This window comes from Bradyrhizobium sp. WSM2254, from assembly GCF_000472645.1.
Classification (GTDB): Bacteria; Pseudomonadota; Alphaproteobacteria; order Rhizobiales; family Xanthobacteraceae; genus Bradyrhizobium; species Bradyrhizobium niftali.
In genome coordinates this window covers 57,672-266,301 of the sequence record NZ_AXAB01000012.1, presented here as the reverse complement: position 1 = coordinate 266,301, position 208,630 = coordinate 57,672, and the positions used below count along the sequence as shown (strand labels likewise).

At 64.5% G+C, this 208,630-nt stretch carries 192 protein-coding genes, 1 tRNA gene and 4 pseudogenes (1 of these 197 running past the window's edge); 116 read left to right on the top strand and 81 right to left on the bottom strand.

Annotated elements, in window-relative coordinates:
• On the top strand, nt 1-149 hold a 149-nt coding region (locus A3M7_RS46330), incomplete at its 5' end, for a transposase (protein WP_156936849.1).
• Between the two features lie 258 nt (nt 150-407).
• Here A3M7_RS46330 and A3M7_RS0109490 read toward each other — a convergent pair.
• Complete coding sequence (locus tag A3M7_RS0109490; RefSeq protein ID WP_027543710.1) at nt 408-869, bottom strand: nuclear transport factor 2 family protein; 462 nt, start codon at nt 867-869, stop codon at nt 408-410.
• A 155-nt stretch (nt 870-1,024) separates the two neighbouring features.
• Here A3M7_RS0109490 and A3M7_RS0109485 point away from each other — a divergent pair, with 155 nt between their 5' ends.
• The 9 genes from A3M7_RS0109485 to A3M7_RS0109445 all read left to right on the top strand — a co-directional run bounded on the left by A3M7_RS0109485 (nt 1,025) and on the right by A3M7_RS0109445 (nt 10,669).
• Complete coding sequence (locus A3M7_RS0109485; protein WP_027543709.1) at nt 1,025-1,711, top strand: HAD family phosphatase; 687 nt, start codon at nt 1,025-1,027, stop codon at nt 1,709-1,711.
• Between the two features lie 91 nt (nt 1,712-1,802).
• Nucleotides 1,803-2,648, top strand: a complete 846-nt coding sequence (locus A3M7_RS0109480; RefSeq protein WP_027543708.1) for a DeoR/GlpR family DNA-binding transcription regulator — start codon at nt 1,803-1,805, stop codon at nt 2,646-2,648.
• A gap of 303 nt (nt 2,649-2,951) precedes the next feature.
• Nucleotides 2,952-4,502 (top strand): glycerol-3-phosphate dehydrogenase, encoded by a 1,551-nt coding sequence (glpD, locus tag A3M7_RS0109475; RefSeq protein ID WP_027543707.1) that lies wholly within the window; start codon nt 2,952-2,954, stop codon nt 4,500-4,502.
• Nucleotides 4,499-5,578 (top strand): ABC transporter ATP-binding protein, encoded by a 1,080-nt coding sequence (locus A3M7_RS0109470; protein ID WP_027543706.1) that lies wholly within the window; start codon nt 4,499-4,501, stop codon nt 5,576-5,578. Before glpD ends, A3M7_RS0109470 begins: the two co-directional genes overlap by 4 nt.
• 12 nt (nt 5,579-5,590) lie before the next feature.
• A complete protein-coding gene (locus tag A3M7_RS0109465) occupies nt 5,591-6,676 on the top strand; it encodes an ABC transporter ATP-binding protein (protein ID WP_027543705.1) in 1,086 nt (361 codons plus the stop codon).
• Nucleotides 6,676-7,650, top strand: a complete 975-nt coding sequence (locus A3M7_RS0109460; RefSeq protein ID WP_027543704.1) for a carbohydrate ABC transporter permease — start codon at nt 6,676-6,678, stop codon at nt 7,648-7,650. Before A3M7_RS0109465 ends, A3M7_RS0109460 begins: the two co-directional genes overlap by 1 nt.
• Complete coding sequence (locus A3M7_RS0109455; protein WP_027543703.1) at nt 7,650-8,456, top strand: carbohydrate ABC transporter permease; 807 nt, start codon at nt 7,650-7,652, stop codon at nt 8,454-8,456. The genes A3M7_RS0109460 and A3M7_RS0109455 overlap by 1 nt, the downstream gene beginning before the upstream one ends.
• Before the next feature lie 10 nt (nt 8,457-8,466).
• Entirely contained in the window at nt 8,467-8,796 is a 330-nt protein-coding gene (locus A3M7_RS0109450) for a DUF2160 domain-containing protein (protein WP_027543702.1), read from the top strand.
• A 130-nt stretch (nt 8,797-8,926) separates the two neighbouring features.
• The gene (locus tag A3M7_RS0109445; RefSeq protein WP_049823309.1) at nt 8,927-10,669 is read left to right on the top strand and encodes an ABC transporter substrate-binding protein; all 1,743 of its coding nucleotides are present in this window, start codon (nt 8,927-8,929) and stop codon (nt 10,667-10,669) included.
• A 212-nt stretch (nt 10,670-10,881) separates the two neighbouring features.
• On the opposite strand, the gene A3M7_RS0109440 is transcribed toward A3M7_RS0109445, so the two are convergent.
• The 5 genes from A3M7_RS0109440 to A3M7_RS0109420 all read right to left on the bottom strand — a co-directional run bounded on the left by A3M7_RS0109440 (nt 10,882) and on the right by A3M7_RS0109420 (nt 17,670).
• Nucleotides 10,882-11,982, bottom strand: a complete 1,101-nt coding sequence (locus A3M7_RS0109440) for an alkene reductase (RefSeq protein ID WP_027543700.1) — start codon at nt 11,980-11,982, stop codon at nt 10,882-10,884.
• 184 nt (nt 11,983-12,166) lie between these two features.
• A complete protein-coding gene (locus tag A3M7_RS0109435; RefSeq protein ID WP_027543699.1) occupies nt 12,167-12,670 on the bottom strand; it encodes a DUF1993 family protein in 504 nt (167 codons plus the stop codon).
• Nucleotides 12,671-12,933: 263 nt separating this feature from the next.
• Nucleotides 12,934-14,238 (bottom strand): lytic murein transglycosylase, encoded by a 1,305-nt coding sequence (locus A3M7_RS0109430; protein WP_027543698.1) that lies wholly within the window; start codon nt 14,236-14,238, stop codon nt 12,934-12,936.
• Nucleotides 14,239-14,374: 136 nt separating this feature from the next.
• Complete coding sequence (locus A3M7_RS0109425; RefSeq protein ID WP_027543697.1) at nt 14,375-16,312, bottom strand: glycosyltransferase; 1,938 nt, start codon at nt 16,310-16,312, stop codon at nt 14,375-14,377.
• Nucleotides 16,312-17,670 (bottom strand): HlyD family secretion protein, encoded by a 1,359-nt coding sequence (locus A3M7_RS0109420; protein WP_049823293.1) that lies wholly within the window; start codon nt 17,668-17,670, stop codon nt 16,312-16,314. The genes A3M7_RS0109425 and A3M7_RS0109420 overlap by 1 nt, the downstream gene beginning before the upstream one ends.
• Nucleotides 17,671-17,955: 285 nt before the next feature.
• Between A3M7_RS0109420 and htpX the strand changes: the two genes are divergently transcribed.
• Together htpX and A3M7_RS0109410 are read left to right on the top strand one after the other, a co-directional pair.
• Nucleotides 17,956-18,915, top strand: a complete 960-nt coding sequence (htpX, locus tag A3M7_RS0109415) for a zinc metalloprotease HtpX (protein ID WP_027543695.1) — start codon at nt 17,956-17,958, stop codon at nt 18,913-18,915.
• Between the two features lie 137 nt (nt 18,916-19,052).
• Nucleotides 19,053-19,691, top strand: coding sequence for a tetratricopeptide repeat protein (locus tag A3M7_RS0109410; protein ID WP_027543694.1), 639 nt, complete (start codon nt 19,053-19,055; stop codon nt 19,689-19,691).
• A 238-nt stretch (nt 19,692-19,929) separates the two neighbouring features.
• On the opposite strand, the gene A3M7_RS0109405 is transcribed toward A3M7_RS0109410, so the two are convergent.
• Together A3M7_RS0109405 and A3M7_RS0109400 are read right to left on the bottom strand one after the other, a co-directional pair.
• Nucleotides 19,930-20,280: a hypothetical protein gene (locus A3M7_RS0109405; RefSeq protein ID WP_027543693.1), complete on the bottom strand. Its 351-nt coding sequence runs from the start codon at nt 20,278-20,280 to the stop codon at nt 19,930-19,932.
• A gap of 172 nt (nt 20,281-20,452) precedes the next feature.
• Nucleotides 20,453-21,259: a hypothetical protein gene (locus A3M7_RS0109400; RefSeq protein ID WP_027543692.1), complete on the bottom strand. Its 807-nt coding sequence runs from the start codon at nt 21,257-21,259 to the stop codon at nt 20,453-20,455.
• Between the two features lie 228 nt (nt 21,260-21,487).
• Between A3M7_RS0109400 and A3M7_RS49600 the strand changes: the two genes are divergently transcribed.
• A complete protein-coding gene (locus A3M7_RS49600; RefSeq protein ID WP_027543691.1) occupies nt 21,488-21,781 on the top strand; it encodes an antibiotic biosynthesis monooxygenase in 294 nt (97 codons plus the stop codon).
• Nucleotides 21,782-21,920: 139 nt separating this feature from the next.
• On the opposite strand, the gene A3M7_RS0109390 is transcribed toward A3M7_RS49600, so the two are convergent.
• Nucleotides 21,921-23,366, bottom strand: a complete 1,446-nt coding sequence (locus A3M7_RS0109390; RefSeq protein ID WP_027543690.1) for a short-chain fatty acyl-CoA regulator family protein — start codon at nt 23,364-23,366, stop codon at nt 21,921-21,923.
• Nucleotides 23,367-23,595: 229 nt separating this feature from the next.
• On the opposite strand from A3M7_RS0109390, the gene A3M7_RS0109385 reads away from it, so the two are divergent.
• From A3M7_RS0109385 to A3M7_RS0109375, 3 genes are all read left to right on the top strand, one after another.
• Complete coding sequence (locus tag A3M7_RS0109385) at nt 23,596-25,227, top strand: isocitrate lyase (protein WP_027543689.1); 1,632 nt, start codon at nt 23,596-23,598, stop codon at nt 25,225-25,227.
• A gap of 30 nt (nt 25,228-25,257) precedes the next feature.
• Nucleotides 25,258-25,467 carry a hypothetical protein gene (locus A3M7_RS0109380; RefSeq protein WP_018323282.1) on the top strand — a complete coding sequence of 70 codons (210 nt, stop codon included), beginning with the start codon at nt 25,258-25,260 and terminating at the stop codon, nt 25,465-25,467.
• Between the two features lie 188 nt (nt 25,468-25,655).
• Nucleotides 25,656-26,210 (top strand): hypothetical protein, encoded by a 555-nt coding sequence (locus A3M7_RS0109375; RefSeq protein WP_027543688.1) that lies wholly within the window; start codon nt 25,656-25,658, stop codon nt 26,208-26,210.
• Between the two features lie 125 nt (nt 26,211-26,335).
• Here the strand turns inward: A3M7_RS0109375 and A3M7_RS0109370 are convergent, their stop codons facing one another.
• Nucleotides 26,336-27,217 (bottom strand): metallophosphoesterase, encoded by an 882-nt coding sequence (locus A3M7_RS0109370; RefSeq protein WP_027543687.1) that lies wholly within the window; start codon nt 27,215-27,217, stop codon nt 26,336-26,338.
• 104 nt (nt 27,218-27,321) lie between these two features.
• On the opposite strand from A3M7_RS0109370, the gene A3M7_RS0109365 reads away from it, so the two are divergent.
• The 6 genes from A3M7_RS0109365 (at nt 27,322) to A3M7_RS0109340 (ending at nt 31,903) form a co-directional block, all read left to right on the top strand.
• Nucleotides 27,322-27,813 (top strand): NUDIX domain-containing protein, encoded by a 492-nt coding sequence (locus A3M7_RS0109365; RefSeq protein WP_027543686.1) that lies wholly within the window; start codon nt 27,322-27,324, stop codon nt 27,811-27,813.
• Between the two features lie 61 nt (nt 27,814-27,874).
• Nucleotides 27,875-28,822 (top strand): glycosyltransferase family 2 protein, encoded by a 948-nt coding sequence (locus A3M7_RS0109360; RefSeq protein ID WP_027543685.1) that lies wholly within the window; start codon nt 27,875-27,877, stop codon nt 28,820-28,822.
• Between the two features lie 123 nt (nt 28,823-28,945).
• Complete coding sequence (locus A3M7_RS0109355) at nt 28,946-29,461, top strand: GNAT family N-acetyltransferase (protein WP_027543684.1); 516 nt, start codon at nt 28,946-28,948, stop codon at nt 29,459-29,461.
• A gap of 36 nt (nt 29,462-29,497) precedes the next feature.
• Complete coding sequence (locus tag A3M7_RS0109350; RefSeq protein WP_027543683.1) at nt 29,498-30,169, top strand: methyltransferase domain-containing protein; 672 nt, start codon at nt 29,498-29,500, stop codon at nt 30,167-30,169.
• 37 nt (nt 30,170-30,206) lie between these two features.
• Nucleotides 30,207-31,361, top strand: a complete 1,155-nt coding sequence (locus tag A3M7_RS0109345) for a hypothetical protein (protein WP_049823291.1) — start codon at nt 30,207-30,209, stop codon at nt 31,359-31,361.
• A gap of 56 nt (nt 31,362-31,417) precedes the next feature.
• Nucleotides 31,418-31,903 carry a GNAT family N-acetyltransferase gene (locus tag A3M7_RS0109340; RefSeq protein ID WP_027543681.1) on the top strand — a complete coding sequence of 162 codons (486 nt, stop codon included), beginning with the start codon at nt 31,418-31,420 and terminating at the stop codon, nt 31,901-31,903.
• A 155-nt stretch (nt 31,904-32,058) separates the two neighbouring features.
• Here the strand turns inward: A3M7_RS0109340 and A3M7_RS0109335 are convergent, their stop codons facing one another.
• The 7 genes from A3M7_RS0109335 to A3M7_RS0109305 form a co-directional block, all read right to left on the bottom strand.
• Nucleotides 32,059-34,455 (bottom strand): TonB-dependent receptor, encoded by a 2,397-nt coding sequence (locus tag A3M7_RS0109335; protein WP_027543680.1) that lies wholly within the window; start codon nt 34,453-34,455, stop codon nt 32,059-32,061.
• A 152-nt stretch (nt 34,456-34,607) separates the two neighbouring features.
• Nucleotides 34,608-35,012 (bottom strand): DUF2946 family protein, encoded by a 405-nt coding sequence (locus A3M7_RS0109330; RefSeq protein WP_027543679.1) that lies wholly within the window; start codon nt 35,010-35,012, stop codon nt 34,608-34,610.
• Nucleotides 35,013-35,173: 161 nt separating this feature from the next.
• Nucleotides 35,174-35,554, bottom strand: a complete 381-nt coding sequence (locus A3M7_RS0109325; protein ID WP_049823290.1) for a hypothetical protein — start codon at nt 35,552-35,554, stop codon at nt 35,174-35,176.
• A gap of 30 nt (nt 35,555-35,584) precedes the next feature.
• Nucleotides 35,585-37,648, bottom strand: a complete 2,064-nt coding sequence (locus A3M7_RS0109320) for a membrane protein (RefSeq protein WP_027543677.1) — start codon at nt 37,646-37,648, stop codon at nt 35,585-35,587.
• Nucleotides 37,649-37,655: 7 nt separating this feature from the next.
• Complete coding sequence (locus A3M7_RS0109315; RefSeq protein WP_027543676.1) at nt 37,656-40,469, bottom strand: DUF4159 domain-containing protein; 2,814 nt, start codon at nt 40,467-40,469, stop codon at nt 37,656-37,658.
• The gene (locus tag A3M7_RS0109310) at nt 40,466-41,410 is read right to left on the bottom strand and encodes a DUF58 domain-containing protein (protein WP_027543675.1); all 945 of its coding nucleotides are present in this window, start codon (nt 41,408-41,410) and stop codon (nt 40,466-40,468) included. The genes A3M7_RS0109315 and A3M7_RS0109310 overlap by 4 nt, the downstream gene beginning before the upstream one ends.
• Complete coding sequence (locus tag A3M7_RS0109305; protein ID WP_027543674.1) at nt 41,410-42,408, bottom strand: MoxR family ATPase; 999 nt, start codon at nt 42,406-42,408, stop codon at nt 41,410-41,412. Before A3M7_RS0109305 ends, A3M7_RS0109310 begins: the two co-directional genes overlap by 1 nt.
• Nucleotides 42,409-42,682: 274 nt before the next feature.
• Between A3M7_RS0109305 and A3M7_RS0109300 the strand changes: the two genes are divergently transcribed.
• From A3M7_RS0109300 to A3M7_RS0109280, 5 genes are read left to right on the top strand one after another with little or no spacing between them, the layout of a single operon-like run.
• Nucleotides 42,683-43,294 (top strand): DUF1285 domain-containing protein, encoded by a 612-nt coding sequence (locus tag A3M7_RS0109300; RefSeq protein ID WP_027543673.1) that lies wholly within the window; start codon nt 42,683-42,685, stop codon nt 43,292-43,294.
• Complete coding sequence (locus A3M7_RS0109295; RefSeq protein ID WP_027543672.1) at nt 43,291-43,962, top strand: CoA pyrophosphatase; 672 nt, start codon at nt 43,291-43,293, stop codon at nt 43,960-43,962. Before A3M7_RS0109300 ends, A3M7_RS0109295 begins: the two co-directional genes overlap by 4 nt.
• Entirely contained in the window at nt 43,959-44,222 is a 264-nt protein-coding gene (locus A3M7_RS0109290) for a DUF6111 family protein (RefSeq protein ID WP_027543671.1), read from the top strand. Before A3M7_RS0109295 ends, A3M7_RS0109290 begins: the two co-directional genes overlap by 4 nt.
• Before the next feature lie 10 nt (nt 44,223-44,232).
• Nucleotides 44,233-45,489 (top strand): CCA tRNA nucleotidyltransferase, encoded by a 1,257-nt coding sequence (locus A3M7_RS0109285; protein WP_027543670.1) that lies wholly within the window; start codon nt 44,233-44,235, stop codon nt 45,487-45,489.
• The gene (locus A3M7_RS0109280) at nt 45,486-46,256 is read left to right on the top strand and encodes a sulfite exporter TauE/SafE family protein (RefSeq protein WP_027543669.1); all 771 of its coding nucleotides are present in this window, start codon (nt 45,486-45,488) and stop codon (nt 46,254-46,256) included. The genes A3M7_RS0109285 and A3M7_RS0109280 overlap by 4 nt, the downstream gene beginning before the upstream one ends.
• A 105-nt stretch (nt 46,257-46,361) precedes the next feature.
• On the opposite strand, the gene A3M7_RS48395 is transcribed toward A3M7_RS0109280, so the two are convergent.
• A complete protein-coding gene (locus A3M7_RS48395) occupies nt 46,362-46,637 on the bottom strand; it encodes a hypothetical protein (RefSeq protein ID WP_156936848.1) in 276 nt (91 codons plus the stop codon).
• 343 nt (nt 46,638-46,980) lie between these two features.
• Between A3M7_RS48395 and A3M7_RS0109275 the strand changes: the two genes are divergently transcribed.
• Nucleotides 46,981-48,030 (top strand): acyltransferase, encoded by a 1,050-nt coding sequence (locus A3M7_RS0109275; RefSeq protein ID WP_256374861.1) that lies wholly within the window; start codon nt 46,981-46,983, stop codon nt 48,028-48,030.
• Nucleotides 48,031-48,341: 311 nt separating this feature from the next.
• Here the strand turns inward: A3M7_RS0109275 and A3M7_RS43930 are convergent, their stop codons facing one another.
• A complete protein-coding gene (locus tag A3M7_RS43930; RefSeq protein ID WP_049823289.1) occupies nt 48,342-49,262 on the bottom strand; it encodes a LysR family transcriptional regulator in 921 nt (306 codons plus the stop codon).
• A 156-nt stretch (nt 49,263-49,418) separates the two neighbouring features.
• Here A3M7_RS43930 and A3M7_RS0109265 point away from each other — a divergent pair, with 156 nt between their 5' ends.
• Both A3M7_RS0109265 and A3M7_RS0109260 read left to right on the top strand, forming a co-directional pair.
• Nucleotides 49,419-50,120, top strand: coding sequence for an alpha/beta fold hydrolase (locus tag A3M7_RS0109265; RefSeq protein ID WP_027543667.1), 702 nt, complete (start codon nt 49,419-49,421; stop codon nt 50,118-50,120).
• 235 nt (nt 50,121-50,355) lie between these two features.
• Complete coding sequence (locus A3M7_RS0109260; RefSeq protein ID WP_027543666.1) at nt 50,356-51,324, top strand: ABC transporter substrate-binding protein; 969 nt, start codon at nt 50,356-50,358, stop codon at nt 51,322-51,324.
• Between the two features lie 194 nt (nt 51,325-51,518).
• Here A3M7_RS0109260 and A3M7_RS0109255 read toward each other — a convergent pair whose 3' ends face one another.
• Nucleotides 51,519-52,028: a DUF2867 domain-containing protein gene (locus tag A3M7_RS0109255; RefSeq protein ID WP_027543665.1), complete on the bottom strand. Its 510-nt coding sequence runs from the start codon at nt 52,026-52,028 to the stop codon at nt 51,519-51,521.
• 95 nt (nt 52,029-52,123) lie between these two features.
• Between A3M7_RS0109255 and A3M7_RS0109250 the strand changes: the two genes are divergently transcribed.
• Nucleotides 52,124-52,414: a hypothetical protein gene (locus A3M7_RS0109250; RefSeq protein WP_156936847.1), complete on the top strand. Its 291-nt coding sequence runs from the start codon at nt 52,124-52,126 to the stop codon at nt 52,412-52,414.
• 42 nt (nt 52,415-52,456) lie between these two features.
• Nucleotides 52,457-53,527, top strand: coding sequence for a c-type cytochrome (locus A3M7_RS0109245; RefSeq protein WP_049823287.1), 1,071 nt, complete (start codon nt 52,457-52,459; stop codon nt 53,525-53,527).
• A 197-nt stretch (nt 53,528-53,724) separates the two neighbouring features.
• Here A3M7_RS0109245 and A3M7_RS0109240 read toward each other — a convergent pair whose 3' ends face one another.
• The 6 genes from A3M7_RS0109240 to A3M7_RS0109215 form a co-directional block, all read right to left on the bottom strand.
• Nucleotides 53,725-53,937: a YodC family protein gene (locus A3M7_RS0109240; RefSeq protein ID WP_027543662.1), complete on the bottom strand. Its 213-nt coding sequence runs from the start codon at nt 53,935-53,937 to the stop codon at nt 53,725-53,727.
• 350 nt (nt 53,938-54,287) lie between these two features.
• Nucleotides 54,288-55,046: an HAD family hydrolase gene (locus tag A3M7_RS0109235; protein WP_027543661.1), complete on the bottom strand. Its 759-nt coding sequence runs from the start codon at nt 55,044-55,046 to the stop codon at nt 54,288-54,290.
• Nucleotides 55,037-55,924, bottom strand: a complete 888-nt coding sequence (gene hemF / locus A3M7_RS0109230; protein WP_371090131.1) for an oxygen-dependent coproporphyrinogen oxidase — start codon at nt 55,922-55,924, stop codon at nt 55,037-55,039. Before hemF ends, A3M7_RS0109235 begins: the two co-directional genes overlap by 10 nt.
• Nucleotides 55,925-55,940: 16 nt before the next feature.
• Nucleotides 55,941-56,306, bottom strand: a complete 366-nt coding sequence (locus A3M7_RS0109225; protein WP_027543659.1) for a 6-carboxytetrahydropterin synthase — start codon at nt 56,304-56,306, stop codon at nt 55,941-55,943.
• Nucleotides 56,307-56,323: 17 nt separating this feature from the next.
• Entirely contained in the window at nt 56,324-56,956 is a 633-nt protein-coding gene (queE, locus tag A3M7_RS0109220) for a 7-carboxy-7-deazaguanine synthase (RefSeq protein ID WP_027543658.1), read from the bottom strand.
• Nucleotides 56,957-56,974: 18 nt separating this feature from the next.
• Nucleotides 56,975-57,433 (bottom strand): tRNA (cytidine(34)-2'-O)-methyltransferase, encoded by a 459-nt coding sequence (locus A3M7_RS0109215; protein ID WP_027543657.1) that lies wholly within the window; start codon nt 57,431-57,433, stop codon nt 56,975-56,977.
• Nucleotides 57,434-57,710: 277 nt separating this feature from the next.
• On the opposite strand from A3M7_RS0109215, the gene petA reads away from it, so the two are divergent.
• The 5 genes from petA to A3M7_RS0109190 all read left to right on the top strand — a co-directional run bounded on the left by petA (nt 57,711) and on the right by A3M7_RS0109190 (nt 64,371).
• Nucleotides 57,711-58,241, top strand: a complete 531-nt coding sequence (gene petA / locus A3M7_RS0109210) for a ubiquinol-cytochrome c reductase iron-sulfur subunit (protein ID WP_026232845.1) — start codon at nt 57,711-57,713, stop codon at nt 58,239-58,241.
• Between the two features lie 62 nt (nt 58,242-58,303).
• Nucleotides 58,304-60,367, top strand: coding sequence for a cytochrome b/c1 (fbcH, locus tag A3M7_RS0109205; protein WP_027543656.1), 2,064 nt, complete (start codon nt 58,304-58,306; stop codon nt 60,365-60,367).
• A gap of 236 nt (nt 60,368-60,603) precedes the next feature.
• Nucleotides 60,604-61,293: a dienelactone hydrolase family protein gene (locus A3M7_RS0109200; RefSeq protein WP_027543655.1), complete on the top strand. Its 690-nt coding sequence runs from the start codon at nt 60,604-60,606 to the stop codon at nt 61,291-61,293.
• Nucleotides 61,294-61,656: 363 nt separating this feature from the next.
• Nucleotides 61,657-63,822 (top strand): anthranilate synthase component I, encoded by a 2,166-nt coding sequence (locus A3M7_RS0109195; RefSeq protein WP_027543654.1) that lies wholly within the window; start codon nt 61,657-61,659, stop codon nt 63,820-63,822.
• 9 nt (nt 63,823-63,831) lie between these two features.
• Nucleotides 63,832-64,371 carry an adenine phosphoribosyltransferase gene (locus tag A3M7_RS0109190; protein WP_011085277.1) on the top strand — a complete coding sequence of 180 codons (540 nt, stop codon included), beginning with the start codon at nt 63,832-63,834 and terminating at the stop codon, nt 64,369-64,371.
• Nucleotides 64,372-64,376: 5 nt separating this feature from the next.
• On the opposite strand, the gene A3M7_RS0109185 is transcribed toward A3M7_RS0109190, so the two are convergent.
• The 9 genes from A3M7_RS0109185 to A3M7_RS0109145 all read right to left on the bottom strand — a co-directional run bounded on the left by A3M7_RS0109185 (nt 64,377) and on the right by A3M7_RS0109145 (nt 74,590).
• Entirely contained in the window at nt 64,377-64,709 is a 333-nt protein-coding gene (locus A3M7_RS0109185) for a GIY-YIG nuclease family protein (RefSeq protein ID WP_027543653.1), read from the bottom strand.
• 82 nt (nt 64,710-64,791) lie between these two features.
• Nucleotides 64,792-65,460, bottom strand: coding sequence for a hypothetical protein (locus A3M7_RS0109180; RefSeq protein WP_027543652.1), 669 nt, complete (start codon nt 65,458-65,460; stop codon nt 64,792-64,794).
• A 62-nt stretch (nt 65,461-65,522) separates the two neighbouring features.
• Nucleotides 65,523-66,275 (bottom strand): hypothetical protein, encoded by a 753-nt coding sequence (locus tag A3M7_RS0109175; RefSeq protein ID WP_027543651.1) that lies wholly within the window; start codon nt 66,273-66,275, stop codon nt 65,523-65,525.
• Nucleotides 66,276-66,456: 181 nt separating this feature from the next.
• Nucleotides 66,457-67,668 carry a M48 family metallopeptidase gene (locus A3M7_RS0109170; protein ID WP_027543650.1) on the bottom strand — a complete coding sequence of 404 codons (1,212 nt, stop codon included), beginning with the start codon at nt 67,666-67,668 and terminating at the stop codon, nt 66,457-66,459.
• A 146-nt stretch (nt 67,669-67,814) separates the two neighbouring features.
• Nucleotides 67,815-68,375, bottom strand: a complete 561-nt coding sequence (locus A3M7_RS0109165) for a LemA family protein (protein WP_011085281.1) — start codon at nt 68,373-68,375, stop codon at nt 67,815-67,817.
• A gap of 138 nt (nt 68,376-68,513) precedes the next feature.
• Nucleotides 68,514-69,491: a small ribosomal subunit Rsm22 family protein gene (locus A3M7_RS0109160; RefSeq protein ID WP_027543649.1), complete on the bottom strand. Its 978-nt coding sequence runs from the start codon at nt 69,489-69,491 to the stop codon at nt 68,514-68,516.
• A gap of 112 nt (nt 69,492-69,603) precedes the next feature.
• Complete coding sequence (gene smc, locus A3M7_RS0109155) at nt 69,604-73,068, bottom strand: chromosome segregation protein SMC (protein WP_027543648.1); 3,465 nt, start codon at nt 73,066-73,068, stop codon at nt 69,604-69,606.
• 218 nt (nt 73,069-73,286) lie between these two features.
• Nucleotides 73,287-73,958 (bottom strand): DsbA family protein, encoded by a 672-nt coding sequence (locus A3M7_RS0109150; protein ID WP_027543647.1) that lies wholly within the window; start codon nt 73,956-73,958, stop codon nt 73,287-73,289.
• Nucleotides 73,959-74,098: 140 nt separating this feature from the next.
• Nucleotides 74,099-74,590, bottom strand: coding sequence for a DUF721 domain-containing protein (locus A3M7_RS0109145; RefSeq protein WP_027543646.1), 492 nt, complete (start codon nt 74,588-74,590; stop codon nt 74,099-74,101).
• 196 nt (nt 74,591-74,786) lie between these two features.
• Here A3M7_RS0109145 and mutY point away from each other — a divergent pair, with 196 nt between their 5' ends.
• The 3 genes from mutY (at nt 74,787) to A3M7_RS0109130 (ending at nt 77,231) form a co-directional block, all read left to right on the top strand.
• On the top strand, nt 74,787-75,926 hold the full coding sequence (gene mutY, locus A3M7_RS0109140; RefSeq protein ID WP_027543645.1) for an A/G-specific adenine glycosylase: 1,140 nt from the start codon (nt 74,787-74,789) through the stop codon (nt 75,924-75,926).
• Between the two features lie 52 nt (nt 75,927-75,978).
• Complete coding sequence (locus A3M7_RS0109135; RefSeq protein WP_027543644.1) at nt 75,979-76,398, top strand: PaaI family thioesterase; 420 nt, start codon at nt 75,979-75,981, stop codon at nt 76,396-76,398.
• Between the two features lie 395 nt (nt 76,399-76,793).
• Entirely contained in the window at nt 76,794-77,231 is a 438-nt protein-coding gene (locus A3M7_RS0109130) for a cupin domain-containing protein (protein WP_027543643.1), read from the top strand.
• A 41-nt stretch (nt 77,232-77,272) separates the two neighbouring features.
• Here A3M7_RS0109130 and A3M7_RS0109125 read toward each other — a convergent pair whose 3' ends face one another.
• On the bottom strand, nt 77,273-78,559 hold the full coding sequence (locus tag A3M7_RS0109125; RefSeq protein WP_027543642.1) for a flavin-dependent oxidoreductase: 1,287 nt from the start codon (nt 78,557-78,559) through the stop codon (nt 77,273-77,275).
• A gap of 129 nt (nt 78,560-78,688) precedes the next feature.
• Here A3M7_RS0109125 and A3M7_RS0109120 point away from each other — a divergent pair, with 129 nt between their 5' ends.
• The gene (locus A3M7_RS0109120) at nt 78,689-79,309 is read left to right on the top strand and encodes a glutathione S-transferase family protein (protein WP_027543641.1); all 621 of its coding nucleotides are present in this window, start codon (nt 78,689-78,691) and stop codon (nt 79,307-79,309) included.
• Nucleotides 79,310-79,512: 203 nt separating this feature from the next.
• On the opposite strand, the gene A3M7_RS0109115 is transcribed toward A3M7_RS0109120, so the two are convergent.
• The gene (locus A3M7_RS0109115; RefSeq protein ID WP_027543640.1) at nt 79,513-80,430 is read right to left on the bottom strand and encodes a LysR family transcriptional regulator; all 918 of its coding nucleotides are present in this window, start codon (nt 80,428-80,430) and stop codon (nt 79,513-79,515) included.
• A gap of 90 nt (nt 80,431-80,520) precedes the next feature.
• Here A3M7_RS0109115 and A3M7_RS0109110 point away from each other — a divergent pair, with 90 nt between their 5' ends.
• From A3M7_RS0109110 to A3M7_RS0109095, 3 genes are all read left to right on the top strand, one after another.
• Entirely contained in the window at nt 80,521-80,964 is a 444-nt protein-coding gene (locus A3M7_RS0109110) for a nuclear transport factor 2 family protein (protein WP_027543639.1), read from the top strand.
• 575 nt (nt 80,965-81,539) lie between these two features.
• On the top strand, nt 81,540-83,549 hold the full coding sequence (locus A3M7_RS0109100; RefSeq protein WP_027543638.1) for a methyl-accepting chemotaxis protein: 2,010 nt from the start codon (nt 81,540-81,542) through the stop codon (nt 83,547-83,549).
• A 427-nt stretch (nt 83,550-83,976) separates the two neighbouring features.
• Complete coding sequence (locus A3M7_RS0109095; protein WP_027543637.1) at nt 83,977-85,986, top strand: methyl-accepting chemotaxis protein; 2,010 nt, start codon at nt 83,977-83,979, stop codon at nt 85,984-85,986.
• Between the two features lie 70 nt (nt 85,987-86,056).
• On the opposite strand, the gene A3M7_RS0109090 is transcribed toward A3M7_RS0109095, so the two are convergent.
• The 3 genes from A3M7_RS0109090 to A3M7_RS0109080 form a co-directional block, all read right to left on the bottom strand.
• The gene (locus tag A3M7_RS0109090) at nt 86,057-86,743 is read right to left on the bottom strand and encodes a glutathione S-transferase family protein (protein WP_027543636.1); all 687 of its coding nucleotides are present in this window, start codon (nt 86,741-86,743) and stop codon (nt 86,057-86,059) included.
• A 132-nt stretch (nt 86,744-86,875) separates the two neighbouring features.
• Entirely contained in the window at nt 86,876-87,202 is a 327-nt protein-coding gene (locus A3M7_RS0109085) for a hypothetical protein (protein WP_027543635.1), read from the bottom strand.
• A 191-nt stretch (nt 87,203-87,393) separates the two neighbouring features.
• Complete coding sequence (locus A3M7_RS0109080) at nt 87,394-88,524, bottom strand: site-specific DNA-methyltransferase (RefSeq protein WP_027543634.1); 1,131 nt, start codon at nt 88,522-88,524, stop codon at nt 87,394-87,396.
• A gap of 414 nt (nt 88,525-88,938) precedes the next feature.
• Between A3M7_RS0109080 and A3M7_RS0109075 the strand changes: the two genes are divergently transcribed.
• Nucleotides 88,939-89,886 carry a neutral zinc metallopeptidase gene (locus A3M7_RS0109075; RefSeq protein WP_027543633.1) on the top strand — a complete coding sequence of 316 codons (948 nt, stop codon included), beginning with the start codon at nt 88,939-88,941 and terminating at the stop codon, nt 89,884-89,886.
• 198 nt (nt 89,887-90,084) lie between these two features.
• A complete protein-coding gene (gene moaB, locus A3M7_RS0109070; RefSeq protein WP_027543632.1) occupies nt 90,085-90,648 on the top strand; it encodes a molybdenum cofactor biosynthesis protein B in 564 nt (187 codons plus the stop codon).
• A gap of 263 nt (nt 90,649-90,911) precedes the next feature.
• Here moaB and A3M7_RS0109065 read toward each other — a convergent pair whose 3' ends face one another.
• Together A3M7_RS0109065 and A3M7_RS0109060 are read right to left on the bottom strand one after the other, a co-directional pair.
• Nucleotides 90,912-91,841: a helix-turn-helix domain-containing GNAT family N-acetyltransferase gene (locus A3M7_RS0109065; RefSeq protein WP_027543631.1), complete on the bottom strand. Its 930-nt coding sequence runs from the start codon at nt 91,839-91,841 to the stop codon at nt 90,912-90,914.
• A 62-nt stretch (nt 91,842-91,903) separates the two neighbouring features.
• On the bottom strand, nt 91,904-92,479 hold the full coding sequence (locus A3M7_RS0109060; RefSeq protein WP_027543630.1) for a glycosyl transferase: 576 nt from the start codon (nt 92,477-92,479) through the stop codon (nt 91,904-91,906).
• Nucleotides 92,480-92,763: 284 nt separating this feature from the next.
• Here A3M7_RS0109060 and A3M7_RS0109055 point away from each other — a divergent pair, with 284 nt between their 5' ends.
• On the top strand, nt 92,764-93,603 hold the full coding sequence (locus A3M7_RS0109055; RefSeq protein ID WP_027543629.1) for an RMD1 family protein: 840 nt from the start codon (nt 92,764-92,766) through the stop codon (nt 93,601-93,603).
• A 245-nt stretch (nt 93,604-93,848) separates the two neighbouring features.
• Here A3M7_RS0109055 and A3M7_RS0109050 read toward each other — a convergent pair whose 3' ends face one another.
• Both A3M7_RS0109050 and A3M7_RS0109045 read right to left on the bottom strand, forming a co-directional pair.
• Nucleotides 93,849-95,042: an acetate/propionate family kinase gene (locus A3M7_RS0109050; protein ID WP_027543628.1), complete on the bottom strand. Its 1,194-nt coding sequence runs from the start codon at nt 95,040-95,042 to the stop codon at nt 93,849-93,851.
• A 4-nt stretch (nt 95,043-95,046) separates the two neighbouring features.
• Nucleotides 95,047-97,434: a phosphoketolase gene (locus A3M7_RS0109045; protein ID WP_049823306.1), complete on the bottom strand. Its 2,388-nt coding sequence runs from the start codon at nt 97,432-97,434 to the stop codon at nt 95,047-95,049.
• A gap of 212 nt (nt 97,435-97,646) precedes the next feature.
• Here A3M7_RS0109045 and A3M7_RS0109040 point away from each other — a divergent pair, with 212 nt between their 5' ends.
• The 3 genes from A3M7_RS0109040 to A3M7_RS0109030 all read left to right on the top strand — a co-directional run bounded on the left by A3M7_RS0109040 (nt 97,647) and on the right by A3M7_RS0109030 (nt 100,220).
• The gene (locus tag A3M7_RS0109040) at nt 97,647-98,810 is read left to right on the top strand and encodes a PA0069 family radical SAM protein (RefSeq protein ID WP_027543626.1); all 1,164 of its coding nucleotides are present in this window, start codon (nt 97,647-97,649) and stop codon (nt 98,808-98,810) included.
• A gap of 23 nt (nt 98,811-98,833) precedes the next feature.
• A complete protein-coding gene (locus A3M7_RS0109035) occupies nt 98,834-99,283 on the top strand; it encodes a VOC family protein (protein WP_027543625.1) in 450 nt (149 codons plus the stop codon).
• A gap of 76 nt (nt 99,284-99,359) precedes the next feature.
• Nucleotides 99,360-100,220 carry a ribonuclease HII gene (locus A3M7_RS0109030; RefSeq protein ID WP_027543624.1) on the top strand — a complete coding sequence of 287 codons (861 nt, stop codon included), beginning with the start codon at nt 99,360-99,362 and terminating at the stop codon, nt 100,218-100,220.
• A gap of 26 nt (nt 100,221-100,246) precedes the next feature.
• Here A3M7_RS0109030 and A3M7_RS48385 read toward each other — a convergent pair whose 3' ends face one another.
• Nucleotides 100,247-100,468 (bottom strand): hypothetical protein, encoded by a 222-nt coding sequence (locus A3M7_RS48385; RefSeq protein ID WP_156936846.1) that lies wholly within the window; start codon nt 100,466-100,468, stop codon nt 100,247-100,249.
• Here A3M7_RS48385 and A3M7_RS0109025 point away from each other — a divergent pair.
• A complete protein-coding gene (locus A3M7_RS0109025; RefSeq protein WP_027543623.1) occupies nt 100,467-101,975 on the top strand; it encodes a glycosyltransferase family 39 protein in 1,509 nt (502 codons plus the stop codon). The two genes, A3M7_RS48385 and A3M7_RS0109025, sit on opposite strands and share 2 nt — an antisense overlap.
• A 125-nt stretch (nt 101,976-102,100) precedes the next feature.
• Here the strand turns inward: A3M7_RS0109025 and A3M7_RS0109020 are convergent, their stop codons facing one another.
• Entirely contained in the window at nt 102,101-102,916 is an 816-nt protein-coding gene (locus tag A3M7_RS0109020; RefSeq protein WP_027543622.1) for a uracil-DNA glycosylase family protein, read from the bottom strand.
• A gap of 135 nt (nt 102,917-103,051) precedes the next feature.
• Between A3M7_RS0109020 and A3M7_RS0109015 the strand changes: the two genes are divergently transcribed.
• The 3 genes from A3M7_RS0109015 (at nt 103,052) to A3M7_RS0109005 (ending at nt 107,721) form a co-directional block, all read left to right on the top strand.
• The gene (locus A3M7_RS0109015; RefSeq protein ID WP_027543621.1) at nt 103,052-104,713 is read left to right on the top strand and encodes an electron transfer flavoprotein-ubiquinone oxidoreductase; all 1,662 of its coding nucleotides are present in this window, start codon (nt 103,052-103,054) and stop codon (nt 104,711-104,713) included.
• A gap of 298 nt (nt 104,714-105,011) precedes the next feature.
• Nucleotides 105,012-106,808, top strand: a complete 1,797-nt coding sequence (locus A3M7_RS0109010; protein ID WP_027543620.1) for a tetratricopeptide repeat protein — start codon at nt 105,012-105,014, stop codon at nt 106,806-106,808.
• Between the two features lie 28 nt (nt 106,809-106,836).
• Nucleotides 106,837-107,721 carry a 4-(cytidine 5'-diphospho)-2-C-methyl-D-erythritol kinase gene (locus tag A3M7_RS0109005; RefSeq protein ID WP_027543619.1) on the top strand — a complete coding sequence of 295 codons (885 nt, stop codon included), beginning with the start codon at nt 106,837-106,839 and terminating at the stop codon, nt 107,719-107,721.
• A gap of 114 nt (nt 107,722-107,835) precedes the next feature.
• On the opposite strand, the gene A3M7_RS0109000 is transcribed toward A3M7_RS0109005, so the two are convergent.
• From A3M7_RS0109000 to A3M7_RS0108980, 5 genes are all read right to left on the bottom strand, one after another.
• Nucleotides 107,836-108,714 (bottom strand): alpha/beta fold hydrolase, encoded by an 879-nt coding sequence (locus tag A3M7_RS0109000; RefSeq protein ID WP_027543618.1) that lies wholly within the window; start codon nt 108,712-108,714, stop codon nt 107,836-107,838.
• The gene (locus A3M7_RS0108995; protein WP_027543617.1) at nt 108,707-109,339 is read right to left on the bottom strand and encodes a LysE family translocator; all 633 of its coding nucleotides are present in this window, start codon (nt 109,337-109,339) and stop codon (nt 108,707-108,709) included. Before A3M7_RS0108995 ends, A3M7_RS0109000 begins: the two co-directional genes overlap by 8 nt.
• A gap of 44 nt (nt 109,340-109,383) precedes the next feature.
• Nucleotides 109,384-110,646: a beta-ketoacyl-ACP synthase II gene (fabF, locus tag A3M7_RS0108990; RefSeq protein WP_027543616.1), complete on the bottom strand. Its 1,263-nt coding sequence runs from the start codon at nt 110,644-110,646 to the stop codon at nt 109,384-109,386.
• 1 nt (nt 110,647) lies between these two features.
• On the bottom strand, nt 110,648-111,163 hold the full coding sequence (locus tag A3M7_RS0108985) for a helix-turn-helix domain-containing protein (protein WP_027543615.1): 516 nt from the start codon (nt 111,161-111,163) through the stop codon (nt 110,648-110,650).
• 377 nt (nt 111,164-111,540) lie between these two features.
• The gene (locus tag A3M7_RS0108980) at nt 111,541-112,548 is read right to left on the bottom strand and encodes a polyprenyl synthetase family protein (RefSeq protein ID WP_027543614.1); all 1,008 of its coding nucleotides are present in this window, start codon (nt 112,546-112,548) and stop codon (nt 111,541-111,543) included.
• A gap of 132 nt (nt 112,549-112,680) precedes the next feature.
• Between A3M7_RS0108980 and A3M7_RS0108975 the strand changes: the two genes are divergently transcribed.
• From A3M7_RS0108975 to glyS, 6 genes are all read left to right on the top strand, one after another.
• Entirely contained in the window at nt 112,681-112,908 is a 228-nt protein-coding gene (locus A3M7_RS0108975; protein WP_011085319.1) for a DUF2007 domain-containing protein, read from the top strand.
• Nucleotides 112,901-113,662, top strand: coding sequence for a tRNA1(Val) (adenine(37)-N6)-methyltransferase (locus A3M7_RS0108970; RefSeq protein ID WP_027543613.1), 762 nt, complete (start codon nt 112,901-112,903; stop codon nt 113,660-113,662). The genes A3M7_RS0108975 and A3M7_RS0108970 overlap by 8 nt, the downstream gene beginning before the upstream one ends.
• A gap of 216 nt (nt 113,663-113,878) precedes the next feature.
• Nucleotides 113,879-114,787 (top strand): S49 family peptidase, encoded by a 909-nt coding sequence (locus A3M7_RS0108960; RefSeq protein ID WP_027543612.1) that lies wholly within the window; start codon nt 113,879-113,881, stop codon nt 114,785-114,787.
• 116 nt (nt 114,788-114,903) lie between these two features.
• On the top strand, nt 114,904-115,095 hold the full coding sequence (locus A3M7_RS0108955) for a hypothetical protein (protein ID WP_027543611.1): 192 nt from the start codon (nt 114,904-114,906) through the stop codon (nt 115,093-115,095).
• Between the two features lie 211 nt (nt 115,096-115,306).
• Nucleotides 115,307-116,242, top strand: coding sequence for a glycine--tRNA ligase subunit alpha (locus A3M7_RS0108950; protein WP_027543610.1), 936 nt, complete (start codon nt 115,307-115,309; stop codon nt 116,240-116,242).
• Entirely contained in the window at nt 116,242-118,341 is a 2,100-nt protein-coding gene (glyS, locus tag A3M7_RS0108945; RefSeq protein WP_027543609.1) for a glycine--tRNA ligase subunit beta, read from the top strand. Before A3M7_RS0108950 ends, glyS begins: the two co-directional genes overlap by 1 nt.
• 332 nt (nt 118,342-118,673) lie before the next feature.
• On the opposite strand, the gene A3M7_RS0108940 is transcribed toward glyS, so the two are convergent.
• On the bottom strand, nt 118,674-119,027 hold the full coding sequence (locus tag A3M7_RS0108940) for a DUF1236 domain-containing protein (RefSeq protein WP_027543608.1): 354 nt from the start codon (nt 119,025-119,027) through the stop codon (nt 118,674-118,676).
• 224 nt (nt 119,028-119,251) lie between these two features.
• Between A3M7_RS0108940 and A3M7_RS46305 the strand changes: the two genes are divergently transcribed.
• The 3 genes from A3M7_RS46305 (at nt 119,252) to A3M7_RS0108925 (ending at nt 124,519) form a co-directional block, all read left to right on the top strand.
• Nucleotides 119,252-119,407 carry a DUF3096 domain-containing protein gene (locus A3M7_RS46305; protein WP_074077234.1) on the top strand — a complete coding sequence of 52 codons (156 nt, stop codon included), beginning with the start codon at nt 119,252-119,254 and terminating at the stop codon, nt 119,405-119,407.
• Nucleotides 119,408-119,503: 96 nt separating this feature from the next.
• A complete protein-coding gene (gene ppdK / locus A3M7_RS0108930; RefSeq protein WP_027543607.1) occupies nt 119,504-122,467 on the top strand; it encodes a pyruvate, phosphate dikinase in 2,964 nt (987 codons plus the stop codon).
• A 597-nt stretch (nt 122,468-123,064) separates the two neighbouring features.
• The gene (locus tag A3M7_RS0108925; RefSeq protein ID WP_027543606.1) at nt 123,065-124,519 is read left to right on the top strand and encodes a cell wall hydrolase; all 1,455 of its coding nucleotides are present in this window, start codon (nt 123,065-123,067) and stop codon (nt 124,517-124,519) included.
• Between the two features lie 189 nt (nt 124,520-124,708).
• On the opposite strand, the gene nadC is transcribed toward A3M7_RS0108925, so the two are convergent.
• From nadC to nadA, 3 genes are all read right to left on the bottom strand, one after another.
• A complete protein-coding gene (gene nadC / locus A3M7_RS0108920; protein WP_027543605.1) occupies nt 124,709-125,587 on the bottom strand; it encodes a carboxylating nicotinate-nucleotide diphosphorylase in 879 nt (292 codons plus the stop codon).
• Between the two features lie 11 nt (nt 125,588-125,598).
• Complete coding sequence (locus tag A3M7_RS0108915) at nt 125,599-127,206, bottom strand: L-aspartate oxidase (protein ID WP_027543604.1); 1,608 nt, start codon at nt 127,204-127,206, stop codon at nt 125,599-125,601.
• A gap of 179 nt (nt 127,207-127,385) precedes the next feature.
• Nucleotides 127,386-128,504, bottom strand: a complete 1,119-nt coding sequence (gene nadA / locus A3M7_RS0108910; protein WP_027543603.1) for a quinolinate synthase NadA — start codon at nt 128,502-128,504, stop codon at nt 127,386-127,388.
• A 337-nt stretch (nt 128,505-128,841) separates the two neighbouring features.
• Here nadA and A3M7_RS0108905 point away from each other — a divergent pair, with 337 nt between their 5' ends.
• The 8 genes and pseudogenes from A3M7_RS0108905 to A3M7_RS0108870 all read left to right on the top strand — a co-directional run bounded on the left by A3M7_RS0108905 (nt 128,842) and on the right by A3M7_RS0108870 (nt 139,430).
• Nucleotides 128,842-130,092, top strand: coding sequence for an MFS transporter (locus tag A3M7_RS0108905; RefSeq protein WP_027543602.1), 1,251 nt, complete (start codon nt 128,842-128,844; stop codon nt 130,090-130,092).
• 206 nt (nt 130,093-130,298) lie between these two features.
• Nucleotides 130,299-131,285: an MDR family oxidoreductase gene (locus tag A3M7_RS0108900; protein WP_027543601.1), complete on the top strand. Its 987-nt coding sequence runs from the start codon at nt 130,299-130,301 to the stop codon at nt 131,283-131,285.
• A gap of 112 nt (nt 131,286-131,397) precedes the next feature.
• Nucleotides 131,398-131,997, top strand: a complete 600-nt coding sequence (locus A3M7_RS0108895; RefSeq protein ID WP_027543600.1) for a hypothetical protein — start codon at nt 131,398-131,400, stop codon at nt 131,995-131,997.
• A 163-nt stretch (nt 131,998-132,160) separates the two neighbouring features.
• The gene (locus A3M7_RS0108890) at nt 132,161-132,394 is read left to right on the top strand and encodes a hypothetical protein (protein WP_027543599.1); all 234 of its coding nucleotides are present in this window, start codon (nt 132,161-132,163) and stop codon (nt 132,392-132,394) included.
• A gap of 233 nt (nt 132,395-132,627) precedes the next feature.
• Nucleotides 132,628-134,370, top strand: coding sequence for a methyl-accepting chemotaxis protein (locus A3M7_RS0108885; protein WP_027543598.1), 1,743 nt, complete (start codon nt 132,628-132,630; stop codon nt 134,368-134,370).
• A 179-nt stretch (nt 134,371-134,549) separates the two neighbouring features.
• The gene (locus A3M7_RS43920; RefSeq protein ID WP_156936845.1) at nt 134,550-136,313 is read left to right on the top strand and encodes a methyl-accepting chemotaxis protein; all 1,764 of its coding nucleotides are present in this window, start codon (nt 134,550-134,552) and stop codon (nt 136,311-136,313) included.
• A pseudogene (locus A3M7_RS43915) lies at nt 136,195-137,469 on the top strand (methyl-accepting chemotaxis protein); the annotation flags it as partial. The gene A3M7_RS43920 and the pseudogene A3M7_RS43915, both read left to right, overlap by 119 nt.
• A 272-nt stretch (nt 137,470-137,741) precedes the next feature.
• Nucleotides 137,742-139,430: a methyl-accepting chemotaxis protein gene (locus A3M7_RS0108870; protein WP_027543597.1), complete on the top strand. Its 1,689-nt coding sequence runs from the start codon at nt 137,742-137,744 to the stop codon at nt 139,428-139,430.
• A gap of 3 nt (nt 139,431-139,433) precedes the next feature.
• Here the strand turns inward: A3M7_RS0108870 and A3M7_RS0108865 are convergent, their stop codons facing one another.
• The 6 genes from A3M7_RS0108865 to A3M7_RS0108840 all read right to left on the bottom strand — a co-directional run bounded on the left by A3M7_RS0108865 (nt 139,434) and on the right by A3M7_RS0108840 (nt 145,934).
• Nucleotides 139,434-142,130 carry a DUF2339 domain-containing protein gene (locus A3M7_RS0108865; protein ID WP_027543596.1) on the bottom strand — a complete coding sequence of 899 codons (2,697 nt, stop codon included), beginning with the start codon at nt 142,128-142,130 and terminating at the stop codon, nt 139,434-139,436.
• Between the two features lie 50 nt (nt 142,131-142,180).
• Nucleotides 142,181-143,149: an NAD regulator gene (locus A3M7_RS0108860; protein ID WP_027543595.1), complete on the bottom strand. Its 969-nt coding sequence runs from the start codon at nt 143,147-143,149 to the stop codon at nt 142,181-142,183.
• A gap of 19 nt (nt 143,150-143,168) precedes the next feature.
• A complete protein-coding gene (locus A3M7_RS0108855; RefSeq protein ID WP_027543594.1) occupies nt 143,169-143,675 on the bottom strand; it encodes a tyrosine phosphatase family protein in 507 nt (168 codons plus the stop codon).
• Between the two features lie 143 nt (nt 143,676-143,818).
• On the bottom strand, nt 143,819-144,433 hold the full coding sequence (locus A3M7_RS0108850) for a YfbR-like 5'-deoxynucleotidase (RefSeq protein WP_027543593.1): 615 nt from the start codon (nt 144,431-144,433) through the stop codon (nt 143,819-143,821).
• On the bottom strand, nt 144,430-145,056 hold the full coding sequence (locus A3M7_RS0108845; RefSeq protein ID WP_011085340.1) for a DNA-3-methyladenine glycosylase I: 627 nt from the start codon (nt 145,054-145,056) through the stop codon (nt 144,430-144,432). The genes A3M7_RS0108850 and A3M7_RS0108845 overlap by 4 nt, the downstream gene beginning before the upstream one ends.
• A complete protein-coding gene (locus A3M7_RS0108840; RefSeq protein WP_027543592.1) occupies nt 145,053-145,934 on the bottom strand; it encodes a folate-binding protein YgfZ in 882 nt (293 codons plus the stop codon). The genes A3M7_RS0108845 and A3M7_RS0108840 overlap by 4 nt, the downstream gene beginning before the upstream one ends.
• Before the next feature lie 101 nt (nt 145,935-146,035).
• On the opposite strand from A3M7_RS0108840, the gene A3M7_RS0108835 reads away from it, so the two are divergent.
• From A3M7_RS0108835 to A3M7_RS0108815, 5 genes are all read left to right on the top strand, one after another.
• Complete coding sequence (locus A3M7_RS0108835; RefSeq protein ID WP_027543591.1) at nt 146,036-147,370, top strand: dihydroorotase; 1,335 nt, start codon at nt 146,036-146,038, stop codon at nt 147,368-147,370.
• 207 nt (nt 147,371-147,577) lie between these two features.
• Entirely contained in the window at nt 147,578-148,447 is an 870-nt protein-coding gene (locus tag A3M7_RS0108830; RefSeq protein ID WP_027543590.1) for a sulfurtransferase, read from the top strand.
• A gap of 106 nt (nt 148,448-148,553) precedes the next feature.
• Nucleotides 148,554-149,243 (top strand): RNA polymerase sigma factor, encoded by a 690-nt coding sequence (locus tag A3M7_RS0108825; protein WP_027543589.1) that lies wholly within the window; start codon nt 148,554-148,556, stop codon nt 149,241-149,243.
• An 87-nt stretch (nt 149,244-149,330) separates the two neighbouring features.
• A complete protein-coding gene (locus A3M7_RS0108820) occupies nt 149,331-149,864 on the top strand; it encodes a DUF4142 domain-containing protein (protein WP_027543588.1) in 534 nt (177 codons plus the stop codon).
• A 10-nt stretch (nt 149,865-149,874) separates the two neighbouring features.
• A complete protein-coding gene (locus tag A3M7_RS0108815) occupies nt 149,875-150,195 on the top strand; it encodes a cupredoxin domain-containing protein (protein ID WP_027543587.1) in 321 nt (106 codons plus the stop codon).
• Nucleotides 150,196-150,360: 165 nt separating this feature from the next.
• Here the strand turns inward: A3M7_RS0108815 and A3M7_RS0108810 are convergent, their stop codons facing one another.
• From A3M7_RS0108810 to A3M7_RS0108795, 4 genes are all read right to left on the bottom strand, one after another.
• Nucleotides 150,361-150,627, bottom strand: a complete 267-nt coding sequence (locus A3M7_RS0108810; protein WP_007594892.1) for a hypothetical protein — start codon at nt 150,625-150,627, stop codon at nt 150,361-150,363.
• Between the two features lie 250 nt (nt 150,628-150,877).
• On the bottom strand, nt 150,878-151,255 hold the full coding sequence (locus A3M7_RS0108805) for a TIGR02301 family protein (protein WP_027543586.1): 378 nt from the start codon (nt 151,253-151,255) through the stop codon (nt 150,878-150,880).
• Nucleotides 151,256-151,299: 44 nt separating this feature from the next.
• The gene (locus A3M7_RS0108800) at nt 151,300-151,734 is read right to left on the bottom strand and encodes an NUDIX hydrolase (RefSeq protein WP_027543585.1); all 435 of its coding nucleotides are present in this window, start codon (nt 151,732-151,734) and stop codon (nt 151,300-151,302) included.
• 34 nt (nt 151,735-151,768) lie between these two features.
• Nucleotides 151,769-152,269, bottom strand: coding sequence for a hypothetical protein (locus A3M7_RS0108795; RefSeq protein ID WP_027543584.1), 501 nt, complete (start codon nt 152,267-152,269; stop codon nt 151,769-151,771).
• 63 nt (nt 152,270-152,332) lie between these two features.
• On the opposite strand from A3M7_RS0108795, the gene A3M7_RS0108790 reads away from it, so the two are divergent.
• Nucleotides 152,333-153,097 carry an SOS response-associated peptidase gene (locus A3M7_RS0108790; RefSeq protein WP_027543583.1) on the top strand — a complete coding sequence of 255 codons (765 nt, stop codon included), beginning with the start codon at nt 152,333-152,335 and terminating at the stop codon, nt 153,095-153,097.
• A 168-nt stretch (nt 153,098-153,265) separates the two neighbouring features.
• On the opposite strand, the gene A3M7_RS0108785 is transcribed toward A3M7_RS0108790, so the two are convergent.
• The 6 genes from A3M7_RS0108785 to A3M7_RS0108760 all read right to left on the bottom strand — a co-directional run bounded on the left by A3M7_RS0108785 (nt 153,266) and on the right by A3M7_RS0108760 (nt 159,181).
• Complete coding sequence (locus A3M7_RS0108785) at nt 153,266-154,459, bottom strand: CaiB/BaiF CoA-transferase family protein (protein ID WP_027543582.1); 1,194 nt, start codon at nt 154,457-154,459, stop codon at nt 153,266-153,268.
• Between the two features lie 36 nt (nt 154,460-154,495).
• Nucleotides 154,496-155,425: a glycine/sarcosine/betaine reductase selenoprotein B family protein gene (locus A3M7_RS0108780; protein WP_027543581.1), complete on the bottom strand. Its 930-nt coding sequence runs from the start codon at nt 155,423-155,425 to the stop codon at nt 154,496-154,498.
• A 278-nt stretch (nt 155,426-155,703) separates the two neighbouring features.
• Nucleotides 155,704-156,285 carry an NUDIX domain-containing protein gene (locus tag A3M7_RS0108775; RefSeq protein ID WP_027543580.1) on the bottom strand — a complete coding sequence of 194 codons (582 nt, stop codon included), beginning with the start codon at nt 156,283-156,285 and terminating at the stop codon, nt 155,704-155,706.
• A 20-nt stretch (nt 156,286-156,305) separates the two neighbouring features.
• Entirely contained in the window at nt 156,306-156,740 is a 435-nt protein-coding gene (locus A3M7_RS0108770) for a GNAT family acetyltransferase (RefSeq protein ID WP_049823285.1), read from the bottom strand.
• A 2-nt stretch (nt 156,741-156,742) separates the two neighbouring features.
• A complete protein-coding gene (locus A3M7_RS0108765; protein ID WP_027543578.1) occupies nt 156,743-158,170 on the bottom strand; it encodes an FAD-binding oxidoreductase in 1,428 nt (475 codons plus the stop codon).
• A gap of 21 nt (nt 158,171-158,191) precedes the next feature.
• The gene (locus A3M7_RS0108760) at nt 158,192-159,181 is read right to left on the bottom strand and encodes an L-threonylcarbamoyladenylate synthase (protein WP_027543577.1); all 990 of its coding nucleotides are present in this window, start codon (nt 159,179-159,181) and stop codon (nt 158,192-158,194) included.
• Between the two features lie 68 nt (nt 159,182-159,249).
• Between A3M7_RS0108760 and A3M7_RS0108755 the strand changes: the two genes are divergently transcribed.
• Together A3M7_RS0108755 and A3M7_RS0108750 are read left to right on the top strand one after the other, a co-directional pair.
• Nucleotides 159,250-159,326: transfer RNA gene (locus A3M7_RS0108755), tRNA-Pro, on the top strand.
• Between the two features lie 73 nt (nt 159,327-159,399).
• On the top strand, nt 159,400-159,627 hold the full coding sequence (locus A3M7_RS0108750) for a hypothetical protein (RefSeq protein WP_027543576.1): 228 nt from the start codon (nt 159,400-159,402) through the stop codon (nt 159,625-159,627).
• An 8-nt stretch (nt 159,628-159,635) separates the two neighbouring features.
• Here the strand turns inward: A3M7_RS0108750 and A3M7_RS43910 are convergent, their stop codons facing one another.
• Both A3M7_RS43910 and A3M7_RS0108740 read right to left on the bottom strand, forming a co-directional pair.
• Nucleotides 159,636-160,892, bottom strand: a complete 1,257-nt coding sequence (locus tag A3M7_RS43910; protein WP_049823284.1) for a tyrosine-type recombinase/integrase — start codon at nt 160,890-160,892, stop codon at nt 159,636-159,638.
• 668 nt (nt 160,893-161,560) lie between these two features.
• On the bottom strand, nt 161,561-162,475 hold the full coding sequence (locus A3M7_RS0108740; protein ID WP_027543575.1) for a LysR family transcriptional regulator: 915 nt from the start codon (nt 162,473-162,475) through the stop codon (nt 161,561-161,563).
• On the opposite strand from A3M7_RS0108740, the pseudogene mdlC reads away from it, so the two are divergent.
• The 9 genes and pseudogenes from mdlC to A3M7_RS0108695 all read left to right on the top strand — a co-directional run.
• Nucleotides 162,469-164,211: pseudogene (mdlC, locus tag A3M7_RS43905) on the top strand (benzoylformate decarboxylase); the annotation flags it as partial. The gene A3M7_RS0108740 and the pseudogene mdlC sit on opposite strands and share 7 nt — an antisense overlap.
• A gap of 57 nt (nt 164,212-164,268) precedes the next feature.
• On the top strand, nt 164,269-165,720 hold the full coding sequence (locus A3M7_RS0108730; RefSeq protein ID WP_027543711.1) for an aldehyde dehydrogenase: 1,452 nt from the start codon (nt 164,269-164,271) through the stop codon (nt 165,718-165,720).
• Between the two features lie 135 nt (nt 165,721-165,855).
• Nucleotides 165,856-167,250, top strand: coding sequence for an MFS transporter (locus tag A3M7_RS43900; RefSeq protein ID WP_156936843.1), 1,395 nt, complete (start codon nt 165,856-165,858; stop codon nt 167,248-167,250).
• Between the two features lie 169 nt (nt 167,251-167,419).
• On the top strand, nt 167,420-168,688 hold the full coding sequence (locus A3M7_RS0108720; RefSeq protein WP_049823302.1) for an ABC transporter substrate-binding protein: 1,269 nt from the start codon (nt 167,420-167,422) through the stop codon (nt 168,686-168,688).
• Nucleotides 168,689-168,694: 6 nt separating this feature from the next.
• Complete coding sequence (locus A3M7_RS0108715) at nt 168,695-169,558, top strand: branched-chain amino acid ABC transporter permease (RefSeq protein WP_027543573.1); 864 nt, start codon at nt 168,695-168,697, stop codon at nt 169,556-169,558.
• 7 nt (nt 169,559-169,565) lie between these two features.
• Entirely contained in the window at nt 169,566-170,597 is a 1,032-nt protein-coding gene (locus A3M7_RS43895; RefSeq protein ID WP_049823301.1) for a branched-chain amino acid ABC transporter permease, read from the top strand.
• A complete protein-coding gene (locus A3M7_RS0108705; RefSeq protein ID WP_027543572.1) occupies nt 170,594-171,313 on the top strand; it encodes an ABC transporter ATP-binding protein in 720 nt (239 codons plus the stop codon). The genes A3M7_RS43895 and A3M7_RS0108705 overlap by 4 nt, the downstream gene beginning before the upstream one ends.
• Nucleotides 171,310-172,020 (top strand): ABC transporter ATP-binding protein, encoded by a 711-nt coding sequence (locus A3M7_RS0108700; protein ID WP_027543571.1) that lies wholly within the window; start codon nt 171,310-171,312, stop codon nt 172,018-172,020. The genes A3M7_RS0108705 and A3M7_RS0108700 overlap by 4 nt, the downstream gene beginning before the upstream one ends.
• Nucleotides 172,021-172,076: 56 nt before the next feature.
• A complete protein-coding gene (locus A3M7_RS0108695; RefSeq protein WP_027543570.1) occupies nt 172,077-172,835 on the top strand; it encodes an SDR family NAD(P)-dependent oxidoreductase in 759 nt (252 codons plus the stop codon).
• A 39-nt stretch (nt 172,836-172,874) separates the two neighbouring features.
• Here A3M7_RS0108695 and A3M7_RS0108690 read toward each other — a convergent pair whose 3' ends face one another.
• The 5 genes and pseudogenes from A3M7_RS0108690 to A3M7_RS50395 form a co-directional block, all read right to left on the bottom strand.
• Entirely contained in the window at nt 172,875-173,408 is a 534-nt protein-coding gene (locus tag A3M7_RS0108690; protein WP_027543569.1) for a 2,4'-dihydroxyacetophenone dioxygenase family protein, read from the bottom strand.
• 112 nt (nt 173,409-173,520) lie between these two features.
• Nucleotides 173,521-174,477, bottom strand: coding sequence for a helix-turn-helix domain-containing protein (locus tag A3M7_RS0108685; protein WP_027543568.1), 957 nt, complete (start codon nt 174,475-174,477; stop codon nt 173,521-173,523).
• 86 nt (nt 174,478-174,563) lie between these two features.
• On the bottom strand, nt 174,564-174,773 hold the full coding sequence (locus A3M7_RS50405) for a hypothetical protein (RefSeq protein WP_027543567.1): 210 nt from the start codon (nt 174,771-174,773) through the stop codon (nt 174,564-174,566).
• 319 nt (nt 174,774-175,092) lie between these two features.
• Nucleotides 175,093-175,518, bottom strand: coding sequence for a hypothetical protein (locus A3M7_RS0108675; protein WP_245284220.1), 426 nt, complete (start codon nt 175,516-175,518; stop codon nt 175,093-175,095).
• 69 nt (nt 175,519-175,587) lie between these two features.
• A pseudogene (locus A3M7_RS50395) lies at nt 175,588-176,139 on the bottom strand (AMP-binding protein); the annotation flags it as partial.
• 181 nt (nt 176,140-176,320) lie between these two features.
• Here A3M7_RS50395 and A3M7_RS0108670 point away from each other — a divergent pair.
• The 18 genes from A3M7_RS0108670 (at nt 176,321) to A3M7_RS0108585 (ending at nt 195,570) form a co-directional block, all read left to right on the top strand.
• Entirely contained in the window at nt 176,321-177,181 is an 861-nt protein-coding gene (locus A3M7_RS0108670; protein ID WP_027543565.1) for a helix-turn-helix domain-containing protein, read from the top strand.
• Nucleotides 177,182-177,198: 17 nt separating this feature from the next.
• Complete coding sequence (locus A3M7_RS0108665; protein WP_084301882.1) at nt 177,199-178,134, top strand: helix-turn-helix domain-containing protein; 936 nt, start codon at nt 177,199-177,201, stop codon at nt 178,132-178,134.
• 300 nt (nt 178,135-178,434) lie between these two features.
• The gene (locus A3M7_RS43890) at nt 178,435-179,064 is read left to right on the top strand and encodes an NADPH-dependent FMN reductase (RefSeq protein ID WP_049823283.1); all 630 of its coding nucleotides are present in this window, start codon (nt 178,435-178,437) and stop codon (nt 179,062-179,064) included.
• 45 nt (nt 179,065-179,109) lie between these two features.
• Nucleotides 179,110-180,357: an MFS transporter gene (locus tag A3M7_RS0108655; protein WP_049823282.1), complete on the top strand. Its 1,248-nt coding sequence runs from the start codon at nt 179,110-179,112 to the stop codon at nt 180,355-180,357.
• Nucleotides 180,358-180,412: 55 nt separating this feature from the next.
• The gene (locus A3M7_RS43885; RefSeq protein ID WP_198033726.1) at nt 180,413-181,663 is read left to right on the top strand and encodes an acyl-CoA dehydrogenase family protein; all 1,251 of its coding nucleotides are present in this window, start codon (nt 180,413-180,415) and stop codon (nt 181,661-181,663) included.
• A gap of 18 nt (nt 181,664-181,681) precedes the next feature.
• Complete coding sequence (locus A3M7_RS43880) at nt 181,682-182,758, top strand: alpha/beta hydrolase (protein ID WP_063629428.1); 1,077 nt, start codon at nt 181,682-181,684, stop codon at nt 182,756-182,758.
• Between the two features lie 104 nt (nt 182,759-182,862).
• On the top strand, nt 182,863-183,162 hold the full coding sequence (locus A3M7_RS0108640) for a DUF1330 domain-containing protein (protein ID WP_027543562.1): 300 nt from the start codon (nt 182,863-182,865) through the stop codon (nt 183,160-183,162).
• Nucleotides 183,163-183,354: 192 nt separating this feature from the next.
• The gene (locus A3M7_RS0108635) at nt 183,355-184,248 is read left to right on the top strand and encodes an SDR family oxidoreductase (protein WP_027543561.1); all 894 of its coding nucleotides are present in this window, start codon (nt 183,355-183,357) and stop codon (nt 184,246-184,248) included.
• 146 nt (nt 184,249-184,394) lie between these two features.
• A complete protein-coding gene (locus A3M7_RS0108630) occupies nt 184,395-185,597 on the top strand; it encodes an ABC transporter substrate-binding protein (protein WP_027543560.1) in 1,203 nt (400 codons plus the stop codon).
• Nucleotides 185,598-185,635: 38 nt separating this feature from the next.
• Nucleotides 185,636-186,640 carry a helix-turn-helix domain-containing protein gene (locus A3M7_RS0108625; RefSeq protein ID WP_156936841.1) on the top strand — a complete coding sequence of 335 codons (1,005 nt, stop codon included), beginning with the start codon at nt 185,636-185,638 and terminating at the stop codon, nt 186,638-186,640.
• Between the two features lie 168 nt (nt 186,641-186,808).
• Nucleotides 186,809-187,933: a maleylacetate reductase gene (locus A3M7_RS43875; protein ID WP_084301880.1), complete on the top strand. Its 1,125-nt coding sequence runs from the start codon at nt 186,809-186,811 to the stop codon at nt 187,931-187,933.
• Between the two features lie 25 nt (nt 187,934-187,958).
• Nucleotides 187,959-188,861, top strand: coding sequence for an intradiol ring-cleavage dioxygenase (locus A3M7_RS0108615; RefSeq protein WP_027543558.1), 903 nt, complete (start codon nt 187,959-187,961; stop codon nt 188,859-188,861).
• A 35-nt stretch (nt 188,862-188,896) separates the two neighbouring features.
• Nucleotides 188,897-190,687 (top strand): FAD-dependent monooxygenase, encoded by a 1,791-nt coding sequence (locus A3M7_RS43870; protein ID WP_049823299.1) that lies wholly within the window; start codon nt 188,897-188,899, stop codon nt 190,685-190,687.
• Between the two features lie 81 nt (nt 190,688-190,768).
• Nucleotides 190,769-192,094: an ABC transporter substrate-binding protein gene (locus A3M7_RS0108605; RefSeq protein ID WP_084301921.1), complete on the top strand. Its 1,326-nt coding sequence runs from the start codon at nt 190,769-190,771 to the stop codon at nt 192,092-192,094.
• An 81-nt stretch (nt 192,095-192,175) separates the two neighbouring features.
• On the top strand, nt 192,176-192,889 hold the full coding sequence (locus A3M7_RS0108600; RefSeq protein WP_027543556.1) for an ABC transporter ATP-binding protein: 714 nt from the start codon (nt 192,176-192,178) through the stop codon (nt 192,887-192,889).
• Complete coding sequence (locus A3M7_RS0108595; protein ID WP_027543555.1) at nt 192,886-193,590, top strand: ABC transporter ATP-binding protein; 705 nt, start codon at nt 192,886-192,888, stop codon at nt 193,588-193,590. Before A3M7_RS0108600 ends, A3M7_RS0108595 begins: the two co-directional genes overlap by 4 nt.
• A gap of 7 nt (nt 193,591-193,597) precedes the next feature.
• The gene (locus tag A3M7_RS0108590) at nt 193,598-194,464 is read left to right on the top strand and encodes a branched-chain amino acid ABC transporter permease (protein WP_027543554.1); all 867 of its coding nucleotides are present in this window, start codon (nt 193,598-193,600) and stop codon (nt 194,462-194,464) included.
• Entirely contained in the window at nt 194,461-195,570 is a 1,110-nt protein-coding gene (locus tag A3M7_RS0108585) for a branched-chain amino acid ABC transporter permease (protein WP_156936840.1), read from the top strand. Before A3M7_RS0108590 ends, A3M7_RS0108585 begins: the two co-directional genes overlap by 4 nt.
• Before the next feature lie 60 nt (nt 195,571-195,630).
• Here the strand turns inward: A3M7_RS0108585 and A3M7_RS48375 are convergent.
• Nucleotides 195,631-195,770, bottom strand: a pseudogene (locus A3M7_RS48375) (hypothetical protein); the annotation flags it as partial.
• On the opposite strand from A3M7_RS48375, the gene A3M7_RS51210 reads away from it, so the two are divergent.
• From A3M7_RS51210 to A3M7_RS0108570, 4 genes are all read left to right on the top strand, one after another.
• On the top strand, nt 195,746-195,880 hold the full coding sequence (locus A3M7_RS51210) for a transposase (protein ID WP_371090128.1): 135 nt from the start codon (nt 195,746-195,748) through the stop codon (nt 195,878-195,880). The pseudogene A3M7_RS48375 and the gene A3M7_RS51210 sit on opposite strands and share 25 nt — an antisense overlap.
• 309 nt (nt 195,881-196,189) lie before the next feature.
• A complete protein-coding gene (locus A3M7_RS0108580) occupies nt 196,190-197,392 on the top strand; it encodes an ABC transporter substrate-binding protein (protein ID WP_027543552.1) in 1,203 nt (400 codons plus the stop codon).
• A 35-nt stretch (nt 197,393-197,427) separates the two neighbouring features.
• Nucleotides 197,428-198,852 carry a Rieske 2Fe-2S domain-containing protein gene (locus A3M7_RS0108575; protein WP_156936839.1) on the top strand — a complete coding sequence of 475 codons (1,425 nt, stop codon included), beginning with the start codon at nt 197,428-197,430 and terminating at the stop codon, nt 198,850-198,852.
• A 127-nt stretch (nt 198,853-198,979) separates the two neighbouring features.
• A complete protein-coding gene (locus A3M7_RS0108570) occupies nt 198,980-199,444 on the top strand; it encodes a MaoC family dehydratase (protein WP_027543550.1) in 465 nt (154 codons plus the stop codon).
• Between the two features lie 152 nt (nt 199,445-199,596).
• Here A3M7_RS0108570 and A3M7_RS0108565 read toward each other — a convergent pair whose 3' ends face one another.
• Nucleotides 199,597-200,229, bottom strand: coding sequence for a glutathione S-transferase family protein (locus A3M7_RS0108565; protein WP_027543549.1), 633 nt, complete (start codon nt 200,227-200,229; stop codon nt 199,597-199,599).
• Nucleotides 200,230-200,510: 281 nt separating this feature from the next.
• On the opposite strand from A3M7_RS0108565, the gene A3M7_RS0108560 reads away from it, so the two are divergent.
• The 6 genes from A3M7_RS0108560 to A3M7_RS43860 all read left to right on the top strand — a co-directional run bounded on the left by A3M7_RS0108560 (nt 200,511) and on the right by A3M7_RS43860 (nt 208,307).
• Nucleotides 200,511-201,434 carry a LysR family transcriptional regulator gene (locus tag A3M7_RS0108560; protein ID WP_027543548.1) on the top strand — a complete coding sequence of 308 codons (924 nt, stop codon included), beginning with the start codon at nt 200,511-200,513 and terminating at the stop codon, nt 201,432-201,434.
• 499 nt (nt 201,435-201,933) lie between these two features.
• Entirely contained in the window at nt 201,934-202,914 is a 981-nt protein-coding gene (locus A3M7_RS0108555; protein ID WP_027543547.1) for a nitronate monooxygenase family protein, read from the top strand.
• Nucleotides 202,915-203,208: 294 nt separating this feature from the next.
• Nucleotides 203,209-204,189, top strand: a complete 981-nt coding sequence (locus tag A3M7_RS0108550) for a tripartite tricarboxylate transporter substrate binding protein (protein ID WP_063629427.1) — start codon at nt 203,209-203,211, stop codon at nt 204,187-204,189.
• A 367-nt stretch (nt 204,190-204,556) separates the two neighbouring features.
• Nucleotides 204,557-206,110: an acyl-CoA synthetase gene (locus A3M7_RS0108545; protein ID WP_027543545.1), complete on the top strand. Its 1,554-nt coding sequence runs from the start codon at nt 204,557-204,559 to the stop codon at nt 206,108-206,110.
• A 225-nt stretch (nt 206,111-206,335) separates the two neighbouring features.
• On the top strand, nt 206,336-207,193 hold the full coding sequence (locus A3M7_RS43865; protein WP_063629430.1) for an SDR family NAD(P)-dependent oxidoreductase: 858 nt from the start codon (nt 206,336-206,338) through the stop codon (nt 207,191-207,193).
• A gap of 40 nt (nt 207,194-207,233) precedes the next feature.
• A complete protein-coding gene (locus A3M7_RS43860) occupies nt 207,234-208,307 on the top strand; it encodes a nitronate monooxygenase family protein (RefSeq protein ID WP_084301879.1) in 1,074 nt (357 codons plus the stop codon).
• A 131-nt stretch (nt 208,308-208,438) separates the two neighbouring features.
• Here A3M7_RS43860 and A3M7_RS43855 read toward each other — a convergent pair whose 3' ends face one another.
• Nucleotides 208,439-208,630: the 3' end of an IclR family transcriptional regulator gene (locus A3M7_RS43855; RefSeq protein WP_049823278.1), read on the bottom strand. It continues 666 nt past the right edge of the window; the window shows 192 of its 858 coding nt (coding positions 667-858); its start codon lies off the right edge, out of view — the gene reads right to left on this strand; its stop codon occupies nt 208,439-208,441.

Below are 208,630 nucleotides of genomic sequence, written 5' to 3'. Positions count from 1 at the left end.
GAGCCCAGGTCGAAACCACCTTCGCTACTCTCAAACGCCGCATGCGGCTGACCTGCATCCGCTACGTCGGTCTGATCAAGGCGACCGGACAAGTCCTGCTCGCCTCAATCGCCTTCAACATGAGGCGGTGGGCCACGATCGCCGCGTGAGCCGCCCTCCGAGGGCGACAACTACAGATATTGGCAGGTAATTGCCGCGACTAAGGCCTTCTCTCGTGACGTCTTCAGCCTCAAAAGCCAATAACGCAACAGGCCCCTTGTGGGAGAAGGAGGCGCGAAGCGCCGGATGAGGGGTTCTATCGGTGAACTCAGCTGTGAGAGGTGTGCTCCCGGAGGCAACCCCTCACCCGTCTCGCCGCTTTGCGGCGAGCCACCCTCTCCCACAGGGGGAGAGGGTAAGAGGTGCCGCTACAATTTCGTCGCCGCGCGTGACAGCAGCTTCCAGTCGTCGCCCTGCTTCTGCCAGTTCATCAGGATGTGAAGGTTGGTCGGCACTTTTTTCCCATCGGCCGTCATCTCCTGTTCCGCCACCCAATGGAAGCGTACGATCGCGGTCGGGCCGACGACCTTGATGGTCGGGTCCTTGTATTCGATCGACAGGAATTTCGATTTGCCGTCGGTGGCGTTGGTGATGAAGGTCGCCTTGTCCTCCACCTTGCCGCTGGAATGGCTGTAGCTCAGATCGTCCCAGCACAACGCGCCGAGCGCCTTCGGGTCGGCCGCGATCTGCGCGAGGCGGAAGGCCTCCACCTTCTTCGCCACGGCCTCTTCGTCCGCCGAGGCGGCCAGTGCCGGCGTCGTGAGAGCGAGCGCGGCAAGAGCTGGAACGGCCAGGGTCGAGAGAGCCAGATCGCGTCGATTGATCGTCATCGTTTCCTCCTTTTTGATCTTGAAGAGAGTGTTGCAGCCGCGCGCGGCTTTGTCGAGTGGTCACCGCGTCGTCATGTGCATGCGTCATTGCGCGATCGCAGCCATATTGATACGTGTCGCGCATCGATGCGTCTTGCATTTGGGAAAGTACGGAAATGATCGAGGCCAAGGACAATGCGACGGGCAGGGCATTGCTGTTCGACATCGACGGTACGCTTGCCAATACCGACCCGCTGCACCTGAAGGCCTTCAACGAGGTGCTCGGCCCTCGCGGCCATGTCTTTGATCACGCGCGGTTCTCGAGGGAGCTGCAAGGGTTCGCCAATGTATCGATCGGGGAGCGCTTTCTGCCCGACGAGGCGCCGGAACGGCGCGCCTTGATCCTCGATGAGAAAGAGGAAGTCTTCCGCGCGCTTGTCGCCGGGCAGATCGAGCCGCTGCCGGGCCTGATGGCGCTGCTCGACCGGGCGGACGCGGCCGGCGTTCCCATGGTTGCCGTGACCAACGCGCCGCGTCTCAACGCCGAGCTGCTGCTCTCCGGCCTCGGCATTACGCACCGTTTCAAGGCGCTCGTGATCGGCGACGAGCTGCCGCACGGCAAGCCGCATCCGCTGCCCTATCAGGAAGGGCTGCGCTTCGTCGGCGCGAGGCCGGAAACCTCGGTCGCATTCGAGGACTCCCGCACCGGCGTGCAATCGGCCACGGCGGCCGGCATTCCGACCATCGGGATCCGGACCAGCCTCGGCCATGCTGACCTGATTGCAGCCGGCGCGGTCGCCTCCGCCGGCGCCTTCGACGATCCGGACCTGCTCGCGCCTCTGGCTGCCGCGATGGCGTGGTGAGAGGCTTCGTCCGTTAACCGTGATCGGGGCGCGCATTGACCGATCGCGCGAACCGCCGCACCATGCACCTTCCAGATTTGAGGCCATTGCCGTGACCGGATTGACCCATCGCCAAGCCGAAATCCTCAACATCGCGCGCGCCTCCGGCCGCGTCATGGTCGAGGAGCTCGCGCGCCGGTTCGAGGTCTCGGCGCAGACCATCCGCAAGGATCTCAACGACCTCTGCGAACGGCGCTCGCTGACCCGCATCCACGGCGGCGCCATCATTGCCTCGGGCGTGGAAAACCTCGCCTATGAGGCACGCCGCTTCGTCGCCGCCGAGGAGAAGAAGGCGATTGGGGCTGCGGCCGCCTCGCTTATCCCGAACGGATGCTCGCTCTTCATCAACATCGGCACCACGACTGAGGAGGTCGCGAGCGCGCTGACCTCGCATGAGGATCTCCTCGTCATCACCAACAACCTCAATGTCGCGATGCTGCTCTATCGCCATCCCCGCATCGAGGTGGTGGTTGCCGGCGGCACGGTGCGGCGCGCCGACGGTGCGGTGGTCGGCTCGACCGCGACGCAGCTGATCGGCCAGTTCAAGGTCGACTACGCCATCATCGGCGCTTCCGCGATCGACGAGGAGGGCGCGCTGCTCGATTTCGACTATCGCGAGGTGCAGGTCGCGCAAGCCATCATCGCCAATGCCCGCAGTGTCATGCTGGTCGCGGATTCGACGAAGCTTCGGCGCAGCGCGCCGGTGCGCATCGCCCACATGACCCAGATCCAGACCTTCGTCACCGACCAGGAGCTGCCCGAACGCCTCGCCACCATCTGCCACAGCAAGGGCATCGAAGTGGTGGAGGCGATGCCGAAGGGGGCGGATATCGATGATGCGCAGGCCGAAGCGCCGGATGCCGCGCCCGAAGCCGCGCCGGTGGTCCGGCTGAGATAGCGGCTTACTTACCCTCCCCTGGAGGGGAGGGGTGATCGCGCGTAGCGCGAGCGGGGCCGGGTGACGGTCCCTCTGCCCTGAACACTGCCCGCATTGAGGAGAATCACCTCACCCGACGCTTGGCGCCCACCCTCCCCCTCTAGGGGAGGGGGTGTTTCGCTGCCTACTCCTTCACCCCACTGCCCACAAAAAAAGTTCCTCTTTCACTTCCTTCCGCCTCTCTTTCATCTTGCTTTCGTTTTTCGGTGTGATCTAATCAAAAACGAAAGTAGTCGCTCGAAGGAACGAGCGAGTCGCCGGGGGATGCGTCTGTTGGAGCGTATTTTCGACCTCGCCATTATCGGAGGCGGTGTTAACGGCTGCGGCATCGCGCGCGACGCGGTGGGCCGTGGCAACACGGTTTTCCTGTGCGAAATGAACGATCTGGCGAGCGGGACGTCGTCCTGGTCGACCAAGCTGGTGCATGGCGGCCTGCGCTATCTCGAATATTACGAGTTTCGCCTGGTCCGCGAGGCGCTGATCGAGCGCGAGATCCTTTGGGGCATCGCGCCCCATATCATCCGTCCCCTGCGTTTCGTTTTGCCGCATCACGCCGGCCTGCGCCCGGCCTGGCTGCTGCGCCTCGGCCTCTTCCTTTATGACCATATCGGCGGCCGGCACCTGCTGCCGGCGACACGTTCGGTCGATCTCAGGCGCGACGAGGTCGGCCGCCCGCTGATCCCGAACCGCTACAGCCGCGCGTTCGAATACTCCGACTGCTTCGTCGACGACGCCCGTCTCGTCGTGCTCAACGCGCGCGATGCCGCCGACAAGGGCGCTGAGATCCGCACCCGCACCCGCGCGACGGATATCAAGCAGTCCGACGGCATCTGGACCGTCGGCATGGTCGACACGCTGACCGGCGCGCGTTCGTCGATCCAGGCCCGCGCGCTGGTCAATGCCGGCGGCCCCTGGGTCGAGGACGTGCTCGGCCGCGGCGCCGGCGTGAACGCGAAAGCCAAGGTGCGCCTGGTGCAGGGCTCGCACATTGTGGTCAAGAAACTCTATGACCACGACCGCGCCTACATGTTCCAGAACGCGGACGGCCGCATCATCTTCGTGATCCCGTACCAGGACGACTTTACGTTGATCGGCACCACCGACCGCGACTACGACGGCGATCCCGCCAAGGTGAAGGCGACGCCCGAAGAGATCGAGTATCTCTGCGCCGCCGCGAGCGAGTATCTGGCCAAGCCGGTGACTTCAGCGGACGTGGTCTGGACCTATTCCGGCGTGCGACCGCTTTATGACGACGGCGCCAGCGAGGCCAAGGCCGCGACGCGCGACTACGTGTTCGAGCTCGACACGCCCGGCGGCGTGCCGCTGCTCTCGATCTATGGCGGCAAGATCACGACCTACCGCCGCCTCGCCGAAGAGGCGCTGGAGCGGCTTTCGCCCTATCTCCGCAGCGCGAAAGCGCGCGAGGGCTGGACCGGCAAATGGCCGCTGCCCGGCGGCGACATGGATGTGTCCGACATCGACGGGCTGATCGCCGAACTCCAGCGCGGCTATCCCTTCCTCGCCCACGCGCATGCGCGCCGCCTCGCGCGCGCCTATGGCACCCGCGCCATCAAGCTGCTCGGTGACGCGAAATCGGCCGCCGATCTCGGCCAGACCTTCGGCGCGACGCTGACCGAGCGCGAGGTCCGGTACCTCATGGCCAACGAATGGGCTGTGACCGCCGATGACATCGTCTGGCGCCGCTCCAAGCTCGGCCTGCGACTATCTGCCGACGAGATCGCGGCGCTTGACGACTGGATCAGGACCCACGCTTTGCCGCAAAGTCCCCTGCTGGAAGCGGGAGGACGCTCATGACCGTCACCCTCGATCACGTGACCCGGACCGTCGATGGTGTTGCGCATATCCGCGATGTCTCGCTGACGCTCGAGAGCGGCACGCTCAACGTGCTGCTCGGGCCGACGCTGTCGGGCAAGACCTCGATCATGCGGCTGCTCGCCGGCCTCGACAAGCCGACCACGGGCAAGGTGCTGGTCAACGGCAAGGACGTCACCGGCGTCGACGTGCGCCAGCGCTCGGTCGCCATGGTCTATCAGCAGTTCATCAACTACCCCTCGTTCACGGTTTATGAGAACATCGCCTCGCCCTTGCGCGTGCAGGGCAAGCCGCGCGAGGAGATCGAGGCGCGCGTGACGGAAGCAGCAAGGCTGCTCAGGCTCGAGCCGTTCCTGAAGCGCACGCCGCTCCAGCTCTCCGGCGGCCAGCAGCAGCGCACTGCGATGGCGCGCGCGCTGGTCAAGGGCGCCGATCTCGTGCTGCTCGACGAGCCGCTCGCCAATCTCGACTACAAGCTGCGCGAGGAGCTGCGCGCCGAACTGCCGCGCATCTTCGAGGCCTCGGGCGCGATCTTCGTCTATGCCACCACCGAGCCGACCGAAGCGCTTCTGCTCGGCGGCAACACGGTGTGCATGTGGGAGGGCCAGGCGCTTCAGATCGGCGGGACGCCCAACGTTTACCGTCATCCGCAGACGCTGCGCGTCGCGCAGGTGTTCTCGGATCCGCCGCTCAACCTCGTCGGCATCGAGAAGAAGAACGGTTCCGTGCAATATGCGGGAGGCATCGCCGCGCCGGCGTCCGGCCTCTATTCCTCTCTCGCCGACGGCGCCTATCGCGTCGGTTTTCGTGCGCATCAGCTTGCGCTCGCCAATGGCGAGACCGACCGCCACGCCTTCCATGCCACGGTGACGGTGACCGAGATCACCGGTTCGGAGAGTTTCGTGCATCTGACCCGCGACGGATTGAACTGGGTGGCGGTGCTGCACGGCGTGCACGAGTTCGAGCCCGGCCAGACCATCGATGCCGTGCTCGATCCCAACGACGTCTTCGTCTTTGATGCTGCCGACCGGCTGGTCGCGGCACCCGGCAATTCGTGAGGGAGGTGCGCCATGGCTCGCATTGACCTCGTCGATCTCGCCCACTCCTACGGCGGCAATGCTGCGCCGCAGGAAAGCTTTGCGCTGAAGCCGGTGACCATGACCTGGCGACAGGGCGGCGCCTATGCGCTGCTCGGCCCGTCCGGTTGCGGCAAGACCACGCTGCTCAACGTCATCTCCGGCATCATCACGCCGTCGCGGGGGAAAATCCTGTTCGACGGCCAGGACATCACACCGCTGTCAACCCAGAAGCGCAACATCGCACAGGTGTTCCAGTTTCCGGTGATCTACGACACCATGACGGTGGGGCAGAACCTGGCGTTTCCGCTGAAGAACCGTGGCGTGCCGAAAGCCGAGATCGACAGGCGCGTCGCCGAGATCGGCCGCCTGCTCGACCTCGAACCCTATCTGAACCGCAAGGCGACGCGGCTCACGGCCGACGCCAAGCAGAAGATCTCGCTCGGCCGCGGCCTCGTCCGCTCCGACGTCGCCGCCGTGCTGTTCGACGAGCCGCTGACCGTGATCGATCCCGAGCTGAAATGGCAGCTGCGCTCGAAGCTCAAGGCGCTGCATCGCGAGCTCGATCTCACGATGATCTACGTCACCCACGACCAGACCGAGGCGCTGACCTTCGCCGACACCGTCGTCGTCATGCATGACGGCCGCGTCGTCCAGAGCGGCACGCCGGCCGAGCTGTTCGACAAGCCGGCGCACACCTTCGTCGGCTATTTCATCGGCTCGCCCGGCATGAACATCCTGCCGGCCGAGGTGAGGGGACGCGAGGCCCGGATCGACGGCCACGTCATCGCGCTGAACCGTAGCTACGATCATTTGCCCGCGGGCGCGAAGATCGAGATCGGCGTTCGGCCGGAATTCGTCGAAGCCGTCGCGCCGGCGCCGGGCCTGCTCTCCGCGAGGATCGAGCGCATCGACGACCTCGGCCGCATCCGCTTCGCGCGCACACGCCTCGGCGACGCGAAACTCGCAGCGCGTGCGCCGGCGGGCTTCACCGGCGCGGACGGCACCGCCGGGCTGAAGTTCGATCCGTCGCATGTCCACGTCTATGCCGACAGCCTTCTGGTGGAGGGAGCCGCCTGATGGACAAGACCATCAACCAAAAAGCCTGGTTCCTGGTGCTGCCGGTGTTCCTGGTCGTCGCCTTCTCGGCGGTGCTGCCGCTGATGACGGTGGTGAACTATTCGATGCAGGACACGTTCGGCAACAACCAGTTCTTCTGGAACGGCGTCGGCTGGTTCAAGGAACTGCTCGATCCCTCGACCGATCTCGGCGGCCGCTTCCTCGCCTCGCTCGGCCGCAATCTGTTCTTCTCGATGGTGATCCTCGCCATCGAGGTGCCGCTTGGCATCGTCGTCGCGCTGTCGATGCCGCGTCAGGGCTGGACGGTGGCGGCCTGCCTCGTCATCCTCGCGCTGCCGCTGCTGATCCCGTGGAATGTGGTCGGCACGATCTGGCAGATTTTTGGCCGGCCCGACATCGGGCTGCTCGGCTATGTCCTCAATCACATCGGCCTCGACTACAATTACGTCTCCAACGACATCGATGCCTGGGTCACCGTCATCGTGATGGATGTCTGGCACTGGACCAGCCTCGTCGCGCTGCTCTGCTATGCGGGCCTGAAGTCAATCCCGGAGGCCTATTATCAGGCCGCCCAGATCGACGGCGCCTCGCGCTGGGCGGTGTTCAAGGCGATCCAGCTGCCGAAGATGAACCGTGTGCTGCTGATCGCGGTGCTGCTGCGTTTCATGGATAGCTTCATGATCTACACCGAGCCGTTCGTCGTCACCGGCGGCGGCCCCGGCAACTCGACCACCTTCGTCTCGATCGAGTTGGTCAAGATCGCGCTCGGCCAGTTCGACCTCGGCAAGGCCGCGGCGCTGTCGCTGGTCTACAACCTCATCATCCTGATCGTCTGCTGGATCTTCTACACCGTCATGACCAATGCCGGTGTCGAACGCAAAGTCCAGGCGGAGAGCGAGCCGGCGGTGGAGCCGAAGCCCTCGGCCGCGCTCAAGCCCGTGCCCGCGCTCAAGCCAAAGGAAGGAGTGGCCTGATGCACTCGATTCCCGGCCGTCGCCTCATCATGGGGCTGTTCCTGGTCTTCCTGCTGTTGCCGATCTACTGGCTCGTCAACATGAGCTTCAAGACCAACGCCGAGATCGTCTCGACGATGACGCTGTGGCCGCATTCCCCGACGCTGCAGCATTACAAGCGCATCTTCACAGACGAGAGCTGGTATTCCGGCTACATCAATTCGCTGGAATACGTCGTCCTCAACACCATCATCTCGATCTCGGTGGCGCTGCCGGCGGCCTATGCGTTCTCGCGCTACCGCTTCCTCGGCGACAAGCATTTGTTCTTCTGGCTGCTGTCGAACCGCATGGCCCCGGCGGCGGTCTATGCGCTGCCGTTCTTCAACCTCTATTCGGCGATCGGCCTGTTCGATACGCCCTGGGCGGTCGCGCTCGCCCACTGCATTTTCAACGTTCCGCTGGCGGTGTGGATCCTCGAAGGCTTCGTCTCCGGCGTGCCGCGCGAGATCGACGAGACCGCCTTCCTCGACGGCTATTCCTTTCCGCGCTTCTTCATCAGGATCCTGGTGCCGCTGATCGCGAGCGGCATCGGCGTCGCCGCCTTCTTCTGCTTCATGTTCTCGTGGGTCGAGCTCCTGCTCGCGCGGACGCTGACCTCGGTGCAGGCCAAACCGATCGCGGCGATCATGACGCGTACGGTGTCGGCTGCGGGCATGGATTGGGGCCTGCTGGCCGCAGCCGGCGTGCTTACCATCATCCCGGGCGCCCTCGTGATCTGGTTCGTCCGCAATTACATCGCGAGCGGTTTCGCGCTCGGTCGGGTCTAGGGAGGCATCGATGGAAGCTATTGCATGGATGGCCTGGACGCCGCCGACGGCGATCTTCTTTGTGGCGCTCGCCTGCACCCTCGCGGTCATGACGTACCTCGCCGCGGTCTATCCCGAAGCCGAGCGCGTCGGCGTGCTCAGCATTCCGACGACGCGGGGCGATCGCCTGTTCATCTCCCTGATCACGGCGGCCGTCATCCACCTTCTGTGGATCGCCTTCGCCGGCACCGACGTACTCGCCACTCTGCCGATCGGCGAGGAAGGTTTTGAGATTTCGAGCCTCTGGCTCGCAAGTGGGATTTCGCTGGCCACGGCCGTGCTCATTTTTCGCACGGTCTGAAGCTCGCGAAGGGACGGCCAGATCCGGGGGCAACCCGGGCCTGTATAAAATTTTGTCGCTGCAACGGAGGAACAACATGCGACAGTTTAGGAGAAGGAAAGGTCCATTGACCAAGAATAGCTTTCTGACCATGTCCAGCGCCGCCGCCATCATTGCGGTGTCGTTCGCCGTCTCGGCGCCGGTCCGCGCCGCCGACGACGCTGCGATCCAGAAGTGGATTGCGGAATTCCAGCCCTCGACGCTGTCGAAGGACGAGCAGAAGAAGGAGCTGGAGTGGTTCGCCAAGGCTGCTGAGCCCTTCAAGGGCATGGAGATCAACGTCGTCTCCGAGACCATCACGACCCACGAATACGAATCGCAGACGCTGGCCAAGGCGTTCTCCGAGCTCACCGGCATCAAGCTCAAGCACGACATCATCCAGGAAGGTGACGTCGTCGAGAAGCTGCAGACCCAGATGCAGTCCGGCAAGAACGTCTATGACGGTTGGATCAACGACTCCGACCTGATCGGCACGCACTTCCGGTACGGTCAGACCATCGCACTGTCGGACTACATGACCGGCGAGGGCAAGGACGTCACCGACCCGATGCTCGACGTCAACGACTTCATCGGCAAGTCGTTCGGCACGGCACCGGACGGCAAGCTCTACCAGCTGCCCGACCAGCAGTTCGCCAACCTCTACTGGTTCCGCTACGACTGGTTCACCAACCCGGACTACAAGGCCAAGTTCAAGGCCAAGTATGGCTACGAGCTCGGCGTGCCCGTGAACTGGTCCGCCTATGAGGACATCGCCGAGTTCTTCACGAACGACATCAAGGAGATCAACGGCGTCAAGGTCTACGGCCATATGGACTATGGCAAGAAGGATCCCTCGCTCGGCTGGCGTTTCACCGACGCCTGGCTGTCGATGGCCGGTAACGGCGACAAGGGCATCCCGAACGGCCTGCCGGTCGACGAATGGGGCATCCGCATGGAAGGCTGCCGTCCGGTCGGCTCGTCGGTCGAGCGTGGCGGCGACACCAACGGTCCGGCTGCGGTCTACTCGATCACCAAGTACCTCGAGTGGATGAAGAAGTATGCCCCGCCGCAGGCCCAGGGCATGACCTTCTCCGAGTCGGGTCCGGTGCCGGCGCAGGGCAACATCGCCCAGCAGATGTTCTGGTACACCGCCTTCACCGCCGACATGGTGAAGCCCGGCATCGCCGTGATGAACGCGGACGGTACGCCGAAGTGGCGTATGGCTCCGTCGCCGCACGGCTCGTACTGGAAGGAAGGCATGAAGCTCGGCTACCAGGACGCTGGTTCGGCGACTCTCCTGAAGTCGACCCCGGCTGACCGCCGCAAGGCGGCCTGGCTCTACCTGCAGTTCATCGTCTCCAAGACGGTGTCGCTGAAGAAGAGCCATGTCGGTCTCACCTTCATCCGAGAATCCGACATCTGGGACAAGTCGTTCACCGAGCGTGCGCCGAAGCTCGGCGGCCTGATCGAGTTCTACCGCTCGCCCGCGCGCGTGCAGTGGACCCCGACCGGCAACAACGTGCCTGACTATCCGAAGCTCGCCCAGCTCTGGTGGCAGAACATCGGCGATGCGTCGTCCGGTACGAAGACGCCGCAAGCCGCGATGGACGCACTGGCCGCTGCCCAGGACTCCGTCATGGAGCGCCTGGAGAAGTCCGGCGTGCAGGGCGCCTGCGGTCCGAAGCTGCACAAGAAGGAGTCGGCCGAATACTGGTTCGCCAAGGCCCAGAAGGACGGCACCATCGCCCCGCAGCGCAAGCTCGCCAACGAGAAGCCGAAGGGCGAGACGGTTGACTACGACACGCTGATCAAGTCGTGGCCCGCCACCCCGCCCAAGCGCGCGGAAGTGAAGTAAGCCTCGCGCAGAGCGTCATCAAACACGAAAGGCCGGGAGCGATCCCGGCCTTTTTCTTTCTTCGCCTCTCCCCGCTTGCGGGGAGAGGCCGTATCGCATCGCAGATGCGATACGGGTGAGGGGGCCTCTCCACGAGTCCAACTGCTACCGTTCCCGCGGAGACTCCCCCTCACCCCAACCCTCTCCCCGCAAGCGGGGAGAGGGGGAAGAAACTACTCCGCCGCTTCGGCCGCCAGCGTCGGGTAATCCGTGTAGCCCTTCGCGCTGCCGCCGTAGAACGTGGTCTTGTCCCAATCGTTCAGCGCCGCGCCGGCCTTCAGCCGCTCGACGAGGTCGGGGTTGGAGATGAACGGCTTGCCGAAGGCGATGAGATCGGCCGCGTTCGCGTCCAGCACCTTGGTCGCCAGATCGAAATCGTAGCCGTTGTTGGCGACGTAGGCGCCGGAGAAGCGCTTGCGCAGGCCCGCATAGTCGAACGGGGCGATGTCGCGCGGGCCGCCGGTGGCGCCTTCGACCACGTGGAGATAGACCAGCTTGAGCGCACTGAGACCGTCGACGATGTGGTCGAACAGGGCTTGCGGATTGCTGTCGGCGAGGTCGTTGGCCGGCGTCACCGGCGAGATGCGGATGCCGGTGCGGTCGGCGCCGGCCTCGGCGGCAACCGCCCTGGAGACCTCGAGCATCAGCCGCGCGCGGTTCTCGATGGAGCCGCCGTAGGCGTCGGTGCGCTTGTTGGCGCCGTCTCTTGCGAACTGGTCGAGCAGGTAGCCGTTGGCGCCGTGAATCTCGACGCCGTCGAAGCCGGCCTCCAGCGCATTCTTCGTGGCGCGCTTGAAGTCGTCGATGATCCCGGGGATTTCGGAGAGTTCGAGCGCGCGCGGCTCTGAGACGTCGGCAAAGGTGCCGTTCACGAAGGTCTTGCCCTTGGCGCGGATCGCGCTCGGCGCCACCGGAGCTGCGCCATTCGCCTGGAGCGCGACATGCGAGATGCGGCCGACATGCCAGAGCTGGATGAAGATCTTGCCGCCGCGCTCATGGACCTTGTCGGTGACCTTGCGCCAGCCGGCGACCTGGTCTTTGGAGTAGATGCCGGGGGTGTCCTGGTAGCCCTGGCCCTGCTGGGAAACCTGGCTCGCTTCGGTGATCAGCAGGCCTGCGGACGCGCGCTGGCCGTAATAGTCGGCGGCGAGCGCACCGGGTGCGAACGTGCCGGGAACGGCGCGGTTGCGCGTCAGCGGTGCCATCACCAGGCGATTGGCCAGCGTGATCGGGCCGAGCTTGTAGGTCTCAAACAACTTGGTCGAACGGCTCATGGGAATGCTTCCAGGCGGTGAGTGGTCCGGAACACTTGTGCATCGCGGCAATCAGCGCAAGGGAGGAGCCATACGGAAAGTGCAGGCGAGCTACGCGGCAAGGCCCGCGTAGCATAATTCATGTGCAATTCGGGCCGCGGCGGCGGATTTGATCTCCCCGCCGCGCCCGCCTGATATCCGGGTTTTAGTTCGCGCCGAGGAAATCGCGCTTGCCGATCTCGACGCCGTTGTGGCGCAGGATGCCGTGCGCGGTCGTGGCGTGGAAATAGAAGTTCGGCAGCGAGAACGCGCTGAGGAATTGCTGGCCCTTCATGGTGATGGATTTGTCGGGGCCGGCCGGGAAGGTGACGTCCTTGGTGTCGGCGCCCTCGAATTGCGCGGGCTTGAACGACTTCACGTAGTCGATCGTCTTGGCCAGCCGCTGCTTCAATTCGGCAAAGCTGGTCTCGGTGTCGGGCGTCGAGGGCACCTCGCTGTGGGTCAGCCGTGCGCAGCCCTTGGCGGCGAAGTCGCTGACGAGCTGGATCTGCTTCGACAGCGGCAGCATGTCCGGGAACAGGCGGGAGCCGAGCAGAACGCTCGGGTCGACCTTCTTGGCCGCGCAATGCGCCTCGGCTTTCGTGAGCAGGCCGGTGAGGCTGTTCAGCATCTGCAAATAGGCGGGGACGACGGCGTCGTGGAAGGACATGTGATGCTCGCTTGAATGGTGGGAAATCTCAGGAGAAAACCTGAGCCACTCACATGGGAACGTCATGGAAAAATACAATCGCGAAAGCGGCTTGTGCGGTGCGAAAATTCTACATCGCCGGCTTGCCACGATGCCGTTCGCGCCACACCCTCGCTGCCATCGCCCGGCTTGACCGGGCGATCCAGTAATCCGAGACGGTTGTGGTCAAATCGATGGGCCGCGGCGTACTGTCCCGGTCAAGCCGGGGCATGACGGAGGAAGGCTTAGCGCACCGTCGCCTGGGGCTGCGCCTGCGCCGTGCCGCCGCCGCGCATGCGGGCGAGCAGCTCCGCGGTCGGCCAGGAATCGGCCGGCAGGCCGTATTTGATCTGCATCGCCTTCACGGCGGCGCGGCTCTGCTGGCCCAGCACGCCGTCGACCTTGCCGACATTGAAGCCGGCCTGGACCAGAAGCTGCTGCAATTGCTTGAGCTCGTTGAACGGCAGCTGTGCGACCGGCGCCGCCAGCTTGCGCATCGGGGCGGCGCCCGCGATGCGGGTGGCGAGATAGCCCGCGGTGGTCGAGTAGATCAGCGAGTTATTCCACTCGGTGTAGGCGGCGAAATTCGCATACGCCATGAAGGCAGGCCCGGTCCGTCCCATCGGCAGCAGCACTGACGCTGCGAGATTGTCGTTCGGCAGCGGACGGCCGTCGGGATAGGCGACCCCCAACTGCGCCCATTTCGAGCGCGGCTGCTGCACGGTGAGGTCGGTCTGATCCCAGGGCAGGTTTTGCGGCACCTTGATCTCTTCGAGCCACGGCTCGCCGCGCCGCCACTTCAATCCGTTGGCGATGTAGTTCGCGGTCGAGCCGATCACGTCGTCCTCGCTGCGCAAGAGATCGCGCCGGCCGTCGCCGTCGTAATCGACGGCGTAGTTGACGTAATGCACGGGCAGGAACTGCGTCTGGCCGAGCTCGCCGGCCCAGGAGCCGATCATCTCGTCGGGTGTGAGATCGCCACGGTCGATGATCTTCAGCGCGGCGATGGTCTCGTTCACGAACATCTCCGAGCGGCGGCAGTCATAGGCCAGCGACACCAGCGATTTCAGCGTCGGCAGATTGCCCATGTTGACGCCGAAGTCGCTCTCCAGGCCCCAGAACGCAGCGATCACCGCCGGCGGCACGCCATATTCCTTTTCGGCGCGCGCGAAGGCAGCGGCGTGGGCCTTGATGTGCTGCTGGCCGTTCTGCATGCGATAGGGCGCGGCCATGCGGCCGGCGAACTCGGTGAAGAGCTGGCCGAACACGCGCTGGCCACGGTCGCGGTTGACGATGCCCTGGTCGTAGACGAGGTAGGGCGAAGCCTCCGCGAGCGTCCGCTGCGACACGCCGGCGGCCACTGCCTGCTGTTTCACGTCGGCGAGGAAGCGATCGAAGCTCGCGCCATTGTGGCACGAGGCCGCACGCGGCGAGGGGGCGGTGGCCTTCGGCGCCGCAGGCCTTGCGGGCGGCGGTGTGAGCTGGGCGGAGGCAGTGGCGGAGCATGCGAGGAGCGCGGCGGCCGCGATCAGAAATCGGGTCTGGACCATAGGGGTTCCGGCGGGGAGGGAAGGCTTGGATTCGCCCGAAGTCTAGGTGAAGTGACGGCCTCAGGCCATCCTTTCCATGCCATCCTTTCCACGTCATGCCAACATGCGGAATGCGAGGGAGCGGATGTCGCGCGGCTCAGCTGAACAGCCGCATCAGCAGTGCTTTCCCGACCGGGAGCGCCCTGACGCCGCGATAGGCGCGGACATATTCGCCGGCATAGAATGCCCGGATCGCATGCACGCGCGCATCCATGCCTTCCTCGAACCGCACCGCGAATCCGTCTGTGGTTCGTCGCACGACGATGGCCGCGATCGAGCGGCCGTAGATCCGGCATTCGATCGTGCTGCCGGGGCGCGGCGGATCGGGATCGATCAGCCGCGCGCCGGTAATGGAGATGTCGGCGAGCCGTGCGAGATGCGATCTGCCGTCCTGACGCAGCAGCACCGGCTCATTGCGATGAAAGCGCTCGGCCTTGCGCTTGCGCGGCTGCTCGATGCAGACGAAGCAGACCACGGTGAGGATGAGCGCATTGTAGAGGCTCCAGGCCAGGGCCAGTCCGCCATAAGCGATGTTCTCGCCGCGCAGGTGCAGGATGAAGGCATAGGCAATGGCCGCCAGCGTGATGAGAAGCGCGCAGCCATAGATCCGCAGGAGCGGCCATTCGACAAATCTCCTGTCGCGGTCGCCGCCTTTCGCCGTGACCTTGAACTTGTGTCCCTTCGGCTTCAATAGGCCGGCTGCCACCGCCTTGAGCACCGCGGGCGCGGCGATGAGTTGCGAGACGTCCGACATCATGGCGAGCGAACGGCCGTTTGATAGCCAGGCCATGCTGAGTCCGTGCCAGATGTAGAACGGCAGGAAGAAGCGCAATAGCTCGGTGAGATCCGCCTGCACCGCCTTGATGCCGAACAGCAGGAACAGCCAGGGCACCATCAGTCCCGCGACCTTCGACGTGTAGACCGCGGACCAGCTCATGAAGGCATCGACCAGCGAGAGCCGGTCGATAAAGGACAGCTTTGAGTTCTGCGAGAGCGGTCCGCTGCGGCCGCGCACGATTTGCATCAAGCCGAGGCACCAGCGGGCACGCTGGGTGATGTATTCCTTCAGCCCCTCGGGCGCGAGCCCGATCGTCAACCGTTCGTTGAGATAGATGGTGTTGAAGCCGTTCTCCTTCAGGCGAAGGGTGACGAGATAGTCTTCCGTGACGGAGTCGGTTGGAAAGCCGCCGATCTGCACCAGCCCGGCGTAGCGAATGAGGGATGAAGTGCCGCAGCAGAAGGCGACGCCCCAGGCGTCCTTCGCCGGCAGAAGGATGTCGAAGAAGAAGCGCTGCTCGTCTGGCCATACATCGGTCGCAGCGAGGTTGGTCTGGATCGGGTCGGAATTGATGAAGTGCTGCGGCGTCTGCACCACGCCGACCGAAGCGTCATCCATGAGGGAGATGGTGCGCGCGAGGAAGTCGGGCCGCGGCACGAAGTCCGCGTCAAGAATGGCCACGAAATCCGGCCGCGCCGGCAGGGCGCCGACGTGCTTGAGCGCATGATTGATGTTGCCGGCCTTGGCGTGCTGGTTGTCGGGCCGTGTGAGATAATGGCAGCCGAGTTCGCCTGCGAGCCGCCGCAGCCAGGGGCGCCGGCCGTCGTCGAGCACCCAGACGCGATAATTGCCGTACGCCATGCCGGTCGCGCCGATGATCGTTCGCTCGAGGATCGATCGCTCCTCGTTGTAGGTGCAGATGAACACGTCGATCAGCGGCGCGAGCGGATCGGTGGCACGGCCGTCGATCCTGGCCGCGCCGGTGCGGTCGATGGTCCGGCTCAGAAACAGCAGGGACAATGCGACCGCGACGAGCGAGGCCGCCTCCAGCAGCATGAAGGGATAACCGATCACGGCGTCCGCCGTCAGATGCGGTGGCGGGAGCGTCGCGGTGACCCGCCAATAGAGATAGCGGAGCAGGAAAACCAGCGACACGACGGCCAGTAACGAGCGCGCCATCGTGCTGTCGCGCCTGAGCAGCGGCACGACCGCCATGAAGGCGCCGAGCGTAATCAGGCCTGGCGTCAACGCCATCATCACGGCGCGGTCTCGTGCCGGGCAAACACCACGCGGCCGGTGCGCCCCACGGTGCAGGCGAGGGGAGCGGCATCGCGAGGCGCCACGGTCACGCGATAGGGCTCCTTGCTGAGCGTATCCGGATTGATGGCGAGATTGGCGGGCGCGCCGGCGGCGCCGGTCAAATTGACCACGGTGCCGGAGATCGGTTCGCCACCGTCATTCGGCTCGAAGGTGGCGCGGTCGCCGAGCTGCAAGCGATTGTAGACGCTCTCTGTGACATTGGCCGTGATGACGGCGCCGCTGCAATCGAGGATCTTGAGCAGGGGTTGGCCGGCCTGCACGTCCTCGCCCGGCGAGGTCATCATTTCCCAGACGCGGCCCGCAACGGGTGTCGTGATGTTGGCTTCCGACAGATCGGCGAAGCGGACCTCCTCGATGATGGTCTCGTTGGCGAGCCAGGCGATCTCGGTGTCGGTGCGCGCGAGATCAGCCTCGAGATCGCCGGCGCGCTGGCGCATCTCCTCCTCGCGCTGCACCGAGCTCGGGCGATCGTTGTAGCTGTCGCCGAGGAAGGAACCGCTCCGTGCCGCCGTGAGCTCGACCTTCGCAGCATCCAGCCGCTTGCGCGCACCGAGCTCGGTCTGCTGCGACACGGAAAGCTCGCGCGTCAGCCGCGCCAGCTCGACCGTCGAGACATTGCCGGACTTCGCGAGCGAGGATGCGCGCTCGACGGCGGCGCTGGCTTCGTCCCGCCGCGCTGCCGCCGCCTCGATCGAGGTCTGGATCTCGGCGATGCGGGCCTCGAGCTGAAGCACGCGTCCCTCGCGGAATTGCGCGGCCTGCCGCGCCAAATCCTTTTGGGCGGCCTGGGCCGCGGCAAGCTTGGTGGCGAGACTGGGCCGCTCGTTCTCCAGGCGCGATTTCTGCCGCCGGAGATCGTCGAGCCTGGTGCGATCGCCGCGCGAGTTCACGACGCGCAGGACCACGGTTCCGGCACCAAGCCTGGCCTGATCGATGATGGGTTGGGCGGCTACCACGCGGCCGCCGATCGGCGTGCGCAGGGTGACGAGACGGGAATTCAGCACGGCCTCGACGCTCGAGTACTCCCAGATCGCACGCAGCGGCAGCCAGCCGAACACGGCGATAATGGCAAGTCCGATGGCGATCTTGGCGCCGCGTTGCAGATGCGGCCAGCGCCGCCCTGGTTCCGGCGCCGTCTGCGCCTCGGGGGCGTGGCCGGTTTCGTCGTCGGCGAACAGCTGCTCGTGCAGCGCCTCCTGCAACCCCTTCGCGTCGGTCTTGGTCTCGCTCTTGGTCTCGTGAGGGGAAGGCGTGGATGCAGGGTCGACGGAAGCGGCGCGTAGGCGGTCTACCATTTCGGTCACCTTGCTGACGGGAGGCCCGCGGAACCGGTCAATGCGCGAGGGCCGCGCAGCGTGCCCGGTTACCGTGCATTAAGCCGATGTTGCGCTTTCCAGGTTGCTAAGCATCTGCGCGTGTTTTTGCGCAAATCCCGGTCAAGCTTTAGCTACGGGGGAAAGGCTGGCCGCGCGGCGTTGAATCTGCGGCTCCGCGCCGCATGAACCTTGCGATGCTCGGCGGCATTCATACTTCGAAGACGCCGGCCCAAGGCTCGCCAGCGGCCGGTTCGGGAGACGGCCATGAACTATTTTCGTACCGCAATGCTGCTCGCAGGCCTGACCGCCCTGTTCATGGGCGTGGGCTATCTGATCGGCGGGGCCTCCGGCGCCATGATCGCGCTCGTCATTGCCGCGGCGACCAATCTCTTCACCTATTGGAACTCCGACCGCATGGTGCTCTCGATGTACGGTGCCCATGAGGTCGACCGTTCGACCGCGCCGGAACTAGTCGGCCTCGTCGCCGAGCTTGCGGGCCGCGCGGGCTTGCCGATGCCACGCGTGTTCCTGATGGACGAGGCGCAGCCCAACGCGTTCGCGACCGGCCGCAATCCCGAGAACGCTGCCGTTGCCGTCACCACCGGCCTGATGCACCAGCTCAGCCGCGAGGAACTCGCCGGCGTGATCGCGCATGAGCTTGCGCACATCAAGCACCACGACACGCTGCTGATGACGATCACCGCGACCATCGCGGGCGCGATCTCGATGCTGGCGCAGTTCGGCATGTTCTTCGGCGGCCACCGCGACAACAACAACGGCCCGGGCATCGTCGGCTCGATCCTGATGATGATCCTCGCGCCGCTCGGCGCCATGCTGGTGCAGATGGCGATCAGCCGCACCCGCGAATATGCCGCGGACAATCTCGGTGCGCGCATCGTCGGCCAGCCGATGTGGCTGGCGTCGGCGCTGGTGAAGATCGAAGGCGCCGCACATCAGGTCCCGAACTTCGAGGCCGAACGGAATCCCGCGACCGCGCACATGTTCATCATCAATCCGCTGTCGGGCCACGGCGTGGACAATCTCTTCGCCACCCATCCCTCGACGCAGAACCGCATCGCGGCGCTCCAGCAGCTCGCGGCCGAGCTCGGCGCGCAGGCGGCGCCGTCCGTCGGCGCCAACGAAAACTATCCGCCGGCGAGCCCGTGGGGCCGTTCGTCTTCGCGTGGTCCTTCACGTGGTCCTTCACGTGGTCCCTGGGGCTGATCCGGAACCGGTAAGGATTTGCGCGGGGCTTTGTGACCTGGCGCACACAGGATGGTCCCGGCCGGTGCTAACACCTCGCCGTGACACTTCCTTCGAAAGGGGATGCGTGGCCGGCCCGTTACCGGTCACCGTCGAAGATGACCAGAGCTGCCGTACCATTGCTGATCGTCCTGTGCGTGCTCGTCGGCCTGTCCACGCACATGGTCGTCAATTGCGGGGACGAGGACGATCCCGACGTCTGCGCGGCCGTGATCGGTTTCTCGCCGCTCCGCGGTTCGCTGATCGCCTTTGCCTATGAAGGGCGCGGGCGGATCGCGCTGCGCCACGGCGACTTCAGGCGGGCGATCGCCGATTTCGACGAGGCCATTCTCCTCAACCCCAACCGCGCCTCGCTCTATCGCGACCGCGCGACCGCTCGCCGGCAGAGCGGCGACCTCGAGCTCGCCATTGCGGATTACGACGAGGCGATCGCGCATGATCCCAAGCTTGCCGCGCCTTATCACCAGCGCGGTCTCGCGCTCGCCGCCACCGGCGATCTCGATCGCGCCATCCTGAGCTACAACACGGCGGTCCGTCTCGACCCCTCCGATGCGCAGGCCCGCCTCGACCGTGGCCTGGCATTCCTCGCCCGCGGCCAGGCCGACGATGCGCGCGCCGATTTCGAAGCCGCGCTGGCGCTGCCCGTCGGCAAGGATGTCCGCACGCGCGAGGCAGCACGCGCCAAGCTCGCCGAACTTAGCGCCGAGCCGAGCCAAGTATCCGCGCCAAGGCGGTGAGAGATATCTAGAGCTGCGGCTCTTTCCCTCTCCCCTTGCGGGAGAGGGTGGCTCGCCGCGATAGCGGCGAGACGGGTGAGGGGTATCTATCCGCGCGTAGAAATCTCGCAGACGAGTTTGCTGAAGCAACCCCTCGTCCGGCGCCGTAGCCGATGCGAAGCATCGGCGTTCCTAGGAACGGCGGCCGAAGGCCGCCTACGCCACCTTCTCCCGCAAGGGGAGAAGGAAGAAAGCGCAGCTACTTCGCCTTCCTGGCCTTCTTCGCCTTCGCGGCCTTCTTCACCGGCTTCTCCTTCGCCGGCTTCTTCTCCACCTTCGCCGCGATCGGCGTGCTGGCCGCGATTCGCATCGATCGCGCGTAGCTGTCGGCGACGTTGTCGGCGGACATCTGGAGGCGCTTGGCGGCGGCGGTGGCCTGCTCCATGGTGGCCTTGGCCATCATCTTGAAGCGGTCGCCGGTCTCCTTGCCCTTGGCCTTGGCCGCAAGGCCGTTGAAGCGATCCCGCCGCTCCTTGGCGCGGGTCATCAGGCCCGTATGCAGCTGTCTGGCCAGTTGCCGGATCACGACATCCAGGTCGGCGTCCGCCATGTTCTTCTATCCCCTTGAAAACAGTATCGATGCGGGCGGGACTATGCAGATCGGGCCCCGCCTTGGCAATTCCCGGCCGGGCGTCATCCGCAGCTTCCGGTTACCAAAACAAAAAAAGCCGCGCATTTCGCGCGGCTTTTTGCCGGGTTGGTGCAGATGGGCTACGTCCGCCTCACTTCAGCGAGGCCACCGGGCCGCTTGACGCGGCCGGGTCGGGATCGAAGCCGAACACGCCGACCAAGTATTTGTAATAGTCCGGCATCTTCTCCTTCAGCGTCTCGCGCGACTTGGGGTCGTGGAATTCGCTCTTTCCGGCCAGGAAGATGCTGGCGGTCACGGCGAAGAACTCCATGGGATTCTTCAGGGCATAGGATTCCTTGGGCAGGAGGTCCTTGGACTTGGCCAGCGCATAATAGCCGATCACGCCCTTGTTGGCGTAGCCGTCCGGCAACAGGCGCGCGTGATAGGCGTGCAGGAGCTCGTGCAGCAGCACTGCCTCCTTCTCGTACCGCATCATGTCCGGCCGCAGCATGATCACGCCGAGCCCCGAATCGACCGCGAGGTCGATGGCGTTCGGATTGGTCCAGCGCTGCTTGTTGGGGTCCCAGACCGTCAGCGTCCGGGGAGCGGTGCGCTGCATGTCCGGCGTGACCCTGCCGTAGCATGCGGTCGCGGCGCCTTCGTCGAGGCAGGCCAGCTCGTTCGCGACGATCGGAACGGTGTGGAAGAAGCGCAGTATGCGCGGGGAGAGGCCGACGCCTTCGACGACGTCGATCTGGCGCTTCAGGTTGTCGGTGAGCTTGTCGACATCCTTGCGATCGGAATTCTCCGACAGGTCGAACATGTAGCCGCGGTAGCTCTGGAAGCCCGGCGGCAGCACCTGCGCAGCCTCGGCGGGCGCATCGAGCGGTCCGGCATTGGATGGACTGGCGAAAAGCGCGCCGACGATGGTCGCGGTCAGCAGCAACGCAATGCGCATGATGAACCCCCTGATGTCACTTCGCCCGGCAGAATAGGCCACCGTTGTTTGCGAAAAGTGAGTGGGGCGAGACTAGGGCAGCGATGTTGAGGCGTGCTTAACCGTTGGTTGCGGATCGCGCCGACGGATTAGTGCAGGGTTAACCAAGGAGGGTATCCGGGCCCGGCGCTTCGGCGTAACATCCGGTCCGGGTACAAAGCCCACATCAATAGCCGGGAGGAGGAAGTCATGTATGCCGCCATCCGTCAGGCCAAGGCGAAAAGCGGGAGCGCGGAGGAGCTGGCGCGCCGCATCAAGGACGGCGCCGTTCCGATCATCAGCGACGTTGACGGCTTCCGCGCCTACTACGTCGTCTATGCCGGCGACGACACGGTCACCGCGATCTCGATCTTCGACAAGTTCGAGCAGGCGGAGGAGGCGAACCGGCGCGCGATCGCCTGGATCGAGAAGGATCTCGGCCCGCTGCTCGCCGGCGACGCGCGCGCTGCCGCAGGGCCGGTGATCGTGCATACGCTGGCGTGAGTTGCTGGCTGCCGCCACACATTCCGCTGTCATCGCCCGCGAAGGCGGGCGATCCAGTACTCCGAGACGGCGGTGATTGAACCGAGACGCTGCGGCGTACTGGATGCCCCGCCTTCGCGGGGCATGACAGCAGTGTGCTTTACAACTCCCGTGCGTTCGAGAACGCGAACGAACTCACCCGCCGCGTCGTCTCGTCCAGGATCAGGGTGCGCGTGATCGGCGGCTCGGCGCGCTGGGCGCAGTTTTCGCGCTCGCACAGGCGGCAGTTGACGCCGATGGGCGTGCCTTCCGCCTTCTCCAGGTCCATGCCGGCGGCATAGACGAGGCGCGCGGCGTGGCGGATCTCGCAGCCGAGGCCGATGGCGAAGCGCGGCTGCGGCAGCGGGTGCGGCGCCACCGGCCGGCGCACCATCTGCGCGATCGAGAAATAGCGCGTGCCGTCGGAGAGCTCGATCACCTGCTTCAGCAGGCGATCCGGCGTGTCGAAGGTCGAGTGCACGTTCCACAGCGGGCACGTGCCGCCGAATTTCGAGAACGGGAAGGTGCCGGAGGAAAAGCGTTTCGAGACGTTGCCGGCATTGTCGACGCGGAGCAGGAAGAACGGAATGCCGCGCGCGTTCGGACGCTGCAAGGTGGTGAGGCGGTGGCAGACCTGCTCGAAGCCGGAATTGAAGCGCTGCGCCAGCACGTGGATGTCGTAGTTCAGGGCTTCGGCTGCGGCGAGGAAGGCGGGGTAGGGCATCATCACCGCCGCCGCAAAATAGTTGCCGAGCGTGATGCGGAACAGGCGCCGCGGCGCGTCGTCGAGCGGGCCGGCGCGGCCGATGATGGTCTCCAGCTGCTGCGCGCATTCGCCAAGGCCGAGCTGGAAGGCGAGCTGGAACGCACGCCCGGGCGGGTCGACCAGCTCCGAGATCAGCAGCTGGCGGCGGTGGCGGTCGAAGCGCCGCAGCGTCTCGCGCATCACGTCGACAGGCATGATGCGGGTCTGGACCGAATGCTTTTCGCGCAGGCGCGCGGCCAGCGCCGCGTAGAGCCCTTCGGCCGGCACGTTCAGTTCGTCGCGCAAGGCTTCTGCAGCCTGCTCGAGTTCCGGAAAATAGTTGCGGTTGGCCTCGATCAGCTCGCGCACCCGCTCGACCGGATTTGTCTCGTAGCGCGTGCCGACGTCGCGGTCGGCCATTTGCGCGGCCGCCAGCGTCTCGCCCTGGCGGGCCTCGGTATAGGCCGCGTACAGCCGCTGCAGCGCATGGGTGACGCCGGGGCAGAGCTCGGCGAGGTCGCGCAGCTCCTGCTTGGGCACGTCGATCTGGCGGAACAAGGGATCGGAGAAGATCTCGTTGAGCTCGGCGAAGAACCGGTCCTCGTCGGCGGTGGCGAGGTCGCGCAGGTCGAGGTCATAGGTCTCGGCCAGCCGCAGCAGGATTTGGGCGGTCACCGGGCGCTGGTTGCGCTCGATCAGGTTGATGTAGCTCGGCGAGATCCCGAGCCCCTCGGCGATCTGGGTCTGCGACAGCCCCAATTGCTGCCGGATCCGCCGGAAGCGCGGGCCGACGAACAGTTTCTTCCCGGATTCGGCGGGCATTTTTCAGATCTCCAGGGCGATTAAGGGCAGACTCGCTGTCCTATAATTTACAAACTTTACAAAATAACATCTGTTACATGTTCTGATGTTACATGACATCACCAATAAAAAACAAGCCATCTATACGAAGTTTCCGTTTTCGCGTTTAGCTCCTGACACGCATTTCGCAATGCACTGTCAAGAATGTCGATGGCCAGACATCGCCATCGTCAGCGAAAGGATCAGGCACATGAACTATCAGCCCCGTGGCATCAGCACCTTCCAGGCTCCGGCCTCGTATCAGAGCGAGATCGATGCAGCCCAGGCGCTCCTCGAGACCCAGCCGACCTGGAACGGGGTGACGGCCGAGCACATCGCGCGCATGCGCCTGCAGAACCGCTTCAGGACCGGCCTCGACGTCGCCCGCTACACCGCGGCGCTGATGCGGGCCGACATGGCCGCCTATGACGGCGATCCCACCAAGTACACCCAGTCGCTGGGCTGCTGGCACGGCTTCATCGCCCAGCAGAAGCTGATCTCGGTCAAGAAGCATTTCGGCAAGACCGATCGCACCTACCTGTATCTCTCGGGCTGGATGATCGCGGCGCTGCGCTCCGAGTTCGGACCGCTGCCCGACCAGTCGATGCACGAGAAGACCTCGGTGCCGGCGCTGATCGAAGAGCTCTACACCTTCCTGCGCCAGGCCGACTCGCGCGAGCTCAACGACATCTTCCGCAACCTCGACAAGGCGCGCAAGGAAGGCGACAAGACCCGCGAGAAGGAGCTGATCGAGAAGATCGACAACTTCCAGACCCATGTCGTGCCCGTCATCGCCGACATCGACGCCGGCTTCGGCAACGCGGAAGCGACCTATTTGCTCGCCAAGAAGATGATCGAAGCGGGCGCCTGCGCGCTCCAGATCGAGAACCAGGTCTCGGACGAGAAGCAGTGCGGCCACCAGGACGGCAAGGTCACCGTGCCGCATGACGTCTTCCTGGCGAAGATCCGCGCCTGCCGCCACGCCTTCCTCGAGCTCGGCGTCGAAGACGGCATCGTCGTGACCCGCACCGACTCGCTCGGCGCTGGCCTGACGCAGCAGATCGCCGTCAGCCACAAGCCCGGCGACATCGGCGACCAGTACAACAGCTTCCTCGATTGCGAGGAAATCACCGCGGAGAACGCCCGCAACGGCGACGTCATCATCAACCGCAACGGCAAGATGATGCGTCCGAAGCGGCTGCCCTCCAACCTCTACCAGTTCCGTCCCGGCACCGGTGAGGACCGCTGCGTGCTCGACTGCATCACCTCGCTTCAGAACGGCGCCGACCTGCTCTGGATCGAGACCGAGAAGCCGCATATCGAGCAGATCGCCAAGATGGTCGATCGCATCCGCAAGGTGGTTCCGAACGCGAAGCTGGCCTACAACAACTCGCCGTCGTTCAACTGGACCCTCAACTTCCGTTGGCAGGTCTACGACGCGATGAAGGAAGCCGGCAAGGACGTCAGCAAGTACAACCGTGCCGAGCTGATGAAGGCGGAATATGACGACACGCCGCTGGCGAAGGAGGCCGACGAGCGCATCCGCACCTTCCAGGCGGATTCGGCCAAGCGTGCCGGCATCTTCCACCACCTGATCACGCTGCCGACCTACCACACCGCGGCGCTCTCGACCGACAATCTGGCCAGGGAGTACTTCGGCGAGCAGGGCATGCTCGGCTACGTGAAGAACGTCCAGCGCGCCGAGATCCGTCAGGGCATCGCCTGCGTGAAGCACCAGAACATGGCCGGCTCCGACATCGGCGACGACCACAAGGAGTACTTCGCCGGCGAGGCTGCCCTGAAGGCGGGCGGCGCCCACAACACGATGAACCAGTTCGGCTAACGCACCACGCTATCCAAGAGGAGACTGACAATGACCAAAGGCAGCAATTTCTGGGTGATCGGCGGCGAGTTCGGTTCGATGAACTTCCACAAGCTCGTGGAAGGCTCGGCCCAGGTGCAGGGTCCGTTCAAGACCCGCAAGGAAGCCGAAGATGCCTGGCGTACGGTCTCGGAAGAGAACCGCCACAAGGCCGGCGTCCGCTTCTCCATCGTGGAAGAGCCGTCGCGGGTCTCGGCCTGACGGCTGCCTGACCAATCAAGAAGACGTCCAAGGACGGAGGGTCCCATCCGGCGCAAGCCGGGTGGGATCGTCTGTTTTTGGCACAGGTGAGACAGCTGTGGGCGCCGTAAGTATTTGGAATTGTGGACCCTTTGCGGACGGTTTGGTTGCTGATAGGTTAATGGAGGCAAGTGAGGACGAGGCCGCCAATGTCAGAGCCCGAGACCAGCGGGACCCATCCCAGCCAGCCGCGCCCGGTGCGGCTGCGCGACGCGCTGTTGCGGGCGCGGATCGAGGCCGCCGACCGGACCGGCGTCGTCGTCGATTTGCGCGATGCCGAGGTGGCGCGGCTCGAGATCCTCAACGACGCGCTCGATCCCCTGTTTGCACAGGTGCCCGAGCAGATCGACCTGTTCGACCGCGGCATCAGCCAGGGCGATACGCCCCGACTCTGGATCGACGTCGTCGCGCACATCATGATGGGGCGCGACAAGCGGATGTACCGCTTCGTCCAGGACACCCGCTTCGGCCGCATCGTGCTCGCCGAATCGCACGACACCTCCGTGATCGTCGAGGCCGTCACCGACTATGTCGCGCGCCGCATGATCGAGCGCGAGCATGCGATGGTCGTGCTGCCCGAGCCGAAGCCGGAGGCCGCGGAGCGGCCAGCCCGCTCGCGCGTCTGGCCGTTCGTGTTTGGCTTCATCCTCGGCGCCGCCGCCTTGTTCGGCGTCGCCGTGCTGGCGGCCCTGCGGAGCTGGTGAATTTCCCTCCGCTGTCATTCCGGGGCGCGCCAAAGGCGCGAGCCCGGAATCCATTTATCCGCGCGTGCTGCGGCTCGATGGATTCCGGGCTCATGCTTCGCATGCCCCGGAATGACGGCGTGCAATCAAACCAACCTTGCGTGCTTGATCTCCCGGATCTGAAATCCGGACCCGAGTCCGCGCACCGTCTGTTCGCAGCGCCAGCCGGCATTGTCCTTCTCGATCGTGAACAGATTATACGCCGCCGCCGGGTAGCGCCCGTGTGCGAGCGCGGACGCCGACGGCACGCCGATCGCGGGTATGTTGCCGTTGGGCCCCTCGAACCACATCGTCGAATGAATGTGGTCGTGGCCGTGCAGGATCAGCTCGACGCCGTGGCGCTTCAAGAGCGCCAGCAGATCGGCCGCGTCCGTCATTCGCTTCTGGCGCGCGTCGGACTTCAGGGGATGATGCACCAGCAGCACGCGGAAGACGTCCTCCGCCGCGAGCCGTTCGAGAACCTGTTCGAGGGCTGCGAGCTGATCGCGCCCGAGCGTGCCCGTCGCCATCAGCGGCAGGGTCGGCACCGCCGTGGACAGGCTGATCAGCGCGAGCGGCCCGCGCCGGCGCAGGGCCGGAAAGCCGACGCTTCCGTCGTCGCTCGCAAGATAGGGCGCAAAGGTCTCGCCGAAGCGATGAAAGGTGGCGCGGACATAGGCGTCGTGATTGCCGGGAATCGTGGTGACGCGGTCGGGCGGCCCGACGCCGTCGAGCCAGGCGCGCGCCGGCGCGAACTCCGCCTCCAGCGCCAGATTGACGAGATCGCCCGTCACCGCGATGTGGTCGGGCGTCTGCGCCCTGACGTCGGCGACGAGTGCGTCGAGCACCTCGCGGCGCTGGTACTTGTGGCGGTTGCGCGTCCAGTTGACGTAGCCGAGCGCGCGCTTGCCGGCGAGCTCGATCAGCCGCGGCTTCGGCAAGGGCGGCAGATGCGGGTCGGACAGATGGGCGAGCGTGAAGGGAGCCATGGCGCGCGATTGCCTCGCTATTGCTCCGCTGTAATGGCAAGGTCGCAGGCAACGTGCAAGCCAAGCCTCGCGCAAGGCCTGAAGAGGGGACTGAAGAGAGCCTGATGGAAGATCGTCTCAACCGCGTCCGACGGAAGTTCGAGCCGCTGCTGCGGCGAATCTTCCACGCCTATTTCCTGCTGGTTCGCGGCATGACCCTCGGCGTTCGCGCCGTGGTGCTGGATTCCGAGAACCGGGTGTTCCTGGTCAGGCACAGCTACATCTCCGGCTGGTATCTGCCCGGCGGCGGCGTCGATCTCGGCGAGACCATGGAGCAGGCGATGCGGCGCGAGCTCAAGGAGGAGGGCGACATCGACCTCACCGCGGACGCCATGCTGCACGGCATCTTCCTCAACAACCACGTCTCCCGCCGCGACCACGTCGCGGTCTACGTGGTCAGGCAATTCAGGCAGGATCGCCTGCCCGCGCCCAACCACGAGATCGTCGAGTGCGGGTTCTTCGCGATCACGGCGCTGCCCGAGGGGACCACGCCAGGGACGCGGTTGCGGATCGCGGAGATACTGGGTGGCCAGCCCCTGATTGCGACGTGGCGCTGAGGGCGGCCTGTGCTAGTAGTCACCGCGTCTGCGGTCTCGACATATGGACGAGGGATGAAGCTTGCCTGAATCGACGAAGTCATGGCCATTTCGGGTCGCCGTGCTGGTTCCTTGTTACAATGAGGAAGCCGCCGTCGCGACGGTCGTCGCCGATTTCCGCAAGGCGCTGCCTGCGGCCGAAGTCTACGTGTACGACAACAACTCGACCGACCGTACCGCGACGATCGCGCGCGAGGCCGGCGCGATTGTGCGTAGCGAACGGCGCCAGGGCAAAGGTCACGTCGTGCGCCGCATGTTCGCGGACATCGAGGCGGACATCTACGTGCTCGTCGATGGTGATGCGACCTACGACGCGCCGAGCGCTCCGCGCATGATCGACAAGCTGCTCGATGAGCATCTGGATATGGTTGTGGGGCTCCGTGTCGATCAATCGCAAGCGGCCTACCGACGCGGTCATCGCATGGGCAACCGGGTGTTCACCGGTTTCCTGGCATCGACCTTCGGTCACGCCTTCAAGGACATGCTGTCCGGTTACCGCGTGTTCTCGCGCCGCTTCGTCAAATCCTTCCCCGTTTTGTCCGACGGTTTCGAGATCGAGACCGAATTTGCGGTCTATGCGCTGGAATTGTCGCTCCCGGCCGCCGAGGTCGAGACGCCCTATTACGCGCGTCCGGAGGGGTCCTTCTCCAAGCTCAATACCTGGCAGGATGGTTTGCGCATCTTCAACACGATGCTGAAGCTCAACCGATCGGAGCGGCCGCTGCGCTTCTTTTCGGCGATCGGCATCGTCCTCGCGCTGCTGTCGATCGCTCTCGGGCTGCCCGTCGTCATCACCTACCTCGAAACCGGCCTCGTGCCGCGCCTGCCGACCGCCGTGCTCTCCATGGGGCTGATGATCATGGCGCTGCTTTCGGCTTCGTCGGGGCTCGTGCTCGACACCGTGACGCGCGGCCGGCGGGAAATGAAGATGCTCGCCTATCTGTCCCAACCGCCGTTCGGGAGGAACTGAAATGGCCTCGGAGGCGGACGTAATCCCATGGACCACCGCCCTCCGAGGTGATATCCCGCCGACGCCGCCCGACTGTTTTTTCCGACGCCAACCGATGATTCCGCTTGAACACGCTGTGACGCGATGAACGATCTCTCACTCACCATCCTGTCCGAAGCCGCCGGCGATGCTCAGGCAATCGAGCGGCTGCACGAACGCACCTTCGGACCCGGCCGCTTTGTGCTGAGCGCCTATCGCATCCGCGAGCACGTCGATCATGTGCTCGAACTGTCCTTCACCGCCCGCGTCGGTACGTTGCTGGTTGGATCCGTGCGGCAATTGCCGATCTGCGTCGGCGACACGCCGGCGCTGCTGCTCGGGCCGCTGACGGTCGAGCCTCCGTTCCGCGGCCGCGGCGTCGGCCGGCAGCTGCTCGAGCGCGCGCTGAAGGATGCGAAGGCGCAGGGCCACCGCCTGGTGCTGCTGGTCGGCGACGAGCCCTATTACAGCCGCGTCGGCTTTAAGCCGGTGCCGAAGGGACGGGTCACGATGCCGGGCCCGGTCGATTACGCCCGGCTCCTCGTCGTCGAGCTCGTCGAGGGCGCGTTCGAGGGCGTATCGGGGCCAGTCGGTCCGGACTGGAGCAGGGCGCCAACCTGACGCGCCATCGCTTCGAAGCTCACATGAGGTAGGGTAGTGCCGGTCGATCAGCAATATTACCGAGAGGTGGCGTCCGGGGGGACGGCGGAAAAGCTGCTCATCGCGGCGCGCGACCGTATATTCCAGGATTTCATCGCCCACATGCAGCCGTCCGCGTCGGACGAGATCCTGGATGTCGGAGTGTCCGACGTGATCAACGACGGCGCAAACGTACTGGAAAGAAGCTACCCACATCAGCACAAGATCACGGCCTGCGGGCTCGGCGAAGGAGTCGAGTTCAAGGCGGCTTTTCCGCTTTGCCGTTACGTGCAGATCGAGCCGAATACTCGGCTGCCGTTTGACGACAACGAATTCGATGTTGCGACGTCCAATGCCGTGCTCGAGCATGCCGGAAGCCACGAAAATCAGAGGCTCTTGGTCAAGGAGCTTTGCCGCGTTGCGAGGCGGGTGTTCATAACGGTGCCCAACAGGTTCTTTCCGGTCGAGCACCATACGGCTATCCCGCTGGCGCACTACCTGGATGGCACCTTCAGAATCGCCTGCATGATCACCCGCAAGTCGGAATGGACCGACGAACAGAACCTGATCCTGATGACGCGAAAACGGCTGCTGGAGTTCACCGCGCTGATCGCCAAGCCGGCGGCGGTGGGCTACACCGGCTTGTCGCTCGGCCCGTTATCGTCCAATCTCTATCTTGCATTTCGCTAACCGCAGAGCCAGCGCCTCCCGCCGCGGCAAGATCCCAATGAAAAATATCCGTACGAGCAAAGCCGTCTTCGCCGTCTTATTTCTCGCGATTCTGGTCGGCCATTTCTGGACCATGTTGCGATGGAGTGAGGCTCGCGGCGTCTACGACGACATCTGCTACCTGCGGCAGGCGCATCTGTTCCAGAGGTTCGGGCTGGTGGGAGGCTTCGACACCAACCTCACCCGCGACGACGATGGCTATCTGAAAGCAAAGCTGAAGGCGATCGACTACCCGAAGTGGGACGATACCACCGATGCGCCCTGTCACAACTTGATGCCGGCCACAGGCAAAGTCGTCATCCAATACCCGCCGGGTGTCGGCCTCGTGTTGGCGTTGTTTCCGCCAGGTCACCAGGTCGCACCCATGTACATGCTTGCGACCGCTGTCGTCTTCGGCTTCGCGCTATTTGCCCTCTCTCTCGCGCGCACCACAAGGTCGGTGCTGATGGTCGGGACGTTCGGCTGTCTTGCCATCTACGTGATGGTCAATCCGGTCAAGGCGAGCTATTCGATGGCCCCGACGGCCGTCGTGTGCGCGCTCGCAGGATGTCTCACGGCGCGATGGCTGACGAGCCCGCAATCTCAACCGAGGATCGGGCTGTTGGCGTCCATCGGCTTCCTGCTCGGCTTGACGGTCGATTTCCGCCTGGCCAACCTCTTCCTGGCGTCCGGCTATTGCATGTTTCTCCTGGTCGCGTTCCTGGCGGAACGCACGATGCCGCGGTTCTTGCAGGGGGGCGCGTTCGGCATCGCGTTGCTGGCCGGCGTGGTGCCGACCATCGTCTCTTACGCCGTCAATGCCGGCAGTCCGTTCGCGTCGACCTACGGCAACAATCCCGATGTCAGGCCGCTGGATTTCTCGTTCGCAGTGATCCGGGACTATCTCGCCGACCCGCTCCAGACGTTGTTGATCGTCATCGGAATCGCGAGCTCGCTCTGGCTGTTGCGGCAGCCGAATGGCGCTCGCCGTGTCGCACAGCTCACGATCGCCAATCTGGCGATCAATCTCGCCTTCTTCTTCACCTATCCGATCGCGACGCCATACTACACCATCCCCATTTCTCTCCTGACGCTGTGGAGCCTGCTGTTTGCCCACCTCTTCCAGGAGGCGGCAGAGGACGCCCCTGAAGCGGCCGCTTGGGCCAAAGCGTGATGAATTCAGGTGGGTGCATCTGCGGCGACAGGTTTCCCCCGGAGGGAGTAGCGACGATGCAGGTGCGCCCCGCTGATATCGGTGAGATCGATCATCTCGCCAGCATGTGGCACGACGTCTGGCATGAATCGCACGCGGCGCTTGCGCCGTCTGAACTGGTCCGCCTCCGTACGCTCTCGAGCTTTCGCGATCGCCTTGCGGTCATGCTTCCCGATCTCTGCGTCGTCGGCCCGGCTGGTGCGCCGCTCGGCTTATGCGCCATCAGGGGTGACGAATTGTACCAGCTCTTCGTGTCGTCAAAGGCGCACGGGACAGGCGTGGCCGCGGCGCTGATCGCCGATGCGGAGGCGCGGCTCGCCGCGCGCGGAGTGGAGCTGGCGTGGCTGGCATGCGCCATCGGCAATGATCGCGCCGCACGGTTCTACGAGAAGAGCGGCTGGCGCAGGGCCGGCACATTCGTGATGATGTCGGAGACGTCGAACGGACCGTTCCCCGTCGACCAATGGCGCTTCGAGAAGCCGCTGGTGTGTGCGACTCCGTGAGTGGGAAGCGCAGCAACCCACCCCATACTTCGTCATTGCGAGCGTAGCGAAGCAATCCAGAATCTTTCCGCAGAGGCAGCCTGGATTGCTTCGTCGCAAGAGCTCCTCGCAATGACGGTGCGTTTCGGGGCCCGCAGGCCCCGACTGGGTCGCGCTCAGAACTTGAAGTTGGCGAACGCCCGCACGCCGATGCCGGGCATCAACACCTCGTCCTTGGTGTAGGACACCGAGTTGCGGATGTTCTCGTTGAGGAGATTGTTGCCGACGATGCCGGCAATCATCTCGCGTGCGCCGAACCAGTTGCGGTCGAGCTTCGTCTTGTAGCTGACCTCGGCCTTCAACAGATTGTAGCCCGCCGTCGGCGTCTCCGCGATCACGGCCACGTTGTTCTGCGCGAAGGCGTGCAACAGGTTGACGCGCATCAGCCAGTTGTCGTCGCGCCAGAACACGCCGCCGCCCATTCGAAGCGGCGGAATCCGCGGCACGTTGGTGCCGTCGGTAAAGGTGGCGCGGACCACGTCGAGCTGGTTCTCGATGCCCCAGACGCCGCCCTGGAACGCGCCGACATCGAATTGCGACTGGAATTCGCCGCCGCGGAAATTGGCATTGCGCTGCGAATAGACGGCCTGGTTCAGCTCGGCGCCGGGCGTGCCGCACGAGGCAAAATCGTCGTCGCACATCACGCCGGTGAGGCGGCGAAAGATGAAATTGTCGAAATGCGTGTAGTAGACGGTCGCCTCGAACCGGAACGGTCCCGTCGCCTTGCGCACGCCGACCTCGACCGACTTGGCGGTCTCGATCGTCAGGTTCGGATTGCCGATGTCGAAGGTCGCGGTCGCATCATGGGCGCCGCGCGAGAATAGTTCCGCCGCCTTCGGCGCGCGCTCGACATATTGGGCGGTGATGCTGCCGACCATGCCGCCGGGCAGGTCCTGCAGCAGGCCGATGCTGCCGCTCTTCGGCGTGTAGGACGGATTGCGCGCGATCGCCACCTGCGGCGTGCCGTCGGGCAGGTAGTCGGCCGGGAAATTCGGCGTGGTGCCGTGCAGCTCGACATGCTCGATGCGGCCGGCGATCTGGGCTCGCGTCGCGTCCGTGAACTTGAACTCGTTGAAGGCGTAAGCAGCAACGCGGGTGTTGTTGTTGGGGTCCCACAGGCCGTTGAACAGCGTGCCGGGATTGTCGGGGCTCGGTGCCGTCAGCTCCTGATGACCGACCTGGAAGCCCAGCGCCGTCGTCACCTCGGCGAAGCGCGCGTTGAACGGCATCAGCTGCACCTCGGTGCGGATCTCCTGCTCCTTGTTGGTGAAGGTCTGCCGCACGCCGTCGGTGTTGGGGTCGGCGGGATCGGCAAGGCCGATCTCGTTGTGCCGGTAGTCGGTCGCGCCAGCCCAGAAGCGGATGGTGTCGATCGCGGCGGCATCGGGCCGGTACTCGCCCTTGACGTTGATCTTGGTCTGGTGGCCGTCGATGCGCGTGTTGTGGTCGGCGCCGTCGATGCCGGGGATGTGGTAGAGCGAGTCGTTCTGCGTAATCGCGGCCCCGATATAGCCGCCCTGGAAGAAGTAGGAGCCGCCGATCGATGCGCCGTCCGAGCGCGTCGCCGAGTTGGGCTGGCGGCCGTTGGCGACGGATCGCGTCTGGTCGTTCAGATAGGGATAGCTCGGGATGCCATAGTCCGTGGTGGTGCGGCCATAGACGTCGGCATGGAACGCGAAATTGCCGCCGCCGGTGTCGAGCAGCACGCCGCTTTCGACGCCGCGATCGACCGAGCTGAACGCCGTGCGCGTCTCGGCCGTGACGCAAGGCGAGGTCGCGGCGGTCGCCAGCGGCGCCTTGGTCGGCAGGCCGTAGGTCTGGAACGATGGTGCGCAGCTCGGCAGCGCATCCGGAATCCGGTTGTTGGTGGCGCTGACGACGCCGCCGATCGAGGTCGAGCCGTAGCGGAGCGCAGCAGGCCCGCGCACCACCTCGACCTGGTTGGTCGCGAGCGGATCGATCGGGACGAAATGATCCTCGCCGAGGTCGGAGGCGCCGCCGGAATTGGTGCCGTTCTCGACGATGCCGACGCGGTTGACGTCGAGACCGCGGATGATCGGCCGGCTGGAGGCGCCGGGCGCGAAGCTCGAGCCGGTGATGCCCGGCTTGGAGAACAGGAGATCGCCGAGCTGGCCGCCGCCCTCGCGGCGGATCTCGTCGTTCGGCACCACCGTCACGGTGGCGAACTGGTTGGTCACAATAGGCAGCACGCCTTGCTGAGGTGTTGCGGCGGTGACTGCTGCCGCCGGCGCGGCTTCGGCCGTGTGTTGTTGGCTGCGCGACCGTCCGGTGCGCGCGACGCGGACCGGGCTGCGGGTCGGTACCACCCTGCGCACGATGGGGCTCGGCGCCGTCACGGTGACGGCGGGGATCTCGGTCGACGACTTGTCCTGCGCAGGCTGTTGTACCGGTGCTTGTACCGGTTCTTGGGCGAGCGCCGATGTGGCGGCGGCGCCGAGCAGGAGCAGGCTCGCTCCGGCGAGATGCTGCACGCGTCGCAATTCAAATGACATGGTCCTGATTCCAGTCAGGCGCGTCCGCAAGATGTTTGTTGATCGGAGGCGGCCTGCCGTCGCGGTGCGACGGAATTCGGCTTCAACGGCTCCCGGGCGATCGTCCGCGCGTGGGCGCGGCGAGTCCGGGTGTGATCGAGCGATGTTGGGAGTCAGGACGCGGGTGGGGCGCGCGGCTGGAACGCCGTGCCGGCTGATTTCAGATGGCTGAACTCGGCGTCGGTGGTGCGGTGGAGCAGCTCGATCGCCTGCGGCAGCTCCAGGAGAGGCGGCGTCGAGAACAGGACGGTGCCCGCCATCGCGACCAATGCGCAGATCGCGCAATTGTCCTCGCCCGGCCGCTCCCGGTCGGGGCCTGCAGGCGATTGCTTCTGGATCGCTGCGCGGTCCGTCGAAGCGATCGCTTTGGCGTTGTCGGTTTGCTGAAGCGAGGCTGCCGCAAGCGGGGCGGCCTGGGCGAACCAGTGGCTGTGGCCGAATGTCAGCGCGAATTGCACCAGCATCGCGAACAACGCGAGCCGGGCGCCGTGCCTGATATTCGACCGGAACCACTTCATCTGGAAAAGCCACCCCACATCGCGAGGATCATCCCCTGATGTCGCGATGTTACAATATAACATCGGAATGGAGAGGCGGTGTCAACTCGGTTCCGCCAGTTGGCAGGCGATCGACCAGACCTGTGTGATTGGCGCAACGGCCGGTGCGGCGGGGCAGCTTCTCACGCTTCGTTCGTATCGATCGGCGGCGCACGTCGATCGCCGTTTTGTCGATAGGTCTTCCACGACTTGATGGTCGAAATCGTAACCGCGATTGCGCCGACGGATGCGAGCAAAACCCCCGGCATTTGGCCGGCAAAGAGGCAGGCGAGGGCAAAACAGGTCAGCGCGACACTACCGCCGGCAAGCGACTTCACATATTCCGCCTGCACAGCCAGCGGCGTCGATGGTTCAAGCGCATAGATCGGAATCGCGTAGCGTGAGTTCAGGCCATCCCGGAACTGCAGCGGCAGCGTGTCGGATAGCGCTGATTGGATTTCGAAATATTTTAGAGCCGACCAGATCGTTGCGAGCGCGCATATGACACCGAGAAACACAGCCACCTGCGCCTCCTCTCACGGAGCTGCCCCGTCTCAGCGCCCCTCGCGGACCCAGGTCGCGGCGAAAGCGCCGAGCAGCAGCAACAGGCCGATCAGGCCGGCGAAGATCGGCAGCACGCCGACGCCCTTCACGACGCTGGCGTCGCGCATCCGCACGCCCATCCAGCCGTCGCCATGGAAGACGCTCACCGAGCGCACCGGCACGACGCGCGGCAGCTCGACGCTGGAGCCGTCGACCACGCGCACGGCATTGCCGCCGGTCGCCTGCGTCAGCGGCTTCAGGGTTTCGGTGGTGGAGGTGACCTCCGAAAACTCCTTCGGATTGGTCGGGCCGACATTGATCAGCGCCTTCAGCGTGCCGTCGGTCGCCTGCCACAGGCCGAGTTCGTTGGCCGGCAGGCTGGCGCGCCACTCGCCGGGATCGCCGGCGCTCAGCGTCAGGTCGCGCGACACGCCCGACGGCGAGGTCACGCTCACCGGCTGCACGCTGTCCGACATGGTCTGGCGCACCACCACGAGATCCTTGCCCTGCACCTGGAGGCGCAGCGCTTCTTCATCGAGATCCGGCTGCTTCATCAGCCAGTGCGACATCCGCCTGAGAAGGTCGAGATGCGGGCCGCCGCCCTCATAGCCGCGCGCCCACAGCCAGATGTGGTCGGAGAGCAGCAGCGCGACCCGTCCCTCGCCGAAGCGCGACAGGAACAACAGCGGCTTGCCGTCGACGCCCGTCATCACGGGCGGGTTGACGGAATTGCGGGTGTCGACGGTGCGGAAGAAGCGGCTCCAGCGCGGCGGCTCGCTTGCCGAGCCCTCCAGCCCGCGCGTGACCGGATGGCGTTTGCCGATGTCGGACAGGTGCGCATAGAACGGCTTCTCGGTCACGCCGACCGGCTCGGCCGGCAGCACCGAATCCAGCGGCGTGCGCCAGATGCTGGTATTGGAGGCGTAGTCGGGGCCGGCGGAGACGAGCACCGCGCCGCCCGCGCGCACATAGCGCGCGATGTTGTCGAAATAGGCGATCGGCAGCACGCCCTGGCGGGCGTAGCGATCGAAGATGATCAGCTGGAATTCGTTGATCTTCTGCTGGAACAGCTCGCGGGTCGGAAACGCGATCAGCGACAATTCGTTGATCGGCGTGCCGTCCTGCTTCTCCGGCGGCCGCAGAATGGTGAAGTGCACGAGATCGACGCTGGCATCGGACTTCAGGAGGTTGCGCCAGGTGCGCTCGCCGGAATGCGGCTCGCCCGAGACCAGCAGCACGCGCAGCTTGTCGCGCACGCCGTCGATGGCGACGACGGCGCGGTTGTTGACCGGCGTCAGCTCTCGCTCGAGCGGCGAGGCCTCGATCTCGACGATGTTCGGGCCGGCATGCTTGATGTCGACCTCCACGCTCGCGGTCTGGCCGCTCGAGAGCGTGCGCTCGTTGATGACCTCGCCGTCGCGGCGAACCGTGACCTTGGCGCGCTCGCCGGAGACGCCCTGGTCGTCGAGCCGGTAGGTGATGGTCTGGTTTTGCCCGACGATGCCGAAGCGCGGCGCCGCCGTGATCGCGATGCGGCGGTCGCGCTCGTCCTTCTGCCCGGTGATCAGCGCGTGCACCGGCGCCTGGAAGCCGAGCGCGGCGGCGTTCGCGGGAATGTCGTGGACGCGGCCGTCGGTGATCAGGAACGCGCCGGCGACGCGGTCGACCGGCACGTCCGACAAGGCCGAGGCGAGGGCGCCGAACAGTCTTGTGCCGTCGGTCTCGCCGTCGGCCTGTCCGGCGTCGACGACGCGGACCTCGAGGCCCTTGATCTTCTTCAGGCCGTCGACCAGCGCTTCCTGCGCCGCTGCTGCCTCGCGATTGCGGTTGCCGAAATTCTGGCTCGGGCTCTTGTCGACCACGACCGCGGCGACCGAGGTGAGGGGATCGCGGTCCTCGCGGGTGAAGGAGGGATTGGCGAGCGCCAGCAGGAACAGCACCAGCGCGGCCACGCGCACCGCAGCGCCGCGCGCACGCGCCAGCAGCAGCACGAGCGCGATGACGACGATTGCGGCCAGCGCGAGCCACAGGACGATCGCGGGAACAAGCGGCGTGAACGCGATGCCGTAATTCATGTCGATCCTATTGCCCCAGCCGTTCGATCAGGGCCGGTGCGTGCACCTGGTCGGCCTTGTAGTTGCCGGTCAGCGTGTACATCACGATGTTGGCGCCGGCACGGTAGGCGAATTCGCGCTGGCGTGGGTCGCCGCCGGTCACCGGCAGCATGTACTGGCCGTCGGGGCGCACGGCCCAGGCGCCGGCAAGATCGTTCGAGGTGATGATGATCGGCGAGACGCCGTCGCCGCCGCGCGCCGGGCGCTGCGCGCTCTCGTCGTCGTCCTCGCGCGGCAGGGTCTCGACCCAGGTCTGGCCGCTGTTGAAGCGGCCGGGGAAGTCGCGCAGCAGGTAGAAGGTCTTGGTCAGCACGTGCTCGCGCGGCACCGGCTCGAGCTCGGGCACGTCGAGCGAGGACAGGATGTCGCGCAGCGCCCGCATGCCCGGCGTCTGCGAGGCGCCGTTGTCGCCGGCCGGCGCTTCGATCGCGTCGCGGGTGTCGAACAGCACGGTGCCGCCCTGCTTCATGTAGGCGTCGATCTTGTTGATGGCGTCCTGCGGCGGCTTGGGCGCGCCGGGCACGATGGGCCAGTAGATCAGCGGGAAGAAGGCGAGCTCGTCGCGGGCGGGATCGATGCCGACGGGATCGCCGGCCTCGAGCGCGGTGCGCTGCGCCAGGAACAGCGTCAGTCCTGATAGCCCGGCCTTGACGATGGAATCGACGTCGGCATTGCCTGTCACGACATAGGCGAGGCGGGTCTGCGATACCGCCTTCATCGCGAACTCGTCCGTGGTGCTGTCGGCGCGCGCGGGTGTCGGCGACAGTGCCGGGAGGCCCGCCAGCACGAGGCCGAGCAGGATCATTGCAGGCGCGGCGCGGCGGCGCAGCAGCGCGGCGAGGCCGCCGCCGAGCACCGCGACGATGATGGCGTCGACCAGGAACAAAGCGAGCGCCGTCGACAGCAGCCAGCCGCGCAGATCGCGCGGCTCGGCGTTGGTGTAGGTGGCGTGCCGGGCGCGCAGGCTCGCGGTGTTCAGGGCTGCGATGCGGTCGGCGCTAGCAAGCGTGTTCACGGCGAGCGGTCCTTCTGCCGGACCGTAGAAGCCCGGCGGATGATCGGGTGTGGCGCGGTCGCGATAATCCGCGGGCAGCGGCTTTGCCGTGGCCGGCGGCGGACCGAAGGCGCCGAAGCCGTCGAGCATGTGCAGCGGCGCCACCGTCTCGGTGGTCGCCTCGCTGGCCACGCCGGCGCCGGGCTTGGCGGTGTAGCCGGACATGTCGACGACCCGCCGCAGCATTTCGACGAAGATGCCCGACATCGGCAGATCCGACCAGCGCATGTCGGCGCTGACGTGGAACAGGCTGACGATGCCCTTGCCGCGATGCTCACCCGTCACCAGCGGCGTGCCGTCTTCCAGCGACGCCCAGCTCTTGGTGGCGAGCACGGCATCGGGCTCGGCCAGGACCTGGCGGCTCACGGTGACGTCCTTAGGGACGACGACGCCGGCAAACGGACCGTCGGCCGCGAAGGCGGCGAGGTGCTGCGGCTTTTCCCAGGTCAGGCTGCCGCCGAGCGTGCGGCCGCCCTTGCGCAGCTTGACCGGCACGAGATCGTCTTCGGCCTGCGCCAAGCGGGGCCCTGCGAACCGCACCAGCACGCCGCCCTGGTCGATCCAGGCATTGAGGCGCTCGCGGATTTCGGGCGCGATGGTGCCGACATCGGCCAGGATGATCATCGGCAGCTTCTGGTCGAGGAACTGGGTGATGCCCTGCTGCGGCGAGCCCTTGTCGGCGAGCCGCACGTCGGCGAACGGCGCCAGCGCGCGGGTGAGGTAGAAAGTCGGCGCCAGCAGCGGCTGCGCGGTCTCGCTGGTCGCGCCCGAGACGATGCCGATGGCGCGGCGGCGCCAGCGCTTGTCGAGCAGCTGCACCGCGCCCGCGGAGCGCTCGCCCGATATCTCGAGTCGCGTGATGTCGTTGCGCAGCTCGACCGGCAGGTCGAACGCGGCCTCGGTCTCCTTGTCCTGCGGGCCGAACGAATAACGGGCTTCGCCGATCGGCGATGCCTTCTGGTCCAGCGCGCGCACGGTGCCAACGGCAATGCCGCTGTCGGTGCGCAGCACCTTCACCGTCATCCTGGCGGCGGCGTTCTCGGCCGCGACGAGCGCCAGCGGAGAGGAGGTGCCGCCTTCGAACACGGTCAGGCTGCGATCGCCGATGGTCTTGCCGAGGGCCTGCACGAATTCCTCGCCGCGGCCGGTGTCGACGCCATCGGACAGCCAGGCGATCTCGCAGTCGCCGGTGGCTTTCAGGAAACGATCGACCGCTGCGAGGGTTTCGACGCGCTCGATCGAATAGGGCTTTGGTACCAGCTGGCGCAGCGCGACGCGCGCCGCCCCCGCCGGCATCAGGGTGATGTCGCGGTTCGGCTCGGACAGCGGCACCAGCGCGATGGCGCGGCGGTCGTTGTCGGCATTGGCGATCAGCTCGTCGGCGGCCCTGATCCTGATGTCCCAGTTCGAGGCCGCGCTCCAGCCGTCGTCGAACATGATCATCAGCGGCGCCTTGCTGCCGGCAAGCCCCGTCTGCGGATTCCAGATCGGGCCGGCGGCGGCGAAAATGACCAGCGCCGCTGCCAGGAGGCGCAGCGCAGTCAGCCACCACGGCGTCCGCGAAGGCGTCTCCTCCCTTGGCGCGATGTCGAACAACAGGCGCGTCGGCGGAAACTCGATCCGGCGCGGCCGCGGCGGCATCACGCGCAGGAGCCACCACAGCACCGGCAGGCTGACGAGGCCGATCAGGAGCAGCGGTTCGGTGAAGGCGAGCGGCAATCCCATCATGCGGCCGGCCCCGCCTTGATGGAAGTGGTGCGGGCGCCCGACTTGCTCACCTGCATGCCGGCATGCAGGAACAGCAGCAATTCGGCGGCGGAGCGGTCGGTCGCGTGCGTCGTGAACAGCCAGTCGAGCTTTGAGGTCTGGGCGCGGATCTGGTCGCGGTGCAGCGCGAGCCGCGCGGTGTAATCCTGCGCCCAGCTCTCGGCGCGTCCGGCGGTGATCACGCCAAAACCTTCCGGCTCGACGAACTCGATGCGGCCGGAATAGGGGAACGACTCCTCGGCGGGATCGACCACCTGCACCATCGTGCCATGCGCGCCGGAGCCGGAGAGCCCTGCGAGCGTCGCACTGATCTCCGCGATCGGCGACCAGAAATCCGACAGCACGATGATCTCGGCGAGCGCGGAAGGAACGAAGGACGGCGGCAGGCTCAGCCGGTCGGCATCGTCATGCAGCATCGCCTGCGCCATCTTGTCGATGACGCTGCGGCTCGCGGTCGGCGCCATCAGCCCGGGAATGCCGACGCGCTCGCCGCCCGAGACCAGCAGCTCGGCCAGCGCGAAGGCGACGATCAGGGTGCGTTCGAGCTTGGACTCGCGCGCGGTCTTCGAGGCAAAGGCCATCGACGGCGAGCGGTCGGGCCAGATCCAGACCGTGTGCGAGGCTTCCCATTCGAGCTCGCGGACATAGAGATGGTCATCGCGCGCCGAGCGCCGCCAGTCGACGTTCTGCGACGGCTCGCCGGAGACGAAGCGGCGGTATTGCCAGAAATTTTCGCCGGAGCCTGCGCGCCGCCTGCCGTGCAGGCCGTGGATGACGTTGGCGGCGACGCGGCGGGCCTCGAGCACCAGGCGCGGCAAGGAAGCTGCGAGCGTGCGGCTTTCGCCATCGGCACGTCGGATCGCGATGATCTCCTTCGCTGTGTGCCCGTTCTCAGCGGCCATCAACCGATCCGTGTTTTCAACTGCCGGATCACGTCCGGAATCGTGCGCCCTTCGGCGCGCGCCTGGAAGGTCAGTGCCATGCGGTGCTTCAGAATAGGTTCGGCGAGGTCGAGCACGTCGTCGATCGAGGGTGCGAGCCGTCCGTCGATCAGCGCACGTGCGCGCACCGCGAGCATCAGGGATTGGCTGGCGCGCGGGCCGGGGCCCCAGGCGATGAACTTGCCGGTCTCGCCGCTGTCCGGACCCGGACGGGCCGAGCGGACCAGCGACAGGATCGCCTCGACCACGGAATCGCCGACCGGCAGGCGCCGGATCAGCCGCTGCGCGGTGATCAGCGCATCCGCGGTCATCGAGCCCCGTGCCAGCGTCTCCTCGGCGCCGGTGGTCTCGAACAGGATGCGGCGCTCGGCGTCGCGATCGGGATAGTCGACGTCGATCTCCATCAGGAAGCGGTCGAGCTGCGCTTCGGGCAGCGGATAGGTGCCTTCCTGCTCCAGCGGGTTCTGGGTCGCGAGCACGTGGAACGGCTTCGGCAGGTCGTGACGCGCGCCGGCAACGGTGATGTGCTGCTCCTGCATCGCCTGGAGCAGCGCAGATTGCGTGCGCGGGCTGGCGCGGTTGATCTCGTCGGCCATCAGGAGCTGCGCGAACACCGGGCCTGCGATGAAGCGGAAGGCACGCCTGCCCGCGGTGCTCTCGTCGAGCACCTCGGCGCCGAGGATGTCCGACGGCATCAGGTCGGGCGTGAACTGGATACGCTTGGCGTCGAGACCGAGCGTGACGCCGAGCGTCTCGACCAGCTTGGTCTTGGCAAGGCCGGGCACGCCGATCAGCAGCGCATGGCCGCCGGAGAGGATGGTGACCAGCGTGTTCTCGATCACGCGGTCCTGGCCGAAGATGACGGACCCGATCGCCTCCTTCGCCGCGCGAATCTGGCTCGAGACCTGCTCGGCCGAGCGGACGATTCCATCCTCGAGTTTCTCGACACTCTCCGCCATCCGTTAGCTCCTTCAGCCTGCCGCGCGGCTCGCTCGCGTCGCCATGTCATCGCATCACGTCAGATGCATCACATCATCACATGGGCCCTATGCTAGACTTGCAGGAAGGCCATGTATTCGTTGAATTAACCTATCCCCACCTTATCGGCTTAAGGGTATGTAGGGCATCACGAAGTGGCGACCTCCACACCGGACTAATCCGGGGTGGAACCGTGCATCCGAGTACGACGTAGACCTGCACCAATCGTGCCAAAGGACAAAGTCAGGGCAAACCATGGCGAACCAAGGGCAGAGCGCCGATCGCGGTCTTGAAGGGCTGACTGCCGCCGCCAAAAGTGCCGCCGGTGCCGAAGGCGCCAAAAAGGGCCTGCCTCCGGTGCATCTGTGGAATCCGCCGTTTTGCGGCGATCTCGATATCCGAATCGCCTCCGATGGTACTTGGTTCTACTTGGGGACGCCAATCGGGCGTCACGCGCTGGTCCGCCTGTTCTCGACCATCCTGAAGCGCGAGGGCGACAAGCACTTCCTCGTGACGCCGGTGGAGAAGGTCGGCATTCGCGTCGACGACGCGCCGTTCATGGCGGTCGAAATGCAAGAGGACGGCGAGGACAACCATCGCGTGCTGCGCTTCCGCACCAATGTCGACGACTGGGTCACCTGCGATGCCGCGCACCGGCTGCGCTTCGAGCCGGCAAAGGACGGCGGCCTGACGCCCTATCTGCACGTCCGCGCTGATCTATGGGCCAAGGTGACCCGCGCGCTCTATTACGATCTGGTTGACATGGGCGAGGAGCGGATGGTCGATGGCCAGCCGATGTTCGGCGTCGAGTCGGCCGGCGAATTCTTCGCCATGGCCGATGCGGAGCAGGTGAGGGCCGCGCTTTGAACAAGCCTATTCCCAGGAGCGAACCTGTCGCGTTTCGAGCGGCGGATTTCTTTGCCCGTTCCAGGGCGAAGCTCGGCTTCGACGTGCCGCCCGGCCTCTACGATCCGAACATCATTCCGGCCTCGGGCGATCCCGGGACCGACAAGATGCTCGAGATCGTCGCGCGCGAGCAGCCGGTGCGGCCGGCGGCGGTCCTGATCGCGGTGGTCGACCATCCCGAGCCGACCGTCCTGCTGACGCAGCGCTCGGCGCATCTCAACGACCACGCCGGCCAGATCGCCTTTCCCGGCGGCAAGATCGACGCGACCGACGCCTCGCCGGTCGATGCGGCGCTGCGCGAGGCCGAGGAGGAGGTCGGGCTGTCGCGCGACTTCATCGAGCCGATCGGCTATCTCGATCTCTACGGCACCGCCTTCGGCTTCCGCATCCTGCCGACGGTCGCGAGGGTCCGGCCCGGCTTTGCGCTCACGATCAACCATTCCGAGGTTGATGATGCGTTCGAGGTGCCGCTATCCTTCCTGATGAATCCGGCGAACCACCAGCTGCACAGCAAGGAATTCCGCGGCATGGAGCGCTTTTACTATGCGATGCCGTTCGCTGAGCGTTACATCTGGGGTGCAACGGCCGGAATGCTGCGTGTGCTTTATGAGCGGATCTACTCATCATGATCCGGACGGTTCTGACCGAGATCGGAATCTTCCTCGTTCCCTTTGCCGTCTATGCGCTGTTCCTGGCCGCCAGCCGGTCCGGCCTGTTCGTGCAATCGTCCTGGCCGGTCACCATCGTCGCTCGCCTGGCCCTCGTGGCGATCGTGCTCGTGATCGCGGGTCTGATCGGCCTGGCACAGTTCTCCGGCGCCGGCCCGGATTCGACCTACGTTCCCGCCCATATCGAGAACGGCAAATTCGTGCCGGGCACGGAAAGATAGGGGCCTGCCGATGAGCGCGGAGCCGATCCTCGCCGGTGCGCCATGGCTGATCTCTGGCGGGACCGCGCGCGTCCTGCAATTGCTGGGCGCCGATGGCGAGGAGGCGCGGGTGGTCGGCGGCGCGGTGCGCAACGCGCTGCTCGGTCTCGCGCCCGGCGACATCGACATCGCGACCACGGCGCTGCCGGAGGAGGTGGTGCGGCGCGCCAAGGCCGCCGGCATCAAGAGCGTGCCGACCGGCATCGAGCACGGCACGATCACGCTGGTCATCGACGGGCATCCCTATGAGGTCACGACGCTGCGCGAGGACACCGAGACCTTCGGCCGCAAGGCCAAGGTCGCGTTCGGCCGCGACTGGGTGAAGGACGCCGAGCGGCGCGACTTCACCATGAACGGCCTGTCGGTCGATGCGACGGGTGTCGTGTACGACCATGTCGGCGGGATCGCGGATGCCAGAGCGCGCCGCGTGCGCTTCATCGGCGACCCCGACCAGCGCATCGCCGAGGATTATTTGCGCATCCTGCGCTTCTTCCGCATCCACGCGGCCTTCGGCGCCGGCGAGCCCGACCGCGACGGCTACCTCGCCTGCATCCGGGGACGCGCGGGCCTTGCCAGCCTGTCGGCCGAGCGGGTGCGCATGGAGATGCTGAAGCTGCTGGTGGCCGGCGGCGCGTCCGCCGCCGTGCTGGCCATGGCCGAGGGCGGATTGCTGCAGGCGCTGACCGGCGGCGTCGTCTATACCGGGCCGCTGGCGACGATGGTCGCGATCGAGCGCGCGCTCGGCCTGCCGGCAAGCAGCACGCGGCGGCTGGCCGCGCTGACGGTGGCCGTGACGGAGGACGCCAAGCGTGTCGCCACGCGCCTGCGGCTCTCCAATGCCGAGGCCAAGGCGCTGGATTCGATGGGGCACCGCTGGTGGCGCTTTGCCACCAAGGACGAGGCCAATGCGCGGCGGCTGCTCTATCGGCTCGGTGCGGAGCCCTATCACGATCGCGTGTTGCTCGGCTGGGCGCGGGCGGCGAGCGACGTGCATTCGTCGCGCTGGCGCGAACTCGCCGAGCTGCCGCAGCGCTGGACTGCGCCGAAATTTCCGCTTCGCGCCGCCGATTTCATCGCGCGCGGGATGGCGGAAGGGCCTGCGCTCGGACATGTGTTGACACTCGCCGAGGACGCTTGGCTTGCGGCGGATTTTCCACTAGAGGATGCCGCGCTCGCTTCCATCGCAGATCAAGCTGCGGCCCGCGTCAGCCGCGAACGGAAAACGTGACCATCGTCTCAGGCTTCGCCGACATCTCGGTCTTTCAGCTTTTGCTGGTCGCGTTGATGGCGTTGTTTGCTTCGATCATCGGTGGTCTCGCCGGCTACGGCACCGGCGCGCTGATGCCGCTGGTGCTGGTGCCGCTGGTCGGTGCCGAGCCCGTGGTGCCGATCATCGCGATCTCAGCGATCTTCACCAATTCGAGCCGTGCAGTCGCCTACGTCCGCTATGCCGACCGCCGCCGCGCGCTGATCGTGCTCGCCTGCGCGGCATTGACGACCGCGCTCGGCGCCTACGGCTATACGCGCCTCACCAATGCGGGCGCTGCGCTCGTGATCGGCTCCATGCTGATCCTGAGCGTGCCGCTGCGCCGCGTGCTCCGTCGCCGCCAGGTCAGGATCGGCGACATCGGCCTTGCCGCCGGCTCCGTCGGCTACGGCGTGCTGGTCGGCGGCACGTCGGGATCCGGCGTGATCCTGCTCTCGCTGCTGATGGCGGCCGGCCTCGAAGGCGCCGCCGTGATCGCGACCGATGCGATGATCTCGCTCGGCACCGGCCTCATCAAGATCTCGGTGTTTGGCCTCGCCGGCGCCGTGAATGCGCAGGTGCTCGCCTTCGCGCTGCTGATCGGGGCGATCGCGATCCCCGGCGCGTTCCTCGCAAAAGCCTTCGTCGAGAGGATGCCGGTGCACATCCACACGGCGATCCTCGACGTCGCGGTGATCACGGGCGGGATGGTGATGATCTCGGCCGCGGCGAGGCAACTGATCGCCTAGAGCATTCGCGCCTGGACTGCAGATTCCGCGATTGGCCCAATGCAAGCCGAAGACGTCATTTGCCGCGCCTTTGGCTCAGCATGGAAGCTTGCTGGCCCCAAGCCTTTATGGGCTGAACAAGCTGTGGAGAAAATGTTCCTTTTCGCCAGGCGCATAACCCTGGGAAGCGCCGAAATACGGTTCATGGTCGCCATAGGAGGGGGCGGAACGGTATTCGGTCGGCGCCTGAGGTGGCGCGTAGGCAAAGCTCGAAGCGGAACTTGGTGCGATCGTGCCCTGATGGGAGCGAACAGCAGCGTGCCGGTGGGAGTTATGCGCCGGCGCCGCGTTCGCAACGCCGTACAGGGGGATCAATAGGCTCAACGCCAGGATGAAACGCATCGCTTTTTCTCCAGCTGCCCCCCGGCTCGTTATCTAGCGCTCGGCCGCTGAGCCCCAATAGACATCGGCTTCACGCCTGATCACATCCCCGCCATCACGGACCCGCATGGGCGCGCGGTCGGCTGGGGCGTACTCATGAACGTCGGCTTCCGAGCCCAAGCCGGCCGTCGCCCGGCTTGGCCGTCATCGGCGGCTGATGACCATAGCGGTCATGCCAGAATGCGGCCCCGTCGCAGTCCACTCAATACATCCAAAAGTAGAGAATACTAGGTTGTCACAACCGATTATTAATATTCTGGCGTGCAGATAGGGTGCAATTTGTAATTGAGAGTGCCGAGGCGTTTTGCGGGTCTTCGCGGGTGTAGAGGCAATGCGCGGCGTTGCCGTGCTGTCGGTGGTCTGCGGACACGCAGTCAGCGCGCGACCCGATATGGTCGGCCCGGGCGTCGCCGAAGGCGTCCTCACCATTCTTGCAAGCGGCGTCGACGTCTTCTTTGTTATCTCCGGCTTCATCATCGCAACCACGGCGGCGGGGCAGCGCGACCCGTTGAATTTCACCTTCAGACGAGCTGTTCGAATTTATCCGGTCTACTGGCTCGTGTTGCTGGTGGCGTTCGTTAGCTCGTCTTGGATCGAGCTGTCGCCGGAGAAGCGTCCCCCACTCGACCTCGGCCTCATCTTCGCGTGGACATATCCGAACTGGTACCTCGCGCCGGCCTGGTCGATTGCTTTCGAATTGCACTTCTACGCCGCAGTTGCGTCCATCCTTGCGATCGCGCCGAACCGGGTGTTCGAGCTGCTGTTCGCGGGGCTCGGCATGGTCGTTGTTGCCGTCGTATTCCGCCTGCAGCTTGGCATCTATTCCCATCCGCTGGTCCTGGAATTCGGCGCCGGCGTCGGCATCGCCTATCTCCACAGGAACGGCGGATTGCGCTTTTCGCGCCGCATTCTGGCAATTTCCGCAGGCCTGTTTGCGGCCGGCTGGTACTGGATCTTCGTGTCCGGATCGGCCGATCCGCAATTCGCACGCGTGCCCACCTATGGCCTCGCTGCGGGATTGCTCATCCATGCCGTCGTGTCTGCCGAGATCGAAGGGCAGTCCTTTTCGCCGATCCTCCAATGGTTCGGCAAGATTTCGTACTCGCTGTATATCGTCCACTACCTGGTGATAAAATGGACCGCCAACTTTACTGGGATGTGGCTGCTATCTACGGCCGGGACAATCGCTGCCAGCATTCTGCTCTCCATCGGTCTCGCCTTCGCCTTGCACATCATCATTGAGGCGCCGCTCATCGGTTGGGGCCGCAAGTGGAGCCTGATGCGCCGCGACCAACAGACCTCGGATGTCCCGAGACGAGAGGGAGCCGTGCGTATTCCAGCACGGGCCGAATAATCGCGTGATGACCCCGGCCCAGGCCGCATTCGCGCCTGGACCGCGGATTGAACCTCTCTCGGGCCGTGTACTCATGACCGTCGGCTTGCGAGCCCAAGCCGGAAGCCGCCCGGCTTGGCCGTCATCGGCGGCTTATCACCCAACTCAGAATTACGGTGACAGTGCAATTAACTTGCTGTCGCGAAAGGTTTCGCGCGTGATGAGCAGGGGATTGAGTGCACTGTCACCGTAATCTCAGCGTCGCGCGAAACAGGTCGCGTTCGACGCCGTCCAGAGACAGATCACGTCGTCGCCTTTCACGTCTGCGACGGTCAGCGGCTGGCCGGTGCCGAAAGTTCAGGGTTACGCGACACGCCCAAGGCCTCGACGAGAAAATCGATGAACAAGCGCGCCCGCAGCGGGAGTTGCCGTCCGAACGCGTGCAGGACGTAGACCGGCGTGGTGAACATCGGTATCTCCGGCAGTACGACATTCAGTCGTCCAGCAGCAAGCTCGTCCTCGATTGCGATGCGCATGAACTGCGTGATGCCAACGCCTTTTACGACGGCCTCAATCAACGACTGAGCATCGTCGCTGTCGAAGGGGCCATTGGGGATGACCCGGGTGCCGTCCGCAAAAGTGAATGCTTGCGGCCGGCCGCCGAGCAGGTGGCGAAGGCAGGCATGCTGCCTGAGATCGTCGATCGACCGCGGAATTCCCCGGCGCTGAAGGTATTCCGGCGATGCGCCCAGAACATATTGCAGCACGCCCAACGAGCGGCCGATCAGGTTGGTGTCTTCCAATTCTCCAATTCTTACCGCGAGGTCGAAACCCTCGCGAATGAGATCGACACGGCGGTCCGTGACGCTGAGGTCGAGCTTGATGTCTGGATAGCGTTCCAGGAACGAGCCCGCCCATGCGGAGATCAATGGACGTCCGAACGTACTCGGCACGGTGACCCGAAGCACGCCACGTACGTTGCCCGGAGCCTGCACGATGTCATCGGCTTCCTCGATCGCGCGTAAATGGGGGGCAACATGTTCATAATAAGCGGCGCCTTCGGACGTCGGGCTGAGCGTGCGCGTCGAGCGCTGCAGCAAGCGCACACCGAGACGTTGTTCGAGGCGCGCGACGCTTTTGGATACCGCTGAAGGACTGGCGCCGATGAGCCTCGCGGCGCCCGCGAAAGAACCCGTATCAACCGTTCGTACGAAGGCCAGCAGACCAGCTGTTCTTTCCAAAATCGTGGTCATTTCGGACTTCTAATCATGAAAGAACCGAACGAAACACAGCTATTCGGACATTTATGACCGAATAGGTTGAGCCTCGCAATGGGGGCCGTCAGCCGCGTTCCAAGCCTTCCAACATGCCTCCATCGCTCAAACTCATGCAAGAAAAGGGAATGCAGTATGCCTGCACAGACCAAACCAACGATCGTTTTCTGCCACGGCATCTGGGCCGATGGTTCTTGTTTCAACAAAGTCATTCCTGCGTTGCAGGCTGATGGTTACGAGGTCATCGCCGTTCAATATGGCCTCGACTCCTACGAAGAGGACCTTGCGACGGTTAAGCGCACGCTCAATCGTGTCGGCAGCCCGGTCCTCCTCGTCGGTCATTCCTATGGAGGAGCCACCATCACTGGCGCGGGGACCGATGAGCGCGTGGTTGGCCTCGTCTACATTGCAGCGGTCGCTCCGGATGCCGGCGAGACCGTACAGGACCAGCTCGACAAGTATCCGTCGGATATTTTTTCTCGCGTCGAGGTCGCCGATGGGCGTGCCTGGATGCTTCCGAATGGCACCGAGTTCTTCGCAGGAGACCTCTCCGACGAAGACCAGAAGCTGGTTTGGGCCACCCATTATGCGCCCGTCTACAATTTGTTCCAGCAGCAGAAGCTCAGCGCCGACAAAGTCGCGTGGAGGTCGAAGCCAAGCTGGTACATTCTGGCCACGCAAGACCACACTGTGCATCCCGATCTGCAACGCTGGGTCTCGAAGCGCATGGGAGCGACCGTCACCGAGGTGACGAGCAGCCACGTGCCGATGCTCTCCCAGCCGAACGTCGTTATCGACGTCATTCGCAAGGCTGCTGCCGCCGTTCAAAAAAGCTGATCGCAATAGGCGTGCATTTGTCGGACAAAGGAGAGGTCGTTCGCAAGGCGACCTCTCTTATGGATGGGTTGGGTGCGATGACTGCTTCTGGGCCCTTCGCGGACATTGCCGCGCGATGCGACCCTGAGCCGGCCTCAGGCCATCCCGATCAGGTCCGTCCAGCACAGCCGTGACCACAACCTCAGGTCCACTTTCATGCTATTATTGGAGGGAGCGGGCTTTTGCGGGGGCGAGCATGAGACGGCGGGAATTCATTTCGGCCTTCGGGAGTGCGGCGATCACATTCCCATTGGCGGCTCATGCTCAGAAATTGGCGACCCCGGTGATTGGCTCTCTGAACCGTCCGGCCCCCGGGCTGGAAACGTTTAGCGATGCGTTTCGCCGCGGTCTCAAGCAAATGGGATTTGCTGAAGGACAAAACGTCCTGATTGAAGGACGTTGGCCCAACGCCAATGAAGAGTTGCGAGACGCCGCAGCCGACCTGGTGCGGAAGCGGGTCGCACTCATCTTCACCGCCGACAACGGCGGAGCGTTGGCCTCCAAAGCGACCACATCGGAAACACCGATCGTGTTTGTCGTGGGGCTCGATCCGGTTGCCATGGGTCTCGCAGCATCGATCAACCGTCCGGGTGGTAACGCGACCGGGGTTTCATTCCGAGTGAGTGCATTGGAGCCGAAGCGGTTTGAATTGCTGCACGCTCTATTGCCCAAGGCGTCTTTGGTGGGCGTTCTGATCAATCCGGACAATCCAAATGCGGACGCCAGCGCTCTGCGCGCAGCAGCATCTTCGTCGGGGCTGCAATTGATCGTTTTGGATGCCCGAAGCATTCCTGAGGTGGAAAACGCATTTTCAATATTGGCCCAACGTCGGGCGAATGCGCTGCTTGTGACCTCCGACCGTCTCTTCAATCTCGAGCGTCGTCAGTTGGTTGATTTCGCGGCACGCACTGGCATCCCCGCGATCTATCCTTGGCGGGAATTTGCTGATGCTGGCGGATTGATGAGCTATGGCAACAGCCTCACCGACGCCTTTCGGCAAGGCGGGCTTTACGTTGGCCGCATCCTCAAGGGTGACAAGCCGGGCGATTTGCCCATCTGGCAACCCACCAGGTTCGAGTTCGTCATCAACCTCAAGGTGGCGAAGTCGCTGGGCCTCGAAATCCCTGCTGCGCTGTTGGCGTTTGCAGACGAGGTGATCGAATGATCCAACTTCCGTGATCATGGTGACAGTTCATTCAACCCGGCTCAATCGCGTCTAGTTAAGTGCACGGTCACCGTAATTCGCAAAGCCAGCGTTTCCTTACGTAGATGCTTGGGCTGGAAGGTACCGTGCGCCTCTCGTGGCGCCAAACGCGACCCAGCAGGTACCGAATTTGGTCCAGCCGGCGGCGCGCGACCTCACGGCTCAAGTGGCCAGCCTGATCGCTCGGCTCGACGCAAAGACGACTTTACGATCAGGCGATGGAAAGGCGCAATTCCCGCGATATAGGCCCGTCCTCCCAAATGATTGAAGGTCACGACCGTTGTGGCGACAAGTCGGCGGCACAAAGCGGACTCTTCAACCAAAACGGACAAACGGAAGTCGAGATGGCGATCGTCCTCGCCAAGGATAATCTCATGACGACGCCGATCGTAGACCCGAAAGAAATCGATCCTGTCGGTCGCAACGTCATCGCGCAACTCAGACGATGTCTTAAGACCAAACCCCGCAACCAAAGTGTCCCTTAGAGCTATTAGCCAGCCAACCCACCGCGCCTGACCCATAAGCATATGGGCGGCGAGGCGCTCGGCGTCGCCCGTCGCATTGCTCGGCAGATCGATCGCGAATGCGTCAGCGAAGCCCGCCTTGGCGTAGAGCGGCTTAAGCACCGAACGTTGCGGCAAATCGACTCGAGCAACGCGCGCCATAGATGTTCCGCCCGGACTGAATGGAAGCGAAGAGGTGGTGCATTCCAATAGCACGAGCGGGGCTCTCCATCAAACGTAGCAAGGAACTTCTGCTGTTGGCCAATCGCGCGCGCGGAGCGGGGATCCCGCGCCGCCGCAAGCGTCGGAGCTCCGTCGGTTCAGCGAAGCGCCGCCCGACCCGCCTCGGTGATGCGGTACTCGATCTCTCCCGACTGAAGCGGCCCGCTCTCGACCAGGCCGAGTTCGACGATGCGCGCGACGATCTCGTGATCGAAGGTGATTACGGTGACAGTGCACTCAACCCGCGTCTAATGATCATGCGCCGAATGTGGGATTCGAAAGTGCCGATGACCCAAACCGGACCAGGCACCCAAATCCCTGATTGACGCCGGCTTGTCTCGGCCCTTGAATGTTTCCTGGAACGCCTGATGGAGGAACGCCTGGCCGCAGATTTCTGCGGCATTGCCTCGCGAGCGGCCGGTCTTCACGCTTTCGGCTTCGAAGGTCTAGGTCCGCCGATGCGCATGGAGGTCTTGGCCATGAGGATGTCTTCAGCGCTTTTCGCCCTTTCGCTGACGTCGCTTGCTTCAGCGGGGGCGCCTGCACAGAGCCAGGACGGCCCACCGCCATGGGCCTATCCGGTAAACCCGCCGAATTTTCAACGCGCCCGCGACGACGGTACGATCCGGCGAGTCCCTGACAGCGTCGCCGGTTTTACACTCACGCAGCTGCGCGATCTGTTCGCCGCTCCCGACTGGCATCCCGAAGACCATCCGGCTTTGCCAGAGATCGTCGCAAAGGGGAGAAAGCCTGACGTGTTCGCGTGCGGCGTCTGCCACCGGGCAGACGGACCGGGCGGCCCTGAGAATGCCAGCCTGTTTGGCTTCTCCGCGGAATACATCATTCGGCAAACGGTGGAGTTCAAGACGGGCCTGCGTACGAATTCGGTGCCCCGCGTCGCCACCGACCTGATGATCAAGACGTCCAGGGACATCACCGACCAGGAGCTCAAGGAGGCTGCGAACTATTTTGCGTCAATCAAACCGAGATCGAACATTGCGGTCGTGGAAACCGACGCCGTTCCGAAGACACATGTCAGGGACTTGTTCCTGGCGGCGATGGACGGCGGCGAGAAAGAGCCCATCGGCCAGCGCATCATCGAGATTCCGGAAAACGTTGAACACTTTCTCAGCCGGGACTCGCGCGCTCGTTTCATCGCCTATGTCCCGGTTGGCAGCATTGAGAAAGGGCGGGCGTTGGCAGCGAGCGGCGACCTCCGCGTCCAGTGCGCCGCTTGTCATGGTGCCGACCTCAAAGGGACTGCCGTGGCGCCGGGGATTGCGGCCCGTTCGCCCACGTACATGTTCCGTCAGCTTTACGACTTCAAGTCGGGCGCGCGGAAGGGCTCCAATAGCGACCTCATGAAACCGGTCGTTGAAAACCTAGGCATCGACGACATGATCGCGCTAGTCGCCTATACGGCGTCGCTCATGCCTTAACGTTTCGTGGCTGCTCGCACGACCACGAGCCCGTTGTCGTTGTTCGGCCCGGAGCGCGGTCTGTTTGAATGTCGGCTGTTGGCGCTTCTGCGCCATGCAGCGATGTCCGCCCTTGCGCCATTATTGGCGGAAAAGCGGACATCACGCGCGCCGGAGCGAAGCGCTCCGATCTGATCAGGACGCGGCCTTAGCCGTGCCTACTCCTCGTCTTCGTCGTCCTCGTCTTCCTCTTCCTCATCCTCGTTCACCTCTTCCAGGTGTTCGAGCACGGCGAGCGGCAGCGTCTCGCGAAACAGGTCGCCTTCGACGCCCATCCAGAGACAGATCACGTCGTCGCCCTTCACTTCTGCGACGGTCAGCGGCTGGCCGCCGGATTTCAGCATGACGATATCGCCGGCTTTCAGTTCCATGGATGGTCCTTTCGGGGTTGATTGACTTGAGAGGCTAGCAAGCCGGCATGACACGCCGATCACGGGCTGCGGGATCAGTGGATGTGCTGCGGCAGCGCGCATCCGCGGCCAGGCCGCTGAAACGCCGACGACGGAGCTTCAGGCCGGAAGCGGGACCATGACGGAGGCGAGGGCGCCTGCGCGATGGGTTGCGCAGGGGCTTGTCCGTCCCATGCGCCGCGATGATGGCATCATGCGCCTGTTTTGCCCGACGGGTCAAACGATTTCGTAAAATCCGCAAGCATTTGATTTTGCAGCAGCCGGCTACTGTGCATGGGGTTGTTTTTCGAGTTTTTGTTTCGCGCCGATGGTTACGACCGGTCAGGCACCAGTTCGGTCAGCGAGCGGATGATGCGGTCGGGCTTGACGGTTGAGCCTTCGGGCAGGCCGTCGCCATGCACGTCGATCCAGATCGAATAGATGCCGAGGCGCTGCGGCGTCACGACTTCCCATTCGAGGTTGTCGCCGATCATCCAGGTGTCCTCGGCGGTGACGCCCAGCGCCTCCATCGCGTGCAGATAGGCACGCTCCTCGGGCTTGCCGAAACCGTGCTCGCCCTCGATCTGGATGTGGTGGAAGCGGTGCGCGAGCTCGAAGCGCTCGACCTTGGCGCGCTGGGTGTCGGCGGCGCCGTTGGTCACCAGCGCGAGCTTGATGCCGAGCGCCTTCAACTTGTCGATCGCCTCATGCGCGCCCGGAAAAACGAACATCTCCTCCTCGCGATAGGCGGTGAAGCGATCGGCGAGGCGAATGGCGAGGTCGTCGGATAGTGCGCGGTGGCCGGCGGCCGCGAGCGCCGCGAACCCGCCCTTCACCGTCAGATGCCGCGCCTCGGCGAGCTTCATCCGCCAGGCGGCTTCCGCATTGGCCCAGAAGTTTCGCGCGAAAGCCAGCACTGCGGTTGCGACCTGTTGCGGCGGCAGCGGCGCAAGCTCCTCGGCGAACTCGTTCGCGATCGTATTCCAGGCGATCTCGGGCCGGCCATAGGCCGACAGGATGGTGTCGTCCATGTCGATCAGCATGGCGCGGGGCAGCGGCCTCGCAGCGGGCTTCATCGCAGTCATGGCCATTTCACCTCCGGCGGCAGCGACGACAGGATCGAATCCACATTGCCGCCGGTCTTGAGCCCGAAGATGGTGCCGCGGTCGTAGAGCAGGTTGAACTCGACATAGCGGCCGCGCCGGATCAGTTGCTCCTCGCGGTCCGCTGCGGTCCAGGCGCTCGCGAAATTGCGCCGCACGATGTCGGGATAGATCTTCAGGAAGGCACGGCCGACGTCCTGGGTGAAGGCGAGGTCGGCATCCCAGTCGCCGCTGTCGTGCCAGTCGTAGAAGATGCCGCCGATGCCGCGCGCCTCCTTCCGGTGCGGCAGGTAGAAATACTCGTCGCACCATGTCTTGTACTTGTCGTAATCGGCAACGCCGTTCGGCTGCGCACAGGCCTCTTTCATCGCCGCGTGGAAGGCGATGCTGTCAGCGTCGTCCTGCGTGCGCCGGCGGTCCAGCACCGGCGTCAGATCAGCGCCGCCACCGAACCAGGCTTTTGTGGTGACGACGAAGCGCGTGTTCATGTGCACGGCAGGCACGTGCGGATTGCGTAAGTGCGCGATCAGCGAGATGCCGGAGGCCCAGAACCGCGGATCGTCCGCCGCGCCGGGAATCTGCGCGCGAAATTCGGGGGCGAATTCGCCGTGCACCGTCGAGCAGTGTACGCCGACCTTCTCGAACAGGCGGCCCGACATCATCGACATCACGCCGCCGCCGCCGGCCGCGCCGCTATGGTCGGTGCGCTGCCAGGGCGTGCGGTCGAAGCGGCCGGCCTTGCCCGGATAGAGGCTTTGCGGCGCGTCGTCCTCCAGCCGCTCGAAGCTTGCGCAGATGTCGTCGCGCAAAGCTTCGAACCAGGCGCGGGCGCGCGTCTTGCGGTCTTCGATCAGGTTGGGGTCCATTGTCGATGCCATTCCGTCAGCCCTGCGGACCGTAATAGGTGCAGCTCTCGTTGCAACTGTCGCGATGGATGCTGACGCGGGTGAGCTTGCCGATATGCGCTAGCCGCTCCCAGACGAAGCGCGACAGGTTTTCCAGCGTCGGCTTGCCCAGCGCTTCGATCTTGTTGAGGAACTTGTGGTCCAGCGTCAACCTGACGTCCTCGATGGCGCGCTGGAGGAGGCCGAGATCGACCACCATGCCGGTCGCAGGGTCCGGCGTGCCGCGCACCGTCACCTCGGCGCGGAAGGAGTGGCCGTGGATCTCTTCGCTCGCCGCGCCGAACGTCGTTCCCGACAGTGAATGCGCCGCCTCGAAGCGGAACGATTTCGTCAATTCCCACATCTGTTCGAAAACCAATCCTATCTGATGCCGAGCGATTTATGCGTCTGCACGCTGAGCCGCCATTGCGGATGGCGCAGGCAGTAGTCGATCGCGCGCGCGGTGTTTTCGGCGACCTCGGGCCCGTCCATCGGCTGCAGCGAGAAGCGCTCGAAAGCGAGGCCCTCGAAGGCCTCCGGCGCGGCGAGGGCCTGCGGATAGACCAGCTTCAGCTCGTGGCCACGGCACAGCACGAGCTCGCTGCCGCCCTTGGGGCTGACGCAGATCCAGTCGAGGCCATCAGGTGCGGCGATCGTGCCGTTGGTCTCGACGCCGATCTCGAAGCCTCTCGCATGGAGCGCATCGATCAGCGCGTCGTCGACCTGGAGCAGCGGCTCGCCGCCGGTGAGCACCACGTAGCGGTTGGCGGCCGTTGCCGTCCATTGCGCCGCGATGGTGTCGGCGAGCTCCGCAGCCGAGGCGTAGCGGCCGCCCAGCGTGCCGTCGGTGCCGACGAAATCGGTGTCGCAGAATTTGCAGGTCGCTGACTGCCGATCGGCCTCGCGGCCGCTCCAGAGATTGCAGCCGGCGAAACGGCAGAACACGGACGCGCGCCCGGCATGGGCGCCTTCGCCTTGCAGGGTCAGGAAGATTTCCTTGACCGCGTAACTCAATGGTCTCTCCTCAACATATCAACCTTGCGGGTTCCGGATCTGCCGCAGCGCCTCGCCTGCGGCCATCGCCGCGGTCATGGCGACATTGAGCGACCGCAGTCCCGGGGCGATCGGAATCACCAGCCGCGCATCCGCGGCCTCGACCACCGCGTCGGTGACGCCGGCGCTCTCGCGCCCGAATAGCAGGATGTCCGACGTCTGGTAACGGAAATCGCGGTAGTCGGTGGCGGCCCTGGTGGTGAACAGCAGCAGCCGGCAGCCCTGTGCCGCGCGCCACTCCTCGAACTGCGGCCAGGAGACGTGCCTGACGATGCTGACATGGTCGAGGTAATCCATTCCCGCCCGGCGGAAATGCCGGTCGGAGACGGGGAACCCTGCCGGTTCGATGATGTGGGCGTCCAGCCCGAGGCAGGCGCAGAGCCTGAGAATCGTGCCGGTGTTCTGGGGGATGTCGGGTTGGAAAAGCGCTATCTGCATGGGCGGCGTCGGGTTGGTTGTGGGCCGGAAATGTCTCAATAAAACATCGCTGGCGCGGGAATTCGTGCATTGCACGCTTCCCCGCCGTTAGCGGGCTTGCGCTCGCCCGGCAAGGGTGCCAATAGAACGATTCTGGACTGCTGTTTTCGCTTGTTTTGGCGGGGACAAGCGAAGTTCTGCCGCCGCGGGGGGCCGCGGGCGCCGGCAGCCAGTTCTGGGGACCTTGGGGGCCCCTGGAGCGGTTCCACCGGTAGCATAAGAAGAAAGGGTTGGAATCGTGACGACAGCGTCTTCGGCGGACCATCCGACACGCCGTGATTTCTTATTCGTTGCAACGGGGGCAGCTGCAGCAGTAGGGGGCGCAGCCGCGCTCTGGCCCTTCATCTCCCAAATGAATCCTGATGCCTCGACCATCGCGGCCGGTGCGCCGATCGAGGTCGATCTCAGCCCGGTCGCCGAGGGGCAGGACATCAAGGTATTCTGGCGCGGCAAGCCGATCTACATCAGCCACCGCACCAAGAAGCAGATCGACGAGGCGCGCGCCGTCAACGTGGCGAGCCTGCCCGATCCGCAGTCCGACGAGGCCCGGGTCAAGTCCGGCCATGAGCAGTGGCTGGTCGTGATCGGCATCTGCACCCATCTCGGCTGCATCCCGATCGCTCATGAGGGCAATTACGACGGGTTCTTCTGCCCCTGCCATGGTTCGCAGTACGATTCGTCCGGCCGCATCCGTCAGGGGCCCGCGCCCGCGAACCTGCCGGTGCCGCCGTACCAGTTCGTTTCCGACACCAAAATCCAGATCGGCTGAGCTTCGGACCCTCGTCCGAAGCTTCGCGCCGTCTCGTCGTATTATTTCCTCAGGATCGCATCATGAGCGGACCATCCGACTACCAGCCGAGCAATCCGGCCCTGCAATGGATCGAGCGGCGCCTGCCGATCCTCGGCCTCATGCACTCCTCCTTCGTCGCCTATCCCACCCCGCGCAACCTGAACTACTGGTGGACCTTCGGCGCCATCCTCTCCTTCATGCTGGGGATGCAGATCCTGACCGGCGTGATCCTGGCGATGCACTACACGCCGCATGCCGATCTCGCCTTCAAGTCGGTCGAGCTGCTCGTCCGTGACGTCAATTACGGCTGGCTGCTGCGCAACATGCATGCCTGCGGCGCGTCGATGTTCTTCTTCGCGGTCTACGTCCACATGCTGCGCGGCCTCTATTACGGCTCCTACAAGGAGCCGCGCGAGGTGCTGTGGATCCTCGGCGTCATCATCTACCTCCTGATGATGGCGACCGGCTTCATGGGCTACGTGCTGCCGTGGGGCCAGATGAGCTTCTGGGGCGCCACCGTCATCACCAACCTGTTCTCCGCCATTCCCTATGTCGGCGAGAGCATCGTGACGCTGCTGTGGGGCGGCTATTCGGTCGGCAACCCGACGCTGAACCGCTTCTTCTCGCTGCACTATTTGCTGCCGTTCCTGATCGCGGGCGTCGTCGTGCTCCACGTCTGGGCGCTGCATGTCGCCGGCCAGAACAATCCCGACGGCGTCGAGCCGAGGACGGAAAAGGACACGGTTCCGTTCACGCCGCATGCCACCATCAAGGACATGTTCGGCGTCTCGTGCTTCCTGCTGCTCTACGCCTGGTTCATCTTCTACATGCCGAACTATCTCGGCGACGCCGACAACTACATCCCGGCGAATCCGGGCGTGACGCCGCCGCACATCGTGCCGGAATGGTATTACCTGCCGTTCTACGCGATCCTGCGCTCGATCCCGAACAAGCTTGCGGGCGTGATCGGGATGTTCTCGGCGATCATCATCCTGTGCTTCCTGCCGTGGCTCGATGCGGCCAAGACCAGGTCGTCGAAGTACCGCCCGCTGGCCAAGCAGTTCTTCTGGATCTTCGTCGCGGTCTGCATCCTGCTCGGCTATCTCGGTGCGCAGCCGCCGGAAGGCATCTACGTGATCGCCGGCCGGGTCCTGACGGTCTGCTATTTCGCCTACTTCCTGATCGTGCTGCCGCTGCTCTCGCGCATCGAGACGCCGCGGCCGGTGCCGAACTCGATCTCGGAGTCGATCCTCGCCAAGGGTAGCAAGGCGGTGGCCTCCGTCGCCATCGTGCTCGTTGCCGCCGGCACGCTGTTCCTCGGCAGCCTGCAGGACGCGCGCGCCAACGAAGGCAGCGACAAGCCGCCGGGCAACAAATGGTCGTTCGCCGGTCCCTTCGGCAAGTTCGACCGCGGCGCGCTCCAGCGCGGCCTCAAGGTCTACAAGGAGGTCTGCGCCAGCTGCCACGGCCTGTCCTACATCGCCTTCCGCAACCTCGCGGAAGCCGGTGGCCCCAGCTATTCGGTGGCGCAGGTGGCGGCGTTCGCGTCGGATTACAAGATCAAGGACGGTCCGAACGATGCCGGCGATATGTTCGAGCGCCCGGGCCGGCCGGCCGACTACTTCCCCTCGCCATTCCCGAACGAGCAGGCAGCCCGTGCGGCGAACGGCGGTGCGGCGCCGCCCGACCTGTCGCTGATCACCAAGGCGCGCTCCTACGGCCGCGGCTTCCCCTGGTTCATCTTCGACTTCTTCACCCAGTATCAGGAGCAGGGCCCTGACTACGTCTCGGCGGTGCTCCAGGGTTTTGAGGAGAAGGTGCCGGAGGGTGTGACCATTCCGGAGGGCTCCTACTACAACAAGTTCTTCCCGGGCCACGCCATCAAGATGCCGAAGCCGCTCAGCGACGGCCAGGTGACCTATGACGACGGCTCGCCGGCCACGGTCGCGCAATATGCCAAGGACGTCACCACGTTCCTGATGTGGACCGCCGAGCCGCACATGGAAGCGCGCAAGCGCCTCGGCTTCCAGGTGTTCGTCTTCCTGATCATCTTCGCGGGCCTGATGTACTTCACCAAGAAGAAGGTCTGGGCCGACTCCCACTGAGCGGCGCGAGGCGAGATTGAAAAGGCCCCCGCAAGGGGGCTTTTTTGTTGCCGTCATTCCGGGGCGATGCGCCGGCATCGAGCCCGGAATCCATTCATCCACCAACGCTGCGGCCAGATCGATACCGGGCTCGCGCTATCGCGCGCCCCGGAATGACAAGAGTGTGGATTGCGCCGCGCGCCCCCAGCGGCCAAAATACCGCCAACCGCTCCCCCAGAAACTCATCGGAGGACACCATGGGAACCACCATCACCTTCAAGCGCCCGGACGGAAAGGACGCCTCCGGCTATCTCGCCAACGCCGCGCGCGGCAACGCGCCGGGCGTGGTCGTGATCCAGGAATGGTGGGGCCTGTCGGACCAGATCAAGGGCCTGTGCGACCGCTTCGCGCTCGCCGGCTTCGATGCGCTCGCGCCCGATCTCTACAAGGGCAAGGTGGTGCCGTATCACGACACGGATGCGGCCGGCAAAGAGATGAACTCGCTCGACTTCATGGACGCGACCACGCAGACGGTGCGCGGCGCCACGCAATACCTGTCGCGCAACGGCGCCAAGGTCGGGCTGACCGGCTTCTGCCTCGGCGGTGCCGTCACCATCATCGGCGCGGTGCACGTGCCGGAGCTCGCCGCCGGCGTCGTGTTCTACGGCATCCCGCCGGAGCAGGCGGCCAAGCCCGCCGACGTCAAGATCCCGCTCCAGGCCCATTTCGCCAACAAGGACGATTGGTGCACGCCGGAGCTGGTCAGCGGCTTCGAGAAGGCCATGAAGGCCGCCGGCAAGTCGCTCGAGCTGTTCCGCTATGACGCCGAGCACGCCTTCGTCAACGAGCAGCGCCAGGCCGTGCACGACCGCGAAGCCGCCGAGCTCGCCTGGGGCAGGGCGATCAAGTTCTTTGCCAATCATCTAGGCAACAACAGCGCAGCATAACCGATGTCGTCCCGGCGAAGGCCGGGACCCATAACCCCAGGGTTTTCTAGTTGGCGCAAGCTGTCACTCCGAGTCTTCGCCAAACATAGTTTCGTGGCTATGGGTCCCGGCCTTCGCCGGGACGACGGCGGAGATTGACGCTGATTGCCTGGGCCCGCCCACCCTTGACGCCGCCCCCGCGCCATGGTGAGTATCCGCCCATGAGCACCGCCGTCCGCCCAGCCCGTCTTTGGTGGCGCACCTCCTAAGAGGTGGCCGGTGCGATTTCTTTTCCCAAAATCGTCGAAGGTCGCCCACGCAGTGCGGCGGCCTGATCGTTTGTCCTGTGTGGCGTTCCCTCGGCAAGTCTCGTAAGAGGACCACATGAACAGGACAGTTTTTGCCCTCCCGGCCAGAAGCGATTACGTGACCCGCGCGGGTCTCGCGATCACGCGCGTGGCGGAGCAGTTTACCGGCGGCGCCAACCGGCTCGACGATCTCGTCAGCCTGCTCGACCGCCGCCGCGGCGTGGTGCTGTCGTCGGGCACGACCGTGCCCGGCCGCTACGAGAGCTTCGACCTCGGCTTCTCCGATCCGCCGCTCAAGCTCGAAACCTCAGGCGTCAATTTTAAGCTGGAAGCGCTCAACGAGCGCGGCCAGGTGCTGATCGCCTTCCTTGCCGACGTCCTGCGCGAACCCTGCGTGGTGATCTCCGAGACAACCGCTTCGCGCCTCGCCGGCCACATCATTCGCGGCGATGCGCCGGTCGAGGAAGACCAGCGCACCCGGCGCGCCAGCGTGATGTCGCTGGTGCGCGACCTCGTCGCCGCCTTCTCGGCCAACGATGACGGGCTGCTCGGCCTGTTCGGCGCCTTCGCCTACGACCTCGTGTTCCAGATCGAGGACCTCGTGCAGAAGCGCGCGCGCGAGCAGGATCAGCGCGACATCGTGCTCTACGTGCCTGATCGCCTGCTGGCCTATGACCGCGCCACCGGCCGCGGCGTCGTGCTCAGCTACGACTTCACGTGGAAGGGCAAGTCCACCGAGGGCCTGCCGCGCGAGACCGCCGACAGCCCGTACCTGAAGACACCGCGCCAGGGCTTTGCCGATCACGCGCCCGGCGAATACCAGGCCACCGTCGAGACGGCGCGCGCAGCCTTTGCCCGCGGTGATCTCTTTGAAGCCGTGCCGGGTCAGCTGTTCGCCGAGCCCTGCGACCGCTCGCCGGCCGAAGTCTTCCAGCGGCTCTGCGTCATCAACCCATCGCCCTACGGCGCGCTGATGAATCTCGGCGAGGGCGAGTTTCTCGTCTCGGCCTCGCCCGAGATGTTCGTGCGCTCGGACGGCCGCCGCGTCGAGACCTGCCCGATCTCGGGCACGATCGCGCGCGGAACCGATGCGATCGGCGATGCCGAGCAGATCCGCCAGCTCCTGAACTCGGAGAAGGACGAGTTCGAGCTCAACATGTGCACCGACGTCGACCGCAACGACAAGGCGCGCGTCTGCGTCCCCGGCACCATCAAGGTGCTGGCCAGGCGGCAGATCGAGACCTACTCAAAACTGTTCCATACGGTCGACCACGTCGAGGGCATGCTGCGTCCCGGCTTCGACGCGCTCGATGCCTTCCTCACCCACGCCTGGGCGGTCACCGTGACCGGTGCGCCAAAGCTGTGGGCGATGCAGTTCGTCGAGGATCACGAGCGGTCGCCGCGGCGCTGGTACGCCGGCGCGATCGGCGCGGTGAATTTCGACGGCAGCATCAACACCGGTCTCACCATCCGCACAATCCGCATGAAGGATGGCCTCGCCGAGGTGCGCGTCGGCGCCACCTGCCTGTTCGATTCCGATCCCGCCGCCGAGGACCGCGAATGCCAGGTCAAGGCCGCGGCGCTGTTCCAGGCCCTGCGCGGCGATCCGCCGAAACCGCTGTCGACCTTCGCGCCCGATGCGACCGGAAGCGGCAAGCGGGTGCTGCTGATCGACCACGACGACAGCTTCGTGCACATGCTCGCCGACTATTTCCGCCAGGTCGGCGCCAGCGTCACCGTGGTCCGCTATGTGCATGCGCTCGACATGCTCAAGCAGAAGAGGTGGGATTTGCTGGTGCTGTCGCCCGGCCCGGGCAGGCCCGAAGATTTCGGGATCAAGAAGACGATCGACGCGGCGCTGGAGAACAAGCTGCCGGTGTTCGGCGTCTGCCTCGGCGTGCAGGCGATCGGCGAATATTTTGGCGGCGAGCTCGGCCAGCTCACGCATCCCGCCCACGGCCGGCCCTCGCGGGTGCAGGTGCGCGGCGGGCGGCTGATGCGCAACCTGCCGAACGAGATCGTCATCGGCCGCTATCACTCGCTCTATGTCGAGCGCGACAGCATGCCGGAGGTGCTGAACGTGACCGCCAGCACCGAGGACGGCGTCGCCATGGCGCTGGAGCACAAGACCCTGCCGGTCGCCGGCGTGCAATTCCACCCGGAATCGCTGATGTCACTCGGTGGCGAGGTGGGCTTGCGTATTGTCGAGAACGCGTTCCGGCTGGATGCGCGTGTTGATTGAGAGGCACCAATGACCTTTGACCACGACCTGAAGGCGAGCGTCCGCACCATCCCCGACTATCCCAAGCCGGGGATCATGTTCCGCGACATCACGACCTTGCTCGCGGATGCGCGCGCGTTCCGCCGCGCGGTGGACGAGCTCGTCAACCCCTGGGCCGGCAACAAGATCGACAAGGTCGCCGGCATGGAAGCGCGCGGCTTCATCATCGGCGGCGCGGTGGCGCACCAGCTCTCCGCCGGCTTCGTGCCGATCCGCAAGAAAGGCAAGCTGCCGCACACCACCGTGCGCATCGCTTACTCCCTCGAATACGGCATCGACGAGATGGAGATGCATGTCGATGCGATCCAGCCCGGCGAACGCGTCATCCTGGTCGACGACCTCATCGCCACCGGCGGTACCGCGGAGGGCGCGGTGAAGCTGCTGCGCCAGATCGGCGCCAATGTCGTCGCCGCCTGCTTCATCATCGACCTGCCCGAGCTCGGCGGCGCCGCGAAGCTGCGCGCCATGGACGTCCCGGTGCGCACGCTGATGACGTTCGAGGGGCACTGAGCGCGTTAAATCGCCTCGGCCTTCAGCTCCGCCTGCCAGTGCAGCATGCGCTCCTTCAGGAGCGCGTTCCTGACATAGGCAGTCTCCTCGTCCTCCAGACGCTCGCATTCGCCAAACGTCAGGCCTGCCTCGCCATGCGCGTTCCACGCAGCCTGAAGGCTGCGGCACATATGATTGCCCTGGCGGAGCGAGAACCAGATGCGGTTCTGGATGGTCTCGAGGTTGGGCGCCTGGCCGACCCAGGCTTCGCCCGACGCCGTACAGCGGACGACGAAGATGCCTGCAATGGTCTTCCGCTCCTTGTAGGCGGCGATGGCTGCTTTCCGGTCGATGCTCACGGGATAGGTCCTTGTTGAGGCGCGCGCCTTCAATAAGCGGGGTCCGCTCCGCAGTCAATATTATCCGGGTAAAATAATTGCCCTAGGACCGCTGCAGGATCAGGCTGAGCTCGAGCTCGCGAAAGGCGAGGTAATTGCGCCGGGTCCACTGGTGCAGCTCGGTCGAGGCGTCCTTCTCCTGGCGCAGATAGCCGGTGAAGGAGAAGTTCAGCCGGTCGATATAGGTCTTCAGGAAGCCGGGCAGCGCCGGCAGGCGGAACAGCCGGCCGGTTGCCATTGCGGCCGGCAACTCGCCGCGCACGACGTGCTCATTGTCCACCGTGATGAGGTTCATCCGCGGGATCTGCTCGCGCAGCATCTCATGGGCGCGGGCCGAGACGCGGTCGGTGTCGGCGACGAACAGGATCTGGGGTGCGACATGGCGGCGGGCCGCCTCCTTCAACAGGCCGATCTCGTCGGCCATCTTGAAGAACTCGTCGAAGGCGTGGAAGCCGAGGTCGATGACCTTGGCAAGACCGTCATCGACGATGACGCGGTCCATCAGTTGCATCTTGCCGTAGGTGTCGATCACGTCGGCGGTCTCCGTGATCTTCGGCAAATAGTCGAGCAGCGACGGCTCCTTCAGGTTGACGTCGAAGGCCGCGACGTTGCCGTTCTTGAGCAGCAGGAACTCGCTCAATAGCCGCGCCAGCAGCGTCTTGCCGACCTGCGGGCGGGGCGAGCAGATGATGTAGACGGGTGTCGCGGGCATCACGAACTATTATCTGAGCGAACTCACCGCCCAATCCAGCCGTATCAGCCCGGACTCTGCAACTATTTTTCGCTGCTGCGGGCGCCGGGTTTCGAACCGACGATGTCGGTCAGGCGGATGCGGTCGAACTCGCTCCAGACATTGGCCAGCCAGTGCCGGACATAGCCGCGCAGCACGAAGGAGTAGTTGGCCGCCTCGTCGCTCATGCCCTTGTTGGCGACGAATTTCAGGAACGGGACGGAGGAGACCTCGACCTGCTCATAGGCCATTTCGTTGAGCTTGGGGATGGTCAGCTCGGTGGCGTCCTTGATGCGGTGGAAGTAGGAGTTGTAGGTCGCCTGGTCCCACTGGAAGAACTGGGTGTCGTTGATGAAGTTCTTCACCAGGAAATATTTTGCGCCGGTCATGAAATTCGCGGTCTCGGCGATTTCGTCGAGCGAGGCGATCGAGGGTCCCAGGATGTGGAACACCGCGAAGGTGATCTGCCCGGCCTTGGCGGCGTCGAGGAAACCGATGTCGCGCAGCGAGGCGAGCGCCGGCGAGAGCAGGCCGGCGCGGACGTCGATCACGGTGACCGACGGGCTGGTCGCGTTGAGCGTATCGAAGATCTTCATCTGATCGGACGTCGTCGTCATGTCGACGATCTCGGTGATGTCAGGATGGAAGCGCTTCAGCGTTCCGCGCGGGGATTCCGTGTCGAAGGCGCGCGTCGGCACGTTGTTGGCGGAAAAATAATCGAGCAAGGTGCGCGATACCGTGGTCTTGCCGACCCCGCCCTTGTCCGCGCCCACCACAACCACTGCCGGCTTTGCCATTGCTGTCCCCTAACGCGCGCCCCCGATCGCGAGGTCGCAATCGGCCGGGCCCCAAATCGATGTCCCAAGTCTGCTGTTGGGCGCGAACATGGCAGAAACAAGGGAGAATTCAATCCGCAGGCCCCGCTTGCGGCAATTCCTGAGGTTTTTCCAGATTGCCGTGAAACTGACCGGGGCGCGCTCAGTGGCGGCCCCACGGACCCATGGGATTCCCGATCGGGTTGCCGGCCGCGGTTCCGGAGGGGCCGGGCGTGGGCGGCGGATTGGCCGCGCTGCCTCCATCGCTCCATGGTCCCTGCGACAGCGGTGGCGGGGCGTTCTGCGGGGCGGCCTGCGCCTCGGGCTGTTCCGTCTCGTCAGTCGGGTCCGGCAGCGGACCAGGATCGTGGCCGCCGGCGAACTTGACCAGCGCGTCGACCCGGGACTGCACCGACGGATGGGTCGCGAACAGATCGGCAAAGCCCTCGCGCGGATTGTCGACGCAGAGCTCCATCACGGCCGAGGTCGCGCCCGGCAGCTCGCCGCGATTCTCGATCTTGCGCAGCGCCGAGATCATGGCATCGGGGTCCTTCGTCAGCTCGACCGAGCCGGCATCCGCGAGATATTCGCGCGAGCGCGACAGCGCCAGCTTCACCACCTGCGACATCAGCCAGGCCACCACGATCAGCACGACCGCGATGATGATGACGATCACGGCGCCGCCGCCGGAGCTCTTGCTGTCGCTCGATGACGAGGACGAGCGCGACGACGAGGAGGAGCCTGACGACCACGAGCCGCCGGAGCTCCAGCTCAAATTCGTGAACAGGCGGAAGAACAGTTCGCCGAAGAAGCCGACCACGCCGGCGATGATGACGGCGACCACCATGAGCTGCACGTCGCCGTTCTTGATGTGGGTCAGCTCGTGGCCCAGCACCGCCTCGATCTCCTTGTCGTTCAGCGCGTTGAGGAGGCCGGTGGTGACGGTGATCGAATATTGCCGCGGATTGAGGCCGGTCGCGAACGCGTTCAGCGCCGGGCTCTCCATGATCTTCAGCTTCGGCATGGTGATGCCGCGCGAGATGCAGAGATTTTCAAGCAGATTGTAGAGCCGCGGCTCCTCCTTCCGGGTGACGTCGTGGCCGCCGGTCACCGCGTCGATCATCGACTGGTGGAAGAAATAGGCGATCACGACCCAGACGGCCGCTGCGATCGTCGCGAAGGGCGCGGCCTTGAGCAGGTCGTAGAAGGCGCGGTTCAGATAATAGGCGACGGTTTCATTGCTGTTGATGACGACTTCGGCGACCAGCGCACCGGCATAGACCAGCACATAGACCAGCGCGAACAGGCCGGCGAGCAGCAGCATCGAACGAAACTTGTTCGAGGCGATGTGCGTGTAGAGACCATACGCGGCCATGGCTGCTTCCGTTAGCTCCCGTCATTCCGGGGCAGGCCGCAGGCCTGAACCCGGAATCCAGAGCTTAGTGTCTCGGTCGAGATTCCGGGTTCGCGTCTTCGACGCGCCCCGGAATGACGAAGTGTGAGAGGTCGCTCACGCAGCAATCAGAACTTCACCTGAGGCGCGGCCTCGACCTCGGTGCGGCTGGCGCCGAGATCGAAGAAGTCCTTCTTGGTGAAGCCGAACATGCCGGCGAACAGGGCGGCGGGCATCTGCTGGATGCCGGTGTTGTATTCCTGGACCGCGCTGTTGAAGAAGCGGCGGCTCGCCGCGATCTTGTTCTCGAGGTCGGAGAGCTCGCTGGCGAGCTGCTGGAAGTTGGCGTTGGCCTTGAGGTCGGGATAGGCCTCCGACAGCGCGATCAGCCGGCCGAGCGCACCGGAGAGCTGGTTTTCTGCGGCGGACACCTGCGCCGGGCCCTGCGCGGACATCGCCGAATTGCGCGCCTTGATGACGTCGTCGAGCGTGCCGCGCTCATGCGAGGCGTAGCCCTTCACCGTCTCGACCAGGTTCGGGACGAGGTCATGGCGCTGCTTGAGCTGCACGTCGATATCGGCAAAGGCCTGGCCCACGCGCTGGCCCAGCGCCACCAGGCGGTTGTAGGCGCTGAAGGCCAAGAACACGAGAACGACGATGACGCCGAGAACGATCCAGCCGGTCGACATGGAGGACTCCTGAAGGGGATTTAAGGCGGGCGCAGCCTAGACCAAAATGGCGCAGGGCGAGAGCCCCGGCGCGGAGGGGAGGTAGGATTTGGTCGGATCTGGAACCATCCGAGTTCAAGGCAAAAGCGCCGATCGAGGTTAACTTTCGGCAATGACGGCATCGCCCCAGCGCCAGCGCCGGGCGCTTGCATAGGCAGCCCTGTCGCGTCGTGGAATCTTGGCGAGTTCGACATCGTCCCCGGTGCAGAGCTTCGCCGTGATCTCGGCCTTGCCGACATCCGGCGGTGCCAGCACGCGGGCGGCGCGCGTTGCGGGCGGTGTGCGGGTCATGGCGACGTAGATGAAGCGCTCGTCCTCGAACGGTACCTCGGCGCCCTTGATCTGGCGGTGCGCCTGGGAGCGCGGCAGGCGCTGGCTGAAATGGCACCAGTCGGGCGCAGCGAGCGGGCAGGGCTTTTCGTGTGGGCAGGGCGCGGCGACAAAGGCACCCAGCGCGATCAGCTGCTGGCGCAGCGCGAGGATGCGGGCGTAGCCGGCCGGCGTGCCGGGCTCGATCACGACAAGCGCATGGCGCGCTTTCGCCCACATCGCCTCAGCGAGTTTGCGCTGATCGGCTTCACCGAGTTCGCCGATGATGTAGCTCGCGACGACGAGATCGGCTTGCGAGACCTCGGTGAGGTTGCTGCCGGCATCGCCGGGCAAATAGCGGCATTCCGCCAGACGCGTGCTGTCATGCGCGAGTTCGAGCGCAAGCCGGCTCAGGGTGGCGTTGGCGTCGAGCAGGGTGAAGTCCTGCAGCGAGGGAAACCCCTCCGCGGCGGCCCAGCTTGCGGTGCCCGGACCTGCGCCGACATCGAGCAGCGTTTCCGGCGCGAGGTCCGGCACGATCTCGGTCAACGCATTCAGGCTCGCCGCCACCGCCGCGTAGGTCGCCGGCATGCGCGCAAGCGCGTAAGCGAGCGCATCGGCCTCCGACTTGATCGTGCCGGAGCCGCCGCCGCCGCGATAGGTGTTCGAGATTTTCTGGGATCGCTGCGCGGCGTCGGTGCGGGAGAAGCCCTGCAGCTTCGCGTCGAGTGCGGCTTTCAGTTCGGCGGGGAGGGTGGGTGAGATCATCTTCGCTCACCGTCATCCCGGGGCGCGACGAAGTCGCGAACCCGGGATCTAGAGATTGTCGCGCGAGATTCCGGGTTCTCGCTTCGCGAGCCCCGGAATGACGCGAATAACGTCACGCCACGTTCTGGTCGAGAATGTCCACGGCCTCGGCCAGGCTCACCGACACGAGTTGCGAGACGCCGCGCTCGGCCATGGTGACGCCGAACAGGCGGTTCATCCGCGCCATCGTGATCGGGTTGTGCGTGATGATGATGAAGCGCGTATCGGTCGAGCCGGTCATCTCGTGCAGCAGGTTGCAGTACCGTTCGACGTTGTGGTCGTCGAGCGGCGCGTCGACTTCGTCCAGCACGCAGATCGGCGAAGGATTGGTGAGGAACACCGCGAAGATCAGCGCCATCGCGGTCAGCGCCTGCTCGCCGCCCGAGAGCAGCGACAGCGTCTGCGGCTTCTTGCCCGGCGGCTTGGCGATGATTTCCAGACCAGCCTCCAGCGGGTCGTCGCTCTCGATCAGGTGCAGCGCGGCCTCGCCGCCGCCGAACAGCTCGACGAACAGGCGCTTGAAGTGGTTGTTGACGACCTCGAACGAGGTCAGCAGCCGCTCGCGGGCCTCCTTGTTGAGGCTCTGGATGCCCTGGCGCAGCCGCTTGATGGCTTCGACGAGGTCATCGCGCTCGGTGACGAGGCCGTTGTGCTGGGTCTCGACCTCGCGCAGCTCTTCCTCGGCGCGCAGGTTGACTGCGCCGAGGCGCTCGCGGTCGCGGCGCATCTTTTCGAGGTCTTCCTCGATGTCGTGCAGCGGCGGCAGCTCCGCGCCGGGCTCGATCTCGGCAAGGCCGGCGACGGCCTGCGGCTCGACCTCCAGCATGTCGCGGATCTCGCGCTCGATGTCCTCGAGACGGCGCCGCGCGCCTTCCATGCGCTCCTCGGCGCGGGCGGTGGCCTCGCGGGAGCTGGAGAGTGCCTCCAGCGTCAGCTTGGCGACGCGATCGGTCTCCGCCATCGCGCTTTCCGCGGTGGCGAGCGCGTCCGCGGCCATGCGGCGATCGTTTTCCGCGTATTCGATCTCGGTGATCAGCGCGCTGCGCTTCTCGGCGAACACTTGCGGCGCGTTTTCGAGATCGCTGCGTTCGATCGTGAGTTCGGCGATGCGGGCCTGGATGGTGTCGATGTGGGAGGCCGCGCTCTCCTTGCGGTTCGCCCACTCGGTGCGTTCGGCGAGGATCGCCTGCACGCGGCGGTCGGCGAGTTCCGCCTCGCGCGCCAGCGCCTGCGCCTCGGCGCGGACCTGGGCGGCCATGCGGCGATGGCCTTCGATGTCGCTGCGGACGGCGGCGAGACGGGTCTCGGTGTCCTCGCTCGACGGCAGTTCGGAGATGCCGGCCTCGGCATATTCGTAGGCGGCCTCGGCTTCGGCGCGGTCGGCGGCGAGACGGCTGTGCGCTTCCGACAGCGTCGCCTTGCGCGCGGCATGGCGGCTGATCTCGCGCTCGGCCGTGGCATGGCGCTCACGCGCGGTGTTGAGCTCGCGCTGCGCGGCGCGCCAGGCTTCGCGGCTCGCGCCTTCGGTGCTGGCCGCCATCTGCAATTCGGACTCGGCATTCTCCAGCGCCTGGCGCTTGATCTGCGCGTCGATGCGGGCCTGCTCCAGCTCGTTCTCGATGTCGACGAGGCGGGCGCGTTCGGCAAGACGGCGTGCTGCGCCGGTCGGGGCGTGAGCCGCCGCGACGAAGCCGTCCCAGCGCCAGACGTCGCCTTCGGGCGAGACCAGCCGCTGGCCGGTCTTCAGCTGCGAGACCAGCTCGGCGCCGCGCTCGCGCGGCACCACACCGATCTGCGCCAGTCGGCGGGCCAGCTCGGCCGGGGCCTGCACGTGGTTCGCGAGCGGCACGACGCCTTCGGGCAGTTCCGGATCGCCGTCGGTCTCGCCGACATTGGTCCAGCGCATCGGCGCCGACGGGTCGATCGGTGCATCGAGGTCGTCGCCGAGCGCGGCGCCGATGGCCTTTTCAAAACCCTTGTCGACGGTGATGCCGTCGATGATCGGCGGCCATAGATTCTTGGTCTCGCCGTTGACGATCTTGGAGATCGTGCGGGCCTCGGTCTCGAGCCGCTGCACGCGCTTGTCGGCCTCGTTCAGCGGCGAGCGCGAGGATTCCAGCGTCTGGCGCGCAGCGACGTGCGCAGCCTCGCTCGCCTGGGCTGCGGCCTCCGACGCCGCCAGCGTCTGCTCGGCGTTCTCGACCGTGGCGGTCAGCTCGTCGAGGTCGCCGAAGCCGCCCGTTTCATCAGCAAGCTTCTGCTCCTCGGCCGCGACGTTCGCGATCTCCTGGTCGAGCCGGGCGAGCTTGTCGCGGTGGGTGCGGACATTGGCTTCGAGTTGATTGCGCTTGGCGGTGAGATCGGCGAGCGCGGTGGTGAGCTCGGCGAACTGCTGCTCGGTTTCGGTCAGCACCGCCTCGGCTTCGCCGACGCGCTCGTCGACGCCGGAGCGCTTCTCGACGCGCGACTTGATCTCTTCCTTCAGCTCGGCATCTTCGCTGTCGAGGCGCTGGAGCGCGACGTCGGCGTCCATGGTCTGCTGCTGGGCGCGCGAGATGTCGCCCTCGAACTGGGCGAGGCGGCGCTCGAGCTCGGCGACGCGCTCCTTGGCGCGCTCTTCCTCGCGGTCGAGCAGTTCGCGGGCATTGGTCAGGCGCTGGAGCCCGGCCGCGGCGCGCGCCTCGGCATCGCGCAGCGCCGGCATCTCGGCGGCGCGGATGGCCTGGATGCGGGCGGCTTCGGCCTGGTGCTGGGTGCGCTCGGCCATCTCGCGGACGGCGAGATCGTGCGTCTGGCCGGATTCGTTGACGTCGGCATGGGCGCCGATCCAGCGCAGATGGAACAGCGTGGCTTCAGCCTTGCGGACCTTGGCCGCGACTTCGCGGTAGCGCACGGCCTGGCGGGCCTGCTTCTTCAGGCCTTCCATCTGGCCGGAGAGCTGGCCGATCACGTCCTCGACGCGGGTGAGGTTGGTTTCGGCCGCCTTGAGCCGCAGCTCGGCCTCGTGGCGGCGGGCATGGAGACCGGCGACACCGGCGGCGTCTTCCAGCACGCGGCGGCGCTGCTCGGGCTTGGCCTGGATGATCTCGCCGATCTTGCCCTGGTGGACGAGGGCGGGCGAGCGTGCGCCGGTGGCGGCGTCCGCGAACAGGATCTGCACGTCGCGGGCGCGCACGTCGCGGCCGTTGATGCGATAGACCGAGCCGGCCTCGCGCTCGATGCGGCGGGAGATTTCCAGAAGCTGGCTGTCGTTCATCGCCGCCGGCGCGGTGCGATCGGCGTTGTCGATCGTCATCGTCACTTCGGCGTGGTTGCGTGCCGGACGGTTGCCGGAGCCGGCGAAGATCACCGCGTCCATGTCGGCGGCGCGCAGCGATTTGTACGAGGTCTCGCCCATCGCCCAGCGCAGCGCTTCGACGAGATTCGACTTGCCGCAACCGTTGGGTCCGACCACGCCGGTCAGGCCGGGCTCGATGACGAAGTCCGTGGGCTCAACGAAGGACTTGAAGCCGTGAAGGCGCAGGCGGGTGATTTTCATAAGCACGCATCTCTGTTGGCAGGCGCGAATCCCCCTGCCGGGACAATACCATGGAAGGCAATGTCACTATCCGGGCGAGTCGCGCGAGGCGCCTCATGCGGCTGGACAATGGCCGCGGTGCGCCGCGAGGGCAACCGGCGAAAGCCGTTTTTCCCAAGGGATTTATGCCGGGAATGATACGGCGTTCGAGATGCGAATCAGGCGTTGAGGGCGAAGAATCAGCTCTTCAGCAGCGGATTGATCTTCTTGGCGAATTCCTCGAAGGAGGTCTCGCCCTTGATCTTCTCGCCGTTGATGAAGAAGGTCGGCGTCGAATCGACCTTGAGAATGTCGCTGGCGTATTTCTGGTCGGCGGCGATCTTGTTGAGCAGCGCCTGGTCCTTCAGGCAGGCTTCGACCTGCTGCTGGGTGAGGCCGGCCTGCTTGCCGATCCGCGTCAAGGTCTCGGTGGTGTTCTTCATCACCCAGTCGTTCTGCTGGCGGAACAGCATGTCGGTGACGGCGAAGTATTTCGGCGCATCGCCGTTGGCAATGCAGCGCGACAGCATCGAGCCGGCGGCGGCTTTGATGTCGAGCGGGAACTCGCGGAAGACGTAACGCACCTTGCCGGTGTCGATGTATTCGGACTTGATCTTGGGGAACACCTGCTCGTTGAAGGCCGCGCAGTGCGGGCAGGTCATCGAGGCATATTCGGTGATGGTGACGGCGGCGTCCTTCGGGCCGAGCGCCATGTCGGGCAGCGACACGGGCTTCGCCACATCGCCGGCGGCCTGCGCCATGGCTTCAGGGATCATGGCTTCGGAGATGAACCGCAACGGGGAGAACCCGGCGACCGCGGCAAGCCCGGTCAGCGACAGCATCGTGGTGAAGGCGCGGCGGGTGATGATCAAGGTCGGCTCCCGAATTGGCGTGGTCTTGCCCCAAGGTCCTTATCAAGGTTCCCGTTTGGGCGGCCTGTCGCTAGCTTGAAACGTGGTTTGAGGCAATGGCGGGCCGCAGGAACGGGTCCAGATTGGCCGCGAAATGAGGCTCAATTTCGCTTGATGGCGGCGCCGAGCCGCGCCAGTGCCGACTTGAGCTGTTCATCTTCGATGTCGCCAAGGCTCTCCTCCACCTTGGCCACCGATTTGGGGTCCGGCGGGCCGGGCCGCGCTGGCCGCCGGACGCGGGACAGCGGGGCCTGGCGGAAGGCGAGCTTGCCGACCGCGCTCCAGCCGAAGAAGCGGTTCACCCGTTCCAGGATCACATCCGCGGAATGCTGGATCTCCAGCGCCATCGGCCCCTCGACCCGCAGCACCAGCGTCGCCGGCTCCTGCGGCTGGCCCTCCACCGGCCGCGGCCATTGCATCTTGAGCGGCTCGGCATGGGCCGCGATCTCCGGCCCGGCAATCTGCGCCCACCGCGTCACCAGTTCGCGCGCGGCAAAGCCCTGCTTGGCATAGGCCTCGGCAAAGACGTCGTTGAGCAGCAGCGAGAGCGGCTTGGCGCTGATGGGGCCCGGCTTTGGGGGGAATTTGGACATCGGGCCTTATACCACCTCGAAGCGCGAGCCACAGGCGCTTCGCTATCATGGCCGGGCATAACCGTCCGAAGGACGGCGTCGCTTCCGCTCGCCTATGTCCCGCCATCCACGTTCTTCGCGGAAGAAAGACGTGGATGCCCGCGACGAGCGCGGGCATGACGTGGAGAGATTGGCCTGACGTCGTTACACTGAGAGGATGAGCCCCAGATCTGCCCTCAAGGCCAAGCCGGAACCAGTGCAGCCGGAAGTGTCGTCGCGTCCGACGCTGCTCCTCCAATGGTACGACCGCCACCGCCGCCGATTGCCCTGGCGCGCCGCGCCCGGCGAGGTGTCGGACCCTTACCGGGTCTGGCTGTCGGAGATCATGCTCCAGCAGACCACGGTGAAGGCGGTCGGGCCCTATTTCGAGAAATTCGTCGCGCGCTGGCCTGACGTCACCGCGCTGGGGCGGGCCTCGCAGGATGACGTGCTGCGGATGTGGGCCGGGCTCGGCTATTACTCCCGTGCGCGCAATCTCCATGCCTGCGCGGTCGCGGTGACGCGCGAGCATGGCGGCGTCTTTCCCGCCACCGAGGAGGGGCTGCGCGCGCTGCCGGGCATCGGGCCTTACACCGCAGCTGCGATCGCCGCGATCGCCTTCGATCGCCGCACCATGCCGGTCGACGGCAATATCGAGCGCGTGGTGTCGCGCCTGTTCGCGGTCGAGGAGGAGCTGCCGCAGGCCAAGCCGCTGATCCAGCAACTGGCGGCGACGCTCCTTGCCGACTCTGGCGCGGGCGACGAGAAGTCTCGCGCCGGCGACAGCGCGCAGGCGCTGATGGATCTGGGCGCCTCGATCTGCACGCCGAAGAAGCCGGCTTGTTCGCTGTGTCCGCTCAATGCGGGTTGCCTGGCGCGGGCACAGGGAACGCAGGAAACGTTTCCGCGCAAGGCGCCGAAGAAGAGCGGGACGTTGCGGCGGGGCGCCGCCTTCGTGGTCACGCGCGGAGATGAGCTCCTGGTCCGCAGCCGGCCCGAAAAGGGTCTGCTCGGCGGCATGACGGAAGTGCCGGGCTCGGACTGGCTCGCCGGTCAGGAGGACGCGACGGCGAAGCAGCAGGCGCCCGCGCTGAAGGGACTGTCGCGCTGGCAGCGCAGGGTGGGCGTCGTCACCCACGTCTTCACGCATTTTCCGCTGGAACTGGTGGTCTATGCCGCCAAGGCCGAAGCCCGCACGCGGGCACCCGCGGGCATGCGCTGGGTGCCGATCGCGACCCTGGCCGGGGAAGCACTGCCGAACGTCATGCGCAAGGTGATCGCGCACGGATTGGACCTTCCGCCGGCCGCATCCTCCTGACACCATGCTGGCAGCAGGGCCGCGTTAACAGGGGCGACACGGAGGCTCCCCGATGGTCAAGACCGCGCTCGACAACTTTCCCAGGCCGCCTTGTGCCGAGCTGCTGGGCTGGCGCCTGCTCGATGCCCGTCCGGAGGAGGGCTGGATCAAGCTCGGTTTCGAGGGCAAGCCCGAATTCTGCAATCCGGCCGGCTTCATCCAGGGCGGCATGCTCTCGGCCATGCTCGACGACACCATGGGTCCCGCCGTGCTGGTGATGAGCGAGGGCCGGCTCTACACCACCACCATCAGCATGACCGTGAATTTCCTCAGCCCTGCCAAGCCCGGCCCGATCATCGCCGAGGCCAGGGTGACGCAGCTCGGCAAGACCGTCGCCTTCGTCGAGGCCAAGCTGATGACCGAGGATGGCACCGTGCTCGCCACCGCGACCGCGAGCGAGCGGCTGCTGGAAGCGGCGCGGGTGGTACGCTGATACCGGCGCGGTGAGCCTTCTTTATGCTGCTCGAACAGGGTGAAGTGCGCGTTGCGTAAGCGTGGAAGCGGATAATATCTACCTACGCGTGCAATTCTATAGTATGCTCGCGAATTGCTTGTGCGCAATGGAGTGCGGATCGACCAATTCTAGCATCGCGAGTATTGGACTGGCGCATATTGTCGCAGGCGGAAAGGAAACAGGGTGGAAGCGTGCAATCCGCAGGCGAATCGCGATGTTCGACGCATGATCGACCTTGCTTGCGGCAAATTGGCCCATTCATATTTTCCGCGGAAGCTTTGAGTATAGATGTCCCGATAAAAAATTCACAAATTTGAACGGGATGATTTTTCAAGCCGCGCTTTATTTCTTTATTTGAGGCCTTGAGGTGAGTCATGCCGCTTGCGCTTATTGAGACCGGCCACTGCAACGTCGATCTTGAATCGTCCCCGATTGAGCCATCCTGGATCATTGAAGGAAAGCCCGAAGCGCGCTCGCGCCTGCTGTCGACCAGCGCGTGCGGCACCGCCACGACCCTGATCTGGTCCTGCACTGAGGGCAAGTTCAACTGGTACTACGATCTGGACGAGACGATCATGATCCTCGAAGGATCAGCGGTGATCGAGAGCGATGGCATGCCACCGAAACGCTACGGTGTCGGCGACGTTGTCTTTTTCCGCGACGGTGCGCACGCCAAATGGCACATCGAAAACTATGTGAGAAAAGTCGCCTTCTTGCGCCAGACCCATCCCGTCGGGTTCGGTTACGCCATCCGCGCTATCAATAAGCTTAAGCGGATGTCGTCGACATTGGGCAGCCGTCGCTCCGCGTAACTCGCGCCCGTCAACGGCATGGCGGAGTGTGGGGCAACGACCTAGGTGCTCGCGCGTCTCGCATCGGTGTGCCGCGGCACAATCGGCGGCTTGGCATTCAGCGCTTCCACCTGGAACCCCGCGACGCGCTTGTAGTTGGCGGCGATGTCTTCCAGCTCCTGCTGCGACAGCACGTCGGTGACGACCTCAAAGCCGTCGGGCGCGCGCTCCTCGACGAGCTGCATCACCTGCTCGGGGCCGTTCTTGCGGTTGAGCAGGACGAGGTCGGTGGTCACGGGCCTCCGCTCGGCTTCATAGGCGAGCAGCGCTGCCTGCGTCGGGCCATGCGCCAGGATCTCGCGGGTGATGACGCGGGCATCGAGGATCGCCTGCGAGGCGCCGTTCGATCCGATCGGGTACATCGGATGCGCGGCATCGCCCATCAGCGTGACGCGGCCGAACGTCCATCGCGACACCGGATCGCGGTCGACCAGCGGATATTCATAGGCGTGCGGGCAGTTCCGGATCAGGCCGGGCACGTCGAGCCAGTCGAACTGCCAGCTCTCGAACCACGGCAAGAACTCCTCGAGCCGCGCGGTGCGGTTATAGTCCTCGCGCCGCCACTGATAGGTCGGCGGCATGTGGCGCTCGGCGACCCAGTTGATCAGATGGTTGCCCGCCGCATCCGGCACCTTGCTGATCGGATAGCAGACGAATTTCAGGATCTCGTGCCCGGCCATGATCATGGTGCGGCCGGTGAGGAATGCCTTTGCCGGTGTCACGCCGCGCCAGAGGATGCGGCCGTTCCAGATCGGCGGTCCTTCATCGGGATAGAGCTTTTCTCGTGCGGCGGAATGGATGCCGTCGGCGGCGATCATGATCGCGCCTTCGTAAGTGCCTGCGGCCCTGCCGGTCGCCTTGTCGATGAAATCGGCGCGGACGCCATCGGCGGTTTCGCTCCAGCCGGTCAGATGGTGGCTGGTGAGGATGTTGTCGCGGCCGAGCCGCTCGATCGCGGTGTCGAGCAGGAGCTGCTGCAGCGTGCCGCGATGGATCGAGAATTGCGGCCATTTGTAGCCGGCCTCCAGCCCGCGCGGCTCGCTCCAGATCGGTTTGCCGTACTTGGAGAAGTAGGCGAGCTCGCTTGTGCGCACGCCGCGGGCATCGAGCTTGTCCATCAGCCCGAGCTCGATCAGCTCGCGCACCGCATGCGGCAGCACGTTGATGCCGACGCCGAGCGGCTTCAGTTCCGCGACGCTTTCGAACACTTTTACGGGAACGCCGATTCCGTGCAGGCTGAGCGCAAGCGTCAGCCCGCCGATGCCGCCACCGGCGATGAGTACGGTCATGACAAAAACCCCTCCAATTGTGTGCGTCTTGGCACAGGCGGGCGGATGTGGGCAACTGCGAAGAGGATGTCGTGCTATGGACCTCAGGGCCGGCAGCCGTTAGTTTCCAATTTTCCCATGAGGTCCGACATGCTCAAGCTCTACTACGCCACCGGCACCTGTGCGCTCGCCACCTACATCACCCTGGAAGAGGCCGGCGCCGACTACGCGGCCGAGCGGCTGAGCTTCAAGGACAATCAGCAGAACAGCCCGGACTATCTCGCCATCAACCCGAAGGGCCGCGTGCCCGCGCTGGTGACCGACCGCGGCGTCCTCACCGAGACGCCGGCGATGCTGGCCTACATCGCGCAGACCTTTCCCAAGGCGAAGCTCGCGCCGCTCGACGATCCCTTCGACTTCGCCCAGGTGCAGTCGTTCAACTCCTATCTCTGCTCGACCGTGCACATCAACCATGCGCACAAGATGCGCGGCGCGCGCTGGGCGACACAGGAGAGCTCGTTCGCCGACATGAAGGCGATGGTCCCGAAGACCATGGCCGCCTGCTTCGCCCTGATCGAGCAGAAGATGTTCAGGGGACCCTGGGTGATGGGCGATCAGTTCACGATCTGCGATCCCTATCTTTACACGCTGTCGACCTGGCTCGAAGGCGACAGCGTCGACATCAACGCCACGCCGAAGATCGCCGATCACTTCAAGCGGATGTCGGACCGGCCGGCAGTACGCAAGGTGATGGACGCGCAGAAGGCGTAGTTAAATCTCCGCCGTCGTCCCGGCGAAGCGTAAGCGTGGCTACGAATTCCGCTGTCGTCCCGGCGAACGCCGGGACCCATACCGCGGAATCTATCGACCGCGTTCGGTAGGAGTACCGAGCGACGGGTCTTCGCCAAACTACACCCTGTGGTTATGGGTCCCGGCGTTCGCCGGGACGACACCGAATGTTTTGAAGCGACGTCCTACCCAGCCTTCCGCTTCTCCAGCTCCCGTCCCGTCTCCAGCATCAGCCGCCGCAGCCAGATCGAGCCGGGGTCCATCTGCGCCCGGGTCGGATAGAACATGAACTGCTCGTCGATGCCGGGGTCGAGCGGTGGGGTCACTGCGACCAGGCCGAGCTGCTTCGACAGCGCCGCGATCAGCCGGCGCGGCACGAAGGCGACGAGGTCGGTGCGGGCGGCGACATGCAGCGCCTCGAGATAGCCTGACACGACGAGTGTAATGTGCCGCTCGATGCCCTTGGCTCGCAGCCAGGTGTCGATCAGATCCTCGCTATTGCCGCGGATGATCACGCCGACATGGCGCGCGGCCAGGAACGTCTCGCGCCGCTTCAGCTTGGCTCCCACGGGATGGCCGCGCCGCACCGCCAGCGCGTCGCTGTCGGTGTAGAGCAGCTGGCGGTGAAAGCCCTTGAAGGCGTTGCCGATCGAGATCACGAGGTCGATGGTGCGGGCGAACTCGGCGTGGAAGATCGCCGGTCCCCGCCACGGCACGACGTCGACGCGGACGTTGGGCGCGGCCCGCGTCACCTTCTCCATCAGGGGCGGCATCAACAGCTCGACCGCAAGATCCGGCATCATCAGGCGGAATTGCCGCTCGCTGCGCGCGGCGTCGAATTCATCCGGCACGAACAGCCCGCGCACCTGATCGAGCGCCTGTGCCAGCGGCGCGCGCAGGGCCTGCGCCCGCGGCGTCAGCTCCATGCGCGCGCCGGTGCGCACCAGCAGCGGGTCGCCGAAGATGTCGCGCAGGCGTTGCAATGCGTGGCTCGTCGCCGGCTGCGACAGGCCGATCCTCATGGCCGCGCGGCTGACATTGGCCTCGCGCAGCAGCGCGTCGAGTGCGGTCAAGAGGTTCAGGTCAAGCGAATTCAAATTCATGAGGTGAATAGATATCATATTCGCTATCGATTTGAAGAATTCTGATCGGCGGACGATGATCTCCACGAGGCCACACACGGAGATGCCGCCATGAGCACTGCTGCCAACAAGAAACTGATGCAGGATATTTTCGCCGCCGCCGCCAACCCCGATCCGGCCGCGCGCGACCGCGCCCTGTTCGCCGCAAGCCTCGCCGACGATGCCAGATGGGTCGTGACCGGCCAGTATTCCTGGTCGCGCACCTTCACCGGCAAGGAAGCGATCCTCAACGATCTGCACGGCTATGTGCGCACCCGCCTGCGCGACCGGACGCGCACCGTTGCCCACCGCTTCATCGCCGATGGCGACATCGTCGTGGTCGAAGCCAAGGGCGACAACGTCACGCCGGAAGGCGTGCGCTACGACAACGATTACTGCCTGGTGTTTCGCCTGGAGGGCGGCAGGATCAAGGAGATCCGCGAATATTGCGACTCGATCCTGACCGAGAGGGCGCTCGGCCCGTTTCCGCAAACACCCGTGAGGGCTGCGAGCTGACCGGATCGAACGACGTCGCGTCCGCCGACCGACCCGGTCCGTCACGGCCGTCGATGGTCGTGCGGGCCTGGCGGACGCTGGTGGAGATCATGCGGGTCCGGCGGGAGCGGTCCCGGGCCCGGTGTCAGTTCGCTGCCATGACCGAACGGGAGCTGCAGGACTGTGGGATGTCCCGGTCGGAGATTGCATACGAGCTGCATAAGATCGCCGCGAAAATCGGATCGGAAGGGACGCGGCGCGTTGCCTCGGCTCCGCTGGAAGCGGTCGAGAACGCTTGGCAAAATGACGGAGGGGCGGCGTGACGAACGTCCACCGGGGCGGCGCATGCAGCGATCTGCATGCGCCTGCGGGCCTTGCGCCAAAACCTTGCGCAACTGCCGACAAAATCAGCAGGTTTTGTGCGGGCCTGTGCGCGCAGGCGCGAAGAATCAGAAGGTTCAATTAACGAGTGTCCTCCATTGTGTCGCGGTGCAGCGTAGGTCGCCGAGAAGCGACTCGCGGCTGCCAGGGTGGCCGGTGACGATCGCCGGACGTTCGGCCGCTCGAATTCACATGCATCTGGGTGGACAGTGGGAATGCCGAAATTTCGTTTGCGGATCAGGGGACGCCTGTACGCAGGCTTCATGGCCTTGGTGGCGGTCGGTCTGGTGATGGCGGTGGTCGCCGTCTGGAACTTGCGGGCCGTGCAGGATCAGGTCGCAAAACTCTCGGCGTTCTCGGACAGCACGGCGCGGGTTCTGGAGATCTCGACCCATCTCCAGGCGATCCAGCGGGCCAATCTGCGCTACATCTACGACGCCAGCGAACCTGCGATGAAGGAAGCTTCGGAACGGGAAACCGCGGCGACCGAGCTGTTGCAGGTCGGGGCCAAGGGGACGGCCTCCGAGGAGCGGCGCAAGCTCTACAACGATCTGATCGCCGACATCGCCAGGATGCGAAGCCTGCGTGACAATCTCGGTGACGCCGTCAACGAGGCGAGAACGGGCAAGGCGACGCTGCTGCCGAGCGGCGACGAGCTGACCGTCAAGATGGGCAAGCTGGTCGATGCGGCGCGCGCGGCCGTTGACGAAGACACCGCGGCCCTCGTTGCGGACCTCGAATCCAGGCTCCTTCTCGTCCAAATCGCAAACTGGCGTTTCCTTGCCCTGCGCGACACCAAGGGGCCCGCCAACTTCAGGACGAATGTGGACAGGGCCATGCAGCGGCTCACGGCGCTGGAAAAGAGCCCGCAGGCGACCGAATTGCGCACCACGCTCGCGCCGGTGAAGACCTCGCTCGGAATCTACAAATCGGCGTTCGAGACGACGTCGGCCGCGATGCTCCAGGCCGACGAGATCTACCACAAGAACCTCGCGCCGCTCGTCGTCGAGAGCATCGGCAAGCTCAAGGTTGCGGAAACCGCCCTGAAGAAGGATTACAAGGACTCGCGCACCACCGCCGAAGCCGTGATCGAGGGAACGACCTCGGTGCAGGCCGTCGCGGGCGGCCTCGCCGTCCTGTTCGGATTGATCGTCGCCTTCCTGATCGCCCGCAGCATCGTGGGTCCTCTGACCTCGATGACGCGCGCGATGGGGCTGCTCGCCGGCGGCAATCTCGAGGTCGAGATTCCCAGCCGCGGCAAGGCCGACGAGATCGGCGACATGGCCAAGGCGATCGAGGTGTTCAAGAACAACATGGTCGACACCGAGCGCCTGCGCCACGAGCAGGTCGAGGTCGAGGCGCGGCAGGCGGCGAGCCGCAAGAAAGACATGGTCCGGCTCGCCGACCAGTTCGAGCAGGCGGTCGGCGAGATCGTCGACACCGTGTCGTCGGCGTCGAACGAGTTGGAGGCCTCGGCCGGCACGCTGACCACGACCGCCTCGCGGGCCCAGGACCTCTCCACCGAGGTCGCCAGCGCCTCTCAAGAGGCCTCGGCCAACGTGCAGGCGGTTGCATCCGCGACCGAAGAACTCTCCTCCTCTGTCGGCGAGATTGCCCGCCAGGTGCAGGAATCGGCGCGGATTGCCAGCGAGGCGGTGGGGCAGGCGAGCAGGACCAACGACCGGGTCGGCGAGCTCTCCAAGGCCGCCGCCCGCATCGGCGACGTGGTCGAGCTGATCAGCACCATCGCCGGCCAGACCAATCTGCTGGCGCTGAACGCCACCATCGAGGCGGCGCGCGCGGGCGAAGCGGGGCGCGGCTTTGCCGTGGTTGCCTCCGAGGTCAAGGCGCTGGCCGAGCAGACCGCGAAGGCCACCGGCGAGATCGGCCAGCAGATCTCCAACATCCAGGCCGCCACCGAGCAATCCGTCGGCGCCATCAGGGAAATCAGCGGCACCATCGAGCGGCTGTCGGAGATCTCCTCGGCGGTCGCGGCTGCCGTTGAGCAGCAGGGCGCGGCGACGCAGGAAATCTCCCGCAACGTCCAGCAGGCGGCCCACGGCACCCAGCGGGTCTCGACCAATATCGGCGACGTGCAGCGCGGCGCTTCCGAAACCGGTTCGGCCTCCTCGCAAGTGCTCTCCGCGGCGCGCTCGCTGTCTTCAGACAGCAACCGGCTGAAGCAGGAGGTCGCCAAATTCCTGAACTCGGTCCACGCCGCCTGACCGGCGCGGGCGTCTCAAAAGCAAAGGTCCACGCGCATGCGCGTGGACCTGCGATGGTGGCGCGGGTGGATCCTTCAGCCCGATCGCGCCGGCAGCTGCTTGGTGCCCGTATAAATTCGTCGATACGACGTTGCCGGGCATGCGACTCGCACCTCATCCTGGCGCAAGCCGCGCGGACAAGTTCGATTGCAACTTTCGTGTTCAGATGATTGCAGGACTGGCAGGGCCTGCAATCGCCACGATATCTTTCGTGCGATCCTCCGTAGTCCACGTGGGGCAAATGCAGCATTGAATTAAGAAGTATTCTTCATGGTGTCGCCGTGCAGCGCGAATCTCCGAGAGGTGATTGCGGCTGGGCGGGGGGCCGCTGCGACGTCGGGGAGTCGTTCGGTTACTCCATCTCTCTTGCTATGGATGGACGGTGAAGATGCCGAGCTTGCGTTTCAGAATTCGGGGGCGTCTCTACGCCGGATTTTCGGTTCTCGTTGTCGTTGGTCTGATCATGGCCGCGGTCGCGATCTGGAATTTGTGGGCGGTCCAGGGCCAAATGGCGCGGCTATCCGCACTCTCGGACAACACGGCCCGCGTTCAGGAGATCTCGATCAACCTGCAGGCGCTGCGGCGCGCCAATCTTCGCTACATCTATGACGCCAACGAGCCGGCCTTCAAGGAGGCTGCGGAGCGGGAGGGTGCGACGGTGGAGCTGTTGAAGGACGCGGCCAAGTCGACCGTCTCCGAGGAGCGGCTCAAGATCTACAATGGCCTGATCGGTGACGTCGAAAAGATGAAGTCGCTGCGGGAGCGCATGGGCGCTGCCGTCAACGAGACGGCGAAAGGCAAGGCTGTTCTGCTCACCGGCGGCGATGAGCTGACCGCCAATACCGGCAAGCTCGTCGAGGCCGCGCGTGAAACCGGCGATACCAGCGTGACCGCGCCGGTCGCCGATCTCGAATCCAAGATCCTGCTGGTTCGTGTCGCAAACTGGCGCTTCCTCGCTGTCCGGGACGCAAAGGGGCCGGCGACCTTCAGGACCAATGTCGACCGGGCGCAGCAAGCGCTCAAGTCACTGGAGGGGGCCGGTCTGCCGAACGAGGTCAAGGCCGCGTTCGGGCCGATCAAGAGCTCGCTTTCGACCTACAAGGCGGCCTTCGAGACGACCTCCGCCGCAATCCTCCAGGCCGATGAAATCTACCGCAACGATATCGCCCCCCTGATCGGCGAAAGCGTCGACAAGCTCAAGGTGGCGGAGACCGGATTGAAGGCCGACTACCAGAAGTCGCGTGCGGCCGCCGATGGCGTCATTGCCAATACGACCTGGATTCAGGAAGTCGCCGGTGGCCTTGCGATCCTGTTCGGCGGCCTCGTCGCCTTCCTGATCGCGCGCAGCATCGTCGGACCGCTGACCACGATGACCCGGGCGATGGGAGCTCTCGCCGGTGGCGATCTCAAGATCGAGATCCCGGGCCGCGGCAATCACGACGAGATCGGCGACATGGCCAAGGCGATCCAGGTGTTCAAGGAAAGCATGGTCGAGACCGAGCGCCTGCGCCACGAGCAGGTCGAGGTCGAGGCGCGGCAGGCGGAGAGCCGCAAGGCCGACATGAGAAATCTGGCCAACCAGTTCGAGCAGGCGGTCGGCGAGATCGTCGATACCGTGTCGTCGGCGTCGAACGAGTTGGAGGCCTCGGCCGGCACGCTGACCACGACCGCCTCGCGGGCCCAGGACCTCTCCACTGAGGTCGCCAGCGCCTCTCAAGAGGCCTCGGCCAACGTGCAGGCGGTTGCGTCCGCGACCGAAGAACTCTCCTCCTCTGTCGGCGAGATCGCCCGCCAGGTGCAGGAATCCGCCCGCATCGCCAGCGAGGCGGTGGGGCAGGCGAGCAAGACCAACGACCGGGTTGGCGAGCTCTCCAAAGCCGCGGCGCGCATCGGCGACGTGGTCGAACTGATCAGCACCATCGCCGGCCAGACCAATCTGCTGGCGCTGAATGCAACCATCGAGGCGGCGCGCGCCGGCGAAGCGGGCCGCGGCTTTGCCGTGGTCGCCTCCGAGGTCAAGGCGCTGGCCGAGCAGACCGCGAAGGCCACCGGCGAGATCGGCCAGCAGATTTCCAACATCCAGGCCGCTACCGAGCAATCCGTCGGCGCCATCAGGGAGATCAGCGGCACCATCGAGCGGCTGTCGGAGATCTCCTCGGCGGTCGCGGCTGCCGTTGAACAGCAGGGCGCAGCGACGCAGGAAATCTCCCGCAACGTTCAGCAGGCCGCCCACGGCACCCAGCGCGTCTCGACCAATATCGGCGACGTGCAGCGCGGTGCTTCCGAGACCGGTTCGGCCTCCTCGCAGGTACTCTCCGCAGCGCGCTCGCTGTCTTCAGACAGCAACCGGCTGAAGCAGGAGGTCGCCAAATTCCTGACCTCGGTCCACGCCGCCTGATCGGCGCGGACGTTTCAAGCGCAAAGGTCCACGCGCATGCGCGTGGACCTGGGTTGAAGGCGTAAGGCGATCAGGCGACCTTGGTCGTCATGTGCTTGAACATGTTGCCTCTCGCCTCGTCGTCCATCTCGGCCTTGAAGGTGAACTTGTCCTTCAGCGCGATCGCGCGCGCGGCCGCGGGGCGCGCCGAGATCTCGTCCACCAGCCGCTTCACGTCCGGGTATCGCGCAAAGGCGTCGTCGCCGAGCTTGAACGGCACCATCCGCGCCCAGCCCCACAGCGCCATGTCGACGATCGAATAGCTGTCGCCGACCATGTAGCGGCGGCCTTTGAGGTGGCCGTCGAGAATCTTGTAGTGGCGATCGGTCTCGTACTGATAGCGGTTGTTGGCGTAGTCGTGGTTCTGGTCCTTCGGCGCAAAATGCTTGAAGTGCACGGCCTGGCCCGAATACGGGCCGACGCCGGTGGCGATGAACATCAGCCATGACAGTGTCTCGCCGCGCAACGAGGCAGCGGGCAGGAACTTTCCGGTCTTCTCGGCGAGATAGAGCAGGATGGCGTTCGAATCGAACACGATCGTGCCGCCGTCGTCGATCGCCGGCACCTTGCCGTTCGGATTGATCTTGAGGAATTCCGGCGTGAACTGCTCGCCCTTGCGCGTGTCGATCTTCACCGGCTCGAAGGGCAGGCCGGACTCTTCGAGATAAAGCGCGACCTTGGTCGGGTTCGGCGAACCGTTGAAATAGAATTTGAGCATCGAGCATCTTCCCAGTGTTTCTTGCCGAGAGCGAACGCAGCATCATTGCCGCGGGGCCGGCCTCTCTTGCCTGAAGCTCGTCGGGGAGGGCAACCGGAGAGTTTGCCGGGCGGTACCTGCGCGCCGCGCAGATCAGCCGGCGTAACAAAGGCCGATCGCCGCCGTAATAATCATCCCGGCGCCGACGGCTTCCAGCCGCAGCCCGAGCCGCGCGGCAAGATGCATGTCGGAGGCCCGCGCCGATCGCTCCGATCCCCGCGAATAGCCATGCACGATGACGTCGTGATTGAAATTGTCGTGCGCCTCGTTGCTGCTGGCGAGCCCGACGCAGATCACGAGCACGCCGAACAGGGCGAGGCCGAAAAAGCCCAGCAGCGCGATCAGGAACATCGGAAACATGCCGACCAGGAAGATCGGCAGCAGCGGCACCAGCAGCAAGGTCTCGGACTGTCGTCGCATGGGGCCCACCGGTCAGGACGGGGCTGATCGGACGAATCTAGTCCTGGCGGCGGCGGCTTTCAACCACTGCCGCCGTCATTCCGGGGCGCGCCACTGGGCGCGAACCCGGAATCCATTCATCCACCGACGCTGTAGCCCGATGGATTCCGGGTTCTCGCTTCGCGAGCCCCGGAATGACGACGGAGAGGATCTTATTCCGCCGCCATGCCGGCGCGGATTTCGGCGCGGAGCTCGTCGATCAGCTTGAGACCCTTCTTGGTCTCGACGTGCCAGAAGGTCCAGCCGTTGCAAGCCTGCGCGCCCTGCGCCACGGCGCCGATGCGGTGGATCGAGCCGACCTTGTCGCCCAGCATGATGGCGCCGTCGGCGCGAACCAGTGCGCCGAGCTTCTTCTTGGCGTCGAACAGCTTCGTGCCGGGCATGATCATGCCGCGCTCGATCAGTTCGGAGAACGCGACCCGCGGCGCCTCGCGCGCGGTCATGAACGGGGCGAGGCTTTCCTCAGGCAGCGGCTCGACCGCGGCGATGCGGGCCTCGGCGGCCTTGGCGTAGGCCTTGTCGCGCTCGAAGCCGATATAGGAGCGGCCGAGGCGCTTGGCGACGGCGCCGGTGGTGCCGGTGCCGTTGAAGGGGTCGATCACGAGGTCGCCGGGCTTCGACGACGACAGCAGCACGCGCGCGAGCAGGCCTTCCGGCTTCTGCGTCGGGTGCACTTTCTTGCCGTCGGCGCCCTTGAGGCGCTCCTCGCCGGTGCAGAGCGGGATCAGCCAGTCGGAACGCGCCTGCACGTCCTCGTTCGCGGCCTTCAGCGCTTCGTAGTTGAACGTGTAGCCCTTGGCCTTCTCGTCGCGCGCGGCCCAGATCATGGTCTCGTGCGCGTTGGTGAAGCGGCGGCCGCGGAAATTCGGCATCGGGTTGGTCTTGCGCCAGACGATGTCGTTCAGGAGCCAGAAGCCGAGGTCCTGCATGATCGCGCCGACGCGGAAGATGTTGTGATAGGAGCCGATCACCCAGATCGTCGCCGACGGCTTCATCGCGCGGCGGGCGGCAAGCAGCCAGGCGCGGGTGAAATCGTCATAGGCGGAGAATGAATCGAACTTGTCCCAGTCGTCGTTGACGGCATCGACATGGGATTCGTCGGGGCGCTTGAGATCGCCCTTGAGCTGGAGGTTGTACGGCGGATCTGCGAACACCAGATCGACCGAACCAGCCTGAAGCTTCGACATCTCGGCGACGCAATCACCGAGGATGATGCGATGCGACGAAGACTCAAAATTTGTGCGGGGCGCCCTTGCAGACGCCCCGCGACGCGACACTACCATGACTCAAGAACTCTGACTCAGGCGACGCTGTCGGCGACGCGGGACCAAACAACCGACTGGCCGTTACATTGAAGGCGCAAAGTAAAAATCGACTTAATCCGCCGCTTTCGTGTGCAGGCCTCGCATCGCGCGTCGTGCGTGGTTCGCTGTTCGCATTCGCCGGGTTTTACAGTGTATTTCGCGCTTCTTCGCGTTGCGGGAGCGGTCGGAGCTGCAAAACGACTCCAAATTTCTCTCGGAAAAAAATGCACGCCCCTCGGAAAAAATTGCTGGCATCGGCACGCTGTCGCACTAGGCAATAATTGCCGAGCGGGATATTGATTAATGCAACGGAAATTTTACGTATGTGGCGCGTTGAGCTTTGGCGCATTTGCGCCCCAATTGACGCCATCAAGGACTTGAGGGAAGCCCGCCATGCGCTACGATGATTTCCGCCGCAGCGACGACATCGAGGATCGTCGCGACGAAGGCGGCGGCGGGCTTGGCGGCGGCGGAGGCGGCGGGTTCGGCCTGCCCATGGGCGGCGGCGGGCTCGGCATCGGCACCATCATCGTGCTCGGCCTGATCGGCTATGCCTTCGGCATCGATCCGCGCATCCTGATCGGCGGCGCCGAGATCCTCACCGGCGGCGGCCAGGCGCCGAGCTATCAGACTGATCGCCAGTCGTCTTCGGCCTCGGCCAAGCGCGGCGCGCCCACCGACGAGATGGGCAGCATGATCTCCGGCATCCTCGGCGAGATCGACGACCGCTGGAGCGAGATCTTCCAGGCCAGCGGCCAGTCCTACACCGGTCCGAAGATCGTGCTGTTCCGCAACGCCACCAATGGCGGTCGCTGCGGCATGGCGCAGTCGGCGATGGGACCGTTCTACTGTCCGCCGGATCGCACCATCTTCCTCGACACCGGCTTCTTCCGCGAGGTCGAGACGCGCTTCCGCGGCTGCTCCGGCAAGTCGGCGTGCAATTTCACCACCGCCTACATCATCGCGCATGAAGCCGGCCACCACATCCAGAACCTGCTCGGCATCATTCCGCGCGTGACGCGGCTTCAGCAGCAGGCCGGCAGCAAGGCCGAGGCCAACGCGCTCCAGGTGAAGGTGGAGTTGCAGGCGGACTGCCTGTCCGGCGTCTGGGTCAACCGCGAGGCGAAGAAGCGCCCGAACTTCCTCGAAGCTGGCGATATCGACGCGGCGCTGACCACGGCCAGCGCGATCGGCGACGACACCCTGCAGCGCCAGGCCACGGGACGCGTCGTGCCCGATTCCTTCACCCATGGCTCGGCCGCGCAGCGCAAGCAATGGTTCATGACCGGCTACCAGCAGGGCACGGTGCAGGCCTGCAACACGTTCGGCGGCGGGTCGTAGTACACTGGACTTCGTGCCTCGGACGTAGCGCAGCGCGAACTATGATGCGCAATTGCGCAACCGGGAATGCAGTAGTAGTGGCGTCATCCTGAGGTGCTCGCCTCTTGGCGAGCCTCGAAGGATGACGTGCCCCCGGTCCATCCTTCGAGGCGCGCACCTCAGGATGACGGCGGTGGCTGGGGAAACAGGAGTGAAGTCGTGGCCTCCATCGACGAAGCAAAACAGTTCATTCCGCTGAACATCGCGGTGCTGACCGTCTCCGACACGCGCGCGCTCGCCGACGACAAGTCCGGCCAGACGCTCGCCGACCGCCTCATCGGCGCGGGCCATCATCTTGCGGCGCGCGAGATCGTCACCGACGACGTCGAGGCGATCCGCGCCGTCATCCGCCGCTGGATTGCGGATGCCGGCGTCGACGTCGTCATCACCACCGGCGGCACCGGCTTCACCGGGCGCGACGTCACGCCGGAGGCGATCGAGCCCTTGTTCGAGAAGCGCATGGACGGCTTCTCGATCGCATTCCACCTGCTGAGCCACGCCAAGATCGGTACCTCGACGATCCAGAGCCGCGCCACCGCGGGCGTTGCCGGCGCGACCTACATCTTCTGCCTGCCGGGTTCGCCCGGCGCCTGCCGCGACGGCTGGGACGGCATTCTCGCCGCCCAGCTCGACTACCGCACGCGCCCCTGCAATTTCGTCGAGATCATGCCGCGCCTCGACGAGCATCTGCGCCGGCCGAAGGCGCAGGGCGCGACGGCGTAGCTTTATCTTTCTTCTCCCCTCATGTCCGCCGAAGCCTTGGCGAAGGCGGATGCGGGAGAAGGTGGCGTAGGCGGCCTCGGCCGCCGTTTTCAAGAACGCCGAAGCAAAGCTTCGGCTATGGCGCCGGATGAGGGGTATTTATCCGCGGACACCAGTGCTCGTTGAGACAACCCCTCACCCAACTGAGCCCGCGTCTACCGGCGTCGCAGCCCTCTCCCGCGAGGGGAGAGGGCACAATCATGCGCATCGCGCCCGCAGCGAAATCAGAGATCCCGCTCCCAGGTCTCGCCCACCAGATCTACCCCGAAGCTGTGGTGCTTCTCTTCCTTCACGAGCTTGAAGCCTGCATTTTGATAGATGCCGCGCGCGGCGAGCAGGATGCTCTGCGTCCACAGCGTCATCTTGCTGTAACCCCTCTCGCGTGCGCCCTGGATGCACTGCTCGACCAGCGCGCGGCCGACACCGAGCCCCCGCGCTTTCTTCTCCACCTGCAACAGGCGAAGCTTGGCGATCTCGTCCGTGGCCTTGACCAGAAAGATCGAGCCGATCGGCTCTCCACCGGCTTCCGCGATCCAGCAATGTTCGCGTGCGGCGTCATAGTTCTTGATGAACTGCGCGCAGATCTCGGCGACCAGCGCCTCGTAGCTGATGTCCCAGTTGTAGTCCGCGGCATAGGCGGCGGCTTGCCTGGAGATGACCCAGCCCATGTCGCCGACGCGATGGCTGCGCAGCATGAAAGCCGCAGGCTGGCTTCGACGTGGATCCAGCACAGCCTCGATGGTCGCCATGGCCTGCGTGAGCCGCGTTGCATCGCCGGCTGAAAGCCGAGCCAGCATCGCGGCGACCTCATTTTGCGAGCTCAGGTTCAGCTTGGCGAAGGTCTGGCGGCCCTTGGCGGTGAGGCTGAGCTGGTATTGCCTGCGATCTGCGGGCAGGGGCCTTCGCGTGATCAGCCCCTTTTCGTCGAAGCTCTGGACGATGCGGCTGAGATAGCCGGGGTCGAGACCAAGCTCGATTCCGATCTCTTTCGCCGCCAGATCGTCGCGGTGCGCGAGTTCATAGAGCACCCGGGCCTCGCTGAGGGAAAACGGGCTTTGTCCAAGGTGCTGGTCGAGCACGCCGAGCTCGCGGGTATAGAAGCGGTTGAAGGCGCGGACCGCCGCGATGTGGTCGTCTGTACCGTCAAATGGCATGGGTCACCTCGATACTTGCCATTGTCAAATAATTATTTGACTTTGGCAAGTATTTGGCGACGTTAGCCGACCATGACGATCCGGCTGCGCAGCATGGTCCGGGACGAGCGGCCGAGCCGCCGCAGCAGCCGCGCCTCGGAGCGGCGGGCCTGGGGCGGGTAGCCGCCGATCCGGTCGTAGTGGTCGCGCGCGATCAAGAGTCCCTGATCGCCGAGCGGGCCGACCAGCTTGCGGGCCACGGCGCGGAGCACGTCGCGGAATCCGGTATCGGTGTAGGGTGAGCGGGCATAGCGGAACACGGCCGCCCGGTCCCGGCCGCTGCTCGCGACGGCCTGGATGAACTGGGTGGTCTCTTCGATCCAGCCGGTTTCCAGCACGGCGCCAGCGGGCAGGAACATCAGCCAGGGCGAGCGGGCCTGGAGCGCGCCGGCGGCGAGCGCCGCGCCCTGCGAGGATCCCTCGTAGCCGATGAAACGGCAGCCGGCGACGTCGGCCACGCGCTCGATGACGCCGTTGCGGGTGCCGTCGACCAGGAGCACTTCGCGGATGATGCCCGCGGCGGCACCGGGGACCAGCGCGGCCAGAGTTGCGACCGCCGTCTGCTCGACGCCCTCGGTCGGAATGATGACGCTCAGCATGATTGAGGCTTCGATGTCCGCACTTCGGGAGAAGCGTAACTTGTTATGATGTTGTCATAAACACGCGGCAATGCCGAGTGCAACTTTTCGGCGGGGCTTCGCTGTTCGATGGTAAACTGCCAGAGCTAAACTGACAGCGCCATCGCATCCAAAGATGTTCCGCGCGAGGTGGCAATATTGCCGAATATTTCGGCGCAATTTCGCCTTGACCGTATTAATCCGGAGCGAGACGACGCCCCGGAACGGGAAAAGCAGGCAATCCACGGTGCTGGAGAGAGCTTCGCATGACCGCCGATCAACTCGCCGTTAGCGCGCCGTCAACATCTCCCAGGCCGGCCGCCGCGCCGACCTTGCGGATCCGGGCGCTGATGCTGGGCGACCGCATCAATGCCTCGGGCCTCGAGCTCGGCGCGCTGGTGTCGTCGACGCCGGCCGCCTTCCGCGTCCATGCCGGCCTTGCCGTGATCTTCCGCTACGGTGTCGTGGTGCTGATCGGCCTTTTGCCTTCGGAGGAGAAGGTGCTGATCGACGGTCTGAAGCCGCGTGTGATCGGCGAGTTCAGCCCCTATGAGGAGGAGACCGCGCAGGCGCAGCTCTGCAACGACGAGAACGCCGAGGCGATCCAGCCGGGCGGGCCGATCTGCCTCGCCAAATTCTCCGACGACCGGCTGCTTCTGGTCGCCGACGCGCTCGCCAAGAGCACGTCGCTGGCACGCGACGAACGGCGTGTCGCGGCGGTGTTCGACGTCATCGAGCCGTTCGCGCGCGAGCTCGCCGAGCGCGGCCGCACGCCGCGCCGGCGCAGGGCCATTCTGCAACTGATCGGCAACGCGCTGCTGGTGCAGCAGCGCGTTGCCGGCCGCGTCGCCGTTGCCGAGAAGCCCGACGTGCTCTGGGAGAAGCCCGAGCTCGACCGCCTCTATGCCCGCCTCGAAGACGAGTACGAATTGAAGGAGCGTCTGGACACGCTCGAGCGCAAGCTCACCGCCGTATCCGAGACCGCCAATGCGCTGACCGACATCATCGACACCCAGCGCTCGCTGCGCCTCGAGATCGCCGTGGTGGTGCTGATCCTGATCGAAGTCGCGATCGGGTGTATCCAGATATGGTCGGGGACGCATTGAGAGCGAGCTGCGCATTGCAGTGCCCTCTCCCTTGCGGGAGAGGGCAGCACCGCTGGTCGACGCGGGCTCACTGGGTGAGGGGTCTGCTTCCGCATACTCGAATCGTGCGTTGTGACACGCGCTGTCGCCGCATTCTTCGTCATTGCGAGCGAAGCGAAGCAATCCAGAATCCCGCCGCAGAACCAGTCTGGATTGCTTCGCTTCGCTCGCAATGACGGGCTGGCTGACATCGCGTGTTAATCAAATTAGCTCTTCATCGCTTGCAGCACCATCGCGCAATGCCGCGCGATCGCTAGTTCCTCATTCGTTGGGATGACGAACACGTCGACAGCACTCTCGCCGCCGCTGATGCGCTCGCGTCCCTCATCATTCGCGACGGCATCGATGCGGACGCCGAGCCAGGCGAGGCGCTCGCCGATCGCGCTGCGGATCTCCTTCGCATGCTCGCCGATGCCGCCGGTGAAGACCAGGCAGTCCAGCCCGCCGAGCGTGGTCGCCATCATCGCGATCTCCTGCGCCGCACGGAAGACGAAGAGGTCGACTGCTTCCCGTGCTGCAGCCTCGCGGCTTGCGAGCAGCGTGCGCATGTCTGCGGAGAGGCCGGAAACGCCGAGCAGGCCTGACTCGTGATAGAGCAGGTGCTGGACATCCTCGACGGACATTCTCTCGTGCTGTTGCAGATAGAGCAGCACGCCGGGGTCGATCGTGCCGCTTCGCGTGCCCATCACGAGGCCGTCGAGCGGCGTCAGTCCCATCGTGGTGTCGACGCTGCGGCCGTTGCGGAGTGCGCAGAGGCTTGCGCCATTGCCGAGATGCGCGATGACGGTGCGCCTCGCGACGAGCTGCGGCGCGATTCCGGCGAGGCGGCCCGCGACATATTCGAACGACAGCCCGTGAAAGCCGTAGCGCCGAATGCCCTGCTGTTCATAGCGCCTCGGAATCGCGAAGCGGCTCGCAGGCGGTGCAAGTCCGTGATGGAAGGCGGTGTCGAAGCAAGCGATCTGTGTCAGCGCGGGGCGGATCGCGGAGAGGGTGCGGATCGGCGCGAGGCAGCGCGGCTGGTGCAGCGGGGCCAGCGGCGTCAGCGCCGCCAGCTTTGCGTAGACATCGTCGGTCAATTCGACCGGACCTGAATGATCCGGCCCGCCGTGGACGATGCGGTGGCCGGCCGCGCGCAAGCTGTCTTGTCCGAACCGGTCGTCGATGAAGGCGAGCACGTCGGCGAACAGATGACCGCCGTCGGCATCGGTCTCGTCCCGCCGCTTCTCGAACAGATCTTCGCCCGCAGGGCCTTTCACGACGAGCCGGGGCTTGGCCTCGTGCTCGTCGAGCAGGCCCTTGCAGAGCAGCGCAGGCTCGGCCGCCGAGATCTCGAACAGGCCGAACTTGATGCTCGAGGAGCCCGAGTTGAGGACGAGAACCGCCTCGAACGCCGGCATGGCGTCAGCCCGGCTTGCCCGGCCAGACCCAGTCGCGGATCTCGGGCATGTCCTCGCCGTGCTCGCGCACGTAACGTGAGTGTTCGATCAGCTTGTCGCGGAGCTGCTGCTTCACCTGCGCGGCCCTGGTCGCAAGCCCCGGCACGCGTTCGATCGCCTCGATCGCGAGATGGTAGCGGTCGAGCTCGTTGAGCACGACCATGTCGAATGGCGTCGTCGTGGTGCCTTCCTCGGCGAAGCCGCGCACATGCAGGCCGGCATGGTTGGTGCGGTTATAGGTCAGCCGGTGGATCAGATGGGGATAGCCGTGATAGGCGAAGATCACCGGCTTGTCGCGCGTGAACAGGCCGTCGAAGTCGCGATGGGACAGGCCGTGCGGGTGCTGATCCTGCGGCTGCAGCGTCATCAGGTCGACGACGTTGACGACGCGGATCTTCAGATCCGGCAGCGCCTTGCGCAGGAGGTCGACGGCGGCAAGCGTCTCCAATGTCGGCACGTCGCCGGCACAGGCCATCACCACATCGGGCTCGGCGCCCGCGTCTTCCGTGCCCGCCCAGGTCCAGATGCCGATGCCGGCATCGCAATGCGTGGCGGCGTCCTGCATCGACAGCCACTGCGGCGCCGGCTGCTTGCCGGCGACGATCACGTTGATGCGGTTGTACGTCCGCAGGCAATGATCGGCGATCCACAGCAGCGTGTTGGCATCGGGCGGGAAGTAGATGCGGACGATGTCGGCCTTCTTGTTGGCGACGAGATCGACGAAGCCGGGATCCTGATGGCTGAAGCCGTTATGGTCCTGGCGCCAGACATGCGAGGTCAGCAGATAATTGAGCGAGGCGATCGGACGGCGCCACGGCAGGTGCCGCGTCACCTTCAGCCATTTGGCGTGCTGGTTGAACATGGAATCCACGATGTGGATGAAGGCCTCGTAGCAGGAGAAGAAGCCGTGCCGTCCGGTGAGCAGATAGCCTTCGAGCCAGCCCTGGCAGAGATGCTCGCTCAACACCTCCATCACGCGGCCGTCCTGCGCGAGATGCACGTCGTAGGGTTCGGTCGGTTCCATCCAGACCCGTTCGGTCGCCTCGAACACTGCGTCGAGACGGTTTGACGCCGTCTCGTCCGGACCCATGATGCGGAAATTGCGCTCTTGCGCATTGAGCCGGATGACGTCGCGCAAGAATTTGCCGAGCTCGCGCGTCGCTTCTCCCGTGACGGCACCGGGCTGCGGCACTTCGACGGCAAAGCTGCGATAGTCCGGCAGCTTCAGCTCCTTCTTCAGCACCCCGCCATTGGCATGCGGATTGGCGCCCATGCGCCTGATACCCTCGGGCGCCAGCGCCTGGAGCTCGGCGATGAGCGCACCGCTCGCGTCGAACAGTTTTTCCGGCTCGTAGCTGCGCATCCAGTCTTCGAGCACCTTCAGATGCGCCGGGTTCTCGCGGCAGCTTGCGACCGGCACCTGATGCGCGCGCCAAAAACCTTCGACCTTCTTGCCGTCGACTTCCTTCGGTCCGGTCCAGCCCTTCGGGCTGCGCAGCACGATCATCGGCCAGCGGGGCCGCTCGACCTTTCTGCGCCCGTCGCGGGCGTGCCGCTGGATCGAGCGGATGCTGGCGAATGCGACGTCGAGCGCGTCCGCCATGATCCGGTGCATCAATCTGGGATCATCGCCCTCGACGAACAAGGGCTCATGGCCGAACCCGTGGAACAGATCGCGGATCTCGCCGTCGGACATCCGCCCGAGCACGGTCGGGTTGGCAATCTTGTAGCCGTTGAGATGCAGGATCGGCAGCACCGCGCCGTCATGGGCGGGATTCAGGAACTTGTTCGAATGCCAGGAGGCCGCGAGCGGGCCGGTCTCGGCCTCGCCGTCGCCGACGACGCAGGCGACGATCAGGTCGGGATTGTCCAGCGCCGCGCCGTAGGCATGCACCAGCGCGTAGCCGAGCTCGCCGCCCTCGTGGATCGAGCCCGGCGTCTCCGGCGCCGCGTGGCTCGGAATGCCGCCGGGGAAGGAGAACTGCCTGAACAGCTTGCGCAATCCGTCCTTATCGCGCGCGATATCAGGATAGATCTCGCTGTAGCTGCCCTCGAGATAGGTGTTGGCGACCATGCCCGGCCCGCCGTGACCGGGACCGCAGACATAGAGCACGTTGATATCAAGCGCGCGGATGACGCGGTTGAGGTGGGCATAGATGAAGTTCAAACCGGGCGTCGTGCCCCAATGGCCGAGCAAACGCGGCTTGATGTGCTCGGGCCGCAACGGCTCGCGCAGCAGGGGGTTGTCGAGCAGGTAGATCTGCCCGACGGAGAGGTAGTTGGCGGCGCGCCAATAGCGATCGAGGAGATCGAGGTCGCTGCTCGCGGCGGCCGATTGTTGTTGATTTGTCATGTTCCTGCCGACCTTCACCCGGGATCGTCACCAACTGAGTTCCAGCGCGATCGATCCTTGGCGGCATCAAACGAGATCGTGGTCAGGGCGGTGTTGCGTGAGGTCAAAGGCAGGCGCCCGAAGTTTGGGCGCTTCTACTGTGCATGGGGGGTTGTTTTCACGTTTTTAGTTCTTGTTCTTGATTTGTTCTTTCGGCGTGCTATCTTGGCTTCATGAGTCCAGCATCCTCTCATGCTCTCAAGCACCCGCCGGTCACGGCGCCCTCCGAGCCGGCGGGTGCGCCTTCTGATTTCCCCGAGCTCGCTGTCGCCATCGAAAAGCAGCGCAGGCGAGGGCGGGGCGCGCAATCCAACGCCAGCGGCCGCTATGAGGCCGAGGCGCGCGTCGCCTTCGACGATGGCTGGCAGAGCCTGGAAGAGCTGCCGCCATTCAAGACTACGATCGCGGTCGATACCTCGCGCAAGGTGATCACCCGCAACGATTCCCCCGATATCGGCTTCGACCGCTCGATCAATCCCTATCGCGGCTGCGAGCACGGCTGTGTCTACTGCTTCGCGCGGCCGACCCATGCCTATCTCGGCCTGTCGCCGGGGCTCGACTTCGAGACAAAACTGTTCATCAAACCGGAGGCCCCGGCGCTGCTCGAGAAGGAGCTCGCAGCAGCAGGCTATGAGCCGCGGATGATCGCGATCGGCACCAACACCGATCCCTACCAGCCGATCGAGCGCGAGCGCAAAATCATGCGCGGCATCCTGGAGGTGCTGGAGCGCGCCGGTCATCCCGTCGGCATCGTCACCAAATCGGCGCTGGTGGTGCGTGACATCGACATTCTCTCGCGCATGGCCAAGCGCAACCTCGCCAAGGTCGCGATCTCGGTGACCTCGCTCGATCCGAAGCTGGCGCGCACCATGGAGCCGCGCGCCTCGACGCCGCCGAAGCGGCTGGAGGCGCTGAAGCAGCTCTCCGACGCCGGCATTCCCACCACCGTGATGGTCGCGCCCGTGATCCCCGCGCTGAACGATTCCGAGATCGAGCGTATTCTCGATGCGGCCGCCCATGCCGGCGTCAAGGAAGCCTCCTACGTGCTGCTGCGGCTGCCGCTGGAGGTGCGCGATCTCTTCCGCGAATGGCTGATGGCGAACTATCCGGACCGCTATCGCCACGTCTTCACGCTGATCCGCGACATGCGCGGCGGGCGCGACTACGACGCGAAATGGGGCGAGCGCATGAAGGGCACCGGCCCGATGGCCTGGACCATCGGCCGCCGCTTCGAGATCGCCTGCGAACGGCTCGGGCTCAACAAGCGTCGCGCAAGACTGACGATGGATCACTTTGCGCGGCCGAAGCGGAACGGCGATCAGCTCAGCCTGTTCTGATCGGGAAGCGGAAGAGGCGTAACATGGAACTGCCGCCCCCGGTGCCGCGGCTCACCGTCATCACGCTCGGCGTGAGCGACATCCGTGCCAGCATCGCCTTTTATGATGCCCTCGGCTTTTCGCGCCGGCTGAAGGCGACCGGCGAGGCCGTTGCCTTCTACGATACCGGCGGTCCGGTGCTTGCCCTGTTTCACTGGGACCAGCTCGCGGCCGACGCGGCCTTGCCTGATGAGCCGAGGCCGACGACCTTCCGCGGCGTCACGCTCGCCTGGAACTGTGCTACGCGTGAGGAGGTCGATGCGGTGCTGGCTTTCGCCGTCAGCAAGGGAGCAAGGCTGCTGAAGGCTGCACATGAGACCGACTACGGCGGTTATTCCGTCTATTTCGCCGACCCCGACGGCCATCCCTGGGAAGTCGTGGTTGCGCCCGGCATCGAGGTCGGCGAGGACCGGCGGGTGCATCTGGCCGAGTAGGTCGCTCACCTGAATAACGGGAATTGCGAGGGGTTCCCGGTTGCGCTGGGCAGGCCGCTTGCGCACGATCCCGACCATGATTCGGGACAAGTCCGCCAAGACGTCGGCCAAAGCTGCGCCCAGGAAGGACGCTGCGAACAAGGCAGCATCTGCAAAGGCTGGAAAGGCCTCGGCAGCCAAGCCGTCGATAGGCAAGAGCGCGGGCCCGAAAGGCGTCATCGCCGTCGCGCCGCCGAGCTTCCGCCGCGAGCGCGCGCTGATCAAGCGCGGCATCTGGCCGGTCGCGGGCTGCGACGAGGCTGGCCGCGGGCCGCTCGCAGGTCCCGTGGTGGCGGCCGCAGTGATTCTCGACCCCGACCGCATTCCGCGCGGCATCGACGATTCCAAGCGCCTGACGGCGGAGCAGCGCGAGAAGCTGTTCGACAAGATCTGCGCCACAGCGCAGGTCTCGGTCGCGGTCGCCTCGCCCGCTCGGATCGATCGCGACAACATCCTGCGCGCCTCGCTGTGGGCGCTGAAGCGTGCCGTCGTGGCGCTGCCCGAGGCGCCCCGCCACGTCTTCGTCGACGGCCGCGACCGGCTCGATACGGCGTGCGACTGCGAGGCCGTGATCGGCGGCGACGGCATCGTGCTGTCGATCGCGGCGGCGTCCATTGTCGCCAAGGTGACGCGCGACCGGCTGATGTGCGCGCTGGCGCAGGACTGCCCGGGCTACGGCTTCGAGCAGCACAAGGGCTACGCCGTCCCCGAGCATCTCGACGCGCTGAACCGCCTCGGCCCGACCGTCCACCACCGCAGCTTCTTCGCCCCCGTCGCCGCCGCCCGCGCCAAGCACATGCCCTGGACGGTGGAGCCGGTGCAGGACTTGTTTTCGGCGACCGAGGTTGGAGCGCAGGTGGAAGCGAGCGTCGAGATCGACGCGTCGGCGAATCTCTAGGGTCTAGTCCCGCAACCTCCACATCGTCATGGCCGGGCATAGCCGTCCGAAGGACGGCGTCGCTTCCGCTCGCCTATGACCCGGCCATCCACGCCTTTGCCGCGGTACGAAAGAACGTGGATGCCCGGGACAAGCCCGGGCATGACGAGCAGACGGTCGTTGCCACGACGCGCAGCGCCCTTTATCAAAACACTCGTGAGCGAATAGGGCCGGCTGGACGGGTTGGCTGCATCTTTCAGGCGTTGCATGCGGTTTACCTCCCTGGTCATCGAGCTCATTCGCGCCCGGCCGCGGCTGATCGTGTGGATCGCCGTGCTGCTCCAGGCCGCGATGTGGCTGTTCGTGGCGCTGGTGTTCTATCGCAGCCCGCCCGGCAGCCTTGCGACCCTCTTGGCCTTCGGCAGGGAATACCAGGTCGGCACCGATCTCGGCCCGCCGCTGCCGGTCTGGCTCGCCGACATCGCCTATCGCGCCGCCGGCGGCCATATGTTCGGCGTCTATGTCCTCGCCCAGCTCTGCGAGGTCGCGACCTTCATCGCGCTCTATCATCTCTCCCGCGCCGTGGTCGGCTCACAGCAGGCCGTGCTCGCCGTGCTGCTGACGATGACGGTGCTGGCCTTCTCCTCGCCCGCGCTCGATTTCGGCCCGCTGGTGCTGGCGCGGCCGCTATGGGCACTGCTGCTGCTGCATTCCTGGCAGATCATCGGCCAGCGCCGCGGCAACGCCTGGTTCGCCTGGTCGATCGAGGCGGGCCTCTTGCTGCTGACGACGCCCGCGGCGATCTTTCTGCTCCTGCTGCTCGTCGTCTTCGCGGTCGCGACTGCCGGCGGCCGCCGCACGCTGCGCGCGCTCGATCCGCTGTTCGCGCTGATCGTCGTCGCCGTGCTGGCGCTGCCCTATGCGGTCTGGCTGATGCGCGCCGAGACGCTTGTCCTGCCGACCCTGCCTGAGGTCGCCGAGCTGAACGCCCGCGCGCTGCATGCGGCCTGGCTGCTCGGCGGGCTCGTGCTCGGGGCCGCGGCGATCCCGGCGCTGACCTTTCTCAATAGCGGCCTGTTCGTCGCCAAGGGCGAGGAGGCGCCGATCATCTACCGTCCGCCGGTCGAGCCGCTCGCATGCAACTTCGTCTATTTCTTCGCGTTGGCGCCTGCGCTCGGCGCGGTCCTGATCTCCGGCCTGCTCGGGCTCGATGCCGTCGTCGGCGGCGCCGGCGTCGTGCTGGTCATGTCGGGGCTCGCCGTGGTCGTGGTAGCCGGCGACCTCATCGCGATGCGCCGCGCGCGGATGCTGCGGATGGTGTGGGCTGCCGCCGTCGTGGCGCCCGCCGCCGGCGTCGTGCTCGCCGTGCTGTTCCTGCCCTGGACCGGCGCCAACGAGATCGCGACCTCGATGCCGGCGCGCGCGATCTCGGACTTCTTCGACGACAGCTTTGCCCGCCGCACCAACCATCGCCTGCGCGCGGTTGCCGGCGAGACCCAGCTTGCGAGCCTGATCGCGCTGCATTCCGGCCGCCCGCATCTGTTCATCGATGCCGAGCCCGCGCGCACGCCGTGGATCAATCAGGCCAAGTTCAGCGAGACCGGCGGCGTCGTGGTCTGGCGCGCCTCCGACACCGCCGGAACGCCCCCGCCGGACATCCTCAAACGCTTTCCCGGCATCGTGCCGGAAGTGCCGCGCGCCTTCGAATGGCTGGTGACCGGCCGCCAGCAGCTGCTGCGGATCGGCTGGGCCATCGTGCGGCCGAAGGGGACGTAGCGACAGACGCCGTCATTCCGGGGCTCGCGAAGCGAGAGCCCGGAATCCATCGAGCGGCAGAGTTGGTGGATGAATGGATTCCGGGTTCGCGGCCTTGCCGCGCCCCGGAATGACGGTGTGTGTAGCTACACCGTGCCTTGCCCCAGCACCTTCGCGATCGCCCGCAGATCCTGCCAGGCCAGCCGCTTGTAGGACGGCGAGCGGAGCAGATAGGCCGGATGAAACGTCGGCAGCGCGCGGATGGTGCGCGCACCGGTCTCGTAATCGAACCAGCGCCCGCGGGTGCGCATGATGCCCTCGCGCGTTCCGAGCAGCGTCTGCGTCGAGGGATTGCCGAGCGTCACCAGCACGTCGGGGTTCACCAGCTCGATCTGGCGCTGGATGAAGGGCAGGCACACTTGCGTCTCCTGCGGCGTCGGCGTGCGGTTGCCGGGCGGGCGCCACGGAATCACGTTGGCGATGTAGGCCGTGGTGCGGTTGAGGCCTATGGCCCCTATCATCAGATCGAGCAGCTTGCCGCTGCGCCCGACGAAGGGCAGTCCCTCGATGTCCTCGTCGCGGCCCGGCGCCTCACCGACGAACATGATGCGCGCCTGCGGATTGCCGTCGGCGAACACGAGCCTTGTTGCGGTGTGCTTCAGCGCACAGCCCTCGAAGCCCTGCATCAACTCACGCAAGGCCTCCAGTGTCGGCGCGGTGCGCGCAGCCTCGCGTGCCGAGGCGATCGCGACGTCGGGGGCGGGTGCGGCCTCGCCGCGGATCACCGTGGGCGCAGCGGCCGGCCGCGGCGCCTCGACCGGCGCTGCTGCGCGCGGGACCGGAGGCGGGGCGTCCATTTCCGCCAGGCGGTCTATCGGCTCGTCCGCGAGCGCGCAGTCGACACCGGCCTCCAGATAGAAGGCGAGAAGCTCTCGGACGGTGGGGGCGGGTTCGGGGATCATTGGAAAGTCAGACTTTTATATCAGTTCGGGGCGCCTTGCATCCCACCGGAACGCATTTCCGTGGTTGTCCTACCCGGAAAAATCGGAAACAAGAGGGCGCAAACGACCGAGGACCGTCTCAAGGGCTGAGATCAGATGAGCACCGAAGAACTTCCCCCGCGCGAATCCATGGAATTCGACGTCGTCATCGTCGGCGCCGGCCCCTCGGGCCTGTCGGCCGCGATCCGGCTGAAGCAGCTCAACGCCGATCTCAACGTCGTCGTGGTGGAGAAGGGCTCCGAGGTCGGCGCGCATATTCTCTCCGGCGCCGTGATCGACCCGGCCGGGCTCGACAAGCTCGTTCCCGACTGGCGCGAGGATTCCGACTGCCCGCTGAAGACGCAGGTCAAGGACGACCGCTTCTATTGGATGACGGCCGGCGGTGCGATCAAGCTGCCGAACTTCATGATGCCGCCGCTGATGGACAACCATCACTGCTACATCGGCTCGCTCGGCAATGTCTGCCGCTGGCTGGCGCGCAAGGCCGAGGCGCTCGGCGTCGAGATCTATCCGGGCTTCGCCGCGGCCGAGGTGCTCTATGACGAAGAGGGCAGGGTCAGGGGCATCGCCACCGGCGACATGGGCATCGGCCGCGACGGCAAGCCAAAGGACTCCTTTACCCGTGGCATGGAATTGCTTGGCAAGTACACGTTGTTTGCCGAAGGCGCCCGCGGCAGCCTGACCAAGCAGCTGATCGCGAAGTTCGCGCTCGACGCCAAGAGCGAGCCGGCGAAGTTCGGCATCGGCCTGAAGGAAGTCTGGCAGATCGATCCCGCCAAGCACCAGAAGGGCATGATCCAGCATTCGTTCGGCTGGCCGCTCGACCTGAAGACCGGCGGTGGCTCGTTCCTCTATCACTACGACGACAATCTCGTCGCCGTCGGCTTCGTCGTGCATCTGAACTACGACGATCCCTATCTGTCGCCGTTCGACGAGTTCCAGCGCTTCAAGACCCATCCGTCGATCCGCGGCACCTTCGAAGGCGGCAAGCGGCTCGCTTATGGCGCGCGCGCCATCACCGAGGGCGGCTACCAGTCGGTGCCGAAACTGAGCTTCCCCGGCGGCGCGCTGATCGGCTGCGCGGCCGGCTTCGTCAACGTCCCGCGTATCAAGGGCGTGCACAATGCGATGGGCACCGGCATGCTGGCCGCTGAGCACGTCGCAGCGGCGCTTGCGGCCGATCGCGCCAATGACGAGATCGTCGAGTACGAGAACGCGTGGCGTTCCTCCTCCGTGGGCAAGGACCTGTTCCTGGTCCGCAACGTCAAGCCGCTGTGGTCGAAGTTCGGCACCGTGCTCGGCGTCGCGCTCGGCGGCTTCGACATGTGGTGCAACACGCTGTTCGGCGCATCGCTGTTCGGCACCCAGTCGCATTCCAAGCCCGATCGCGCGACGCTCGATCCGGCCAAGAGCCACGCGCCGAAGAACTACCCCAAGCCGGACGGCAAGATCTCGTTCGACAAGCTGTCGTCGGTATTCCTGTCCAATACCAATCACGAGGAGGACCAGCCGGTCCATCTCAGGGTTGCCGACATGAACCTCCAGAAGACCTCCGAGCACGACGTGTTCGCCGGTCCCTCGAATCGCTATTGCCCCGCCGGCGTCTACGAATGGGTCGAGGAGGGCGCGGGCCCGCGCTTCCAGATCAACGCCCAGAACTGCGTCCACTGCAAAACCTGCGACGTGAAGGACCCCAACGGCAACATCACCTGGGTTCCGCCGGAGGGCGGCGGCGGCCCGAACTACGAGGCGATGTAACAGCGGCCCAATCGGTGCGGACCTGGTCACAAAGGGTGATCTGCCGCACGTTCGCGTGAGAACCGGGCCGCGGCCACCTGTCGCGGCCACGATAAGGCCATAGTGGCGGCGTCTTGGGGCGCTCTTGTCCGATTTGGGGCGTTCGGAGGCGATCGCCCGGTCCGAATCCTTGCGGTAAACCGCCAAAAGCGGCATTGTCCGACCCGACGGTTCCGGGTCACGATGCCACCGGCCGCGTTTGCATGCGAGACGGCTTTCTGCTGCAAACCCAGGCACTACCAACTCAAGGCGAGCCCTGATGTTTTCAATTCGTTTCAACCGCTGGACTGTTGCCGCCATCGCCCTCATGGGCACAGCGATCGCGACGGTCCCCGGCAGGGTCCTGGCGCAGACGCCGGATCATCCGTCCGATACGGCGGCGCAGTTTCCGACCCGGAACGATCTGAAGTCGCTCACGACCTCCGGCAGCTATCTCGCCGCCCGCCACGCCAGCGTCGAGCGCGACGCGGCCTCGGCCGCCGCCTTCTACCGCTCGGCGCTCCGCACCGATCCGAAGAACAACGAGCTGCTCGACCGGGCCTTCATCTCCTCGGTCGCCGACGGCGACATCGACGAGGCGGTCAAGCTCGCCGAGCGCATCCTCACCATCGACAAGACCAACCGCGTCGCGCGCCTCGTCGTCGGTGTGCATGATCTGAAGCTGAAGAAGTACGCGACCGCGCAGACCAACATCAACCAGTCGATCCGCGGCCCCATCACCGATCTCGTCGCCACGCTGCTGTCGGGCTGGGCGGCTTATGGCGCCGGCGATTCCAAGGGTGCTGTCGCCACCATCGACAAGCTGGCCGGCCCGGAATGGTATCCGCTGTTCAAAGATCTCCACGCCGGCATGATCCTCGAGCTCGCCGGCAAGGAGAAGGACGCCGGCACGCGCTTCGAGCGCGCCTACAAGCTCGACGATTCCATGCTGCGCGTCACCGAGGCCTATGCGCGCTGGCTGTCGCGCAACAAGGATTCCGCCGCCGCGACCACCGTCTACCAGGCCTTCGACAAGAAGCTCGCCCGCCATCCGCTGATCGTGGAAGGCCTGCGCGACACCAAGGCCGGCAAGAAGCTGCCGCCGCTGGTCGATTCCGCGCAGGCCGGCGCTGCCGAGGCGCTCTACGGCATCGGCGCGACGCTGACCCGCCGCGGCGGCGAGGATCTGGCACTGGTCTATCTCCAGCTCTCGCTCTACCTCCAGCCGACCCATCCGCTGGCGCTGCTCTCGCTCGCCGATCTCTATGAATCGGTGAAGCGGCCGCAGATGGCGATCAAGGTCTATGAGCGCGTGCCGTCGACCTCGCCGCTGAAGCGCAACGCGCAGATCCAGCTCGCCATCGATCTGGATTCCGCGGACCGCACCGACGAGGCGATCAAGATCCTCAAGGGCGTCACCACTGAGGATTCCAAGGATCTCGAAGCCATCATGGCGCTCGGCAACATCGAGCGCGGCCGCAAGAAGTTCGGCGACTGCGGCGCGACGTATTCGCAGGGCGTCGACGTGCTGCCCGCCGGCAACGACAAGGCCAACAGCGTCTGGTACTATTATCGCGGCATCTGCGAGGAGCGCTCCAAGCAGTGGGGCAAGGCCGAGGCCGACATGAAGAAGGCGCTCGAGCTGCAGCCCGACCAGCCGCATGTCCTCAACTATCTCGGCTATTCCTGGATCGACCAGGGCGTGAATCTCGACGAAGGCATGAAGATGATCAAGCGCGCCGTCGAGCAGCGTCCCGACGACGGCTACATCGTCGACTCGCTTGGCTGGGCTTACTACCGCATCGGCAACTACGAAGAGGCGGTGAAGAACCTCGAGCGCGCGATCGACCTCAAGCCCGAGGATCCCACCATCAACGATCACCTTGGCGATGCCTATTGGCGCGTCGGCCGCACGCTGGAAGCCAAATTCCAGTGGTCGCACGCCCGCGATCTCAAGCCCGAGCCGGATGAGCTTCCGAAGATCGAGGCCAAGATCGCCAACGGCCTGACCGACGACAATTCGAACTCTTCGGCCGCGCAGGCGGAGAAGAAGAAGGACGACGGCAAGGGCGGCTAAGCTGAGTGAAGTTGGGGGCGTGTCGCCGATGCCGGCGTTGATTGAAGAGGGGCGCGCGAAGGTCAATCTGAGCCTTCGCGTGGTCGGCCGTCGTGCCGACGGTTATCATGATCTCGAAAGCGTGGTCGCCTTCGCCGACTGCGCCGATCGTTTGACGCTGGAGCCGGGCGGCGAGCTGAAGCTCGCCACCACCGGGCCGCTCGCCGCAGCGTGCGGCGATACCGCCGACAATCTCGTGTTCAAGGCGGCCAAGCTTCTGGCCGAGGCCGTGCCGAACCTGAAGCTGGGCGCCTTTGCGCTCGACAAGGTGCTGCCCGTCGCGGCCGGCATCGGCGGCGGCTCGGCGGATGCAGCGGCAGCGCTGCGGCTGCTGGCGCGGCTCAACAACCTGTCGCTCGATGATCCCCGCCTCCAGAAGGTCGCGCTCGCAACCGGCGCCGACGTGCCGGTGTGCCTGCTCTCGCGCGCCTGCGACATGACCGGCGTCGGCGAGCAGCTGCTGCCGCTCGCGCTGCCGAGCATGCCCTGCGTGATGGTCAACCCGCGCGTGCCGGTGGCGACCAAGGACGTGTTCCAGGCGCTGGGCCTGCGCAACGGCGAGCTGCTGGTCGGCGCCACCTCCGTCCTCGGAGCTCCGGCCTGGCCGGAGGAGGGCGCCTCGATCGCCGACTGGGTCAAGGTTCTCGAAACCGTCGCCAACGACCTCGAAGCGCCCGCAATGCGCATCGAGCCTGTTATCGGCGAGGTGCTGGAGGCGCTCCGTGACTCCGCCGGCGTCAAGCTCGCCCGCATGTCCGGCTCGGGCGCGACCTGCTTTGCGATCTATGGCGCGGCAACCGAGGCCCATGCTGCCGCGGAAAGGATCCGGCGCGATCACCCCGGCTGGTGGGTGCATGCGGGGACGTTGAGCTAGGCGCGACCGCCGTAGGGTGGGCAAAGGCGCGATAGCGCCGTGCCCACCATGTATCCAAGTCACGCGATCGAAATGGTGGGCACGCTTCGCTTTGCCCACCCTACGGCGGTGGGGCTAGCCGCTGCAATCCTCAGGCAGCCCGAGAAACCTTCTGATCTCACCCAACACCTCTTGCGGCTTGTCATGCTGCAGCCAGTGCCCCGCGCCGGCGATGGTCTCGACACGCGCCTGCGGGAAGTAGCGCGCCAGGCCTGCCGCTCTGGACCCGCCGAGAAAGCTTTCGCCGGCATTCAGCAGCAGCGTCGGGCAGGCGATGCGCGACCAGAGTTCGACGTGATCGTCCGGCCAGAGCCGATGCGGCGCGGAGGCGCGCTGGTAGGGATCGAACTTCCAGCTATAGGTACCGTCCTCGTTCTGCCGCGCGCCGTGCGTCGCAAGATGCAGCGCGAGGTCGCGGGACAGCCGCTTGTTGTGAAGCACCATCTGCGCGGCGGCATCCTCGAGGGTCGAATAGCGGCGCGGCGTGCGGTCGTGCAGCTTGTCGAGCTGGCCGACCCATTTGCCGATGCGCTCATGCGCCGGCGGCTTTGGTGCATCCGGCAGCATGGTCACGCCGTCGAGCACGACCAGCTTCGTGACCTGCTCGGGGAACGACCCCGAGAAGATCAGGCTCACCATGCCGCCCATCGAATGGCCGATGAGAGTCACTTGAGGCGTTGCGACGCCGCGGACGAGCTGGGCGAGATCGTACACATATTCCGTCAGCGCGTAGCTGCCGCCCTTCGTCCAGTCGGAATCGCCGTGGCCGCGCAGGTCCGGCGCCAGCACGTGAAAATGCGGTTGCAGCGATCTGGCGATGACGTCCCAGCTGCGGCAATGATCGCGGCCGCCGTGGACCAGGATGAGGGGCGGCGCGCCCTCATTGCCCCAATCGGCATAATGCAGCCGCAGGCCGTGAGACTCGTAGAAACGGCTTTGCGGGGCGCTAGCCATTTGCCGGCCGCCGCGCCAGCGCGAGCGAGAGACCGAGGCCCGCGATGAAGACGCCGGAGCCCTGGGTGAGACGCCGCATCAGATGCGGCCGTCCGATCAGTTGCGTGCGCGTCGCGGACGCCATCAGCACCACGACGACATCGGCGAGCGTGTTCAGCGTCACCGAGATCGCGCCGAGCACGATGAATTGCAGCGTGGGGTTCGATCCCGCGGGATCGAGGAATTGCGGAATGAAGGCGAGGAAGAACGCGGCGGTCTTCGGGTTCAGCGCCTCGACCAAAACGCCGTCGCGGAACGCGCGATTGTCGCCGGTGGGCGCGCCCTCCAATGACAGCGCGCGGCCGGCGCTGCGAAAAGTCTTGATGCCGAGCCAGACCAGATAGAGCGCGCCGACGAATTTGACGGCGGCAAACAGCTCGGCGCTGGCGAGAATGATGGCGGAGATACCGAGACTGCCCGCCACCACGTGAACCAGCCCGCCGAGCGCCGTGCCCGCGGTCGAGGCAAAGCCGCTGCCGCGCCCCTCGGACAAGGTCCGCGCCGCGACGTAGAAAATGCCGGGGCCGGGAATGGCAGCAATGAGAGATGCCGCGGCAAGGAACAGCCAGAAATTCGTGTCGGTCATCCTGCTGTCGTAGCGATGCTTGGGGCGATTGCAAGGCCCGTCGTTTAGTCCATCCGGCGGAAGATCACGCTGGCATTCACCCCGCCGAAGCCAAATCCGTTGGAGATGGCGTGCCGTATCGGCATCGGCCGCGCGCTACCTGAGACGATGTCGATGCCATCAGCGCCGGGATCGGGGTTCTCGAAATTGAGCGTCGGCGGCGCGACCTGGTCGCGCAAGGCGAGGATGGTGAAGATCGCCTCGAGCCCGCCGGCGGCGCCGAGCAGATGGCCGGTGGCTGATTTCGTCGCGCTCACCGCGATGCTGCGGTTACGGCCGAACAGCGCGCCGATCGCACCAAGCTCGCTTTCGTCACCGGCCGGCGTCGACGTCGCGTGCGCGTTCAAATGCTGCAATTGGCCGGGCTCCAGCCGCGCCTGCCGCAGGGCGATCTCCATGGCGCGGCGCGCGCCGTCGCCATCGGGCGGCCCCGACGTCATGTGGTAGGCATCCGCCGTCGTGCCGTATCCGACGATCTCCGCGATCGGCGTGGCGCCGCGCGCCAGCGCATGCTCGAGCGCCTCGACCACCAGGATGCCGGCGCCTTCGCCCATGACGAAGCCGTCGCGGTCGCGATCGAATGGGCGCGAGGCGCGCATCGGCTCGTCGTTGAAGGAGCTCGACAGTGCCCGCGCCGCGGCGAAGCCGCCGAGGCTGACGATGTCGATGCAGGCCTCGGCGCCGCCGCAGATCGCAACATCGGCCTCGCCGGCGCGGATCATGCGCGCGGCATCGCCGATCGCCTGGACGCTGGCGGCGCAGGCCGTGACCGGCGTCCCCAGCGGTCCCTTGTAGCCGTATTTGATCGAGACGTGGCCGGCGGCGAGATTGGCGAGAAACGAGGGGATCGTGAATGGCGAGAGACGGCGCACGCCGCGCTGCTCGGTGATGCGCACCGCCTCCGCCATCGCCGGAAAGCCGCCGACGCCGGAGGCGATGATGGTTGCGGTCCGTTCCAGCGCGGCCGCGTCCTGCGGCGTCCATTTGGCCTGCGCGACCGCTTCTGCGGTGGCGAGCAGCGCGAACAGGATGAAGCGGTCCATCTTGCGCTGGTCTTTTGGCGCGGCGGCCTGCGCCGGGTCGAAGCCGCCGTCTGCATCGCCGGCCTTGTCGGGCACGAGGCCCGCGATGCGCGCGGGCAGCGCCTGCGACCATTCGGGTAGGGGACGCAGCCCGCTTTGACCGGCGAGCAGCCGGCGCCAGGACAGTTCGACACCGCAGGCGAGCGGTGACACCGCGCCCATTCCCGTCACGACGATACGACGCATGTCAGTCTCCAGCCGGCGCAATGGCCGGGTTCATGGCCTTGAGCGAGGCGAGCCGTTTGCGCATCCCGCGGCTGGCGCCCCGCCCCGCGATGATGACCGCATTGTCGAGCGTGATCGGCTGCCTGTCGGCGGCATCGACCACGACAGGATCGAACGGACGACGATCGGCCCGGCTTGCCAGCAGAATGGCTTCGCCCTTCGGCGCGAGATGCCTGTTGCCCCAGGCGAGCAGCGCCGCGACCACGGGGAAGAAATCCCGCGCCTTGTCCGTCAGCACATATTCGTAACGTGGCGGCCGCTCATGATAGCGGCGGCGGACGAACATGCCTGACGCGGTGAGATGGGCCAGGCGCCGCGACAGGATGTTCGGTGCGATCCCGAGATTTTGCGAGAACTCGTCGAAGCGCGTCGCGCCCTGGAACGCGTCGCGCAGGATCAAAATGCTCCACCATTCGCCGACCGTCTCCACGGCGCGGCCGACCGGGCATTCCAGAATGGAGGCGGATTTGGGCTGCATGGCGGGAAGGTAGGATGGTGGCTTGCAAAATGCAAGTTAATGGCCGGGCGGCATCCCGGCTGGGGTGCGTTACGAGTGTCAGAGGGCGTCGCTGAAAGTTGAGTGCTGGTTGGCGCGAATGGCGCCTGCGCTCGCAATGACGGTGTCGAAGCGGCGGCGACGCTATCTCACCAAGCGTCGTCCCGGCCTAGTGCGCAATTGCGCACGGGGGGCCGGGACCCATAACCACAGGGAGAAGTTTGGCGAAGATCGGTAGTGAAGGTGTAGGCGTGCGGTACGGAGACCGCGCGTCTACCGATAGATCACGCGGTATGGGTCCCGGCCTTCGCCGGGACGACACTGAAGGGTGTGGCTGGCAGTGCGCCGAAACGCGAGACCTAATGCGACCGTGCCAGGCAGAACGCCACGACCTGCTCCAGCGCGCTCTTCATCGGCGACGACGGGAACAGCGCCAGTGCATCCACCGCCATGGCGCCGTAATGCTGGGCGCGGCTGAGCGTGTCCTCGAGCGCGCGGTGCTTGTTCATCAGGCCGATGGCGTGATCGAGATCGGAATCGCCGATCTCGCCGCGCTCGAGCGCCTTGATCCAGAAGGCGCGCTCGGTGTCGTTGCCGCGGCGGAAGGCGAGCACAACCGGCAGCGTGATCTTGCCTTCGCGGAAATCGTCGCCGGTGTTCTTGCCGAGCTTGGCGCTCTTGCCGCCATAATCGAGCACGTCGTCGACGAGCTGGAACGCAATGCCGAGATTCATGCCGACCGAGCGGCAGGCGGTCTGCTCCGCCTTGGGGCGGTTCGCGATCACGGGACCGACCTCGCAGGCGGCGGCGAACAGCTCGGCGGTCTTGCCGCGGATCACGGCGAGATATTCGTCCTCGGTGGTCGCGGTGTTCTTGGCGGCGGCAAGCTGCATCACCTCGCCCTCGGCGATGGTGGCGGCTGCCGCGGAGAGAATGTCGAGCGCGCGGAGCGAGCCGACCTCGACCATCATGCGGAACGCCTGGCCGAGCAGGAAGTCGCCGACCAGCACGCTCGCCTCGTTGCCCCAGAGCATGCGCGCCGACAGCTTGCCGCGGCGCATCTCGCTCTCGTCCACGACGTCGTCATGGAGCAGGGTGGCGGTGTGCATGAACTCGACGGAGGCAGCCAGCTTGATGTGGCCGTCGCCGTTGTAACCGGCGAGATTGGCCATGGCGAGCGTCAGCATCGGCCGCAGGCGCTTGCCCCCGGAGGAGATCAGATGGTTGGCGACCTCCGGGATCATGGTCACGTCGGAGCCGGTGCGCGACAGGATCGTGGCGTTGACGCGCTCCATGTCTCCGGCGACAAGGGCAACCAGCTCTTCGATCGACGCGCCGGGAGTTTCGAAAGGTACGATGACGGCCACGCCGGTCTCCAATATTTGCCCCGGAAGGGCTATTCTGATGGAAATACAATAGAAACTGGAGGCGCATGCGGCAAGTGCTGCGGAACCATTGACATTTGCCGCTTAACCCCTTTCAGGCAGGAGACCTGCGTTTTGCGTGAACTGGTTCGGACCAACGACATGGTGCTGGTGTCGGCGATCGGCGCGCTGCTCGACGGCGCCAATATCCATCATCTGGTGCTGGACCAGAACATGAGCATTATCGAGGGCTCGCTCGGCATTTTGCCGCGGCGGATCCTGGTCCATGAGGACGACGCCCAGGAGGCCCGGCAGCTCCTGACCGAGGCGGGGCTCAGCCACGAACTGCGCGGCGATGATTGAGGCCGACATCACCGAGGACGCCTTTCTCGGCGGGCAACTACGCCTGAAGCAGAAGCGGTCCGGCCATCGCGCCGGCCATGACGCCATCCTGCTCGCCGCGGCGACGGAGGCCCAGGCAGGCGACCGCGTGGTCGATCTCGGCGCCGGCATCGGCACGGCCGGGCTGGCGCTGGCGCAGCGCGTGGCGGGGATCAGGCTCAGCCTGGTCGAGATCGATCCGGAACTGGCGGAGCTGGCGCGTGCCAATGCGGCGGCGAACGCGATTACCGCCGATACGATCGTGCTCGACGTCACCGCCGATGCGCAGGCCTTCGTGGCACATGGGCTCGTGCCCGACAGCGTCGATCGTGTGCTGATGAACCCGCCCTTCAACGATCCGGTGCGCCATCGTGGCTCGCCGGATCAGGCGCGCCACACCGCGCATGTGGCGACGGAGGAGACGCTGCATGCGTGGGTGCATGCAGCACGGCGTATCCTGCGATCGAACGGTGTGCTGACATTGATCTGGCGCGCGGATGGAATCGCCGAGGTCTTGGCAGCGCTGTCACGCGGCTTCGGCAGCCTGTCGATCCTGCCGGTTCATGGTGAAGCGGGGCGGCCTGCGATCCGCGTGATGGTGCGCGCGATCAAAGGCGGCAGGGCGCCGACGCGCCTGTTGCCGGGCCTCATGCTTAACGAAGAGTCAGACGTGCCTAAAAAAGAGGTGAGGGATATTCTGGAAGGGAGGGCGGTGTTGCCGCTCGCGGAGCCGTGACGGCTTACTGCGGCAGCGATTCCGTCTGCTGTTCTTGCGGGGACGTAAAGCGAATCGCCGTGAAAAGCGCACCGATCAGCATCAACAGCAGATAGATCTTCATGGCGTTTCCTCCGCTGCTTCATTGCAGCTTCCCAATAGGGAATCTGCAAAACACGTTCCAGGCACTTCCAATGACAGTCGCGTGATAAGAAATGGTTAAACAGAGGTAACGGCATGGCCGAACAATTGAACGATCGTGAGGGTTCCGGCCTGACCGACAAGCTCATGCAATATCTGCCGGCGCGCTTCCGCCCTGGCACGGCGGTGGTGCCGGTGGTGCGGCTGTCAGGCGTGATCGGTGCGGTGACGCCGCTGCGCCCGGGCATGTCGCTCGCGGGCGTCGCGCGGGTGCTGGAGCGGGCCTTCTCGATGCGGAACGCCAAGGCGGTGGCGCTGGTGATCAACTCGCCCGGCGGCTCGCCGGTGCAGTCGCGCCAGATCTATCTGCGCATCAAGCAGCTCGCGGCCGAGAAGAAGCTGCCGGTGCTGGTGTTCGTCGAGGACGTCGCGGCCTCCGGCGGTTACATGATCGCCTGCGCCGGCGACGAGATCTTCTGCGATCCGTCCTCGATCCTCGGCTCGATCGGCGTGGTCGGCGGCAGTTTTGGTTTCCAGGAGGCGATCAGGCGGCTCGGCATCGAGCGGCGGCTCTACACGGCCGGCGCGCACAAGGCGATGCTCGATCCGTTCCTGCCCGAAAACCCCGACGACGTGACCAAGCTGAAGGCGATCCAGCGCGAGATCCACCAGATCTTCATTGCGCTGGTGAAGGAGAGCCGCGGCGCGCGGCTGAAGGGCGATGACGACACCCTGTTCACCGGTGAATACTGGGCCGGCGAGAGTTCGGTCGGGCTCGGGCTCGCCGACGGTATCGGCGATCTCCGCTCAACTCTTCGTGCCCGCTATGGCGAGAAGGTTCTCACCCCCGTGATTGCGCAGCCGACCGGGCTGCTGTCCGGCCTTTTGGGGCGCAGATCGCCCGGCGCGGGCCAGCTTTCGGCCCTGGAATCAATGGCCGGGCTGCCGGACGAACTGATCTCGGCGGTCGAAACGCGCGCGATTTGGGCGAAATTCGGGTTCTAGGGCACGGCCTCCCGCGCCATTTGGCCCCAAGGAGACTTGAAGCCGAGCCAATTGCGGCGCGGCCCGGTCTGCGCAAGAATGTGCGTGGGGGCTGAGCACTCAACAAGGATCGACAGATGCCGCCGTTCGTCGCTTTCGCGGGCGTCCTGGGCGGGCTTGCCGTGGTCCGCTGGGCCTACAAGACCGCTGTCCGGATCAACCAGGAGCTGGAGGAGATGCGTCTCTCACGCGTCGCCGAAGCCGCCCATATGGGGGAAATCCGGACGCTGAAACAGGATCCGGTGACCGGAGCTTACCGGCCTGGCTAGGTAACGCTGCCGTAGGGTGGGCAAAGCGTAGCGTGCCCACCAACGGTCGTAGTCCCGGAGGGATGGTGGGCACGGCGCAAGGGCGCCTTTGCCCACCCTACCGCATCCTCTCGGGATTGGCCCGAATCCACCCCCTTCGCCTTGATTCCCATCCCCGCCGTCGATACGGTCCCGCGCGATTCAAAACCCCCCGCGAGAGCCTGATCTGACGATGGACGCCTCATTGCCCGCCCATATGCGCCCGGAACGCTCGTTCCAGGGCTTCATCCTCGCGCTCCAGCGGTTCTGGGCCGAGCAGGGCTGCGTGATCCTGCAGCCCTACGACATGGAGATGGGCGCAGGTACCTTCCATCCAGCGACGACGCTCCGCGCGCTCGGGCCAAAACCCTGGAACGCCGCCTATGTGCAGCCCTCGCGCCGGCCCAAGGACGGCCGCTACGGCGAGAACCCGAACCGGATGCAGCACTACTACCAGTTCCAGGTGATCATGAAGCCGTCGCCGCCGAACCTTCAGGAGCTGTATCTGAAGTCGCTCGCCGCGATCGGCATCGATTCCGCCGTGCACGACATCCGCTTCGTCGAGGACGACTGGGAGAGCCCGACGCTGGGCGCCTGGGGTTTGGGGTGGGAGTGCTGGTGCGACGGCATGGAAGTTTCCCAGTTCACCTATTTCCAGCAGGTCGCCGGCTTCGAATGCGCGCCGGTCGCGGGTGAGCTCACCTACGGGCTTGAGCGTCTCGCGATGTATGTGCAGGGCGTCGACCGCGTCTACGACCTCAATTTCAACGGTCGCGACGGCGACGCCAAGGTCACCTATGGCGACGTCTTCCTCCAGGCCGAGCGGGAATATTCGAAGCACAACTTCGAAGTCGCCGACACCGCGATGCTGTTCGAGCAGTTCAAGATGGCGGAAGCCGCCTGTAAAAAATATCTCGACGCGGGCTGGAAGGACGGCAAGCGCGAGGCGCATCTGATGGCGCTGCCCGCCTACGACCAGTGCATCAAGGCAAGCCACCTCTTCAACCTGCTCGACGCCCGCGGCGTGATCTCCGTGACGGAGCGGCAGAGCTACATTCTTCGCGTGCGCGAGCTGGCCAAGGCCTGTGGCGAAGCCTGGATACATACTGAAGCGGGCGGAGCGGCCTGATGCCCGATCTTTTGCTTGAACTGTTCTCGGAAGAAATCCCCGCGCGCATGCAGGCGAAGGCGGCCGACGATCTGCGCCGTATGGTCACCGACAAGCTCGTCGCCGAAGGCCTGGTCTATGACGGCGCGAAAGCCTTCGCGACGCCGCGCCGCCTCGCGCTCACCGTGCACGGCATCCCTGCGCGCCAGCCTGACCTCAAGACCGAACGCCGCGGACCGAAAATGGGTGCGCCCGATGCGGCCGTGCAGGGCTTTCTGAAAGCGACAGGTCTGAACTCGCTGGATGAGGCCAAGATCCAGCGCGATCCGAAGGGCGACTTCTACATCGCGCTGATCGAGAAGCCCGGCCGCGACGCGATCGACGTGCTTGCGGAGATCCTGCCCGTCATCATCCGGACTTTCCCCTGGCCGAAATCGATGCGCTGGGGCGCGCGTTCCGGAAAACCCGGCTCGCTCAACTGGGTGCGTCCGCTGCATGCGATCACCGCGACGTTCGGGCCCGAGACCGAACAGCCCGATGTCGTGCCGTTCTCGGTGGACGGCATCGAAGCCGGCCAGACCACCTACGGCCATCGCTTCATGGCGCCCGCGGCGATTTCCGTGCGCCGGTTCGAGGACTACGAGGCGAAGCTGCTGGACGCGAAGGTCGTGCTCGATCCGGAGCGCCGCAAGGACGCGATCCTCACTGACGCCAAGCAGCTTGCGTTCGCGCAGGGCTTCGAGCTCGTCGAGGACCAGAACCTGCTGGACGAGGTCGCCGGCCTCGTCGAATGGCCGGTCTTGCTGATGGGCTCGTTCGAGCCGGAATTTCTGGCAACGCCCGCGGAAGTGATCCGCGCCACCATCCGCAACAACCAGAAGTGCTTTGTCGTGAGCGATGCCAAGACGGGCAAGCTCGCCAACAAGTTCATCCTGGTCGCCAACATCGAGGCGACGGACGGCGGCAAGACCATCATCGCCGGCAACGAGCGCGTCATCCGCGCGCGCCTTTCCGATGCGAAGTTCTTCTACGAGACCGACCTGAAGACCAAGCTCGAGGACCGCCTGCCGAAGTTCGAGCAGATCGTGTTCCACGAGAAGCTCGGGACGCAGGCCGCGCGCATCAAGCGCATCGAGCGGCTCGCCGCCGAGATCGCGCCGCTGGTCGGCGCCGATGTTGCCAAGACGACCCGCGCCGCGCATCTGGCGAAGGCGGATCTGCTGACCGAAGTCGTCGGCGAATTCCCTGAGGTGCAGGGCCTGATGGGCAAGTACTACGCGCTGGCGCAGGGCGAGGATGCTTCCGTCGCGGCGGCTTGCGAGGAGCATTACAAACCGCAGGGCCCCGCCGATCGGGTGCCGACCGATCCGGTCAGCGTCGCAGTCGCGCTCGCCGACAAGCTCGACACGCTCGTCGGTTTCTGGGCGATCGACGAGAAGCCGACGGGGTCGAAGGACCCGTATGCGCTGCGCCGTGCGGCGTTGGGTGTGATCCGGCTGATCGCCGAGAACGCACTGCGTCTGTCGCTGATGAAGGTGGCGGCGTCCGCGCTCGCCGGCTTGTCGGTGAAGCCGGCCGACGCACAGAAGCTTCCGAGCGATCTGCTCGCCTTCTTCGCCGACCGCCTGAAGGTCCAGCTGCGCGAGCAGGGCGCGCGGCACGACCTCGTCGACGCCGTGTTCGCGCTCGGCGGCCAGGACGACCTGCTCATGATCGTCCGCCGCGTCGAGGCGCTCGGCAAGTTCCTCGAGTCGGACGACGGCAAGAACCTGCTCGCCGGCACCAAGCGCGCCAGCAACATCCTCTCGATCGAGGAGAAGAAGGACAAGCGCACGTTCGACGGCGCGCCGGATGCTGCGCTCTACGGCCTCGGCGAGGAGAAGGCGCTGGCCAAGGCGATCGGCGAGGTGCAGGCGGAAGCAAGCGCTGCCGTCGCCAAGGAGGACTTTGCCGCCGCGATGAGCGCGATGGCGAAGCTGCGCCCGCCGGTGGATGCGTTCTTCGAGAAGGTCCGCGTCAACGACGACGATCCGAAGGTGCGCGAGAACCGCCTGAAGCTGCTGAACGAGATTCGCAGCGCCACGCGCGCGGTGGCGGACTTCTCGAAGATCCAGGATTGAGGCACGGCCGCGCGGCCAAACGCAACTGTCATTCCGGGGCGCGCGACTTGTCCGCCGAAGCTCGAAGAGCGAAGGCGGAAGCGCGAACCCGGAATCCATCGTGCCGCGCGCGATGCAGAGAAATTGATTCCGGGCTCGCGCCAAATGGCGCGCCCCGGAATGACGAAGCGCAAAAAAGCCCCACCCGGAGGGGGGAGACCGGGCGGGGCCTGATGTCCGATTTAACACTGCACGCGTCAGCCTGATTTGACGCGCCGGACATCGAGTTGAACGATGCGTTTTCGAGCGAAGTGGATACCGGTTCGCTCGAAAGGAACGTGTCCGTCGAGGATCTAGTCCAGCACCTCGACGATGCGCCGCGAGCGCGGCTCGACCAGCACGGTCTCGCCGTTCACGACGGTGTAGCGATAGGTGGTAGCGCCGAAACGTTGCGGCACGTCATAATAGGTCACGCCGCTCTCCGGTAAGGTGGCTCCGACCACCACGCGATCCGGAATGCGGAAGGCCGGCACACGTTGTTCGACGACATAATCGCGGAAGGCTGGCCGCTGTTCGACCGCAATCGTCGGGCCGCTGTCGACCACGACGGGCGCGCGTCCAACCGTAATGCCTGTTTGCGCCTGTGCCGCAACCGGCGCACCGAGCGCGACGCCAAGCGCGGCGAGAGCGAGAATCCTGTTCCGCATGGGCAACTCCTTCGACATGATTTTAGCCGGCGCCAATGGCGCGACCGGTTGCCAATGCTGCGACGCGCGCGATGTTCCGGAAAATGCCTTGCCGCATTCGCGGCATTTTTGGGCAGTTTTCGCGAAGCCCGGAACTCGTGCGCCCCCTAGTGCGTCTCTACCCGCGGAACCGGGTCCGCTATGATCCGCCCGCGATTCGCTCCACCTCCACGGAAAGATAATTCATGCACATCACCGTCGCCCACATTTCGCCGATCCTGTCGTTGATTGCGGGCGTGCTCATCCTGATCATGCCGCGGCTTCTCAACCTCATCGTCGCGATCTTTCTCATCATAAATGGTGCGATCGGGCTCGGATTGTTGAAGTGGCTCCATCTCTAGGCCTTCATTTTCCGGAACTCTTCGACTTGCGCGGGCCTGCCCAAAGTGGTGTAAGGCGCGCGATTTCCCTTTCCTCTCGCAGGTTGTGTGCAAGCTATGGCCAAAGCCGCCTCGAAGCCTAAGAAAATACCAGCGAAATCAAAGTCCTCCGCCAAGGCGAAAGCCGCGCCGGCGGCCCGCAAGGCGCTTCCTAAGAGCGCCTCTAAGCCGGTTGCCAAGCCCGTGGCCAAGTCGGCTGCGAAGCCCGCCGCCAAGTCTGTCGTAAAGGCTGTCTCAAAGGCTGCGACCAAGCCAGTTGCGCCGAAGGCCGCCGCCAAGGTCGCTCTGAAGCCTGCACCGAGCAAGGCTGCGCCAGCCAAGGCCGCGCCAGCTGCGGCCAAGGCCGGCAAATGGGTGTTCACGTTCGGTGACGGCAAGGCCGAGGGCCGGACGGAGATGCGCGACCTGCTCGGCGGCAAGGGCGCCAATCTCGCCGAGATGGCCAATCTCGGTCTGCCGGTGCCTCCCGGCTTCACCATCCCGACCTCGGTCTGCACCTACTTCTACGCACACGGCAAGACCTACCCGAAGGAGTTGCAGTCGCAGGTTGAGAAGGCGCTCGACCATGTCGGCAAGTTGACCGGCAAGGTGTTCGGCGACACCAGGAACCCGCTGCTCGTCTCCGTGCGCTCCGGCGCGCGCGCCTCGATGCCGGGCATGATGGACACCGTGCTCAATCTCGGCCTCAACGATGAGACCGTGGAAGCGCTCTCGGAACTGTCCGGCGACCGCCGCTTCGCCTATGACAGCTACCGCCGCTTCATCACCATGTATTCCGACGTGGTGCTCGGTTTCGAGCATCATCACTTCGAGGAAATCCTCGACACCTTCAAGGACAGCCAGGGCTACACGCTCGACACCGACCTGTCGGCGGAGGACTGGGTCGAGCTGGTCGGCAAGTACAAGGACGCGGTTGCGCGCGAGACGGGGAAGGACTTCCCGCAGGATCCGCACGACCAGCTCTGGGGCGCGATCGGCGCTGTGTTTTCATCCTGGATGAACGCGCGCGCGGTGACCTATCGCAAGCTGCACGACATTCCGGAATCCTGGGGCACCGCGGTCAACGTGCAGGCCATGGTGTTCGGCAACATGGGCGATACGTCGGCGACCGGCGTCGCCTTCACGCGCAATCCCTCGACCGGCGAGAGCAAGCTTTACGGCGAGTTCCTGATCAACGCGCAGGGCGAGGACGTGGTGGCGGGCATCCGCACGCCGCAGGACATCACCGAGGAAGCGCGGAAGGAGTCGGGCTCCGACAAGGCGTCGATGGAAGCGGCGATGCCGGAGGCCTTCAAGGAGCTGACGCGGATCTACACGCTGCTCGAGAAGCACTACCGCGACATGCAGGACATGGAGTTCACGGTCGAGCAGGGCAAGCTGTGGATGCTCCAGACCCGCGGCGGCAAACGCACCGCCAAGGCGGCGCTGCGCATCGCGGTCGAGCTCGCCAATGAGGGCCTGATCACCAAGAAGGAAGCGGTGACGCGGATCGATCCGGCCTCGCTCGATCAGCTGCTGCATCCGACCATCGATCCCAACGCCAAGCGCGACGTGATCGCGACCGGCCTGCCGGCTTCGCCCGGCGCGGCCTCCGGCGAGATCGTGTTCTCCTCGGATGAAGCGGCCAAGCTGCAGGCCGACGGGCGCAAGGTGATTTTGGTCCGCATCGAGACCAGCCCGGAGGACATCCACGGCATGCACGCCGCCGAAGGCATCCTCACCACCCGCGGCGGCATGACCTCGCACGCGGCGGTGGTCGCGCGCGGCATGGGCAAGCCCTGCGTCTCCGGCTGCGGCACCATCCGCGTCGATTACGGTCGCGGCACCATGAGCATCGGCTCGCGCACCTTCAAGACCGGCGACGTCATCACCATCGACGGCTCGCTCGGCCAGGTGCTCGCCGGCCGCATGCCGATGATCGAGCCGGAGCTGTCCGGCGAGTTCGGCACGCTGATGAAGTGGGCCGACCAGGTCCGCAAGATCGGCGTTCGCGTCAATGGAGATACGCCGGACGACGCGCGCACCGCGATCAAGTTCGGCGCGGAAGGCATTGGCCTCTGCCGCACCGAGCACATGTTCTTCGAGGAAACGCGCATCCGCACGGTGCGCGAGATGATCCTCTCCGAGGACGAACAGTCGCGCCGCGCGGCGCTCGCGAAGCTGCTGCCGATGCAGCGTGCCGACTTCGTCGAGCTGTTCGAGATCATGAAGGGCCTGCCCGTCACGATCCGTTTGCTCGATCCGCCGCTGCACGAGTTCCTGCCGCACACCCACGCCGAGGTCGAGGAAGTGGCGCGCGCCATGAACACCGACCCGCGGCGCCTGGCCGACCGCGCGCGCGAGCTGTCGGAGTTCAACCCGATGCTCGGCTTCCGCGGCTGCCGTATCGCGATCGCCTACCCTGAGATCGCCGAGATGCAGGCGCGCGCGATCTTCGAGGCGGCGGTCGAGGCCGAGAAGCGCACCGGCAAGGCCGTCGGCCTCGAGGTGATGGTGCCGCTGATCGCCACCAAGATGGAGCTCGACCTCGTCAAGGCGCGCATCGACGCCACCGCGCAGGCCGTGATGCGCGACACCAACACCAAGCTCGCCTATCAGGTCGGTACCATGATCGAGCTGCCGCGCGCCTGTCTGCTCGCGGCCGAGATCGCGGAGAGCGCCGAGTTCTTCTCGTTCGGCACCAACGATCTGACGCAGACCACCTACGGCATCAGCCGCGACGATGCCGCGAGCTTCCTCGGCACCTACGTGTCCAAGGGCATCCTGCCGATCGATCCCTTCGTCGCGCTCGATCAGGAAGGCGTCGGCGAGCTGGTCAAGATCGGCGTCGCGCGCGGCCGCAAGACACGGCCCTCGCTCAAGGTCGGCATCTGCGGCGAGCACGGCGGCGATCCCGCGTCCGTCGCCTTCTGCCACAATATCGGCCTCGACTACGTCTCCTGCTCGCCCTACCGCGTGCCGATCGCCCGCCTCGCCGCGGCGCAAGCCGCACTCGGCAAGGCGGTCGCGAGCCAGGCGTAAGGCGATTTGAAATGTTGAATGCGAAGAGGCGGGGCCAAAACCCCGCCTCTTTCATTTTGCGCACCGCTCTCTCCACGCCGTCATTGCGAGCGCAGCGAAGCAATCCAGTCTGTCGCCGCGGAGAGACCCTGGATTGCTTCGCTGCGCTCGCAATGACGAGCTTGTTGCACGCGCATGCCGCCACACACTCGCTGTCATCGCCCGGCTTGACCGGGCGATCCAGTACGCCGAGACATCCGTGATTGAACTGAGAAGCCGCGGCGTACTGGATGCCCCGATCAAGTCGGGGCATGACAGTGGTGGACGTGGAGACACTTCTCGCAAGACCTGGAACTCATCACGCGTCCCGTAATGATACGCGCGCGCAAGAGTTCCTTCACCATTCGCGTTGACCGGATGTTTACCGCTTTACGTGGGGCGGCATTTACCAATGCGCGTCATTGCCCCGTGAAAACACTTGCGATCGCTTGTGTGTGCCCAGCGCGCAACGCCGATTAACGCCCCGGCAACCTAAATTGGATACTTACGAGAAAGATCGAATTGCACGGATGTACTGCGGTTCGGTTTTTCGGGCGTAAGCGTAGCGTGAGCGTATCGATGTCAGTGTTGCGTAACCATCCGAAGGGCGCGCGGTTCGCGTCCTTCGGCATCGGTCTCTGCATCTTCGCATTGATGCCGAGAGAGACCGGCTATCAGGATATTGCCTCGCTGCTGGCGCGTCAGCCCGGCGTCGCCGAGCGTTGGCAGAAGCAGGTGTATTCCGCGGCGTCCTCGATCCAGCTCGCCACCTACAGTTTTTCCCGTCCCATCGGCACCTCGGTTCCGCAGAGCGCGATGGTTCGCCTCGCAAGCCTCGATGGTCGCGACGTCACCGGCGCGATCAGCCGCAATCCGGCGCTTCAGGCGCCGCCGCGTTACCAGGCCGCCGACTTTCCCAAGGTCGATCGCTCCATGAAAGGTGATCGCCTCGCGATCGCTACACCGACGACGTCTCCCGACGCTGCCGCACCGGCCGCAGCGCCCGCGCAGGAAGATCCCGCGACGTCGAACAGCTCGGTGTTCGGCGCCAAGACCGCCGCGATGCCGCAAGCGATGTCGCCGGAGTCCGCAGCCGCGCTCGACCCCGAGCTCCAGGAAGCGCTGCGCGCGCCGCCGTTGCCGCAATATGCCAATCCGCCGAAGGCCAGCGACCTCGCGCGCTCGTTCGCGGTTCAGCCGCTGGAGGCGCTGAAGCGGGCCACTGCGCCGGCCGCGCCTGCGCGCGATCCCTTCAGCGTCAAGACCTCGAACCTGTTCTTCGGCAGCTCCTCGCTCGGCGGCAATCTGGAGAGCATCGAGAGCTGGCAGCCCGGCGCCGAGCCGCTGATCGTGATGCCCGACCCCGACATGAAGGTGACGGCCTCGCTGTCGCCGCCGACGGAGGAGATCGCCAAGGATATCGAGAGCGGCGAGAGCGTCGCGCCGAAGGGCGAGGTCAACGCCGACAACCAGCGCGCCAGGTCGCCGGCGGAACGGCTCGCGCTCGACGACAAGTCGCGCGCGAAATCCGAGAAATGTCTCGCCGAAGCCGTCTATTTCGAATCCCGCGGCGAGGCCGTGCGCGGCCAGATAGCGGTCGCGCAGGTGGTGATGAACCGCGTGTTCTCAGGCAAATACCCTGATACGGTGTGCGGAGCGGTCTATCAGAACAAGCACCGCCATCTCGCCTGCCAGTTCACCTTTGCCTGCGACAACAATGCCGACGTGATCCGCGAGCCCGAGATGTGGGAGCGCGCCAAGAAGATCGCGAAGGCGATGCTCGACGGCCAGATCTGGCTGCCCGAGGTCGGCAAGTCCACGCATTACCACGCCTACTGGGTGCGCCCGTCCTGGGTCGCCGAGATGAAGAAGATGTACAAGACCGGCGTGCACACCTTCTATCGCCCGCGCGCCTGGGGCGACGGCAGCGAGGAGCCGAGCTGGGGCTCCCCGGCCCAGACCGCCGCGCTCTCCGCCGAGCTCGCGCAGCAGGCCAAGAGCTCCGCCGAGATGGGAGATACCGTACGGCGCTGAGATAGTTTGCGGCTGTCGCCGCAAGCGCAACTGCGCTCCCTCGCCCCGCTTGCGGGGAGAGGGTCGGGGTGAGGGGGACTCTCCGCGGAGACGGTGAGAGTTGGACTCGCGGAGACTCCCCCTCACCCGGAATCCGCGCTTTCAGCGCGAATTCCGGCCTCTCCCCGCAAGCGGGGAGAGGCTAAGAAGTCACGCCTCGATATCCAGGGCACAGTCGAAATTCGGCGCGGAATGCGTCAGCGCGCCTGAAGACGCGTAGTCGACGCCTGTCGCCGCGATTGCGGCGATCGAGTCCAGCGTGACGCCGCCGGATGCTTCCAGCTTGAGCCGGCCCTCGCTCATCCGCACCGCCTCGCGCAGCGTCGCAAGGTCCATGTTGTCGAGCAGCACGGCGTCAGCCATTCCCGTGTCCAGCACCTCGCGCAATTGCGCCAGCGTATCGACCTCGATCTCGATCTTGACGAGATGGCCGGCGTGGGCGCGTGCGCGCTCCAGCACGGGGCGGATGCCGCCGGCGACCGCGATGTGGTTGTCCTTGATCAGGATCGCGTCGTCGAGGCCAAAGCGGTGGTTGAAACCGCCGCCGCAGCGCACCGCGTATTTCTCCAGGGCGCGCAAGCCCGGCGTGGTTTTTCGCGTGCAGCAGATCCGCATCCTGGTGCCTTCGGTGCGCGCGACATAGTCCGCCGTCAGCGTCGCAACGCCAGACAGCCGGCCGACGAAATTCAGCGCGGTCCGCTCCGCGGTGAGAATGGCGCGCGCGGGGCCCGAGATCGTCAGCACGTGCTGCCCACGGGACACGCGGGCGGCATCGCGGACATGCGCCCGCACCTCGATGTCGGGCGACAGCTTTTGCAGCGTCGCCAGCGCCAGCGGCAGGCCCGCGATCACGCCGGACTGGCGCGCGACCAGGATGGCCTGTGCCTTCGTTGCCTCCGGTATCGTTGCCAGCGAGGTGACGTCGCCGGCGCGGCCGAGGTCCTCGTCGAGCGCGCGGTGCACGGCCTCGTCGATCGCGAGCGGCGAGAGGAAGGCGTCGGGATAGAGCAGGGATGTCGGGGTGATCATAAGGGACTCCATCAGGCGATCACGGGTTGCGCAATGCGCGGCAGCGGACGCTCGCGCAGGCTCTCCGCGGCTTCGCGTGCTGCGGCGAGGGTGGTCATCGTTCTCCGGGCCAGCGCGGGGACATCGGCCGGGTGGTCGATGCGGAAATGCGCGCCGCGGCTCTCGCACCGCGTCCAGGCCGCAGCGGCGACGAGCAGGGCCGATGTCGCCATGTTGCGGACAGCAATGCTCGTTGCGTCACGTTCGAGCGCGGCGAAGCTGCGCACGGCCTCCGCAAGCCCGTCACTGTGACGGATGACGCCGACATGCGCGCTCATCATCGCGCGCAGCCGATTCACGGCCGCAGTATCCGGCGCGTTGTCACGCGACGTCACGAGCGCGTCGGGGAGGCGGGCAGGCGCGGGGATGGCGCGGCCGGCGATGTCGTCGGCGATCCGCGCGGCGTAGACCACGGCCTCCAGCAGCGAGTTGGAGGCGAGACGGTTGGCGCCATGCGCACCGGTGGAGGACACTTCGCCGCCGGCCCAGAGCCCGTCGATCGAGCTGCGGCCGCGCGCGTCCACCGCGATGCCGCCCATGTGGTAGTGCGCGGCCGGCGCGATCGGGATGGCCTGCGTGGCGGGATCGATGCCGGCGGCGATGCAGCTCGCATGCACGGTCGGGAATTTGTCGGCGAAGCGCGCGCCCAGCGCCTGCCGCGCGTCGAGAAACGCGCCGCGCCCGGCTGCGATCTCGGCGAACACGCCGCGGGCCACGATGTCGCGCGGCGCGAGCTCGGCAAGCGGATGACGCGTCAGCATGAAACGCTCGCCATGGCCATTGATCAGCGTTGCGCCTTCGCCGCGCAGCGCCTCCGTCGCAAGCGGCGCCGGATCGCGGCCGACCATGATGGCGGTGGGGTGGAATTGCACGAATTCAGGATCGGCGATCACGGCGCCGGCGCGCGCGGCGATCGCCAGGCCCGATCCGCTCGCTTCAAACGGATTGGTGGTGACGGCATAGAGATGGCCGAGACCGCCGGTCGCGAGCACCACCGCGCGCGAGGCGAGCAGGACCGGCGGGGCAGCGGGATTGCCGGCCGCGCGCAATTGAAGGCCGGCGACAGTGCCGTCTTCCGTCAACAGTGCTTCGGCGACGAAGCCTTCGATCAGCCGGATCGACGGCGTCCGGCGTACGGCCTCGCCCAGCGCCGCGATGATCGCTGCGCCCGCGCCGTCGCCGCGGACATGCACGATGCGGCGCGCCGAATGCGCGGCTTCCCGCCCGACCGCGAGCCTGCCTTCGAGATCACGATCGAACGGCACGCCATAGGCGAGCAGGTCATGGATGCGCGGCGCAGCCTCGCGGGCGATCCCAAGCGCGACCGCTTCGTCGACGAGACCGCCGCCGACGGCAATCGTATCTGCGGCATGGGTTTCCGGCGTATCGCCCTCGGCCACCGCCGCGGCGATGCCGCCTTGCGCCCATGCGGACGACGCACCCTGTCCGAGCGGTGCCGCCGAGATCAGCGTCACCGGCCGCGGCGCGAGCTTCAGCGCGCAAAACAGTCCGGCAAGGCCGCCGCCGACGATGATGACGTCGTCGGCGTTGCGGGTGAGGTTGGGGATGTTGTCTTGCATTAGCTTTCTCCGAGTTCTCCACCGTCGTCCCGGCGAAGGCCGGGACCCATAACCACAGGGAGCAGTTGTTGCGCGAGCTGATAACCACGAGTCATCGTCAAACTCCTCCCCGTGGTTATGGATCCCGGATCTGCGCTTCGCTTCGCTGCGCTTGTCCGGGACGACGGTTGTGTGTGTTGCTAGTTCTTCAGATTGATCATCCGCTCGACCGATCGTCGCGCGCGCATCGCGAGCGCGGGGTCGATCGTGATCTCCTCGCGCAGCGTCAGCAGGCTCTCCAGAATGTTGGCGAGCGTGATGCGCTTCATGTGCGGGCAGAGATTGCACGGACGCAGCATCTCCACGTCAGGCAGCTCGGCGCGCACATTGTCGGCCATCGAGCATTCCGTGATCATCACCAGCCGCCGCGGCCGCTTTGCGCGCACCCAGTTGATCATGTGCGCGGTCGAGCCGGTGAAGTCGGCCTCCGCCAGAACGTCCGGCGGGCATTCGGGATGGGCGATGATCTGAACGGTGGGATCGGCCTCGCGAAGCCCGCGCAGCTCCGCAGCCTTGAAGCGCTCATGGACCTCGCAGGCGCCCTTCCAGGCGATGATCTTCACGTCGGTCTTCGAGGCCACGTAGGTCGCGAGATAGCGGTCGGGCAGGAAGATCACGCTTCGGGCGCCCAGGCTCTCGACCACCTGCACCGCGTTCGACGACGTGCAGCAGATGTCCACCTCGGCCTTCACCTCCGCCGACGTGTTGACATAGGCGACGACCGGAACGCCGGGAAATTTCTCGCGGAGCAGGCGAACGTCTGCGCCCGTGATGCTGGCGGCAAGCGAGCAGCCGGCGCGCGAGTCCGGGATCAGCACCGTCTTGTCCGGGTTGAGCAGTTTCGAGGTCTCCGCCATGAAGTGCACGCCGCACTGGACGATGATCCCGGCCTTCACCTTGGTGGCTTCGACGGCGAGTTGGAGCGAATCGCCGCCGATGTCGGCGACGCAGTGGAAGATCTCCGGGGCCTGGTAATTGTGCGCGAGGATCACCGCGCCGCGCGCCTGCTTCAGCTCGTTGATCGCCTTGATCGTCGGCGCCATCACCGGCCACTCGATCGGCGGGATCACGTGCTTCACGCGCTCATAGAGAGGCGCGGTGGCGCGCTCGACCTCATCGGTCCATTGCAGCGAGGGCATCGGCAGTGGGGATCCCGTTCGCGCCGGCGCGGCACGCGGGGAGGTCGTGACCTGGTTGGTGGCATGGCCCTGGGGCCGGCTGGTAAAGTCGTCAGGGCCGTAAAGTCCAGTGATCGGCATCGAAGCCTCCCGTGCATTGTTATACTCAAATTGAGTATATATAGAGCCTGAGAAATCCGGCCGAGAGGCCGGGTCGCATGTCGCCAACGCTCAGATATGCTCAACCTGAGTAGATCAAAGATATCACGCATGGCGGGGAGTTGCTAGGTCTCCTCGCACACATTCCCGTCAAGTCGCACTCCACTGCGCCGGAAGGTCTTGTTGAAACGCAGTGCTCCCGCGGGAGCCCTTCGTGGAACGCAACCATTTTTGACTTGGGATGTTCATGCATTTGCATTAAACGAGCTGGCCTGTGGCTGCCCATTTCGGATCCGCCAACGAGAAGATGAGGAACACCATGTCCACACAAGCGGGCGAGCTCGGTCCGGTCTCGCGTTCCTCCACCTGGCGCACGCCGGCCGTCATCATCCTCTGCGGTTGCGCCATCGGCATGCTTGGCTTCGGCCCGCGCTCGGCGCTCGGCTTCTTCGTGCAGCCGATGAGCCATGAGTACGCCTGGGGCCGCGACGTGTTCGGCTTGGCGATTGCCTTCCAGAACTTGCTGTGGGGATTGGGCCAGCCGATCGCCGGCGCGGTCGCCGATCGCTTCGGCCTGTTCCGGGTGATGTGCGTCGGCGCGCTGCTCTATGCCGGCGGCCTGCTCCTGATGCGCTACTCCTCAACGCCGCTGTCGCTGAACTTAGGGGCGGGCGTGATGGTCGGCTTTGGTCTCGCCGGCTGCTCGTTCAACCTGGTGCTGTCGGCGTTCAGCAAGCTGTTGCCGGCCGAGAAGCGCGGGCTTGCGCTCGGTGCCGGCACGGCGGCGGGCTCGTTCGGACAGTTCCTGTTCGCGCCGATCGGCGTCGCGCTGATCGACAATTTCGGCTGGCAGCAGGCGCTCAGCGTGTTCGGCTTCCTGATGCTGCTGATCATTCCGCTGTCGCTGGCGCTCTCGACGCCGCCGGTCGCAAGCACGGCAAACGCGGCGCCGGCGGACGAGCAGACCTTCATGAAGGCGCTCGCGGAAGCCTTTGGCCATCGCTCTTATGTGCTGCTGGTGCTCGGTTTCTTCACCTGCGGCTTCCAGCTCGCCTTCATCACGGTGCATCTGCCGGCCTTCCTGGTCGATCGCGGCATCTCGACGCAAACCGGCGGCTGGGTGATCGCGGCGATCGGCCTTTTCAACATCATCGGCTCGCTCAGCGTCGGTTATCTCCAGAACTCGCTGCCCAAGCGCTACATCCTCTCGACCATCTACTTCACCCGCGCGCTTGCGACGCTGGCCTTCATCTCGTTCCCGATCACGCCGTTCTCGGCGATTGCGTTCGGTGCGGTCTCCGGCCTGACCTGGCTGTCGACGGTGCCGCCGACCTCGGCGCTGGTGGCGCTGATGTTCGGCACGCGCTGGCTCGCGACGCTCTATGGCTTCGCCTTCGTCAGCCATCAGGTCGGCGGCTTCCTCGGCGTCTGGCTCGGCGGCGTCGTGTTCGAGCGGTTCGGTTCCTACACGCCGATCTGGTGGCTCTCGATTCTGTTCGGCGTGCTCTCTGCGCTGATCAATCTTCCGATCGTCGAGAAACCCGTCGAGCGGCTAGTGCCGGCGATTTGAAGTTCCTGCAGAGCAAGCCGCGGATTCGTTCAGGAACTTCAAATCGATAACCGGCACTAGGATCATATATTTGCTGGCGCTCCTCTTAATTCCGAAGTTCGCACCGGTGGTGCCGATACGGTTTGCGAACTTCGGAATTGGAGCGCCAGTTGCGCAGCCTGCCTGATCGGCTAAACATCCCCTGAAACAAGTCAGGGAGTTCAGCCGTGGCCACATTCAAGGCGATCCGGATCGACAAGGCGGACAAGGGCACCACCGCGCAGCTTACGCAATTCGACGAAGCCGAGCTGATGGAGGGCGACGTCACCGTCCGCGTCGAATGGTCGACGCTGAACTACAAGGACGGCCTTGCGCTCACCGGCAAGGCGCCGGTGGTGCGCCGCTTCCCGATGATCGCCGGCATCGACTTCGCCGGCACGGTCGAGCAGTCTTCGCATCCGCAATGGAAGGCGGGCGACAAGGTCGTCTGCACCGGCTGGGGCATGGGCGAGACCCATCTCGGCGCCTATGCCGAGAAGGCACGGGTGAAGGGTGACTGGCTGGTCGCCCTGCCGCAGGGCCTGTCGGCGCGCGACGCCATGGCGATCGGCACTGCCGGTTTCACCGCAATGCTCTCGGTGCTGGCGCTGGAGAAGCACGGCCTGTCGCCGAAGAGCGGCCCCGTCGTGGTGACGGGCGCGGCCGGCGGCGTCGGCTCGGTCGCGACCGCCGTGCTGTCCAAGCTCGGCTATCACGTCATCGCCTCGACCGGCCGCACCTCGGAGGCCGACTACCTCAGGCATCTCGGCGCTGCCGAGATCATCGATCGCAACGAATTGTCGGCGCCGGGCAAGCCCCTCGCCAAGGAGCGCTGGGCGGGTGGCGTCGACAGCGTCGGCTCGACCACGCTCGCCAACCTCCTGTCGATGACGAAGTACGGCGGCGCGATCGCGGCGTGCGGCCTTGCCGCCGGCATGGACCTGCCGTCTTCTGTCGCGCCTTTCATTTTGCGCGGGGTGTGCCTTCTCGGCATCGATTCCGTGATGTGCCCGATCGAGCCCAGGAAGGCCGCCTGGCAGCGTCTGGCGTCCGATCTGGACCGGTCGAAACTATCTGAAATTACTCACGAAATCCCGCTCGCCGAGGTTTCCGAATGGGGCGTGAAAATCCTGTCCGGCCAGGTCCGCGGCCGGATCGTGGTAAAAATTGTCTAACGGCGTTCAGACTTTACCAACCAAGCTGCTTCAATGTCGCCATGGTTAGTATGGTAAGCAGCGGGTAAAGAGATAAGGCATCGCCCGCGCTGGGGTCGGTTCGGAGTTGAGCATGCTTGCGCGTATTGTGTTGGGGGCTGTCACGGCGGCAGCGACGTTTGCGCCGGCCATTGCTGGAAGCATGAATGCCGACGAGGCGCGCCGCTTCGTCGCCGGCAAGGTGTTCGCTTTCACCTGTTTCGACGGCACCCGCGGCGCAGGCCGCATCCTGGACGACCTCGGCGCCGCCGGGGCCGTGCAGTTCTCGGGTGCAGGTCCGGTGAAGCATCTCCGCCTGCCCGGCAACACGCTCCAGATCCGCGGCCAGAACGTCTGCGCCTCGATCAAGGGAATTCCGTTCGAGCCCTGCTTCAACCTGGAAAAGACTGACGATCGCAGCTTCCGCGGATCGGTGTCGGGCATGGGCTTCGCCTATTGCGACTTCCACCATCAGGGCGGCAACCAGATGCTGATGGCGCGTGCTGTCGCGCGTCCGCGTTCGCTGCGCTCCTCCGAGCACACCGGATCGGTCGCCACCTCGAACACCGAGGTCGCCGCGCGCGTCGAGACCCCGCGTGTCGAGAGCGGCCGGCTCGAGCCGGTGAAGTCGGACGTAAAGTCCGAGCCCGCCAGGAACGAGGGTCCGCTGGAGCTGCGCCGCTCGACCCAGTGAGCTGCTGCGCGGGGCCGTCCGCGCACTTTCTCGTTGAAGACGACCATCGAACACGAAGCCGCCGCGCCGTAGTCATACGGTCGGCGGCTTTCATGCGTTGGTAGCGACTAGCGCCCCAGTTTGCGTACGGCCGGGGGGTGCGGCCCTAAACAAGGGTTCAACGATGTCGCTGTACTTCTTCCGCATCAGTACCGGTCGCTATTCCGGCGCCGCCGATCAGCCGTACGAGTTCGAGAATCGCGCAGCCGCGTGGACCGAGATGACCGAGGTCTGCGCCAATCTGCTCGGCGGCATCTCGCGCGGCCTGAAGCCGAACGCCGAGTGGTGCATGGAGCTGCTCGACGAGAACAAGAAGCCGGTGTTTCGTATCAGCCTCGTCGGCGAGGCGGTGAGGTGACACCATCCGCAAATGATGGCGTCGGCGTTAACGAACGCGAAGCATGCAAATCCGCGAGGCTTCATTTCGCTGCGCGTGAAACGTGTGGAAGTCCACGGATTTAAGTCGCGTTTTCAGTACTTCTACCTAAGACGCGGGGGCCCCGCTTAACGTTAATGAGTAACCTGCCGGTTAGCTTTCCCGGGATGTTCAAGCGCTTCGTCGCGGCAATGCGTATCCCGGGAAATCGTTCAATGTCGTTCATTCAGAACCTGCGAATCGGCACCAAGCTCGCCATCACCTCCGCGCTGACCATCGGGCTCGTCGCGCTGATGATCTTCCTCCAGATGAGCGGCAGCACCGAAGCTCAGAAGCTTGGCACTGCGGCATCGCAACAGCAGACGATCGCGCAGAACGCAGCGGAGGCGAAGGCCTCGGTGCGCGGCATGCAGATCGGCATTCGTGACATCCTGACGTCCAGCTCGCCGGCCGAGGTGCAGAAGGCCGTCACCTATTTCAATGACCGGCAGACGGCGGCCCTGAAATTCTCGGGCGAAATGGCGCGACTGTCGCATTCGCCCGAAAACCACAAGCGGATCGATCGCCTGACCACGCTGATCGGCAATTTCAGCAAGGGCGAGCAACAGATCGAAGACATTCGCAAGCAGGAGCTTGCACTCGACGGGAAGAAGGACGGCGAAGCGGCGGCGCAGCTGGCAAAACTCGTGGCCGAGGTGGACCGCATCCGCAAGGGGACGCTGGCGCCGATCAACGAAGAGATTTCCGAGCTGACCAATCAGATCATCGACTTCGCCAAGCAGAAGAGCGTCGAGGCGCGCGCGGAGGCGGAAGCCGAGGCGGCGTCGGTTGCCCGGACGTCGCTCGTCACCGGCATCCTGGTCGCGCTGGTCCTGATCGGCGCGTGCATCTTCTCCGTCTTCAGCATCGCGCGGCCGATGCGCGCACTCACGGCAGCGATGGAGAAGCTCGCCGGCGGTGACTTTTCCGTGGTGTTGCCAGGCCTCGGCCGTAAGGACGAGGTTGGCGAGGTCGCCGGTGCCGTCGAGAAATTCAAGGTCGTGTCCGAGCAGAAGGCGCGCGAGGAAGCGGACGCCAAGATGCGGCAGGATCAGATCGCGGCCGAACAGCGCAAGGCCGAGATGCGCAGGCTCGCCGACAGCTTCGAAGGTGCCGTCGGCGAGATCGTCGGCACGGTGTCGTCAGCCTCGACCGAGCTCGAGGCGTCCGCCACGACCCTGACCTCGACCGCCGAGCGCACGCAACAGCTCACGACCGTGGTTGCAGCGGCCTCGGAGGAAGCCTCAACCAACGTGCAGTCGGTGGCATCGGCGACCGAGGAATTGTCGTCCTCGATCACCGAGATCAGCCGGCAGGTGCAGGAATCCGCGCGTGTGGCAAGCGAGGCCGTCGGCCAGGCTCGCACCACGACCGAGCGTGTCAGCGAACTGTCCCAGGCCGCGACGCGGATCGGCAACGTGGTCGAGCTGATCAACACCATCGCGGGTCAGACCAACCTCCTGGCACTCAACGCCACGATCGAGGCGGCACGCGCCGGTGAGGCCGGCCGCGGCTTCGCCGTGGTGGCCTCCGAGGTCAAGGCCCTCGCCGAGCAGACCGCGAAGGCGACGGGCGAGATCGGCCAGCAGATCGCCAGTATCCAGACCGCGACGGAGTATTCGGTCGGCGCCATCAAGGACATCAGCGACACCATCGAGAAGCTGTCGGAGATCTCCTCGACCATCGCGGCGGCCGTCGAGGAGCAGGGCGCCGCGACGCAGGAAATCTCCCGCAACGTGCAGCAGGCGGCGGAGGGCACTCATCAAGTGTCGTCCAACATCGCCGACGTGCAACGCGGGGCGAGCGAGACCGGCTCGGCGTCCTCGCAAGTGCTGTCCGCTGCGCAGATGTTGTCCGGTGACAGTAATCGTCTGAAGCTCGAGGTCGGCAAGTTCCTCGACACCGTGCGCGCTGCCTGACCAAAACCGCAGGGAGAGCCTTGCTCCCTGCGCAACTCTCGGAACGCATGAGCGGCGTCGATCACGATGAAAACTCCGTGCTTCTACGGCAAACGTGGTTAAGGGATGCGGAATGGTTTTGGACGAAGTTCTTGGGAATTCAGCCGCTTGAGCGGCAACGTCCATGAAGGGTTCCAGTCATGCATTTTCTCGGCCGCTTCCGCATCCTGAGCAAGATCCTTGGGATCGTCGTCCTGCTGTGCGGGATCGGTGCTGCGATCGCCTGGCTTGGCGTCTCCGCCCTCAGCGATCTCAGCGAAAAGGCCGGCGTGATGTCGACCGCGGCCAAGCGGGCCCTGCTCGCCGCGCGCGCCAACCAGAACGTCATCGCGCTGAACCGCGCTGAGTTCCGCAGTGCGCTCGATCCGCGTGACGACAATCGCCTGGCTGCGCGTGATGTCATCAACGCCCAGCTCAAGCAGTATCAGGAACGTTTCGACGAGGTCAGCCAGACCCCGGACGAGAAGGCCAAGACGCTGCTCCCGGGCGTGCGCGAGGCGTTCTCGGCCTACAAGAGCCAGATGGACACGACGCTTGCGGCCGTCGATGCCGAGAAGTCAGCGAAGCTCAGTGACAGCGCTGACAAGCTGCGCGACACCGCGATGAAGAGCAGGGCCGCTGCGGAGAACCTTCAAGGCAAGATACGCGAACTCGCCGATCGGCTGAATGCGCGCGTCGAGGAGAAGAGCAAGGAAGCGCGCGAGCAGTATGAATCGACGTCACGCTTCTTGATCATCCTCGCAGGCCTCGGTGTCATCATCGGCGGCGCGTTGGGCTTCATCATCGGTCAGTACGGCATTGCGCGGCCGATCCGCATGATCGTCGGTGTGCTCCAGGAGCTTGCCGCCGGCCGCTATCAGGTCGATATCGCCGGCCTCGATCGCAAGGACGAGGTCGGCGAAGTCGCCAAGACCGCGGAAGTCTTCCGGGAGAACGGCCTTGCCAAGATCCGCATGGAAGCCGAGCAGAAGGAGATTGAGCAGCGCAGCGCGGCGCAGCGCCGCCAGGACATGCTCCGGCTTGCCGATCAGTTCGAAAGCGCCGTCGGCGAGGTGATCGAGACCGTCAGCTCGGCCTCGACCGAGCTCGAGGCTTCCGCCACGACGCTGACCTCGACCGCCGAGCATGCGCAGCAGCTCGCGACCGTGGTCGCTTCAGCCTCTGAGGAAGCATCCACCAACGTGCAGTCGGTGGCCTCAGCGACCGAGGAGCTGTCATCCTCGATCACCGAGATCAGCCGCCAGGTGCAGGAATCGGCGCGCGTCGCCAGCGAGGCGGTCGGCCAGGCCCGCACCACGACCGAGCGTGTCAGCGAACTGTCGAAGGCGGCAACGCGGATCGGCGATGTCGTCGAGCTGATCAACACGATCGCCGGCCAGACCAACCTTCTGGCGCTCAATGCCACGATCGAGGCTGCGCGTGCAGGTGAAGCCGGCCGTGGCTTCGCCGTCGTCGCTTCCGAAGTGAAGGCGCTTGCCGAGCAGACCGCCAAAGCGACCGGAGAGATCGGCCAGCAGATTTCCGGCATCCAGTCCGCTACCCAGCAATCGGTCGGGGCCATCAAGGACATCAGCGACACCATCGAACGGTTGTCGGAGATCTCCTCGGCGATCGCGGCCGCAGTCGAGGAGCAGGGCGCGGCGACGCAGGAAATTTCCCGCAACGTGCAGCAGGCGGCGGAGGGCACCCATCAGGTGTCGTCCAACATCACCGACGTGCAGCGCGGTGCGAGCGAGACCGGCTCGGCGTCCGCGCAGGTGCTCTCGGCGGCACAGTCGCTGTCCGGCGAAGACCGCGCAACAAAGTGCGACTCTCGACGCCGCCATGATGAAGACCTTCCGCGAAATCGACCCTGTGATGGTCGAGGTGCGGACCGCCGTCGATGCCGTGTACAGGCAGGCTGACGCGGCCGAGGCGGCGACCCGCGAGGCCGTGCGCTTGTGGATGGCCGTCGCCTTCGGCATCACCGTCGTCGTGCTCGCCGTGGTCGGCTTTCTGCTCGGACGCTCGATCTCGAAGGCGCTCGGTGCCATGGTCGGTGCGATGACCAGGCTTGCGCGCGGCGAGCTGTCGATTTCCGTTCCCGGCGTCGGCCGCAGGGACGAGATCGGCGAGATGGCCGGTGCGGTCGAGGTGTTCAGGACCAACATGACGGAGGCCGAGCGGCTGCGCGCCGAACAGGCCGAAACGGACGCGCGCGGGCGCGAACAACGCAAGGCCGACATGCAGCGGCTCGCCGACAGGTTCGAAGGCGCAGTCGGTGAGATCATCGAGACCGTGTCGTCGGCGGCAACCGAGCTCGAGGCGTCCTCCAACACGCTGACACGGGCCGCCGAGCGCGGCAACGGGCTTGCCAGCGCCGTGGCGGCGGCCTCGGAGGAGGCGTCCGCCAACGTGCAGTCGGTGTCCTCCGCGAGCGAGGAGATGACCTCCTCGATCTCCGAGATCAGCCGCCAGGTGCAGGAATCGGCGCGCGTCGCCGACGTGGCGGTCGGGCAGGCCCAGCGCACCAATGCGCGCGTCGGCGAGTTGACGAAGGCCGCCTCCCGCATCGGCGACGTGGTCGAGCTGATCAACACCATCGCCGCCCAGACCAACCTGCTGGCGCTGAACGCGACGATCGAGGCGGCGCGGGCGGGCGAAGCCGGCAAGGGCTTCGCGGTGGTCGCAACCGAAGTGAAGGCGCTCGCCGAGCAGACCGCGAAAGCCACGGGCGAGATCGGCCAGCACATCGGTGCGATCCAGGCCGCGACGGAGGACTCCGTCGGCGCGATCAAGGAGATCGGCGACACCATCGCGCGGATGTCGGAGATCTCGTCGACCATCGCGGCCGCGGTGGAGGAGCAGGGCGCCGCGACGCAGGAGATCTCCCGCAACATCCAGCACGCGGCGCAGGGCACCTCCGAAGTCTCGGCGAATATCGGCGACGTCCAGCGCGGCGCCGGCGAGACCGGAGCTGCCTCGGCGCAGGTGCATTCGGCCGCGCAGTCGCTGTCGCAGGAGAGCAACCGGCTGAAGGGCGAGGTCGCGCGCTTCCTGGAGTCGGTGCGGGCGGCGTGACGGCCTCGTTCGGGTGTTGCGACGCATCAACCGCGTCGCAGCACGGGATATCGGCTGGGGCGCAACAGATGGTTGCAGGGAAAATAACGACGAGGCGGGCGGTCCCGTAATTTTACGTAGGTTCCTGTTAACGCCTGCTTGCAATTATGGGTGCAATCTCACGGGATAAGAACCAGCCAGCATTGATGAACTGACTTCCGCCCTGTCGTCCGTCGCGACGATTGCGGCGCGGGTGATTCACGCGTTGCTAGGTATCATCGGGATTTGTCGTGATGTCGAAGTTGTCGATCGTTTTCAAGCTTCTGGCCGTGTTGTCGGTCCTCGTGCTGTCACTCGCCGGCGTCGGCGTGACTGCGATCGGCACCATGCAGAACATCAATGCGCATACGGTCGAGATTGCGGAGAGCTGGCTGCCGAGCGTGCGCGCGCTCGGTTCGCTTCGCGCCGACATCAATGAGCTGCGCGTCGCGCTCCGTCTGCACCTGATGCAGGAAACCGCCGAAGGCAAGGACGCGGCCGAGAAGCGCCTCGCCTCGCTGCAGGAGCGCATCGAGAAGACCCGCAAGGTCTACGAGCCGCTGATCACCTCCGCCGAAGAGCGTTCGCTCTACGAGCAGTGGGCCAAGGCATGGGCCGAGTATCTGAACGGCGTGCAGGACGTGATGGCGTTGTCGCGCAAGAGCGTCGGCCGTTTCCCCACCGAGGCCAACGAGCTGTTGCAGACCAAGGTCGCGAAGATGGCGCAGGCGGCCGATCCGCTGCTTCAGAAGGGCATCGAGCTCAACAACCGCGGCGCCGAGCTGGAAACCAAGCAGGCGGCCGACAGCTACGCCACGATCTTCCGCGTGCTGGTCGGCATCATCGTCCTTTCGGTCGTGATCGCGATCTGCGCCGCCTATTATCTGGTGCGCGACGTCTCGCGTGGTATTGCCTCGATCATCAAGCCGATGCAGTCGCTCGGCGAGGGCGACCTTTCGGCCGAGGTGCCGCATCGCGGCGAGAAGACCGAGATCGGCTCGATGGCGGATGCGCTCCAGATCTTCAAGGAAGCGCTGATCGCCAAGAAGGCCGCCGACGAGGCTGCTGCGGCCGACGCCGAAGCCAAGATCGAGCGCGGCCGCCGTGTCGATGCCATTACCCGCAAGTTCGAAGCCATGATCGGCGAAGTCGTCGGCACCGTCTCCTCGGCCTCGACCGAGCTCGAGGCGTCGGCATCGACGCTGACCAGCACCGCGCAGCGCGGGCAGGAGCTCGCGACCGTCGTCGCGGCAGCCTCCGAGGAAGCCTCCACCAACGTCCAGGCCGTGGCCTCGGCCTCCGAGGAGCTGTCGTCCTCCATCACCGAGATCAGCCGCCGCGTGCAGGATTCGGCGCGGATGGCCGCTGAAGCCGTCGAGCAGGCGGCGCGGACCAACGAGCGCGTCAACGCGCTGTCGCAGGCCGCCTCCCGCATCGGCGACGTCGTCGAGCTCATCAACACGATCGCAGGCCAGACCAATTTGCTGGCGCTGAACGCGACCATCGAGGCGGCGCGCGCGGGCGAAGCCGGCCGCGGCTTTGCGGTCGTCGCTTCCGAGGTCAAGGCATTGGCCGAGCAGACCGCGAAGGCGACCGGCGAGATCGGGGCGCAGGTTTCGGGCATCCAGGCTGCAACGCAGGAATCCGTCAGCGCCATCCAGGAGATCGGCGGCACCATCGAGCGGCTGTCCGAAGTGTCCGCGGCGATTGCCGCCGCCGTCGAGGAGCAGGGCGCGGCCACACAGGAGATCTCCCGCAACGTGCAGCAGGCCTCGGTCGGCACGCAGGAGGTCTCGGCGAACATCACCGACGTGCAGCGCGGCGCGATCGAGACCGGCGAGGCTTCGTCCGAGGTGCTGTCGGCGGCGAAATCGCTGGCGACCGACAGCACGCGCCTCAAGGTCGAGGTCGCGCAGTTCCTGGATTCGGTCCGCGCGGCCTGATCTTCAACTTCCCGTCTGCGGAGCCGGCGGCGGGACCTGCCGCCGGAACAGGATGCGCTGGTACAGCCATCCGATCGCGACCAGCACGACGCCGAGGCACATGAACGACAGCGCGCGGTAGACGCCTGTCAGCGTCGACATGTCGATGACGAAGGCCTTCAGGATCGTCAGCGCGATGACGGCGGCGGACGCAAGTCGCGCGCGCTCCGAGTTGACGAGGATGCCGACGCCGAGCAGCACCACGCCGAAGGCGAGCCAGCCGATCGAGTAGCTATATTGCTCGGCCCCCGTCGTCTCGCCGCTGGACAGGATCGGGCCGTGATAGAAGCGGCGGATCTCCAGCGTGACATAGGCGAGCGCGAACACGAGTGCGCCGCCCGCGATGGTGTTGGCATAGGCTTTGCCGCGCTCGCCGACCACCGCATAGGACAGCAGCAGCATCAGCACCGCCGGCAGCGCATAGCCGAGCAGCAGCAGGTTGAATACGGCGCCGCCGACGTCGATGCGCCACAGCAGCGGGTTCTCCAGGATCAACAGGCCGAACACGCTGACGAGCCCGCCGATCGCCGTCAGAACGACCGCGCCGACATTGTGCACGACGCTGCGGCTGCGCAGCCGCAAGCGTTCCAGCCCGATCGCCATGGCGAACGCGATGCAGACTTGCAGCGCGCATTCGAGCAGCGACGGCGCAGACGTCATCTGGCCCCCCGTCGCAAAGTGCCGGATCTCCATGAAGGCAAGCAGCGCGGTGAACAGGATCGCGGCGGCTTCCACCATGCGCAGCGGCGCATCGTCGCCGCGGCGGCGCAGGAAGATGCTCGCGCCCCAGAACGAGGCCGCCGGCAGGCCGTAACCCCACAACAGCCAATTGAAGATAGGCGTCGTGCCGACGGCATCGCCGACGATGCGCGGATCATAGACGATGCGCGCGGTGACGATCGCGGCGAAAATGGCCGCGAGCCGGCGCAGGACCGGGATCGGGCGCTGCAGCGAGATCCAGGCGGTGCCGAGCGACATCAGCGCCAGTGCAATCGTGAGCCAGCCCTTCTCCAGCGCGAAGGTCAGCGCCAGCGCCAGCGCGCCGAGCGTGCCGGTCGCGAACAGCGCAGTGGAGGTCGCACCCCCCGGTCGATCTTCACGGCGCGCGAGGGCTTCGGTGGCGGCGCCAAAGGCCGCGGCAAGCAGCACCGCGAGGATCGCGAACGGGATCGAGCGATCGAGATGGGCAATGCGCGCATAGAGCGCAACGAGGATCGCAATTGGCGTGGCGACACCCGCCGCCGACCACACCACGGGAATGATCACCGAACTGGAACGGCCCTGGGCGAGGAAGCCGGCGACGCCGAAGCCGGCGGCAAAGATCGCGGCCATCACCAGATGCAGCGTCACGGAGCTATCGGTCGCGGCCGGTCCGATGCCGGAGATCGGGCCGCCCGGCAGCACCAGCATGTCCGGATTGGCGCGCACCGCCCATTCGGCGAACACGATGAAGACGGTTGCAGCAGCCGCGCCGAGCGCGCCGGTCGCCGCCGGCGCGTGCCAGGCGACGAACAGCGTCGCGCCGACCAGAAGCGTGAACGCGATCAGCGCCAGATCCGCATGCGCGCTCGACAGCACGATCAGCATGGCACCGAACAGATAGGCGCCGAGCGAGCTCGACGACACCGGCTCGATCTCGCCGTCCTCGATGGTCGGACCGAACATGAAGCCGCAGACGACGAGCAGCGCTGCAAGCACGAAGCCCGCAATTGCATGGAAGGCGTGCGGTGCGACCTGCATGTCACTGGTGTCCAGACCCGGGAAGATCCAGAGCACGGCGAAGGCGATCGTGGTCACCGCAAGCCAGCGCCACAGCCGGATGCGGGCAAGGCCGAAGCTCGCGGCGGTGACGATCGCAAGATAGATGTAGAGCGCCCAATAGTCCGGCTTGCCGCTGGAGACGAGGAGCGGGGTCACGAACGCGCCGACCACGCCGAGACCGGCAAGCGCAGGTCCGTGCAAGAGTGCCGCAGCGAGCGTGCCCATCGCAACGATGCCGAGCAATACGAAGGCCGTCGCGGGCACGAGGAAGCCGTAGAGCGCGTAGGCGGCATAGATGGTCGCGAACGCAACGGCCGTGCCGGCCGCGGTGAGGATCGCGGGAATGTTGGCGATCGGTAGCGCCGCGATGTTGGAGATGCTCTCCTTGCGCCGCGACCATTCGCCGGCGCCCAGCAGCGCCAGCGCGAACAGGCCGCCGAGGAACACGCGCACGCCGGGACCGACGAGGCCGGCCTCGATCGAATAGCGCACCATGAAGAAGCCGCCGAGCGCGAGCGCAAGGCCGCCGATCCACACCACCCAGCGCGTGCCGAGCCGTTCCTCGAAGCCGGGCGCCGGCGCAGGCAGCGGAGGCGGTGCATCGGTCCCGGTGTCCGCTTCGAGGGGGGGCGGCGAAGCCTCATCGGTGACGAGCGGCGGCGGCGCCTCGGCTTCGGGCGCAAGCGGCGGTGGCTCGGCCGGAGTTGTTGCGGGTGCTTCAGCCTGCACCGGTGCGGGCATCAGCGGCGGCGGCTGCACCCGCCGTTGTGCGTAAACCATCTCTTCGAGCGAGCTCAGCCGACGGCGCAGCTCGGCCGCCTGGCTGGAGGCCTTGATCGCGATCAGGAAGGCGATGATCGCAATGATCAGCGCAAAGAGGTCAAACGGGCCGTCGAACATGAAGCCTCCAGGCAACCGGCGGGCAGGGGCCGACCGCGCAAATGTCGTATCTAGCGCCGGGAGCGCATACGCAAGCCCGGCGCGGGCCGCTCCTGGAGCACGTCGCGGCGGAAGCGGTAGAGCGCTGCCGGCCGTCCGCCGGTCTGTGTCGACATCACGCCGGTCGGTTCGACCAGGGCTTCCGTTTCGACCAGGCGGCGGAAATTCTGCTTGTGCAGGTGTCGGCCGGAGATTGCCTCCACCGTATGCTGCAATTCGGTGAGTGTGAACTCGGCGGGCAAAAGTTCAAACACCACAGGACGATACTTCAATTTTGCGCGCAGCCGCGCGATCGCGGTGGCGAGGATCCGGCGATGATCGAACCGCATCGATGTGCCGAGTGCGGGAAGCGACTTGCGCGCTAATGCCGCAGGGCGCCCGTCACGCCGCGCCTCCTCGATCAGCCCGGCCTCGTAGAGCAGTTCGTAGCGGTCGAGCACGCGCTCCTCGTCCCAGGGCGCGCCGTCGAGACCGAAATAGAACCGCACGCGGTCCCTGCGCGGCAATGCGCGCGTCGTCTCCGGCGTCTCCTGTTCCGCCCAATTCGTCAGTGCCGGGATGATGTCGCGGGCGATGATCGCGGGCGGCTCCTCGCGCCAGTCCTCCCAGGGGAGAAAGCGATACCACGGCTCGAAGCTCGCTCCGGTCGCTGCGAGTTCGCCGTCAACGGCGCGGGTGAGTGCGAGATAGCCGATCGACACCATATGCGCGCCGGTGTCGCCGGCCTCCGCATGACGGCCACGGTCGCCGAACGTGTAGAGCTGCTCGACATAGCCGAGCCGCAAGCCCGCCTGTTCCTCGACCCAGGCACGCAGGCCGATCTCGAAGGTGCGATGGCTCAGCGCATCGAACGGGCCGAACGGCAGGCCGGCCAGCCCGTCGCTGCCGCGCGCGGTGAGGATCAGCGGCTCATGGTCCTCGATCGCGACGATCGCGGCGGTCAGGCCGATCTCGATCGGCGTGAGCAGCGTTTCGCTCATGCGGCCGACTTCGCTGCTGTCATTCGAGCTCGATCACGAAGGGGCGGCCCTCGACCATCATCGCGCCCGGGCCCATCTCGTCGAGCGCGCGCAGCATGCGGCCCTCGCGTCCCAGCGCGCGGTCGGCGAGGCTGACGATGCGCCGGTTCGGCGATGCGATCGGCGAGGCCGCGCGGATCTTCTTCGCGATCTCGATCTCGTCGCGATGCGGATTGAGGGCACAGACGGCGGCGAAGGCGCTTGCGGTGGAGCGGCTGATGCCGGCGTAGCAATGCACCACCAGCGGCGCGCTGCGGTCCCAGCCGCGCACGAAGTTCAGCACCTGGTCGATATGCGTCTCCGATGGGGCGACAAAGCCGTCCATCTCCTCGGTGATGTCGTCCATCGACACCTTGAGATGGTTGGCCGGCAGCACCGACACCGGACGCGCCACCTGCTCGACATTGGCCATCACGGTCAGCACATGGCTGGCCTTGGTGAGGCGGACGGTTTCGGGGAGCGCGGCAAGGGAACAGACGTGGATCATGGGGGACCTTTTTGCCGCGATTATAGCGAGCGCTCGTAGGGTGGGCAAAGGCGCATCGTGCCGTGCCCACCATTTCGCAACTGCGCTCATCTCGCTTGTTTGGTGGGCACGCTTCGCTTTGCCCACCCTACGAAGGGATGATGCTACGCAAACACCGCGCCAAACCGCTCCAGGAACTGCTTCTCGGCCCGCGCCGCCGTCCAGGGCGTGAGATAGTCGCGCCGGACGCTGTCGGGCAGGCCGGGATCCTTGCCGAACAGGCGCCTCGCCTCGGCATCGCTGAAGCCGGCAAGCTCGGTCGCCTCGAGGTAAGCTGCGCCGCGATCGGCGGCCTTGATGGCCAGCGTGATCTCGTCGGGCAGCACCGGCGGCAGGCCGAAGCGGATGTGGATGGCGCCGAGCAGGCGCTTCTCGACCGCCTTGTAGTGGCCGTCGAGCACGGCCTTGAACGGCGAGATCATGTCGCCGATCACGTATTCGGGCGCGTCGTGCAGCAGCGCTGCGAGCCGCACGCGCTGGTCGACGCGCGGCGTTTCGTGCCGCATCACGGTCTCCACCAGCAGCGTATGCTGCGCGACCGAGAAGATGTGCGCGCCAATGGTCTGTCCGTTCCAGCGCGCCACGCGCGCCAGCCCATGGGCGATGTCGGCGATCTCGACGTCGAGCGGCGAGGGATCGAGCAGATCGAGCCGCCGGCCCGACAGCATGCGCTGCCAGGCGCGGGATTCCGCGCCGTGTGCCGACTTCTTCGCCGTCATTTGACCTTGAGGCGCGGCTTGCGCTGCGTCTTGCCGCAGCTTGCGTGACAATGGCAGTCGACGAGATGGTCGTTGACCATGCCGGTCGCCTGCATGAAGGCATAGACGATGGTCGGGCCGACGAACTTGAAGCCGCGCGAGGACAGCTCCTTGGAGATCTGCACCGACAGCGGCGTCGAGGCCGGCACGCTCGCCGTGGTCTTGAAGTTGTTGACCTTGGGCCTTCCGTCCATGAAGTCCCACAGCAGCTTCGAGAAGCCCGGCCCCTTCTCCATGATATCCAGATAGGACTTCGCGCTCAGGATCGCGCCGTCGATCTTGGCGCGGTTGCGCACGATGCCGGCATCGTTCATCAGCGCGTGCACCTTCTTGGCATTGTAGCGCGCGATCTTCTCCGGCTGGAAATCGTCGAAGGCTTTGCGGAAATTGTCGCGCTTGCGCAGGATCGTGATCCAGGACAGGCCGGCCTGAAAGCCATCGAGGATCAGCTTCTCGTAGAGCGCGCGGTCGTCATACTCAGGCACGCCCCATTCGGTGTCGTGATAGGCGACATAGAGCGGATCTTCACCCGGCCAGGGGCAGCGGGTCAGGCCGTCGGGATGCAGGCGAGGGGCGCGGCTCATGCGGTGGGCTGCTTGGCTGGAATGCGCACGACTTCAGGCTCGGCGAGCGTCAAGGCAAGGCCGCCGGCAGTGAGCGGCTGGCCGGCATCGAGCGCGTCGGCGACGCGGTCGATGCGCACCAGCGCGATGCCTTTGCCTCGCGCCGACGAGCCCATGGTGCCGACCGGCTTGTCGCCGGCCAACACGCTGACGCCGACTTCCGGCGAGATGTCATCGAGCAGCACCTTGACGCTGCGGGTGCGCGCGGTGCCGCGATGCTGCATGCGCGAGACGACCTCCTGGCCGACATAGCAACCCTTGTCAAAATCGACGCCGGCAAGGCGGTCCATATTGGTCTCGTGCGGGAACGCATCGCTGTACATGAAGTCGAGCCCGCCGCGCGGCACGCCGAGCGCGATGCGATGGGCCTCATAGGCGGCCGCATCGACCAGCTCGGCGCCGATGAGGTCGGACAGCTTCTGCTTGAGATCCTCGGGGATCAGAATGCGGTAGCCGAGCTCGTCATGGCGTGGATCGGAAAAGGCAAGGTCCGGCTGGGCCGCGAGCGCACCGCCCCAGGCGGCGAGCACGCCGAGATCGTCGGAGAGGTTTTCCACCGTGACCTTGGCGCGCAGCTTGTAGAATTTCAGCTTGGTGGCGAGGCCATCGGCCAGCGCCTTGGGGCAATCGATCAGGAACCCGCCGCCGTGGCCGGCCGGGACCTCCGTGATCAGGAAATCGACGATGATCTTGCCCTGCGGCGTCAGCAGCGCCCCGAATCGCCCCAGGCCCGGCTTGAGCCTGTCGAGGTCGGTCGTGACGAGGCCGTTGAGGAAGTTGCGCGCATCCTCGCCCGCGACCTTGACCACGCCCCGGTCGGGAAGAAACGCTGATTTCATGCGAAAATCTCTTGCGACATGTTGCTCCGGAACGTAAGCCCGCTGCGCATAAACGACAAGACCTCGAGCCCTGCGCTTGGGGATGAGAGGGGCCTTCAGCCATGACCCAGCGTTTCGATGTGATCCTCAGGGGCGGCACTGTCGTCAACCAGGACGGCGAGGGGCTGCGCGACATCGGCATTGCGGGCGGCCGCATCGCCGAGATCGGCGCGCTGTCGCAGGCCTCCGCCGCCGAAGTGATCGACTGCAAGGGCCTGCACATCCTGCCCGGCGTGATGGACACGCAGGTGCATTTTCGCGAACCGGGCCTGGAGCAGAAGGAAGACCTCGAGACCGGCTCGCGTAGCGCCGTGATGGGCGGCGTCACCGCCGTGTTCGAGATGCCGAACACATCGCCGCTCACCGTGACGGAGGCCGCCTTTACCGACAAGGTGAAGCGCGCCCATCACCGCATGCATTGCGACTTCGCCTTCTTCATCGGCGGCACCCGCGAGAACGTGCAGGACCTGCCGGTGCTGGAGCGCGCGCCGGGCTGCGCTGGCGTGAAAGTGTTCATCGGCTCCTCGACCGGCGCGCTGCTGGTGGAGGACGACGAGAGCCTGCGCCGCATCTTCCAGGTGATCCGCCGCCGGGCCGCGTTCCACGCCGAGGACGAATACCGCCTCAACGAGCGCAAGCCGCTGCGCATCGAGGGCGATCCCCGCTCGCACCCGGTCTGGCGCGACGAGACTGCGGCGCTGATGGCGACGCAGCGCCTGGTCAAGCTCGCGCATGAGACGGGCAAGCGCATCCACGTGCTGCACATCTCGACCAAGGAAGAAATCGAGTTCCTGCGCGACCACAAGGACGTCGCCTCCTGCGAGGCGACGCCGCATCACCTCACGCTGGTCGCGCCTGAATGCTACGAGCGGCTCGGTACGCTGGCGCAGATGAACCCGCCGGTGCGCGGCGCCGATCACCGCGCCGGCATCTGGCGCGGCATCGAGCAGGGCATCATCGACGTACTCGGCTCCGATCACGCTCCGCATACGCTGGAAGAAAAGCAGAAGGCCTATCCTGCTTCGCCCTCGGGCATGACCGGCGTGCAGACGCTGGTGCCGCTGATGCTCGATCACGTCAATGCCGGCCGCCTGTCGCTCGCCCGCTTCGTCGATCTCACCAGCGCCGGCCCCGCGCGTCTCTACAACATGGCCTGCAAGGGCCGCATCGCCGCGGGCTACGACGCCGACTTCACCATCGTCGACCTCAAGCGCAGCGAAACCATCACCAACAAATGGGTGGCGTCCAAGGCCGGCTGGACCCCTTACGACGGCGTTCGCGTCACCGGCTGGCCCGTCGGCACCTTCATCCGCGGCCGCCGCGTGATGTGGCAGGGTGAACTGGTGACGCCCTCGCAAGGCGAGCCGGTGCGGTTTCTGGAGACGCTGAAGGCGTAACTGTATTGCGGACTAGCGGCAAAAGCGCGCCACACACTCCGCTGTCGTCCCGGCGAAGGCCGGGACCCATACCGCGGAATCTATCCATGATCGACGGTCGCAGTACCAGGGAAGGAATTAACTGCTAATCTTCGCCAAACGTCTCCCTGTGGCTATGGGTCCCGGCCTTCGCCGGGACGACTTCGGGGAGGGATGGAGTGCAGTCTGATGTCCCAACCGGCACCCCTCATCACCACCGCGCAACTTGCCGCCATCCTCGGCGATCCCGCCTTACGCCTCTACGACTGCACGACCTACAACGAGCCGGTGCCGCCGGGTAGCGACGTGCCCTATCGGGCGGTCCCCGGCGACAAGACCTTCGCGGCTGGGCACATTCCCGGCGCCGATTTCCTCGACCTGCAGGGCGAGTTCTCAGACACCTCCGCAGGGCCGCTCTTCATGATGGCTGGCGTGCCCCAGCTAGAGGCCGCCTTCGGCCGCCATGGCGCCGACGCATCCAAGACCATCGTGCTTTACAGCATCGGCACGATGATGTGGTCGACACGGTTCTGGTGGATGCTGCGCTCGCTCGGCGTCGATGCACTGGTGCTCGACGGCGGTTTTGACAAATGGAAGGACGAGGGGCGGCCGGTCGAGACGGGCGCGCCGAAGGGCTATCCCGCCACGACCTTCAAGGCCACGCCGCGCGCGGGCTTCTTCGTCGACAAGACCACTGTGAAGGCGCGAATCGGCGACCCCTCGACCGTGATCGTCAACGCGCTCGGGCCGCAATTCCATCAAGGCCTTGAGCCGAGCCGCTACGGCCGGCCCGGCCGCGTGCCCGGCAGCGTCAACGTTCCCGCCGCGACGCTTGCCAATGCCGATAAGACGCTGACGACGCTTGCCGATGCCGAAGCGAAATTCGCGGCCCAGGGCGTTACGCGCGACAAGACCGTGATCTGCTATTGCGGCGGCGGCATCTCGGCGACGATCGACCTGCTCATGCTGACGCAGCTCGGCTACGACAAGCTGACGCTGTACGATGCCTCCATGGGCGAATGGGCGAGGGATCCGGCACTGCCGATCGAGACGGACTAGCTCTTACCTTCCCTGGAGGGACCCCGGCGGGGAAAGTAAGAAAATCGGGAACCTTTTCCCCGCGCCTGCATCCAATGTCCGGAACGAATGGAAACAGGTGACCACCATGCAGCGGACCGCAGCCGGCCTGTCCGCCGGCGCCAGAGCATCGGAAGCCGAACTTGTCGACCGCGCGCGGGGCCGTGACGAGGCCGCGCTGCGCGAGATCATGCAGGCCAACAACCGCAGGCTCTACCGTCTTGCGCGCGGTATCCTGCGCAGCGACAGCGAAGCCGAGGACGTGGTGCAGGAGACCTATGTCCGGGCCTTCACCCATCTCGACGGCTTTCGCGGCGAGTCCGGGCTGTCGACCTGGCTGTCGCGCATTGCCATCAACGAGGCGCTTGGCCGGGCGCGAAGCCGCAGGCCGCATGTCGAGCTCGGCGCGCTGCCGGAAGGGGCGCTCGACGCGCAGATCATAAGATTTCCCGTTTCTCCCGCAGGCGATCCGGAAAGGACCATGGCCCAACGTGAAATCCAGCGCGTCGTCGAACGCGCAATCGACGAACTGCCAGATGTCTTCCGCATGGTCTTCGTCGCGCGCGTCATGGAGGGGATGAACATCGAGGAGACCGCCGATCTGCTCGGCGTCAAGCCCGAGACCGTGAAGACGCGGCTGCACCGTGCGCGCACCATGCTGCGCGAGAACGTCGAGAAGGAGATCGGTCCGGTGGTGATGGATGCGTTCCCGTTCGCCGGGTGGCGCTGCGAGCGGCTGACCGTATCAGTGCTGAAGCGGCTCGGCAGCGGCTGCTGAAATTTTTCGGGAACGTTTGCGCGAAAATCCCATCCAATGCCTGTGAAGCGACGCCGGCAACCGTCCGGCAGCACAGGAGTGTCAAACATGTTCACCCGACGGAGCGCGGCGCTCGCCGCGGCAATTCTGTTGTCGAGTCCCGCGCTGTTTGGGGGCGCCAGCGCAGCCGACAAGCCCACCGATCCGCAGATCGCCCACATCGCCTACACCGCGGGCGTGATCGACATCAACGCGGCCAAGCAGGCGCAGAAAAAGGCCAAGAACAAGGACGTCAAGGCGTTTGCCGAGGACATGCTGCGCGACCACGAGGCGGTCAACAAGCAGGCGCTCGCGCTGGTCAAGAAGCTGAACGTCACGCCCGAGGACAACGACACCAGCCGCACGCTGTCGAAGCAGGCGAGCGACAAGCTTGCCGAGCTCGACAAGCTGGACGGCGCAGCCTTCGACAAGGCCTATGTCGCCAATGAGGTCGCCTATCACAAGGCGGTCAACGGCGCGCTGGAAAGCCAGCTCATTCCCTCTGCCAGCAATGCGGAGCTGAAGAGCCTGTTGCAGACCGGATTGAAGATATTCCAGGGCCATCAGCAGCACGCCGAGCATGTCGCGGCCGAGCTGAAATAGGGGAGCGGATATGATGCCGGGACGGGTGTGTTCGACTGCAATGGCGGTCGTCTTCGCAACGATGGTCGTCCCGGCATGCGCCGCGACAATTCAGATCACGATGGAGAATCTAGAAATATCGCCGAATGATGCGTCCGCGAAGGTCGGCGACACTGTCGAGTGGATTAACAAGGACGTATTCGCGCACACCGCAACCGCTGGAAGCGGCGACTTCGACGTGAACCTGCCGGCGAAGAAATCAGGCACGACGGTCGTGAAGAAGGCGGGAACGGTGGAGTATTACTGCCGCTTTCATCCCAACATGAAGGCGACACTCAAGGTCGTGCCGTAGCATTCCCGATTGCATCGGGAAGATCTCCCGCCCGCAGCGAGACTAATGCTTGGCCGCAGGGAGCGGCTTCCGTGCGATAAACACCACAGACTTCGCGAGGTGTCGCAAAGTCATTCATCCGTCAACTGGCCCCGCCCGCGTGGCGGGGTCATTTTCCAAAGGCGGTTACTGCCGGGAGATGTCGACGGAGAATTCGCCGTTGCGGATCCGGCCGGGAAAGCCCTCGACGAATTTCGCTACCGCGTCTTCGCCATAGGTGCCGACGAGCTCGGCAAGGGCGGCAAACAGGCTTGCCTGCGCCAGGCAGTCGCCGTCGACGCCGTCGTGGCGCGCTTCGGCCCAGGCCTCGTTGAGATAGCTCAGCGCGGCCTGTTTCTGCTCGTGGTCGGGCAGCGGCGCGCGGGCGGGGGCGTAGGACACTGGATGGCTCATGAAACTCGATCAGGGCTGGGCGCGATCCACGGCGATGCGCTGTGCGAGTGGTGTAGCACGCGTATTAACGCCCGCTAGGCTACATCTTTAGGAACGGTTAATGGCTGTGAACAAAGACGATGACAGGGTGCCCGTCGCCGTCATTCCGGGGCGCGACGAAGTCGCGAGCCCGGAATCCATCGTGCCACCAACTCTGCGGCCTGATGGATTCCGGGCTCGCGCTGCGCGCGCCCCGGAATGACGAGAGAGTTCAGTTCGCGTAGCGCGCCGTCAGGTCACGCGAGATCTTCGAGCCTTCCTCGATGTAGCGGCGGATCGCGACGGTGGCGGCCGGCGTGCAGCTCCGGTAGGTCTGCTGAAAACCGTTATAGCCGCGGTTGAATCCGGCGATCATGCGGGTGCGGCGCTCGCCGGAGGGGGTTTCGGCATCGATCAGCGCCTGCATCTCGCTGCGCCATTTGTTGCCCTCGTTGGACCCGCAGATGCCGCGCAGGTAGTGCAGGCCGCCGAGGATCTCCGCCAGCCGCTGCAAATCGGCGTCAAACGGCGCCGCCACGTCCTGGGCCCTCGTGGGCGCAGAGGCGCAGGCGAGAATCAGGGCGAAAATGGCCAGAAATCGCGTGGACATCGGCGGGGTGTATGCCCCCTCAAGGCGGCGGGCGCAAGGCGGGGTCAGTGTCCGATCAGGCGCGCGGCCGACTGGATGACCTCCTCCAGCCCCCCGGTCAGCTTGAGGTCGCCGAGGCTCGCCAGGGCATCCGGGGCGATCCAGCGGTAGTCGTCGAGCTCGTCGTTCAAAACCGGCTCCCGGGCCGCCCAGCGGGCGGCAAAGGACATGATCAGGTAATGGCCGGCGCCGGCCGCGGCCGGCAGCACCTCGCGCCAGCCGGCGAGGCCGATGATCTCGATCTTAAGCCCGGTTTCCTCATCCACCTCGCGATTGAGCGCCTGGTGCAGCGATTCGCCGAACTCGACCCGGCCGCCGGGCAGCGAATAGAATCCCTTGGCGGGCGAGCGGGCGCGGCGGGTCAGAAGGACCTTGCCGTCGCGAAAAATCGCCGCGCTGACCGCGATCTGGGGACGCTGGGGCTGGACGACTGCGGACATCTTCTTAAAGGACCTGGTTCTTAAAGGACCTGGCTCAGTTCGACATGATGGTGTCGACGTCGGCTTCCGCCCCGCCATTGATGATGCCGCCGCAGGCGGCGATCAGCGGCTTGACCCAGAGGGTGGCCTGCTCGGCCAGGCGGACGCGGGTCGTGTCCTTCTCGACCTCGCGCATGGCCGAGCCGACTGCCGTCAGGATCGAGGTCATGGTGTCGGTGATGTGGTCGAACTGCGCGCGCACGTTGGGATCGGCCTTCTCGTAGGCTTCGATGGCGAGGTCGCGCGCCTTGAAGTTCGACGCCGTGAAATGCTCCGCATAGGACAGCGGCGACCAGGTCAGAAAGTCTTCGGCGCATTCCGGCATGTCCGGCACCATTTCGAGCAGCATCACGGCTTCATTGAAATGGTTGAGATAGTCGGTGGCAAGCCCGGTCCGCGGGTTGATGTTGGCCACGCGCAGCCGTTCGGCCCAGGCCGCAGCCTCGGGGCCCGTCTGTACATGCGCCCGCGCGGGTTGGGAGGCCATTGAGCTCATCGGCCGCAGTGTTAACGTTCGGGGTTAAAAGGACCTGAACGGACCCTATATAGACACCCAAGGATGTGTGGACGCTTCGTCATAACTTCGGCCCCCGCGGCTTTGCGGCAACTGTTCGGCTATGTCGAGCAGCCGAATTTCCCGCCCCGGTACAATGTCGCCCCGACGCAACCGATTCCGGTTGTGCTGGTCGAGAATGGCGCACGCCATTTCCGCCTGATGCGCTGGGGTCTGCTGCCGGGCTGGGTCAAGGACCCCAAGGGGTTTACGCTCCTGATCAACGCCCGCTCGGAGACGGTGCTGGAGAAGCCCGCCTTCAAACGCGCGATTCGCCGCCGGCGCGGCCTGATCCCGGCCGACGGGTACTACGAATGGAAGGCGGTGGATGGCCGCAAGCAGCCGTTCTTTATCCATCGGGCCGACGGCGCGCCGCTTGGCTTTGCCGCGGTGTTCGAGACCTGGGCCGGGCCGAACGGCGAGGAGCTCGATACGGTCGCGATCGTCACGGCGGCGGCGGGCGAGGACCTCGCGACGCTGCATGACCGCGTGCCCGTCACCATCAGCCCGGGTGATTTCGAGCGCTGGCTCGACATAAGGGGCGACGAGGTCGATGCGATCCTGCCGCTGATGACTGCCCCGCGCACGGGCGAATTCGCCTGGCACCCGGTCTCCACCCGCGTCAACCGCGTCGCCAATGACGACGATCAGCTGCTCTTGCCGATCAGCGCGGAGGAGATCGAGGCGGAACTGGAGGCGTCGAAGCCGAAACGCGCGGTGCGGAAGGCGGCGGCCGCGTCATCCGATGACGGGCAGGGGTCGTTGTTTTAGCCAAGCTGGCGCTACAAAACGTACTGTCGTCCCGGCGAAGGCCGGGACCCATACCCCCAGGGAGCAGTGTGGCGCGAGATGGTGGTGGGCAATCTTCGCCAAATTGAATTCGGTGGCTATGGGTCCCGGCTTTCGCCGGGACGACAGGGGAGTTTGTAGCTCCAGCCTCTACACAATCTCCCTTGCCCTCAACGCCGCGATCTCCGCCGCATCGAACCCCAGTTCTCCCAGCACCGCATCCGTATCCGCGCCCAGCTCCGGTGCCATCCGGTCCATCTTGCCCCCGCCATGCGCGAGCTGGAATCCGCTGCCGGCAAAACGCAGGCGGCCGTAGGGCGTATCCAGCTCCTGGATCGCACCGCGCGCCTTGATCTGCGGATGATCGATCACTTCCTCGACCTTCCAGATGCTGGCGCAGGGCGCGCCGGCGTCTTCCAGAATCGTCTCCCATTCGCGCGCCGGCCTTGCCGCGAGCGCCGCCTCGATGATGGCGCGCAGGGCCGGCTCGTTCTCGTTGCGCGCGAACCAGTCGGCAAAGCGCGGATCGGCGAGCGTATCCTCGCGGCCGAGCGCGCTCATCAGCGCGCGGTACTGCTTCTCGTTGTTGACGGCGAGCAGGATGTGGCCGTCGCCGCATTTGAACAAATTCGCGGTGGTCCGGCGGCTCACGGCCTGGTTGCCTGACAGCTGCTGGCGATGGCCGGCGACCGACCAGTCCGCGATCTGCCCCGACAGAAATGCCATCGTCGCCTCCAGCATCGAGACGTCGACGAACTGCCCCTTGCCGGTGCGGTCGCGCTGGTACAGTGCGCTCGATACGCCGAACGCAGCCGTGGCGCCCGAGAGCACATCGCAGACCGCAAAGCCCGCGCGCGTCGGTCCCGTCTCCGGGTGGCCCGTGATCGCCATGATGCCGGACAGCGCCTGCATCTTGCCGTCATAGCCCGGCCGCAAACGGTCCGGGCCGGTCTGGCCGAAGCCTGATACGGCGCAATAGATCAGCTTTGGATTGATCGCGGACAGCGCCTCGTAGCCGATGCCGAGCTTGTCCATCACGCCCGGGCGGAAGTTTTCCATGACGACATCGACCCGGGCGGCAAGCTTCTTCACGATGGCGATCGCATCGGGCTTCTGCAAATCGAGCGTCAGGCTGCGCTTGTTGCCGTTGATGGCCTGGAACGCCGGCGCCAGCCCGCGCTCGGCCCATTCGCGGCTGAGCGGCGTGCGGCGCATGTCCTCGCCCTCGCGCCGCTCGACCTTGATGATTTCGGCACCCAGCAGCGCGAGCTGGTAGCTCGCATAGGGGCCGGCCAGCACTTGCGTGAAATCCAGGATCTTCACGCCCTCGAACGGTCGCGTCACGTCGCTCTCCCTTTTTGTTTTGGTTGTCGGAGGACGTCAGGCGGCGCGGTTGCCGCGCGCGATCTCCTTCTGCTTGTCGAATTCGGCGCGGCGGCGCGCCAGCTCTTCCGGCGAGAGCTGCGCGACGTTGTTGTAGTCGAGCTTCCAGGAGGCGTCCTCGCTCCAGCGCAGCGGCGACTGCATCGTCGTCTGCGGGCCGCTCGCGGTCTCGAGCAGCCGAAGCGCCAGCTCGAGCGTCTGCGCCTGTGAGGTGACGTCGTGCGGCTTGCCGGCGGAATTGCCGAGCGGGAAGTCGGAGAACAGGAAGCGCGGCACGGCGGCGTGCTCGATGATGTCCTTGGCGCAGCCCATGATCACGGTCGGAATGCCGTTCCGCTCCAGGTGCCGCGCCACCAGCGCGGTGGTCTGGTGGCAGACCGGGCAGTTCGGCACCAGCACCGCGGCATCGACCTTGTCGGCAAGGCAGCGCGCCAGAATCTCAGGCGCGTCGGTGTCGAGGGTGACGCGATGGCTGCGATTGGTCGGCGCGCCGAAGAAGCGCGGCGCCACTTCGCCGATCCGGCCCGCGGCGGATGCCTTCAGGAGCTGCGGCAGCGGAAACCAGGTGCCGCTGTCGGTCGCCGAGGTGTGCTTGCGGTCGTAGCCGATATGCGAGATGCGCAAATCGTGCCGCTCGGCGGTGTCGCCGTCATAGACCTGGTAGAATTTCGCGCTGCCGTTATACGCCGCGCCCGGTCCCTGGTCGCCCTTGGTCGGATCGAACGGCGCAGCCGTGGTGATGATGGTGACGCGCGATTGCGAAAGCTGCTTCTTCAGCGGCTGGAACGGCGCCTCGGTGTGATGCGCCCAGCGGTACGGCGTGGTGTAGCCGATTGCGGCGTAATAGTCCCGGGTGCGCTGCATGTAAGGGACGGGAGAGTCATAGTCGGGCGCAAAGCCGAATTCGTCGTCGCGCGAAGCGGACATGGGGCGCGTCTCCTGGTTCTTGGTTAGGGCCAGACTAGAGATAGTCGGCGATTAGCTCAACGGGGGGAGGGGCGGCGCAGGACAGAATTGCAGCGCTGATAGAGCCAGCCGAGCTCTTTCCCCTCTCCCCTTGCGGGAGAGGGTGGCTCGCCGCGAAGCGGCGAGACGGGTGAGGGGTATCTCTCTGCGCGCAACTGAGCTCATGAAAGTAACCCCTCATCCGGCGCTTCGCGCCACCTTCTCCCGCAAGGGGAGAAGGGAAGAAGGCAGCGCGCGAGTTATCTGAAAATATGCAGTGCCGCGTATTGCAGCAGCATGATCGCCTTGGCGTCGATGATCCGTCCGTCCGCGATCATCGCCAGCGCCTCGTCGATGGAAAGCTCCAGCACCTCGATGTCCTCGCCCTCATGCTCGAGGCCCCCGCCGTCGCTGACGCGCATCTCCGGCTCGTATTCGGCGACGAAGAAATGCAGTTTTTCGGTGATGGCGCCGGGGCTCATGAAGGCCTCGAACACCTTGTGGACGTGGTGCAGGCGATAGCCGGTTTCCTCCTCGGCCTCGGCGCGAATGCGCACCTCGGGAGAGGCATCGTCGAGCACGCCGGCGGCCGCCTCGATCAGGAGATCGTCGTAGCCGCGGATGAACGCCGGCAGGCGGAACTGGCGCACCAGGATTACCGTGCGCCGTGCGCGATTATAGGGCAGCACGGCGGCGGCGTTGTCGCGTTCATAGGTTTCCCGGTGCTGCGTCTGCCACTCGCCATTGGCGCGCCGGTATTCGAACGTCGTGTTCTTCAGGATGGTCCAGTTGTCCGAGAGCACGCGGACGTCCTTGATGCGGACGCGGTCGGAAATGGTCATTGCTGTTTTCCGGGTGAGAACTAACGGGGCTGCTCGCGGCCGTCGAGCCACTTCTGGAACATCACCGAGGTGGATTCCTCGAAGCCCAGCGATTGGTAGAACGCATTGGCCTGCGCGTTCTCGCGGCGGACCAGGAGCTGGAGCTTGGCGATGCCCGCCTGGCGCAGCCAGTCCTCGGCCGCCGCCATGATCACCCGGCCAAAACCGCGCTTGCGGCCATCGGGATCGACGGCGACGTAATAGACCCAGCCGCGGTGGCCGTCATGGCCGACCATGACGGTGGCGACGATCGCGCTGCCACCGCGGCCGACCAGCACGGTCGAGTTGTCGCGCCGCCGCGCCAGCGCGATGTCGGCATGCGGGTCGTTCCAGGGGCGCGTCAGGCCGCAGCGCTGCCACAGCGCGACGACCGGTTCGACGTCGGCGTCGCTGATCGCGTCGATCGTGAGGGACATGCTCACAGTACCTTCCCCGGATTCATGATGCCGAGCGGATCGAGCATCGCCTTGATCGACCGCATCAGCTCGATCGCGGTCTTGTCCTTCACCTCGGGCAGCTCGTCGCGCTTGAGCACGCCGATGCCGTGCTCGGCGGAGATCGAGCCGCCCATGCGCAGCACGATCTCGAACACGACCGCATTCATCTCGTGCCAGCGCGCCAGGTAATCCGCGGTGTTGGCGCCGATCGGCTCGCTGACATTGTAGTGCAGATTGCCGTCGCCGAGATGGCCGAACGGCACCGGCCGCGCGCCCGGGATCAGTTTCACGACCGCGGCATTGGCTTCGTCGATGAAGGCGGGCACGGCGGCGACGGGAACGGAGATGTCATGCTTGATCGAGCCGCCCTCCGGCTTCTGCGCTGACGACATCTCCTCGCGCAGCTTCCAGAAGCCGTTGCGCTGGGTGAGGTTGGCCGCGATCACGGCGTCGTCGACGATCTCCTCCTCCATCGCGCGGGTCAGGATCGCCTCCAGCGGCGTGCGGGCATCCTCGCTGGCTGCGGACAATTCCATCAGCACGTACCAGGGATGTTTTGCTTCAAGCGGATCGCGCACGTCGATGCCGTGGCGGACCGAGAAGTCGACCGCCATCTCCGACAGCAGCTCGAAGCTCGTCAGCGCGTTGGCGGCTTCGCCCTGCGCGATCGTCAGCAGCTTGAGCGCCGCGGCCGGCGACTTCAGCCCGACGAACGCCGTCTCGACCACCCGCGGCTTGGGGAAGAGCTTCAGCGTCGCCGCCGTGATGATGCCGAGCGTGCCTTCGGCGCCGATGAAGAGGTTGTGCAGATTGTAGCCGGTGTTGTCCTTCTTCAGCTTCGAGAGCACGTTGAGCACGCGACCGTCGGCGAGCACGACCTCGAGCCCGAGCGCCATCTCGCGCGCGACGCCATAGGCGAGCGCGGCGGTGCCGCCGGCATTGGTCGAGAGATTGCCGCCGATGGTGCAGCTGCCTTCCGCGCCGAGCGACAGCGGAAACAGTCGGTCCACGTCGGCGGCCTTCTGCTGCGCGATCTGCAGCACCACGCCGGCCTCGCAGGTCATGGTGTTGGAGGCGGTGTCGACCTCGCGGATCTTGTCCAGCCGCCGCAGCGACACCACCACCTCGCCATTGTGCGGGGTCTGGCCGCCGACGAGGCCGGTATTGCCGCCCTGCGGCACCAGCGCGATTCTGTGCGCGGAAGCGAGCTTGCAGATCGCGGCGACCTCCGCGGTCGATCCCGGCCGCAGCACCAGCGGCGAGCGGCCGTGGAACAGGTTGCGCTCCTCGGTGACATAAGCCTCGATGTCGGCCGCATCGGTAATCGCGTGGCGGTCGCCGACGATCTTGCGGAATTGTTCGATCAGCTCGGGCGCAAGCGGAGGAGTGGCAGATTTATTGATGTTCATTGTCTCGTCTCTACTTCGCTCTTATCTCGCCACCGCAGCCCGGCGCAGCCGGTCGTTGATCGCTTCGCCAAGTTCTTCCTCGGGGATCGTCATCACCGCGATCGTCCGTGGGCCCTTCGCATCGAGGGTGCGAAGATAGCCGAACAGATTGGCGGCGGCTTCATCGAGATCACCGGTGGGCGACAAATTCATGACGGCCGTAGCAGCGTCAACGCCGGGCAGCCGCGCGGGGCCAAACGCCAGCAGCGCTTCGCCCGGCGCAACGTCCTGCGCGCGGAGCCGCACATTGGCGCGCGGCGCGTAATGCGAGGCCAGCATGCCCGGCGCCAGCGGCTGGCTGTCGTCGCTCTCGGCCTCCGCCGGCGGCCGCGCCAGGGCTGCGCCGAGCACGGCCTCGATCCGCTCGCGCGACAGTCCGCCGGGCCGGAGCAGCATCGGCGCGTCGAAGCAGCCGACAATGGTGGATTCGACGCCGACCGCGACCGGCCCGCCATCGACGATCAGGTTGATCCGCCCCGCAAGGTCGCTCTCGACATGGGCGGCCAGCGTCGGCGAGACGTGGCCGGAGATGTTCGCCGACGGTGCCACCACGGCCCCGCCAAAGGCACGCAGGATCGCCTGCGCCACCGGGTGGGCGGGAATGCGGATCGCGACCGTGTCGAGCCCGGCGGTGGCGAGATCCGCCACCGGGCAGCCGTCCGTCTTCGGCACCACCAGCGTCAGCGGCCCCGGCCAGAACGCCTGCGCCAGCTTCAAGGCGCGCGCGTCGAACCGCCCGATGGCCTGCGCGGCGGCAATGTCCGCGACATGGGCGATCAGCGGATTGAAGGCCGGGCGCCCCTTGGCGGCATAAAGATGGGCGATCGCGGTGGCATTGGCGGCGTCCGCGCCGAGCCCGTAGACCGTCTCGGTCGGAAACGCGACCAGCCCGCCGGCCGCCAGCGTCCGGGCGGCGGTCCCTGCGGCGGCGTCGCCAGCCGGTAGAATCAGCGTTTCAAGACCCGTTTTCACAGGGATAAAATTCCTCAACTCGGCCGCTTGCGGTGCGCCAAACCCAACGCTATAAGCCGGCCTCTTGTCGGAGTGTGGCTCAGCCCGGTAGAGCACTGCGTTCGGGACGCAGGGGTCGCAGGTTCGAATCCTGCCACTCCGACCATTATTTCAAGTACTTATAGTTTCTATGTTTTTCGGGCGCAATGAAATGCGCAATGATTTGAGGCACGGCAGCCATGCCGGTCGATCTCAAGGCGTACGCCAAGGACGTCGAGGAGCAGATAAAGCAGATCCGGGACGATCTGGCGCCGCTGGAAGCCGGGAAAATGACAATCGGGGAACGCGAAGGAAATGGGCCTTGGCGGGACGTCACGCAGGACATGGTCAAGCACCACAAGTCCTCCCTCCGGACCTACGAGCTTATTCTGGCTGACCTCCGGGCACGAATAGCCCACGGCGAATAGGGTTCAGCTCAGCGCCTTCCCCCAAACGCCTCTGCAGCCTCCTCCTGGAAATCTGGATGGTGATGGCCGTAGTTGGCCTCGAGCTGCTCCACGGTCATACCAAGCCAGCCAGCGGCTTCCCACATATCAACACCTGCCTGCATGAGCCAGGTCGCCGCGGTGTGGCGCAAGGAGTGGCGAACCACGTCATCGCCTAGCCCGGCATCCTCCAGGATCCCCTCCCAAGCCGATCTGATCTTGCCAGCAAGCGGCTGGCCATCGTGCATGCGGTTGACGACGAAGCGAATCTGATCGCCATCTTTCAAAAGGCCCGCCGCTCGCAGCTCGGACGAGCGCGTCTGGTCGATCTTGCGCCAACGGACCAAGTGAGGGCGTAGCCGGCTGGCAATCTTTGCGGGCGGGCGTCGCTTCTTGGTTGACCGTTCCAAAGCCCCCTTGCCTTGGTAAACCATCGCGTCCAGATTCATCCAGGGATGGGTCGTTGTCGGTAGCCACTGCGTTCGGCGGATCGTCTCTTCGCGGCGGGCGCTGTACATGCCAACCAGAGTGAAGCGAGCAGCCGGATAGCGACGACGGATAATCCATCGCTCACGTCTCATGAGCTTGCCATCTTCCCTGCGTTTCCAAGTCTCCCGCTCATTGTCCCACACGTAGCCAATCGCAGCGCCGAGCAAGCGGGCGGCTTCATTGCGTGTCAACCATCGGTGACGCCCCTCCGCCTTTGGAGGCAGGGTAATCTTTGGCACCACGTTAAGCGTGTGTTCCGCGTGATAAGCGTTAATTGCAGCCCGCAAGTCCTCGAGTCGACGTCGCGAGGTCTGGTCCGAGACAGTACCGTCGCGGGGCTGGATGCCGGCTTTCCTGTTGTTGTCGTTCGGCGTGCCAGTAGACCAGTCTACGAAATCGCGACAAAGCTGAGCCTTGAGTTCGCCGACCGTCTTGTCGCCAAAGAAGTTATTGAGATCTAGCAAACGAATGAGCAGCAGGTCGTGCTGGGCCCATGCCCGCTGGTCACTCTTGTCCTTAGGGCGCTTTGAAATTTCGTAAGCCGTGAGGACGTCAGCTATGGCGAGGACGCGGGGGTCAGTGGCGCCGATTGTGCTGGTATGTCGCTCGCCGATGTAGTTTTCGAGCGCCTTCGCAGCGCCGTCAATGTCGTCGCGGCCGCAGCCTGTGCGGATTTGCCGGCCGCGGTCGAGGATGATCCAGGTTTCATCATCCTCTCGGAACCAGAGGCGTGGGGGCTTGGCTTTACGGCCCGGCATGATGGCTTGACCAATTTGCGAATAGCGCGAGGGGTGGTCAGATCTTTGCCTGCCACTTTGGCGATTTCAAGAGTCCCAGCGGCTGCGGCCCTGCGCAACGAAGATAAGGTCAATGGACCGTGCGGAAAGAAAACGACCGCGGCCTCGACGAGAGTCATCACTTCGTCATCGTCCCATTGCGCAGGATCGGGCCGTGCTCTCGCGCGAGCGAGCTTGTCGATCTTGCGCTTTGGCATATTTTGAATGCGGTGCTCGTGAGTGCTCCAGGCCTTCGGATCGGCCGATGAATCCAAGGTGTATGCGAAATCTGCCGTTCGAGAAGCGCTGCATCTCGGTTGATGCGGCAATCGGTGGCTTGCGAGTGCAAATGGGACAATTTCGGACTCTTAATCAGCGGGTCCCAGGTTCGAGCCCTGGTGCGCCCACCAAATCTCCTAAAATTTCAGCCACTTGATGGTTCAGCCCGGGTCACGCTTGGGTCACGCAAAACGGCCGCCGCTCAATCGTTTCGAGGGTTTAAGGGATATCTGAAGGATTGGAATTCAGCGATGGGTTGGTGCCCGCGACAGGAACGTGTTTTCGCCATGCAATCGAATCCTTGAGCGCCGAACAGGATATCCGATCTTCTGGCCGACGCGTCGACAGGCGCCCTGGGCGCGCAGGCTGCGTTACCATCTCGCGGGACGCGCGGCCAGTCGCCGGAGCTCCTCAAGCAGCTTAGCCGCGGGCGCGGGCAATATGCCTTGTCGGCGTTTGAAGGCGGTCAGCGTCCTGGTACTTGTAGCACCCGGGATGTCCAGGACGTCCACCAGGCGAGCGCGGCGCTCGGCGTCGTAGATCGACTCCGGCATCCAGCCGAGAAAGCCGGAGCGGGTGACGAGGCTCTTCAGGACGATGATCGACCTGGTCTCGACCACGATGTTGGGCAGCCCGAGACCGTGCGCGCGGAACACCTGTTGCATGTGCTGGTAGGGTGCGGTGCCGCGCGGCGTGATCGCCCACTGCTCGTTCATCGTGTCTTTCAGGATCAGCTTCCGCTTCCTGCGCAGCGGGTGATTGGTGGCCGCTACGACATTGCTCTGGTCCTGCCAGCGGCAGTCGGCGATGGCCTCGATCTCGTCCGGTGCTTCGGCCGTAGCACTCAGCGCCAGATCGATCTCGTGTTTGATGAGCCCTTCGGCTAGGCGGTCCCATACGCCTTCGATGACGAAGACGGTGAGCTGGGGCCACTTCTTCAGGACGGCCCCTATCGCCAGCGGCAGAATGAGGCTCGCGATGTTGCCGACGGCGCCGACGCGGATCGTTCCCTTCGCCAGCCCGCGCATTGCGTTGAGTTCTTCCGTGGCGTTTTCGGCCTCGCGCAGTAGGAGCGTTGCATGTGGAAGCAGCGCGCTCCCGACCGCCGTGAGCTGCATTCCCTTCGAATGCCGCTCGAACAGTGGCGCGCCGACCTGCTGCTCGAGCCGCCGCACGGTGCGGCTGAGCGCCGGCTGCGTGACATGCAGCGTCTCGGCGGCCCGGCCGAGACTGCCGGCCGAGACGATCGTGGCGAAGGCGTTGAGCTGCTTGAGATCGAATGTCATGCAGAAAGGTAATGACTTTTCTGCAAAAAGGCAATTTTCAAACAAGTGGCTTATTTCCATGGTGGGGGCGGCCGAAAGTAGCCGCCAAGAACAGCGTCAAGAGCGCGGTCGAGAACCACAGGAAACGTCCAATGCAGGAAGCCATACGCTCCGCGATCCACGGAGTGCATTCGGACGCGGCGCCAGTCACGGTCCGCGACGCCGTCTGTGACCTGATGCGCCGGTTCGGGATGACGACGGTGTTCGGCAATCCGGGGTCGACGGAACTGCCGCTGTTCCGCAATTTTCCGGATGACTTCCGCTATGTCCTCGGCCTTCAGGAGGCCGTCGTCGTGGGAATGGCGGACGGCTACGCGCAGGCAACCTGCAATGCCGCATTCGTCAATCTGCATTCGGCCGCGGGCGTCGGCAACGCGATGGGCAACATCTTCACCGCGTTCAAGAACCGCACACCGATGGTCATCACGGCGGGCCAACAGGCGCGCTCCATGCTCGCCTTCGATCCGTTTCTCGCCTCGCGCGAGGCGACCGAGCTTCCGAAACCGTATGTGAAATGGAGCGTCGAACCCGCGCGTGCAGAGGACGTGCCGCATGCGATTGCGCGCGCTTATTACCTTGCCATGATGCCGCCGCGGGGGCCTGTGCTGGTCTCGGTGCCCGTGGACGACTGGGATCGTCCGGCGGAATTCCTGCCGGTCCGCCTGGTCAGCCAGCAAATTCGGTCGGACCCGATCGTCCTCGACCAGATGGCCCGGGCCCTCGACCGCGCGACGCGGCCGGTCTTCGTCGTCGGGGGCGCCGTCGACCGGGACTCGGCGTACGACGACGTGGTGCGCCTGGCAGAAGCGCACAACGCCCGAGTCTTCGTCGCCCCGATGACCGGCCGTTGCAGCTTTCCGGAGAACCATCGCCTGTTTGCAGGCTTCCTTCCGGCCATGCGGGAAAAGATCGTTGGCCTGCTCGCCGGCGCCGACCTCGTCTTCGCCATCGGCGCGCCGGCCTTCACCTATCACGTCGAAGGATCAGGACCGCACGTGCCGCCGGGCGCGAAGCTTGTCCAGTTGACTGACGATCCCACCACCGCCTCCTGGACGCCGGAGGGGATGGCCGCCGTCGGCAGCATCCGGCTCGGTCTCATCGATCTGCTTGCGCGGGCGAAGCCGCCGGTGCGCGTGGCCCCTCCGACCCGCGCGGCCGCACCGAGAGCGAGACCCACGGCCCCGCTGTCGACGGCCTATGTTCTGCAGTCGCTCGCAGAGATGAGGCCGGCCGAAAGCATCATCGTGGAGGAGGCGCCGAGCGCCCGGCCGGTGATGCAGGCCCACTTGCCGATCCTGCGCAGCGAGGGCTTCTACACCATGGACAGCGGCGGCCTCGGCTACGGGATGCCGGCGGCTGTCGGCGTGGCATTGGGAAAGCCGGGACGGCGGGTCATCGGCGTAATCGGCGACGGCTCGAGCCTCTACTCGATTCAGTCACTCTGGAGTGCGACCCGGTTGGCGCTTCCGATCACCTTCGTGATCCTGAGCAACGGGCGCTACGCCGCGCTGCAGGATTTCGCCCCCGCGTTCGGTTTCGCGTCGCAGGAGCCGGTTCAGGGCACCGACCTGCCGGACCTCGACTTTGTGGCGATCGCAACGGGAATGGGCTGTCGCGCGGTCCGCGTCCGCGGCGCCGAAGCCTTGCACGACGCTCTGGAGACCGCCTTCGCGTCCAATCGACCGATGCTGATCGACGTCGCGGTCGACGATCGCCTTTCGTCCGGACGAGCTGAGACAACCAGGGAGAAGACCATGAATGCGATTTCCATGCTGATCGACGGCGAGAAGCGGCAAGCCGCCGATGCTGCCACCTTTGAACGCAAGAACCCGCTCGATTCGACCGTGGCGACACGGGCCCCCGCTGCAACAGCGGCCGATGCCGTCGCGGCCGTGCATGCCGCGGCGCGCGCTTTTCCGGCCTGGTCCGCGACCGGTCCCTCGGAGCGGCGCGCGCTTCTGACCAAGGCTGCGCATTGTCTCGAGGCCAAGGCCGATGCCTTCGCGGCGGCCCTTGCTGCCGAGACCGGCGGGTCGGCGCTGTGGAGCGGCTTCAACGTCCATCTCGCTGCCGGCATGCTGCTCGAGGCCGCCGCAATGACGACGCAGATCGGCGGCGAGCTCATCCCGTCCGACGTGCCGGGAAGTCTCGCGATGGGCGTGCGCCAGCCGGCCGGCGTGGTTCTCGGCATGGCGCCCTGGAACGCGCCCGTTATCCTCGGCGTGCGCGCGATCGCGTTACCGCTGGCCTGCGGCAATACGGTGGTTCTGAAGGGGTCAGAGCTCTGCCCGGCGACGCATGGTCTGATCGTCGAGGCATTTCGCGAGGCCGGCTTCCCCCCGGGCGTCGTCAACTACGTCACCAATGCGCCGAAGGATGCCGCCGCCGTCGTGGAGGCGATGATCGCCGAGCCGGCGGTTCGCCGCGTCAATTTCACCGGCTCGACCCGTGTCGGTAAGATCATCGCCGCGGTCTGCGCCAAGTACCTGAAGCCTGTTGTGCTCGAGCTCGGCGGCAAGGCGCCGCTCGTGGTCCTCGACGACGCCGATCTCGACGCGGCGGTCAACGGCGCCGCCTTCGGCGCGTTTGCCAATTCCGGGCAGATCTGCATGTCGACGGAACGGATCATCGTGGACGAGGCCGTCGCCGATGCGTTCGTCCAGCGGTTGGCCGACAAGGCGGGGAAGCTGCCGCTGGGCGATCCCCGAAAGGGCCCCGTGGTGCTGGGTTCGGTCGTCGACATGGCGACCGTCAATCGCTGCAACGCGCTGATCGACGATGCGCTCGCCAAGGGCGCGAGGCTGTTGTGCGGCGGCAAGGCGGAGTCGACGCTGATGCCCGCCACGCTGCTCGACCACGTGACCCCTGACATGCGGATCTACAGCGAGGAATCCTTCGGTCCCGTCAAACCGATCGTCCGCGTCAAGGGAGAGGAGGCGGCGATCGCGTGCGCCAACGACAACGCCTACGGGCTGTCGTCGGCCGTCTTCACCCGGGATTCCGCTAGAGGCTTGCGCGTCGCCGCGAAGATCGAGTCCGGCATTTGCCACATCAACGGGCCGACCGTGCACGACGAGGCTCAGATGCCGTTTGGCGGCGTCAAGGACTCAGGCTTTGGACGGTTCGGCGGAAAAGCCGGCATTGCCGAGTTCACCGAGCTTCGCTGGATCACCATGCAGACGACCCAACGTCACTATCCGTTCTGACGTCGACGACCACAAGCAGGCCCAAGCGCCTGCAACAAACCTCGGCGCGCTGCGTCGCGTTCCCGGAGACTTCCGGGACCGCGGGCAGACAGCGAAGCCGGATGCAAATTCCCCTTTCAACGGAAGACTCAAATCATGAATCTCCCTGGTACACACGCGTCCACCGCAATAGACGTCGGCCAGTCGCTCGATGAGGGGCCGTTCACGGGCTTCCAGACGATCGTTGTCCTGCTCGCCGCGCTGTCGATCGTGATGGACGGGTTCGACGGACAGCTCATCGGATTTGCCATTCCGGTGATCATCAAGGAATGGGGCGTCACCCGGGGCGCCTTCGCGCCGGTGGTGGCGGCCGGTTTGATCGGCATGGCGATGGGCAGCGCATCCGCAGGTCTGTTCGCGGACCGCTTCGGTCGTCGCTGGGCCGTCATCGGTAGCGTGCTCGTGTTCGGTGTCGCGACCTCGGCAATCGGCCTGGCGCCCGACCTGGCCACGATCGCCGCGCTTCGCTTCATCGCGGGACTTGGTATCGGCGGAGCGCTGCCGACGGCGACAACGATGACCGCGGAGTTCACGCCGCAGCGCCACCGGACTCTGGCGGTGACGGCGACGATCGTCTGCGTGCCGCTGGGCGGAATGCTCGCGGGACTGTTCGCCAGCGCCGTGTTGCCCGCGCACGGCTGGCGGACGCTATTCTTCGTCGGCGGGTCGTTGCCGCTGGTCCTGAGCCTGTTGCTGCTGCTCGGGCTGCCTGAATCGCCGCGCTTCCTGGTTCGGCGCCCGGCGCGCTGGAGCGAGCTGGCGCGCCTGCTTGCGCGGATGTCGCGGCCGAGCCCGGCCGACGCCGCCTTCAGCGATCGGGTCGAGCAGAGTGTGGAGCAGCGCAGGGGCGTGGGCGCACTATTCAAGGATGGGCTCGCCCGCGACACGGTCGCGATCTGGTGCGCTTTCTTCATGTGCCTGCTCGCAGTCTACAGCGCCTTCAGTTGGCTGCCGACGATGCTGGCGTCGGAAGGGCTCGACGTGGCGGTCGCCGCCTCGGGGCTCACCGCCTACAATATGGGCGGGGTGTTCGGCGCCTTGTGCTGCGCCGTGGCCATCGCGCGCTTCGGCTCCCGCTGGCCGCTCCTGGTGTGCTGTGCCGGCGGCGCTGCAAGCGCTCTCGTTCTCGAGCAGCTCGGAACCAGGGATCATACCTCGCTGCTGATCGCCGGACTTGGCGTGCACGGCCTGTTCGTCAACGCGGTGCAGTCGACGATGTTCGCGCTGTGCGCCTATGTCTATCCGACCGCGGTGCGTGCGACGGGGACGGCGTCCGCGCTGGCATTCGGCCGGTTTGGTGCGATCCTGAGCGCGTTCGCGGGTGCTGCCGTTATCACCGCAGGGGGCGCTGCGGCGTATCTGGTGATGCTTGGCGGCGCGATGATTCTAGTCTTCGTCGCGCTGGTGATGGTCCGGCGCCATATCCCGGCGCTTGGCAGGCCGCAGGCGGCCGTCATCGCCATTCCGACAGGCAACTTGCAGCGGTCGTGACAGACCGTGCCTCGCCTTGCGCATGTGTCCTAGACGGCCTGCGCCGGAGTCCAAGACGGTCCCACGGGATTCTGAATAGGGTCAAGGTGGGACAAAAGGCCTGACGCGCAGAACGGGCAGGCCATCATCACAAAGACAGCCCGATGTCAGATTGGGGGAGGAGATCGTCATGCGATGGAAAACTTCGTTGTTTGCCCTGACGGCGGTTGCGATTGCCGCGATCGCGTCCGGCGGCCAAGCTCAGGCCGGGGATGCCAAGTGTGGGCTCAGCAACGGCAAGGCTGCGGCGGGCGAGCCGATCATCATCGGCGGCATCGTCAGTGTCACCGGGCCGGACAATTTCAGCTCGTCGGGGCTTGCGGCGGCTGCGTACTTCAAGTGTCTCAATGCCAATGGCGGCATCAACGGCCGGCCGGTGAAGTACCTGATGCAGGACGACGCCTGGAATCCGGAGCAGTCGTCGCAACTCGCAGCCAAGCTCATTCGCGATCAGGGCGCGGTCGCCCTCGTCGGCAATATGAGCTTCGTCGACTGCGGTGCCAACCAGGGCATCTACGAGAAGGAAGACATCATGGTCATCGCCGGCGTCGGCGTGCCCCGTGACTGCTTCTTCCAGAAGAACTACGCGCCCACCAACGCCGGACCGCGGGTGAGCAACACCAAGGCGATCATGGACCTTGCCGCGACCCATCCCGGCAAGATCAAGCGCATCGTCTGCATCGCACCCAACATTCCGAACGTCGGCGAATGGTCGTGCACGGGTGCGGTGAGCTGGATCAAGAAGCAGGGCGGCGACGGCAAGATCATCACTTTCGATCCGGGCTCGCTCGACGCCACCTCGCTGGTTCTTGAAGCAATGGCCTTCAAGCCCGACGCCGTCTCGGTCGCCACGCCGAAGGGAATGGCGGTGCCAATCTTCGCCGCGGCCGAGGAGCAGGGGCTTGCGGACAAGCTGCACTGGACCGGGCCAGCCTCGCTCTACAACCTCGATTTCCCGCGCGCGATCGGCAAGTACTGGGACGGCAAGGTCACCGTGGACATGGAGTTGAAGGCGGCCGACGCCAACACGCCTGACATGAACAACTGGCTCGCGGTGATGGACCAGTATGGCCAGAAGAGCGATCCGCGCGACACCTTCTCGCAGGCCGGCTATCTTGCGGCGCGCGTGACTGCCGAGACCCTGCTCAAGATGGATCCCGGCAAGATCGACCGCAAGTCGGTGACCGCGGCGCTGCGTTCGGTGAAGCGGTTCGAGAGCGATATTCTCTGCGCGCCCTGGTACGTCGGTGACGGTCCGCGGCACAACGCCAACCACACCGGCCCGGTGGCGCAGGTCAAGGACGGCAAGCTCTTGCCGAAGGGGCAGTGCATCGACGCGCAGGATCCGGAGCTCGACGACGTCCGCGCCTACGAGAAGACCATCGGCATTTCGAACTGAACCGTCATGCCTGACTTTACGCCTTTCTTCGTCTCGGGGCTCGCAACGGCTGCGACCTACGTCTTGTCGGCCGTCGGCATCGTCGTGCTCTACCGGGCATCGGGCGTGGTCAATTTCAGCCAGGGCGCGCTTGGCGCCCTGGCTGCCTTCGTCTCCTGGTCCATCGTCGAGAATGGATGGCCGGGGCCGCTGGCCTGGTGCGCCGGCGTGATGGTGTCGACCGTGCTGGCGTTCCTCTATGGCCGCGTGCTGGCGCCGCGGCTGGCGTTCAGCGATCCCGTGATGCGGGCGGTCGCGACCTTGAGCGTCGCGCTGATCCTGCTCGGCTTCATGGGCTATGTGTGGGGCGAGCTCCCGCGGCGGCTGCGGCTGCCGACCGACACGATGAGTTTTGAACTGATCGGCGTGCGCATCACCGCGACGCGGGCCGTCGCCTTCGCGCTCGCCGTGCTTGCGACCGTGACTGTGATGGTCTTCCTCGCCCGCAGCCGGCTCGGGCTCCAGATGCGGGCGCTCGCCAACAATCGCGATCTCAGCGCGATGCTCGGCGTCCGCGTGCTGCGTGCCGACGGCTATGCCTGGATCATCTCGGGATCGCTCGCCGGGGTCAGCGGCATTCTGCTCGCGGACCTCCAGCGCCTCAGTGGCCAGACGCTGACCTTTGCGGTCATCCCCGCGATCTCGGCCGCCGTGATCGGGCGGTTCTCCTCGCTTCCGGCAACGGTCGCCGGAGGCGTCGCCATCGGGGTCTGCGAGGCGCTGCTCACGCCGGTGCCGGTGGTCGGACCGTTCCGCACGGCGGTGCCTTTTGTCTTCGCGGTTGCTGCGTTGCTGTGGATGCAGCGCAAGTTCACGTTTGTTTACCGGTGAGCGCGACGTGACGGATCAGACCCTTGCATACACGTCGCTCGTGGACGCCAAGCGCGTGCGGTTGAAGCGGGTGGCCGCGGTTCTCGTCGCGCTGGCGATCGTCGTCGTCCTGCCCGAGATCCTCTCGAACTATTGGCTGCGCACCTTCATCTCCGTGACGGCGCTCGCGATCGGCAGCCTCAGCGTGAGCCTGCTGTTCGCCCAGCTCGGCATGGTGTCGCTCGCCCAATATGGCCTGCTCGGCGTCGGCGGCTGGTTCGCGCTGCGCATCTCGCACGGTCTCGGCGTGCCCTTTGAACTCGCACTGCTGACCGGCGGCGTCGTCGCGGCCGCCTTCGGTCTGGTCGTCGGCCTGCCGGCGTTACGGATGCGCGGGCTCTATCTTGCGATCATCACCCTGATGATGGCGGGCGCAATTCAAGTGCCCATCAGCGCGTTCGGCTTCCCCGACGGCGGTTCCGGTATCTTGGGCAAGAGCACGGGCGCACGCATCATGATGGCGCGGCCGCAACTCGCTGCAACCGACGAGGCCTATTTCCGCTATGCGATGATCGTGCTCGCGCTGTGCTACGGCCTCGTGTTTCTGCATATGCGCGGACGTCCGGGCCGGGCCTGGGCCATGATACGCCGCAGCGAAGTCTGCGCGCTCGCCGGTGGTGTCCACATCGTCGCCTACAAGGTGTGGGCCTTCACCCTGTCCGGCTTCCTTGCGGGGATTGCAGGCGGCTTGCTTGCCGGCGGCGTCGGCCAGCTCGACGGGTCCGCTTTTCCGGCCAGCCAGTCGATCATGCTGTTCGCGCTGACGATCGTCGGCGGCGCCTATAGCTGGATGGGCCCGATCATCGCAGGCCTGATGCTGCGGGGCTTTCCCGCACTGCTGAACGATTTCAATGTCGATGGAAACATTGCCACGATCGTATTCGGCGCAGGCCTGCTCCATGCGCTGATAACGGCACCGCAAGGCATCGCCGGGCAGATCCAGGATACCGCCGCGGCGCTTCGAAAGAGACTTTCCGGCAAATCCGGTGCCGCCCCATGATCGAGATCGACAATCTGACGGTCTTGTTCGGTGGTGTGCGGGGATTGAGCGCACTGACCGCGACCTTGCCTGAGCCTGTGACGGGCCTCGTGGGACCGAACGGCGCGGGCAAGACCACGCTGATCAACGTGCTCTCGGGATTTGTGCATCCGGCGGCTGGAACCGTGAAGATCGACGGCGAAAATCTCGATGGCGTTGCGCTCCACAAGCGCGCGGCCTTCGGCATCCGGCGCACGTTCCAGAACGAGCAGGTGGTGGAGAACCTGACCGCGGCCGGCAACGTCGCTGCGGTGCTCGACAACGTCCCGACCGACGGCCGTCCGAGACGGCAGCTGATCGAGGCAGCGCTGAACTTCGTCGATCTGGCGGCCAAGGCCAACGTGATGGGATCAGACCTCAACGCCTATGACCGGCGCATGGTCGAGATCGCGCGCGCCACCGTCGGGCGGCCGCGGCTCGTCATGATGGACGAGCCGGGAGCCGGGCTCTCCCAGGAGGAAAGCGAGCATCTGAGGAGCGTGATCAGGAGCATCCACGACTATTGCGGCGCCCAAGTCCTCCTCGTCGATCATGACGTCGACCTGATTTCCGCGACTTGCGTGGCGACGTTGGTGCTCGATTTCGGATCGCAGATCGCCTACGGGCCGACGGCTGCCGTGCTGGCCGATCCGAAGGTGCGCGCGGCCTATCTCGGGGTCGCCGAGGAGGGCGTATGAGCGACGGGCTCGAAGTCAAGGGCGTCAATCTTCAGCGCGGCGGCAAGGCTGTGCTTCACGACGTGGACGTCACGCTGAGACCTGGCAAGATCACGGCCCTTCTGGGCGCCAACGGCGCCGGGAAAAGCAGCCTAGTGCTCGGCATCGCCGGCGCGTTGCAGGTCTCCGCGGGTCAGATTCTCGTCGATGGGCGGCTGATCGCGGGCCTGCGGCCGGAAGCGATCCGCGCACTGGGGGTTGCCGCGGTGCCGGAGGGCCATCAGGTGCTCGGTGATCTCAGCGTCGAGGATAATCTCAAGGTGGCCGGAAGCCATCTCCCGCGGGCCGAGGCCAAGCCGGCGATCGAGGCCGCGCTGGATACCTTTCCAGAGCTGCGTGCTCGCCTCCAGTCCCGCTCGGGCACGATGTCCGGCGGCCAGCAGCAGATGCTGGCACTAGCGCAGGCGATCATCTCTAGGCCACGCTATCTGCTCGCCGACGAGCTGTCGTTCGGCTTGGCGCCCGTCATCGTCGCGCGGCTCGTTCCGGTGCTCCAGAAGCTCGCGCAGCAGGGCATCGGGGTCCTGCTCATCGAGCAGTTCACCCACATCGCCCTCAAGATCGCGGATGCCGCTTACGTGATGGAGCGAGGGAAGATCTGCTTCCACGGCGAGCCGGGCGAGCTCGTGCGAAATCCCGACATCCTTCACAGCGCCTATCTGGCGTAGGGGATGGCGGACGACGGGGAGGAGTTGGTGGTGCGAAACAAAGGGATGCGGGTGCGATGAAGCGTCTTGAGGGTAGGGTCTGTGTCGTGACCGGCGGTGCTGGGAGTGTCGGCACGGCGACGGCGCGTCTGTTCCTGGAGGAAGGCGCACGCGTTGCCTTGATCGACCTGCGGCAGGCCGATCTGGACCGCGCGGTGGAGCGGCTCGGCGGCGCGCCGGTGCTCTCGCTCGTCGCGGACGTGTCCCGTGACCAGGAGGTGGCCGACGCCGTCGATCAGGTGACGGAGAGGCTGGGACCGATCGATGTCTTGTTCAGCAACGCCGGCAATTTCGGCTCGGTCGCGCCGATCGCCGACTACCCGGAGGTCGTATTCGACACTGTCTACAGCGTTCACGTCAAGGGAGCGTTCCTTCTCTGCAAGCACGCGACGCCGCGTATGCGCGACGGCGGTAGCGTGATCATCACTTCGAGCGTGGCCGGCGTGCGCGGAGATCCCGGCGTCTACGGCTATATCGTCGCCAAGCACGCGCAGATCGGATTGATGCGGTGCCTCGCCAAGGAACTCGCGCCGCGCGGAATCCGTGTCAACACGATCCATCCTGGCCCGATCGACAACTCCTTCCAGCACTCGGTGGAAGCTGACCTTGCCAACGTCATCAAGCGTGACGGGGCGGAATTCTTCAATGCGATGATTCCTCTCGGCCGGCACGGCACGCCGGAGGAAGTCGCGCAATCCGTGCTTTATCTGGCCTCGGACGAAAGTCGCTTCACGACCGGCTTGCGCCTGATGGTCGATGGCGGCATGAGCGCATGAGGCGAAGAGCCGTGGCCGCGCGGGCGAGCGGCGCCGGCCTCAGCGGAACAGTTTTGTGATCTCGCTGGCGCGGAGGCCGACCTTCTCGTAGTGCGCCTTGCAGAGTTCGATGTAGTTATGAACATCGAAATAGCCGGTCGTATTGCCGCTGTCGTCGAGCCACATCAGCGGCGCGCTGACGATGAAGAAGACGCGCATCTGTTCGGGATGATCGTAGGCGACTAGTGTGTGGCTCTCGCCGGGGCTTTCATAAATGAAGTCGCCGGCGGTGGCCGTCCAGTCGTGCTCGAGATAGCCCCACTTTCCCGAGATCGTGTAGGCGAACACCTCGTGCGGGTGATAGTGGCGGTTGACGAGCCCGGCCTTCTTTGCCCAGAGGATGTCGCACCATTTGTTCTGCGTTGGCGAGATCCACAGCGGCCGTGACGAGACCGTCTCACTGAATGGAACGTAGTAGCGCTCATCGTCGATCGGTGCGTTGGAAACGTAGGCGTCGGGTAGGGCGTCGGGCTTGAAAACTTTCTGGATCGGGTTGATGTCCTTCCAGAACTCGGCCGTGGGTGCCTCTGCCATTGCCCATATCCTGTGTCTTTGACGGAAACCGTGTTCCGTCAAAGTTGCGGCGTGGCCATGATCCCTGTCTTGGAAAATAGCGCGGCGGGAGTTGGACTCGGGCGCAGGTTGATCAATTGCGGGCGAGGTCCGTAGGCGAGCAGTCGAACGCCTTCTTGAAGCACCTGTTGAAGTAGGAGATGTCGTTGAATCCCGAGGCGAGGGCGATCTCGGCGATGGTCGCGGTCTCGGAGCCGCATCGCATCTCGACCAGGCGATCCCGCGCGAGCCGCAGGCGGCGGTCACGAATGAAGGAGGTGACGGTCACGCCGAGCGATGCAAAATCGACCTGTAGCGTGCGTAGCGATATTCCGAGCTTGCTGGCGATCCAGTGCGGAGACAAGGCGCTCTCGGTGAGGTGGCGGTCGATCAGCACTTGCGCAAGCTCCAATCGCTCCTCGCAGCGCTCGTTCGGGATAGCGGATTGCTCAAAGGAAGCCGGCGCAAATGCATTGCGGATCGCTTGCAGGAGCAATTGCCTGAGGTGTGGTGCCCGGTGATCGGTCGCGCTCGTATGCAGCATCTTGGTGACCAAGGCTCGCAACATGATCGACATCGGATCGTCGGCGGCGAGGCGATGCGAAATTTCAATTTCATGGATGTGCTCGCACAGCAGCAATTGTCGCGGCAGGTGGACTGACAGGTGATTACTGAAGAGGCCATCGAAATGGAATTTAACCGGGCGCGCGGAATCGACCAGGATGCACTCGCCGGGAGTGATCGCAGTCTGGCGACCGAATTGCTCGATCCCACACGTGCCTTCGAGCTGGAGGAGGAGAAACATGTGTTCGCGTCCGTCGAGCCGGATGTCGCGCTGTTCTCGCGACACGGCGTGGACGTCCGCCGCGACCTGCACGACCTCCATTCCGGCAGCGGAAATGACCGACGTGCCGCCCCTGACGATGTCCGTCTCGCGAACGGGCTGCGGATTAAAGCTGCCACACACAGACTGCAGGCGCCCCGCCCACTCGTCGAAACACGTCCGGCCCCAGATCTCAGGCATCCAGGTTCTGAATTCCTGAAGCTGCATGTCCCCTCCGCCCTCGCGTTCCGGCGACCTTTTCGCGGTCGTTGTGGAAATACGCTAAGGGCTATAACAGCGTTGTCAACGGTCCATCAGATCGCGGATGGACGCCAGAAAGTCTTGATCAGGATCCAGCCGGCGAGCTGATCTTGATCACGCGCGTGTTTATCGCCATCAAGGGGCAATCCAGCGGGCGCCGGGGCCGCGGCGCGGGCGAGGTCGGCGATGATCGCCAGCAACAAGGCGTCGAGATGGTCGCGCGAGGGCAGCGCCAGTGTGACCACGCGGAAGCGGTCGAACAAAGGCAGCTTCGCCCCAATAATCGTCAGGCAAACCGGCTACTGCAACCATTCTTACTCCCGGACAACTGGTCAGAGCATCTTCCACTTCTCGTGGAAAGACATTGAATCCGCCGGAGATGATGAGGTCCTTCTTGCGATAGACGATGAACATCTACCCGCGCTCGTCCACACGAGCGACATCACCGGTATGAACCCACCCGTCTCTCAGCCCTTCGGCGGAGAGTCGCGCTGGCGCCAGTAGAAATCCATCGCCGCCAGTATGCGCATATCTCGCAAGAAACGTCCCCCTGAGGGCCGAAGGCTCTGCCGTTCCGGACGCTCATTCTTCACTCAGGCGGACGAGGTTGTAGGCTTGCTGAGAATGGTCGAAGCAGCCTTTCTTGATCAATGCGAGCGCTTGCTCCCGAAGCTTGCTCTTCATGATCTTACCCACTCCCGTCAAGGGCAGTGGTTTGTCGTCGACCCATACTCTTTTGGGGCATTTGTATGCGGCGATATGGGATCGGCAGAACTGTCTAATGTCGGGCTCGGTCAGTCTAGCGCCCGGCTCGCGCACGACAAAGGCGTGCACCGCCTCGCCCCAATACGGATCTGGAACGCCGACCACCGCGCAGCTCCGTACCCCGGGCAAGGCTTCGAGCACGCGTTCCACTTCGCCAGCGTAGACATTTTCTCCGCCCGTGATGATCAAATCCTTCAACCGGCTGACCACAGCGATATAGCCATCCTCGTCGCGACGGCCCATGTCGCCGGTTCTCAGCCAACCGTTGCGCAAAACCTCCGATGTGCGTGCAGGATCTCGCCAATAGCGAGCCATAACACCCTCACCACGTACAACGATTTCGCCTGTCTCACCAGGAATGCATTCCCGGTCGTCGTCGCCGAAGATGCGAACGTCGAATCCGGGGAGCGCAATGCCGGCCATGCTCAGTCGCTCACGCCTCGATTTCTCTAGACTGTGGGCCTCGGGCGGCAGCGTCAGGCAGGAACCTCCGGCTTCCGTCTGCCCGTAAACCTGTTAAAAAGAGGCGTTTGGCAGCTCTTGAATCGCGCGCCGCAAGAGGGGCTCGCTGATCGGCGACGCTCCGTATCCGACATGTTCGATGCGCTGAAGTGCTGCCTTATGGCCCGAGGCGTTCTCGAGGAGTGTGGCGAGGTAGGTGGGCACGAGGCCTAGAACATTTACACCGTGATTGGCGATCGATGCGAACACATCGTCAGGTTTGGTGGAGCCGGGAAAAACATGAGTACCGGCGGCCAGTGTGATTCCGTGTGTGTGCGTCAACCCAGATAGATGAAAGAGGGGGCTAGTGTGGAGATAAACGGACTCGTGTCGTGGCGCATAATATTCACCAACATACGGGATCGGCTTCGAGGCAGCCCAGTTCCTGCTCGTTGGCGAGCAGATCGACGGCAGCTTCCTCTGGGGTAACCAAACGAAGACATAGCGTGCTTAGAGCATTGTTGTTATAAGGAATTATTCTTCATCACCACGAGGCGCATATTGCGCTGCAGCGGGCCCCGTCAAACTACACGCGGAGCACGAGATGGAAGCCAAGCGCGAGTTTAGAGGCTCCGATACCCACGGCGTTCTGCAGCGGTTTGGGGCCAACATTCGTGCCACGAGTGAGGGGCACGGATGGTCTTCGATTTACGCGTCGATCCAAAGGGAGAATCCCTTCGAGGGACGGTTCGAAGCGATCGCTGACGACCTTATCGTGTTGCACCGCAGCGGCCCCGTGCAAACGACCTTTGCATCCGGCGGGCACGTCACTTCACGTTGCATACCAAAAGGAAGCATCTTTTTTCTGCCGGCAGGTCATGCGTGCGAGGTGGGATTGCATGGGGCGCTGGATACTCTCCATATTTATCTCCGCGCAAACTTAGTTCCTGTCCACGCTGTTACACCGCTGCTGGTGGAACGGGATGTGGTTATACAGCATCTGGCGCAGGCGGTTGAGCAGGCGGTTTGCGAGAACGTCTCGAATTCAGATCGCTTCATCGATCCGATAGCGCGGGCACTTGCGAACAGGGTCTCCGCGATCAGCCGGAGTAGCGAACCATGGCAGGTTCAGACCGCTGGGCTGCCTGACTACGAACTTCGGCGCCTTCAGGATTTCATAGAAGCCAATCTTGAGGGTGAGATCACCCTTGCTGCGATGGCCAGCGCGTGCGGCATCGGCACAAAGTCGTTCGTTCGAGCTTTTGCAGCAACGACCGGCAAGTCACCATACCAATATGTGATCGCGGCACGTGTCGAACGGGCCAAGCGATTGATCGAGCAAGACCAGGAAGGTCTCGCTGAGATAGCGCTGCGCTGTGGCTTCTCCCATCAGGAACACTTGACGCGTGCCTTCCGCAGGCTGACGGGTCAAACGCCCGGTCGGTACCGTCGCAACGTCAACTGAACAAGCAGCCAGGGCCAATGCAGAAACGCTCCGATCCACCGTCGCCAGCCGCAGCGCAAAATGAGCATACCGTGCGGCCTTTCGACGGAGGCGAGGTCCATTCCGTGCTGCGACAGTTCGCCGTGAAACGCGAGGCATCCAGTGCGGGGCTCGGCTGGTCGACTATGTTCGCATCGGTTCAGCGGGAAGAGCCGTTCAGGGGCCGCTTCGAAGCTAATGCCAACGCCCTGCTGGTGACTGCAGCTAGTGGACCAGTCGATGTCACCTATCGGATCGATGGACGTGTTATATCCAGGCACTTGCAGGAGAGGGGAATCTTTTTCCTACCGCCGCGCCGCGACTGTGAGGTGACGCTAAATACGCCGTTGGAGTCGATCCACGTGTATCTGCGTCCTGAACTGTTTTCTGGCTCTGAAGGTAAACCGCAGAACTCCGATCTTGGCCTCTTGCCCTTGTTGGGTGAGCCGGAGCCCCTAACCAGCAATCTCCTGGCCGTGGTGGAAGAAATGGTGCGTGAGGGTGATACCTCGTGTTCCCTCCTGGCCGATTCAATTGCGCATGCAATAGCCAATCGCCTTGTCGTGCTCAATGCACGGGAGCAGAAGGCGCCGAGTGCTGTGGAACGCCAGCTGAGTACACGTAGCGTCCGCTCGATTCGTGACTTCGTCGAAGCCAACATCGCAGATTGCATCAAGCTGGACGATTTAGCTGCGATCTGCGGCGTAAGCCCCGAGTATTTCATACGCTTGTTCAAGTCTTCGCTGGGCGTTTCTCCTCACCGCTACGTTGTGGGGGTGCGAATTCATCGTGCGAAACTGCTCCTGACGAATCCAAACATTGGCCTCGCGGAAGTCGCAAGGCAATGCGGGTTTGCGCACCAGCAACATTTCACGAACACGTTCCGTCGGATGACCGGCTTGTCGCCGGGCGCTTATCGACGGGCAATGAATTAAGAACTCCACGGTCTGCCCTTCCGATCTGAACGCTGGCTCGTTTCCCGTAAACGAAGAGGACAGTTTTGTGTCAGTTTCCTGCAAACCGGTCCGGTTTGTGCAGGCTTAGCCACCCGGCACGTCCTACTTTCACCCTACGAAGAGGCGCCAGACGCAATCACGGCGCCGATGATAGGGAGAGACGCGCATGGCATTGTTCGATGCCGGGCGAGGGTGCTCGCATATCCGAATTGGCCAGCATTCGCTTGAGGCGCCTTGCACCTCGGGTGATCGTGCTGCGCAGGAAAGCGGGCCGCCGCGATGAAGGACTGTTCTCCGCTCGTCATCGGGATCGGCGGCACGTTGCGCGACGGATCAACCTCGGAGAGGGCGCTCCGCCTGGCGTTGACGGAAGCTGCGCGACTCGGTGCGAAAACGCAGATCTTTGCCGGGCAATCGTTGAATCTCCCTCACTATGACGCCATTGAACGTACGGAGCGTGCGACGTCGCTAGTCGAAGCACTGCGCGCCGCAGACGGCATCATCATAGCCACCCCAAGCTATCATGGCTCGATCTCCGGCCTGGTCAAGAACGCACTGGACTACACCGAGGATCTCCGCGCGGACGCCCGCAGCTATCTTGCCGGACGCGCTGTCGGCGCCATCGTATGCGCGGGCGGACCCCAAGCCATGGGAGCGACGCTGGGAACTCTGCGGACCATCGTTCACGCGTTGCGCGGTTGGCCGACTCCATTTTCAGCGGTGATTAACACCACGCAGAGGCCATTTTCCGCAGATGGTGCGTGCAGTGATCCAATCATAGCGCAACAGCTTGCATTCGTGGCCGAGCAGGTCGTCGAGTTCGCGAAAATGCGGCGGCTATATGAGAGCCGGCGCAATGGGCTCGCGCCTCAGGAAATATCAGAAGCCGCGCCGGCGCAATGCGCCTAGAACGCGGCCGCAAACAACCACAACGGGAAAAACTAGGGAGGAATCATGAACAAGAATCGCATCTTTAGTTATGAAAATCTCGTTGTCGTCTTGATGGGAGCCGCGTTTGGCTTCGTATTTTTCGACCGTCTGGCGCTGAACTTTCTATCTCCATTTCTGGTGCCTGAGCTGCAGCTGAACAACACCCAGCTGGGTGCCCTCGCGGGTGGTCTCGCGCTGACCTGGGCAATCGCCGGCTATGCCGTTGGCACCCTTTCGGACTATTTTCAAAATCGTAAAACGCTCCTTGTCTGCGCGATAGTGATCTTCTCGATCTGCTCGGTAGGATCCGGTCTCGCCAATTCGTTTCTGACGTTGCTTGCCGCGCGCCTCGTTATGGGATTTGCGGAAGGGCCTGTACTTCCAATCGCACAATCGATCATGGCCGCGGAATCGTCGGAGCACCGTCGCGGCTTCAACATGGGCGTTTTGCAGAATTTCTTCAGCGCGCTCCTAAGTAATTTTGCCGCTCCTTTGGTGCTCGTGGCAATTGGGCAGATCTACGGCTGGAGAAGTGCTTTCTACATTGCGGCGGTGCCTGGCTTTGTAGTGGCGGCCCTGATTGTCGCATTTGTCCGTGAACCTTCGTCGGCTGCCCCCCCGATATCGGCCGCGTCAGCGCGCAACACGATTCCGCTTTTGACGATGCTGAAACATCGCAACATCTGGGTTTGCGCGATCGTGAGCTGCCTGATGGTGTCGTGGCTCCTGATTCAGATAACGTTCCTTCCAATCTACCTGGTGCAGGTTCGCGGGTTGTCGCCCAGCGCGATGAGCGTTGCCGTGGCCGCGACCGGTATCGCAACGGCCGCGTCTTCAATCATCGTACCGGCGCTGTCGGATCGCTTTGGCCGCCGTCCGATTCTCATCCTGTCAGGCTTCGTTGCCGTGATTGCTCCGGTGACAACCGTAATGTTCGACGGACCTTTGCCTTTGATGGTGTTGCTCATGGGTGTCGGCAATCTCGCCATTGGCAGCTTCTCGTTGTTCATGGCCACTGTGCCGTCCGAGACAATCCCGCCGACCCATGTTGCTACTGCGCTTGGCTTCATCATGGGGGTTGGCGAGCTCGCGGGCGGCTTCGCGGGCCCGGCCCTCGCCGGGATCGCTTCCGACGTGTTCGGTCCGTCCAGCTCGATGTGGATCGCCGCTACGCTTTGTATTTGTGCAGGCTTGCTTTGCCTGATGCTGGACGAAACTGCGCCTCGGGTGCTTGAGCGCCACAAAAGAATGATTGTGAGTTCGCCGGCATGAATCCCTATCGCCGGCTAGCCGCAACCGCACTCAACGGAACTATCAGGAGATGGAAATGAACGTTCAGGCCATGCCCAAGAGCCTGCCGGTACCGGAACCTCACCTCACTCCGCAGGATTTGGTGGACCGCGCGGCCTCGATGAGAACGCTGCTGCGGGAATCGCAGGACGAAACTGATGAGCGAGGACATTACTCGGACGCAATCCAACAGAAGTTCATCGATGCTGGATTCTATCGGATCTTGCAGCCCAAAATGTTTGGTGGCTACGAGTTCGATTACGAAACATTTTTTCGCGTCATGGTGGAGATATCGCGGGGTCATCCGGCCGCAGGGTGGTGCTTGACGTTGGCCGCTTCTCATGCGCCCGTCATAGCCTCGCACTGGTCGGAAGCTGCACAGATCGAAATCTTCGGTTCATCCGGACATTTCGCGTCACCGCACCGAGCTGCCCCCGGGGGCACGTGCCTGCCGGTCGAGGGCGGCTACATCATCAATGGTGTATGGCCGTATGCGTCGGGAATACCGCACAGCACGCACTTCCTGGGCGCAACGTTGCTTCAAACGTCGTTCCCGCCACGCATTTTGAACTTCGTTGTGCCGCGGGGGCAATACCCAATTCTGAGCGACTGGGGTGGAGACCGCACCTTGGGCATGCGCGGCTCCGGCTCGAACAGCGTCAAGCTGGACAACGTCTTCGTGCCCGAGCACATGACCGCGTTCTTCGACGCGCTGGGTGTGAAGCAGGATCTCTCCGATGGCACGCCCGGAACGCGATTGCATGGCAACCCTATGTATCTCGGCGTTCTCATGGGTCCTTATCACGCGTCCCTGACATCGCCTATCATCGGGGCCGCGCGCGCCGCGATCGATGAATATCGCGATATCCTGTTCTCGCAAAACACATTTGTTCCACCCTTCATCAAGCGTGCCTTCGAGACTGATTTCCAGGTCAACTATGGCCGCGCGATAGCGTTGACCGATGCAGCCGAAGGCGTGTTGCTCCAGGGTTTGCGTAAGCACATGGAGTACTGCCAGCGGTGGGCGAAGACGGGGTTGCAAGCCTCCGTGGAGGAAAACTTGCGACTGTGGGGAATGCTGCAGACCGGCGCACGTCTTGCCTGTGACGCCATCGAACTCTTGTTCCAGACCGCCGGGTCGACCGCGGCGCGGAAGGGCTCAAGGATGCTTCGATACTTTGGCGACGCCCAGATGTATCGAGGACACATGTCCTCCCAATACATGACCTTCGCGAAGTACATTGGTCGCAGCAATCTCGGGCTGCCGACCGGTTTTCTGGATCTCTGAAGAAAGTCGGAGGGGGACGTGACCCAAACTAAAGCAAAACCTGCGCCGTTGGTGCTGGCAGATCAGGGATTCTTTTGGACCGGTTTGGTCCGCCAGCAGACACCGAATGGTACCATCGCTGCGGGCCAGATGTTCGTACAATATCAGATCCCGGAGCACATCCGGCACCCATATCCCATCGTGATGGTGCACGGAGGTGGGGGGCAGGGAACGGATTTTCTCGGTACTGCCGATGGACGGCCTGGATGGGCCACTTACTTTCTGAAACAGGGTTACGCGGTCTACGTCGTCGACCGCCCGGGGCACGGTCGCTCACCCCTGCATCCGGAGGCTCTGGGTCCCATGACACCTCCGCTGACATACGAGTTTGCTATGACGCTGTTTACCGCGCCCGGCAAGCAGCCGAACAGCTGGACGAACGCGCAAAAGCACAATCAGTGGCCTGGTTCCGGCGTCGTCGGCGATCCAGTTCTGGACCAATTCATCGCGACCCAAGGTCCTTTCCTTGTGTTCCTGGCACAGACGCAACAGCTGATGCAGCGAGCCGGAGCCGAATTGCTGGATCGTATCGGTCCAGCGATCCTGCTCACCCATTCCATGGGCGCGCCGTTCGGCTGGCTTGTGGCCGATAGTCGACCGCACCTGGTGAAAGGCATTGTCGCGGTTGAGCCAATGGGGCCGCCTTTCGCCCAATTGCCAATGGGGCTGGGCGACCTTTCTTACGGACTCACTGCGATCCCAATGACGTTCGATCCGCCCCTCAAAGGCCCAACTGAACTGCGGCGCGAAATCCGCAAGGCTCCGAAGGCGGGGCTGGCGGACTGCTTCGTTCAGAAAGAGCCGGCCAGGCGTCTTCCCAACCTCGCATCGATGCCCGTTGCTGTCGTGACATCGGAGGCGTCAGCCTGGTCCATGCACGACCACGGCACCGTCGATTATCTCGTTCAGGCAGGCGTGCGAGCCGTCCATCTGCGGCTCGAGGACCACGGCCTGCGCGGCAACGGCCACCTGATGATGCAAGAAAAGAACAGCGATGACATCGCTGCCTTTCTGGAAAGGTGGATCTCGGAACATGTGGGGTCACGACCAATATAAATTCAATGTTTCGCGCCGGCGCACTTGTGGTGAAGCGGTGACTGGAAGGTGCGAGTGAGGTGGTCCGGTTTGTCAGCAGACCGTTAGCGCAAGAGGAGTGTGAGATGGCGAAGAAGGGATATTGGGTCGGTCACATCAACGTCACGAACCCGGAGCGCTACAAGGACTACATCGCGGCCAACGCCGGACCGTTGAAGAAGTACGGGGCGCGGTTCCTTGTTCGAAACGGCGCATGCGAAGTGCACGGCGACGCACTTCAAGGGCGTCGCCACGTCGTCATCGAGTTCGAAAGCTACGCAATAGCCAAGGCCTGCTACGACTCACCCGAGTATCGGGCTGCGGCCAAGATTCGCGACGAAGCCAGCACCTCCGATTTCGTCATGATCGAGAGCCACGAGGGCTAAGAGCGATCCGCAGCGGGGTCTGGCAACTTGCGATTAAGAGCCTAACCGGAGGTGGAGACGCTAATTCGTTCCACAGTATGCCGGTCAGTGTCCGTAGCCGTAGCGCCGGAGCTTGCACTCCACCTTCTCGCTCATGCTCGAGAAGGCGCGATGACGTCCAGGCGCGTGCGCAAGGATCAGGAGCACCATCAAATGAAAGATATCGAAGATAAGGTCGCGTTCATCACGGGAGGCGCGAGTGGGATCGGGTTCGGAATGGCCCGTGCGTTCCTGCGACATGGGGTGAAGGTCGTTATCGCGGACGTCCGTCAATCGCATCTCGATGCGGCGGCTTCCGCCCTCGATCGCTCCAACAAGAACTACCATCTGATCCGTCTCGACGTTACCGACCGCGAGTCAATGGCACGGGCCGCGACGGAGACCGAAAAGGTATTCGGCAAGGTCCACATACTCTGCAACAATGCGGGCGTATCGAGCATGGTGGCTATGGAAGACGCGAGCTTTGCGGATTGGGATTTTGTCATGAACATCAACGTCGGCGGCGTCGTCAACGGCGTCGCGACGTTCGTTCCGCGGATTCGGGCGCACGGAGAAGGTCACATCGTCAACACCTCCTCGATGGCCGGCATCCTCGCTCTTCCAAATCCCGGCGGCATCTACTCGACATCCAAGTTCGCGGTGCGCGGCCTGACGGAGTCGTTGCGTATGGCGCTCGGACCGCACAACATCGGCGTTTCGCTGCTTTGTCCCGGCCTCGTTCGCAGCAGTCTCGTCGACACGACGCTTCACCTCAACAGGTTCGGTTCTGCTCAATCGGCGGGCGGCCCGTTCGCTGCCGGCGGTTCGCCGTTGGAAGCCGGGATGGATCCTCTCGCCGTAGGCGAACGGGTGGTCGAAGGAATCGTCCGGAACGAGCCATACATTCTTCCGCACGGGGAATTCAAAGACGAAGTCGCAGAATCGTTCGGAGAGATACTTCAGGCATTCCCCACTGATCGAGACGTTGATCCGAAACGGCAACAGTTCGAAGCGATGCGCCGGCAAGCGACGAGGGAGGCCAAGCGCTTGGCTGCGAGCATTGTCTAGAACTTCGATCTGGCGCGCGAGGACCGTGCCTATCTCCATTGGACGCCCGCTCGCAGCCGAGTGATTCGAAAGACGTCGCAAGAAGCGGGGCGAACTATGCTCCGGACAAACAGCCGCTCTCAGCGCGGCGTATCAGGGAGGTGTCGATGCGAAGCGCTATCGCAGCTGCAGGGCTGTACGTAGTCTGGTCCATTCTCGCGGCGCCGGCTGTAGCCGAAGACGAGCCCGGCATCACCGCCACCGAGATCCGCATCGGACAGACCATGCCCTATAGCGGGCCGGTGTCCGCCTTCGGCATCCTCGGCAAGGGCGAGGTCGCATATTTCAAGATGGTCAACGACCGCGGCGGCATCAACGGCCGCAAGGTCAACCTGCTCTCGCTCGACGACAGTTACGTGCCGCCCAAGACCGTGGAGCAGACGCGCCGGCTGATCGAGAGCGACCAAGTTTCGTTCATCTTCTCGACGATGGGGACCGCGCATAACACGGCGATCGCCAAATATCTGGCGGCTAAGAAGGTGCCCCAGCTGTTCGTCGCCTCGGGCGCCTCCAAGTTCGGTGATCCCGCGCAGTTTCCGCTGGCGCTGATGGGCGTGATGGCGCCGTTCCGCAACGAGGCCCGCCTGTATGCGCGCTATGCGCTGCAGAAGAAACCCGAGGCGACCTTCGCGGTGCTAGCGCAGAACGACGATTTCGGCCGCGACTACCTTTCCGGGCTGAAGGACGTGCTCGGCGATCGCTACGAGACGGCCGTCACGGCGGCCACCTACGAGACGACCGAGCCGACGGTCGATTCCCAGATCGTGAAGCTCAAATCGACCGGCGCGGATGCGCTCGTGATCGCCGCGACGCCGAAATTCGCTGCGCAGGCGATCCGCAAGACTTACGAGATCAACTGGCGTCCGATGACGTTCGTGACCAATGTATCGGTATGGATGTCCTCGGTGATGGAGCCCGCCGGGCTCGATGCCGGCACCGGCATCATTTCGAGCGCCTATGTCAAGGATCCGCTCGATCCGGCATGGGCGGACGATCCCGGCGTGCAGGGATGGCGCGACTACATGGCCAAATACGTGCCTGACGGCGACATCCGCGATTCCAACTACGTCAACAGTTACAACAACGGCATGGTGCTGGAGCACGTGCTCAAGGCGGCCGGCAACGACCTGAGCCGCGAGAACATCCTGCGGCAGGCGCTGTCGATCAAAGATCTGGAATTGCCGATGCTACTGCCCGGCATCAAGGTCAATACCGGCGAGAGTGACCATCTGCCGGTCGAGCAGCTGCAGTTCATGCGATTCACCGGCAAGCAGTGGGAGCGGTTCGGCGAGGTGCTCTCGACCAAGTAGCGTCGACATCGAACCGCATGCAATGATGTCGAGGCAAGTTGGTCCGCCGGCGTTGCCGTTGCGCTGCAGCAAACGACGGGCGCGATTGTATTGAAAATCGATGGCCATTGGGTTTTACTCCGCGGCACCGAAGCCTCGAGCCCTTGGTCTGTCGGATGCAGGCGACGTCGAATTTTGGGGTGCAGGAGACGCACGGCGTCCTGAACCGCTTCCAGGCCGAATTCCGTGGCTCGAGCGAAGGGCTCGGCTGGTCGTCCGCATTTGCCTCGGTTCAGCGCGAACGGCCGTTCGAGGGGCACTTCCACGCACTTTCAGACAATCTGATGGTGCTGCATCGGGGCGGTCCGGTCGACATCACGTATGTCATGGACGGCAAGTCGGTCGCTCGGCACATCCCGCGCGGTGGCGTTTTCTTCCTGCCGGCGGGCCATGCATGCAACGTGCTCCTGCGCGAACCGCTGGAATCCACCCATATCTATCTGCGCTCCTCCCTTTTCGCCGGCCCTGACGGGTCGCCCGGCGCGATCGGCGGCCTTGCGCCGATGCTCGGCGATCCGGACGCTGTGCTGGAGCATCTTGCCTCGGCGATTGGTGACACCATCACCGGTGGTCTGCCGGCCTCGTCGCTGTTCGTCGATCCGATCGCGCAAGCAATCGCCAACCGTTTCGTGGCGATCAACTTCCACAAGCCGAGCACGGAAGCCGGCAAGCATCCGAACCTGCTCAGTGGTAGGCAGATGGCACGCATTCGCGAATTCGTCGATGCGAATATCGATAGCGATATCCGCCTCGACCAGCTGGCGGAGCTGTGCGGCCGCAGCACCGAGTATTTCGTGCGGCTTTTCAAGGCGACCAGCGGCGTCTCGCCTTATCAATACTTGCTCAATTTGCGGATAGAGCGCGCGAGGGCGCTGCTCGATGACGAGTCCCTCAGTCTGGCCGAGATCGCGCTGGCGTGCGGCTTCTCCCATCAAGAGCATTTCACGCGGATGTTCCGCCGCTTTACTGGCATAACACCCGGACGATACCGGCACAGCCACTAGGTTCCGCTGATCGCGGCCCCGGCGGTCGAAGTCCCGTTTCGGCCCTGCATTATTTTTCCGGTTTTGTGCAGATTTTCTTCGGTTTCGTGCAGGCCCGCCGCGGCAGCTCGCGCCTAGCTTCCTCCCAACGACATGAGATCGCCGGTTCGCCGGCTTGGGAGGATTGCCATGAGCATCGCGCTGGCCGGCGCCGGAGGCGCGCCCGTTGCGACGGCCGGTGATGCCGGCAAGGGCGCATTTGCCTATTGCTCGCAGCAATATCGCGTCCTGTTCGGTACCGGCACCTCGGCGCGACTCGGCGAGGAGGCAGAGCGCCTCGGCATCAAGCGGGCGCTGGTGCTAACCACAAGCGAGCAGCACGATCTCGGGCGACGGCTTGGCGCAGGCCTCGGTGATAGGCTCGCTGGACTGTTTGCCGGCGCACGCATGCATACGCCGGTTGAAGTCACCAACGAAGCGCTTCGGATTGTGGAGTCCCGCGACATCGACGGGCTGGTTGCGATCGGCGGTGGCTCGACGGTCGGACTCGGCAAGGCGCTCTCGCTGCGCACGGGGTTGCCGCATATCGCGATGCCGACCACCTATGCCGGCTCCGAGATGACGCCGATTCTTGGCGAGACCAGCAACGGCATCAAGACCACGCAGCATTCCCAGGATCTGGTGCCTGATACCGTCATCTACGACGTCGATCTCACCGTCAGCCTGCCGCCGCACATCTCCGCCGCCAGCGGCCTGAACGCGATCGCCCACGCCGTCGAGGCGCTCTATGCGCCCGACGCCAATCCTCTGACCTCGCTGATGGCGGAGGATGGCATCGCCGCGCTCGCGCGCGGGCTGCCGCGCATCATGGTGGCGCCCGCCGATCCCGGCGCCCGTCGCGATGCGCTCTACGGCGCCTGGCTGTGCGGAATCTGCCTCGGCGCGGTCGGCATGTCGCTGCACCACAAGCTCTGCCACGTGCTGGGCGGCATGTTCAACCTGCCGCATGCCGAAACTCACGCGATCGTGCTGCCGCACGCCGCCGCCTACAACGCCGCCGCCGCGCCTGAGGCCATGACTCGCGTCGCGCGGGCCCTGCACAGCGCCAATGCACCGCAGGGCCTGTTTGACCTTGCTCGGCAGCTCACGCTGCCGGGCGCGCTCGCCGACATCGGAATGCCCGAGGACGGCATCGCACGCGCCGCGGAGATGGCTGTGCGCAACCCCTATGCCAACCCGCGACCGATCGACCGGGGCCCGATCGAGCAATTGATCGCGGCAGCTTGGCGCGGCGATGCGCCGGCGCAGCACTGAAGCTCATCAGATCGAGGACAACACCATGGCCAATTTCAACGAGCATAACCTCACTGACGAGGTGATCAGCAGCTTCGCCAACACGCCGAACAAGCGGCTCAAGTTCCTCATCGAGGAGACGGTGAAATCGCTGCACGATCTGGTGCGCCGCACCGAACTGACCTTCGAGGAATGGAATCAGGCGATCGATTTCCTGACCCGCACGGGCCAGACCTCCACGCCGCTGCGCCAGGAATTCATCCTGCTCTCCGACGTGCTCGGCGTCTCGATGCTGGTCGACGCCGTCGATCACCGCGAGCGCGAGGGCGCGACCGAGACCACGGTGCTCGGCCCGTTCTATGTCGGCGAGCACCGCGTTACGCCGCACGGTGCCAATATCTCCGAAGGCATCGACGGTGAAGTGATGTTCGTGCAGAGCCGGGTCACCGACCTCGCCGGCAAGCCGCTCGCCGGTGCCGAGATCGACGTCTGGCATGCCGACGACGACGGCTTCTACGATTCGCAGAAGGCCGATTACGCGACCCACGGCCCGTCGCTGCGCGCGCGCTTCGTCACCGATGCCGACGGCCGCTTCTCGTTCCGCACGATCTTGCCGTGCAGCTATCCGATCCCGACCGACGGCCCGGTCGGCGATCTCATTACCGCCACGCAGCGTCATCCGATGCGCCCCGCGCATGTGCACTTCCTGGTCAAGGCCGACGGCTACGAGCCGCTGATCACCCACGTCTTCCTCGATGGCGACCAATATCTGCGCAGTGACGTGGTGTTCGGCGTCAAGGACGAGCTCATCGCGCGGGTCGAGTCGAAGAGCGAGCCGGCGCTGCCGAACGGCGAGCGGATCTCCGGCCCGTGGCACCTGATGACCTACGACTTCCAGATGAAGCCCGGCGCAGGGCTGGTGCCCCGGCCGATGATGGCCGCGGAATGACGATCGCAACTAACAACACGACCAGGGAGAGGATGATGACCAGCAAACCTGTTGAGACCGACGTGCTTGTCGTCGGCAGCGGCCCGGCCGGCGCGACGGCGGCCGCGCTGCTCGGCATGTACGGCGTCAAGCACATCTTGGTGACGAAATATGGCTGGCTGGCTGACACGCCGCGCGCCCACATCACCAACCAGCGTGCGATGGAGGTGCTGCGCGATCTCGGCCTCGAGGACAAGGCGGTGGCGCAGGCGACGCCGCAGCATCTGATGGCCAATAACGTGTTCTGCGAAAGTCTCGCCGGCGAGGAGTTCGGCCGGCTCTATTCCTGGGGCAATCATCCTTCGCGCAAGGCGGACTACGATCTCGCCAGCCCGACCCGGATCTGCGACCTGCCGCAGAATTTGCTCGAGCCGATCCTGATCGAGGCCGCCGGCCAGCGCGGCACTTCGCTGTGCTTCAACACCGAGTTCGTTGACCTCGTGCAGGATGCCGATGGCGTAACCGCAACGGTGAAGAATCGGCTCTCCGGCGAGACCTACCAGATCCGCGCGAAATATCTGATCGGCGCCGATGGCGGCCGCAGCCGGGTCGCCGAGGTGATCGGGCTGCCGATGGAAGGTCAGATGGGCCGCGCCGGCAGTATGAACATCATCGTGCAGGCGGACTTGAGCAAATACGTCGCGCACAGGCCGAGTGTACTCTATTGGGTGCTGCAGCCGGGCGCTGAGATCGGCGGCATCGGCGCCGGCCTGATCCGCATGGTGCGGCCGTGGAACGAATGGCTGATCATCTGGGGCTACGATATCGAGCAGGGCGAGCGCAAGCTCACCAATGACGAGGCGGTCTCGATCGTGCGCAATCTCGTCGGCGACGAGACGCTCGAGGTCAAGGTCCGTTCGACCTCGACCTGGACCGTGAACGAGATGTATGCCGGCCACTACGCGTCCGGCCGCGTGTTCTGCGTCGGCGACGCCGTGCACCGCCATCCGCCGACCAACGGCCTCGGCTCCAACACCTCGATCCAGGATTCCTATAATCTCTGCTGGAAGCTGAAGCTGGTGCTCGAGGGCCACGCCGCGCCGTCGCTGCTGAAGACCTATTCGGCCGAGCGCCAACCGGTCGGCAAGCAGATTGTAACCCGGGCCAACAAGAGCATCGGCGACTTCCCGCCGATCTTCGAGGCCGTGGGCCTCGTCGCCTCGACCGATCCAGCCGAAGCCCGCAAGGCGATTGCCGCGCGCAAGGCGCCGACCGCCGAGGGCAAGGCGCGCCGCAAGAAGCTCTATGAGGCCATCGCCCACAAGAGCTACGAGTTCAACTGCCATGGCGTCGAGATGAACCAGCGTTATGGCTCGACCGCCGTGGTGTCCGACGGCACGCCGATGCCGGCGTTCAGCCGCGATCACGAACTTTATTATCAGGCCACCACCTGGCCCGGCGCGCACTTGCCTCATGTCTGGGTCGAGCATCAGGGCCAGCGCAAATCGACGCTCGATCTTGTCGGCAAGGGCCGCTTTACGCTGCTCACCGGGATCGGCGGCGACGGCTGGAAGGCGGCCGCAGCCGCGGTCGAGAAGGCCTATGGCCTGCCCGTCAATGTCGTCACCATCGGCCCGCAAGGCTGCGATGCGCTCGACATCTATGCCGACTGGTACCGCCAGAGCGAGGTGGACGAGGACGGCTGTGTGCTGGTGCGGCCCGACATGTATGTCGCCTGGCGCGCCAGAGAGGCGGTAGTGAATGCCCCCGACGTGCTGCTCGACGTATTCGACCAGATCCTCGGTCGTAGCGCGAGGGCGCAGGCGAAGTCCGTGGCGGCCGCGTGATGCGACGCTGCGCGGATAATTTTCGAGAACGGAATGAACGGCAGCCGGCTTGAAGACCGGCTTGCCTCCAGGGAGGGGAAAATGACCAACAACCCATTGAACATAAAGTCTTTCGATCGCCGCCGTGTGCTGCAGGGCATCGCCGGTGGGCTCACAGCCGCAGGCACGACGACTTTGTTCGCGCCGGCGGTGCGGGCGGCCAACAAGCCGATCAAGATCGGCTATGTCTCGCCGAGGAGCGGTCCGCTGGCCGCCTTTGCCGAAGCCGACGATTTCGTGCTTGGTGAGTTCAGAAAGTTCGTCAAGGATGGCGTCAAGGTCGGATCACAGACCTATCAGGTCGAGGTGGTGACAAGAGACAGTCAGTCGAATCCGAACCGCGCCGCCGACGTCGCCAAGGAGCTGATCACCCGTGACAATGTCGGGCTGATCGTGGTCGGCGCCACGCCCGAGACCAACAATCCGGTGGCGACGCAGTGCGAGCTCGAGCAGGTGCCGTGCATCTCGAGCGTGGCACCGTGGCAGACCAACTTCATCGGCCGGCAGGCCAATCCGGGCGATCCCAAGAGCTGGAAGCCGTTCGAATACACCTTCCACTATTTCTGGGGGCTGGAGGACGTGATCGGTGTCTTCACCAGCATGTGGAGCCAGGTCGCGACCAACAAGTCGGTGGGCGCGCTGTTTCCCAACGATGCCGACGGCAATGCATGGGGTGACACCACCATCGGCTTCCCGCCCGTGTTGGCCAAGCAGGGTTTCAAGCTCACCGATCCCGGCCGCTTCCAGAACCTCACCGATGATTTCAGCTCGCAGATCGCGGCGTTTCGTGGTGCCGATGCCGAGATCGTCACCGGGGTGATCATCCCGCCCGACTTCACCACGTTCTGGAACCAGGCGCGGCAGAAGGGGCTGAAACCGAAAGTCGTATCGGTCGCCAAGGCGCTACTGTTCCCGGCGTCGGTGCAGGCGCTCGGCAAGAGCGGCAACAACATTTCCACCGAAGTGTGGTGGACGCCGACGCATCCCTACAAATCGAGCCTCAGCGGCGTCAGCGCCGCCGATCTGGCCAAGGGATATGAGCAGACCTCCGGCAAGCAATGGACCCAGCCGATCGGCTTCGTGCATTCGCTGTTCGAGGTCGCGATCGACGCCATCAAGCGCTCCGGCGACCCAGCGGATGGCGCGGCGCTCGCGAAGGCGATCGGCGCCACCAGGCTCGATACGATCGTCGGCCAGATCGCGTTCGGCTCCAGCGCCGTGCCGCCGTTCGCCGCGAAGAACATCGCCAAGACGCCGCTGGTCGGCGGCCAGTGGCGGCTTAGCGGCGACAAGTACAACATGGTGATCACGGACAACAAGCTGGCGCCGCAGATTCCGCTCGGCGGCGACATGCAGGCGCTGAGTTAGCGCAAGCCAGTTGCTTCATCGAAGGAGGATGCGTGGCGTTGCTGCGCATCATTCTCCGCCGAAACCAGATGTGGGCGAACCATGCTCGAACTCCATGCCATCTCGAAACGGTTCGGCGCCATCGTCGTTGCCGACGCGATCGATCTAACGCTGTCTTCCGGCGAGGCGCTGGGCGTGATCGGGCCAAACGGCGCCGGCAAATCGACCCTGTTTAACCTGATCGCCGGTCTGCTGCGGCCTGATGCCGGCCGCATCGTTCTCGATGGCGTCGACATCACGGGTCTGTCGCCCGAGGCACGCTGTCGCGCCGGCATCGGGCGCTCGTTCCAGATCCCGCAACCGTTCGACCATCTCTCGGTGTTCGAGAACCTTGCGGTCGCCGCGCTGTTCGGCGGCGGCCTGTCGGAGGCGGATGCGATCCAGCATTGCGGCCGCATGCTCGATCTGACCGGCCTCGAAGCCAAGGCCAATCGGCTCGCGGGCAGCCTGCCGCTGCTCGATCGCAAGCGACTCGAACTGGCGCGGGCGCTCGCCACCCGGCCGCGCACGCTGTTGCTCGACGAGATCGCGGGCGGCCTCACCGATGCCGAATGCCACGAACTGGTCGAGACCATCCGCACCATCCATGCCGAAGGCATCGGCATCATCTGGATCGAGCACGTGGTGCACGCGCTGCTTGCGGTGGTGCAGCGGCTGGTCGTCTTGAACTTTGGCAAGGTCGTCGCCCAGGGCGCACCAGCCGAGGTGATGCGCTCGCGCGAGGTGGAGACCATCTATATGGGCGTGCCGGCATGACCGCGCTGCTCAATGTCACGGCGCTCGACGCGTTCTACGGCGACTTCCAGGCGCTGTTCGGCATCGACTTCGAGCTGAACGAGGGCGAGGCGGTCGCGGTGATCGGCGCCAACGGCGCCGGCAAGTCGACCATGCTGAAATCGCTGGCGGGCCTGGTGAAGAACCGTCCCGATGCGATCCGCCTCGACGGACGGGCGATCGGCGATGCGTCCGCCGCCAGCATCGTCCGGCTCGGCCTCGCGCTGGTGCCGGAGGGCCGCCAGCTATTTCCCTCGCTTAGCGTCGAGGAGAACCTCTTGATCGGCGCCTATGGCGGCGAACGCAGTGCGCCCTGGGATCTCGCCGCGGTCTACCGGATGTTCCCGGTGCTGAAGGAGCGGCGGCGCGGCGCCGTCACAGCCCTGTCGGGCGGGCAGCAACAGATGGTGGCGATCGGCCGCGCACTGATGTCCAACCCACAGGTCCTGCTGTGCGATGAGATCAGCCTCGGCCTCGCGCCAATCGTGGTGGAGGACATCTACCGCATGCTGCCGCAGATCCGCTCTGGCGGTACCGCCGTCGTGCTGGTCGAGCAGGACATCGCCCGCGCATTGCGGGCTTCGGATCGCTTCTACTGTTTGCAGGAGGGACGGGTGACGCTGAGCGGACGGCCAAGGGATGTCGATCAGGGCACGATCCGCGCGGCCTATTTCGGAGCATGAGAGAGCGATGAGCGGGTTCGACACCATCATCGAGGGCGTGCTGCTCGGCGGCGTCTATGCGCTGTTCGCGCTCGGCCTGTCGCTGATCTTCGGCATCATGCGCCTGGTCAATCTGGCGCATGGCGACCTGATCCTGCTTGCCGCCTACCTGGTACTCAGCGCCACCACCGCGCTCGGTCTGCCGCTTGCGGCTGCATCCCTGCTGGTCGTCATCACGATGTTCGTGCTCGGCTTCGTGTTGCAGCGCCTGGTGCTGGAGCGGGTGCTCGGCGACGACATCCTGCCGCCGCTGCTCGTCACCTTCGGCCTGTCGATCGTGATCCAGAACGGACTGCTGCTCGGCTACGGCGCCGACAGCCGCCGGCTGCAGGCAGGCGCCTTCGAGTCCTCGTCGGTGGCGCTCGCCCCCAGCCTGAGCGTCGGGCTGGCGCCGCTGACCGCGCTGGTGACGGCGGTCGCCGCCGTCGCGCTGCTCCAGCTCATCTTCTATCGCACCTCGCTCGGCCGCGCCTTCCGCGCCACTGCGGACAATCCCGCGATCGCGCAGCTGATGGGCGTCAACGCGCGCAATGTCTACGCCATCGCGGTCGGACTGTCGCTCTCAGTGTCGGTGATCGCCGCTGTTGTGCTCGGTATCCGCGCCAACTTCGATCCGTCGATCGGACCGGCGCGGCTGCTCTACGCATTCGAGGCGGTGATCATCGGCGGGCTCGGCAGCCTGTGGGGGACGCTGGCGGGCGGCATCGTGCTCGGGCTGGCGCAGGCGATCGGAGGGAGGATCAATCCGGAATGGCAGATCTTGGCCGGCCATCTCGCCTTCCTTGTCGTGCTGATGGTGCGTCCGCGCGGGCTGTTCCCGGCGAGGCGGACATGAGTGTCGAAAGCATCCATATCCGGGCAAGCCGCGAGCAGCGGCCGGCGAACGCGCCGGTGTGGCAGGTTCGAGTCGGCACACGGCTGTCGCGCGTCGCGGCCGTGGTCGGCATCGCGCTGATCGTGGCGCTGGCAGCGCTGCCCGCGATCGCCTCGCGCAACCTGATCCAGGACCTGATCTTCGTCTTCACCATGCTGACTTTGGCACAGCTCTGGAACGTGCTGGCCGGGTGGGGCGGGCTGGTATCGGTCGGGCAGCAGGCCTTTGTCGGGCTCGGCGCCTATGCGCTGTTTGCCGGCATCGTGACGGCCGGGCTCGATCCGGTCGCGGCGATCCTGCTGGCCGGACTGTTCGCGGCGCTGGTCGCGGCGGCGCTCGGGCCGCTGCTGTTCCGGCTGGAAGGGCCATATTTCGCGATCGGCAGCTGGGTCGCCGCCGAAGCGCTCCGCCTGATCTGCGCCCAGTTCAAGTCGCTCGGCGGCGGCACCGGGATGTCGATCTCGCCGGGCGAACTGTCGCAGATGGTCGGGCTGAAGGCCGTGCAGGCGCTGCTTGGCCTGCGCCCGGCGGCCGCGCGTGACGTGCTGGTTTACTGGCTGGCGCTGTTGCTCGCCGTGCTGGTCACGCTCGGCATCTACGCCTTCATGCGCTCGCACCATGGCCTTGCGCTGGCCGCAAGCCGTGACAACGCAGCGGCGGCGCGTAGCGTCGGCGTCCGCACCGCACGGACTCGCCACGTGCTGTGGATCGCGGTCGCGTTCGCCACGGGTATGGTCGGCGCCGTGGTTTATTTGCAGAAGGCGCGTATTTCGCCGGATGCGGCCTTCAGCGTCACCGACTGGACCGCCTACGTCATCTTCATCGTCGTGATCGGCGGGGTGCGCACCATCGAAGGTCCGATGGTCGGCGTGCTCCTGCTGTGGGGGCTCGTCACCTATCTCGCCCAATATGGCAGTCTCTATCTGGTCGTGCTCGGTACGCTCGCCATCCTGATCATGCTGTTCATGCCCAACGGCGTGTGGGGCGCAGCAGCTCGACGCTGGCAATTGCAACCGTTCCCGACCCAGCGCCGGCTCGGCCGCAGCGAGTCCGGTCCAATGCCATAATGACCACCTTGTACCGGGTAGCTTCGTCCATTCAGAAGCGCCGTCAGTCCTTCGTTGGGAAGGATGTAGACGGTAGCGCCGCGGCCAAAGGATCGCGGGTGCTGGGCAACGATGTGTCCATCCTGACGGATCACGATGCGATCGTCATAGGCTTGAACCTCGACCGGNCGTCCGACTGCGCTGGCTGCCACCGAGTACTTACGGCCTGCACCTGCCGCTTCATCGTCAGAGCGACATCTACCCGCGTGAAGGCATCGACCTCCACGTGTGGGCACTGGCGGACTGGATGGGCGCCTCCGCCGCACCCTGATGCCTTTGGTTGATACGGTCCGAAGTCAAGTCTTCGCGGCGCAAACTAAATTTACAATACGGTCAAATTAGTGTTGCTGTTACCCTGGATCGCGTTCTATCTTAAACCCAAAAGCAAAATAGAATTCCGTTTTTGTGAAGCGGATCGGAGTGCTCGATCGGGCGGTCTTCTCTCGAGACGAGGCCAACGGTTCACGAAAGCGCGCGAATTTCGGCCTTCTGTCCGCGACGAACATGGCCAGATGCCGATCAACAAGAATGCGCAGAAAACAGCGCAAGGGCGAAATTGCCCGAATTTGGGGAGGATGCTGTGAAAAGAAATCATCTCTTGATGTCGGTCATCGCTACTGCGTTGACATTCGCAACTGCGTCGTTCGCCCGAGCCTCGGACGAGGCGGGCACCAAGTCTGAGATCAAGCTCGGTCAGACGCAGCCGTACAGCGGGCCAGTATCCGCCGCATCGGCCGTCGGATATGCGATGTCGGGTTATGTCGAGTACATCAATCGGCGCGGAGGCATCAACGGGCGCAAAGTTGTGCTGATCTCGCTCGATGACGCTTATAGCCCGCCGAAGACGGTCGAGATGACCAGGAAGCTCGTCGAGGGCGACGAAGTCATTGCTACGGTGGGATCGCTCGGAACGCCCACTAATGCCGCAGTCCAAAAGTACTTAAACGCGAGAAAAGTGCCCCAACTATTTGTCGTCAGTGGTGGAAAGCGTTTCTTTGATCCTAAAGGGAGCCCTTGGACCATACCGCTCCTGCCGTCTTATGAGGCGGAAGGGCGCGCAATGGGACGTTACGCGGCAAGCGCGGTGACAGATCCCAAGATCGCGATCATCTATCAGAACGATGATCTTGGCAGAGATTTCGTTGCAGGATTCAAGGAGGGGCTGGGCGCCAAGAAGTCTGCGATAATAAGTGAACAGAGTTTCGAACTCTCAGCACCCACGATTCAGACTCAAATGGTGACGGCTAAGGCTTCCGGTGCGAACGTGTTGTATTTCGCCGGGACGCAAAAATACGGCGCGATGCACATACGCATACGTTACGAACTCGATTGGAAGCCCGTCCATCTGATCGCAAGCACAAGCGCGGGAGTTGAGTCGGTGATTAAACCGGCGGGATTTCAACAATCGGAAGGCGTGATTTCGACTGCCTACAGCAAGGACCCTTTTGATGAACGGTGGAAAGATGATCCAGAGACAAAGGCATACCTTGCGTGGTTCAAAGAATATCTACCAAGTCGCAACCTGGACGACACCAGTCATCTCGTTGGGTATTACGCTGGGTATCTAACAGAATATATTCTAAAAAAAGCAGGTTCAGATCTATCGGGAGAAAATCTTCTAAGGATTGCGTCTAACTTAGACAAAGTCAGAGTACCGATGCTGCTGCCAGGCGTTACCGTCTCAACGGCGCCGGCGAACTACAACGTCATAGACAAATTCCAAATGCAGCGCTTCGCGTCGGGGCATTGGGTGCCATTTGGAGAGCTCGTCGGCTCGGACTGACTCAATCCTACGGGCACATCCTTTGTTCGCGGCACTTGATTATTGCTCTGAACGGGCGCAATCATGTGAAACACAAAAATGAAAATAAATTTCATTATCTAAGGGACGAAGCGGCCATGCTCTCACGCGAGAACAACGAACTGATCTGCCGGGTCGGCAGAGGGACGCCGATGGGCGATCTGATGCGCCAATACTGGATTCCTGCACTGCCGTCGTCCGAGTTCCCCAGGCCCGACGGTCCACCAAAGCGAATGATGCTCCTCGGCGAAAAGATGGTGATGTTTCGCGACAGTAGCGGTCGGATGGGAGCGCTCGAGGAATATTGCCCGCATCGGGGCGCGAGCTTGTATTTCGGGCGCAATGAGGAAGGTGGACTCCGTTGCGCATATCACGGCTGGAAATTCGATACTTCAGGAAAGTGCCTCGACACTCCGACGGAGCAGCCCGAGCGCAGAGACCAATTCTGCTCGAAAATAAAAGCGAGGGCGTACCCTTGCCATGAAGTCAACCGCATGATCTGGGTTTACTTGGGCGATCGACCCGAGCCGCCGCCGTTCCCCGAGTTTGAAGTGAACCTTTTGCCGGAGGCTCACGTCGCAGAACCATCGATCATGATGGAAGAAGCAAACTGGCTTCAAAACCTGGAAGGAGACATAGATTCCGCGCATCTAGATTGGGTGCATCGCCGCCTTCACGAAGATAGCCCAAAACCTGAAAAGGGCATCCGGGGTTTCTGGAATCCCGCAGGACGCCCTCCGATTCTGGACGTAGCACCCACCGAATATGGAGCTTTCTATTCCGCCAAGCGCATCCTTCCCGATGGCAACGAGTGGCACCGAATCAATCAATTCATTTTTCCGTTTCATACGATGGTGACGATTGGGGATGGTACGATCAATCTGCGTTCTCATGTCCCCGTGGATGATCATCATTCCATGTTGATCTCTCACGCTGCACATCCTGTGCAGGCGTTCTCAAATGAGATGATCGCGAAATACGCCAAGACCTTCGACGAAGTTGGTGGGTTCATCGAGCGAACCAACGATCCGCGCTCCTACTTCATGACAAAGTTCAACAAGACTAACGACTATGGCCGAGATCTGAGAGTCCAGGAGGAGACCATGTTCTGCGGTATTCCATTCTCGGGGAATCTCCAAGATCGGGCTATGACCGAATTGATGACAAACGACGCAGGTGAGCCGATCTACGACCGGACCAAAGAGCATCTGAGCACATCTGACGCTATGATCGTCACGGTACGCCGTCAGTTAGTCAACGCCGCGACAAAGTTTCGCGACAGTGGTCAGGCGCCGGCAAACCTCGATGATGTCGCGCTGGATCGTGTCCGTTCTGCGTCGGTTCGCACGCCACCGAACTCAGATTGGAAGGAGCTCACCAAGTCGGCTCGGCAAGCGCTCCCTGGAACAGCTGCAGCTGCAGATGTTCCGCTTGTTATCTAAGAGCATTCGCGTATCTGGCCCTTGCTGAACCATAGGCCGGATACGCCCCTGTTCAGACGAGCCGGAATGAGGATCGCAAAAGGCGGAGTTATGCTGACCGCAGATAACTTGGCGAGATGTAAATAGAATGGAATTGAAGCAGTACATCGGTCTGGTTGGGCAGGAAATTGGTATCTCAAAGTGGTTCGAGATCGATCAGGAGCGAATTAATCGTTTTGCGGATGTAACAGAGGATTGGCAGTTCATCCACGTTGATCTCATTCGAGCGGCGGATACGCCATTTGGGCGTACCGTGGCTCATGGGTTCCTCACATTATCGCTTATCGGAGCAATGGGGAAAGACTGCCTACCAGCTGTGGCGGGACGGGTCATGGGAGTCAATTATGGCTTCGACAGGATCCGATTTGTGACGCCCGTCAAGTCTGGACAGCGCGTACGAGGACGGTTCAGGCTCATGGATGTGGCCGAGCGAAATTCCAAAGAGTACTTGGTTAAATTCAATGTCTCTATCGAGATAGATGGCTCCGATAAGCCTGCCGTCATGGCCGATTGGCTTGCTATCTTTTACTTTTCAGATCCTCCGCCGCTTTGAATGTCGTGTCCGCCCCCAGCCCCTCGTTTCATGTCCGATGCTTGGAGTGTGAGGCGAGCGAGTGCGGCCCAGAGCCACGCAAGTGGGCTAGCCCAAACATGGTTACAGGACTAGGCGATCTGGCGTGGAGCGAGTGAGCTCTTCGGTGTACATCACCATCGCAGAACGGCGCGCGCAGCGGCACCGTCGCGATAACCGGCATCCCACTTTCGCAGCAGGGGGCGCTCACCGAGGATATCCTGCTCAATATACCTCATGAACTGAAGAGATGCCTGTAGAGTACAATCCGCCATAGAGACACGCTCACCCAGGAGCATCGATCGCCCATCCGAAAGAAGAGTTTCTAAGTAATCCATGGCCGGTTGCATGGCGCGCAATGCTACGCCGGCGCCTTCTGGGTCGGGGGCTCGCCCGAGGGGTGATCGCACCATATGCCCATAGGTGCCCATATGAGTCGCTATTCGTAACTCTACAATCCGCTCTAAGTCGCGCGCGAATGCACGCTCCACTGGGGTCGAGCCCAGCATGTTTCCGTCGGGATAGCGTTCGTCAAGATATTCCATGATGGTGTGCGATTCCAGAATGAAGCGCCCTTCCTCGACCTCAAGCACTGGGAGCGTTCCAAACGGGTTTCGCGCCAAATGGGCCGGCTCTTTATGTCGCCCTTTCACTGTATTTACAGTGATTTGCTCGATGCCCATCTCCACTCCCAGAGCCGCTCGTTCTGCGATGTAGAGCATCACCTTGGTCGGATTTGGCGCCAGAGGCACCGTGTACAGTTTCATTTTAGAGACACCGAGTCTGCAGTTGACCGTCTTGCTCACCGGAGCTTTGCCAGAACCCCAAGGTATCGAGACAAATCAAATGGGGGTACTTCAAAATTGAATAGGCCCGCAGTTACGTGAATGGATGTGACTACGGATATCCAAAGAGAATTACAGGGTATCGCCAACTGAAGAGTTCTGCGCGGTTTGAATGAAAATTCGAGATTTGGAGGCAGACATCAAAGTCGTCCGAGTGCTAAATATACGGACAAGCGACGGCAATCCAGCTGGGCGAGGCGGTCGTGATCGAAACGAACTGGGATCTCTTTCGACTTTTTGTCGCTGTTGTGCGTTGCGGCAGCGTCAGTCGTGCCGCCCAAACCCTGGGCATGAGTCAGCCGACATTGAGTCGCCGAATAAAGGAACTCGAGCAAGTTGTTGGCGCCCCTCTGTTCTTTCGGGTTTCGTCAGGTGTGCAGTTGACGTCGGAAGGGCAGGATCTTCATCGATCGGCGGCGGAAATGGTGGCGGCTTTCGAAGCGGTGCAGACGGAGCTCAGGTCGAAGGTCGCAAGACGATCGGCGGTAGTACGTATTTCTGCACCAGAAGGGCTTACCAAACATTGGCTGCTCCCGCGAATTAAGAAGTACCAGACGGGCAGTCGGAAAATACAGGTTGAGATCTCATCGACGGCTGCGGTGGAGAATCTGGTCGATCGTGATCTGGATCTCGCAATGCGGATCGGCGATCCGGGGAGCGATGAGCTTGTTGGCCGGCGCGTGGGGCAGATTGGATTTGGGATATTTGCGTCGAAAGAGTACCTACGGATCAGGTCCGCTCCGCGATCGTTGGCGGATCTGTCGGGTCACTATGCGATCGCATGGAAGCGCGACGAGGCGTACCGTAGGGTCGTTCGGCGATCGGGGATCTTCGGGCTTCTCGACGAAGTAATCGATCATCGTTTGGTCACGCGCGTGACGCCCATGATCAATCACTACGCCGCCGCTTCCGAGGGGCTTGGATTGGCGTGTCTTGCGATTCCTTTCGCCCGTGCCGAGGGGCTCGTGCAAGTCCTGACTGAAGAGACCGGGACGCTGGGAATTTGGCTTCTTCGCAGGCGTGAAAGCGATCTCAGGAAGCAATCACGTGATTTTCGGAGATTTCTTGAGGCGGAATTTTCAAAGTCAAAGTCCTGGCTGGCAGGCGCAATAGGTTCGTCGACATAGTTAGTCGCTTGAGAAAGACTGGCCGCGCCTGAAGCTCGTAGGAGCGCCTGAGCGCCGGACCAGACGAGCGCGCCGGAATCTACGTCCCTCTTAAGCTCTCAGTCTCCTTATCAACTTCGTCATGGTCGTGCCTGTCCGGGCCGTCCAATTCCTCCGCGTCACGTTTGCAGCAGACGTAGATGCCAGGGGCAAGCAGAGCAGGGCGGTGAAACTCATGGCGCTAAGGGCTATTCAAGCGTGAATGGCCTCCACAGCAAAATTGCGTAGCGGGAGCCGCACATGCTCCGTACGCTTTGACCGAAGTAGATGATGCGGATTCCGCAGCTGCGGAAGAAACGATGCGCGAGATAGGTAGAGACATTGGGGGGCGTCGCCTAACGTTAGTCGGCCGACGCTTTCTCGACGTGTGGTTAGTAGCGTGCATCGGGTCGAGCTTGATCGGAAGAAGCGAGGGCACGCAGCGGTCAACGACACGTCAGCCTAGCTGAAAGGAGATGAGATGGCTATTCCTGCGCCTCTTCTAAACAAGCTCGAGGTGCCCGTCGTAGGGGCGCCGTTGTTCATCATTTCCAACCCTGAACTCGTCATCGCGCAATGCAAGGCGGGGATCGTAGGATCGTTTCCTGCTCTGAATGCCCGCCCTGCAGGCATACTTGATGAGTGGCTTTGCAGGATTGAAGACGAGCTCGAGGACTATAAAGTCAAGAACCCAGGAAAACGTGTCGCTCCCTATGCCGTGAATCAGATCTGCCTACCTTCAAACGACAGATTGGCAGCCGACATGGAGGTCTGTGTGAAGCACAAAGTGCCCATCATCATCACTTCCCTCCGGCCGCCGTCCGAAATTGTCCAGGCGGCGCATTCGTACGGAGGTCTCGTCTTTCATGACGTCATCAGTGTCAAACATGCTCACAAGGCCGCGGAGCAGGGCGTTGACGGCCTTATTCTGGTCGGGGCGGGAGCTGGCGGGCATGGCGGAACGTTGTCGCCATTCGCTCTCGTGCGGGAAGTAAAGCAATGGTTCAAGGGGACGATTTTGCTTTCAGGAGCTATCGCGGATGGGGCTTCAATTGCCGCCGCTCTCGCGCTGGGAGCTGACTTGGTATACATCGGGACACGCTTTATCGCGACGCAAGAGGCAAATGCAGTGTCGCCCTACAAGGAGGCGCTGACAAAGTTTGCAGCACAGGACATCGTTTACACGGATTATTTCTCGGGCGTGCATGGCAATTATCTTGCGCCGTCCATTGTGGCCGCCGGGCTTGATCCAACGAACCTGCCGAAGGCTGAGCGAGGCGGAATGAATTTCGGCTCGGCAGGCACCGAGAAGCCGAAGGCTTGGCGGGATATCTGGGGAGCCGGTCAGGGGGTCGGCCAGATTTTAGATGTTCCGCCAGCCGCAGTCGTGGTGGATCGGTTGAAGTCTGAGTACGTGCAGGCGAGCGGTGAATTCTTTCGCCGTTCGATCACGGGATGCTAGTTATCCGAGTTGGCATCGAAGCGAGTCTTCGAATCCGTAAAAGGTGGTCCCTTTTACCCAGATACGATAGTACCGGCGGCTGCGTTGGAGCGATAGAGCAGCACCTTGTCTCGATCGCATCCAGAAGCGCCCGGCCTATGTCGCAGGTTCAAACGCCAACCCGTCGCAATAGCACGCGGCGGCGCTCGTGCGCGCCAGCGCGGGGAAAGCGTCACGTCTCGGAGCCCTAGCCGCTCCGGAGCAGCGATAGCGGGGACGAACCACGATCCATTTTGATATTGCCCCGGGGGAGAAATGTTTCTGAACAGAAGATCGCTCTTGGGGGCTGCGGCCTCTGCTCTCGCTTCCTCAGCGATCGCACGCGCCGCGCCGGCGACGTGGCCGCAGCGGAACATCAAGATCCTCGTCGGATTTGCCGCAGGCGGGCAGACCGACCTCTTCGCAAGAATGTATGGAGAGTTCATCGGAAGCCAGACCGGTGTGCCGGTCGTCGTCGAAAACAAGCCCGGCGCGCTCGGCGCGATCGCCGCCGCCGAAGTCAAGCGGTCGACGCCGGACGGTCATACGGTGCTGTTCAATACGTCGGGCGCGATGACGGTGAATCGCGTTCTCATAAAGGAGCTCGCTTACGATACCGACAAGGACTTCGAACTGGTCGCCGCGATGCCTACGGGTGGATTACCGCTGATCGTGCGCAAGCGACTGAACGTTGCCGATCTCGAAGGATTTGTCCGCTACGCGCGCTCGGCGAAAAGGGTCACGCTGGGGACATTCGGGATCGGATCGCCGGCGCATCTGACGATCATGGAGCTCAACAAGCAGTACGGCCTTGCGATCGAAGCCGCTCACTATCGCGGCGAAGCGCCGATGTGGACGGATGTGGTCGCCGAGACCATCGACGGGGGCGTCGGCAGTTTCGTCGGCGCGCAGCCGGTCCTGCAGACCGGCACGGGCCAGGCGATCGCCGTACCGCGCAAGCGCCTCGCGACGCTACCCGCCGTCAAGACCTTTGCCGAACAGGGCGCCACCTCTCCCCTGTTTGCATTGATGACCTATCAGTGTTGCGCCGTTCCAAAGGCGACGCCACCGGAGATCGTGGAGCGGCTGTCGAAACTGATCCTTCAGGCTGCCCATAGTGAGAAGGCCAAGACGATGTTTCAGACCTTCGGCATCGACGAAGGTCCGATGGATTTGGAGGCGACGCGCGATCTGTACAATCGGGAAGCGCCGATCTGGATCGGTTTGGCGAAGGAGGCCGCAGAAGGAAAGCAGTAGAGGTTGGCGCCGGGCGCCAGGATTGGCCGGCCGGGCCGTAGCTCGCTCGACCAGTCCCACTCGCTTGACGGTTAGTACCCATCTGACTTGCCCCCTAACAACAATGAATAACGCGTGCCGTCAGGTCGGAATATAAAGTCTGTTCAGAGGAGCTGGTTGCCGTCACGGCCCTACCGTTCTCGCGCTTTGGCTACGACCCAACGCGAGGCTCCTGGCGGACCGAGGTTTCAGAGACCTAAGGTCTTGTCCCGCTCTTCGGAGGCGCTGAGGTGCCGGTGAGTTAAAAGGAGAGAGTCCTATTCTAGCTTGGCGCGGTTGCCGCGTTGGCCTGTTGAGAAAGTGAATGTTTCGCTAACTTAGGAAAATCATGACGCACCCTTCAGTGCACGCGCTGCAGAATCCAGCCAAGATCGCTTACAGAATGGCGCATACTGATGATGCGATGACTTATGGAGATCTCGACAAACGGTCCAATCGCGGAGCTCATCTGTTTCGATCTCTTGGAATCAAGGCGGGTGATCACATAGCGCTCTTGATGGAAAATTGCTTATCCTTCATGGAAATTTGTTGGGCAGCCCAGCGTGCAGGCCTCTATTACACTCCCATCAGCTGCCACCTTACTCAGGATGAGGTGGGGCATATCTTGAGAGACTGTGCGGCGAAGTTGTTCATCACATCTCCAAAATACAGACCTCTCGTCGAGCCGCTGCATGCCAACTTGCCCGGTGTCCTGTTCTTTACATTGGGGAACGCGACAAACGACTTCCGATCATGGGACGGGGAAGCTGCACTGCAGCCATCGACAGCCATCGCCGACGAGGTCGCAGGCTATGATATGCCGTACTCGTCGGGGACGACCGGGCAGCCAAAAGGTATCAAGCGTCCATTTGAAGGGAATCCTATCACGGTCGCTAACCGCTTTCTGAAGAAACTGAGCGAAACCGTATATATGATGGGGGCTGATACCATTTACCTGTCGCCGGCGCCGCTCTATCACGCGGCGCCGCTTCGCTTCAACATGATGACAATCGTACTTGGTGGCACATCCGTTATCATGGAGCGGTTCGACGCCGAAAAGTACCTAGAAGCGGTCGACAAGTACAAGGCGACGCATTCCCAACTGGTGCCGACGATGTTTGTGAGGATGTTGAAGATCCCGAAGGAGATTCGCGATCGTCACGATGTCTCCTCCTTACAAATCGCAATCCATGCGGCCGCTCCCTGTCCGGTGGATATCAAGCTGAAAATGATCGAGTGGTGGGGGCCAATACTTGTTGAGTTCTATGCCGGCTCGGAAGGGAACGGAATCTGTGTATCGACTTCGCAGGAGTGGTCGACCCATCCGGGCACCGTAGGGAAGGCAATGGTGGGGGTAGTCAAAATTGTTGATGACGACGGCTGCGAACTGCCGCCAGGGCAAATAGGTCAGATCTATTTCGCCGAGGGCCCTCAGTTCGTCTATCATAATGATCCTGAGAAGACGAAGAATGCTTATAATGATCGAGGGTGGTCGACGCTCGGTGATATTGGTTATCTCGATAAAGACGGATTCCTGTATCTCACCGATCGATTATCATACATGATAATTTCAGGAGGCGTGAACATCTATCCGCAGGAAACCGAGGATGTGCTGATCGGACACCCTATGGTTGCCGACGTTGCGGTATTCGGTGTTCCGCATGGAGAGATGGGTGAAGAGGTGAAGGCTGTTGTTCAGCTGGTTGATCCCTCGAGAGCGAGTGCAGAGTTGTCTGCTGAGCTCATCCAGTACTGTCGTCAACACTTGTCACCGATAAAATGCCCGCGCAGCATCGATTTCGAGCTTATGCTGCCCCGAACGCCGGCTGGTAAGCTTGTTAAACGAGACCTTCGAGACCGGTATTGGCTCAAGGCGGCTACAAGCTCCGATGAACCACGTTAGGCGCGGAGTTCTCGACAGCGCCTTAACTGAAACAGACGGTCTAGCTTCCAAACAGATATCGGTCTCTCAACTAACGCGGACTTGGCCAAGCGCAGCTCAGGCCACTTGCCATCGTCCAATCTGCGAATCATTCAGAATTGAATGAGGTGTATGCGAAGCGGTAATCTCGTGGAGGTGATAGGGCGGTATAATTCCAGGACACAGTGTGTGACGAGGAGCATCACCATGGCAAAGAAGGTAGCACTCGTGCTGGGTGCGGGGCGCGGCATCGGCGGTCACGTAGCCAAGAGGTTCGCTGCGGGTGGATATCACGCCGTACTCGTTCGCCGCTCCAACAGCGCGGCCCTAGATGAACTTTTGACCGACATCCGGGACGCCGGAGGAGCTGCGACAGGATTTTTGATTAATGCCGCCGAAGAAGGCACCATTGAGCACACAATCGAGAGCGTTGAAGAGACGATTGGTCCAATCGAAGTGGGCCTGTTCAACCTTGGTGCGCAAATTGGAAATCGTTCGCTCGCAGATACACCGTACAAGACGTTTGAGCTCGGTTGGAGACTCGCGAATTTCGGATTGTTCCGTTTCGCATCAGCGTTGATCCCAAGGATGGAGCAGCGCGGTCGCGGCTGCCTTCTTATCACAACGGCGACATCGGCAGTCAGAGGAAACGCGGGTCAGCTGTCGCACGGCGCCGCCATGGGCGGTCGGAGAATGCTCGCGCAGAGTCTCAATGCGGAGTTCTCATCTAAGGGGATTCATATCGCCAACATTCTCGTTGATGGGCCTGTAGAGTCGCCCGATACGTTAGGTCGAGTGCTGCTGAAAGGCGAAGCGTTCGAAAAGCTTCTGAAGGAAAAGGGCAATGGCCGAGATGAGTTGATCATCCCGGCTCAACTTGCGGAAACCTATTGGCACATTGCGCATCAACATCGTTCATGTTGGACGCACGAAATCGATGTTCGCCCCTTTAAGACGTCGCCGTGGTGGAATTCGAACTTTGGTGCCGACCTCAGCGAGGTAGCACCGGAAAGAAGGGAGTACCGGCGGAGATCTGGCGAAACGAGCGCCGAGGGTTCGGACTAGTGAACGAACGAAGTAGCGGTTAAAAAATCAAAGGGAATAAATGACCATTCCATCAATTCTGTCGGGTAAGATGGCGCTGCCTGTGATGGCGTCGCCGCTATTTTTGATATCTGGACCGGAGCTGGTAATCGCGCAATGTAAGGCGGGGGTCATCGGGTCGTTTCCGGCGTTGAACGCGCGTCCCGCAGAAGCGCTGGATGGCTGGCTTGATCAGATAAGTAACGAGTTGCAGCAGTTCGCGCAGGTCCACCCCGATCGTCGAGTGTCCCCTTTTGCAGTTAATCAAATCTGCCATCCGACCAACGATCGGCTGCGTGCTGACATGAAACTCTGCGTCAAGCACAGAGTGCCGATAATCATAACTAGTCTCCAATTACCCGAGTGGCTCGTAGAGGAGGCGCACGCTTATGGCGCGTTAGTATTTCACGATGTCACCAACATCAAGCATGCAAAGCGTGCTGCCAAGCTCGGCGTGGATGGCCTGATTCTGGTTTGTGCTGGGGCCGGGGGGCATGCAGGTGCGTTGTCTCCGTTCGCGTTAGTACGCGAAGTGCGGCAATGGTTCGACAAGACCGTGCTGATGTCTGGGGCAATTTCTGATGGCTACGGAATTGCTGCTGCGCAGATGATGGGGGCGGATCTTGCGTATGTGGGCACGCGCTTCATAGCCACGGAAGAAGCGAACGCGTCTGACGGTTATAAGGGTATGCTAGTGGACCATGATGCGGCGGACATAGTCTATACGAATTTGATTACGGGTGTTCATGGTAATTATCTCGCGCCTTCGTTAATCGCTGCGGGCCTGGATCCCGAGAATCTTCCAGTGTCCGACAAATCCAAAATGAACTTTGGATCTGGAGGCAACACAAAGGCGAAGGCCTGGAAGGATATATGGGGGGCTGGACAAGGCCTGGGCACGATCACTGATGCACCGCGTGTTGATGATCTCGTGACTAGAATGCGCGAAGAGTACTCGCTGGCGGTAACCAGGTTCGGTAATCTAAACGGAGGGGATGTATTTGTGCCTCCCGCTGATCAATCGATGAAAGTTGAGCGTGCGGGGCAGAAATCGCTGTCGCGCTATTTAACGCGACGGACTAACAATATGCGATGAAGCAGCAACAGGTGGGCTGGGTGAAGTTGCGAAAGGGCTGGCATCAACGGTGCCGAGTTCGCGGTGAGGCAGTCGCCACCGACGACATCCTGTAATCGATCAATGCGGCTGCAAAATCCAGCAAGCGTGCGTTATTTGCGTCGGTCATGGCTCATTATGGCGACTTGAACATTGCTCCTGGTGGTCGCTTTTGGCTCAAGACCGTCGAGTAGCCGCTCCACTTCAGCAGTCGATCGAATCATCAAGGGCGCGATCTCGTCGCGCAGGCGTTGCTTGTCATAGTCCGTTGCGAGCACAGTCATTGAGAGAACGAGGTAGCTATT

Bases quoted from the DNA above. Each gene is read 5' to 3' on its own strand.
- A3M7_RS0109055 (WP_027543629.1), top strand. From the start codon at position 92,764: ATGACCGCCGATCAACTCGCCGTTAGCGCGCCGTCAACATCTCCCAGG.
- A3M7_RS0109045 (WP_049823306.1), bottom strand. From the start codon at position 97,434: ATGACAAATCAACAACAATCGGCCGCCGCGAGCAGCGACCTCGATCTC.
- A3M7_RS0108780 (WP_027543581.1), bottom strand. From the start codon at position 155,425: ATGTCCGCTTCGCGCGACGACGAATTCGGCTTTGCGCCCGACTATGAC.
- smc (WP_027543648.1), bottom strand. From the start codon at position 73,068: ATGAAAATCACCCGCCTGCGCCTTCACGGCTTCAAGTCCTTCGTTGAG.
- A3M7_RS0109375 (WP_027543688.1), top strand. From the start codon at position 25,656: ATGTCAGAGCCCGAGACCAGCGGGACCCATCCCAGCCAGCCGCGCCCG.
- A3M7_RS0108700 (WP_027543571.1), top strand. From the start codon at position 171,310: ATGAGCGACGGGCTCGAAGTCAAGGGCGTCAATCTTCAGCGCGGCGGC.
- A3M7_RS43900 (WP_156936843.1), top strand. From the start codon at position 165,856: ATGAATCTCCCTGGTACACACGCGTCCACCGCAATAGACGTCGGCCAG.
- A3M7_RS0109135 (WP_027543644.1), top strand. From the start codon at position 75,979: ATGGTCAAGACCGCGCTCGACAACTTTCCCAGGCCGCCTTGTGCCGAG.
- A3M7_RS0108555 (WP_027543547.1), top strand. From the start codon at position 201,934: ATGGCTATTCCTGCGCCTCTTCTAAACAAGCTCGAGGTGCCCGTCGTA.
- A3M7_RS0109285 (WP_027543670.1), top strand. From the start codon at position 44,233: ATGAGCGCGGAGCCGATCCTCGCCGGTGCGCCATGGCTGATCTCTGGC.
- A3M7_RS0109035 (WP_027543625.1), top strand. From the start codon at position 98,834: ATGGAACTGCCGCCCCCGGTGCCGCGGCTCACCGTCATCACGCTCGGC.
- hemF (WP_371090131.1), bottom strand. From the start codon at position 55,924: ATGGACCCCAACCTGATCGAAGACCGCAAGACGCGCGCCCGCGCCTGG.
- A3M7_RS0108605 (WP_084301921.1), top strand. From the start codon at position 190,769: ATGACCAACAACCCATTGAACATAAAGTCTTTCGATCGCCGCCGTGTG.
- A3M7_RS0109225 (WP_027543659.1), bottom strand. From the start codon at position 56,306: ATGTGGGAATTGACGAAATCGTTCCGCTTCGAGGCGGCGCATTCACTG.
- A3M7_RS0108985 (WP_027543615.1), bottom strand. From the start codon at position 111,163: ATGCAGCCCAAATCCGCCTCCATTCTGGAATGCCCGGTCGGCCGCGCC.
- A3M7_RS43885 (WP_198033726.1), top strand. From the start codon at position 180,413: ATGAACGTTCAGGCCATGCCCAAGAGCCTGCCGGTACCGGAACCTCAC.
- A3M7_RS0109165 (WP_011085281.1), bottom strand. From the start codon at position 68,375: ATGTCGACCGGCTGGATCGTTCTCGGCGTCATCGTCGTTCTCGTGTTC.
- A3M7_RS0109015 (WP_027543621.1), top strand. From the start codon at position 103,052: ATGAGCACCGAAGAACTTCCCCCGCGCGAATCCATGGAATTCGACGTC.
- A3M7_RS0109095 (WP_027543637.1), top strand. From the start codon at position 83,977: ATGCCGAGCTTGCGTTTCAGAATTCGGGGGCGTCTCTACGCCGGATTT.
- A3M7_RS0109245 (WP_049823287.1), top strand. From the start codon at position 52,457: ATGGAGGAACGCCTGGCCGCAGATTTCTGCGGCATTGCCTCGCGAGCG.
- A3M7_RS0108705 (WP_027543572.1), top strand. From the start codon at position 170,594: ATGATCGAGATCGACAATCTGACGGTCTTGTTCGGTGGTGTGCGGGGA.
- A3M7_RS0109440 (WP_027543700.1), bottom strand. From the start codon at position 11,982: ATGAGCCGTTCGACCAAGTTGTTTGAGACCTACAAGCTCGGCCCGATC.
- A3M7_RS0109060 (WP_027543630.1), bottom strand. From the start codon at position 92,479: ATGCTGAGCGTCATCATTCCGACCGAGGGCGTCGAGCAGACGGCGGTC.
- A3M7_RS0108770 (WP_049823285.1), bottom strand. From the start codon at position 156,740: ATGTCCCTCACGATCGACGCGATCAGCGACGCCGACGTCGAACCGGTC.
- A3M7_RS0109000 (WP_027543618.1), bottom strand. From the start codon at position 108,714: ATGGCTAGCGCCCCGCAAAGCCGTTTCTACGAGTCTCACGGCCTGCGG.
- A3M7_RS0109315 (WP_027543676.1), bottom strand. From the start codon at position 40,469: ATGATGGGATTGCCGCTCGCCTTCACCGAACCGCTGCTCCTGATCGGC.
- A3M7_RS0109345 (WP_049823291.1), top strand. From the start codon at position 30,207: ATGAAAAATATCCGTACGAGCAAAGCCGTCTTCGCCGTCTTATTTCTC.
- A3M7_RS0108840 (WP_027543592.1), bottom strand. From the start codon at position 145,934: ATGAAATCAGCGTTTCTTCCCGACCGGGGCGTGGTCAAGGTCGCGGGC.
- A3M7_RS0108915 (WP_027543604.1), bottom strand. From the start codon at position 127,206: ATGCAAGACAACATCCCCAACCTCACCCGCAACGCCGACGACGTCATC.
- A3M7_RS0108750 (WP_027543576.1), top strand. From the start codon at position 159,400: ATGCCGGTCGATCTCAAGGCGTACGCCAAGGACGTCGAGGAGCAGATA.
- A3M7_RS0109470 (WP_027543706.1), top strand. From the start codon at position 4,499: ATGACCGTCACCCTCGATCACGTGACCCGGACCGTCGATGGTGTTGCG.
- A3M7_RS48395 (WP_156936848.1), bottom strand. From the start codon at position 46,637: ATGCGTTTCATCCTGGCGTTGAGCCTATTGATCCCCCTGTACGGCGTT.
- A3M7_RS43930 (WP_049823289.1), bottom strand. From the start codon at position 49,262: ATGACCACGATTTTGGAAAGAACAGCTGGTCTGCTGGCCTTCGTACGA.
- A3M7_RS43865 (WP_063629430.1), top strand. From the start codon at position 206,336: ATGGCAAAGAAGGTAGCACTCGTGCTGGGTGCGGGGCGCGGCATCGGC.
- A3M7_RS0108850 (WP_027543593.1), bottom strand. From the start codon at position 144,433: ATGACGGCGAAGAAGTCGGCACACGGCGCGGAATCCCGCGCCTGGCAG.
- A3M7_RS43870 (WP_049823299.1), top strand. From the start codon at position 188,897: ATGACCAGCAAACCTGTTGAGACCGACGTGCTTGTCGTCGGCAGCGGC.
- A3M7_RS0109330 (WP_027543679.1), bottom strand. From the start codon at position 35,012: ATGAAGTGGTTCCGGTCGAATATCAGGCACGGCGCCCGGCTCGCGTTG.
- A3M7_RS0108590 (WP_027543554.1), top strand. From the start codon at position 193,598: ATGAGCGGGTTCGACACCATCATCGAGGGCGTGCTGCTCGGCGGCGTC.
- A3M7_RS43860 (WP_084301879.1), top strand. From the start codon at position 207,234: ATGACCATTCCATCAATTCTGTCGGGTAAGATGGCGCTGCCTGTGATG.
- A3M7_RS0108845 (WP_011085340.1), bottom strand. From the start codon at position 145,056: ATGAGCCGCGCCCCTCGCCTGCATCCCGACGGCCTGACCCGCTGCCCC.
- glyS (WP_027543609.1), top strand. From the start codon at position 116,242: ATGCCCGATCTTTTGCTTGAACTGTTCTCGGAAGAAATCCCCGCGCGC.
- A3M7_RS0109485 (WP_027543709.1), top strand. From the start codon at position 1,025: ATGATCGAGGCCAAGGACAATGCGACGGGCAGGGCATTGCTGTTCGAC.
- A3M7_RS0108925 (WP_027543606.1), top strand. From the start codon at position 123,065: ATGTCAGTGTTGCGTAACCATCCGAAGGGCGCGCGGTTCGCGTCCTTC.
- A3M7_RS0109410 (WP_027543694.1), top strand. From the start codon at position 19,053: ATGACCAGAGCTGCCGTACCATTGCTGATCGTCCTGTGCGTGCTCGTC.
- A3M7_RS0109450 (WP_027543702.1), top strand. From the start codon at position 8,467: ATGGAAGCTATTGCATGGATGGCCTGGACGCCGCCGACGGCGATCTTC.
- A3M7_RS0108870 (WP_027543597.1), top strand. From the start codon at position 137,742: ATGTCGAAGTTGTCGATCGTTTTCAAGCTTCTGGCCGTGTTGTCGGTC.
- A3M7_RS43890 (WP_049823283.1), top strand. From the start codon at position 178,435: ATGAAGGACTGTTCTCCGCTCGTCATCGGGATCGGCGGCACGTTGCGC.
- A3M7_RS0108830 (WP_027543590.1), top strand. From the start codon at position 147,578: ATGTCCCAACCGGCACCCCTCATCACCACCGCGCAACTTGCCGCCATC.
- A3M7_RS0108730 (WP_027543711.1), top strand. From the start codon at position 164,269: ATGAATGCGATTTCCATGCTGATCGACGGCGAGAAGCGGCAAGCCGCC.
- A3M7_RS0108695 (WP_027543570.1), top strand. From the start codon at position 172,077: ATGAAGCGTCTTGAGGGTAGGGTCTGTGTCGTGACCGGCGGTGCTGGG.
- A3M7_RS0109040 (WP_027543626.1), top strand. From the start codon at position 97,647: ATGAGTCCAGCATCCTCTCATGCTCTCAAGCACCCGCCGGTCACGGCG.
- A3M7_RS0109175 (WP_027543651.1), bottom strand. From the start codon at position 66,275: ATGGCAAAGCCGGCAGTGGTTGTGGTGGGCGCGGACAAGGGCGGGGTC.
- A3M7_RS0108775 (WP_027543580.1), bottom strand. From the start codon at position 156,285: ATGACCATTTCCGACCGCGTCCGCATCAAGGACGTCCGCGTGCTCTCG.
- A3M7_RS0108615 (WP_027543558.1), top strand. From the start codon at position 187,959: ATGGCCAATTTCAACGAGCATAACCTCACTGACGAGGTGATCAGCAGC.
- A3M7_RS0108825 (WP_027543589.1), top strand. From the start codon at position 148,554: ATGCAGCGGACCGCAGCCGGCCTGTCCGCCGGCGCCAGAGCATCGGAA.
- fbcH (WP_027543656.1), top strand. From the start codon at position 58,304: ATGAGCGGACCATCCGACTACCAGCCGAGCAATCCGGCCCTGCAATGG.
- A3M7_RS0108550 (WP_063629427.1), top strand. From the start codon at position 203,209: ATGTTTCTGAACAGAAGATCGCTCTTGGGGGCTGCGGCCTCTGCTCTC.
- A3M7_RS43875 (WP_084301880.1), top strand. From the start codon at position 186,809: ATGAGCATCGCGCTGGCCGGCGCCGGAGGCGCGCCCGTTGCGACGGCC.
- A3M7_RS0108795 (WP_027543584.1), bottom strand. From the start codon at position 152,269: ATGAGCTCAATGGCCTCCCAACCCGCGCGGGCGCATGTACAGACGGGC.
- A3M7_RS0108905 (WP_027543602.1), top strand. From the start codon at position 128,842: ATGTCCACACAAGCGGGCGAGCTCGGTCCGGTCTCGCGTTCCTCCACC.
- A3M7_RS0108820 (WP_027543588.1), top strand. From the start codon at position 149,331: ATGTTCACCCGACGGAGCGCGGCGCTCGCCGCGGCAATTCTGTTGTCG.
- A3M7_RS0109120 (WP_027543641.1), top strand. From the start codon at position 78,689: ATGCTCAAGCTCTACTACGCCACCGGCACCTGTGCGCTCGCCACCTAC.
- A3M7_RS0109255 (WP_027543665.1), bottom strand. From the start codon at position 52,028: ATGGCGCGCGTTGCTCGAGTCGATTTGCCGCAACGTTCGGTGCTTAAG.
- A3M7_RS0109065 (WP_027543631.1), bottom strand. From the start codon at position 91,841: ATGCCATTTGACGGTACAGACGACCACATCGCGGCGGTCCGCGCCTTC.
- A3M7_RS43910 (WP_049823284.1), bottom strand. From the start codon at position 160,892: ATGCCGGGCCGTAAAGCCAAGCCCCCACGCCTCTGGTTCCGAGAGGAT.
- A3M7_RS0109435 (WP_027543699.1), bottom strand. From the start codon at position 12,670: ATGTCCTTCCACGACGCCGTCGTCCCCGCCTATTTGCAGATGCTGAAC.
- A3M7_RS0109195 (WP_027543654.1), top strand. From the start codon at position 61,657: ATGAACAGGACAGTTTTTGCCCTCCCGGCCAGAAGCGATTACGTGACC.
- A3M7_RS0109110 (WP_027543639.1), top strand. From the start codon at position 80,521: ATGAGCACTGCTGCCAACAAGAAACTGATGCAGGATATTTTCGCCGCC.
- A3M7_RS0109490 (WP_027543710.1), bottom strand. From the start codon at position 869: ATGACGATCAATCGACGCGATCTGGCTCTCTCGACCCTGGCCGTTCCA.
- A3M7_RS0108675 (WP_245284220.1), bottom strand. From the start codon at position 175,518: ATGGGCCGTCGCGACGAGGATGGCTATATCGCTGTGGTCAGCCGGTTG.
- A3M7_RS0108970 (WP_027543613.1), top strand. From the start codon at position 112,901: ATGATTGAGGCCGACATCACCGAGGACGCCTTTCTCGGCGGGCAACTA.
- A3M7_RS0108585 (WP_156936840.1), top strand. From the start codon at position 194,461: ATGAGTGTCGAAAGCATCCATATCCGGGCAAGCCGCGAGCAGCGGCCG.
- A3M7_RS0108720 (WP_049823302.1), top strand. From the start codon at position 167,420: ATGCGATGGAAAACTTCGTTGTTTGCCCTGACGGCGGTTGCGATTGCC.
- nadC (WP_027543605.1), bottom strand. From the start codon at position 125,587: ATGATCACCCCGACATCCCTGCTCTATCCCGACGCCTTCCTCTCGCCG.
- A3M7_RS0108655 (WP_049823282.1), top strand. From the start codon at position 179,110: ATGAACAAGAATCGCATCTTTAGTTATGAAAATCTCGTTGTCGTCTTG.
- A3M7_RS0108640 (WP_027543562.1), top strand. From the start codon at position 182,863: ATGGCGAAGAAGGGATATTGGGTCGGTCACATCAACGTCACGAACCCG.
- A3M7_RS0108995 (WP_027543617.1), bottom strand. From the start codon at position 109,339: ATGACCGACACGAATTTCTGGCTGTTCCTTGCCGCGGCATCTCTCATT.
- A3M7_RS0108635 (WP_027543561.1), top strand. From the start codon at position 183,355: ATGAAAGATATCGAAGATAAGGTCGCGTTCATCACGGGAGGCGCGAGT.
- glpD (WP_027543707.1), top strand. From the start codon at position 2,952: ATGCGTCTGTTGGAGCGTATTTTCGACCTCGCCATTATCGGAGGCGGT.
- A3M7_RS0108800 (WP_027543585.1), bottom strand. From the start codon at position 151,734: ATGTCCGCAGTCGTCCAGCCCCAGCGTCCCCAGATCGCGGTCAGCGCG.
- A3M7_RS0108565 (WP_027543549.1), bottom strand. From the start codon at position 200,229: ATGAAACTGTACACGGTGCCTCTGGCGCCAAATCCGACCAAGGTGATG.
- A3M7_RS0108960 (WP_027543612.1), top strand. From the start codon at position 113,879: ATGGCCGAACAATTGAACGATCGTGAGGGTTCCGGCCTGACCGACAAG.
- A3M7_RS0108665 (WP_084301882.1), top strand. From the start codon at position 177,199: ATGCAGAAACGCTCCGATCCACCGTCGCCAGCCGCAGCGCAAAATGAG.
- A3M7_RS0109305 (WP_027543674.1), bottom strand. From the start codon at position 42,408: ATGGCGGAGAGTGTCGAGAAACTCGAGGATGGAATCGTCCGCTCGGCC.
- A3M7_RS0108715 (WP_027543573.1), top strand. From the start codon at position 168,695: ATGCCTGACTTTACGCCTTTCTTCGTCTCGGGGCTCGCAACGGCTGCG.
- A3M7_RS0108790 (WP_027543583.1), top strand. From the start codon at position 152,333: ATGTGTGGACGCTTCGTCATAACTTCGGCCCCCGCGGCTTTGCGGCAA.
- A3M7_RS0109335 (WP_027543680.1), bottom strand. From the start codon at position 34,455: ATGTCATTTGAATTGCGACGCGTGCAGCATCTCGCCGGAGCGAGCCTG.
- A3M7_RS0109265 (WP_027543667.1), top strand. From the start codon at position 49,419: ATGCCTGCACAGACCAAACCAACGATCGTTTTCTGCCACGGCATCTGG.
- A3M7_RS0109310 (WP_027543675.1), bottom strand. From the start codon at position 41,410: ATGGCCGCTGAGAACGGGCACACAGCGAAGGAGATCATCGCGATCCGA.
- A3M7_RS0109340 (WP_027543681.1), top strand. From the start codon at position 31,418: ATGCAGGTGCGCCCCGCTGATATCGGTGAGATCGATCATCTCGCCAGC.
- A3M7_RS0109290 (WP_027543671.1), top strand. From the start codon at position 43,959: ATGATCCGGACGGTTCTGACCGAGATCGGAATCTTCCTCGTTCCCTTT.
- A3M7_RS43920 (WP_156936845.1), top strand. From the start codon at position 134,550: ATGCATTTTCTCGGCCGCTTCCGCATCCTGAGCAAGATCCTTGGGATC.
- mutY (WP_027543645.1), top strand. From the start codon at position 74,787: ATGAGCCCCAGATCTGCCCTCAAGGCCAAGCCGGAACCAGTGCAGCCG.
- A3M7_RS0108805 (WP_027543586.1), bottom strand. From the start codon at position 151,255: ATGTCCACGCGATTTCTGGCCATTTTCGCCCTGATTCTCGCCTGCGCC.
- htpX (WP_027543695.1), top strand. From the start codon at position 17,956: ATGAACTATTTTCGTACCGCAATGCTGCTCGCAGGCCTGACCGCCCTG.
- A3M7_RS46305 (WP_074077234.1), top strand. From the start codon at position 119,252: ATGCACATCACCGTCGCCCACATTTCGCCGATCCTGTCGTTGATTGCG.
- A3M7_RS0109385 (WP_027543689.1), top strand. From the start codon at position 23,596: ATGAACTATCAGCCCCGTGGCATCAGCACCTTCCAGGCTCCGGCCTCG.
- A3M7_RS0109400 (WP_027543692.1), bottom strand. From the start codon at position 21,259: ATGCGCATTGCGTTGCTGCTGACCGCGACCATCGTCGGCGCGCTTTTC.
- A3M7_RS0108595 (WP_027543555.1), top strand. From the start codon at position 192,886: ATGACCGCGCTGCTCAATGTCACGGCGCTCGACGCGTTCTACGGCGAC.
- A3M7_RS0108865 (WP_027543596.1), bottom strand. From the start codon at position 142,130: ATGTTCGACGGCCCGTTTGACCTCTTTGCGCTGATCATTGCGATCATC.
- A3M7_RS49600 (WP_027543691.1), top strand. From the start codon at position 21,488: ATGTATGCCGCCATCCGTCAGGCCAAGGCGAAAAGCGGGAGCGCGGAG.
- A3M7_RS0109445 (WP_049823309.1), top strand. From the start codon at position 8,927: ATGTCCAGCGCCGCCGCCATCATTGCGGTGTCGTTCGCCGTCTCGGCG.
- A3M7_RS0109025 (WP_027543623.1), top strand. From the start codon at position 100,467: ATGCGGTTTACCTCCCTGGTCATCGAGCTCATTCGCGCCCGGCCGCGG.
- A3M7_RS0109370 (WP_027543687.1), bottom strand. From the start codon at position 27,217: ATGGCTCCCTTCACGCTCGCCCATCTGTCCGACCCGCATCTGCCGCCC.
- A3M7_RS0109405 (WP_027543693.1), bottom strand. From the start codon at position 20,280: ATGGCGGACGCCGACCTGGATGTCGTGATCCGGCAACTGGCCAGACAG.
- A3M7_RS0108670 (WP_027543565.1), top strand. From the start codon at position 176,321: ATGGAAGCCAAGCGCGAGTTTAGAGGCTCCGATACCCACGGCGTTCTG.
- A3M7_RS0108835 (WP_027543591.1), top strand. From the start codon at position 146,036: ATGACCCAGCGTTTCGATGTGATCCTCAGGGGCGGCACTGTCGTCAAC.
- A3M7_RS0108685 (WP_027543568.1), bottom strand. From the start codon at position 174,477: ATGCAGCTTCAGGAATTCAGAACCTGGATGCCTGAGATCTGGGGCCGG.
- A3M7_RS0109100 (WP_027543638.1), top strand. From the start codon at position 81,540: ATGCCGAAATTTCGTTTGCGGATCAGGGGACGCCTGTACGCAGGCTTC.
- A3M7_RS0109215 (WP_027543657.1), bottom strand. From the start codon at position 57,433: ATGCAGATAGCGCTTTTCCAACCCGACATCCCCCAGAACACCGGCACG.
- A3M7_RS0108570 (WP_027543550.1), top strand. From the start codon at position 198,980: ATGGAATTGAAGCAGTACATCGGTCTGGTTGGGCAGGAAATTGGTATC.
- A3M7_RS0109240 (WP_027543662.1), bottom strand. From the start codon at position 53,937: ATGGAACTGAAAGCCGGCGATATCGTCATGCTGAAATCCGGCGGCCAG.
- A3M7_RS0108765 (WP_027543578.1), bottom strand. From the start codon at position 158,170: ATGAACATCAATAAATCTGCCACTCCTCCGCTTGCGCCCGAGCTGATC.
- A3M7_RS0109365 (WP_027543686.1), top strand. From the start codon at position 27,322: ATGGAAGATCGTCTCAACCGCGTCCGACGGAAGTTCGAGCCGCTGCTG.
- A3M7_RS0109300 (WP_027543673.1), top strand. From the start codon at position 42,683: ATGGCGAACCAAGGGCAGAGCGCCGATCGCGGTCTTGAAGGGCTGACT.
- A3M7_RS0108855 (WP_027543594.1), bottom strand. From the start codon at position 143,675: ATGATCCACGTCTGTTCCCTTGCCGCGCTCCCCGAAACCGTCCGCCTC.
- A3M7_RS0108885 (WP_027543598.1), top strand. From the start codon at position 132,628: ATGTCGTTCATTCAGAACCTGCGAATCGGCACCAAGCTCGCCATCACC.
- A3M7_RS0109180 (WP_027543652.1), bottom strand. From the start codon at position 65,460: ATGCCCGCGACACCCGTCTACATCATCTGCTCGCCCCGCCCGCAGGTC.
- A3M7_RS0108690 (WP_027543569.1), bottom strand. From the start codon at position 173,408: ATGGCAGAGGCACCCACGGCCGAGTTCTGGAAGGACATCAACCCGATC.
- A3M7_RS0108860 (WP_027543595.1), bottom strand. From the start codon at position 143,149: ATGAGCGAAACGCTGCTCACGCCGATCGAGATCGGCCTGACCGCCGCG.
- A3M7_RS0109160 (WP_027543649.1), bottom strand. From the start codon at position 69,491: ATGATCTCACCCACCCTCCCCGCCGAACTGAAAGCCGCACTCGACGCG.
- A3M7_RS0108810 (WP_007594892.1), bottom strand. From the start codon at position 150,627: ATGAGCCATCCAGTGTCCTACGCCCCCGCCCGCGCGCCGCTGCCCGAC.
- A3M7_RS0109075 (WP_027543633.1), top strand. From the start codon at position 88,939: ATGCGCTACGATGATTTCCGCCGCAGCGACGACATCGAGGATCGTCGC.
- A3M7_RS0109355 (WP_027543684.1), top strand. From the start codon at position 28,946: ATGAACGATCTCTCACTCACCATCCTGTCCGAAGCCGCCGGCGATGCT.
- A3M7_RS0109430 (WP_027543698.1), bottom strand. From the start codon at position 14,238: ATGGTCCAGACCCGATTTCTGATCGCGGCCGCCGCGCTCCTCGCATGC.
- A3M7_RS0108815 (WP_027543587.1), top strand. From the start codon at position 149,875: ATGATGCCGGGACGGGTGTGTTCGACTGCAATGGCGGTCGTCTTCGCA.
- A3M7_RS0108940 (WP_027543608.1), bottom strand. From the start codon at position 119,027: ATGCGGAACAGGATTCTCGCTCTCGCCGCGCTTGGCGTCGCGCTCGGT.
- A3M7_RS0109200 (WP_027543655.1), top strand. From the start codon at position 60,604: ATGGGAACCACCATCACCTTCAAGCGCCCGGACGGAAAGGACGCCTCC.
- fabF (WP_027543616.1), bottom strand. From the start codon at position 110,646: ATGCGTCGTATCGTCGTGACGGGAATGGGCGCGGTGTCACCGCTCGCC.
- A3M7_RS0109320 (WP_027543677.1), bottom strand. From the start codon at position 37,648: ATGAATTACGGCATCGCGTTCACGCCGCTTGTTCCCGCGATCGTCCTG.
- A3M7_RS0109030 (WP_027543624.1), top strand. From the start codon at position 99,360: ATGATTCGGGACAAGTCCGCCAAGACGTCGGCCAAAGCTGCGCCCAGG.
- A3M7_RS0109235 (WP_027543661.1), bottom strand. From the start codon at position 55,046: ATGGCCATGACTGCGATGAAGCCCGCTGCGAGGCCGCTGCCCCGCGCC.
- A3M7_RS0108630 (WP_027543560.1), top strand. From the start codon at position 184,395: ATGCGAAGCGCTATCGCAGCTGCAGGGCTGTACGTAGTCTGGTCCATT.
- A3M7_RS0108740 (WP_027543575.1), bottom strand. From the start codon at position 162,475: ATGACATTCGATCTCAAGCAGCTCAACGCCTTCGCCACGATCGTCTCG.
- A3M7_RS0109085 (WP_027543635.1), bottom strand. From the start codon at position 87,202: ATGCGACGACAGTCCGAGACCTTGCTGCTGGTGCCGCTGCTGCCGATC.
- A3M7_RS0109130 (WP_027543643.1), top strand. From the start codon at position 76,794: ATGCCGCTTGCGCTTATTGAGACCGGCCACTGCAACGTCGATCTTGAA.
- A3M7_RS0108545 (WP_027543545.1), top strand. From the start codon at position 204,557: ATGACGCACCCTTCAGTGCACGCGCTGCAGAATCCAGCCAAGATCGCT.
- A3M7_RS0109460 (WP_027543704.1), top strand. From the start codon at position 6,676: ATGGACAAGACCATCAACCAAAAAGCCTGGTTCCTGGTGCTGCCGGTG.
- A3M7_RS0108600 (WP_027543556.1), top strand. From the start codon at position 192,176: ATGCTCGAACTCCATGCCATCTCGAAACGGTTCGGCGCCATCGTCGTT.
- A3M7_RS0109390 (WP_027543690.1), bottom strand. From the start codon at position 23,366: ATGCCCGCCGAATCCGGGAAGAAACTGTTCGTCGGCCCGCGCTTCCGG.
- A3M7_RS0109380 (WP_018323282.1), top strand. From the start codon at position 25,258: ATGACCAAAGGCAGCAATTTCTGGGTGATCGGCGGCGAGTTCGGTTCG.
- A3M7_RS0109260 (WP_027543666.1), top strand. From the start codon at position 50,356: ATGAGACGGCGGGAATTCATTTCGGCCTTCGGGAGTGCGGCGATCACA.
- A3M7_RS0109080 (WP_027543634.1), bottom strand. From the start codon at position 88,524: ATGGTAGTGTCGCGTCGCGGGGCGTCTGCAAGGGCGCCCCGCACAAAT.
- A3M7_RS0109420 (WP_049823293.1), bottom strand. From the start codon at position 17,670: ATGGTAGACCGCCTACGCGCCGCTTCCGTCGACCCTGCATCCACGCCT.
- ppdK (WP_027543607.1), top strand. From the start codon at position 119,504: ATGGCCAAAGCCGCCTCGAAGCCTAAGAAAATACCAGCGAAATCAAAG.
- A3M7_RS0109125 (WP_027543642.1), bottom strand. From the start codon at position 78,559: ATGACCGTACTCATCGCCGGTGGCGGCATCGGCGGGCTGACGCTTGCG.
- A3M7_RS0109145 (WP_027543646.1), bottom strand. From the start codon at position 74,590: ATGTCCAAATTCCCCCCAAAGCCGGGCCCCATCAGCGCCAAGCCGCTC.
- A3M7_RS0109115 (WP_027543640.1), bottom strand. From the start codon at position 80,430: ATGAATTTGAATTCGCTTGACCTGAACCTCTTGACCGCACTCGACGCG.
- A3M7_RS0109090 (WP_027543636.1), bottom strand. From the start codon at position 86,743: ATGCTCAAATTCTATTTCAACGGTTCGCCGAACCCGACCAAGGTCGCG.
- A3M7_RS0109010 (WP_027543620.1), top strand. From the start codon at position 105,012: ATGTTTTCAATTCGTTTCAACCGCTGGACTGTTGCCGCCATCGCCCTC.
- A3M7_RS0109005 (WP_027543619.1), top strand. From the start codon at position 106,837: ATGCCGGCGTTGATTGAAGAGGGGCGCGCGAAGGTCAATCTGAGCCTT.
- A3M7_RS0109455 (WP_027543703.1), top strand. From the start codon at position 7,650: ATGCACTCGATTCCCGGCCGTCGCCTCATCATGGGGCTGTTCCTGGTC.
- A3M7_RS0109170 (WP_027543650.1), bottom strand. From the start codon at position 67,668: ATGGCCGCGTATGGTCTCTACACGCACATCGCCTCGAACAAGTTTCGT.
- A3M7_RS0109425 (WP_027543697.1), bottom strand. From the start codon at position 16,312: ATGATGGCGTTGACGCCAGGCCTGATTACGCTCGGCGCCTTCATGGCG.
- A3M7_RS0108890 (WP_027543599.1), top strand. From the start codon at position 132,161: ATGTCGCTGTACTTCTTCCGCATCAGTACCGGTCGCTATTCCGGCGCC.
- A3M7_RS48385 (WP_156936846.1), bottom strand. From the start codon at position 100,468: ATGCAACGCCTGAAAGATGCAGCCAACCCGTCCAGCCGGCCCTATTCG.
- A3M7_RS0109020 (WP_027543622.1), bottom strand. From the start codon at position 102,916: ATGATCCCCGAACCCGCCCCCACCGTCCGAGAGCTTCTCGCCTTCTAT.
- A3M7_RS0108950 (WP_027543610.1), top strand. From the start codon at position 115,307: ATGGACGCCTCATTGCCCGCCCATATGCGCCCGGAACGCTCGTTCCAG.
- A3M7_RS0108955 (WP_027543611.1), top strand. From the start codon at position 114,904: ATGCCGCCGTTCGTCGCTTTCGCGGGCGTCCTGGGCGGGCTTGCCGTG.
- nadA (WP_027543603.1), bottom strand. From the start codon at position 128,504: ATGCCGATCACTGGACTTTACGGCCCTGACGACTTTACCAGCCGGCCC.
- A3M7_RS0109465 (WP_027543705.1), top strand. From the start codon at position 5,591: ATGGCTCGCATTGACCTCGTCGATCTCGCCCACTCCTACGGCGGCAAT.
- A3M7_RS0109190 (WP_011085277.1), top strand. From the start codon at position 63,832: ATGACCTTTGACCACGACCTGAAGGCGAGCGTCCGCACCATCCCCGAC.
- A3M7_RS0109050 (WP_027543628.1), bottom strand. From the start codon at position 95,042: ATGCCGGCGTTCGAGGCGGTTCTCGTCCTCAACTCGGGCTCCTCGAGC.
- A3M7_RS0108895 (WP_027543600.1), top strand. From the start codon at position 131,398: ATGCTTGCGCGTATTGTGTTGGGGGCTGTCACGGCGGCAGCGACGTTT.